The 182296-nt window shown below is 35.4% G+C and carries 166 protein-coding genes and 2 tRNA genes (1 of these 168 cut by a window edge); 74 read left to right on the forward strand and 94 right to left on the reverse strand.

The window, feature by feature from the left end; all coding sequences use genetic code 11:
• The 4 genes from ACMAZI_RS09095 to ACMAZI_RS09110 all read left to right on the forward strand — a co-directional run.
• On the forward strand, positions 1–1028 hold the 3' portion of the coding sequence (locus ACMAZI_RS09095; RefSeq protein WP_158536884.1) for an NfeD family protein. Its footprint begins 301 nt before the window's first position; 1028 of the gene's 1329 nt are visible here — the last part of the coding sequence; its start codon lies beyond the left edge, outside the window; the stop codon is at positions 1026–1028.
• 8 nt (positions 1029–1036) lie between these two features.
• Complete coding sequence (locus ACMAZI_RS09100; RefSeq protein ID WP_255509252.1) at positions 1037–1162, forward strand: hypothetical protein; 126 nt, start codon at positions 1037–1039, stop codon at positions 1160–1162.
• A gap of 161 nt (positions 1163–1323) precedes the next feature.
• Positions 1324–2076 (forward strand): slipin family protein, encoded by a 753-nt coding sequence (locus ACMAZI_RS09105; protein ID WP_115363724.1) that lies wholly within the window; start codon positions 1324–1326, stop codon positions 2074–2076.
• A 20-nt stretch (positions 2077–2096) separates the two neighbouring features.
• Complete coding sequence (locus ACMAZI_RS09110; protein WP_115362399.1) at positions 2097–2648, forward strand: hypothetical protein; 552 nt, start codon at positions 2097–2099, stop codon at positions 2646–2648.
• Here ACMAZI_RS09110 and ACMAZI_RS09115 read toward each other — a convergent pair.
• Positions 2645–3880 carry a hypothetical protein gene (locus tag ACMAZI_RS09115; protein WP_115362397.1) on the reverse strand — a complete coding sequence of 412 codons (1236 nt, stop codon included), beginning with the start codon at positions 3878–3880 and terminating at the stop codon, positions 2645–2647. The genes ACMAZI_RS09110 and ACMAZI_RS09115 overlap by 4 nt on opposite strands.
• Before the next feature lie 97 nt (positions 3881–3977).
• Here ACMAZI_RS09115 and ACMAZI_RS09120 point away from each other — a divergent pair, with 97 nt between their 5' ends.
• Positions 3978–4631: a hypothetical protein gene (locus ACMAZI_RS09120; RefSeq protein WP_115362394.1), complete on the forward strand. Its 654-nt coding sequence runs from the start codon at positions 3978–3980 to the stop codon at positions 4629–4631.
• A 10-nt stretch (positions 4632–4641) separates the two neighbouring features.
• Here the strand turns inward: ACMAZI_RS09120 and ACMAZI_RS09125 are convergent, their stop codons facing one another.
• Together ACMAZI_RS09125 and ACMAZI_RS09130 are read right to left on the reverse strand one after the other, a co-directional pair.
• Positions 4642–5514, reverse strand: coding sequence for a hypothetical protein (locus ACMAZI_RS09125; protein WP_115362392.1), 873 nt, complete (start codon positions 5512–5514; stop codon positions 4642–4644).
• A 33-nt stretch (positions 5515–5547) separates the two neighbouring features.
• Positions 5548–6462, reverse strand: coding sequence for a hypothetical protein (locus tag ACMAZI_RS09130; RefSeq protein ID WP_115362390.1), 915 nt, complete (start codon positions 6460–6462; stop codon positions 5548–5550).
• Between the two features lie 245 nt (positions 6463–6707).
• Between ACMAZI_RS09130 and ACMAZI_RS09135 the strand changes: the two genes are divergently transcribed.
• Genes ACMAZI_RS09135 through ACMAZI_RS09145 form a run of 3 tightly spaced genes read left to right on the forward strand, consistent with a single transcriptional unit; the run spans position 6708 to position 8486 of the window.
• Positions 6708–7013 (forward strand): hypothetical protein, encoded by a 306-nt coding sequence (locus tag ACMAZI_RS09135; protein WP_115362388.1) that lies wholly within the window; start codon positions 6708–6710, stop codon positions 7011–7013.
• A complete protein-coding gene (locus tag ACMAZI_RS09140; protein ID WP_115362385.1) occupies positions 6991–7314 on the forward strand; it encodes a hypothetical protein in 324 nt (107 codons plus the stop codon). The genes ACMAZI_RS09135 and ACMAZI_RS09140 overlap by 23 nt, the downstream gene beginning before the upstream one ends.
• Positions 7311–8486, forward strand: a complete 1176-nt coding sequence (locus tag ACMAZI_RS09145; RefSeq protein ID WP_412473316.1) for a hypothetical protein — start codon at positions 7311–7313, stop codon at positions 8484–8486. Before ACMAZI_RS09140 ends, ACMAZI_RS09145 begins: the two co-directional genes overlap by 4 nt.
• A 5-nt stretch (positions 8487–8491) precedes the next feature.
• On the opposite strand, the gene ACMAZI_RS09150 is transcribed toward ACMAZI_RS09145, so the two are convergent.
• A complete protein-coding gene (locus ACMAZI_RS09150) occupies positions 8492–9196 on the reverse strand; it encodes an MgtC/SapB family protein (RefSeq protein ID WP_115362381.1) in 705 nt (234 codons plus the stop codon).
• A 55-nt stretch (positions 9197–9251) separates the two neighbouring features.
• Between ACMAZI_RS09150 and ACMAZI_RS09155 the strand changes: the two genes are divergently transcribed.
• Complete coding sequence (locus ACMAZI_RS09155; RefSeq protein ID WP_115362379.1) at positions 9252–10334, forward strand: phosphatase domain-containing protein; 1083 nt, start codon at positions 9252–9254, stop codon at positions 10332–10334.
• Here ACMAZI_RS09155 and ACMAZI_RS09160 read toward each other — a convergent pair.
• A complete protein-coding gene (locus ACMAZI_RS09160; RefSeq protein ID WP_115362377.1) occupies positions 10320–10562 on the reverse strand; it encodes a hypothetical protein in 243 nt (80 codons plus the stop codon). The genes ACMAZI_RS09155 and ACMAZI_RS09160 overlap by 15 nt on opposite strands.
• Between ACMAZI_RS09160 and ACMAZI_RS09165 the strand changes: the two genes are divergently transcribed.
• Positions 10561–12039 (forward strand): hypothetical protein, encoded by a 1479-nt coding sequence (locus tag ACMAZI_RS09165; protein WP_412473315.1) that lies wholly within the window; start codon positions 10561–10563, stop codon positions 12037–12039. The two genes, ACMAZI_RS09160 and ACMAZI_RS09165, sit on opposite strands and share 2 nt — an antisense overlap.
• Positions 12040–12062: 23 nt before the next feature.
• Here the strand turns inward: ACMAZI_RS09165 and ACMAZI_RS09170 are convergent, their stop codons facing one another.
• Positions 12063–12389 carry a hypothetical protein gene (locus tag ACMAZI_RS09170; RefSeq protein ID WP_412473314.1) on the reverse strand — a complete coding sequence of 109 codons (327 nt, stop codon included), beginning with the start codon at positions 12387–12389 and terminating at the stop codon, positions 12063–12065.
• Positions 12390–12631: 242 nt separating this feature from the next.
• On the opposite strand from ACMAZI_RS09170, the gene ACMAZI_RS09175 reads away from it, so the two are divergent.
• The 3 genes from ACMAZI_RS09175 to phnE are packed head-to-tail and all read left to right on the forward strand — an operon-like array spanning position 12632 to position 15464.
• Positions 12632–13549, forward strand: a complete 918-nt coding sequence (locus ACMAZI_RS09175; RefSeq protein ID WP_115362372.1) for a phosphate/phosphite/phosphonate ABC transporter substrate-binding protein — start codon at positions 12632–12634, stop codon at positions 13547–13549.
• A 30-nt stretch (positions 13550–13579) separates the two neighbouring features.
• The gene (gene phnC, locus ACMAZI_RS09180; RefSeq protein ID WP_115362370.1) at positions 13580–14341 is read left to right on the forward strand and encodes a phosphonate ABC transporter ATP-binding protein; all 762 of its coding nucleotides are present in this window, start codon (positions 13580–13582) and stop codon (positions 14339–14341) included.
• A 28-nt stretch (positions 14342–14369) separates the two neighbouring features.
• Entirely contained in the window at positions 14370–15464 is a 1095-nt protein-coding gene (gene phnE / locus ACMAZI_RS09185) for a phosphonate ABC transporter, permease protein PhnE (RefSeq protein ID WP_199506653.1), read from the forward strand.
• 350 nt (positions 15465–15814) lie between these two features.
• On the opposite strand, the gene ACMAZI_RS09190 is transcribed toward phnE, so the two are convergent.
• A complete protein-coding gene (locus tag ACMAZI_RS09190) occupies positions 15815–16045 on the reverse strand; it encodes a hypothetical protein (RefSeq protein ID WP_115362368.1) in 231 nt (76 codons plus the stop codon).
• A 133-nt stretch (positions 16046–16178) separates the two neighbouring features.
• Here ACMAZI_RS09190 and bfr point away from each other — a divergent pair, with 133 nt between their 5' ends.
• The 3 genes from bfr (at position 16179) to ACMAZI_RS09205 (ending at position 18867) form a co-directional block, all read left to right on the forward strand.
• Entirely contained in the window at positions 16179–16655 is a 477-nt protein-coding gene (gene bfr / locus ACMAZI_RS09195; RefSeq protein ID WP_115362365.1) for a bacterioferritin, read from the forward strand.
• Between the two features lie 78 nt (positions 16656–16733).
• The gene (locus ACMAZI_RS09200) at positions 16734–18425 is read left to right on the forward strand and encodes a FecR domain-containing protein (RefSeq protein WP_412473313.1); all 1692 of its coding nucleotides are present in this window, start codon (positions 16734–16736) and stop codon (positions 18423–18425) included.
• Between the two features lies 1 nt (position 18426).
• Complete coding sequence (locus tag ACMAZI_RS09205; protein ID WP_115362361.1) at positions 18427–18867, forward strand: hypothetical protein; 441 nt, start codon at positions 18427–18429, stop codon at positions 18865–18867.
• Here the strand turns inward: ACMAZI_RS09205 and ACMAZI_RS09210 are convergent.
• The 4 genes from ACMAZI_RS09210 to ACMAZI_RS09225 form a co-directional block, all read right to left on the reverse strand.
• Entirely contained in the window at positions 18864–20222 is a 1359-nt protein-coding gene (locus ACMAZI_RS09210; RefSeq protein WP_115362358.1) for an ATP-binding protein, read from the reverse strand. The two genes, ACMAZI_RS09205 and ACMAZI_RS09210, sit on opposite strands and share 4 nt — an antisense overlap.
• Positions 20223–20284: 62 nt before the next feature.
• Positions 20285–21244, reverse strand: coding sequence for a hypothetical protein (locus ACMAZI_RS09215; protein WP_133296948.1), 960 nt, complete (start codon positions 21242–21244; stop codon positions 20285–20287).
• Between the two features lie 56 nt (positions 21245–21300).
• Positions 21301–21717, reverse strand: a complete 417-nt coding sequence (locus tag ACMAZI_RS09220; RefSeq protein WP_115362354.1) for a DUF6691 family protein — start codon at positions 21715–21717, stop codon at positions 21301–21303.
• Positions 21714–22133, reverse strand: coding sequence for a YeeE/YedE family protein (locus tag ACMAZI_RS09225; RefSeq protein WP_115362352.1), 420 nt, complete (start codon positions 22131–22133; stop codon positions 21714–21716). The genes ACMAZI_RS09220 and ACMAZI_RS09225 overlap by 4 nt, the downstream gene beginning before the upstream one ends.
• Before the next feature lie 123 nt (positions 22134–22256).
• Between ACMAZI_RS09225 and ACMAZI_RS09230 the strand changes: the two genes are divergently transcribed.
• The 3 genes from ACMAZI_RS09230 (at position 22257) to ACMAZI_RS09240 (ending at position 32585) form a co-directional block, all read left to right on the forward strand.
• Positions 22257–22874 (forward strand): Crp/Fnr family transcriptional regulator, encoded by a 618-nt coding sequence (locus ACMAZI_RS09230; protein ID WP_115362350.1) that lies wholly within the window; start codon positions 22257–22259, stop codon positions 22872–22874.
• Positions 22875–22989: 115 nt separating this feature from the next.
• Complete coding sequence (locus ACMAZI_RS09235) at positions 22990–23310, forward strand: hypothetical protein (RefSeq protein WP_115362348.1); 321 nt, start codon at positions 22990–22992, stop codon at positions 23308–23310.
• Between the two features lie 359 nt (positions 23311–23669).
• Complete coding sequence (locus ACMAZI_RS09240) at positions 23670–32585, forward strand: tandem-95 repeat protein (protein ID WP_412473312.1); 8916 nt, start codon at positions 23670–23672, stop codon at positions 32583–32585.
• Here ACMAZI_RS09240 and ACMAZI_RS09245 read toward each other — a convergent pair.
• Positions 32582–33100 (reverse strand): lipocalin family protein, encoded by a 519-nt coding sequence (locus ACMAZI_RS09245; RefSeq protein ID WP_115362344.1) that lies wholly within the window; start codon positions 33098–33100, stop codon positions 32582–32584. The genes ACMAZI_RS09240 and ACMAZI_RS09245 overlap by 4 nt on opposite strands.
• A gap of 61 nt (positions 33101–33161) precedes the next feature.
• Positions 33162–33332, reverse strand: coding sequence for a hypothetical protein (locus tag ACMAZI_RS09250; RefSeq protein WP_412474443.1), 171 nt, complete (start codon positions 33330–33332; stop codon positions 33162–33164).
• Between ACMAZI_RS09250 and ACMAZI_RS09255 the strand changes: the two genes are divergently transcribed.
• Entirely contained in the window at positions 33250–33609 is a 360-nt protein-coding gene (locus ACMAZI_RS09255) for a hypothetical protein (RefSeq protein ID WP_412473311.1), read from the forward strand. The genes ACMAZI_RS09250 and ACMAZI_RS09255 overlap by 83 nt on opposite strands.
• A gap of 37 nt (positions 33610–33646) precedes the next feature.
• On the opposite strand, the gene ACMAZI_RS09260 is transcribed toward ACMAZI_RS09255, so the two are convergent.
• Positions 33647–34441 (reverse strand): hypothetical protein, encoded by a 795-nt coding sequence (locus ACMAZI_RS09260; RefSeq protein WP_115362341.1) that lies wholly within the window; start codon positions 34439–34441, stop codon positions 33647–33649.
• Positions 34442–34512: 71 nt separating this feature from the next.
• On the opposite strand from ACMAZI_RS09260, the gene ACMAZI_RS09265 reads away from it, so the two are divergent.
• A complete protein-coding gene (locus tag ACMAZI_RS09265) occupies positions 34513–34905 on the forward strand; it encodes a fibronectin type III domain-containing protein (protein ID WP_133296947.1) in 393 nt (130 codons plus the stop codon).
• Positions 34906–34907: 2 nt separating this feature from the next.
• On the opposite strand, the gene ACMAZI_RS09270 is transcribed toward ACMAZI_RS09265, so the two are convergent.
• On the reverse strand, positions 34908–35729 hold the full coding sequence (locus tag ACMAZI_RS09270; RefSeq protein ID WP_120404720.1) for a hypothetical protein: 822 nt from the start codon (positions 35727–35729) through the stop codon (positions 34908–34910).
• A gap of 184 nt (positions 35730–35913) precedes the next feature.
• Here ACMAZI_RS09270 and ACMAZI_RS09275 point away from each other — a divergent pair, with 184 nt between their 5' ends.
• Both ACMAZI_RS09275 and ACMAZI_RS09280 read left to right on the forward strand, forming a co-directional pair.
• Positions 35914–36639, forward strand: a complete 726-nt coding sequence (locus ACMAZI_RS09275; RefSeq protein ID WP_412473309.1) for a YebC/PmpR family DNA-binding transcriptional regulator — start codon at positions 35914–35916, stop codon at positions 36637–36639.
• Between the two features lie 60 nt (positions 36640–36699).
• Positions 36700–37626, forward strand: coding sequence for a hypothetical protein (locus ACMAZI_RS09280; protein WP_412473308.1), 927 nt, complete (start codon positions 36700–36702; stop codon positions 37624–37626).
• Here the strand turns inward: ACMAZI_RS09280 and ACMAZI_RS09285 are convergent.
• The 6 genes from ACMAZI_RS09285 to ACMAZI_RS09310 form a co-directional block, all read right to left on the reverse strand.
• On the reverse strand, positions 37601–39223 hold the full coding sequence (locus ACMAZI_RS09285) for a Na/Pi cotransporter family protein (protein ID WP_412473307.1): 1623 nt from the start codon (positions 39221–39223) through the stop codon (positions 37601–37603). The two genes, ACMAZI_RS09280 and ACMAZI_RS09285, sit on opposite strands and share 26 nt — an antisense overlap.
• Before the next feature lie 225 nt (positions 39224–39448).
• Positions 39449–40273 (reverse strand): hypothetical protein, encoded by an 825-nt coding sequence (locus tag ACMAZI_RS09290; RefSeq protein ID WP_412473306.1) that lies wholly within the window; start codon positions 40271–40273, stop codon positions 39449–39451.
• A 71-nt stretch (positions 40274–40344) separates the two neighbouring features.
• On the reverse strand, positions 40345–40971 hold the full coding sequence (locus tag ACMAZI_RS09295) for a hypothetical protein (protein ID WP_120404716.1): 627 nt from the start codon (positions 40969–40971) through the stop codon (positions 40345–40347).
• 83 nt (positions 40972–41054) lie between these two features.
• On the reverse strand, positions 41055–41444 hold the full coding sequence (locus tag ACMAZI_RS09300) for a c-type cytochrome (protein ID WP_412473305.1): 390 nt from the start codon (positions 41442–41444) through the stop codon (positions 41055–41057).
• Positions 41444–41893: a universal stress protein gene (locus ACMAZI_RS09305; RefSeq protein WP_115362326.1), complete on the reverse strand. Its 450-nt coding sequence runs from the start codon at positions 41891–41893 to the stop codon at positions 41444–41446. The genes ACMAZI_RS09300 and ACMAZI_RS09305 overlap by 1 nt, the downstream gene beginning before the upstream one ends.
• A 102-nt stretch (positions 41894–41995) precedes the next feature.
• A complete protein-coding gene (locus tag ACMAZI_RS09310; RefSeq protein ID WP_412473304.1) occupies positions 41996–42826 on the reverse strand; it encodes a hypothetical protein in 831 nt (276 codons plus the stop codon).
• A gap of 293 nt (positions 42827–43119) precedes the next feature.
• Here ACMAZI_RS09310 and ACMAZI_RS09315 point away from each other — a divergent pair, with 293 nt between their 5' ends.
• From ACMAZI_RS09315 to ACMAZI_RS09325, 3 genes are all read left to right on the forward strand, one after another.
• Entirely contained in the window at positions 43120–44841 is a 1722-nt protein-coding gene (locus ACMAZI_RS09315; protein WP_412473303.1) for a transglutaminase-like domain-containing protein, read from the forward strand.
• 152 nt (positions 44842–44993) lie between these two features.
• Positions 44994–45596: a hypothetical protein gene (locus tag ACMAZI_RS09320; protein WP_412473302.1), complete on the forward strand. Its 603-nt coding sequence runs from the start codon at positions 44994–44996 to the stop codon at positions 45594–45596.
• Between the two features lie 2 nt (positions 45597–45598).
• Positions 45599–45808, forward strand: coding sequence for a hypothetical protein (locus ACMAZI_RS09325; RefSeq protein ID WP_133296946.1), 210 nt, complete (start codon positions 45599–45601; stop codon positions 45806–45808).
• Between the two features lie 433 nt (positions 45809–46241).
• On the opposite strand, the gene ACMAZI_RS09330 is transcribed toward ACMAZI_RS09325, so the two are convergent.
• The 5 genes from ACMAZI_RS09330 to ACMAZI_RS09350 form a co-directional block, all read right to left on the reverse strand.
• Positions 46242–46607: a hypothetical protein gene (locus ACMAZI_RS09330; protein WP_412473301.1), complete on the reverse strand. Its 366-nt coding sequence runs from the start codon at positions 46605–46607 to the stop codon at positions 46242–46244.
• A complete protein-coding gene (locus tag ACMAZI_RS09335) occupies positions 46604–47014 on the reverse strand; it encodes a hypothetical protein (protein ID WP_412473300.1) in 411 nt (136 codons plus the stop codon). Before ACMAZI_RS09335 ends, ACMAZI_RS09330 begins: the two co-directional genes overlap by 4 nt.
• Before the next feature lie 471 nt (positions 47015–47485).
• The gene (locus ACMAZI_RS09340; RefSeq protein WP_115362314.1) at positions 47486–47728 is read right to left on the reverse strand and encodes a hypothetical protein; all 243 of its coding nucleotides are present in this window, start codon (positions 47726–47728) and stop codon (positions 47486–47488) included.
• Between the two features lie 501 nt (positions 47729–48229).
• Positions 48230–48306, reverse strand: a tRNA-Cys gene (locus ACMAZI_RS09345).
• Between the two features lie 131 nt (positions 48307–48437).
• Entirely contained in the window at positions 48438–48743 is a 306-nt protein-coding gene (locus tag ACMAZI_RS09350; protein WP_115363754.1) for an HU family DNA-binding protein, read from the reverse strand.
• 288 nt (positions 48744–49031) lie between these two features.
• On the opposite strand from ACMAZI_RS09350, the gene ACMAZI_RS09355 reads away from it, so the two are divergent.
• On the forward strand, positions 49032–50750 hold the full coding sequence (locus ACMAZI_RS09355) for a hypothetical protein (RefSeq protein WP_115363756.1): 1719 nt from the start codon (positions 49032–49034) through the stop codon (positions 50748–50750).
• 22 nt (positions 50751–50772) lie between these two features.
• Here the strand turns inward: ACMAZI_RS09355 and ACMAZI_RS09360 are convergent, their stop codons facing one another.
• The 7 genes from ACMAZI_RS09360 to queA form a co-directional block, all read right to left on the reverse strand.
• Positions 50773–51525 carry a hypothetical protein gene (locus tag ACMAZI_RS09360; protein ID WP_412473299.1) on the reverse strand — a complete coding sequence of 251 codons (753 nt, stop codon included), beginning with the start codon at positions 51523–51525 and terminating at the stop codon, positions 50773–50775.
• Complete coding sequence (secF, locus tag ACMAZI_RS09365; protein WP_120404706.1) at positions 51512–52441, reverse strand: protein translocase subunit SecF; 930 nt, start codon at positions 52439–52441, stop codon at positions 51512–51514. The genes ACMAZI_RS09360 and secF overlap by 14 nt, the downstream gene beginning before the upstream one ends.
• A 14-nt stretch (positions 52442–52455) precedes the next feature.
• Positions 52456–54165 (reverse strand): protein translocase subunit SecD, encoded by a 1710-nt coding sequence (gene secD / locus ACMAZI_RS09370; protein WP_115363762.1) that lies wholly within the window; start codon positions 54163–54165, stop codon positions 52456–52458.
• A gap of 121 nt (positions 54166–54286) precedes the next feature.
• Complete coding sequence (locus ACMAZI_RS09375; protein ID WP_115363764.1) at positions 54287–54592, reverse strand: twin-arginine translocase TatA/TatE family subunit; 306 nt, start codon at positions 54590–54592, stop codon at positions 54287–54289.
• Between the two features lie 24 nt (positions 54593–54616).
• The gene (gene yajC, locus ACMAZI_RS09380; protein ID WP_115363766.1) at positions 54617–54955 is read right to left on the reverse strand and encodes a preprotein translocase subunit YajC; all 339 of its coding nucleotides are present in this window, start codon (positions 54953–54955) and stop codon (positions 54617–54619) included.
• A gap of 25 nt (positions 54956–54980) precedes the next feature.
• Complete coding sequence (tgt, locus tag ACMAZI_RS09385) at positions 54981–56099, reverse strand: tRNA guanosine(34) transglycosylase Tgt (protein ID WP_115363768.1); 1119 nt, start codon at positions 56097–56099, stop codon at positions 54981–54983.
• A 6-nt stretch (positions 56100–56105) separates the two neighbouring features.
• Positions 56106–57164, reverse strand: coding sequence for a tRNA preQ1(34) S-adenosylmethionine ribosyltransferase-isomerase QueA (queA, locus tag ACMAZI_RS09390; protein WP_199506674.1), 1059 nt, complete (start codon positions 57162–57164; stop codon positions 56106–56108).
• Between the two features lie 122 nt (positions 57165–57286).
• Here queA and ACMAZI_RS09395 point away from each other — a divergent pair, with 122 nt between their 5' ends.
• The 6 genes from ACMAZI_RS09395 (at position 57287) to ACMAZI_RS09420 (ending at position 63392) form a co-directional block, all read left to right on the forward strand.
• A complete protein-coding gene (locus ACMAZI_RS09395; protein ID WP_412473298.1) occupies positions 57287–58339 on the forward strand; it encodes a trypsin-like serine peptidase in 1053 nt (350 codons plus the stop codon).
• Positions 58326–58940, forward strand: a complete 615-nt coding sequence (locus ACMAZI_RS09400) for a 3'-5' exonuclease (RefSeq protein ID WP_115363772.1) — start codon at positions 58326–58328, stop codon at positions 58938–58940. Before ACMAZI_RS09395 ends, ACMAZI_RS09400 begins: the two co-directional genes overlap by 14 nt.
• Positions 58941–58984: 44 nt before the next feature.
• Complete coding sequence (locus tag ACMAZI_RS09405; protein ID WP_133296989.1) at positions 58985–59269, forward strand: hypothetical protein; 285 nt, start codon at positions 58985–58987, stop codon at positions 59267–59269.
• Positions 59270–59348: 79 nt separating this feature from the next.
• Positions 59349–60854 carry a fibronectin type III domain-containing protein gene (locus ACMAZI_RS09410; protein WP_412473297.1) on the forward strand — a complete coding sequence of 502 codons (1506 nt, stop codon included), beginning with the start codon at positions 59349–59351 and terminating at the stop codon, positions 60852–60854.
• Between the two features lie 37 nt (positions 60855–60891).
• Positions 60892–62286 (forward strand): L-serine ammonia-lyase, encoded by a 1395-nt coding sequence (locus ACMAZI_RS09415; RefSeq protein ID WP_120404703.1) that lies wholly within the window; start codon positions 60892–60894, stop codon positions 62284–62286.
• Positions 62287–62408: 122 nt separating this feature from the next.
• Complete coding sequence (locus tag ACMAZI_RS09420; protein ID WP_115363780.1) at positions 62409–63392, forward strand: hypothetical protein; 984 nt, start codon at positions 62409–62411, stop codon at positions 63390–63392.
• A 48-nt stretch (positions 63393–63440) separates the two neighbouring features.
• Here ACMAZI_RS09420 and ACMAZI_RS09425 read toward each other — a convergent pair whose 3' ends face one another.
• The 6 genes from ACMAZI_RS09425 to ACMAZI_RS09450 all read right to left on the reverse strand — a co-directional run bounded on the left by ACMAZI_RS09425 (position 63441) and on the right by ACMAZI_RS09450 (position 69356).
• A complete protein-coding gene (locus tag ACMAZI_RS09425) occupies positions 63441–63935 on the reverse strand; it encodes a thioesterase family protein (RefSeq protein WP_334678648.1) in 495 nt (164 codons plus the stop codon).
• Positions 63887–65272 carry a hypothetical protein gene (locus tag ACMAZI_RS09430; protein ID WP_412473296.1) on the reverse strand — a complete coding sequence of 462 codons (1386 nt, stop codon included), beginning with the start codon at positions 65270–65272 and terminating at the stop codon, positions 63887–63889. The genes ACMAZI_RS09425 and ACMAZI_RS09430 overlap by 49 nt, the downstream gene beginning before the upstream one ends.
• The gene (locus ACMAZI_RS09435; protein WP_412473295.1) at positions 65259–65912 is read right to left on the reverse strand and encodes an ATP-binding cassette domain-containing protein; all 654 of its coding nucleotides are present in this window, start codon (positions 65910–65912) and stop codon (positions 65259–65261) included. Before ACMAZI_RS09435 ends, ACMAZI_RS09430 begins: the two co-directional genes overlap by 14 nt.
• A 126-nt stretch (positions 65913–66038) precedes the next feature.
• Entirely contained in the window at positions 66039–66860 is an 822-nt protein-coding gene (locus ACMAZI_RS09440; protein ID WP_115363788.1) for a heme-dependent oxidative N-demethylase subunit alpha family protein, read from the reverse strand.
• A 4-nt stretch (positions 66861–66864) separates the two neighbouring features.
• On the reverse strand, positions 66865–68436 hold the full coding sequence (locus ACMAZI_RS09445; protein ID WP_412473294.1) for an alkaline phosphatase: 1572 nt from the start codon (positions 68434–68436) through the stop codon (positions 66865–66867).
• Positions 68433–69356 (reverse strand): alpha/beta hydrolase fold domain-containing protein, encoded by a 924-nt coding sequence (locus ACMAZI_RS09450; protein ID WP_412473293.1) that lies wholly within the window; start codon positions 69354–69356, stop codon positions 68433–68435. The genes ACMAZI_RS09445 and ACMAZI_RS09450 overlap by 4 nt, the downstream gene beginning before the upstream one ends.
• Positions 69357–69544: 188 nt before the next feature.
• Between ACMAZI_RS09450 and ACMAZI_RS09455 the strand changes: the two genes are divergently transcribed.
• The 6 genes from ACMAZI_RS09455 (at position 69545) to ACMAZI_RS09480 (ending at position 72323) form a co-directional block, all read left to right on the forward strand.
• Complete coding sequence (locus ACMAZI_RS09455; protein WP_115363794.1) at positions 69545–69760, forward strand: hypothetical protein; 216 nt, start codon at positions 69545–69547, stop codon at positions 69758–69760.
• A 33-nt stretch (positions 69761–69793) separates the two neighbouring features.
• Entirely contained in the window at positions 69794–70117 is a 324-nt protein-coding gene (locus tag ACMAZI_RS09460) for a hypothetical protein (RefSeq protein ID WP_115363796.1), read from the forward strand.
• 71 nt (positions 70118–70188) lie between these two features.
• Complete coding sequence (locus ACMAZI_RS09465; protein WP_115363798.1) at positions 70189–70665, forward strand: glutathione peroxidase; 477 nt, start codon at positions 70189–70191, stop codon at positions 70663–70665.
• Positions 70665–71102: a MarR family winged helix-turn-helix transcriptional regulator gene (locus ACMAZI_RS09470; protein WP_120404696.1), complete on the forward strand. Its 438-nt coding sequence runs from the start codon at positions 70665–70667 to the stop codon at positions 71100–71102. The genes ACMAZI_RS09465 and ACMAZI_RS09470 overlap by 1 nt, the downstream gene beginning before the upstream one ends.
• Entirely contained in the window at positions 71095–71736 is a 642-nt protein-coding gene (locus ACMAZI_RS09475; protein WP_412473292.1) for an NAD(P)H-dependent oxidoreductase, read from the forward strand. Before ACMAZI_RS09470 ends, ACMAZI_RS09475 begins: the two co-directional genes overlap by 8 nt.
• A gap of 53 nt (positions 71737–71789) precedes the next feature.
• Positions 71790–72323, forward strand: a complete 534-nt coding sequence (locus ACMAZI_RS09480; RefSeq protein ID WP_334678656.1) for a zinc-dependent peptidase — start codon at positions 71790–71792, stop codon at positions 72321–72323.
• Here ACMAZI_RS09480 and ACMAZI_RS09485 read toward each other — a convergent pair.
• A complete protein-coding gene (locus tag ACMAZI_RS09485; protein WP_133296991.1) occupies positions 72320–72982 on the reverse strand; it encodes a hypothetical protein in 663 nt (220 codons plus the stop codon). The two genes, ACMAZI_RS09480 and ACMAZI_RS09485, sit on opposite strands and share 4 nt — an antisense overlap.
• A 112-nt stretch (positions 72983–73094) precedes the next feature.
• On the opposite strand from ACMAZI_RS09485, the gene ACMAZI_RS09490 reads away from it, so the two are divergent.
• Together ACMAZI_RS09490 and ACMAZI_RS09495 are read left to right on the forward strand one after the other, a co-directional pair.
• Positions 73095–73179, forward strand: a tRNA-Leu gene (locus tag ACMAZI_RS09490).
• A 358-nt stretch (positions 73180–73537) separates the two neighbouring features.
• A complete protein-coding gene (locus ACMAZI_RS09495; protein WP_412473291.1) occupies positions 73538–74239 on the forward strand; it encodes a hypothetical protein in 702 nt (233 codons plus the stop codon).
• A gap of 32 nt (positions 74240–74271) precedes the next feature.
• On the opposite strand, the gene ACMAZI_RS09500 is transcribed toward ACMAZI_RS09495, so the two are convergent.
• From ACMAZI_RS09500 to ACMAZI_RS09520, 5 genes are all read right to left on the reverse strand, one after another.
• Positions 74272–74733 (reverse strand): ASCH domain-containing protein, encoded by a 462-nt coding sequence (locus ACMAZI_RS09500; RefSeq protein ID WP_334678659.1) that lies wholly within the window; start codon positions 74731–74733, stop codon positions 74272–74274.
• Between the two features lie 118 nt (positions 74734–74851).
• Positions 74852–75196 (reverse strand): hypothetical protein, encoded by a 345-nt coding sequence (locus ACMAZI_RS09505; protein ID WP_115363812.1) that lies wholly within the window; start codon positions 75194–75196, stop codon positions 74852–74854.
• Positions 75197–75693: 497 nt separating this feature from the next.
• On the reverse strand, positions 75694–76827 hold the full coding sequence (mnmA, locus tag ACMAZI_RS09510) for a tRNA 2-thiouridine(34) synthase MnmA (RefSeq protein WP_133296992.1): 1134 nt from the start codon (positions 76825–76827) through the stop codon (positions 75694–75696).
• Positions 76828–76852: 25 nt separating this feature from the next.
• The gene (locus tag ACMAZI_RS09515; protein WP_334678662.1) at positions 76853–77986 is read right to left on the reverse strand and encodes a M28 family peptidase; all 1134 of its coding nucleotides are present in this window, start codon (positions 77984–77986) and stop codon (positions 76853–76855) included.
• Positions 77986–79347 carry a hypothetical protein gene (locus ACMAZI_RS09520; RefSeq protein WP_115363818.1) on the reverse strand — a complete coding sequence of 454 codons (1362 nt, stop codon included), beginning with the start codon at positions 79345–79347 and terminating at the stop codon, positions 77986–77988. Before ACMAZI_RS09520 ends, ACMAZI_RS09515 begins: the two co-directional genes overlap by 1 nt.
• Positions 79348–79511: 164 nt before the next feature.
• Here ACMAZI_RS09520 and ACMAZI_RS09525 point away from each other — a divergent pair, with 164 nt between their 5' ends.
• On the forward strand, positions 79512–80684 hold the full coding sequence (locus tag ACMAZI_RS09525; protein ID WP_412473290.1) for a DNA cytosine methyltransferase: 1173 nt from the start codon (positions 79512–79514) through the stop codon (positions 80682–80684).
• The gene (locus tag ACMAZI_RS09530; protein WP_158536926.1) at positions 80671–81720 is read left to right on the forward strand and encodes a Ppx/GppA phosphatase family protein; all 1050 of its coding nucleotides are present in this window, start codon (positions 80671–80673) and stop codon (positions 81718–81720) included. Before ACMAZI_RS09525 ends, ACMAZI_RS09530 begins: the two co-directional genes overlap by 14 nt.
• Here the strand turns inward: ACMAZI_RS09530 and ACMAZI_RS09535 are convergent.
• Genes ACMAZI_RS09535 through ACMAZI_RS09545 form a run of 3 tightly spaced genes read right to left on the reverse strand, consistent with a single transcriptional unit; the run spans position 81717 to position 86389 of the window.
• Positions 81717–82883, reverse strand: coding sequence for an NnrS family protein (locus tag ACMAZI_RS09535; RefSeq protein ID WP_412473289.1), 1167 nt, complete (start codon positions 82881–82883; stop codon positions 81717–81719). The genes ACMAZI_RS09530 and ACMAZI_RS09535 overlap by 4 nt on opposite strands.
• A gap of 22 nt (positions 82884–82905) precedes the next feature.
• A complete protein-coding gene (locus ACMAZI_RS09540) occupies positions 82906–84699 on the reverse strand; it encodes an ABC transporter ATP-binding protein (protein ID WP_412473288.1) in 1794 nt (597 codons plus the stop codon).
• Positions 84692–86389, reverse strand: coding sequence for an ABC transporter ATP-binding protein (locus ACMAZI_RS09545; RefSeq protein WP_412473287.1), 1698 nt, complete (start codon positions 86387–86389; stop codon positions 84692–84694). Before ACMAZI_RS09545 ends, ACMAZI_RS09540 begins: the two co-directional genes overlap by 8 nt.
• Positions 86390–86412: 23 nt before the next feature.
• Between ACMAZI_RS09545 and ACMAZI_RS09550 the strand changes: the two genes are divergently transcribed.
• Positions 86413–86847, forward strand: coding sequence for a hypothetical protein (locus ACMAZI_RS09550; RefSeq protein ID WP_133296993.1), 435 nt, complete (start codon positions 86413–86415; stop codon positions 86845–86847).
• On the opposite strand, the gene ACMAZI_RS09555 is transcribed toward ACMAZI_RS09550, so the two are convergent.
• Genes ACMAZI_RS09555 through ACMAZI_RS09580 form a run of 6 tightly spaced genes read right to left on the reverse strand, consistent with a single transcriptional unit; the run spans position 86840 to position 92642 of the window.
• Positions 86840–88027: a hypothetical protein gene (locus ACMAZI_RS09555; protein ID WP_115363832.1), complete on the reverse strand. Its 1188-nt coding sequence runs from the start codon at positions 88025–88027 to the stop codon at positions 86840–86842. The genes ACMAZI_RS09550 and ACMAZI_RS09555 overlap by 8 nt on opposite strands.
• Before the next feature lie 41 nt (positions 88028–88068).
• The gene (locus ACMAZI_RS09560; RefSeq protein ID WP_412473286.1) at positions 88069–88851 is read right to left on the reverse strand and encodes an enoyl-ACP reductase; all 783 of its coding nucleotides are present in this window, start codon (positions 88849–88851) and stop codon (positions 88069–88071) included.
• Positions 88852–89268, reverse strand: a complete 417-nt coding sequence (fabZ, locus tag ACMAZI_RS09565) for a 3-hydroxyacyl-ACP dehydratase FabZ (protein ID WP_412473285.1) — start codon at positions 89266–89268, stop codon at positions 88852–88854.
• Positions 89268–90008, reverse strand: a complete 741-nt coding sequence (locus ACMAZI_RS09570; RefSeq protein ID WP_120404683.1) for an SDR family oxidoreductase — start codon at positions 90006–90008, stop codon at positions 89268–89270. Before ACMAZI_RS09570 ends, fabZ begins: the two co-directional genes overlap by 1 nt.
• Positions 90009–90027: 19 nt before the next feature.
• On the reverse strand, positions 90028–91464 hold the full coding sequence (locus tag ACMAZI_RS09575) for a phytoene desaturase family protein (protein WP_120404682.1): 1437 nt from the start codon (positions 91462–91464) through the stop codon (positions 90028–90030).
• Between the two features lie 23 nt (positions 91465–91487).
• Positions 91488–92642, reverse strand: coding sequence for a hypothetical protein (locus ACMAZI_RS09580; protein WP_412473284.1), 1155 nt, complete (start codon positions 92640–92642; stop codon positions 91488–91490).
• Positions 92643–92783: 141 nt separating this feature from the next.
• Between ACMAZI_RS09580 and ACMAZI_RS09585 the strand changes: the two genes are divergently transcribed.
• Positions 92784–94703 carry an ABC-F family ATP-binding cassette domain-containing protein gene (locus tag ACMAZI_RS09585; RefSeq protein ID WP_412473283.1) on the forward strand — a complete coding sequence of 640 codons (1920 nt, stop codon included), beginning with the start codon at positions 92784–92786 and terminating at the stop codon, positions 94701–94703.
• A gap of 137 nt (positions 94704–94840) precedes the next feature.
• On the opposite strand, the gene ACMAZI_RS09590 is transcribed toward ACMAZI_RS09585, so the two are convergent.
• From ACMAZI_RS09590 to ACMAZI_RS09605, 4 genes are all read right to left on the reverse strand, one after another.
• Positions 94841–95734, reverse strand: coding sequence for a hypothetical protein (locus tag ACMAZI_RS09590; RefSeq protein WP_412473282.1), 894 nt, complete (start codon positions 95732–95734; stop codon positions 94841–94843).
• Positions 95735–95773: 39 nt separating this feature from the next.
• Complete coding sequence (locus ACMAZI_RS09595; RefSeq protein WP_412473281.1) at positions 95774–104683, reverse strand: PKD domain-containing protein; 8910 nt, start codon at positions 104681–104683, stop codon at positions 95774–95776.
• 27 nt (positions 104684–104710) lie between these two features.
• Positions 104711–104992 carry a hypothetical protein gene (locus ACMAZI_RS09600; RefSeq protein WP_412473280.1) on the reverse strand — a complete coding sequence of 94 codons (282 nt, stop codon included), beginning with the start codon at positions 104990–104992 and terminating at the stop codon, positions 104711–104713.
• Between the two features lie 374 nt (positions 104993–105366).
• Positions 105367–106488, reverse strand: a complete 1122-nt coding sequence (locus tag ACMAZI_RS09605) for an aminotransferase class V-fold PLP-dependent enzyme (RefSeq protein ID WP_412473279.1) — start codon at positions 106486–106488, stop codon at positions 105367–105369.
• Positions 106489–106594: 106 nt separating this feature from the next.
• Between ACMAZI_RS09605 and ACMAZI_RS09610 the strand changes: the two genes are divergently transcribed.
• From ACMAZI_RS09610 to ACMAZI_RS09620, 3 genes are read left to right on the forward strand one after another with little or no spacing between them, the layout of a single operon-like run.
• Positions 106595–107209 (forward strand): hypothetical protein, encoded by a 615-nt coding sequence (locus ACMAZI_RS09610; RefSeq protein WP_412473278.1) that lies wholly within the window; start codon positions 106595–106597, stop codon positions 107207–107209.
• The gene (locus ACMAZI_RS09615) at positions 107206–108018 is read left to right on the forward strand and encodes a matrixin family metalloprotease (protein WP_412473277.1); all 813 of its coding nucleotides are present in this window, start codon (positions 107206–107208) and stop codon (positions 108016–108018) included. Before ACMAZI_RS09610 ends, ACMAZI_RS09615 begins: the two co-directional genes overlap by 4 nt.
• A 52-nt stretch (positions 108019–108070) precedes the next feature.
• Positions 108071–108193 (forward strand): hypothetical protein, encoded by a 123-nt coding sequence (locus tag ACMAZI_RS09620; RefSeq protein ID WP_255509259.1) that lies wholly within the window; start codon positions 108071–108073, stop codon positions 108191–108193.
• On the opposite strand, the gene murD is transcribed toward ACMAZI_RS09620, so the two are convergent.
• Positions 108186–109493 (reverse strand): UDP-N-acetylmuramoyl-L-alanine--D-glutamate ligase, encoded by a 1308-nt coding sequence (gene murD, locus ACMAZI_RS09625; protein ID WP_412473276.1) that lies wholly within the window; start codon positions 109491–109493, stop codon positions 108186–108188. The two genes, ACMAZI_RS09620 and murD, sit on opposite strands and share 8 nt — an antisense overlap.
• A gap of 48 nt (positions 109494–109541) precedes the next feature.
• Between murD and ACMAZI_RS09630 the strand changes: the two genes are divergently transcribed.
• The 6 genes from ACMAZI_RS09630 to ACMAZI_RS09655 all read left to right on the forward strand — a co-directional run bounded on the left by ACMAZI_RS09630 (position 109542) and on the right by ACMAZI_RS09655 (position 114833).
• A complete protein-coding gene (locus ACMAZI_RS09630) occupies positions 109542–110807 on the forward strand; it encodes a methyltransferase (protein WP_412473275.1) in 1266 nt (421 codons plus the stop codon).
• Positions 110755–111561, forward strand: a complete 807-nt coding sequence (locus tag ACMAZI_RS09635; protein WP_120404673.1) for an SDR family NAD(P)-dependent oxidoreductase — start codon at positions 110755–110757, stop codon at positions 111559–111561. Before ACMAZI_RS09630 ends, ACMAZI_RS09635 begins: the two co-directional genes overlap by 53 nt.
• A 110-nt stretch (positions 111562–111671) precedes the next feature.
• The gene (locus ACMAZI_RS09640; protein ID WP_412473274.1) at positions 111672–112661 is read left to right on the forward strand and encodes a ParB/RepB/Spo0J family partition protein; all 990 of its coding nucleotides are present in this window, start codon (positions 111672–111674) and stop codon (positions 112659–112661) included.
• Between the two features lie 60 nt (positions 112662–112721).
• Positions 112722–113159, forward strand: a complete 438-nt coding sequence (locus ACMAZI_RS09645; protein WP_412473273.1) for a disulfide oxidoreductase — start codon at positions 112722–112724, stop codon at positions 113157–113159.
• Complete coding sequence (locus tag ACMAZI_RS09650) at positions 113152–113799, forward strand: DsbA family protein (RefSeq protein WP_233500286.1); 648 nt, start codon at positions 113152–113154, stop codon at positions 113797–113799. Before ACMAZI_RS09645 ends, ACMAZI_RS09650 begins: the two co-directional genes overlap by 8 nt.
• A complete protein-coding gene (locus ACMAZI_RS09655; RefSeq protein WP_412473272.1) occupies positions 113799–114833 on the forward strand; it encodes a peptidogalycan biosysnthesis protein in 1035 nt (344 codons plus the stop codon). The genes ACMAZI_RS09650 and ACMAZI_RS09655 overlap by 1 nt, the downstream gene beginning before the upstream one ends.
• Before the next feature lie 51 nt (positions 114834–114884).
• Here the strand turns inward: ACMAZI_RS09655 and ACMAZI_RS09660 are convergent, their stop codons facing one another.
• Entirely contained in the window at positions 114885–117251 is a 2367-nt protein-coding gene (locus ACMAZI_RS09660) for an ATP-dependent Clp protease ATP-binding subunit (RefSeq protein ID WP_412473271.1), read from the reverse strand.
• Positions 117252–117496: 245 nt separating this feature from the next.
• Between ACMAZI_RS09660 and ACMAZI_RS09665 the strand changes: the two genes are divergently transcribed.
• Positions 117497–119101, forward strand: a complete 1605-nt coding sequence (locus tag ACMAZI_RS09665; RefSeq protein ID WP_158536929.1) for a mechanosensitive ion channel family protein — start codon at positions 117497–117499, stop codon at positions 119099–119101.
• Between the two features lie 2 nt (positions 119102–119103).
• On the opposite strand, the gene ACMAZI_RS09670 is transcribed toward ACMAZI_RS09665, so the two are convergent.
• The 8 genes from ACMAZI_RS09670 to ACMAZI_RS09705 all read right to left on the reverse strand — a co-directional run bounded on the left by ACMAZI_RS09670 (position 119104) and on the right by ACMAZI_RS09705 (position 133503).
• On the reverse strand, positions 119104–121410 hold the full coding sequence (locus tag ACMAZI_RS09670) for a penicillin acylase family protein (RefSeq protein WP_412473270.1): 2307 nt from the start codon (positions 121408–121410) through the stop codon (positions 119104–119106).
• A 2-nt stretch (positions 121411–121412) separates the two neighbouring features.
• Positions 121413–122816: a TonB-dependent receptor gene (locus ACMAZI_RS09675; protein WP_120404669.1), complete on the reverse strand. Its 1404-nt coding sequence runs from the start codon at positions 122814–122816 to the stop codon at positions 121413–121415.
• 366 nt (positions 122817–123182) lie between these two features.
• Complete coding sequence (gene hemB / locus ACMAZI_RS09680) at positions 123183–124172, reverse strand: porphobilinogen synthase (RefSeq protein WP_412473269.1); 990 nt, start codon at positions 124170–124172, stop codon at positions 123183–123185.
• Between the two features lie 3 nt (positions 124173–124175).
• The gene (locus ACMAZI_RS09685) at positions 124176–124607 is read right to left on the reverse strand and encodes a SufE family protein (protein WP_115363876.1); all 432 of its coding nucleotides are present in this window, start codon (positions 124605–124607) and stop codon (positions 124176–124178) included.
• A 52-nt stretch (positions 124608–124659) separates the two neighbouring features.
• Positions 124660–124911 (reverse strand): hypothetical protein, encoded by a 252-nt coding sequence (locus tag ACMAZI_RS09690; RefSeq protein ID WP_115363878.1) that lies wholly within the window; start codon positions 124909–124911, stop codon positions 124660–124662.
• A 45-nt stretch (positions 124912–124956) separates the two neighbouring features.
• A complete protein-coding gene (locus ACMAZI_RS09695) occupies positions 124957–125823 on the reverse strand; it encodes a ParA family protein (protein WP_115363880.1) in 867 nt (288 codons plus the stop codon).
• Positions 125824–125870: 47 nt separating this feature from the next.
• Entirely contained in the window at positions 125871–130448 is a 4578-nt protein-coding gene (locus tag ACMAZI_RS09700) for a hypothetical protein (protein ID WP_412473268.1), read from the reverse strand.
• 178 nt (positions 130449–130626) lie between these two features.
• Entirely contained in the window at positions 130627–133503 is a 2877-nt protein-coding gene (locus ACMAZI_RS09705) for a tail fiber domain-containing protein (RefSeq protein WP_412473267.1), read from the reverse strand.
• A gap of 158 nt (positions 133504–133661) precedes the next feature.
• Between ACMAZI_RS09705 and ACMAZI_RS09710 the strand changes: the two genes are divergently transcribed.
• On the forward strand, positions 133662–134612 hold the full coding sequence (locus ACMAZI_RS09710) for a hypothetical protein (RefSeq protein ID WP_133296995.1): 951 nt from the start codon (positions 133662–133664) through the stop codon (positions 134610–134612).
• Positions 134613–134617: 5 nt separating this feature from the next.
• Here the strand turns inward: ACMAZI_RS09710 and ACMAZI_RS09715 are convergent, their stop codons facing one another.
• The 3 genes from ACMAZI_RS09715 to ACMAZI_RS09725 form a co-directional block, all read right to left on the reverse strand.
• Positions 134618–134779, reverse strand: a complete 162-nt coding sequence (locus ACMAZI_RS09715; RefSeq protein ID WP_158536930.1) for a hypothetical protein — start codon at positions 134777–134779, stop codon at positions 134618–134620.
• 144 nt (positions 134780–134923) lie between these two features.
• A complete protein-coding gene (locus tag ACMAZI_RS09720; RefSeq protein WP_115363888.1) occupies positions 134924–135610 on the reverse strand; it encodes an FKBP-type peptidyl-prolyl cis-trans isomerase in 687 nt (228 codons plus the stop codon).
• Positions 135611–135701: 91 nt separating this feature from the next.
• Positions 135702–136181 (reverse strand): ribonuclease H family protein, encoded by a 480-nt coding sequence (locus ACMAZI_RS09725; RefSeq protein WP_115363977.1) that lies wholly within the window; start codon positions 136179–136181, stop codon positions 135702–135704.
• A 239-nt stretch (positions 136182–136420) separates the two neighbouring features.
• On the opposite strand from ACMAZI_RS09725, the gene ACMAZI_RS09730 reads away from it, so the two are divergent.
• From ACMAZI_RS09730 to ACMAZI_RS09750, 5 genes are all read left to right on the forward strand, one after another.
• Positions 136421–137107 carry a M14 family murein peptide amidase A gene (locus tag ACMAZI_RS09730; protein WP_115363890.1) on the forward strand — a complete coding sequence of 229 codons (687 nt, stop codon included), beginning with the start codon at positions 136421–136423 and terminating at the stop codon, positions 137105–137107.
• Positions 137108–137536: 429 nt separating this feature from the next.
• The gene (locus ACMAZI_RS09735) at positions 137537–138376 is read left to right on the forward strand and encodes a hypothetical protein (RefSeq protein ID WP_115363892.1); all 840 of its coding nucleotides are present in this window, start codon (positions 137537–137539) and stop codon (positions 138374–138376) included.
• Positions 138377–138402: 26 nt separating this feature from the next.
• Positions 138403–143850 (forward strand): zinc-dependent metalloprotease, encoded by a 5448-nt coding sequence (locus ACMAZI_RS09740; RefSeq protein ID WP_412473266.1) that lies wholly within the window; start codon positions 138403–138405, stop codon positions 143848–143850.
• Positions 143851–144626: 776 nt separating this feature from the next.
• Entirely contained in the window at positions 144627–144977 is a 351-nt protein-coding gene (locus tag ACMAZI_RS09745; protein ID WP_412473265.1) for a histidine kinase dimerization/phospho-acceptor domain-containing protein, read from the forward strand.
• A 110-nt stretch (positions 144978–145087) separates the two neighbouring features.
• Complete coding sequence (locus ACMAZI_RS09750; RefSeq protein ID WP_412475120.1) at positions 145088–145849, forward strand: hypothetical protein; 762 nt, start codon at positions 145088–145090, stop codon at positions 145847–145849.
• Between the two features lie 58 nt (positions 145850–145907).
• Here ACMAZI_RS09750 and ACMAZI_RS09755 read toward each other — a convergent pair whose 3' ends face one another.
• The 9 genes from ACMAZI_RS09755 to ACMAZI_RS09795 all read right to left on the reverse strand — a co-directional run bounded on the left by ACMAZI_RS09755 (position 145908) and on the right by ACMAZI_RS09795 (position 155358).
• Positions 145908–146744, reverse strand: coding sequence for a ferredoxin (locus ACMAZI_RS09755; RefSeq protein ID WP_412473263.1), 837 nt, complete (start codon positions 146742–146744; stop codon positions 145908–145910).
• A gap of 53 nt (positions 146745–146797) precedes the next feature.
• Positions 146798–147760, reverse strand: a complete 963-nt coding sequence (truB, locus tag ACMAZI_RS09760; protein WP_412473262.1) for a tRNA pseudouridine(55) synthase TruB — start codon at positions 147758–147760, stop codon at positions 146798–146800.
• 1 nt (position 147761) lies between these two features.
• On the reverse strand, positions 147762–148118 hold the full coding sequence (gene rbfA / locus ACMAZI_RS09765) for a 30S ribosome-binding factor RbfA (protein WP_115363901.1): 357 nt from the start codon (positions 148116–148118) through the stop codon (positions 147762–147764).
• Positions 148119–148133: 15 nt separating this feature from the next.
• The gene (gene infB / locus ACMAZI_RS09770; RefSeq protein ID WP_412473261.1) at positions 148134–150905 is read right to left on the reverse strand and encodes a translation initiation factor IF-2; all 2772 of its coding nucleotides are present in this window, start codon (positions 150903–150905) and stop codon (positions 148134–148136) included.
• A gap of 33 nt (positions 150906–150938) precedes the next feature.
• A complete protein-coding gene (nusA, locus tag ACMAZI_RS09775) occupies positions 150939–152351 on the reverse strand; it encodes a transcription termination factor NusA (protein WP_115363905.1) in 1413 nt (470 codons plus the stop codon).
• Positions 152352–152367: 16 nt separating this feature from the next.
• The gene (rimP, locus tag ACMAZI_RS09780; protein ID WP_115363906.1) at positions 152368–152883 is read right to left on the reverse strand and encodes a ribosome maturation factor RimP; all 516 of its coding nucleotides are present in this window, start codon (positions 152881–152883) and stop codon (positions 152368–152370) included.
• A 157-nt stretch (positions 152884–153040) separates the two neighbouring features.
• Positions 153041–153529 carry a GNAT family N-acetyltransferase gene (locus ACMAZI_RS09785; RefSeq protein WP_120404659.1) on the reverse strand — a complete coding sequence of 163 codons (489 nt, stop codon included), beginning with the start codon at positions 153527–153529 and terminating at the stop codon, positions 153041–153043.
• Between the two features lie 18 nt (positions 153530–153547).
• Positions 153548–154033 (reverse strand): hypothetical protein, encoded by a 486-nt coding sequence (locus ACMAZI_RS09790; RefSeq protein WP_412473260.1) that lies wholly within the window; start codon positions 154031–154033, stop codon positions 153548–153550.
• Positions 154034–154071: 38 nt separating this feature from the next.
• Positions 154072–155358, reverse strand: coding sequence for a helix-turn-helix domain-containing protein (locus ACMAZI_RS09795; protein WP_115363912.1), 1287 nt, complete (start codon positions 155356–155358; stop codon positions 154072–154074).
• 211 nt (positions 155359–155569) lie between these two features.
• Here ACMAZI_RS09795 and thrS point away from each other — a divergent pair, with 211 nt between their 5' ends.
• The 10 genes from thrS (at position 155570) to ACMAZI_RS09845 (ending at position 167423) form a co-directional block, all read left to right on the forward strand.
• Positions 155570–157312, forward strand: a complete 1743-nt coding sequence (gene thrS, locus ACMAZI_RS09800; protein WP_115363914.1) for a threonine--tRNA ligase — start codon at positions 155570–155572, stop codon at positions 157310–157312.
• Positions 157313–157351: 39 nt separating this feature from the next.
• The gene (locus ACMAZI_RS09805) at positions 157352–158341 is read left to right on the forward strand and encodes a D-alanine--D-alanine ligase (RefSeq protein WP_334678697.1); all 990 of its coding nucleotides are present in this window, start codon (positions 157352–157354) and stop codon (positions 158339–158341) included.
• A gap of 18 nt (positions 158342–158359) precedes the next feature.
• Complete coding sequence (locus tag ACMAZI_RS09810) at positions 158360–161209, forward strand: aminotransferase class III-fold pyridoxal phosphate-dependent enzyme (protein ID WP_412473259.1); 2850 nt, start codon at positions 158360–158362, stop codon at positions 161207–161209.
• Complete coding sequence (locus ACMAZI_RS09815; RefSeq protein ID WP_412473258.1) at positions 161203–162282, forward strand: C45 family autoproteolytic acyltransferase/hydolase; 1080 nt, start codon at positions 161203–161205, stop codon at positions 162280–162282. Before ACMAZI_RS09810 ends, ACMAZI_RS09815 begins: the two co-directional genes overlap by 7 nt.
• Positions 162283–162308: 26 nt before the next feature.
• The gene (locus ACMAZI_RS09820; protein ID WP_412473257.1) at positions 162309–163502 is read left to right on the forward strand and encodes an aminotransferase class III-fold pyridoxal phosphate-dependent enzyme; all 1194 of its coding nucleotides are present in this window, start codon (positions 162309–162311) and stop codon (positions 163500–163502) included.
• Between the two features lie 8 nt (positions 163503–163510).
• Positions 163511–164203: a CoA transferase subunit A gene (locus tag ACMAZI_RS09825; RefSeq protein WP_115363923.1), complete on the forward strand. Its 693-nt coding sequence runs from the start codon at positions 163511–163513 to the stop codon at positions 164201–164203.
• A gap of 3 nt (positions 164204–164206) precedes the next feature.
• Positions 164207–164836, forward strand: coding sequence for a 3-oxoacid CoA-transferase subunit B (locus ACMAZI_RS09830; RefSeq protein ID WP_412473256.1), 630 nt, complete (start codon positions 164207–164209; stop codon positions 164834–164836).
• Positions 164837–165038: 202 nt separating this feature from the next.
• On the forward strand, positions 165039–165377 hold the full coding sequence (locus ACMAZI_RS09835) for a hypothetical protein (RefSeq protein WP_115363927.1): 339 nt from the start codon (positions 165039–165041) through the stop codon (positions 165375–165377).
• Positions 165358–166575, forward strand: a complete 1218-nt coding sequence (locus tag ACMAZI_RS09840; protein ID WP_412473255.1) for a hypothetical protein — start codon at positions 165358–165360, stop codon at positions 166573–166575. Before ACMAZI_RS09835 ends, ACMAZI_RS09840 begins: the two co-directional genes overlap by 20 nt.
• Positions 166576–166829: 254 nt before the next feature.
• Entirely contained in the window at positions 166830–167423 is a 594-nt protein-coding gene (locus ACMAZI_RS09845) for an exonuclease domain-containing protein (RefSeq protein ID WP_115363934.1), read from the forward strand.
• Here ACMAZI_RS09845 and ACMAZI_RS09850 read toward each other — a convergent pair.
• The 8 genes from ACMAZI_RS09850 to rsmI all read right to left on the reverse strand — a co-directional run bounded on the left by ACMAZI_RS09850 (position 167400) and on the right by rsmI (position 175496).
• Entirely contained in the window at positions 167400–168053 is a 654-nt protein-coding gene (locus ACMAZI_RS09850; RefSeq protein ID WP_115363936.1) for a M23 family metallopeptidase, read from the reverse strand. The two genes, ACMAZI_RS09845 and ACMAZI_RS09850, sit on opposite strands and share 24 nt — an antisense overlap.
• A gap of 61 nt (positions 168054–168114) precedes the next feature.
• The gene (surE, locus tag ACMAZI_RS09855; protein ID WP_115363938.1) at positions 168115–168873 is read right to left on the reverse strand and encodes a 5'/3'-nucleotidase SurE; all 759 of its coding nucleotides are present in this window, start codon (positions 168871–168873) and stop codon (positions 168115–168117) included.
• A 23-nt stretch (positions 168874–168896) separates the two neighbouring features.
• Positions 168897–169562: a hypothetical protein gene (locus ACMAZI_RS09860; protein WP_334678705.1), complete on the reverse strand. Its 666-nt coding sequence runs from the start codon at positions 169560–169562 to the stop codon at positions 168897–168899.
• A 10-nt stretch (positions 169563–169572) separates the two neighbouring features.
• Positions 169573–170163, reverse strand: coding sequence for an aminodeoxychorismate/anthranilate synthase component II (locus tag ACMAZI_RS09865; protein ID WP_412473254.1), 591 nt, complete (start codon positions 170161–170163; stop codon positions 169573–169575).
• On the reverse strand, positions 170160–172547 hold the full coding sequence (locus ACMAZI_RS09870) for an LPS-assembly protein LptD (protein WP_115363944.1): 2388 nt from the start codon (positions 172545–172547) through the stop codon (positions 170160–170162). The genes ACMAZI_RS09865 and ACMAZI_RS09870 overlap by 4 nt, the downstream gene beginning before the upstream one ends.
• Entirely contained in the window at positions 172510–173787 is a 1278-nt protein-coding gene (locus tag ACMAZI_RS09875; protein WP_412473253.1) for a hypothetical protein, read from the reverse strand. The genes ACMAZI_RS09870 and ACMAZI_RS09875 overlap by 38 nt, the downstream gene beginning before the upstream one ends.
• Positions 173788–173836: 49 nt before the next feature.
• Complete coding sequence (locus ACMAZI_RS09880; RefSeq protein WP_334678709.1) at positions 173837–174604, reverse strand: 3',5'-cyclic-nucleotide phosphodiesterase; 768 nt, start codon at positions 174602–174604, stop codon at positions 173837–173839.
• Between the two features lie 73 nt (positions 174605–174677).
• Positions 174678–175496 carry a 16S rRNA (cytidine(1402)-2'-O)-methyltransferase gene (gene rsmI, locus ACMAZI_RS09885; RefSeq protein WP_412473252.1) on the reverse strand — a complete coding sequence of 273 codons (819 nt, stop codon included), beginning with the start codon at positions 175494–175496 and terminating at the stop codon, positions 174678–174680.
• A gap of 154 nt (positions 175497–175650) precedes the next feature.
• Between rsmI and ACMAZI_RS09890 the strand changes: the two genes are divergently transcribed.
• Positions 175651–176034 carry an STAS domain-containing protein gene (locus ACMAZI_RS09890; protein WP_120404642.1) on the forward strand — a complete coding sequence of 128 codons (384 nt, stop codon included), beginning with the start codon at positions 175651–175653 and terminating at the stop codon, positions 176032–176034.
• Here ACMAZI_RS09890 and ACMAZI_RS09895 read toward each other — a convergent pair.
• The 6 genes from ACMAZI_RS09895 to rimM form a co-directional block, all read right to left on the reverse strand.
• On the reverse strand, positions 176025–176495 hold the full coding sequence (locus ACMAZI_RS09895) for a hypothetical protein (protein ID WP_115363953.1): 471 nt from the start codon (positions 176493–176495) through the stop codon (positions 176025–176027). The two genes, ACMAZI_RS09890 and ACMAZI_RS09895, sit on opposite strands and share 10 nt — an antisense overlap.
• A gap of 332 nt (positions 176496–176827) precedes the next feature.
• The gene (locus ACMAZI_RS09900; RefSeq protein ID WP_412473251.1) at positions 176828–177478 is read right to left on the reverse strand and encodes a ribonuclease HII; all 651 of its coding nucleotides are present in this window, start codon (positions 177476–177478) and stop codon (positions 176828–176830) included.
• 65 nt (positions 177479–177543) lie between these two features.
• Entirely contained in the window at positions 177544–177906 is a 363-nt protein-coding gene (gene rplS / locus ACMAZI_RS09905) for a 50S ribosomal protein L19 (RefSeq protein WP_115363959.1), read from the reverse strand.
• 65 nt (positions 177907–177971) lie between these two features.
• A complete protein-coding gene (locus ACMAZI_RS09910; protein WP_115363961.1) occupies positions 177972–178553 on the reverse strand; it encodes an RNA methyltransferase in 582 nt (193 codons plus the stop codon).
• A gap of 13 nt (positions 178554–178566) precedes the next feature.
• Positions 178567–179289 carry a tRNA (guanosine(37)-N1)-methyltransferase TrmD gene (trmD, locus tag ACMAZI_RS09915; RefSeq protein ID WP_412473250.1) on the reverse strand — a complete coding sequence of 241 codons (723 nt, stop codon included), beginning with the start codon at positions 179287–179289 and terminating at the stop codon, positions 178567–178569.
• Positions 179289–179816, reverse strand: coding sequence for a ribosome maturation factor RimM (gene rimM / locus ACMAZI_RS09920; RefSeq protein WP_412473249.1), 528 nt, complete (start codon positions 179814–179816; stop codon positions 179289–179291). Before rimM ends, trmD begins: the two co-directional genes overlap by 1 nt.
• A 123-nt stretch (positions 179817–179939) precedes the next feature.
• On the opposite strand from rimM, the gene ACMAZI_RS09925 reads away from it, so the two are divergent.
• Complete coding sequence (locus ACMAZI_RS09925; RefSeq protein WP_158536936.1) at positions 179940–180971, forward strand: porin; 1032 nt, start codon at positions 179940–179942, stop codon at positions 180969–180971.
• 83 nt (positions 180972–181054) lie between these two features.
• Positions 181055–182071 (forward strand): glycosyltransferase family 9 protein, encoded by a 1017-nt coding sequence (locus ACMAZI_RS09930; protein WP_412473248.1) that lies wholly within the window; start codon positions 181055–181057, stop codon positions 182069–182071.
• Positions 182072–182296: the final 225 nt, after the last annotated feature.

Consider the following 182296-nt stretch of genomic DNA (forward strand, 5'->3'; position numbering starts at 1 on the left):
TTGGCCCATCTTCAGCATCGGCCACAAGTGCTGGTGCAATTATTTCAAGCAGTATTCCTACTTTATATATGGCCGACGGTACACGAATTGGAGCAGCAACACCGATTTCAGGTTCCTCAGATATTAAAGAGGGAGATATGAAAAACAAGATTATCAACGATCTTGTTGCCCTTGTTAAATCGCAAGCAGATGGAACAGGAAAGAATCCAAAGATTTACACAAAAATGATAACTGAAGCAACTAGCCTTACGGCCCAAGAAGCTTTAGAAGAAAATGCTCACAATGGAATCGTCGATAAAATCCAGGGTGAAGATGGTTTAATCGAACTTATTAACGGCAAAGAATATCAAAAGCATCATGAGAAATATAAAATTAGCGTTGAAAGCAATCACGTTGTTGTAACTTTTGAAAAAACCATCGGACAAAAAGTAATGGCCTTCTTTGCTTCACCCGATATGGCCTATATTCTCTTCTTAATAGGTGCTGCTTTAATTTATCTTGAGTTTCAAGCACCAGGCGGCTTTATTGCAGGAAGTGTTGGTGCTGTTTTAATACTAGTGGCCGGTATTTCTTTTGGAGTTCTATCATTAAATGTTGGAGCACTTCTACTTGTTATCGCTTCATTCGTTCTTTTTATTCTTGAAATTTATATCACCAGTTTTGGTATTCTTACCATAGCGGGAATTGCGAGTTTAATTATTGGCTCACTCTATCTTTTTCAAACAGAAGAGTCTTACTTACAAATATCAGCGACAGTGCTATTTTCTAGCATTGGTGCTATCTTATCCTTTATTGGACTGATTGCTTATATTTTCTATAAGTCACGCAAACGTATATTCTCAGAGCCTGATGATCCATATTCAGGAAGCACTGTTGCCATCAGTGCAATTGATGGCGATAAGTATTACACTCAATTTAATGGGGAGCTTTGGCAACTGACGGCCAATGGAGATATGTCTCAGCTAAAGGTTGGAGATAAAGTTACCATTATAAAGAAAGATAATGTAAAATTACTAATAAATATATGAGGTTTAATATGAGTCAAAGAAAGTCTTTTCGCCAATTAATAAGCTTAATGATGTCAATGAGTACAAATGATCTGCCAACAAAGAGCGATATTAACTGGGTAAGAAGAGAGATTAGAAAGTTTTTTTGGTTATAAGAAAAAAAACTAAGGGGTATCGTTGAGGGACGATTGATTTTGACAAGGAAGAGAGAGTTTTTGTTAATCACCCCTTAGTTCTTGAATATATAATAGCTTTAGCTATTTTTTAAGAGTCATCTAATTGTAAAGTTTTTGTCAATTCACGGAGGATCTATATGATGCACATCGCCCCTTTTCTACCATTTGTCATTTTATTACTAATATTATTATTTAATACGATCAAGATCCTTAAGGAATATGAACGTGGAGTTATCTTCTTTCTAGGACGCTTTACAGCAGTTCGCGGGCCAGGACTTATCCTGCTAATCCCAGGGCTTGAAAAAATGCATAAAGTCGATTTGCGTACAGTAACGATGGATATTCCATCACAAGATATTATCTCTAAGGATAACGTAACTCTTAAAGTAAATGGAGTTGTCTACTTTCGAGTAGAAGATCCAGAAAAGTCAGTAGTTGCAGTAGAAAACTACTTAGCAGCAACTGCGCAAATTGCACAAACGACACTTCGATCAGTAATTGGACAATTTGAACTTGATGAAATTCTTTCTATGCGAGATCAAATCAATGCACGTCTTCAATCTATTTTAGATGAGCATACTGAGCCATGGGGAATCAAGGTATCAACTGTTGAAGTTAAGGCCATTGACTTACCAATAGAGATGCAAAGAGCGATGGCAAAACAGGCCGAAGCTGAACGTGATAAAAGAGCAAAAGTAATTTCTGCTCAAGGTGAATTTGATGCGGCACTTAAGCTATCAGAAGCAGCTAAGGTTTTAAATGAAAGCCCTAATGCAATCACACTACGCTACCTTGATACAATGAAGGAAATCTCTAGTGGAGAAGGAAAATCAACGACGTTCTTCCCTTTACCAGTAGACTTCCTAACGAATATTATGGGTAATAATAAGTAAGAGTAACCAAGATATAAAAAATGATTTCAAAACAATTTGAGCTAATACCTTTTAATCAAGGCGACCCTAACCTACCAGAGCTTAGGCTTCTGGCAGAGGTTAAGGTCGTTGAAGATTATATGTACTTTCATTTTACGATGAAAGGTAATATCGACACTGTCTACTTCAGTAAGAATAATGAAAAATGTAATCGTGTTATTGGCCTTTGGACTCAAACTTGTTTTGAATTCTTTATCTTAAATAAGTTAGATGGTGAGTACTACGAATTTAACTTTGGAACAGACTCAAGTTGGAATTGTTTTGTCTTTAACTCTTACCGATCAGAACTAACAGAATATGAAGAGATCGATATAGATAATATTAACATAGATCATCATGATAATTCATTTAATCTAGACTGTCGCTTTCCACTAAGAGTACTCGGCCATCAATTTGAAGATCTAGCAAATATAAAAGTAACTCCTACGTGTGTAATAAAAACAAGTGAAAATCAGACACTATACTACTCAAATAAGCACCCTGATTCGAAGCCGAATTTTCATCATCCAGAAAGTTTTGTAGATTTAGTTTAGTATTCAGTGAGATCGTCTTTGTCCTCTTTGACATCGACATTTTTTAAGATGTAATCAATTTTTGAGTCTTCATCCTTAAACTCAGTCTCGCCATCAATATTATAATCAGCAAGATCTCGCTCTTGTTTTTTCAGCTCTTGGGCCTTTTCCATCTCTATCTTTGACTTAAGGTCATTCTTTAAGATCTCATCACGGCCTGAGAAAGTCTTACCGTATTTTTGTTTGGCAAAATCATATAAACCAAAAAGTTGAGATGTTTTATAATCACCTTTTTCTAAATAATAGATCATCTCTTTATAAAATGATTGATTTTCAAGCTCATGTGACCACGCGGAATAAATTAGTAGCATACCTTGATAATCAAAGCGTTTTTGATACTTTAACTTTCTAAATTCATTATACATTGCTAGAGAACTTTCCTGATCTCGTGAGAGTTCAAGCTTTAGATTCTTCATCATTTTATCTTTAACAACATTATGATCTGGATGTTTTTCATTGTAGTGAATATCAAATTGATAAAGCCTTCCCTTTTCATAGAAATAGCTGCGAGCAAGACCTTTTAAATCATCTTTTTTATACTCTTCAATAATATGAAATGGGCCATTTTGAACAATTCGTTTTGCATTATGTGCAAAGTATTTCTGCCTAAGCTTATAAATATAAAGATAATAACCTAATTTAGAAATTGGATAATCTTCTAAAAGGCTTTTTACATCTTTATAACTATAGAGATTATAATTTTTAATTTTAATATTTAAATTAAGCATATCTAACCAAACTTGTTGATTGGTCGCAGGCTTAATGAATTGAGTAATAATTGGTAAGTTGAAAATTTCATCTATTGGAATAGATGGATTAAACTTTGAGACCTGAAAGCCAGAAACCGATGCCACTAACAAACCTTTATGGTCAAGAATATCAAAGTATGGATAAGTTCTACCTTTAATAATCTTAGGCCTAGGAAAAACCTGAAACGTAACATCTTGGAAAGGTACATCAAAAGAGTAATTAGAGAAGTGAATCTTCTTCCAAAACGCAGTCTTTCCACGTTTAATTTTAGAAGGAAGCAGACCTGAATAAAGAATATTGCGTCTATCAGTGGCAATAAAGTAATCCGATTGTACCCCTTCACTCTGGAAGGTATAATAGAAACGGTAAGGCATTGTAATAACGAGATAAGCACTCAAAATTACAAGGCCAAAAATGGTGAAGGTGAAAATAATCTTCTTCATCAATCAACTTATCGGCTAAAAAGTTAAGAAACTACATGAAAAATTAATATTTTTTCAGATTTGCCGATAAGGAGACTGTAAGAATACGGAGTAATAAATGAAAAACTTTATTTTTATCACAACAGTTTTAGCTCTAACCTCTTGTGTAGCACCACGAGAGACACGCTCAATCTATGACAATGGCACAGCGGCAACAGGGAGCACTTCAAATTCGACAGGCGGAACAATTGATATTGATGACTCTTCATCAAGCTCAAACAACGGAGCAAATATCCCAAGTGAAATTGCTCATTGTAAATGGTCCCTAGATGGCCAGACAGGCTTTGAAAACTCAAATAATCAACACCTCGGCCCAAGTACGGTATGTCAGTCTAGAACTAATGAAACAAATATTTACATACAAGTTAAGAACCCAGACTCAAATTCACGTGTCTGTGTTATCCCTACTTCAGAAGTTTCAGGAAATGCTATTTTCCTTGGAGCAGCTCAATGTAAGTATATTAGTAGTTCCGGAACAATCTCAAAATTTGTCCTATCTAAAAACCGAGACTACGGTCGCTACCAGAACTTTAGAATCAATAGTGTTATGATCATGAAGGAGAAAACTTATGACTTCCCTTCACCTTTTGATCGTGAGCTAATTTCTTATGATGCTTATTTTATGTGTTCAATTAATATCGATCTCTATAATGATCGAACTTATTGTGACGCTTTTAAGCAGCTTGGCGAGTACTACTACAAATCTTTTTAATAATTAGAATTTAATGGGCAAGCTTATTTCCATCAAGAAGCTTGCCTTGCTTATACGCATTAGATAAATCCCCATCAATAGTTGGAAATGAAAGCACTGGAATGATCAGTGTCTGATCTTCTTTTTCAAGTCTCATACAAAGTGCAATATAAAAGAAGCTTACTCCAGAGCGTTCAAAGGCCTTAAAATAGGCCAGTGCCTGATCTCCATCTTCATCATCAAACTCATAGAGTTCATCATAACTTTCAACTGTCTTTTGCAAATATTCCATATAAAGGGCAAAGTCTTCAAAAGGAATATCGAACTCTTTTCTTTGAGTCATCATCTCTGCCAAAAGCTTTGATTTTTTTAATTCAATTTCTTCCATATCGTCATTATCAATTAATGACTCTCCAGGAAGCTCTTTCTGATGATAATCTTCTAAAGAATCGACTTCTTCACCTATTTGAAAGTTTTGAATGAAGTATTCATTAGATGAGGCCGTTAAGGCCAGAACAAATGAAGGAGTATGATCAAAAACAAAGCACAAGGCCACAAGATAAGCCTCTTCACCTTCAAACTCTACTTTAGAAATAAAGCTGAAAATCTCTTCTTTTAGATCATTTTCAAGGCGCCATATTTCATCTGGACGATGAAGAACTCTATCCACATATGTTGGATTATCTAATAATGATAAACAGGCCTCTTCTTCAATATTTAGATCTTTTCTTTTCTTATCAATTTTTCCCGTAAAGTAATCGATTAACGGAGAATAGAATTTTTCAATACAGACTTCACTGCAAAAGCTTAAACTAGAACCGTCTTCTACAAAGAGTAGATCCTCGATATCCTTGACGACTTTCTTACAGTTCTTACAGTAGTAAATATTATCTGATATTAACAATGATCAATCCTTCGTTATTTTTTTATGATCTATTTAGATCGCAATATTTAGGCCAGCAAATAATGTATTCCCATAAGCTGCTGGCAGTCCCCAAATCTTTAGTGATGAGCTCATTAAAGATGAATCTGGACGAGATGCTTGGAAAACTGCCCCAAGGTTTAAGCGAACGGCATTGGCCATCTTTAAAAACATTTGAGGTTTAATATAACTATATTTTAAATCACTAGAAAGGTAATTGGCACTTAAGAAATCACTAGCACCGACTTTAACCTCACCATAAGTTAAGAGAAATTGAATTTCTGAAGAAACCATTATTCCTAAGTCTGCACTCCATTGACTAATATCACCAATGCTCATTTCTTCATCATCAACGAGACCTTCAGTAAAAGTACGTTCATATGTCAGGCCCAAGGCCGCCGCACCAAATCTCTTCTCAGTCGTCACACCCACAAAGCGATCACTTCTCTTAGTTGAAAATTCACTCTTGCCACTAAAATTCGTACCGACAAAGATATCAAAAATTAGCTTATTATAATCGTTTCCAATATCAAGCCAATTAAAGCCTAGTTTAGCGCTAGAATTACCTTGTTCATATTCAGATGTCTCAAGAGACTGAGCACCATTCATTCCAAGCTCAACAAAGATACCATGAGAAAAAGTTCCCTTGATCTTCATATTAAGCATATTTATATTCTCATCAGTATAAAAGGCTTTTGCTGATGTATAGCCTAGAGAAAAATCCACGGCCTGTGGAAGAAATCCCCAATCAAATCCAGAACTAGCAGGAGCAGAAGTCTTAGCTCTTGATTGTCTAACCACAGGAGCTGGACTTGTTGTCGTTGGATCATACTTAGTAGCACTTGAGCCACCAGAATAATCAACTAAAGCGTTGGCATTTAAAGTTAATGATAAAAATGAAATTGCAGCAATAGATTTTAATCCGTTCATTTTGATAACATTCCTTGTATTTTAGTTTTGCCATCATGGCATTCTCTTAATTTTATCTTTATTATTTCTTAAATACAATGGCCGCATATCTTACCTAGCGACTCAACTATTCTATAAATACAATGAGTTACTCAGATCCTGTTCGAAAAAACCTAAAATTGCTGCGAGGCTTCTGGAAATGTATTCCGTCTGCCATCTTGGCCCTAAAGTTTATAAAATAATGGAGACGAATTAAGGAGGATGAGTTGATCGAATTAGGATTTTTAAAACGCTATGATTCAATTAAAAGGTTAATCGATTTTGGGGCAAATGGTTATTACCCATTATTCGAGGACATTTCAATTCAGGAGCGTTTCGAAGAAGTAAGAATGACAAAGGCACAGCGCCTGAAAGCTAAAAGTCTTCTCAAGAAGATTTCAACTCATAATAACCTAGAGAAACAAAGAGTTCTATTTTCATCTTTTGAGGAAATGGATAAGTACATTGTTGCTCGTGCACTGATGGAAATGGTGGAAGGAAAGATTTTAGATGCTAATCCGCAGCTTCAATAAAATTCTTCTCGCATCACTGCTAACACTCAGTATTCAAGCAGAATATCGAGTCTATCAGTATATGGTTTCTTCACGCCTACAGCCTCAAGGGCCAGCAAGTGTTATCGTCACTTCAACTCTTGATCCAAATTCATATGTAAAATATAACGGCGGAAATCGTTCAATTCGTGTAAACTTATTAAAAACATGGATGTGTAAAGGACATACTGGCAACAAAATGCCATGTAAGTCACCTCTTGCACTAACAGCTCCAATTTTGGAAAGTGCTGAACAAGAAAGGCCAGGTGCTCAAAACTTATGAAGTTAGAAGACTCTACCCAATTCACAAAGGCCAACCTACGTCTTAAAGACCAAAGGGATCGCGTCATCAAGCAAAAGAAGCTTGAGATAGAAAATATAAAAAAGAATTACAATAAACAAGTTCAAGATCAACGTATAATTGGTGAAGAAAAACTCGATGCCGTACGAGATCAAAACCAAGTTGCTATTATCGAGTCACTTGGCCAAAAAGAAAATCGTCTTAATAATATAAAAGAGAGTCTAGATAAGACGACGCAACAATTTAATAAGCAAGAAAAATTCAACAAGGCCCAATTTGACGCCAATATTGATGCGATTAGAGACAATTACCAAGAACAAATGGAATATGTACATCAAAGAGGTCAAGAAGAACTCGAGGATACATCACAAAATGTAAATGAATTGGCCAAAAAGATAAAATATGACAATGAAGATTTTATCATTGAAGAAACTGCTAAAGCAAAAAATCGTGCAAACGAAATTGAAGTCAGAAATGATAACTTCATTATGGGTATCAATAAGAAATACGATCAAAGACTTGAAAGCCTATCCAAAGAAAATAAGAACGAAATTCATCAACTTGAAAAAGATCAAAGACGTGAGTTTAGTAAATTAAGAAGTGATCACTTTCACAAGATGTCTCAGACAGACGCTTTTCAAAAAAATGAAGTGATAAGTCAGGAAGCTTTTCATAAAGACAATATAAAATCCAAACAAGAAAATTTTGAAAAAAGATATAAAGAGCTGCAAAAAGAGCATAATGGGTTAATGGGCCGCTTAAAAGAAAAGATCGATCAAGAGCTTAATAGCCTAAAAGAATACTATACAAAGGCAAAGACCAATATTACGGAGAAGGCCTCTGATAAATTCTACAATATCTCTAAGCTTTCTCCACAAGTGAGATCAGATGAGAATTTCTATTATTTCTCTATTGAAGTACCAGAGCATGAGGAATCAACAATTCATATCAATGCACAAGAAAGAGATATTACTGTTACTCAAAACCGTAAGTTTGATCAACGTGTCGAAGAAGGTGACAACGTCTTTAAATCTAAGAGATCTGAAAGCCTTGTAAAGCAATTTAAAGTTCCTGATATTCTTGACGGAACAGAAGTCACACGTAAGTACGATAAAGAGGCTTCTCTACTAACATATCGAATCGCTAAGAGATAATTTTCTTAATGATCGTGATCTCTTTGGTGAATCTCGACTTTATTAACACGAATAAGAGTTTTAATCTCACGTCTAATTTGCGGGATCCATCTCGGATGAAGGTGAACATTTAGAGTTAAAAGCCTTTCATCAGAAACAGCATCTAAAACCTCTTCGCTCACAATTTCTATATCTTCTACTCTTGAGTAAAGAATTTCTTTAACGTGACCGCGAATTCGTCCATTTGATAAGACTTCAATATAGAAGTTTTGCTTGGCACGATCTGATTCGAGAATTTTATACAGTGGATTAATTAATCTTAAGACTGCAAATAGAGAAATTGAGATTAAGCTGGCAATTACTGGATATCCAAAACCAACTGTCATTCCAATGGCGGCAACAACCCAAACTGTAGCTGCTGTCGTCATTCCAACAACATTGCCTCGACCTTGAATAATAGCACCAGCACCTAAGAAACCAATCCCACTTACAATCTGAGCGGCCATACGATTTGGATCTGCTACGGTTCCCATATGCTCTGTCATCGTTAAAACACTTAAGGCAGTATATGTAGCTGCTCCCAGGCAGATCAGCATATTTGTCTTAATTCCGGCCGATTTCATCTTTTGCTCACGGTCATAGCCTATAAATCCACCTAAAAGAATAGAACTAACTACTTTAATACCCATGGAAATATAAACCGGCTGCTCACCCAGGAATTCAATATACATATAACCTCTATTAGAATAAAATAACGTAAAGTCTATTTTAACAAGGAATTATAAGTTGAAAAGGGCCAAGGCCGTAAATTTTTTGGCCATCCAAACAAATCACTACCTAAATCTCAAAGCTGACTTCACAATGAGTGAAAATCTATACTCTGTGAATAAAGACTTCGAGAAGTTTGAGGCCCGCTTCCCTATTCAAGCATATAAGCTACTAAGGGCATATGAATTTGAGATCAAAGTAGTTGTTTTAGGAAAGAATAACGAAACGCTATTTACAAAAACTCTTGAAACGGACTCATATGGTGGCCTTTTAGCTAAAATACCTCTGCCTAAAGATAGCAAAGAATCGATATCAAAGATCGAAATCTATGAAACTTCAAAATATCCAGGCCTAGAATTACTGCTAGGAACATATATACCTCTAAAAATTACAGATAATAGAAAGATCATTATTTGTGACTTTGATAAGACTCTTGTTGAAACCAAGTATTCAAAACCGAGTGAGATTTATGACTCTTTAACAAGTCCACTTAAAAATTATCCGACTTTAGAAAACTCAGTTAAAATCTTAAAAGAGTATATAAATGATGGCTACCATCCGTTTATCCTCTCGGCCTCTCCTCACTTCTACGAAGAAGCAATTAGAGATTGGTTATATGCTAATGAGATCTTTACTGCTGGTATTTTCTTAAAAGATTATCGTCGAATTCTATCAATTTTAGAAAATGATTTATCACCAAAAGATATTAAAACTCAGGGGATCTATAAACTTGGCCACCTACTAGATATTATAAATATGACTGATATCCCATCATCATTAGTCTTAATGGGTGATAATTTTGAGTCTGACCCTCTTATTTACTTAACATTTTCTGAGCTACTAACCGGTAGAGTTGAACCACGTCAATTATGGAATGAATTAAAACGAGTTGAAGACTTTAAGGTAACGGCAAGGCAAAATGGCCTATTCTTAAATAAAATCTTTCAAATAAAAGATAGTGTAAAACAACATGGTCTAGATAAAGAAATTAAAATCTACATTAGAAAAAAGGCCCAAGAAAAAGAATTAAGAGTCAAGGCCCCTTTTGATAGTTACTCAGGTAAGATTAGCCTATATGAGGGACACTTAGGCAAAGAGTAGCTCTGGTGCCCAAAGAATGATTTGACCAATACAAATATAGAGCCCAACTCGATGGAACCTCTCTGTAAAGTCCTGGCCAAAGGCCTTTGATATTTTTTTTGAGATTGGCCAATTTGCAGGTGAAAAACGTGTTAACTCAACAGCAACTCTTAATCCTGATAGAGCAACACATACGGCAATAAAAGTTTGATTGCTAGGATTAACAAGTGAACTTAAAATATTAGACATGAATACTCCTATGACTTCAAAAAAACGTAAAAATGCCCACCATGAATTAATGGACATTGAACTCTTCGGAGAGGTCACAGATGGTATTTACCAATTGGCTTCAATCGATAAAGAAGACGTAAATCTTGCCTGGAAACAAATTCAAGAAAGTTCATTTTTTGGCCCCAAAGCATTGAAAACCCCAATACACAAGTTCTTCAGTCTCCTATTAAAAAGAAGACTCGAAAAGTCGAGCAAAGAATTAATAGAAGATGACTATTATCGATCAAGTTTTAATGAACTAATAAATCAATATGCACAAGGCCTGGGGACTTCACAGGAAAATGCCTTATACCTTGTTTACATGAACGAATTCTTAAACAATCCTGGTGCTATCTTTGATGAGATTGATGACTTTCATTTAAGAGATGATAAGTATAAAGAATTTATCAACTCTCCTATTCAAGACTCATTCTTTGATAAACTTCGATTTGTTCATTTTAAATGTGAAGGAAGTCTTGAGGCCTATGTTTTACAAGACCTTCTATCTCCATTTGCACCTTATGGTGGCATAAATGAAGCAGGCCTAAGTATTGGCCTTGTTCAAAGAGAGGCCCTTACTCTAAACTATGAAGGAGAAAATGCTTCTTACCTTGCACTTGTCACTCTCTTAGGTTGTGACACTATTGAGTCGGCCTGTGATTTTTTAAAGCAAAGACAATTAGTCTTTCATTGGGAATTTCATTTAAAAGATGAAAGTGGAAATTATAAAATTGTAAAAATAGATGGTAAGAATACAAAGGTTTTAGATGGTGGTGAATTTGTAACTCTTGAAAGTAAGAGTGAACTAAAGAGGCATATAAATATATACCAAAAGAGCTTCCTACCTATTAGTCATGCTTGTTTAAGCTTTGATGCAAATAGCTTGGCCCTAACACTATTTGATTCAAAAAATCTCTCTATTCATCACTACTTTAAGAAAAATGTCTTCACGCAAGATACAATAAAAGTTTCCAAAGGCTCGAGGCCAACTAAGAAATTAGAATCAATTCTAAAATTAAAAAGACTTTTAAATGATGCCCAATTGGCCTTTAACGAGAATGATGAAGAAAGATGCTACCATTATTTACAATTAGCAATTGATCACTCAAAGAAGAACTTTTCAAATGATAAAGAGTTAATAGCAAAGCTTGAGCTTATCTTTTGTACTTGCCAATATATCTATGAATCTCATCCTGAAACCTATCAATTTATATTATCAAATATTTTAAAAATACACCCAAGACTTCCTATAGAGCATCAAGAATTAGCAAATATTCTAATTCAAAGAATACAAATTCTTGCAAACCTTAAGAAGCAAACACCAACAGCAAATAAGCTGCTAAAGAGAATATTTTTTAATGAATCACAGCTTGGAAAAGTAGCGCACTTGGCACTAAAGAAAACGACTCTTCTTAGGCCTAATCACCTCGATTTTAGGCCAATCTCTGGCCTGTAAGCTTGTTTACAATGTAAATAAAATTACAAGATATTTAAGCGTCTAATTGCATCAGCAAATTTCTTTTTCTTCTCTTTTGCTTTCTCTTTTGCATGCTGATGTTTTTCTGAGATTGATTCAAAAAATTTTTTACGCTTTTCCTTACGTTTCTTTTTTGGATTTTTTTGGTCTCTATAAATAGCCTCAACATATCCTCTAACAAGTGAGAATCGCTTGCTATCGTTTATATTGTCTTCATAGTTTTTAGACCCTTCAGCACCACGACCAGGCTCTTCAACAGGTACCTGATCATTGTTTACCTGCTCTGTTGGATGTGGCAATCGTTCAAGTCTTTTGATGTTTAATGCCATGCATATATTATAACCCTTATTCTTTTAAACAATATTTAAATATTATAAAAACTACTGCAATTAAGTTACTGTAATTACTCACTTTTTAAAGATAATTATAAATGTGATTAGGTTGACATTAAAAATCTGTCTCATTCATGTTAAAAGAGCGTAATTTCAAAATGTTAGATTTTTTTAGAACGCAAATATTACGTTTATATATGCATGCATTAGCAACATGCTTTAATAGAGGAGAACAACAAATGAAACACACAATCGTTGCTATTATGAGTATTGCTCTAGCGATCACAACAGGTATCTCATGTAAAAGAGATATGAAACTAGGAAGCAAAGACAATCCTGTAAAACTTTACTTCACTCCATCTGTAGACGCAGACACAATTGCATCGAACTCTGTTCACTTCATTAAATTCCTAGAAAAAGAAACTGGATACTTCTTTAAGACAGGTATCCCTACTAACTATATCTCTGTTGTTGAATCATTTGGTTCAAAGAGAGCTGACATTGCAGTTATGAACTCATTTGGTTATTTAATGGCCAATGAAAAATATGGTGCAAGTGCAAAACTTAAAGTTCTTCGTTATGGACATGATTACTACCAAGGACAAATCATTGCTCATGTAGATAGTGGTATTAACTCAATTAAAGACTTAGAAGGTAAGAAGTTTGCTTACACTGACCCATCGTCAACTTCAGGTTATATGTTCCCTTTAAAGATTATGATGGAAAATGATGTAAAACCAGGAAATACAACTTTTGCAATTAAGCACGACAACGTTGTAACAATGGTATATCAAAGACAAGTAGATGCTGGTGCAACTTACTACTCAGCACCTTCTGAAGACGGAACAATCCGTGATGCTCGTTCACGTGTAAAAACTCAATTCCCAGATGTTGAAGATAAGGTAAAAATCGTTCAAATTACTGAGAAGATCCCAAATGACCCATTCGTATTCAGAAAAGGACTTCCACAAGAAGTTACTGATAAATTCATCACAGCGGTAAAAAAATACATAGCTACACCAGAAGGTAAGGATGTATTCGAAAATATTTACAGTGTTGGTGGCCTAGTTGATACAACTGATGCAGATTATGATGGATTAAGAAACGTAATTAAAACACTAAATATTAACTTAGAAGAGCAACTTCAAAAGAAATAATTTACAAAAATCTATAAAGTGAGAACAAACATGATTTTAGAAGTCAAAAATGTTAATAAAGTCTATCCAAATGGATGCCACGCCCTAAACAACGTAAGTTTCAACGTTGATAAAGGTGAATTCCTAGTAATTATTGGTCTATCAGGTTCTGGTAAATCGACAATGCTAAGATGTATGAACCGTCTTCACGATGTAACAAGTGGAGAAATCAACTTCGAAGGTAAAGACATTACAAAGTTAAAGGGTGCCTCAATGAGAGAAGCGCGTTCAAACATTGGAATGATCTTTCAACATTTTAACTTAATCCCAAGAAGAACTGTTATGACAAACGTTCTTTCAGGAACTCTATCTAAAACAGGTGTTATCAAGTCAATTTTTGGTATCTACTCAGAAGAAGATAAGAAAAAAGCACAAGATTACATCAAGATCGTAGGCCTTGAAGGTAAAGAAAACGTAAGAGCAGACAACCTTTCAGGTGGTCAACAGCAACGTGTTGCGATTGCACGTGCACTTATGCAAAACCCAAAGGTACTTCTTGCTGATGAGCCTGTTGCGTCTCTTGACCCTGCAACTTCACACTCGGTTATGCAATACCTGAAAAAGGTAAATGAAGAACTTGGAGTAACTGTAATTTGTAACCTACACTTCCTTTCACTTGTAAGAGAGTACGCTTCACGTGTTGTAGCTCTTAAAGGTGGAAAGCTTATCTATGAAGGTCAACCTCTAGATATCAACGAAGAATGGTTCCAAACAATTTACGGTGAAGATGCCGTTGAAGTAACAATTAACTAATTACTTTGATTAAATAGGACAATATATAATGACAACGACAACTCAAACTGCAGACAATCAAGTTAATAACTTACCAAAGCGTAAGGAAGATAAAACTACTTGGAAGATGAAAATGAATTTTTACTCATTTGTAATCGACTTCCTAGTATGGTCATACCTTGCACTAGTTTCATGGAAAATCGTATGGGAGAAGCTAATCCTAGGTCTTCGCTACCCAGATTTTACTTGGAATCAACCACTAATAGCACTTGCTATTGGTTTTGCTATTTCAGCAATCCTTTATAAAACTAAAATGTCACTAGGACGTGGAATTACAGGTATCATGAAAAGAGATGAGAATACTCCTTTCATGAAAGAGCCATTTTCTTTCGTTCTTATTGCGACAGTAGTTTTAACATTCATTGCTAGTATTTATATTTCTCAAATTTCAATTTACGAATTCTTATCTGAATCGGGAATGACAGGAGCAAAGAGAATCTTTACAGCTCTTTTAACTCCAAACTTTGCAATTTTTGAAGAAGCACTATTTGCAGCAATTGAAACAATCTATATGGCCTTCATTGCAACAGCGGTAGCGCTACCAATTGCATTCTTACTAGCATTCTTTGCAGCAAGAAACCTAATGAATGGTTCACGTTTCACAATGACTATTTATACTATTGTACGTTTCTTCTTAAACGTATCACGTTCAATTGAGCCTCTAGTATGGGCGATTATCTTCTCTGTATGGGTTGGTATCGGGCCATTTGCTGGTATGATGGCACTTTGTCTTCACTCTGTATCATCTCTATCAAAGCTTTACTCAGAGCAAATTGAAAACGTATCTAATGGGCCAATTGAAGCAATGATGGCAACAGGTGCTCACCCTATCCAAGTTATTTGGTTTGGTGTTGTTCCACAAATCGTTCTTCCATACCTATCATTCACTATCTACCGTTGGGACATCAACGTTCGTATGGCCACAGTAATTGGTCTAGTTGGTGGTGGTGGTATTGGTACTATGCTAATGCAATACCAAGGTCTAGCAAAGTGGAATGAAGTTGGTCTTCTTGTAATCGTAATTGCAACGATTGTATGGGTAATGGACTGGCTATCTTCTAATATCCGTGAGGCTATTAAATAGACAAAAAAAAGGACTGAGTGTCCTTTTATTTTGTCTATGCGCACCTATTTAAGGCACAAGCTATTCGAGAGAAAGATCTTCAGATCATTCGGTTCGCCAAAGGCGCGATCATTAAAATAAAAGCTTTATATAAGAAAAAGGCCCTCGAAATGAGGGCCTTTTTTATTGGTTAATATTTACCGTTTTTATAAACGTTTTCATATGAATCTTGAAATTTATATGAGTCGAATTGTTTCTTAGAAGAAGGTCCTCTATCAGGAGTACTACTACAAGATACTAAAGTTAATCCTAGAATTGCTATTGTTATAATTTTTTTCATATTAATTTCCTTTAATTATTCGAATTTATATCTATTCACACATTCCTTTCTTTACAAAAGAGTCCTTAATTTTCATGGCATCACCTTTCGTATACCAATATTGGCTATGCGGCTTTTCATGAATCAAGATACGATAATGATTCTTTGATGGGTGCTTTTGAAGAGCACAGCTACCTTCTACTGAAGCAACTCCCCTGCTCGGCGAACTACCACAAGACACTAGCGTAACTCCCAAAGTTACAATTGCTAAAATTCTTTTCATTATTATCCTCCTACGTACATTTTCACGTACTATTTTTATCGGTTATTCAACTTCTTAACTTTAGTAAATGAGTCAAATATTATTGTATTTTAAAATTTCGACGAATCGTGTATGCTACTAAAAAGGAGAAAAAATGAAAGGAAATCAAGAAGTTATCGATATTTTTAATGAGTTACTAACGCAAGAGCTATCGGCAATTGATCTGTACTTTCTCCATTCTCGTCTTTTCCAAGATATGGGACTTACAAAGCTCTATGAAAGAATTGATCATGAAAAAGATGATGAAACTATTCATGCAACAAAGCTAATCGAGAGAATTATCTTTTTAGAAGGGATGCCAGAGCTAGGAACAAGACTTCCGTATAGGCCATCTCGTGACGTTAAAAAGCTTATTAGTGATGAACTTGAGTATGAGCTTGCTAATAGCAAAAAGCTAAAAGAGGCCATCGCACTTTGTGAGAAATATAGTGACTTCGTATCTCGCGATATCCTTTTAGAGCTATTATCAGATACTGAAAACGATCATATTGATTGGCTTGAAACTCAACTTTCTCTGATTGAAAAAGTCGGAATTGAGAATTATCTACAAACAGCTAGTGAATCCGTTTAAGAAATATTAAAAAACATTAAACATTCGTTGTTTTTTTACTTATAATTATGAAAACAATTTAAAGAACACGGATGTTTTATGAAATTTAATTATCTACTTATCTTAACTCTCCTATTGGGAGTTCACTTCAACAGTTACGCTAAATTTGCAAAAGTTGTCTCTATCAGAGGAAAAGTCTCTCAACTTCCTCCTGGAGCGATTCAAGCTTCTTGGGTCAAAAAAGGACAATTAATCAAAGAAGATACCTCGATTGTTACAAGAGTACGCTCCTTTGTGAAAGTCCAAATTCTAGAAGATGGAAGTTATATTACTGTTGGCCCAAATACAAAAATTAAAATTGCAAAGATTGAAAAGAAAAGTGGAAGTATCATCCAGCTCTTAAACGGTAAGATGAGAGCAAAGATTAGGCCACAGGATAAGAAAGTAAAAGGACATAAGGCATTTAATAAAGTCTATATAAAGACGAAAACAATGGCATTAGGTGTTCGAGGTACTGAGTTTATCACTGTTGCTAGTCAAAAAAATAAAGCGACATCAGTTATTACATTAGAAGGTGAAGTTGCTGTAAAAAAAATCAACGAAGAAAGAGTTGATATCGAAGAAACAGTCAAAGAAAGTCTTGATCGTGATGATGTTACACTTGTTAAAAAAGGTAGCGCATCCACAACTTATGATCACCTCTACGATGAGACTCCAGCTCAAAAAGTTAACCCTAATCAGCTTATTGCCTTAGAGAAAAACGAAACACTTGAGACAGTATCTGCAAAAGAGATTCAAAAAGCTCCAGAAGCAAAGCTAAATGAAACACAAGTTTCATATCTTTATGGTAAGGATACAAAAGTAGATGAGATTCCAAATAATGGTGCCATCGTGGATCTCGACTCTGCCATCTTTATTCCTGAAATTAAAGATGAGTCTTTGAAAGTTGGTGATATTGACAAGAACACAGGACAATTCATTGCGGCCAATAATGTAAAGCTAGATGAGAAGAAAGGTTTTGTTGCTGTAAGTGAAAAAGATGAACAAGCAAAAGAAGTAGCGAAAAAACTTAATGAAAAGATTGAATATAGAGAAGTTAAAGGTCACGAAGTTGTGGATCATGGCACTCCTCTATCAAGAACGTCTTATTTAACGAATATGCACAATAGCTGGTCTGCAAGCTTTGGCATGGGTGCTCGCCGAATAGGCTATTATTCAATGGATAATAACGACAGCAAAAGTAACTACGTCGGTGCAGGAATAACGGCCGCTGTTTACTATCAACAAGTATTTAATAAACGTCTTTATGCTCGATATAAGATTGGCGTTGATTCAATCTATATGTTTCGTGATGATCAAAGACCAGAGAATAAAGATGATGACTTTATTTCACCTGAACTTGCTGCTGATATCTACTATCGTCTAAATTCTGAGTTAAGATTTAAAATAGGATACCATCTACAAGATGAATTTTTCCTAACAGGACGTTTCGAAACAAGCTTAACTCCAGTATTAGATCAACGTACACAATTTATTCCTTATATGACTTTTGGAGTTGCATACGACTATAGTGACAATTGGACGTATCTTATTGACTATCGATCTTATATGCCAAGCTCTGATAGACCAAATATTAATGTCTATACAGGTAAAGGATTTGAAATTGGAGCAAGAAGAAAACTTTCTTCTACGACAGCTCTACTCTTTAATCTGATCCATAGAGAATTCCTAGCTCAAGATATTAAAGTTAAAAATCTTGATCTAAATGTAAACTATGAAATGGAGTTTTAAAATGAAATATATACTAATCTTAGCGGCATTAATCTCACTCACGTCATGCTTTAAAACTGATACAGATGGAAATGTTTTTCTTTTTGAAAATGATAACTTTGCCCAATTAACTTTACGCTTTAGCAATATAAACGCTAATGTTTATTATTTTGGAATTAATAACGAAGTATCTAGCCCCTCTAATAGCGTTACTCCTTTTACATCAAAGCAACATTGGTGTTTGGAGAGAATCAATTACAAGATAGATTCTGGGCCATTTACACCCAGCTCTCCTTGGGAAATATACATTAATGGAAACACTGATGCCATGACATACAATCCAGGTGATTATATAGGAAGAGAGATTCACCCAGGAGATCAACTTGTTATTTCATTTAACTGTTCTGCCTGTGCATCAACAAGCGGTAGTTTTTGGCTAGAGATGAGTAATTGTAATAATTAAAGATAAATATCAAAGCAGGTATTGTCTTGGAAAGGACCTAATTTAATTCGTCCTCCAATCTTTTCAATATCTGCTTTCACTGATGCCAGACCAATTCCTCGGTCTCGTCCCTCTTTAGAACTATAACCATATTTAAAAGCATTTTGTGGTTTTTTAAAATCACTATATAGCCCACTATCAATATATTTGAGATGAAGTTCATTAGAAGAGCTATTTACTTCTATTTTAATCCACTTCAAGTCTTCACCTAAGGCTTCAATTGAGTTCTTAATAAGATTGATGAGAGTATTCTTTATTACCTGGCAATTAACATCGACTTCATGTTGTGGTGGTATATAATCAATATTTACGTCATCATACATCTTTATAACATCATTAATGGCCAAAGAAATGGGACAGAATTTTTCGTCTTCTTGTCGATACTTATTTAGAATATCAATGGCGTTAGTTGTTGCCATATATAATGAGTTTACATCTTTATCAATATCCAAGTTTCTTTGATTTGACTTGTCTTTTATAATCCTTCGTAGACGCGTCCAAGTATGCTGTAAAGGATTTGATATATCATGAAGAAGTTTCGCTTCTTTTTCTCTTTGCTCTTTGAAGTCATTATTTATTTGATTAATTTCAACTCTTTGAAGTCTTGTGTATTCTACAATATCTGTGAGGAAAAATAGTGGAATCCAATATTGGAAATCAAAAACAAAATAACTTAAAGTATAGAATACATTAGCAACACTTAGTCCTAGTCCAATCTTCATTGCCAAGTCGTTGGTCTTTAAGGCTTTATAGAAAAAACTAAAGTAAATCAACCAAACGACAATAATATAACCACTTTGAAAACCTTGAAGAAGACTACTTACTTTGAAAGGAACCTGTATTTTTAAAATTTCTGAAGTCGTCTCATTGATAACATTAGGGGCCAAGCAGCAGCTTCCTCCTCCTTCAATAAAATAAAATATGATGTGAATAACTGATACAAAAATAGCAGAGAAAATCACTATTTTATAAAAAATACGAGGGCCACTAGATTCTTTAAAATAATAACTTAAATTATTCCAATAAAGTAACTTCGAAAAACAGCCAAAAGTAAAAAGAAGTAGGCTAACAAGAACTTTCTTATCAGAATATATTGGAAAGAAATACTTCGCTAAAACTAAAAAACATACAACGGACTGAGAAAACGCCATAAGGTAAGTTTTCACTCGATGTTTTGATTGGCCTTGGCCTATACGTTTTAAATGAAGACCTGTGATCGCAAGAGATAGATAGTAACAACCGGCGGCCATTGCCAAAAAAGCAAAGCCTATATTACTCCAAAACTGTGAATCTAAAATATCTAAATAACCAAACATCTGTTGGATATTACTATTTGCCAAGCAATTAAACAATATCTTTTGAAGGTTTAGTATTTAAACTAATCTTTCTTTTTATGATTATTTAAAGCTTCTATGATGCGGCTGTTTTGCGTTGATATATCATTAGCATCATCTAAAGATATAAGGGTATTTCTCTTCAATCGATTCAACTTCAAAGAAGAAAATTGTATAGGATTTGCAATATCATGAATAACCATTCGATATGATTCATCATGCGAGCGATATTTCTCTCGTGACTGAGAGAGCTCTAGCTGTTGTAGTCTTGTATACTCAATAAGATCGACGATAAAATAAAGAGGAATCCAATACTGAAAGCCAAAAGCATGAAAACTTGTCGTATATAAAATATTAAGGACACTTAAGAGCAGGCCAAAAATCATCAGACGATCACCTTGCTTTAGTGAGATTAAGAAAAACCTTATATAAACGACTGAAACTGCCAATGTGAAAAAAGCAACTAGGCCACTAAAGGACTTATTAAGAACAAAGGGGATCTGTACTTTTAAGATAAAGTTACTTGCATTACTTTTAATAAGCTTAGGTCCTAAGCAGCACGTATGCACATCATAAAAGGCCATCCACAACAAATGGATAAGACACAGAGAAATTGCACCAAAGACAATTGACTTATATACCCATCGCATCGCTTTTGGTTCATTAAATACTTTTGATAAATTTTCCCAGTAATAATAGCGAGCTGTGTATGTGCAAATAAACATCAAAAGTGTCGTTGCAACTTTAGCTTTTGAATAGATAGGCATAAAAAAGTGAGCAATTATAAAGAAGCAAACAACAGCTTGAGCAAAACACATGGTAGATGTTTGTATCTTTTTTTCTGGTTCTTTATTCGATAGATTTTGTAATGATAGGCCAGAGATACCCATCGATATAAGATAGAAAGAAGCACCTACTGTGATGCAAATATAAATGATAGCTGACCAAAGTTCGGGAACACTAATACCGGTTCCCGCTAAGAATGTATTTAAATACTCGTACATACACTATAGAATATATGCGACGAGTAAAACTAGTCAACTATCATTATTGATATTTTCTATTTAACTATTTTTGTCACTAAAAATTGCCCAATAAGCATTGAGGCAATAAATGCGAAGATTTGTGAATTTAATTGCACAATATTCACAAGAGCAGGACCTGGGCAAATCCCAGCTACTCCCCAACCAATTCCAAATAAAGCTGCACCACTTAAAAGCTTCTTATCCACTAACTTATTAGTAGGCATATGAAATTGTGAATCACATACTGGATTCTGTCTCATTCTAATAAGGTGAGTTGCTGCAAGTCCTATTACAACTGCTCCTCCCATAACAAAAACAAGAGCTGCATCCCAAGGAGTTTGGGACCCTGCTATATCAAGGAAGCCGATAACCTTTTTAGGATCCACCATCCCAGAAACAGATAGTCCGATTCCAAAAACAGCACCAGATAATAAGGCCATTATATTTTTCATATCGTTGCTCCTAATTGTCCCATAATAAATACTGTTATTGCTCCAGTTAACATAAATGTAATTGTGGCAATAAAAGATCTCTTTGATAGTCTTGCTAGCCCACAAACTCCATGACCTGAAGTACAACCAGAGCCTAGTTTTGTACCCACTCCTACCAATAGCCCAGCAATAATGGCCCTAGGAAAACTAAGATTAATATCAAAACTAAAGAATTCTGGACTAATAAACTTAATTAGAACTCCGCCTACAATAAGCCCCACAATAAAGAAGGCTCGCCATCCCTCTCCTACAAATGCCTTATGACAGTTAAAGAGAATCCCTGATATTCCAGCGACACGTCCATTAAATAACAACAACATTGCCGCAGAGAGTCCAATTAGTATCCCCCCTACTAAGGGCCATAAAAAAGTATCCATAAACCACCTTTATATTTTTGAAATCTACTTCATTTCAACACCTTAATTATATATAATAAATGAATACATACTTTGATGACCATCAAATAACACTTAAATTAATAAGTGCAGAAATTTAGGAATATGATGCTTGAAGAAATATTAAAACAACTTCCAAATAAATTAATCAAAGACTACTCTAAAGGAGATCCTGTCTATAGCGAAGGTGAAGCAGCAGACCTTCTCTATATTGTACAAGAAGGTATCTTTGGTCTTTACTTTAATACACCGAGTGGAAAAGAGAGTTTCTTAAGAGTATTCACCAAAGGTGATATATTTGGTCATCGCTCATACTTTAGTAATTCTCCCTATCATGCAAATGCTGTTTGCTTGAAGAAGGGAAAAGTTCTCATTATAAGCCGTGAACAATGTGACAATATTTGCTTAACAAGCCCAGCGCTTTTAAAGCAGATGACAAAGCTTATGGCCGAAGAATTAGGAGCAGCTGAAACAAGGCTTGCGGGAATGGCAGATAAGTCAGTTAAGCGCAGGATTGTAGAAGCATTAACCTATCTCAAGTTAAAAAATCCCGATCATACATGGACAAGAAAAGAAATCGCAGACTTTGCCATGAGCACATTTGAAAGTGTTGCCCGCGTCTTAACAGAACTAGAGGAGCAACAGCTCATACATAGAGACGGGAGAAGAATTGAAATACCAGATGAAGCTAAATTAATACAATTTGCAGTAGAAAATTATTAGTTTTTTGTTAAGTTACTCATTATGAGAGTAGATAGTTTACATACAATATTGACGAGTAAAAAACCTAAAGTTAGGATGCGGCCATTACTTCACTTTCCCACAATAGGAGCTAATAATGGCGCACATCTTAAAAGCAACACTTATCACAACTACGATCCTCTCTTCATTTATGACAAATGCATGCTTAAACGAAGTGAGCAATGAACTTAATTATGAATTAAGATCTGATAGACCCTTAGAAGTGACGTTAGAGACGACATTAGAGGCCGGAAAAAAATTACTTAATGATCGAGGCCATGAACTAAACTCATTTAAAGAAGACAAGTTAATCTATTCTGCAATTGGAAGTTTCCATTCAGGGTGGTTTAATGCTGCCGTTGCAGTTAACCCAAAAACATGCGAAATCGATTATATTGGTTACTTCGCAGCTGAATAAAATGACAATATGACCTAGTTTCAAGACATTTTTGAGACTAGGTCAATAATATTTCCTCAAAAACGCTAATTCTTATTTAAAATATAAATAAATCCTCATACTAAATAAATCACATATATGAATTTGCTAATTAGCAAGTATCTGAATATTCATAAAATCTAACCTAAACAACACAGATTATTGCCACAAAAATTAACAACAACTACAGAAAGCGCCACTAAGTACCTGTTTACACGTAAACAGATAGATTATGTATAAAATGTTAAGAAATCAGTAAAAAGAGACGAAAAGTATTGAGCAACAATTATCGTTAACTAAACAAACAAAATCAGTACGTTGGCGGAAAAAAGGAAAGATAATTGAAGAAACTTAGTCTTGGTGTAGGAGTTATCCTCGCTTTAATATTTACTTTTTCTTATTGGATTTTTTCATCAAATGAAAAAAGCGCAGGGAATTATAGTGACCTCGCAAAGAGGACAGGGCTAAAGTATGAACTCGTTAAACCTAAAGTAAAAAAGAAACTTTATAATAGTATTGGAAAAAGAGGACCTTCCTCAATACCTTCACTATATTCAAATACAGATGGTGCAAGTACATTAGAAGCCGATCTTGGTAGTAGCAATATTTCAAAGCTTGCCCCTAAAAAGAAAAAGACTAAAATAAAAAAACGTAATCCATCTACATACACTGGATCTTCTTATGCACCACAAGCTGATTACTTTGATCCAAATTATGCGCAAGCAATCAATGAACAAATAAAAGACAAAAAAAGTCCTTCAAAAGACGAAGAAGAAAAAACTTATACTTATGCAAAGTCTGTTCAAAGCACTGAAGAAGAATCATCAACTGAAAGTGAAAATGACGCTTCTCAATCTTCAGGCTCTAATAATAACGTTGTCGTTATTCCAAAGATTCAAGGTGAGATACCTCCCCTAAATGGACTAATCACAAAAACAAACAATGGCCTCTTTAACAGTAACGTCTATGCTGCAGTAACATGTATCGATCCACGTATTGAATTATTCGACTTAGTAACAATGACTCCACTAGAAGATAACCCAATTACTTTCAATGGAGTTGATCAATCAACAGCTTTTACTTTTGATGTTAGAGAACTAGGACTAGAAAGTTCAACACCGGCTAGATACAAGGTAAAAATAACTGGATGTAGTGAAGAATTAGAAAAGGTTGTTACAAGTTATTATCGTCCACAAAATATTACGGCCGTATCAAGTCTATTAGCAAAAATTACTAATACAGATATTACTTATAATCCAACAGAGGAATTTGCTCTTTATCTTGAAGAAGCAGAAGATATTATTACAAATAAAATCGATCAGTCTACTCTAGACTATGCAACTGTTTATTCAGAATTAGAAAATAGTACTGATGTAGCAACTGTTTTTGCAGAGATTACAGAAGGTGAAAATGTACAAATTCTAAAAGAAGCAGCCCCGAAGATCCAATCATTAACAATTCCTGAAATTCTTCACGAAGATCTAAATTCAGATCTAGCTAATGATGAAAGAAATGCGGGATTAAATCCAAATACATTTACAACAAGTGCAGTTCACTGGGATACTGATTATACATTGGCCTATCAATGGATTCTTAACGATGGAACAACAACACAAACTGTTTCAAACTCGAATACATGGCTCTATATCCCACCTGCTGATTCTGCTCCAAATGTTACAGTAACACTAAGAATCGGTAGAAAGAATGCTGGTGATGCTAATGTTGATACAACGATACCTCACCATGAGTTCAGTTATTCTTTAGATGTTGTCTTATATAATGATGCTCCAACACTTGCTGCAAACCAGGCAGTAAATGTTACAGAAGATACAGTCCATAATTTTACACTAACTGAAGGTTATGATGTAGATTCACCTAGCATAAACTATATTCTGACTTCGACACCGACAAATGGATCACTTAGTTGTGTAACGGACACTAATAACTGTACTTACACTCCTAACGCCGATTATGTTGGCCCTGATTCATTTACTTACAAAGTTAACGATGGTGAACTAGATTCTACTGAAGCAACGGTTGATCTTACAGTTTTAAATGTAAACGATGCTCCAGTGGTTGCTGCAAACCAGTCATTTACTACACCAGAAGACAATCCAATATCTTTTACCATTAGTCAGGCAAGCGACATTGATAATACTCAAGCTAGCCTATCTTATAAGATAACAAATTCAACAACAAATGGAACAATAACAAATTGTATTACAACTGGAACATATGGCCAAGATCTAACATGTGACTATACGCCAAATGCTAATTTCAATGGTAGCGACAGCTTCACATATGTGGCAAATGATGGAGCTCTTGATTCTGCTACAAGTGCAACGGTTTCATTCACAATCACTCCAGTTAACGATGCCCCAACACTTGTTGCAACTCAGGCCGAATCAACTGATGAAGATACACAATTAAGCTTCAACCTAAATGCAGGAAGCGACATTGAAGGAACGACATTAAATTATACAATTCTTTCTTCGACATCTAACGGAGTCCTTAGCTGTTCTCAAGGGACATTAAGAGATTGTACATACGATCCAAACACTAACTTCAACGGAACGGATTCTTTCACCTATAAAGTAGATGATGGTGAGCTAGACTCGACAACTGCAACAGTAACAATCACAGTAAACTCAATTAATGATGCACCTGTTATGGCAGCTGATCAGAGTATTACAACAGATGAAGATACGGCCATTAATTTTATTTTAAATGGAGCAACTGATGTTGATGGTGACACATTAACTTATAAGGTTGTAACACCTCCAGCAAATGGAGTACTTTCTAATTGTATTACAACAGGTAGTTACGCAAGTGATATTGATTGTACATACACGCCAAATGCAAACTATAATGGCAGTGAGTCATTTACTTACATCGCATATGATAGCATCACAGATGCAACGACTACTGCAACAATTTCGTTAACAATAAATCCGATTAATGATGCTCCAACACTAGCATTAACACAGACAGTAAGTACTAATGAAGACACACCACTTAACTTCACTTTAAATGCTGGAGCCGATATTGAATCTGATCCACTTGACTATATTATTGTTAGTGGCCCAACTGATGGAACACTTTCTTGTACTGGTGGGACATCACGTGATTGTACATATACTCCAGACTTGAATTTCAATGGTTCCACTACATTTACTTACAAGGTAAATGATGGAGCACTTGATTCAACAACAGCAACAGTAACAATAAATGTTACATCTGAAAATGATGCTCCTGTAATGGTTGGTGACCAATCAGAAACAATTGCAGAAGATAACGTTCTAACATTAACTCTTAATGGTGCAACAGATGTCGATCTTCCGGCACAAACTCTACAGTATAAGTTAATTACCGCACCAGCTAATGGAACACTTACAAATTGTATTGCAACTGGCTCATACTCGACTGATGTGACTTGTACTTACACTCCAAATCTAAATTTCAATGGAGTTGATACCTTTACATATCGTGGTAATGACACATTAACAGATTCATCAACAGATTCTACAGTGACAATAAATGTAACACCTGTAAACGATGCTCCAACTCTTGCATCAACTCAATCTGTTACAACGGCCGAAGATACACCACTCAATTTTAACCTGAATACAGGATCAGACATTGAAGGTTCGACACTTTCATATATCATCGTTTCAAATCCTGCTGATGGTACACTTTCTTGTACCGGAGGAAATTCAACGGCCTGTACATATACACCAGATTTAAACTATAACGGCTCGACTACATTTACATATAAAGTAAATGACGGGGCACTAGATTCAAATATTGCAACAGTTACTGTAAATGTAACAGCTGTAAATGATGTCCCAGTAATGGGAGCTAATCAAAGTATTTCAACAAATGAAGATACAGCAGTTAATTTCACTCTAAATAATGCAACCGATGTAGATGGTGATGCATTAACTTATAAATTAGTAACAGCTCCAACAAATGGAAGCCTAACAAATTGTATTACGACAACTTATGGAACTGACTTAACATGTACATATACTCCTAATGCTAACTACAACGGAAGTGATTCGTTTACATATATCGCAACAGACGGTACAGGAACAGCTGTCACAAACGCTACAGTAAACCTAACAATCAATCCAGTTAATGATGCTCCAACATTAGCGGCTTCGCAATCAGTATCAACAAACGAAGATACTCCTCTGACATTTGATTTAACAGCTGGTGCAGATATTGATGGTGATACTTTAAGTTATATCAAAGTAACAAACCCTGCCTCTGGAACAGTAAGCTGTGTAGGTGGAACATCAAGATCATGTACATATACTCCTGCATTAAACTTTAATGGTACGACTTCATTTACATATAAAGTAAATGATGGAGCTCTTGATTCAACAACGGCAACAGTTAATATTACGATAAACTCAATTAACGATGCTCCTGTAATGGCCGCTAATCAATCGTTTACAACAGATGATAATACTGCTCTATCAATCACTTTAAGTAACGCAAGTGATGTAGACGGAGATCCTCTTACATATAAAATTGTTTCATCACCAAGTAATGGAACTCTGACAAACTGTATTACGACAGGATCATATGGAACAGACCTTACTTGTACTTATACAAGTAATGTGAATTTTAACGGGACAGATACATTTACTTTTATTGCAAATGATGGATCACTTGATGCAGTTACACCGGAAACTGTTACAATCACAGTAAATGACAAAACTCCATCAGCGCCTCCAGCTATTGCTCTAACATCAGCTACATATACAAATTCAACTGCTAATACCATGACAGTAAGTAGCTGTAGTGATATTTCACAAGTTCTAATAAATGAAGGTACTCAACCTACTGTTGGTGATGCTGGCTGGGTAAGTTGTACAACAACAGCAAGTGCAACTACTTACACTCTAGCCTCTACAACACAAGGTTTACACATCTTAAAAGCATGGTCTAAAGATCCTAATGGTAACGTTTCAACGTCATCAAATGATCTCTATGTTTATTACGATACAATTAATCCAACTTTAGCATTAACAACACCTACTATTCAAAAAGGTGGTAATTCAATAAATTTAACTTGGGATGCGACAGATGCAAGTACATCTTCAAGTCAAAACTTTAGCGTTGATTTTTACAATGGATCAACTTGGTCTAGCCTTGGGACAACTGCAGCTATTAATGGCCCAATATCAAGTCAAACTTTTACAAAGGCTTGGACAGTTCCATCAATTAACACGACCACTGCACGCTTTAGAGTTAGCTTTACTGACCTAGCAGGAAATTCATCTACTGTGCAATCGAATGTCTTTACAATTGACTCTATTGCCCCTGCTCTAAGTTATAGCTCTCCAGCAAATAACTCTTATCACCTATCAAGTACAACGATCACTGGTAATTGTGAGGCAGGTAGAGATATTAATATATCAGGAGATATTCAAGCCAACTTTACAATAGCATGTTCAGCTGGAACGTTTTCACAAACTGTTAACTTCTCTGATGGAGACGGTTCAAAGGTTGTAACACTAAATCAAGTTGATGCTGCTGGAAACTCAACAACTATTTCACGTACTTTCATTAGAGATGAAGTTGCACCAGTTATGACAAAAACAGCTGGTATATCACCAGACTTCACTAATCAGAACACACCTAATGCATGGTCTGGTACATGTGAAGGTAATTATACAATCTATGTTACAGGTGATGAAACAACATCATTTAATTGTTCATCTGGAACATGGTCATGGACACCGTCTCCAAAAACAGCAGATGGTACGTATGTATATAACCTTGTTCAAACAGATGCCGCAGGTAACACATCATCGCCTGCACTATCTCTAGCGTGGGAAAGAGATGCGACGCCACCAGCATTTCAAGCGACTGTACCTTTTGAAATCAATATTGGTCAGAACCCAACTGAAATTAGATATACTGATAGCATTACTGTTTCAGGTTCATGTGAAGGAAATAATACTATTGCAATATCAAATCAAGAAACAGATACGATCAGTTGTTCTGCTGCGAACTGGAGCTGGACTTCTCAAACGTATACGACAGATGCAACAAGAACATTTACATTTACACAATCTGATTCGGCAGGAAATACATCAACTCTTTCTTATACTTGGACAAGAGACTCTAACTTCCCTGCTCTTGCAATTGATACTGCTACAATCAAAAATAACGGATCAACAGCAACTTTCACAGGTACATGTGAAAATGGCCTAACAATAAATATCTCTGGAGCACAAACGACGACAACAACTTGTTCTTCAGGAGTATGGTCTTGGACGACAGCAACGACAGCTGCTGACTTATCAAATAACTATAACTTTGCACAAACAAACGCATCAAGTAATACTACTAATGTAAGTGGTACTTGGATTAGAGAAACTGGCCTTCCAGTTGTAACATCAATCTCAACGACGGAGCCAGATCCTTCACCAACTAACTTTATTCCTTATACTATTAATGCGAACTCACAGAATTCAAACGTCTACATCACAGAATTATGTCTAAAGACAAATGATACAACAGCACCAGCTGCTGGAGATGAATGTTGGCTAGGACTTAACTCTCCATCAATAGGTATGTCACCTGCTGCAAATGTAACGATCGTAGATTTTTCACATTTACTTGGATGGCAACCAGCAAATTATAATGTCTATGCATGGGTAAAAGATGAAGCTGGAAATATTTCAACAAACACAACAACATTAAATACTGATTATAATGCGATTGGATATACAAAATTTGATCCACCATCAATCTGGGACGTTGCAGCCGCAAATTCAGATACAACATCAATACCTCCTACGCGTTTAGACTCATCAGTTCCAACAGGTTCTGACGTTTATATTAGATGGAAAGTTGATGATATTCTTGGACTAGATTCAACAGCAATAAACTTATACTATACTCAAGATGAGCAAAGCTTCACAGCTATTGCAGGGGCCCAAGGGATCGCACCACATACAAATCATGGATGCCCAGGAATTACATTAGACACAAATGAAGGTTGTTATAAATGGACAGGTGGTTCACCACTAGCAACGTCTTATAAAATACGTGTTAAAGTAACAAATACTTCAGCAATTAGTACTCAACTAATTTCAACACCTCTTAATGCTGATAAGATCAAAATTATCGCTGGTAACACTGAGGCCGGTCTTGGTGGTGATGCTCGTACAGCACTTTTCTTCAATAAAACTGTTGGAGACACAACAGATATACATAGCCTTGCATTTACTGATGATGGGAATATTTATTTTGCTGACTATAAACGAGGTATTATTACAGTAGACCCTGCAGATGGGAAACAGAAATTATTCATCCAAATGACAGGAACATCTACAGGAGATGGTGGGCCAGCTGAAAGTGCTACACTTAGGTATCCTTTAAAGATAACGCTTGATTATCAAGGTCGCCTTCTTATTTATGACTATGATCGAATTAGACGAGTCGATCTAAATATGGAAAATCCGACAATTGAAACAATTATAGGTGGTGGTAGCGATAAATCTGATACTGTCGCGAATCCTTTAGATGTCCACTTAACACATTGGGGTACTTGGAATTATAGAACAAGCTCGATGATGTTTACGCCACTACCAAATGGAGACATTCTATTTAACTCTGAACATTCAGAAAGTACTGAAACGACAGACTATCGCTATAGAAGATACAAAGCCTCAACTGGAGAAGTCGTCTCTCATTACCTAACAGGTACTGGGGATGGGTGGCAAGCGTCACAGGACCTTACTAAATGTCGTATTGGTTACATGAGTGTTAAGTTTGATATGAATACGTCAAACCTTGAAGGAATTACAGGTCACTCATACCACCATAAGAACTTTCCAGACTGTGGAATGTACACTTCAACATCTGACTATACTTATGCAAGAGTCTACTTTGACCCATCAACTGGACAAGCAATTACGCCTCTTGATAACTCATACCGTTGGTATCACTACTATCAATTTACAGGTATGGATGGGAATTCTTATGTAACAGTTGCAAGAAGTTATATGAATAGAAATAACTTTGATGGAACTTATACTAGAATTCTTGGTTCTGGTACACGAGGAGAATGTGCTGATGGAACGCCGGCCACTTCTTGTGACATGGATATCTATTCTGTCTTTATAACTAAAACTGGAAAAATATACTTTAACGATCGTGGTAGAATTAGAACACTTGATGGTGACGGAAATGTTGTCACAATCTTTGGTCAAGGTTATGGATACGGAGATGGAGTCAATGCCGTTAACGCACGATTTGCAGACATATCAAGAGTCGTAAGACTTAATACTGGTGATATTGTCGTTAACGATACAAGATCTTATTATATTAAACAATTCACACCAGATGGAAATATCAATATTGTTGCTGGTAACGGTACAATTGCTTCACAAGATACGACGACTCAAGCCGATGTTCAGCCAGTTAGAAACGCATACTGGATGATGGTTGATCGTGCTACTGGAAATATCTATTCAGATAGAGATACTCACTATGGACGTATGGCCATGCTTAATCGAAGCACTGGCTTATGGGAAGACATCTTAAATAATACTAGCGGAACTCCTTATTACGATCCAACAGCTGATGGTATGATTGGGGCAAATATTGATACTGGTGGTAGTAACAACCGCGGTCTTCCACTCGGTTTTGCTAATGGACAACTCTTTATGAACCGTATGAGTTACAACCCGACAACTCAACGCTATGAAGACTTCATGCTTAAGAAATATGATTCAACTGACAGCTACCGCCAGTCTCATATCATGGGTAAAATTGGATATGAGAATTCAGGTGAAAGTTGTTCGGCATTACAATCAGGGCCAGTAGATGGATCAACATGTTTCTATGAATACTGGGATGACTTTAGAAATATTTTCTACGATAGCAATGCCAACCGCTATATCATGGCAAAAATGTATCGTGGTGCCCAACGTCGTGTTATTGCACTTAACAGTAATGGAACAGTTGAGCAGATTGCCTACACACCTAGAAATATCGATGATGGATTCACATACGCAAGAAGATCAGGTGTAGACTATATGTACTACTGCTATGGCTCACGTCTATATGCTCACAACCTAACGACAAATACAGACCTCGGAGCGCTACCTTGGACAATGACAGGGTTTAATTGTCGTGGTGTTCAGTTTGACTATAACCCAGTGAATGATTCAGTCATCTTCCCATTTGAACAGAATGGATTATATGGAGTTGCTGAATACTTCCTAGACTAGTCCCACTTATGATTTACATCAACTAAGTCTTTAACTGAGTAACCTAGCTCACTTACCTTTCTCGTGACTTTCTTGATAATAGGTTCAGGATTACGCCAATCTCTGGCCATTATCCAAAGATACTTCTCATCAGGTACACCAATAGCAACCCACTGATAATCAGGATCCATTGCAATCACAAGATAATCAAAATAAAGTGGCCAAAATGGAGAGACTTCCCAATGAGCATTCGTTTCCTTATTAATAATCCAAGCTTTTTGAGGAATCTCTTTTAACTCACCTTCAAATGAATCTTCATTAAATGAGAAATCGATATCAATACGTTGCTTCTCTTTATTCCATGTATAAATCTCAAGAGAGTTATGGGCCCCTTCTTCAAGAAATGTGGCACGGGCACTTAGAACATACCATTTTCCCATAAAACGATTAATATCCACGTAATCAACAGTCTTGTTATATGTTGTTGAACTACATGAGACTAAAAAAAGAAAAGAGATGAGAGTAAATAATTTCATAACTTATTCTATCCATTGATTACAGCAATTATCAACTTAATATTATCAATGAGTTATACAGTTATTTTATCAGGTATTTACACCTGTTTGACACATCAAACAAACTAGAATATTTGAGTCTAATTAAATTAAAAACAACGAGGTAATATATGAAAAACTTAGTTATGGCATTAGTTTGCGCATTCTCACTAAACGCAAATGCAGGAATTAGTATTGGCTTCCCTGGAGATATTAGTTTCCCTGATATGAGAGATATTGAAGAGTCACAAAGAATATTTCAAGAAGCAGTTGAAACACTTATTGAAAGCAAAGAAGTCGCTTCTGTAGTTTCTAAAGTAGAACAAGGACATCGTTCAACTTGTGTTGCATTAGAAGATAAGGCTTCAAGAGGACTTATTTGGTTTAAGCTAAGGTATCGCTGTGAAGGTGAAAGAGATTTTACTCTAACTGTAAAATCACGCCTTAAAAAAGATAGCATTATTGTAAAAGAATACAAGATTAAACTATAGACAAAGAAGCGCACTAGTAGCTAGTGCGCTTTTATTATTATTTTAAAGAAACACTTTTAACTTTTTTTGGATTGAAAATCCCGAGAAACTTATTAAGAACCTCACCTGCAAACGACTCAATATTGTCCACAAATGTGGCCTTTTTAACCTTATCGTAACAAACAGTATTATCAACAGAAGCTGAATCATAAATAGATTCGGCCTTATCCGTATCCTTTTTCTTAATTGGGAAAGGAACTCTCTCATCCTTTAATTCGATAGAAAAGTCCTTTGCTACTTGGGCCATTTTAGCAATAGCAGTATCAAATTCTGAATTATTCAAACTATCATTAATATCCACTCGATTATGAATATCATCCATTACATCTGCAATAACTTTATCACTATCTTTACAATGTGAAAGACCTAGTTTTATTTGAGAGTGAAATTGACTAACGTAAGAGTCAACCTTATCAAGGCCAAGCTGAACATCGTACTTATAAAAAGTTTTTGCTCTTCTTGATAAGCTCTGACATTCCTGATTACTTCTTTGACCTGGTCCACATTTTTCAGCAAAGTGCTTTCTTGTATCCTTTAAAAATACAATATAATTACTCACTCCACTAGAAAGCTGCTTCTTATCATGATCAGTCATCATAGAAAAGGCAGTGGCCATAACCTCGTTCTTTTCCTTTTTTGATAGTGAGCTATAATTACAAACTTTTTTGTAACTATTAAGTTTTGAGAAGGCCGCTTTATAAGAATCAAAGTTTGATGCATAGGAACTACTTCCAACAAATAAAGCTGCGGTTAATAAGAAATGTCTCGTGTATTTTATTGTTTTTCTTTCCATAGTTAACGTATCGTTAAATTTTATTAATAACTTTAATAAAGTTTATTGTAATATCAGCCGAATAGTTCATTATGAAAAACTTCAAGATTTTAATGAATATGACATTTTTAGTACTACTATCAACTATGATTGCCTCATGTAATGGAGGTGGTGGTAGCGGCAGTGAGCAGGAAAATACTGGCACAAAGCGGATATCACTAAAGTTGAATTGGACTCCTCCATCAGAGCGAGCCGATGGTTCACGTCTTTATCCATATGAAATTGGTGGATATGAGATTCTTTATCGCAAGAATAGTAATCCTGATTGGAACTCAATTGTTATCTACGACGACCAAAGTTGGGTTTTAGACAAATACGAAATAAAAGATCTTTCAACTGGAACATATGAAATAAAAATGGCCACCTTTGATATTGATGGCCGATTTAGTACCTACTCAGACCCAGTCAAAGTAGATAAGTATTAATATTATTTTAGATAATCTGTGTTAATACCATAAGCATTAATAATATGCTCATCAGGAGTGTCGCGATAAAGTTTTAATTTATTCTTATCAACATGCTCCTGCACATAATCCTCATAACAATCACTTACTTTTAGTACTTCATTCGTAAAAATACCTTGCTCATCAAAAGCATATCGTTCAGCACGATATATATGCTGATTACGATTCTTTTCTTTGATTTCATATATCTCATACATCTTTTGAGTTTCATATTCACTTAACTCTTTCATTGGCTCTACATCTAATCCAAATAGTTTTTGAAAGTCCTTAAAAGCGTTATAATAAATCATATCCACCTCGTATTCTTGTGGAATTAATTTATCAAGAGCATGAGTTGCTTCATGTACGAAGAAATGGGCCACTAGGCCAAGTTCATCTTCAAATCCGATATAGATTGTAGGTACTGTTGTTGTGAAATCAAAAAGTGCAGATGTTCTAGAACCTAATCCCCTTCTTTGTCTTTCAAAACTTGTAAGATTTGAAATTTTTAATTTACCTTGATCTAACAAAGGCATTAATTGATCAATAACGCTCTTACCTTTTTGAGTTGTTGCAACGAGTGCAAAAAGCTCATCTAAAGAATAATTTCTCTTATTTAAATGAAAAACTTGGGCATTGCGTTTTATCTCACATTTGGCCACATCAACCTTATTATCCTGTGGACGATGGCGATATCGCGGATCGTGGTCCAAATCTGGTCCACCGAAACCTCCAAGGCCACCAAAATTACCAAAGCTAGCAAATGTTGAAAGATTTAACGCCATTAATAATAGATATTTATTCATTGATTTCCCCTATGTATGTTCCAAATTACCAGTACTTATCAAATATTTCAGTGAGTTTGAAAGATCTACTAGGCCTGCATAGAGAATCGACAATCTTATTTGATGGAGGCCAAAAACTAGACGAATCGTGGCCTTTTGACTAAAACTATAGGGTAATAAAAATTAACTACTTAAGAAGGATTTTATGGGAAGAAAATCAGCAAAAATCGCGGCAAAAAAAGGTGCAGCAGACAAGGCCCGAGGCCAAGTCTTCACTAGAGCTCTAAAAGACGTATTCTTAGCTTCAAAAAGTGGAAGTGGTGACCCTGACACAAACTTTTTACTAAAAGTAGCTATTGACCGTTGTAAGAAGTTTAACGTACCAAAAGACAATATCGACCGGGCCATTAAAAAAGGCCAAGGTGGAGATGGTGTTGGCTACACAGATATAAATTATGAAGGATATGGCCCAGGCGGAGTTGCCGTATTCGTTGAAGCTTCAACAGATAATAATACGAGAACAGTTGCAAATGTACGTAGCTATTTCAATAAAGTTCAAGGATCACTAGGGCAAACTGGCTCACTAGAATTCGTTTTTAAAAGAGAAGCAAACTTTCTAGTAAATGAAGAAAATGTAAGTGATCAAGATGAATTCGAATTAGAAGTTATTGATGCTGGTGCAGAAGATATAACTTTAGAAGATGGAGTTTATGAAATTATCGCTCCTGTTGAATCATTTGGTGATATTCAAAAGAAATTACAAGAAATTAATATCACTCCAGAAGAAGCAAGACTTGAGAGAGTTCCACTTAACCATAAAGCTATTGATGACGAAGATACATTAAAGCAATTTGAAAGACTTATTGATTTATTAGAAGAAGACGATGATGTCGTCACTGTTTATCATAATCTTGAAGAAGAAGAAGAGTAAGATATAAAGGGATCATTTTGATCCCTTTTTTTATATAGAATTTATCCATATAATGTATTTATGGACATAAAATTAATTACACAGCTAGTGCCCCTCTTCTTTTTAGGTGCAATGACATTTTTTGGAATCATATTTTTCTATTTCATCAATTCAATTAATATCTATTACAAAAAATACGCTAAATTAATCAAAGGTAAAATTATTGCTTTCAAAGAAGAGTCTAAAACTTATCGAAGCAATAGAAGAACAACAAGAACCACTACAATTTGTCCTGTTATTGAATATTATCAAGATGGACAAAGAAAGCTCTTCTTAGGAACCAATCAAAGTTTTTTAAAGAATCGAATAGGAAAAAGTGTTGATGTATACATTATTGAAGGAAAAGAGGATTACGTTCTTCAAAAAGAGAATGTGTACAAAATATTCTCGCTAGCTTCATTGGCCTTCATTCTAGCTCCAATTCTAATCATCTCTACTATGGATGTCGATTTGATCTATAAAGTGGTTATTCCATTCTTTGGTATTCTACTTCTTTTACCTCCAGCAATAGGCATTAGAAAAAAAATGATTAAAAACTTAAAAGAAAGTGGAGATAACAGAAGCCTAATACAAGTAATACAAGAAAGCTTTTTAAAAAATAAGTCAATTATTGACATCAAAGATTTTGAAACTAGTGACGAGTATATTAAATCAGCAGCAAGGTTTAATAAAAAAGTTTCTAATACTCATTTCTATGGAATTGTTCTCACTACGATATTCGGTTGTGGCCTGTACTACTTAATTAAACACGTTTATCACACTAAACTTCATAGTCGAGATAAAGTCTTATTCACCAACTTCCTAAATGACTTTAATAATTATCATCCAATTATAGACGAGCTTGGAAAAAATGATGATGTGACAGTCTTTTGTATACTAATCGCATTTTCAATTATCATCACTTATGGATTTATCATAAATCTTAGTGGGTGGATAAAGAGTCGTTAATATCAGAGCTTGATACTGCATGATCACTAATAAGATTATGATAATGGACTAGTTTATCCTTTAAACGCTGACTATAAGTTATCATATGCATAATAACACTAGCATCACGTCGATCAGGTGCGGCCATAAGTTTTAGAATCCTCTTATTATATTCAATGATATTAAATTGAAATTCATTTACTTCTTTTTTTAGCTCTCGCTTTTGTTCTTCATCCAAATGGGGATTAGACATTGTTTCAAAAAAACTTAAAGTTCGAGTTGCCAGTGAGCGAATGATAATAATGAGATCACTTTTTAATTCAATATAATTCTTATCCATAGAGTCTTTCAAGTCTGATAAGTCTTTTACAGAGTCATGTATTTGGAAAATATATTCATATATGGACATAATATGAATAATAGTATTAATCTCTTTTTCACTAGTACATGTGGCAATGTAGTTAGAAAAGAAGCTTATCAATTCATCTTCTACATAATCAATATAATCCATTCTTCTCTTGGCCGCATTGAATACGCCTTTATAATTTGTTTCAATACTCAAGGTAATAAGATTATAGTTTTCTTGGACAAAGTCATATGTTTTGGGGATGTTTAAATAGAGATTTCTTTCAATTTCACTAAAGTCATTATCAGGAGAAAACATACTCAGATCAAAACGCTCAAAATCCATCTTCCCCTCACCTAGGACTTTATCAACAAAACGGATAAAAGGATCAATGGCAATAATGAAGATGATGGTTGTTGTTACATTAAAGATGAGATGAAAGTTTGCTAAGGCTATGGCCGGATCATCAGCTAATAATTTAAACTTATCCCCCCAGATAAAAACGATGGGCAAGAAAAGTACGACACCACCAAAATTAAATAAGAAATGAGATAAAGCAGTTTTCTTTGCAGCGATATCCATATTCACAATTGAAATAAGGGCCGTTACAGTTGTTCCGATATTGGCCCCCAATAGAATTGGGACCGCATTGCCTACTGATAGAATTCCCTGCTGAGTTAGAATGATGGCCAAACCAGTCGTAACAGATGAAGATTGAACGACTGCAGTTATAATCATACCGACAAGAACTCCTAAGAATGGATTATGAGGTTTTGATAAAAATGAAATTAGTCTTTCATCACTTTGTAGAGGTACAAGAGTTGAAGAAATAAGATGTAGGGCAAAGAAAACAAAACCAAAATAAAATAATGATTTAGCAAATACAGAGTACTTCGTCTTTATTAATGATAAAAAGAAACTCAATATAATAAATACAGGACCAAAAGCTGTTAATTTAAAAGCAACCAATTGTGCTGTAATAGTCGTACCAACATTTGAACCAAAGATAATACCCACAGAGTTTTTAAAAGACAGAACACCAGCATTAACTAAACTGATAGCTATGACAGATGTTGCTGAACTTGATTGAACAACTGCTGTAACAAATGCACCAATGAGAACACCAATACTTGTATAATTCGTTACCTTTCCGATAAATTTTCTGAACTGGTCTCCAGTAACTTTTTGAACCTCTTTTGAAAAATTTTCTAGTCCAAAAATAAATAAGATAACACTGGAAGTTGCAGCAATGAATATATTGAAATCACCCATATTTTCGTACCGTGTTTAGAAAATTATTAAGATAAATAATAAGTAATTATAGTACAAAAACAACTAAAGAACATACAATATTGTCAGTAAAATCAGATAGAAATAAAACTAGTTAATCAGCTAAAATAGTTCTCTCGATTATCAAGTATATGGCCAAAAACCCTTCAACAATGGCGATAGGAAGGCCTCTTTTTTGAAGAGGTCTTTTTTATTATTGGTAAAATTTTAGTTAAAGAAGTCCATATATCTTTTAAACCATTTTGTATCTCCAAAACGATCGACAACAGCTTCAAAGAATATTTCAACAGAGGACTCTTGAAGTCCCATCTGATCGTAGGACAACTCCTCATATAAATTCATAATAAGACTTGGGGAGAATTCATTCATAAGGCGATCTAAGTAATCACGGCCCTGCTTTGGATTTCTAGTGATAAGATAATCGAAAATAGATAGACGTTTTATATCACTTGCTTCAGGGGATCTTTTTTGAATACTTAATCCATTATCAAAATGATGCCACTGTGGTGACTTATCATTAACAGTTCTAATACAAAGAGTGACTGTAGGATTATGTTCATGGAGGACACGATGTGAAAACTCAAGTCCCCTCTTAATTTCTCTAATATCATTTGTAACAAGCGTCTCATCTACAATACACTCTAAATTAGATAAGAAAATATCATCAAAGAACTCTTCATCTTTAGTTACTTTAAAAACTTCATGTCTTGACTCTCCATATAGGACTTGAAAAGCGCCACTAAAAGAATGTGAATGAATCGAAGTATCTAATGTTTGCCAAAAATAGAGATCAACAACAAAGTGCCCGTTATTAAACAAAGTAATTGGAGGCTGGCCAAAACCATTATAAACATTTACCTGTTCTGGAAGAACTTTTGTTTCAAGACTCCATTTTGCAATAAAATCCTCTAATTCATGGATATCCACTTTAATTGACTTATTTTTAAGATATTCATAACAAGCATGAGAAAAGTTCTCATTATTAAGCTTTAAGTCTTCAATCTCTTTACCTATGTTTAAAATCTCATTCATTTTTGCCCGCTTTAAAATAAAAAAGCCGGTCATAGACCGGCCATTAGAATATATACATTAAATCATATATCTCACTCATCACAAGTTTTTTTGTAATCATTAATACCTTCTACCAACGATATATCAATATGCGTTCTTTTCCCATTAACAAAACCTAGATCACGTGTACCAAAAAGCATACATTCTATTTTTCCTGTCATTTCATCATTGATACTATCTTCATCACGTAGATCATAAAAACATGAAGATGCATAACCTCTATTCTCGAGAAAATCTTTTAAGTTAGTAGAAAGTGGTTTTGATTTTAAGTACTGACTAAGCTGATACCCGCATGTTGAATACTTAGAAGATAATTCTTTGCTAGTATAATTATCAACATTTATCGAGAAAGAAATATCTCTATTCTTAGTATTAATTCCATTTGGAATATATTCTTTAATAGCAGGAATTATGGCCTCTCCATTCTCGTCAGTCACAATAGACTTATAAAATAGACTCTTAAACTGACAAGGATTACCAACGCTCCAGTAAATTCTCATACATTTACTATAAGAAGCTTGTACTTCTACTATAGCTCCTTTTACTGGCCTACCACTTTCATCAACAATAGTAATTAATCGCTCTGGTGTATCAATCGCTACGCTAGCAAGACTAGATAAAGACGTTATCGCAACAATAGTAATAAGTAACTTTTTCATGAGACTCCCTAATATTAAATTAGATTATTTCATTTGAATAAATCATATTTAGTAGGAAGTCATATTAATTTGAAAAACTTACATTATAATGAATAAAGATAGCTCTCTAAATCCTTAATATCTTGTTTTGACAGAGGACTTTTCCATCCTGGCATTGATTCCTTAGAACGCGAAACAAGAAGATAGAAATTAAAATTAGGTACTTCTTTTGAGAGATTAGATAAGTCAACATTATCAATCATATTTCCATCTTGGCCATGACAACTCATACAATTCTTTGAATAAATCTTTTTACCGCGTACTACAGAATTTGCATCAAGCACTCTTTTAATATTCTCTGAAGTTCGAGTCGTATCTTTTGGAATGATACCATGTCTCATCTTTTGTCCATGATAGTACTCACGTGAGTCAGTGTTTATACTAGAACATGAACTTACAAATACAAGTAACAAACAAATATAGATATACTTCATTAGTCATTTTCTCTAAGTATCATTAAACGACATGGAGCATGCCCGACCATATATTCAGCAAATGAGCTTGAAAATAATCCGCTAAAACCGTGCTTACCTCGAGTCTCAATTATCATTTCATCAATTGAGTTCTCTTGTGCATATTCTTTTAGTGCAATTTTAGAAGAGTTGGCAAAAAGGCATTTACCAATAACTTTCCCCTTGTAATCAGAAGGAATAAGCTCTTTAGATAGGCCCTGAAGTAAAGTAGCAACAGACTTTTCAATATCATCCATTTGGCTTTCTAAAGGATAAGAAGCAAAGTAAAAAGTATCAGCATAGACCTGTGTCTCAAACCCATGAACGAAGTGAACTTCATCCCAACGACTCCAGTCATAATTTTTTAATTGTCCTTTAAAAGAATTAATTGATTCATTAGTGACATCGACACAAATCATTAATTTACTCATAGCTATCCCCTTGTGGATCTTTACTTCACTATAGAGTATCTGTTTATTTATGTGAGTTAAATATGACTTATATCAGGTAAAACAAAATTTAAGCAATAAAGATTAAAATCTTATACCTGCACCAATATAGAAGTTCATACCACTTTGATCAATTTGTTGATTAAATCCACTTTCATGCTCCATTGGGGCCAAAACATAGTTACGCTGTTCTGCTCCAACCGAAACAAAGAAGCGATCCCAAAAGATTGCCTTGGCCTCAAGAGAGACACCATAAGAATAACCACCAATATCATCATAGTGATTATCCTCATATTTTTGACCATTATAGTATGTATTAGTACCTGATTTAACATGGACAAGCCCAGCACTTACACCAGGACTTAAATCTAACTTAAGTTCAGGTGTATTAACTAGACGGATTGCATATTTCATTCCAAGTTGAATATCATTTAAAACGGTTATATTATCGGCCTCGTATACATCATAGCGATCGTCATTAAAAAGATCTCCTTGTGTATACCCAACATGACGGCCATTCATTTGATACTTTCTATATGTATCTGCTAATTCGATACTAAAATTATCTGTGACAAGATACTCAATCGAAATTTTGTGTCCTTCTTTAAATTCAATATTTTCATCAAACATCTTATTAAAGTCTTCACCACCAAAGTTATAAATATCATCTTCATCGTGTCCAACATTATAAGAAGAGTCCACAGCTGAATAATTTATCTGGGAATAAGTGATGACAAAGCGTTTGCGAATCCCATCAAGAATATCTTCTTCATCGACCTTACCTTCCTCAACTTCAACTGGCTCAAAAATAGCATCATTATTTCTCACTAATTCGTTAAGATGCGAATGCTCAATATTATAGTCATTAGCTAAAACCTGAGCTCCTAACAGCAGAGCGAAAGTTGTTTTCTTCATAATTATCCTTATTTTGATTAAAGTTCTAACTTAAATAAAAAGTATCATAATATTGAATACGAAAAGGCCTATACAAGAGAATTCATGTACTATTTGCATGTTAAAGTTTTATACAAAGCTTAATATTCAAAATATCAATTTGAACCTTTAAATCTGACTAAAGATTGGACATTTCCTAAAATCCTAAACAACAAAAATACTTTCAAGATTATAAGAGCTTAATATTTCAAAATTAGAATTGGCATCTGATGTGCATTTAATCACGAAACGTTAGAATTATTTTGGAGCTTATCTTGAAGATAAAATCATTTATTGTAAGTACAATGCTATTAACGACGTCTGCTGTCTCTGGGAGAATAGCAATAAATGTAGAAGGCGCTTATCTTAATCAAGACCTAAACCAATACAACACTAGTGACTTAATTAAAACAGACGAATTTGCGTCAAACTCATACTGGCGAGACACTGTTAAAAGAGAAGCAGTCATTAAATCTATTGTTAAATGTTTGGATAATAAATGCGCTCGATTTGGCTCTATGGATATTCAAGATATCTATAGTGAGTCTGTTAAGAAGTTCGGTAAAAAAGACGGTGATATTTATTTTGCTAACGTTGTAGCAGGTCTCATGATTGGCTCACCTGAGATTAAAAGAAATGAAATTCTATCTGCTTCAAAGCTTATGATGAGTTTTGAACAAAAGATCTATCTTGCCCACATCATGGGCCATATAATGAATAACCACTACGACTTCACTCGTGCCACAATTGGTGAATCTGGAATAGTTACAGAACAAGATATTTTTAATGCCATAAAAAGTAATTCCAGAGCTGGAATCTGTCGTGACATTGCGGTTGTTCAAACAAATATCTTAAAACGTCTTGATGTAGAAGATGTTTATGTAGTTGCCTATAACTCAAGACGCGTTGGCCATGCCACAGTAATTGCACAAGACCCTGAAAATCCAGATCGTATTGTAAACTTTAATTACGGTGAAACTAGAATTAATAATAGAACAGGAGCAGCAGGCCTTTCTCAAGATAATTATATTCCAGAATTTGGTATCAATTACCGTATTTTCGATAGTGAAGGAAATCCTGTTGATCGAGTCCCTAGTGAAATGGGCTATATTCTAAATCAGGCGGCAGGCCTTGATATCGAAGTTTCATCAAACGGTATTCAATACGATGGCATCAATATGATCAATCTCGACTATAAAACCGGAAATATTTCCACAAGAGCATTTTACGCAACAACTGACAGCGGCATCGAAGCAATGGGTGGCGTATTTAAATATGAAAATTACTCAAAGTATATCGACACTGTATTAGGTGTTGGAATGCAGACTTCAAGAAAGGAAATTCAAGAAAGAGAATTCTATAAAGAATCCACAAGCGCTTTTATGGGAATGGACGTAAAGCTTAAAACTGGAAAGGTCGATATTGGCCCTGTAAGAAACCTCTATGCAGATATTCAAGGAAATATAAGCCTTGATGTTGGTCACGGAAGCGCCACATTAAAAAATTATGAAACAGAAGATATGTATAGCGACAACTTGAATTCAATAAGGTCATCTCTCTACGCTGATGCAAACTTCCTAGGAGCAAATTGGAAGAGTATCGTTTCTGTCCACGCCTCAATCATGAAGGCCGACGTACGAGACGAAGGTAAATACACTGTTGCCATCCTTGGTGGGAAGATCGAAAACGTTATCAAGAAACAAGTATTTGAACAATATGGTGTAGGTATTCACAATATTGTCTATATCAAGCAAAACGGCGCAACAACAGATCTAAAAGTCTCTGTTTATTCTCAAGATGGCAAGTATGCCTTTGAAGTTGGAATCAAAAAACCTATCGCTGGAAAAGTTGGTTTTTGGGTAAAAGGAAATGAACCTTCGGCCTATGCCACAGCAAAGACTAAGATCTTAGATGAGAATTTTGAACTGAGTGTTCAATACATTAAAAAGAAGAATACAGAGAGCACGTATAACTTTAAAGGCGAATACAAATTTTAAGATAAATACTACTTAATACACAATGAAACTCAAGGGAGTTCTAGTTTAAGACGATTTTATTACCAATTTTAATTCTAGCTTCAAATTACTGTTTCGCGACACAAATAGAAGACATAAGTAAGGCCATTGAACTAACGAAAGAATTAGAAAACGTGTCTAAAGCACAATACAATATTTCAGCACGAATTGAATACAATGAAAAAGCTCTACAACATGTAGTTAACAGACAAGTAATCAATCAAATGAATGCACTTAGACTATACAGAGAATTTATCGAAAGTGGTATTAAAGATAAAGAACAAGAAAGGTATCTCAAGATACTAAACGCAGTTTCATTTGATCTTGTATCACTGAAGAATTCACCTACAAATTCTTACGAACTTGATTACCATAAGCTACCAGAAATCTTAGATTTAAAAGATGAGAGTACATTAGATCAAATCTACATCCTTTTAAAATATCATATTGACTCACTTTATAGAGTTTTGAATGAGTATAGGGAAATTGATAAGACACCGTATGTTGAACCAACAGACTTTAAAGAATTAATGGAGTTGAGAAATATCGCTAAAGATGAGAACTTAATGGAACATGAAAGAATTGAAAAAATAGCGGAAGGCTACAATGAGATTCAAAAAGGTAAAAATCACTATGCTTACTCTTCAAGTTCATATCAATATTTCGAAGAGTATAAGAGTGACGCTGAAGCAGCTGCAACAGGAGAAGCTTTGGATCACCTTTTAAAGCTAAAATAAAAATGAAAAATCAATTAGTGAATTCTAAAACAGCAGAAATAAGTGGAAGCAATACAAACCAAAACCAGCTCCAGTTGTTTAACTCTTTATATATTGATTTTACTGAAACAAAGAAGATACTGGCCTCTATAAGAGAAAAAATAATAAAAACAGACTTAATAATATTTAGACTACCTGTAGCCTCTATTGGACCATTAAAGAGAAATATATAAAGAAGTAATGTAGCTAATAGAGGTAAGCTAAAATAAGAGAAAGATAAGATTAGTACAGGTCTTATGTCTTTAGACGTAATATTAGAAACCCCAGACCATTGTAAGCACTTCTTAGTCCACCAAGTAACTAAAAACCAAAAAATAAAATAAGTAAAAAGGCCCCATATCGAAATATAAATTAAAAAGCTCTGCCAAGTAGGGTCTATATAATAGTTATATAAAGCACTATCCTTTGCTAAGCCAAATGGTATTTCTAACTCGCGTAAATTATGAATATAACCATAGAAAACAAGTGAAACACAAATCAAATAATTTAAAATATACTGAGAATATTTATAATTGTTTTTAGAGTACTTTTTTATAAACTCAACAGGTTTGAGAAAGTATATTAAATAAGATGAATATTTCGAAGCCATATTTCAATAATCCTATGTTATTTAATTTTTAAAGTATCATCCGCACTGCCAGTTCTAGCAAAGCGCGCCTTCTCACCTTCTTTAGAGAATATTGCCTTATAACCGACATATCTCTCAACAAAGTCCTCATCAGACTTATCTCTAAGCCGATACCCTGCTGTAAGTAACTTTCTAATTCTTATATTATTTCCATTCTTAGCTAAGTAATACGTATAAACACCAAGCGATCCTATCGTTAAGAGAAGAAATAATGTTATTTCTATTCTATTATTGAAATAAGAAGAAAATGGCCCTTTAAAGAAAAGTTCACTATTAAAACCAACAGGACAATGAACTTCTTTATCAAATCGTGGAGATAGAAGTACTATAAATCTCTTTTTCACAATGACTCCGAACATCGATATGCAAAGCTTTGATATGTTGAAATATCACATTTGTCTGAAAACATATTGATAAAAAGAACATTGCCTCCGGCGAATAAAACCTCATCTGTAAGTACTTTATAATCAATATCACAATAAACAGAATTACTAACTAACGGCTTATTTGAATAAGAAGACTTAATTCTTATCATCTTCAATCTTTTACAATTCTTTATAGTTTCAGAATTAAATGTAATATCAACATCCCCTCTTAGCTTCTTTCTTCTATTGTTTAACTGTTCCACATAATTTGTATCTGGACCTACGCTAGGAGTTGTTAACAACTTCAATCCAAAATCTAAAACATTGAAAGCTTCATTAACACCAGCATAACCTGGTAAAGATAGGCGTAAAAGAATAAGCGTCAAAATCTTATATCTGAATATAGATTTTTTAAAAATTGAAGAAGTAAATGACATCAATGAATTATAACTCATATCTGAAATCATTCACTAGATTTTATTTTATGTATCTAAAGTACGCGGCACCTTTATACAATTCTCACAAGTTACACTAATTACTTAAAACCAATACCGTTAATATTTGAAAGAAAGCTCGAAGAATCTTGCTTGAAGATAAAAAAAATAGCAAAAAGGAATGAAGTGACGTAGCTTTATGCGCATACGGCCTTTTTTAAACTACTAAGTTACTTATTTTGCATAAAGGTGTCGCGTACTCGCAAAAAGAGAAAATAAAAAAGCCAGCTATCAAGCTGGCTTTTTTATGGAGGATTCGATAGATTCTCCAATATTTCAACAAGTTAAGTATTCAATTAAGCACATGTAAGCACATGTAAGCACAGCCTAATTAAATTTACATTTCGATGTAAAATTAGCGTGTTAATCATTACTTATTTTTGATAGAATTTTACTTCTAGCTCTTTTTAAAATCATATTGTAATCACTTTTGAATGGTTCAACTAATTTTTCTTCAAAACTAGCTTCTAAATTCCAAATCACTCTTTTTTCAGATTCATCTAAAAATGTGTTTTCAAGTGCATCATCATTATTCACCCGTGCTAAGTACTCAAATAAAACCAATGCTTCTTCTTTACTAAATTCAATTATTACTTTGTCTTTCATTGTATATTTCCTCGTTCTAGTAAATTCTTTAATTGTGCCTTACTTAGTTTCCATCCACTTATAAACTTTCCATTACTATCTTTCATTACATTTAAGCCTGTTTGAAAATCTGTTCCAGGTGCCTTTTCATTGACCACGCGAAAAGAAAAAGCACCTGGAACGATTATCTATATTTTAAATTCATTTAATGCGTACAATCCTAAGTGATTATTATTAAATTATAACCTAATAATGAATACGATCATTAAATTTTAAATGACTTAAAAAAGAGGATTATGGTTAGGTGGTATGCGATGGATTTGCCCTCTCCCATTCAAACAAGTCATAAAGAAAAATCTCTGGCGCGCATGGTGTCCGACTCGTCCCATCGTGGGACTCGCTGGATTGTTCGGCTTCATCTGCTCCTGCAGATGCCGCCTCCAAAACTCGGGAAGACATGTTTAAATTCGAGACTCGGACTCAGAAAATAAAAAAGCCTCCCATTGGGAGGCTTTTTTATTTTGGAGGACGAGACCGGATTTGAACCGGTGAAAAACAGTTTTGCAAACTGCCCTATTAGACCACTCTAGCACCCGTCCGCATGAATGATTTTAGATTTTCTATAATATGGATATTTTTTGATAAGTCAATCTAAATACTTAAGAATATTGACCTGCCACTAATGCAGCAGGCCTATATTAAGTATTGAAAATTAACTTGGAAGACGTAATTAAGCTTCGCGAATTACGTATTTGTCCTTACCTTCATCAACCATTTCACGTAGCTGCTTTCCAACTTTGAAGAAAGGTACTTTCTTAGGTGGAACCTTAACAACCTTACCAGTCTTAGGGTTACGCCCTTCATAAGCTTTGTAATTACGATTAGCAAATGAACCAAAACCTCTGATTTCGATTCTTTCGTCGTTAAATAAAGCATTGATCATGTCATCAAAACAAATATTTACAACTGTTTCGGCCTGCTTGTGAGTTACATTGGCCTGCTTTTCAATTGCTGCGATCAAATCTGCTTTTGTCATTTTTATCTCCTCTCTAACGTTACGAGAACTTATTTTACTTCTAAACTTAATTCCACGATATTTAGTTACCTACTTATCGTCCAAGTCTCTAAAAACATTAGATATATTTATAATGCCACAAAATATTTACTGCTACTTAGTGCCTGCTAAAACTTCCACATATTATAACACATTGAAATTACATAAAAACGGACAAAAACACGAGGAAATGTAAGAAATTAACCTAAAATTAAAGAAGTAATAGAAAAATGGCGATTAAGTACTTAGATATTTGAGGGATTTAAGCCAATGAAGGTAATTTATCTAATTCTATTCATGTTTATAACTAGTTCATGTGTTCCACAGGTTGCACGTCCAGACGGATTCTTTGACGATGTGGAATTCTCAGATACATGTGAAGGACTATACTTTCTCCTAAACGAAGGAAATGTCTGTGCTTCTTCATGTAATGACGGTGAAGTTGTTGCTGATGAAGAACAATTAGAAAAAATACTTGTCGATAATGATTTTGAAGAATTTATCCTAGATAATATCGAAATTTCTGAAGGTGTTTGTATTACTCCTCCTGAGGTTATTGAAAGACCAAGTGATTCAATTTTTATCGATGATGACTTTTGTATTTGTAAGAATCAAAAAGTGGCCTCAGTAACAAGTGGACCAGATTGTGCAGCGACATGTCTTGAAAAAGAAGTTACTGTTGCAACGATTTTTGGAAGTGTTACTCCAGGTGCAAAAGTAAAAGATGATGAACAGCTACAGAACCTATTTGGTTTTTGTAATAATGCTTTAGATAATACTCCAGATGGACAAGATGCGAACCCACCATCATGTGAGCTCATAGCTACAGATATTGATGGAAGACGATTTGCAACGAACCTTAAAACTTATCAAGGAACAAACCTCTTTGAAGCGAATTTAGAATCAACTGGTGCGCGTTTTGGGGAAGCTTATACTTTTCATATCGAAGAGACAGGCTCTGGAATTGAAAACGCACAAAGTGATTACGAACAATTTAAATTATTTGAACCAGGTGATGATGATGAGTACGAAGGAAATTTAAAGATTAAACTCGTTTCTCAATACACTTGTATGATCCGTGCAACGGCCACAAGCCCAAATTACGATGCATCACAATCAATTTATCTTGATACAATTAGAAAGCACTTCTATATGCCAATTGACTACCCTACACCTTACTTACCACCAGGTGTGAGTGATACAATCTTTTGTCATGACTATATTAAAGAAGGTCAAACTGATGATGCTCCACAGTTTTCAAGACTTGAGCTTACGCCAGGTCACTTCTCATTATGGGATGTAAATGATGTGCGTTTTATAAAAGATGGTGAGATTAGAACTGTTGATTACTTAATCAAACAGAGAATGATTGACATGGGTGCTAATGTTAGTGGAAATAAAGAATACTTTGCTCCGCTTGAAACATGTGTCGCTCCAAACGTAAGTGTTGAAGATGGTGGCATGCCAGAGGCCTGTACTTCAGCAGACTCAGGCTTAATTTCTTCAGGATTAGCAATGATTCCATTCTTTACTGACAATTCTGGAAATGCAATCTGTCCTGGTGAAGCTGAATATAATTCAAGCACAATTGAATTTAGAGCTATTGGAGAGATCGTTGGTGTCCCAACAGAGGGTCTCTACTTTGCCAAAGGTCCGAGAGAAGTTATCGATCTTGGTGACGGAAATAAACAAGAAGTAAAACCAGCAGACGTTATGTTCATTCGTGAGTCACAACTTAAAAAGATTTGGTTCCACCTAACAAGTAATGGTGTTCACTATAAACCAACAGCAGATACTGTATCGCAGCCAACGTATTTCTATTGGCCAGCAGATGAAGATGCACCATACGTTCAAAAACGTGGATATCAGAAGCTATATCAAGTTATGCACTCAAGTGAGTTAACAAGTAGTGGATACACAACATCTATTCCTACAACGATCAAACCACTTGATAGAAAAATGGCCTGTATACCAATTACCCAACAGTAATCTTAGAAAGCCTTAAAGAAATTTAGAGAACACGTTCGACAAAAATGTCCACCGTTGGACCTAAGTAGTCTTTATATAAGAAATAAAGAATCCCTACTTTTAGACCTGTTGAGATTACAAAGAATAAGAGTCCTTTAACAAAACGAGTGAGGATAAAGTCATCTTTTTTAATGATCTTACGTCTTAGAAAGAAGTTAATAATAATTAAGCCTATAATCGTAAAGAATGCCAGCTTCATAACCTTCTTATCTTGAGTTAATTCAAAAAGGTATAGTAAGGCCTTTTCATCCTTTACCATTCCAATGAGAAAGCTTGTAAGCCTCTCTGAGTTGATAAGAAAGCCGGCCATAGGCTTGCCTTCAAGAGATGAATGAATCATTTGAGCGATTTCATCATCAGGCATGTATTTGAATTGAGAATTAATCATTTTGATGGCCATACGCATTTGAGCAGGATTTGTTTTAGAAATACCTGTCGTGCCTAGTCCTTGGGGTAAAGCCTTAGAACCATTTGTCGATAGCTCACTGGCCTTTAATTTCTCACTCAAATCTTTTAGATTTGGTGTATCACCACTTTCGTCTTGGTTACTATTTTCGATTTGCTTTGAAAGAGTATTAATCGACTCTTGTAGCTCCTCTATTTTATCTTCATTTGATTGGTGATGCTGGCCACGATCGTAGTCCTCACCATAAGCAAAAACCCCATGCGTCCAAAAAAGAACGCATAGGGATAATATAAGAAAATTAAAATTAATTAATGTCTTAAGCTTGTGCATTTACTGTATTTGAACTCTTTCCATCTCTTAGACGATCAAATAATAAAACAACAGGAGCTGCAACGAAAACAGATGAGTAAGTACCAACAACAACACCAAGAGTGATTGCCATAAAGAAATCACGGATAGCAAGACCACCGATAAAGAACATAGTTGCTGATACAAATAACGTTGTACCAGAAGTTAGAATTGTTCTTGAAAGTGTTTCGTTAATTGCATTGTTGATATGCTCTTTAATATCACGGCCGACAAACTTTGCCTCGTGCTCACGAACACGATCATAAACAATAACCGTATCGTTTACTGAGTAACCAATAACCGCAAGAATGGCAGCAACAGTTTGAAGTGTGAATTCAGTTCCAGTAAGAGCAAAAACACCTAGGATAATTGAAACATCGTGGAATAGAGCAACAATTGCACCTGGTGAGTATTTAAAGTCAAAGCGAAGACCTACATAGACCATAATCGCTAGAAGTGCCCAAAGCATTGCTAAGAAACCAGACTTTCTAAGCTCCGCACCGGCCTTTGGACCAACGATATCAACCTTTCTAATCTCAACACCGTCAGCTGCATACTTAGACGTTAAAGTCTTTGAAACCTTATCTGTTACTTCATTAAGGTTTTCTTCATTTGCCGAAACCTTAAGTAGGTATTCATTTTCAGATGCTTCACCAATTGTCTGCATTGTGATTCCAGAGAATCCTGCATCCTTCATGGACTTTCTTAATTCATTTAAGTTTTCAGATTTTTGAAACTTAACTTGAATTTCAGCACCACCACGGAAATCAACCCCATACTTCATTTTAGTTGCGATAAGGAAGATAGATCCGATTACTAATATTGCTGAGATAATTGATGTTATCCCAAACTTTTTTACAAAATTGATATTTGTATTACTTCTAATTATTTCAAACATTAATTACTCCAACCTTAAATACTTAAATCCTGACCTTCAACTTTATTCATATAGAATTCGAAGAAGATTTTAGAAACAAAGTAAGATGTATAAACTGTTGCAAAAATACCGATAAGTAGTGTTACCGCAAAACCTCTAATTGGACCTGTACCAAAGTTTAGTAGACAGATACCTGCAAGTGCAGTTGTGATATTGGCATCAATAATTGTCCAAAATGCTGAATTAAAACCATTTTCAACGGCTTTATAGAAGCCTACATTCTTACGTATCTCCTCTCGAATACGCTCGTAGATAATGATATTAGCATCAATTGCCATACCAACAGTAAGAGCGATCCCAGCAATACCAGGAAGAGTAAGAGTAGCACCTAGCCCAACTAACATCGCAAGGATAATTAGAACGTTTAGTGCAAGAGTTGTAATAGCAAACATCCCAGAAACTCTGTAGTAAACTAAGATAAATCCAAATACAAGAACACACCCGATGATGGCAGCAAATCTTGCCTTATCAATTGAGTCAGCTCCAAGAGATGGACCAACTGTTCTTTGCTCTAAGAAATCAAGTTGAACAGGAAGAGCACCAGCTCTAAGAACTAAAGCAAGGTCTCTTGCTTCTTTCAGTTGCTCGTTGTAACTCTTTCCACCAAGCGAAATCGTTGCACGTCCACCAGCAATTTTACCGTTGATACGCGGAGCTGAGTAAACATTTCCATCAAGTGTAATTGCCATTAAACGGCCAACATTTTCTCCCGTAACTTCAGCAAAGATCTTTGCTCCACGAGACTTAAAGTTTAGACCAACTTCTGGTTGATTATTTTGTTGTGGATTAAATTGAACTCTTGCATCTTCAAGGTCTTCACCTGTAAGACGTGGAGTTGCTTCAATAAGGTATGGTACAAGTTGTAAAATATCACCCTTAGCATTAGTCACACGCTCAAAAGCAAGAACATGTCCCTTAGGTAGGTCTTGTCTTACTAATTCATTAACCTTTGATACATAAGTTGAGAAACGCTCACCTTTTTTGTACTCAAGCCCTTCTTCTTTTGCCTTTGATACCCAACCTTGGATAGTTGCAGGAGCAATTTCAGAATTTACCATTTTGAACTCAAGCTTAGCTGTTTTACCAATAAGCTCTTTTGCTCTTTCAATATCCTTAACACCAGGAAGTTGAACAACGATACGATCTGTCCCCTGTGAAACGATTTCTGGCTCTGTTACACCAAATTCGTCAATACGGTTACGGATAACTTCAATCGATCTTTTTACTGACTGTTCTTCGATATCAGTTTTAACTTTCTTAGTTAGAGCGATTGAAATCGTACTTCCTGTATCACCTGTGATTCTGATTAAACCATTATAAGTGTCATGAATAACACTTTTTACAGCTTCATTATCAGCAGCTGAATTCAGAAGAATCTCAAGCTTTGGATCAAGAGGATCTGATGCATCGATATCACCTAGCTTGAATCCACTTCCCGTTTCATCTTTAAAGCTAAATTCTACACGACGTGCATAACCCTTTACTTCATCTTTATAAACTTTCTTAAAGTCGATCCCTAGGATCATATAAAGACCACCTTGAAGGTCTAGACCTAGGTTAATCTTGGACTTTACAGGAAAGTTATCTGTTTCTTTAAAATTAAATGCAGTAGGTACTATTGAAATACCTGAAATGATCGCTACGATAAGTAAAAATACGAAGCGATACCACCAGCCTCTTCTCATTAGATTCTCCTAATCCTTGGGTTTTCTTAGATTTTCTCAATATCTGAGTTAAATAAACTACAAAAATTATATGAGAATAACTACTTAAAAACAATATGAAGAATAGATTAATTTCAGAAACTTACGAGTCTTTTGATTTTGGGTTTTCTGCTTCAACTTTATCTTGTGATGCATCAACGACTTCATCCTGCCCAGACTCGAGCTGCGCATCGTTTTGTGTTGATTGATCGGCGACTTTTTCAGTTGCTGCTGAGTTTTGCTCAGCAGCATCATTTACGTGATCCATTAAGTCATCTTTGGCCTTTTGGAACTCTCTTAGTCCTTTTCCTAAACCTTTTGCAAGTTCAGGTAGTTTCTTAGGCCCGATAAAAATCAGGGCAAAAACTAAAACAATGAGTAACTCTCCAGCTCCAAAGCCACCAAACATACTTAACTCTCTTTAAGAATAAGACTATTTGTCTTGTTTATTAGAAAGGATTGCTTCTTCTAATCCACCAAGTTGTGAACGAAGAACCTTAATTTTAACACCTTCTGCAATTTCAAGGTCAACAATCTTTTCAGTCATCCCAACAATTGTACCAAAAATTCCAGACTTTGTGTAAACACGATTACCTTTTTCAAGAGTATCAAGCATTTTCTTTTCTGCTTCGATCTGTTTTTTCTGAGGTCTAAAAACTAGAAAATAAAAAATAGCGACAACAGCAATGATTGGAACAAAATTCATAGCAGTACTTGGCTGTCCAGCAGCTGCACCTTGTGCATATGCGTTTGAGATAAATAAATCTAACATTAATTTCTCCTAATAGAGTTTTAAATTATTGGCCTGCGGCCCATTTTCGTGAAGTGTATCTGTTATAAAATTCTTTATAATAATCGTCAAACCTATCATCAAGAATCGCTTGTCGTGCATCTTGAGTCATCTTAATCATGAAATAGAGATTATGATAAGTAATAAGGTTCCCCGCTAGAAACTCTCCAGTTGTATAAAGATGACGAATATATGAGCGTGAATAAGTCTTACAAACCTTACAATCACAACTAGGATCAGCTGGAAGAGTGTCTTCTCTAAAGCGAAGATTTTTAATATTAAGTGGCCCATCATGTGTTAAGAACTGGCCGTTGCGAGCGTTTCTTGTGGGAAGAACGCAATCAAACATATCAATTCCAGCGCGAATCCCGTTAAGAATATCAAGAGGCTTACCAACTCCCATTAGGTATCTTGGTTTTTGATCAGGCATCGTGTGAACAAAGTCATTTAGGAAATCCACCATCTCTTCATTCTTTTCTCCAACAGAAAGTCCCCCAAGAGCAAGGCCTGGAAAGTCCATCTCTTCAAGTCGTTGCATACATTCCGTACGAAGGTCTTTATGGAGTCCTCCTTGAACAATTCCAAAAAGTTTTTGATAGTCGCGAAGCTTATAATCAATACAACGCTTGGCCCATCTTAAAGTTAGCTCCATACTTTCACGAAGAGTATCTTTTGTAGCAGGAAGTTTTGGGCATTCATCAAATGCCATAACAATATCTGAGCCTAGGCCCTTTTGAATCTCCATACTTTTTTCTGGAGAGATGAGATGCTTTGACCCATCGATATGTGAAGAGAAAGTCACCCCTTCTTCTGTAATTTTATTGATATCTGAAAGTGAGAATACTTGGAATCCACCTGAGTCAGTAAGGATTGGTTTATCCCAATTCATGAAGCCATGAAGGCCACCACCAACTTTTTCAATGAGCTCATGCCCTGGCCTTAAGTATAAGTGATAAGTATTTCCAAGAATAATTTGTGCATTCATTTCATACAAATCTTCTTGCCACATACACTTAACAGATGCACGAGTTCCAACAGGCATAAAGATAGGTGTTTTAATCTCACCGTGCTCAGTTGTAATTGTTGTTGCGCGGGCCTTACCGCTATATCCTTCAACTTTAATCATATTCAATTACCTCAATATCAACATCGCATCACCATAAGAGAAAAAGCGGTACTTCTCTTTCACAGCAATGTCATATAATTCAAGAGTCTTTTCACGACCGATTAACGCACTAACAAGCATAAGTAGTGTCGATTTTGGTAGATGAAAATTCGTTATTAAACCATCAATACTTTTCACATCCACACCTGGATGAAGAAAAATATCTGTGTCTTTAAGTTCACCAGGAGTATAGTTTTCAACTCCTGCCTGCCATATCGTCTCAAGTGTTCTTAAACTTGTTGTCCCAACAGCAAATCGTTTTTTTGCATTTTTAATCTTTTCAAAATCATTCTTATCAACGCAATAATTTTCACTATGCATTTTATGATCTTCTAGATTATCGACTTTAACAGGAGCAAATGTTCCAAGCCCAACATGTAATGTTACCTTGGCAATATCGTGACCTTCTTCTTTTATTTTTGATAGAAGTTCATCTGTGAAGTGTAGGCCAGCAGTTGGTGCAGCAACACTTCCCAACTCATTAGCAAAAACTGTTTGATAATCTTTCTTATCTTGCTCATCAGACTCTCCTCCTCGAATATAAGGAGGAATTGGAACAAGAGCATGTGCGTTTAAATAATTAATAAGATCATTACCAATGAGAGAAGGTCGAATCAAAAACTCCCCTTCTATATTTCCATTGATTTCAATCTTAAGACCGTCTTCAAAATGATAGATATCACCAGCTTTCTTTTTCCCATTGGCCTTAACAAGAGCGCGATATAGGCCATCTTTATTTGGCTCAACAGTTAGAAAAAAGACCTCAATACTTCCACCAGTTTCTTTCTTACCTTTTAGACGACATGGAAACACCTTACTCTGATTTAATACAAGAGTTGTCTCCTGCGGTAGAAAATTAACTAACTCATTAAAAGTGTGATGAGAAACTGTATCAGTCTGACAGTTATAGACGAGAAGACGCGAATGATGACGTCCCTCAACTGGCCTAGTCGCAATTAGCTCCTTAGGCAAATCGTAGTCATATGCAGACAGTTGCAAATCTTCTTTATTTATAGGCTTATCCATAGGGCGGATAGTAGCGTGAAATTAGGTAATCGTCATCATGTAAGTTTTTCAAATTACAACTTTCTTATGTTCAATATTAGAGAAAACTGCAAAAACTTACAAAAATTAAAAGAGAGGGAATCTTGAAGCACAAATTATTTAAAATCGCTGCACTTTCATTAGTTATTTCAACAAATGCTATGGCCATGAATAAAGTAATCTACGGCCAGGATAATCGCGTTAGTATTGAAGAATCTGACAAAGGATTTCTTGTTGATAGTGTTGCAGCAATGGTACCAAGTTATATTTTTGCGAGATCAGAATCAGGTGAAGTTCTGGACTCGATTTTTAAGAGTTTTCCTACTCTAAAATCTCATAGAGGTTACCCAACGTGTTCAGATATGAAATTCAGATCTGAACCAACAATATCTAGCTGTACTGGTTTTTTAATTGGTGAAAACCTTCTTATGACTGCAGGTCACTGCATGATTAAGGGCGGGACTCAAGTAGCAGACACAGTATCAGATAGCTGTAAGAAAAATAAATGGGTCTTTAACTACAAGGCAACTTCTGTAAACTCAGATGGAAAATTAGTCATTGAAAAGAATGAAGTATATGGATGTAAGAGAGTTGTTGCAGCATCTTACACTGGTCTTCTAGATTATGCAGTCGTTGAACTGGATCGTCGCGCAGCAGATAAGAAGCCACTAAAGCTAAATCTTAAATCAACTGCAGTAAAAGAAGGTACTGATATTTATGTTGCTGGCCACCCTACTGGACTACCACTTAAGGTATCTGGTGATGCAAAAATTGTAACAAATAAACCATATCGAAATGATGTAACAACTGATCTTGATACATTTGCAGGAAATTCAGGTTCTCCTGTTCTAAATTCGAAAGATGAAGTTGTAGGAATTCTTGTTGCAGGTGAAATCGACTATGTTTTTGACTACGATAAAATGTGTTACCGCGTAAATAAGTGTGAAGGACAAGGTAAGAAATGTGACCGTATGTCTTATCCATCAAAAGGTGCAATGGGTGAAACTGTAACGAAAATCGCAGCAGCAAACCACGACTATGTTTTAAAGAAGGTTTTAGGTCCACTTTTCATAAACCAAAATGTACTTATCAGTGAAGAAGAAGATGAAGAAGAAGTCGTTGAAGAAGTTGAAGAGATCTTAAATGCAGGATTCTAAAACAAAGAAAGTCCAAAATGGACGTATTAGTAAAGAAGAAATTAATAAGCTTGAGCTTATTGATTTTGATGGAAAGATCCACTTAATTGATACGGAAGAGAAGTCGCAACAAGCGCAAGAGAGCTTTCAAAAACATTTAGAAGATAATTCAATTACAGGCCTTGATACAGAATCAAGGCCTTCTTTTAAAAAGAGCGATAATTTTCAAATCAGCCTTGTTCAGGTTTCTTTTGAAGATGAGTGCTATCTTTTTCGCCTTAATCTAATTCAATGCCCAGATTACTTAAGAGAATATCTCGAAAATCCAGATATTATTAAGACAGGTGTTGCCATTAAAGATGACTGTCGTGATTTAAAGAAACACTTTCAGATAACGGCTAAAGGCGTGATTGATGTTCAGGATCTGGCCAAGAAAGCTGGGTATGTCACACTTGGGCTGAGGTCACTAACGGGACTTCTAATGAATCGCAAGATCTCCAAGGCAGCAAAGCTTACTAACTGGGAAAATCCAAAGTTGACGCCACCACAGATTCGTTATGCGGCCACAGATGCTTGGATTTCACTAAAGCTTTATCAGGCCCTAAAGTTGAAAGAATCGTAAACTTTATTCATTAAATCCCAACATTCTTTATCAAAAATATGCTTATGGATATGAAGTATTTAAAGTATATTTTTGCAATTCTTCTCACATTGGCAGCCATTGACGTCTTAGGGGCCCCAAGCAATCAACCCGGTCCTTATCAATTTAATAGTTTTGAAATGGATAATCCTTACGAAGAGGCGGCCAAGGATGACGATAAGAAAATCAGAAGGCCATCATCTGAAGAAGAGTATAAATTTAAGTATGAATTAGAGCAGAGACCGAAGTGGCAGGACATAGAAGAGCACTGCGGGGACCGATGTATCTATCCTGACTCAAGAGGAAACTAATTTCAACAACTTAGATTAGGAAAAAAATTTCCTAAATCATATTTTTGAACATTGTTCTATAATTTTTGTAGAACAAATTATGTTTAAATACGCCATTTTACCTATATTTATACTCTTTTTTACCTCTTGTTCAGGAGGGGTTGATGGAGCGTCTGGAATCTCAGTGACTCCGGTTACACAAGAAGCACCAACTGGTGCTGCAATTGCCAGCACAGTCATTACAGGGGGCCTTCCACAAGATGCCCCTCAAGTAACTTGGACTAACCCAGCATCTTTTAGTCATATCGAATACGCAATAGGAACAACAGCTGGTGGAGCTGAACTTGTGCCATGGAAAAATATCGCCACAGCAACATCACATACAGAAGTCTCTCTAACTGGCCTAACTGAATGCACTCCTTATTATCCATCTGTTAAAGCAGTTGGCACTACAGCAGTTGAATCAGCAACAGTTACAACACCTAGCTTTTATTGGGATAATACTGCACCCACTTCTCTTGGCGTTCCCGATGTTTCAGCAGATGATGCAACAGTAAGTTCATCAACGACAACAACCTGGAGCGCTGCAGTTGATAATTGCCAAATCGATCATTACGAAATTGCTATTGGAACAAACCCAGGTCTTACAAATGTCCAAGGCTGGATCGATATCGGAAATGTTACAAGTTATAAATTACGTGACGGTGTGGACGGAGCAAGCTTTACACTAACAGAGGGCTCTAATTACTATATTACATTAACTGCTTATGATGGTGCTGGTTTTAGCATAAGTCAGGACTCTGTAGCTTTTCAGGTTTTTAATCCAGCAACTTCTCTTCCAAATATGGTCGTTAGACTGGATGCTAATGACTTATCTTCTATGCTAGATAACACTGGAAAGAATGCGGCCAATGGTGCTTTCAACGGGTTTGTTCAGGATTGGCTTGATACATCTGGCTCAGCTAATGTTCATAATTTCTATACAGGCAATGCATCCCCTTCATTTGATAATCTTGATAACCACGTTGTCTTTAATGGTAGTACTCAAAACCTATCTGTAGCAAACCATGCTGACCTAAATACGGCCACGACAAATCAACGAAATATCACCGCTTCTTTTGAGACTTCGGCCGATACAAATACGTTCCAAGTTATCTATGAAGAAGGTGGCTCATCACGAGGAATGAATATTTATATTAGTGGCAATAATCTCTATTGTGGGTTCTGGAATTTGACTGACGATGGCGATGGTATCCAACCATTTACCTTTGTCTCAGCGCCAATCTCAACAAATACCATCTACCACGTAACTTGGGTCTTTGATTACACAAATTACACTGGGCCAGCGGGGCCTGACGGCGACCTTACTTGCTACGTCAACGGAAGTTCAATAGGATCGACAACCTCAACGTCACTTCTCTACGCCCATTCAGGGACAATATCCCTTGGTTCTTACTCAGGTGATACAAACGACCACAACGGCACTCTCAGTGGTGACGGAGGCTATTTAAACGCTGATATTATGGAGCTTATGCTCTTTAATGATCCACCTGATGCCACTACTGTGAACACTATTCATACATACCTTGAAGATAAGTGGAACTAATCTAGCGAGATTAGTAATCATCTGCTATAAATCCCTCATGAATTTAAGTGTTTTTGATATTTACTCAGTTGGAATTGGGCCAAGTAGCTCACATACAGTTGGACCAATGAAGGCCGCTAAGGACTTTATGGATCGTCTCATGGAACATGGACTCTATGAGCAAACTCAACTTGTATCAACAGCACTCTATGGCTCTTTAGCTCTTACAGGTAAAGGCCATGGAACAGATACGGCAATAATTCTAGGCCTAAGTGGACACACTCCAGAAGAAATTTGTCCAGATCGTGTCGATGGAATCCTTGAACGCGCTAATAAGGCACATAAACTAGAATTTTATGAAGATCATAAGCACGCCAAAATTGTCGACTTTAATCCTCGTGAGCATATCTTATTTCATCGCAGTCAAACACTAGATTTTCATTCGAACGGAATGTGCTTTCAAGCAATTGATGAAAATGGAAAAGAACTTTTTAAGAAAATTTATTACTCAATCGGTGGTGGATTTATAATCGCTGAGGGTGAAAATAATAAAGGCGACATATTCTCACAACACGAAAGCAAAGTTAAATATCCATTCACTTGTGGAGATGAATTACTATCTCAAGCAAAGAAGAATAATCTTACGATTTGCGAACTCATTAAGGCCAATGAAAAAAGCTGGCGCACTGAAGATGAAATCAACACAGGAATGCTTGCTATTTGGGATGCAATGAATAGTTGTATTAAAAGGGGCCTAAAAGCAGAAGGCCAACTTCCAGGCGGTCTAAAGGTAAACAAAAGAGCAAAGAAGCTCCATGCAGCTCTACTAAAGAAAGACTGCCAGAAAAACCTTGATCCTCTTACTATTATGGACTGGGTAAACCTATTTGCAATCTCAGTTAACGAAGAAAATGCATCAGGCGGAAAAGTTGTGACAGCTCCAACAAATGGTGCAGCAGGAATTATCCCCGCCGTTGTGAAGTATTATTTAAAGTTTGTTAAAGACGCTACAATTGATAAGGTTATCGACTTCTTACTCGTTGCAGGAGCAATCGGCGTTCTCTACAAGAAGAATGCATCAATTTCTGGCGCTGAAGTGGGTTGCCAAGGTGAAGTTGGCGTTGCTTGCTCAATGGCAGCAGCAGGTCTTGCCCAAGTTCTTGGTGGAACTAACGAACAGATAGAAAACGCAGCAGAGATAGCAATGGAGCATAACCTAGGGCTAACTTGTGATCCAATTGGTGGCCTTGTGCAAATCCCATGTATTGAAAGAAATGCAATGGGTGCAGTAAAAGCAATAAATGCTGCAAGAATGGCAATGCGTGGAGACGGAAGTCACTACGTTAGCCTCGATAAAGTTATCAAAACCATGAAAGATACAGGTGCTGATATGCAAACCAAGTATAAAGAAACTAGTCGTGGTGGTTTAGCTGTTAATGTCACTGAATGTTAAATCAGTTACTTAGACACGTTACTTATTTCATACGTTAATTCAAAGGCTTTCAATTTCCTTCTAGCTATCATAGAAAAACATATTTTATAGAACAATTGATTAGAGAAAGTTAGGGAGAGAATATGAAGAAGCTGCTACTTATGTGCGCGATGACGATGTGTTTTGTGTCATGTTCAAAAGTTAAAGATAAAATCAAACAAATTGAAAATAACCTTGAGACAACGGCCCAAGGAGCACGCTCTGGTATGGCATCTGGTGCTAGAGATAACCAGATGGAAAAAGTAAGAGACCCTAAAATTGATATTGCTGGAAAGATCACAGCAGCAGCAAAATTTTATAAAGCACTAGAATTCAACTCTTGGAACCCAGGAACATCATATGATGATAGCTTTTCAAGAAGAGAGATGCTTCTTGATGCTTCAAAAGAATTTATTAGAAACTTAACAGATATCTACTCACAAGTTGAAGATAAGATTGAAGATGGAAAGCTTACCCCTATACATCTAGATTGGAGCAAACCTAAGAAATTCGAAAAATACAATTATGACAAGGCCTTTTATGCAATGGCCGTAGCAATGCATGAGAAACACTTCTTACAAGAAAAGAATGCAAGTAAGAACAAATTCACTGCAGTTTCATTCTACGATATTTTAAAGTCAACTTTAAAAAGAGAATATGCGGGAGCAAACCTAACAGAAGCTGAAAGAGAGCTTATGACATACTCAAATCGTAAAATGATTATCGCACTTCTTAATGCAAGAATTGATATGATCTTAGCACTTGCAATTAAAGACTCAATGGATAGCTCTGATGTAAAGATAATGTCAGCAGGCCTATACCTAATGACAGGAAAGCTTGGAAAGCTTGCCTTCCCATCGATTCTTGAAAAATCGACACTGACAAACAAGCAGAAAACAAATGAAAAATACGAAGAGGCCCTGTCAACGTATGACTTCATGTTAGAGATCGGTGAGAGACCAGAAATTGACAAGCGTGTAAAAAATATTCTTGATAACGTTATTCTTCCAGAGCTTACTTATGAGCAAGAAAGTGATGGCGAGGTTCAAAAGTATCATGGATACCTAGAACAATTTCAAAAGATGTAATATAGCTATATATAAATATGAAAGAAGGCCTCATTTAAGAGGCCTTTTTTATTTCTTAAAATGATCTAAAAACTCTTGCGGCGCCTTACTTAATTTACGGGTTTCATAATCAAAGAATACAATTCCATTCTTAGCAAAGGCAATGGTTTTACTTCCACAGCTAAACTTATATAAGAGATCATATCCGTACTCATTGATATCTTCGACATACATTTCCACCTCGAGGAGATCACCGTAAAAAGCCTCACCACGATACATATAGGCAGCATCGGCCTGGATAAGAGACTTCCCAAAGCAATCAAGTTCTGTATGTCCAATAGACTTTAGGAAACGTAGACGACCTTCGTGACAAAGAGTTGCCACTGCATCATTTCCCATATGGTTACCATAGTTGATGAAATTAACAGTTAATTCAATTTGAGTTCTATAGTCTGGTTCCCTATTTGGAACACTTAATTTGATTCTTGCCATACAAGTATTAAATGACAGAAGTTCTAATTCTTCAAGTGTTGCTTTAAAAGATCTCGCATGGCAACCTTGCACTTTCCTGTAGAATTATAAGTAAGAATATCAACAACCTCTGTCTTAATCGCTTCTGTATCTTTTGATATTACATTAGAATCCATAATTGCAGCAATTGAACGTCCATTACATTCCTTGGCAGCTTTAACTACGGCGTCATTAAAATCAAAACCATCAATCTTATAATTTTTATTATTTAATAGATATCCTAATATCTTTTTCGAATTATTAGCAATTGCATGAATCAAGAGAGAATTATCAGGACATTCTTTATAATCAAATACCTGACAGACTTTTTTATCATACTTTGATTCACTAACGCTGATAATGTCTTTTAGTACTTCTAAACGGTCATATTTAATAATATTTTTATATATAAACTTATCATTTAACCATTCTAATTTTGAATCTTCTCTCATGCCAGTTTTATAATATGAAACAAACTCGGATTTATCCTTGTTTTTAATTAGAGTTAAGGCCTTTGGTGATTCCTGCAAGTGATAAAGTCTCATTATTCCATAAGCAGACTCATTTTCATGGGAGATTTGAAAAACAAAAAATAAAATAACAATATGTATTGTTGCTAAAGTTCCTATAAACTTTAAATTCTGAAACAATTGATCTCTGAAGTTAAGTTTAATTAATCTTGTAATTTCGTGTTCATTTTCAGTCTTATCCCCAATCAATATTCTTCTAACAAACATCAAGTCAAAAAAGAGAACAAAGAGAACGATTGGAAAATCAGGGGCCTTACTATTATCAAAGATCGATTCAAGAATAGTTACAACTAGTAAAAGATTTGCACCAACAAGAGTTATTATCAAAAGAAATGAGGGGATATTAATTAACAATATTCTTATATCACCTTTTGTTTTAAAAATTGCGACCTTATCAATAAAGTTCACTGTAGGTAGTATTGAATACAGAAACGGAATTTGAGCCAAAGCTAAAGCATAAAACAGAATACGTTCTGTTAAAGAATAGCCGATAAAAATATCGTCAAAGATATAGCTCGCTAGATACAGAAGACTTATAGAAGTATAAGGATTTCCTAAAAGTTTTTGAGCAATATTAATTACAACTTTTTCTTTGTAACTCAGAGGAAGCGCAAAGCTATAGAAATCGACTCCCTGGGGGCCTTTCCAAAAAAAGAATCTCGACTTTGACTTATTTAAATAAAGGCAGAAACCTAAAAGACTTATGAAATATGTTGGTAATGCATAAATATCGAAGAATAGATTTACGCCATAGATGACAAATGCCAGTAAGACAGCACACAGTGTTTTAATGAGAAATAATTTCTTATTTTCAGCAAAGTGAGAAAGGATAATTCTTTTTACAATACTAGGCTGCTTCATCACAAAGCTCCATATCTTGAATCATCACAACACGATTACTATTAAAAGTAGTGTCTTCAGGAATATTTGTTGCCATCAAAACACTTCTACCGCGTTTACACTCTTTTGCTAGTTCTTCACCTAGTAACTTCCTAGCAGCTCTATCTAGGACAGCAGTAATTTCATCCATTAAAATAAACTCAACTTCAGAGCTTATCGCTGCAATAAATTGTATTCTGGCCTTCATACCAGTAGAAAGTTCATAAACATACTTATCTCGATCTAGGCCAAATTTAATCAATAACTCTTCTTCTCTTTGAGAGTTATAATTTGGATACAAGATCTTATAATTATCAAGAATGTATCCAACACGAGAATTCTCATCAAAAGTGAGATCATGTGAGTTTAAAAATAAAGACTTAAATAACTCATGCCTTTTATTATTATATGGTGACAGCCCTAAAACACTAACAGATCCGTCTAGAGGATGGCGAAGACCAAGAAGTAAGTTAACAAGAGTACTCTTACCTGAACCGTTCTTTCCAAGAAGAATAACAAATTCTCCTTTATTGATTTGAAGATTTAGATTTTTGAAAATAACTTCACCACTGGGATAAGTATAAGCAAGGTTTCTGATATCGAGGATACAATTTGAACTCATAAGAACTGCCTTAATGAATATATGATTAACTTTAAACAGCAATCATAACAGCAGTATAAAAATATCCAAAAATCAGAGTCTTATGTGTCGACTAAATAAAGACTGGTGCAATTATTTGAGGCGGCCCTAACCTATCAATTCATCAATATAAGAAATGACATCATCAAGGTTCTTCTTAATTCCCTTGTAAGAGAGAGTATCGTCAGTCATTGAGACAATGGCCTCTTTTAAGAGTTTAAGTTCTCTTGCAGGAATCTGCGCAACATCAAGAAAGTATGTTCGAATTGTAAATAAGCAAATATTCTCTTCTGCTAGACCTACCATATGCTGGCGTTCAATTCTCATATAGAGCTTGTGATTGCCGTCATTTTTAAAGCTTCGGCCATACCATAACTCATCAGAAACACCCTTAGGAGATTCAGGATGATGGTTTAGTCTCGTATCAGTTGAGAGTCCCCATGCAAACCTCTTAAATGGCCCTCGCTCGATTAGCGAGCGGGAAAGCCTTGTTGCATTCTTAGCAATTTGGCCAAAGTCTGCAACAGGTATGTGGATATGATTGAAGTCTTGAGAGATCTTCTCTCTAGGGTCCCAGTGATTTGGAAAGCATAGAGAAATAGCAATGGCCTTCTCACCTTTCATAAGAGCGAAGTCTTCCTGTGTATTAAGTGTCATCTGCGCAATAGAAGAATAGTCTTTACTTGCGCATTGATTTAAAAAGTTTTGATAAACACTTTCGTTACTTAAAAATTCTTCATCTAAGCAAAGATACTTATCTTTATTCTCATTAAAACAAATACTTTTTTGCTCAATATAATCATTAAAGTTTTGGTCTTTTAAAAAGACATCGCTATCAAGTGGAGAAAGGCCAGGAGAGACTTCATACTTACCTTTTCTTAAAGGAAATAGCTCCTCTTTAAATTCGAGTGGTTTTACTGGCGCATACATTACTTTATAGCCCTAATACTTTTTGTAAACGATCACCAATTTGAGGATGAGTTAACTGGCCAGAAAACTCTTTGGCCCAATCAACATGCCCTTTTGTATAAACATGTACTGGTGCAGCAGTGTGCCCACTTGTTGCCCAAACAACATTCTGCTCACTTGCGATGGCCTTAGCAATTAGTGATGTTCTGATATTTTTAAGATCATAATAATAATGATCATGATATCCTCTAAACTTAGGCACCTCACCTTTGTATAATTTTAAATTCTTTCTCCTGCGTTTTTCTTCAATTGCCTTAGCTAAGATTTCGCTACACTTACTAACACTTAAACGAACTGAAGTTGTCTCTTCAATAAGATCACATAGCGTTGAAGAAGTTTGCTGTGACTTTTCTAAATCTAAGAAGTCATCCCAAAGCTTAATTAAATTTGTCTTTTGAGAATATAGAAGATCTAAGACTCGATATGGGCCATAGTTGATAGATGTTTTAAACTTACGGTCTTTAAAAACTGAACCAGACAATTCAATCTCATCCTCTATTTTTCCAATATTATAACCAAATCCAAATCCACCTGTTTCATGATCCGCTGTAATAACTAAAAGTGTATCAGGGTTCTTACTAACCCAATCACTGATCCAATTAACAGTTTCATTAAATGAAAGCATCTCATGGAGCATACTTCCAGCATCATTTTGGTGACCGGCCCAATCAATTTGGCCACCTTCAATCATAAGAAAGAAGCCATCATCATTTTTAGAAAGAGTTTCAACAGCACTCTTTGACATCTCAAGAAGAGTTGGAATCTCACGTGACTCATCTTCTTTTTTATCACGAAACCATAAAGCTTCTGGCATATTGTGATTCGTGAAAAGACCTAAGACTTTCTTAGTTGGATCGATATTAGTAAGCTCACTTCTTTTATGAATTACTTGAAAGTCTTTATCTTTTGCCTCTTGTAATAGATTGCGATCATCTTTTCGTTTAGACTTAAGTGTGAAATGACCTTCTATTGCACTCTTCGTTCCCTTAGGTACAAAGCGGTTGGCCCCACCAGAAAACATAAGATCAGGAGCAACTTCAATCATACTTTGAGCAATTCTATCTTCAGACCATCGATTTGCAACATGAGCAGCAAAAGAGGCCGGTGTCGCATGAGTAAGTCTTGTATCTGATACCAGTCCAGTTTTGAGTCCTTTCTTTTGTGCCTTTTCTAAAATAGTTTTTGCAATCTCTCCTTCTTTATCCAATCCAATCATTTCAGACCTTGAAGGTGTACCAGTTGCTAATTGTGTAGCAGAACAAGCAGAGTCTACAACAATGCTCCCATACGGCTGAGTTGCAGAAACACCTAATTGATTAGTGTTCATATTTGCAAAGGCATAACGAACATTCTTCATCTTCGGATTTGAATTATATTTTAAGTAGTAATTTAATAATGAGATCTGACCTGGCCCCATTCCATCACCTATCATTAAAATAAGATTTTTTGGCCCTTTATTTGATGAGCTATTCATACAACTAGAAAGCAATAAAAGTGCACTTAAAAAGAAAGTAGAAGATATAGACCTATTAATCATTTATTATCCTTTAATATTTCGTTGAATATATTATTTTTTGCGTAATTGAGTAGTTCATCACATTCTAACACGTAATTTGTCCAAGCATGGAAACCTGATGAAAATTCCTTAAAGCTTACTTGTACACCTTCACGCATAAGTTTCTCATAAAACATAATACTATCGTCATAGAGAACATCATACTTTGCGACATAGATATTTGTCCTTGGAAGTAGAGATAAATCATCTGAGTAGAGAGGGAAAATATCAGGATCTTGAAGATGAATATCGCGATCAGAAATTGCATAATCAAGTAACTTTAAAAGCATTGATTTCGATAGGCCTGACTCCTCACCACTTTCAAAGCGATGTGCAGAGTCCGAGTCAAAATCACTTTGATAATGACCGGTAATAAGATGAATCTCTTTAATATCTAATTGATCGCTACGTTTTGCATTTTCAAGAGCACAAAGTGTAACGAGATTTGCACCGGCAGAAGTTCCAGTTAAGATAAACCTTTTAACTCCGCGTTTTTTTAAGTCTAATAGTAGCTTCAAGGACCAATCCACAATCTCTGGGATCGTCACTTCTGGACAAAGAGGATAATCAGGACACAGGATTGTTCTTCCAGATTCATTATAGAGGGCCTGACAAAATTGGGCCCCAGTTAACTCATCACCTGTTACATATCCACCAGAATGAAAGTGTAAAATACACTCTTGTTCGATTTTATTCTTATCTTTTGTCCATACAAGTATGCGTCGATCATCAAAAGAAAACTCGTCTTCTACATATTGAGTGTTCTCTTTTTCTACAATGGCCATAGCGCGACGTAATTCTTCGAGAGTAATTTTTGAAAATCGCTTTATTCCAGCATCAAAGAAAGCTTGCATAGATGCAAGTCTCTTTGTTGTTAGAAAGTCACGTATTGTTTCATTCATAGTTAAATCTTATTAAGTTCATAATAGTAAAGCCTGCTAAGTATATAAATAAACGCCTGATAATTAAAGATACTTCAGCTCATATTTTCCGACTAAAACAGTATGAATTTATTTCAACAGAAATTTCATAATAATCTGTTATTACACCGCAATAATTAACCTAAACAGATTCAACAGAGGTGATAAATATGAAACGAATTTTAGCTGCAACTTTTATCTTTATACTTACTTCAAACCCTGCATATGGTGCACAAGGTGAACAAGAAAAGAAAGAAATGAAAGATAAACAATCGAAATCACAAAAATCAAAAGTAGACAAAAAGAAAACAAGTGATCGCGATCCTGCAAGTATAAGTGGAAAAGAAGTGAGTTTAACGGAGAAGCATTACTTAATATATGAATAATTTTTTAGTAACAAAAACTAGGAACTGGAGACTATGAGCATTAAACAGAAAAATACATTCAACCCTAAGGCCATTATCTATGCTGGTATTGGTGCAATTATTATTCTTCTGATCATAGCTGGCGTTAGTCGTGTTCAAGGTGCTGTTGTAAGTCAAGATAGTGGTGCAGTAGAAGATGTCACATTTTCTGAAGAAAATAAGAATATGTCTAAAGAAAAGGATTATGCAGACCAAAAAAGCATGCCTCAGGAAGACTCAAAGCGTACCCCTGCTTCATATGATGAAAAAGAACAGAAGATAGAAAGAAATATGGAGTATCACGATAAAGAGTACTTATATGATAGAAAATATAAGTAGTGCAAAATTAGATTGTGCACAACTTAAATCCATGATAATGTCTCCTTAGGATATAAACTAAGGAGACCATTATGAGTATTTATGATTACAAAGCAATCGATATCAAAGGGAATGAGCGCTCTTTAAGTGAATTTAAAGGAAAGAGTTTACTTATTGTAAACACTGCAAGTAAGTGTGGTTTTACTCCTCAATATGAAGGTCTTCAAAAGATCTATGATAAATACAAAGACAAATTAGAAGTCTTAGCATTTCCTTGTAATCAATTTGGAAAGCAAGAACCTGGTAATTCTGAAGACATTCAGTCTTTTTGTGATTTAACTTTTAAAACATCATTTCCACTTTTTGAAAAAGTTGAGGTCAATGGTGAAAATACTCATCCACTATTCCAATATTTAAAATCAGAACTTCCAGGCCTTCTAGGTAGCAAGAAGATCAAATGGAATTTTACAAAATTTCTTATCGACAGCGAAGGCAATCCAGTAAAAAGATATGCTCCTATTGATAAACCTGAGAGCATTGAAAATGATATAAAAAAGAGTTTTAAATAATGAGTGATGAAATTCTCTACATTGATAATCAAGTTTGCTTTAGCCTATATCGCTTAAGTAAATTGATAACAAGTCAGTACAGGCCTTATCTTGAAGAGATAAATCTTACTTATCCTCAATATCTTGTCATGCTTGTTCTTTGGGAAGATGAAAGAGTTAATATGTCAGAGCTGGGAGATAAGTTATCACTTGATACTGGAACACTCTCCCCTCTTGTAAAAAGACTTATTGAAAAGAAACTTGTTGAGAAGAAAAGATGTGAGGATGACGAGAGAATTGTCTATATAACAACAACGACACAGGGAAAGAAGTTAAAGAAAAAGGCAAAATCAATACCTCAAAAGCTACTTTGTTCAAAAGAAATAGATATTAATGAAATACAAAAGCTAAAAGCCGAAGCAGATAAAGTATATAACCTATGGAGCACACATGAATAATGAAGAAATTTTAAAAGCACTTAATTGGCGATACGCTACAAAGGTCTTTGATAAAGACAAGAAGATATCAGACGAAGATTTACACGTATTAAATGAATCCTTGAGACTCGCTGCGAGCTCGTTCGGTCTACAACCATGGAAGTTCATACTTGTTAATGACAAAGAAACACGTGAGAAACTAAGAGAATATTCTTGGGGACAAGCTCAAGTTACAGATGCTTCTCATTATGTAGTTCTTGCATATATGACAGAACTTAATGAAGAGTATATTGAAAAATTTGTTCAATCAATTGCTGATCAAAGAAAAGTTGAGCGCGAAGGACTACAAGGTTACTACGATGTAATGAAAGCGGCACTTATTGACGGGCCACGATCAAAAACTATTTCAGAATGGGCACAGAGACAGACTTATATCGCAATGGGACAACTACCTATGACAGCTGCGATACAAGGCATTGATACTTGTGCAATTGAAGGAATCGTACCTGAAGAATATGATAAAATTTTAGGTCTAGAAGGAACTAAGTACAAAACTCTAGGTACAGTGGCCCTTGGTTACCGCTCTGATGAAGATAAGTACAAAGACCTTGAAAAGGTTCGATTTAGTTTTGATGAAGTATTCAAAGTTATCTAATTGAAAAAGGCGACCTTTGGTCGCCTTTTTCAATTATAAGTTAAACTCCATTTATGATTTTTATTCCATTTATTATTTTCTTTGCTCTATTATTTGGTTATTTCTTCTATAAGCATTATTCACAAAAACTTGCTCGTAATTTGGCATTAAAGAAGTTATCTGAAAAAAAGCCTGCCTGGAAAGAATTCTTAAGAGATGAAACGAAGTTATTTTCTCAATTATCACAACAGGAACAAGAAAGACTCCTAGACTCTATTCTTATTTTCTATAGTGAAAAAAAATGGTCAACAGAGCTAAGTGAAAATGAATGTTTAAAAACTTCATATTATGCATGCCTACCAATCTTTAAAAGAAAAACTAATTACTATCCAAATATTAAAGAGATAAATTCAATGTGGAGCTTTCAAGAATGGCTCTCTCAAAACGAGAAACAATTCGAAATCGACTTTGGAAAGATGGCCTTAAAAGAATTGCGAGGAAATTTCTCCTACTATTCTGAGCTATTTTTTGAATCTCCAAACAAGCTACAAACTGATCATCCAGCAGTTTACGATAAGCTACTTAAGTTTTATCAAGTGGAAGTTTAATAGAAGTCTGAATCATCATCGCTATATGGATGGACTTGTTTGTAATTGCTTCCTTGTTCAATATGGGCCTTTATATTTTGAAGATTCCACTTAAAAGTATTTGTCACACTTCTTTTTGTAATAAAACGAAATATCTGCTTCCACATAAAGTAATTGAAACTTGATGTTTCTTTCTCTAATTCATCGCGCTCTATATAGCCAGACCTAAATGTCAGAGAAGTCTTATTTTCGCCAAGCTTCTTATAGATTTGCTCCACAAGAAACTCTCCCTTTTCGTTATAGTTGAAAATATCCATGAATTCGTTGAAGTTATAGGCCCTGATTTGCTTATAATACTGATCCTTATTCTTTTCTATTTTGGTCGTTGTTTCGTCCCAGAAAGTCCCTTTTTCATCTGCACGTCTAAAACATCTCCTAGTAAAACCGATATCACTTTGTTTAAGATTGGCATTCCAAGGGCATTCACTAATTGGGCAGCTGACTATCTTGTAAAAGTAGGTTGACCACTTTCTTGCATTCTCATTTTTTGAATTATATGCCCATACATCATCAATAGACGCGTCAATCACAACAGTAAACTCTGCATAATCACTTGGCCTTGTATACTCAGAGGCAGCTATACTGAACGATAAGATAATGAGGAGAATATACTTTATCATTTGCATAACGTATCTCGACACGACGCACACGACAAGAGACTATATAAATTTACCATTGCCATCTAATTCATAAATGATTAATATATCTTGGCAAATCAAGTGATTTCAATGTGCCTAGGTGGTGAAATTGGTAAACACGCACGGTTGAGGGCCGTGTGCCGCAAGGCTTGCTGGTTCAAGTCCAGTTCTAGGCACCATTCATTCAAATCCCATAATTATTTTCGAAGTATAGAGCTTTTTAATTAAAAGCAAGCCGTAGGCGTGCTGGTTTATCGCCAGGATGGCGTGTATGCCGACGAAGGCAGGAGCCGAGAGTCGGCCAAGTCCATCGCGTACCTGCAAACTAACCGAAAGTCGGCCAAGTCCATCGCGTACCTGCAAACGACCTGCAAACTCCCCACTAAATACCTACCAAACACCCGACAACTGACCGAAATAATTAAAATCTGTTCCGATATTATACGGCCCTGTAATCACTTCAATAAAACATAAATTATCGACAACCAATGTTAAATTGTTAATCAAACAAACAAATAAAACTTAGGGAGATTAGAGATGAATAAGATTAAAATGACCTCATTAGCATTGCTCTTAGTTTCGTCAACAACAGCAACTGCCGGAATTACAGACTTCTTTTCAACTAAAGATAAAGTTATCAAAGGCTCAGCACATCACTTCTATAATGACTCACGCTCAGACGCTCTAACAGAATTCGTACAAGATATTCATAGTGAATATGGGCTATTTATTGCTCGTTTTAAGGAGCATAGTGAAACATATATCGGTGCTCATAACAAAGATAAGATGAAGCGCTTTGGAACAGATGTAACAGCATATAGTGACCTAACGTTTTCTAAGCACGGTGATTCATATCGTTTATATTATACGACATATGCTACTGGAAGACCTGTCATCATCAAGTTAGATAAGACTCACAATGATCAAATTGATGGCCTATTTGAAGACATGACCAAGAAAGCTGATCATGTGAAAATTGAAGGTACAAGAAGCTTTTCAAGAGGTGGAATCTCACTAACAGCAAAAAACCTTAAAGATGTTAAAAGCATCACACTATCTTGTAAGGAAGAAATACACTCAGATAACAGCGGTGGAAATCGTTGTCTAACAAAGACTGGCGGTATCGACTTTGGAAACAAAGAAACAAAAGTTGAGATCAAAGGTGCAAGAAGAAATACAGAAGTTCCAAAGAAGAACTTGAAAACTTGGGCGCAAGATTATTGGAATAACAAAATATAAAAAGCATGAAGGCCCTTAGTTAAGGGCCTTTTTTATTTCTGAAATACAACCTCATAAAATTCTGTAACAACATCTTCATCGTCTAAATCAACAATACCCCAATCATTTAAATATGGTGTAAAGAAGTCACGATGGGCCTTTTTCCAGTGCTCCACTGACAGATCCCCTTCTCCTTCGGCCTCAGCTATCTTCTTAGATATATCACTAAACTTATTAATTTCAACAGCAATAGTCTTAACAATACAGCGAGGATTGTTCTTAGAATCTAGTATTATCCAGAAATTATCAACTTCAGGTAAAGGATCTCCTGCTAGCTCATAGTCCTTAACAAGACCACTTCCGGCACTTTTCTTACCTGATAAATACAAAGCAAGAAGCTCATCTGCAATTTCAGCATTACCTGCAATTGATATCTCAATATGGGGATGATCTAACTTCTCATCGAGTGTTTCTTCATATAAGTCCCAAAATTCCTCTGGAGTTAAGCTGCTCATCTTTAAATTCCTTTCTAAATCCTTATTCAATTCTTTATCATTATATAAAAAGAAAAAGGTGCTCTAGGGCACCTTCTTTTATTTAAGCATACATTCAAGTTCGATCGTATATTTAATTCTAAATACTACGCTTGGATGTACCCATATCTTCAAGATAGAATTTTAGGCGTTTTTCAATTTCTTCAAGAGCAGCAAGACGGATTTCCATTGCTGTTTGGCATGAACGTGTTGATCTAATGGCCTTGATACTTTCCTTAGATGGAATGGCCATAACTGGACGTCTCTCTTCTTTTACCTTTGCTACCTCAGCTTCAAATTCATTAACGAGTTCAGAAAGTGGCTTCACTTCTTTTGAAGCACTCTGCTCTTGCTTCACATCATCGCCAATTGGAAAATGCTTAGAAGCAGGAAACATCACTAAGACGTCATTATTAGGTGTTGAATTTGAATCTGTAAGTTTCATTAATTTATAATCCTCGGTAAATTAAGCATAGTGCTTATTAATAAGTCACTATATATAAAGCATAACTCAGGCCAAGATATTTTGGGATGCCCCATGTAATATTGGTAGGTTGTTAAAAATGAACGTCAACTTTTTGGTCAATAGTGCTTTAGATAGACAATTATAAATGAATAATTCCAAATACTTAAGCGTTTTTTATTTAGTTAAAATAGTGATCAATCTCTAGGGCGAAAGAACTTCCTCTAATTTTACCTAAATAAGGAGCATGGTAAAATTAAAGAGTGAAAAGAGTCAATTGTATGCAATGCAAACATTACTATAGTACTTGGGACAAATACGCCCCTCGTGGATGCCGAAAATTCGACATGAAATCCACTACTATGCCTTCAATACTCGTAAAACAAGAAAGCGGTAACGACTGCCAATTCTATGAACAAAAAGACCATTTTAAAAATCGTGGAAAAAAAGGAAAGTTAGATAATTTGAATGACCCTAAACTATGGTAATTCTTTATTTTGCTCAAAGTAACTTGGGCCAGCTTCTTTAATCATTCCACCGCCAAGACAGACCTCTTCCCCATCCATTTGAGTATAGAAAACAATCGACTGTCTCTGAGCAATTGCGCGTTGAGGCTCATCGAACTCAACTTTTACAAAATCATCAGCGACCTCAGTGATTGTACAGGCTTGATCTTTTTGACGGTAGCGAATCTTGGCCTTAACTCTTTGGCCAACGCTTGGAGCGAAGTCTTTATCAACCCAAGAAAGCTCTGTTGCAGTTAAGTAATCAGCATATAAAGCACCGTGCTTTTCACCACGCTCAACTAATACAACATTTCTTTGAGTGTCTTTACCAACGACAAACCAAGGCTCACCAGGTCCACCAAGGCCTAATCCCTTTCTTTGTCCAATTGTGTAAAATGCTGATCCAGAGTGGCGCCCAACTTTCGTTCCATCAAGAAGCTCGAAGTCACCTTCTTTGATTTGAATATAATTTGAAAGGAAGTTCTTGAAGTTACGCTCACCAATGAAGCAGATCCCTGTTGAATCCTTCTTATCATGAGTTATGAGGTCATATTTCTTAGCAATTTCACGAACCTGTGGCTTTTCAATATTTCCAACAGGAAAGAGAACCTTATCAAGAACATCTGACTTGATAGTATAAAGAAAATAAGTCTGATCCTTATTATTATCTAGGCCCTTAATTAAGCGTGATTGGCCGTCAATTTTCTTCGTTTGACAGTAGTGGCCAGTTGCAAGATAGTCTGCACCTAGCTCCATTGCTTTATTGAAGAAGACCTTAAATTTAATTTCACGATTACAAAGGATATCTGGATTAGGAGTGTAACCTTGTTCATATTCTTCGAGAAAATTTGCGAATACATTATCACGATACTCTTTTACAAAATCGACTGAGTAATATGGAATATCTAATTTTTCACAAACCTTGATAACATCTTCAAATTCTAGAGATGCCTTACAATTCCCATTTTCGTCCTGCTCTTCCCAGTTTTTCATGAACATGCCAATAACGTTGTAGCCTTGCTCTTTAAGCAAAGCTGCACACACTGAAGAGTCAACGCCTCCAGACATACCAACGATTACTGTTTTTCCATTTCCGATACTTGTCATGTGCCTCTTTTAGCACATTTAGCGCCTAGAGGTCTAGTGCCCATGAAGCAATGGCCATGGCAATATTGGTAGTTGAGTGATGTAAAGTCTTTATATTTATTGAGGAGACATGATCGGCCCTCGAATGGATGCGGTTTCCATTGAAATCACTCTCCCAATTTTGAGTGTAGACAACACTTGGGATCTCCATTTTTTGAAATGAGACATTATCACCATTAAGGAAATTCTTTGAATGAGTTTGAAAGGTTACACGAAAAGTTCCCTCAGAAGAGGCGGCATAAAAACTTTGTGCGATAGACTTTTCAAGATTATGTAGACTTGAAGAAGGTGTAGAATAATAGAGTTTCATATTGCCAAGCTTCTCTTCCTTATCAAGAGTTTTTGTATCGTATCCAAGCATTAATAATTCAACATATGAATAAACTCTTATTCCTTTTTCTAAGGTAAGATTCTTTGCATAATCGTACGAGCCAAGAAATCCAAGTTCTCCAAAATCAAAGAAGACTACCCTTACTGTTTTCTCTAGTTCTAATTCAGATAGAATATCAATAAGAGCAAGAGCGGCCACAACACCAGAAGCATTATTGTCAGCTCCAGGCTGTACACCCCCCTCAATCATTTCTAATTTCTTCTTATTATATGCAGCGGTATCGAAGTGAGCACCCACGACAATGACTTCATTAGGCTTTTTTATGCCCTTCTTCTCCCATACAATATTATGGCCATTTGTTGATTTTAATTTATCAAGATGGGCCTCACGTTCTTTAGTAAACCTCTCCCACTTTACAAGCTGAGATTTTGTTAACTTCCCCTTTGTTGCATCAAGATCACTCTGATACATCTTCTTGGCATATTCGATATCTGGAACAAATTTTATACTCTTAACGCTAGTATTCTTTTTACGAACATTCTTATTAATGTAGTCTAGAATAAACTTCTGTGCTTTTTTATTTCCCTCAGTTCCCACGTAGCGATTAGGTCTTGTTTGCTTAACAAAGCTTGTAAGAATGTTTTCGATATAATCTTCTTTAAATTTAGATACAGAATAATATAGCTTTCTTGCACGCTCTGGTGAGCGTTTTGACTTATTAAGCTTATAGCTTTGTGAATAACTATTTGATGTAATGATAAAAATAATCGATAAAATAAAATACTTCATTAAAACCCTATTTCTCTTTTCTTTGGTAGTGCCTGAGTTTCCTCAAGCTCTTCTTTTTCTCTTTTTGAAAGTGGTAACATATAGAATTGGCCATCAACAAAATGACCGCTTTGATAAACTTTGGCATGGCCGATGGCCTTTGCAGAAGGAGCATCTTTTAAGAAGAACATAATCGTATCTCCTCTAAATACAATGCCATTCTTTTTATCTTCTAAATCAAAGAAGATATTTCCATTGTTTAAAAGATATAAAGTCCCTTTGAATGTATTTCCATTTGATAGGAGACTTCCATAACATTCTAAAGGCTTTGCTGTATCGACAACATTGAAATTTTCAAAATGATGACAGATTATTCTTTCAAACTCTAATTCTTTATTCTTAGCAATAAAAATATGTCCTCTAGACATACTGATAACGACAATTTGTGAGTCGGGAACTCGGGGATTTCCCTCTTTTGTTTTATAATGAGTCTGGCCGAGATGATATCTGAAGTGAGCATCGTGTGCGCCAACAACATTATCATTTGAATGATCATAGATATTACTTTCCCTAATAAACTTAGGGGCCACGTAACGAGGATATAAATCACATAGCTCATCTGACTGGTATGTCTGTGCACGAGCTTTTTTCTTGGCCTTAAGTTTTTCGCGAGTAAACGAATTAGCACTTACCAGTGCTCCAATTCGATCTACTTCTGAAGTATTAAGATCAGCAATAGGCAGAAGTAATCTTGAAAGACTCTCTTGAGATAGATTACTTAAGAGATGGCAATCATTTTCATTTGGATCATTTGGTCGCACAAGTCCAAATTGCCCATGATTTGCAATTACCTTGCAGTAATGGCCAGTAGCAATCTTAGTTGCTTTTAGGGCCTCAAGCTTTGAATTTAGAATATCAAAAATCAATGTCGCGCGATCGAGACTTGGATTTTGCCAAATCCCAGCAAATCGTGATTTTAACATCAATGAGATGACTCGATCTTCAAATTCAGAACTAGCATTTGTTACATAGAAAGGAATCCCAATTAAGCGACAAATATCCTTTATCTGCTCTTGAGGTGCACAAAACCAATCCTTAAAAATATGATTAATTCTTCTGACCCATTTAATCTTTTCAAAACGACGAAGTCCTTCTTTCATTTCTTCATCATCAGCTAGTTCATCAGGAATGCGCCCTTCGGGAGTAAGTTTCGTTTTAAAATTAGTAACGAAGTCTTCATCTTCCTGCGTCACACGCTCAAAGAATGAGATATTAACACCGATACAATCGTATCCTTGTTTCTTTAATAATAAGGCCGTGACAGCAGAATCGATTCCACCATCCATACCGATGATAACTCTTTCACGTTTGGATTTTTGCATACTTATATTATATGTGATTTTGAAAATTTATGTAGTGTGGATGTATTTTCAAGGCATCATTCCAAACCAAAAAGCTCATATATTTCATTGACATAACTCAGCGCAAAAACGGATAATATTTCTCTAAGGGATACAACAACACACAAGGAATTAAAAAAGTAGTTATGAGCACTAATAACAAATCAAGGAAGAATAAAAAGCTTAAGTTTATTGATATTTTCTCAGGTGCCGGTGGCTTTAGCTGCGGACTAGAAATGGCCGGACTCGAATGTGTACTTGGAATTGACTTCAATAAACACGCAATGGATACATTTGCCCTAAATCACAAGAAGGCCTATCCATATTGTGGTGATATATCAAAACTTACAAACAAGAGAATTAAAGAAATTCTAGGTGATACTGATGTAAACCTAGTTGTTGGTGGCCCTCCTTGCCAAGGTTTTTCAACTGTTGGCCCAGGAAACCCTGATGATATTCGTAATAAACTTTTTTTAGAATTCGTAAGAATTGTGAAGTTGGCCAAACCAGAATTTATTGTTATTGAAAACGTAACTGGTCTTCTGGCAAAGAAAAACGAGATGACTTTACAGGCAATCTTTAGAAGATTTAATCGTCTCGGTTATAATCTCGACGTAAAAGTTCTAAGCTCTCAGCATTACGGAGTCCCAGAAAAGCGTCGTCGTACAATTTTCATAGGATCTCGAATTAATGAAAAGGTTGAGTTTCCAAAAATTACACATGACACAGTTGTTGCAAAAACATATCGTCCACCAGTTACAGTAGGAGAGGCCTTAAGTGACCTTACCGATAAAAATGGTGAAATTCATAATCATGATCTAGACAGTGCAAAAATAAAATCAAAATTAGATTTAAAAAGAATTAAGAGAATTCCTGAAGGAAAAGGAATTCGTTATGAAAAAGATGAGAAAGCATATTTAACACCAGCAACGAAACTGGGAGTTGATTGGAAGAATATGCGCGAAGGTCGCTTTAGACAAACGAAGTATCAAAGACTTGATTCAAAAAGTGTTTCTCCAACGATAATGACTCATCGTCATAGCTACTATCATCCAACTGAACACCGCTACCTAACACAAAGAGAAGCTGCAAAAATTCAAAGCTTCCCTAATCACTTTGTTTTTAGTGGCCCAATCTCTGCTCAGTGGAGACAAATTGGAAATGCTGTTCCACCTCTTATGGGTAAGGCCATTGGTACTGCCATTAAGAAAATGCATAAGGCCCACCTAAAGGCCAAGCATGACGGTAAAGTAAATAAGAAGACAAAAGTTAAAAGTATCATTAATGATGTTCGAGGAGGAGCATTTGTTTACCGCTAAGAACATCCTATTTAGTACTCTACTTCTTGTCATCGTATCCTGTGGAAGCTTTCAAAGAAGTAGTGAAAAATATCATGACATTGCCGAGAGCTCTAAATGTCATACTAAGAGAGCTGCAATTGATCTAGGCTCAGGTTCCACAAAACTTGTGGTAGGTCTCGTTAATACTTGTAAAGGACTTGTTGAAGGAATTCTTTTTGAAGCACAAAGAGCAGTTCCTCTTAAAGAGGCCCTACAAGCATCAAAAGAAAATGAAATCACTCCTTCAATGATTCAAAAACTAAGTGCAGTTTTTGAAGAGTTTAAATACATGGCCGATCATCAGGGTGCAAGTGACATCAAGGCAGTAGCAACATCTGCATTTCGAACGGCCGATAATGGTGAAGAAGCAGCTGAGATAATTACCGATAACAGTGGCATACCTCTTACAATTATCTCTCAAAAAGATGAAGCTCGTTTTGCATATTATGCGGCCTTATCAAAAACTAAAACAATGAAACTTTCTAAGAAGTCTCCAGTTGCTGTTTGGGATATTGGTGGCGGAAGCATGCAAATAACAAAGCCACTTGCAGATGGAAGTACAAAGGTTGCCCTTTTAAAAGTCGCTTCTGTTCCATTTAAAAATCTTGTTTTAAAAGAGTTATATCCAGATGGTACGAAAACACCTAATCCACTAACAGAGGAAAGAGCACTTCGCTCAATGGATCTAGCACGATTTATTTCAAAACAAGAATTTAGTCGTTTTGGTAATTTAAAAGGATATCAAGTCATTGGTGTTGGTGGTGTTCATTACTATAGTATTGGTGGACAATTTAAAAAGACGAATCGAATTTATAACCAATCGACTCTCCTATCAAAACTACTTGAAAGATCAAAGCTCAGTGATAAAGAAATCGACAGTAAATACGCTGTAACAGATGTGACGAATCTCGCACTTGTTCTTGGCTTCATGCAAACACTAAAAGTCGATCAAGTTAGGCCACTAAAGATCAATATGGCCCACGGACTTCTCATTAATAAAGACTTTTGGAATTAACCAAACTTACCGTCTGGTCGCTTTGTTACAAGTGGCCAGAAAAACTTTATAAGATAAATGATAAAGCCTAATGTCCAAAACCCACTAGCATAATGCAGTGAAGTCTCATAAAACTCATTCCATATAATCGGCACAAATACTCGTATCAATGCCCCAATTATAACGAAGACAAAAGAGATAATTATATACTTATCTGCCTTAATAATTCGCCCTGTATGACCAAGAGAAACACGAGTCATCATTCCAATAGCAACACTACCTAAACCGAAGGCCAATAGCATATGCAGTGGTGCTTGAGAGAATCCAATGGAGCCATTAAAGAATCCAATTAGCTCCATAACTAGTCCGAAAACAAGTGCAAATGAGCCAGTATATAAGATTGCAATCATTGGCTCTTTCATACCGATAAGAGGCTTCCAGTATAGAACTCGTAAAGTATTAAATATAATACAAATTAGATAGACAATAATTATCGCCGAAGGACTTAAAAAGAGAGAAAGAGGCAATGCTAATATAATTAATGTTAAGATAGAAAAACGTTGTACGAATTTTGGAACATTAATTTTCAAATCTAAATCTTTAAAACGAGACTTTGTAAAAAATGGAATGACCCGACCAAGAATTAATAAAATTAACAATCGAATAATGGCACTAGAAGAGTTCTTTGAAATATTTTGGAGACTTAAGCTATCACTCATATATCCATAGGTGTGAAGAATAGATAGTATCCATAAGGTGCTAAGTAGAGGAATAAAAATATAGACTTGCTTATTCTTTCTTAGTTTTAAGAAAAGAAGAATAATTGAAGCAGGATAAAAGATATTGAGCAATATAATAGACCAATTATGACTAATATTTAGGAAATAAGAAAATCTCTCCATCAACCATAAGGCGACAAGAAAGATTAAAAAACATCCACGATATGGAGTTGTTTGCGTCCAATGTGAGCTTGCTGTAAAAAGAAAGCCAATAATAAGTGCAGAAGTGAATCCAAATAACATTTCATGGCCATGCCAGAATAATGGATCAAAGTTAACTAGACCAAGATCAGTTCCCTTAACAAAAGCACTAACCCAAAATGTTACATTAATAATAGCAATAATGGCCGCTAAAAGAAAAAATGGCCTAAAACTTATATTAAATACTGGAAGAGTATTTTTCATAAGTTCATATTATCATCTTAAATCAATGCAGAGAAGCCTGAGAAAGATCATAGAAAATACCTCGAGCAGAGATTAAATTTTCTGGTGTATCAAATTCCACAAGTTTTCCATCTTTAAATACTAAGATTCGATCACATTCTTTAATTGTATCAAGCCTGTGAGCAATGAAAAAAGAAGTTTTCCCATCCATTACGTTATGAATTCCATCATGAAGAATCTTTTCAAAGTATGGGTCCACGTGTGCTGTTGCTTCATCAAGGATAAGAATGCTAGGGTTTTGCAGGCAAACTCGAGTAAGCGAAATAACCTGTTTCTCACCTGCCGATAAGTTTGAGCCTCCATCTTTAATGACACTATCAAGAGTTAAATTTGAATAGCTCATAACCTTACTCATTCCAGTCTTATCACATATTGATAAAATATCCTTATCTGTAAGATCAGGATTAACTGAGAGGTTTTCACGAAGACTTCCATCAAAGATAATCACATCTTGAGAAACAATTCCGATTTGATCGCGATAATTATCGATATCAAGCTCTTTTAGGTTTTGCCCATCAATTAGAACATCACCTTTTTGATAGTCATACAGACGAGATAAAACTGCCACAGCAGTGGTTTTACCAGAACCTGTTGGACCGACAATTCCAATTTTTTCACCCTTTGTGACTTTAAATGATACATCATTTAGAGCATTGGAAATATCATTATATCCCATAGTGACGTGAGAGAATTCAATCTCTCCAATAACTTTATGTCGCCTCTCATCTCGTTGATCAAAGACTTCTTTTTCTGTTTGGACTTCAATAAAATTAGCGACACGATTTGTACTAGTGAATGCTGTAATAATATTGGCAACTTCCCTAAACAAAGACAGAACAGGCCAAAAGAATCTTTCACAATAACGCAAGAAGGCCACAAATAATGCAAGCGTTAGTGTTCCATCAACGACTGCACTCCCCCCTAACCAAACTAAGATTAACAGTGGAAGCCCGCAAAGAAACGAAAGCATTGGCATAGTAAAAGCATAGAAAGAATTGGCACCAAGCTGGACTGTTTGTTGATCATCAACTGCTGATTTAAAATTTGCATAAGACCAATCTTCAACACCAAAAGATCGAATAACGTGAATCCCATCAATATATTCAGAAAGTTTTGAATTGATATGTGATGAGTGCTTACTAATAGAGCGATTTAGTGCTCCTGTTTTATTTCTTGTTAATAGAAGAAAGGCCATCGCTGGCAACATCCCTATAATTACATATACACCAAGCTTAAAGTCAGTTAAAAGCATCGCCGTAGCAGAAGAGACAATCATAAGAACAGAAGTAACGATACGCCCTAATGAGCTAGTAAAGAATTTTTCAATCCCTTCTACATCGTGAGTCATACGAGTTACGATTCGCCCTTGTGGCCAAGAATCAAAAAACTTAAGGGGTAAGTGAGATAGCTTTTCAAATAATCTCTCTCTAATCTTTAAAATAACAAGACTAGTTTGAGTGATTAGATATCTTCTTCCACTAAATTGTAAAAGGATACTGATAAATTCTAAGGCCAGAATATATATGGCCCATTCTTTAGCTAATTTCCAATTTTCTTTTGCAAGCCCCTCACCGACAAGAACACCCATGGCATGACCTGAAACCATCGACAATACAGTAAATGAAGTCAGAAGAGTTATAGCAAATGCAATTTGTATACGATGACCTTTTGCATACTTAAAAAGAAATACAGAAGTCTTAAAGGCCGAATGACCTTGTTTCTTATAATTTGATTCTTCCTGATCATCTTGTGCAAGAAATTGTTTCGCCTTACTCATCACTCACCTCACGATCAAGATTAATCACTTTTTCACAATATTTTAAAGTCGACTCACGATGGGCAACCCAAACTAATGTGGAATTCGGTAGGAACTTATCAATATTTGATAAAATCTTCTCTTCAGTAACGGTATCAACGGCCGATAAACAATCGTCGAGAAGGAGAATCTCAGGCTTACGTACAAGACCTCTTGCTAGAGTAAGACGCTGTTTTTGTCCACCTGACAAATTGACTCCCCACTCTCCTAATTGAGTATCAAGCCCATCATCAAAGTTTTCAACGTCATTTTTAAGTCCTGCAACTTCGAGAACTTCCCAAAGAATCTCATCTGATAAATCCTGATCCATCAAAATATTATTTCTAATAGAATCAGCAAAGAGAAATGATTTTTGGTGAACCATTGTTATATGAGACCTAAGAAACTTATGACTATATTCTTTAAAAGGTTTTCCAAAGAAATACACTTGCCCACTAAAGTCTCTTTCTAATCCACTTAGAATATTTAAGAGAGTTGTTTTACCAGTACCAATCTGGCCAATAATCCCAATACGCATCCCTTTTCTAACTTCGAGATTGATATCAGTAAGAATAGGTGTATTTTCCTCATAGCTAAAATTTAGATTCTTTATCGAAAAGACCTCTTCACCAGAAATCTCCTCACCTTCTTTTTCAGCAAGTAGGTAATCTTCTTTTAAATGAGTATAAATTTCAGCAAGTCTTTTTAGAGAAGTGAATGACTTTCTCCAATCTGAAATAATATAACCAAGTTCAGCAAGTGGATCTTGTAAGAGATAAACTAATCCTTGTATGGCAACAAACTCACCAACAGTAATCGTTCCATCCATTAAAAGAGTTATACCGTAAGTGAAAAGAATTATATAAGTGGCCATAGAGGCTGAGCCAGATGACGGAATATAAAGCATTGAAGTATGATTTGCGAGTAGTCTCATTTTTCGATACTTTTGAGCACCAGCATATAATCTCTTAAACCAAAAAGATGCCGTATTTCCTAATTTCTGTAATCTTACAGTGGAAATTGCCTTAGAAGTTTCATCGTTAAAGTATGAAAGATAGTCTTGAGCAACATCATATCGCTTCATTTCCATTGAAGAAATATAGCGAACAAAAATTGGAACAATTAACAATGCTAAGAATGAGATAATTGTAATTTTCACATTAATGAGAAATAGTGAAATGATTGTAAATAGGCCTAGGAATAAAACATCTGCAATACCAACAATTGTGAAGCCAAAAACAAAGCGAGCTTGTCCAACATCGCTATTTGCAGCACTCATTAAAATTCCTTTCGGGTATTTATTTACAAGAGTATCCATTGAAAAGTATTGTGCATTTTGCCAAATATCATCTTTTAAAAAACCACCAGCATGATGAGTTTGTCGACCTAAAAAGATACGCCACCCTACACGGCCAAAATATAGCATGATGCGTGACAGTGCCACTGCGCTAAAGATGAAGAAGAATTTATGTTTCAGGTCGTTACCATAAATAAATGAATCAATCGTCCAGGCAGGCATAGTCTTATGTGTTAAGAAGTCTACAACGTCGCCCATGGCCCTTGAATAAAATACCTGACAAATGTTGCAGACAATTATTGAGATAACACCTAGGAGATAGATTGATTTTTTTCGATTAAGGTAATTCAGCCAAATTTTATAATGCGTACTCATTGCAAAGATTATATGATTTTAATATGAGGTTTACTATTGTTTTATTTTTAATATTTTCTATCAATCAAATTGCTTTTGCTGAGCTTGAAGAATTTGACTCTGGGCCAGGAAATGCAAAGATTTTTCGCATTACTGCATTAGAGGAATATGTGAAGAAAATTCGCTCAGAAATCTCTGACCTTAAAACCGGCATGGATGATAAGATGAAAAAAGAGATTGAGTCACTGAAGAAAGAAATTGAGCAATTAAAGAAAAAAGAAACAAATTTAGATGGAATTGCCATTATAGAAGATCGACTAAATAAACTAGAACTAAAGCATAATGAAGATACAAAGAAAATGCAGGCAGACTTTAGAAATCTCCAACAAAATATCGATCAATCATTACTAGATTTATCAAATAAGATTCTCAACCGCATTCAAGTTTTTGAAAAGTATCTGCAAAAGCCGGCTAATTAGAACAATACTTAAAACCTGTATCTTTTCCTCCAAGAAGACCTAAGAAGCCAGATGTTTTCTTGGCGATAGTTGGTTGAGTTAAGTAAATTCCTGCTAAACGTTTTTCGTTTGAAATATATGATGAGCCCTTACTTAGATCTTTTTCTAAACAAAGTTCACTTCTAAGGTTTTTTAAATCTATTCCACTTAAGGCAACAACCTCAGCACTAAACCAATCAGCAAAGATCTCATCTAATTGATCACGTTGTTTTCCTGGAAGTGGGTATAGTGAACGATTACAAGTTGGATTAGCTAAGAGATTCTGGGCAACTTCCTTCTTAATAATATTATTTTGCACAAGAAAGGCCAATTGCGAGTCATCACGTTTTTTAGCACCAACACTCGAAGTATTCCTTAAGCAACTTTGTATACTAGTAAATGGATTCTTATTCTTATAAAAACCTGAAAAGCGACAGCTATCAAATGAGTGCGCTATCTCATGGGCCATAAGACTAACAAGGCTTGCCTGATACTTAGGATAAGCAAAATTTAGTCCATCTAAACCAACATTAATTTGGTTTGAATTTGGATCATAAGCAAAACCCCACTCAAGAAAGTCACGAGGGGCCTTTTCAACCTTTGTACCGATAACTTTTTCAGGGGTAAATATGCTAATCTTCTCGATGCGCTCTTTGATTTCTTTAAAAGCTTCATCTTTACCTATGAGAAGTTTTAAAACATTTATGGCATCACGTTTTGCTATGTCAAATGACTTCTTAAGCAATGATTTCTTCTCTTTTGTATATAGATTAGAAAAGACTTCACTCATTTCAGAATCCACAAGTTTTTGAATAACCTTTGGCCTTTCACTAAATGTCCCAGAAGATAGGACGATATTATCAACATAGTAAAGACGCCATTGTCTTGCGACATTAACAGGATCATTAACATCAAGCTTTCGGCGTTTAATCCAACTTGTCACAACTGGACTTTTTTTAGCAATGAGATTACTTAGCGCTTCATCTGCTACCGCGGCAACTTCTTTAGCATTTGCCATATCGGCCTTAAACTTTGCTATTTCATTGTAGATGGAGTCATCTTTAGAAAAAGAGACGCTCTTGCAATATGACTTCACAGCATCGTTAGCGTAGGTTGTAGGGATTATACAAAAAGTAAAAAGGGCCATAAAAAAGTTTTTCATAACTTAATTATAACCCCTATAGAATTAAATATATATTAGAACTATTTTCCTGAAACCACTTCTTGGTCAAAGTGATTCGACTTCATTCCACAATCAACAAGAACACCAGTGGCATTGATACCACTTGAAGCATTTGAAAGTAAGAAGGCAACTGTATTGGCAACTTCTTGAGTTTTTAAGGCTTGCTTTCTCATGGTAAGTTTTTCAGCAAAGATATAATTATCAATATAGCCAGGTATTCCCGCTGAAGCCGATGTTTTTAAAGGCCCTGAGCAAACACTATTAAAGCGAACTTGTGAAAACTCACTAAAGCTCTTTGCAAGATATGAGCACGTTGTTTCAAGCATCGACTTAATTGGCCCCATATAACCATATGAAGTGGCCTTCGTATCCGAGATTGAAATCGTTACAACAGAAGCTTCCTGTTCAAATAGCGCTGCCAATTCATTTGATAATTGTACAAGTGAAAATGAAGAGATCTGTGTCGCCTGAGCAAAGTCTTCCCAAGATGTTTCATGAAAAGGCCTAGGGTTTGCAAGATTTGCAAAGGCAATTGAATGAAGCATACCATCGAGTTTAACTTCATCATTTTTTAGATTAATTGCTAATTCTTTAATTTGCTCTTCTTTTGTCACATCAACGATATAGCTTTTAGAATCTGGAAAGAGCTTCTTTAGCTTTGCTTGATGCTCTTCACTTTGAACAGTAAAGACACAATTTCCACCATTTTCAATGATTGTCTTTGCACTAAAGTATGCAACAGACTTCTTATTAGCAACACCAGTTATTAGAAATAATTTATTTTCAAAATTTAAAAAACTCATTTAAACCTTTGCACATGTAAATTCAATAGCAAGAACGGTCTTACCATTTACTTTAGTTCTTCCTTTAAAGAAATAACCATTAGCAAGTTGATCTAGAAGCTCAACTTCCATAATAAGCTCATCTCCTGGACGAACCATATTCTTAAACTTAGCATTTGAGACTTTCGCAACAACTCCAAGACCACTTTCACTTCCTGATGCCATTAAGCATGCACCACTTTGAAAGATTGCTTCTTGAAGAAGAACACCAGGCATAACAGGATTTCCTGGGAAGTGACCTTTAAAGAAGTCCTCTTCACCAGTTACTTGATAGCTTGTAATTATCTTATCAACTTCATCTTCTTGGCGCTCAATGATCTTATCAACAAATAAGAATGGCTCCCTTTGTGGGATAAGTTCTTTTACATCAATACTCATTATAGGCCACCTGTTACTTCAAGTGATGCACCTGTGATATAGGCGGCTTCTTTTGATGCTAGAAATTGCACAGCGTGAGCAACTTCTTCAACCTTACCAAATCTCTTTAAAGGAACTTGTTTCTTATATTCTTTCACTTGTTCAGCTGGAAGATCAGCAATTAATTCAGTTTCAATAAAACCTGGGCAAACGTTATTAATTGTAATTCCACGCTTACCAACTTCTTTAGAAATCGACTTACTCATGGCAACTTGGCCAGCTTTTGAAGCAGCATAATTTGCTTGTCCAGGAAGTCCTAGGCTTCCACCAACAGAGCTCATGTTAATAATTCTTCCATATCTTTTTGATAGGAAATGATTAACTGCTCTTTTAGTCATTAGGAAAGTTCCCGTTAGATTGATATCAAGAACTCTTGCCCAATCCTCATCTGGCATAATAGGTGAAAGATTATCCTTTCTTATTCCAGAGTTATTAACAAGAATATGGATTTGTTCGAATTGCTCATTCATACGATTCCAAAACTCTTCAACAGCACTAGCATCTGAAACATCAAAGGCTTCCAGATAGAGGTTTTCACCTAACTCACCTAGTTCTGCCTTAAAAGCATTGGCAGCATCGTGGTTTCCAGCATAGGTAGCAACAACACGAGCACCGCTTTTTAAAAAAGATTCCGTAATCCCGCGTCCAATTCCGCGCGTTCCACCTGTAACAATTGCAACTTGATCTTTAAAATCAAACATATTTATTCCTTTTAAAATTTTATTCTTCTGTATTATCTAAGTAAGTATTTAAGTCATGTCCTACGATAACACCGTAGTTAGCAGCACCTAGCCAACCTGACATAATGATTCCAACAGAGCCTGCATGAAAGAGACCTTTCACCTGATTTGGAAGCTCTTTTGATACACCAAGCCCTTCAAACTTTGTTCCAAATGAAGAACCAAAGTGATGATGAGTGTATTTTTCAACTGTTTTTGGAGTTGATACATTCACATGCTCAACCTTATCCTTAAACCCAGGAACAAGAGTCTCCATCGTATCAAGAGCATTATTCTTTAAGTATTCCTTACGCTCTTTATACTCTTCTTCGCTCAGATTCATCCAGTCTTCATAACGAGCATTGATACTCGAAACAACAGCATATTTTTGTTTCATATGCTTTCTCATATCTGGATAGTAAATTGAAAAAGTTTGAGAGTGCGCCTTCGGTGAAAGAAGTAAGTCAGTATCAAAATGATCAGAGCGTGAATAGAAAATTAGCTCACCAATATTTGGAATTGACTCACCTTCTTTAAGTCCCATAAATACCTGGCAAGAAGAAGAATTTACTCTTACGGCCTTGGCATCTTTAGCAAATTCTTGAGAATATTTTGCATTAGGAGTCATTTTAAAGATTGTATTAAAAAGCGCAGAGTTTGAGATAACTGATCGAGATAGAACCTTTTCGTCTCCAACACGGATTCCCTTGGCCTGATTATCTTCAACAAGAATCTCATCAACCTTAGTATGAAGTTTAATATCAACGCCATTAGAAAGAAGTTCATCTTTCATCATACCAATGAGTTTATCCGTTCCACCTCTAAAGATATAGGCACCCTTATTCATGAAGTTAGAAAAAACGATTCCAAAAGTGATGGCCTCATCCTCAAGAGTTGATCCATTAGCATAGGCAATTGGCTCTAGTAAGAAACGAACTACATCGTTTCTCCCTGGAAAATACTTCTCAAATAATTGCCCATTAGTCATGGCCTCATCATCATAGAAGTTCATGGCACGTAATTCATCAAAGAATCCCACAACATGCTCGCGAGAGAGATTAAATTTCTCAACTAAGATGTTGATATAATCTTCTTTTGTAAAATCAGTGTCGATTTCAAATTGCGGATTAATAAAGCGAATCTTATCAACTCGCTCAATACAATTTGCAATATCTTTTGACCAATAACGACGACAAGTTTTGATCATCCCAGCAGGAAAACCATGAAGAGAAATATCAAAGATATGTCTTTCACCTTCATTTGTTGGGCGTCTAAACCATGTAGCAAAGCCACCTAGTTTATTATGTGCCTCAAGAAGAAGAACACTTCTTCCATCTTTTGCTAATTTATTTGCTGCCGTCATTCCCGCAAGGCCTGAGCCTACGATAATAACGTCATAAAACTTAGTAATCGGATCTTTTTTCTTAAGTAATGCCATTTTTCTCTATACTTTCTTTTTTGTTATAATTTTTTCTTTAAAACCATTGTTGTTAGTTTGTTTGTCTTCTTATTCACAACATAAACAATAAATGCAACAACGCGATTATCATTAATTCTTGGAGCGTGAACAAATGGAGAAGTTGTAGCATCTGCGACTTCATAGCTAACACCATTCATCTCAATCACATCACCTTCACCAATAACTTTTGACCACTGGCCATCGACATAAGCAAATATCGCAGCATTGTTCTTTTTGTCGTAACCACGAATTAAAATATCACCAAGATTATTCATTGATGGAGAGAAAGCATCATACTTTGTAATTTCATCACCAATAGTAAGAACTGATTTTAAGATACCTTTATTAGAAGCATATAATTGCGTTCCATTTTCAGTTTCTGTCCATACAGCAACATCACCATTGTGGTTTACTGTATAAGTATTCATGATCTTTGTAATTTTTGAAGAAGGTTGACCATCCTTATCTTGCATAACGATTTGCTTTGCACCCTTTTTCATATTGTATAGGTAGAGACGATCTGGTTGATTCTCTGCAATTCCTCTTCCCATTCTAATTTTAGTTAATACGTAATTCCCGCTTGTTTGAGGCGTAAATACGTATCCAATATCCTTAGAGAAACTTGAGAAAAGATCATTTTCTCCATCTAAGTTGCGCATAACAATTCTTGCTCTTTTACCACCAAATGATTGACGATAAACAAGTACATCCTCTTCATTCATGGCAACGCCAGAAAGACCTGTGAATTGTCCTTCGAAGTTCTCATGCTCAAGACGCTTACCCGTTCTTAAATTAAATGTATATATTCCAAGGTGCTCTGAACCGTTATTTGGAGCAAAAACAATATGCTTATCACCAGTATTTCCATCATCAAATAAGTAGAAATCACTTACTGCTTCATTTTGTGGAACGAGATAGCGCTTCATATTGTCACCATTGTCGCCACAAAGAAAAGCGTAACCAGAAATTCCACCAGCAGCTCCCCCCATTGAGAAACATACTTCACCAGTATTCATCATACGAAGTGATGTACTGATCCAAAAAGTTTGCTGAGGTAGGTTATAATTATATTCACCTGAACTAGCTAAAAGTTCATAATTTGCTTGTGCACTCAGTAAAGTTAGAGATGCTATGGCCAATTTAAATAATTTTCTCATATCTTTCCCCTTCACGAACTGTTGTAGTCGTTGGATATGTGTGTTGTAAGAGGCGATATCATACCTAAACGGCCACATTTCGGCTAGGAATTGACGGGAATTTTTTGGGCCAAACAGTTAAAAATAGGATAGATTTATGAAATGTCGATACTATGTAACTTAAAAAATATAAATCTCGCCTTTGGGCAGAAAGTCATTTTCAATAACGCACAATTCTATATTGAGCACGGTGATAAAATCGGACTCATTGGCCTAAATGGAATGGGTAAGTCTTCTCTATTAAAAATTATAAATGAAGAGATCGCGCCAGATACATCGACTCCCCCATTTACCTTTGAGAAGGCCACGGCTTCACAAGGTCCAACGATGGAATTCAGTGTCTTTAAAGTCGACCAAAATTTCACTCTTCCAAATGAAGACATCACTATTGAAGACTATTTTTACTTTCAGTATCGCGACTTTGAAGTTCTAAATAATAAACTTGCTTCACTTGATCTTTCAACAGAGAAAGGACTTGCAGAGCAGAACAAAATTATGGAAGAGCTTGAACACAAGAAGTATTGGGATCTCAAAAATAATTACGAAAGTTATATCAAGGCCTTTGGCCTTACTGATCTTTCCATGAAAGTTAAAGGTCTCTCAGGTGGAGAGCAAAAGAAAGTTCAACTTAGCCTGGGCCTAACTGCAAGAGAGAACCTCATTCTATGGGATGAGCCTACAAACCACTTAGACTTTGAAACAATTGAACAATTTGAAGATGAGATCATGAAGTCCAATAAAACTCACGTGATCATCTCCCACGACCGCTACCTGCTCTCAAAAGTTACTACAAAGATCTTTAATATCCACTCTGGAGTGGTTTCTCCTTTTAAAGGAACATATGCAGAGTATCTTGAATATACAAAGACTCAAGAAGAGCTACGTCTTAACTCTCTAACAAAGCTTAAGAACTCACTCAGACGAGAGACCGCTTGGATGCGACAAGGAGTAAAAGCCCGTCGAACTCGCTCAAAAAAACGTGTTGAAGACTTCAATGATCTTTCAAAGCAAGTTCAAAAACTAAAAGATCAGGCCCGCTCAAAGCTTGATCTAGCAATGAATGACAGTAATCGAAAAACAAAGCAGCTTGTACAATTCAAAGATGTGGATTTTGGTTACGATAATAAAGAAGTGCTATTTAAAGGGGTAAACCTTTCAATCTTTAAAGGCGACAAGGTCGGAGTCCTAGGTGAAAACGGGGTTGGGAAATCAACTCTCATGAAATTAGTTGCCGAAAAACTTAACCCGAGCGCAGGATATATAAAAAGAGCAGATGATCTAAAGGTTTGTCTCTTTTCTCAGAAACGAGATGAATTTGATCTTTCAAAGTCACCTTATGATCTACTTGGTGAAGGTGAAGACTTTATTCACTTTAAAAGTGGACGCTCGATACACGTTGCGACCTACTTTCAAAACTTCCTCTTTGATCGCGGAGAACTTCATAGGCCTCTTTCAAGTTTCTCAGGTGGAGAATTAAATCGTCTGCAACTCGCACTAAACCTTAAGAGTGAAGCTGATATTTGGATTTTTGATGAACCGACAAATGACCTCGATATTGAGTCGATTGAAATCTTAGAGCAAAAACTCGCCGAATTCCAAGGAACGGTCATCATCATCTCTCACGACAGATCGTTCTTAGAAAATATCACCAATCGTGTTTGGCTCATTGAAGACAAGGCCGTCACAAAGTTCTCAAGTGGATTCACATTTGTTCGCCCATATCTTGAAGCTAGACAAATGGAGCGCGACCTAGAAAAACAATCGCAAGGGCCTTCTTCAAATAAAGAAGAAATAGCTGCACCTTCTATTAAGGAGACACCAAAGCTTAATGACGTTCAAGTCGAAAAGATTGAAGAAGAAATTATGGAGCTTGAAGGCCAGATTGAAAAGATCGATGAGCTTCTCTCTAAATTTGACTATGCCAATATGGATGAAGAAAAGAATCAATTAATTGCAGGATTAAACCAGAAGAAATCTGACCTTAATGCGAAGATTGAAGCTTGCTTTGAAAAGCTCTCGTAAAAAATCAAATCATTAAGAAACTCTATGCTAAACCTGAAGACTGAAAGTATAGCAAAAGGCCATCAGTATCCAAGACCTTTCATATAGAGCTTACGTAATGGACGGATTCGTTATAGGAACCACACTTCAAAGTTATCTTACTTACAATATTTATCAAATTTATTACTATAATCTAAAGGACAAATTACCTTTTGAGCAAAGACTCCATTTGATCTAGCTGTTGAAGAATAAAGAAGATGATTAATTTCTACCTCAGACATCTCATCATTCATTAAATCTTTTAATATAGGCTGAATAGTTTCTAATGGAAATTCATTTGAGCCTTTCTGCGCATATAACGAGAACAAAGAAGACAACATTAAATACTTTATTGGTCGACAACTTTCTTTAGAAGAATAAACATCAGAAAGATAGTGTAAAAATTGGACTCTGTACATATCAGGATTAGTTAGTTCATAGAAATGATAAGTGTACAAAACAGGGCCACAGTTTCGCGGTATCTCAATTAATCGACTTCCATTTTTTGTCATTATATTATCGACAACAACTTTCTTATTATCACGTGACGAAAACTCCTCTTCTGACTTCAGTAATCTTTGAAGTGTTTTATTATCCAAGCTTATATGCTTCTTATTATCTAATATAAAAACAAGCAAGTTATAACACCGATTAAAATTTCTTTTTTTTGTTTGATCTAAGCTCAGACAATATGCCAAATTTTCATTTAAATAGTCTTCTGCATTTCTCTTCTTTAAATAACTATCATCGTAATTTCTTCTATAGTTTGCTAATTGAGAATAATAAATTGACCACACTGGAAAGAATAAAGTGAAGTTATTCATTAATGGGACTAAGTTTTTCTTCTCGTCATTAGTTAGCATTTCCCGATAACCACTATCATACCTCAGCATACTAAATGAAAGGATTAACCATACGAATAACTTTCCAAATGTAAGAAGAGATGCCCATATCCATTGCGACTTATTACTTAAAGGCTTCCCCTTCCATTTAGAATAAGCATAAATAAACATATAAATTATAAAACCATCAATAAAGATCAAATCTACCCTCTACTCGTTACTCATACATGGATCATCTGGTAATGTGTCTTCAAAATTATCACAAACCTTACTGTCCTTATCATCAACAAATGCACCTCCATATACAGTAGTGGAAACTACATTTGAACCAGCATTAACTCCAGAGTTTTCACCGATTACAGAATCAAGCAAAGTAGCACCAGCTCCTACAAAACCATTATTACCTACTCCAGATCTCTTAATATCTGCACCTACTTCGACAGTCACATCTTTCCCCAAGTCAGACTCATCAAGAGTTACACCTGAACCTATAATTGAATCTTCACCAACAGTACTTAATACAAAATGGCTTCCGGATCTAACTTTTACATTATTCTCAATGTAAGTAGCTTGAAATTCTGCACTATCACCGACATTGCTATTTTCACCAATTCCAGAGCTCAAGAAATTACCACCAGTCTCAACGATCGCCCCATCTTCGATTACAGATTTGACAAAACTATTGTTATTCTTTATTTCGACACCTTTACCAAAGCCTGTCTTAATCCCCTTAACATTACTCCCTATTTTAGCATCTTTATCAACAAAAGAATCTTCAAGATTCGCTTTCTCACCGATAACTGCATTGTCTTTTACTGTACTTCTAAGTATTGTAACGTTAGTATTAATATCAGCTTTTAAGCTTACCGCAGAATTGTCGATCATAGTATTGTATGGGAGAACAATCGAGTCAACGGCAGGGGAGCTCAAACTAGAATCTCCTGCTAGAGAACTTTGATTTATAATGGATGCGTTGCTGCCCATAGTTAACTTGTTAACATGTACAGTTGAATTATCGATAACTGAACTAGAACTAAATTCTCCATCTAGTAGTAATACTAATGAATTATTTTTAATAGATGCTCCTGAAAAATCCACTTCTTTATTAAGATAAGTAATAACTTGAGAAGTATTCGAATTCAAATTTGTCACTAAAGCATTTGATATATTACTTTCAATTATACTTGATCCCTTTACACTTGAATTTTGGATTAATGAATTAAATATGATTGTATTTTCTATTACATAGTTTTTAATACTCTTAATTGCTAAATCATCTGATCTAGAGCTATATAAAAAAAACGGATTGACGCATGAAGTACAACTTTTAATTTTCAAAGAATCTAAACTATCACCCTCTCTAAATTGTACTTCAATATTAGGTCCTTCTAGAACAGAATCAGAAATTTCGAAGGTTCCATGACTTGCTCCATGCTCAACATACACCCTAAAAGGATGACTGGCCTGAGCATGTAAAACATCATTCATATTTAATGTTGAATTTTTTAGCTTAATTGAAGCAGGGCCAGAAATAATCATATTATTATTCATAGATGAACAGTTCAAATTACTTGATTCCAAATTGAAGACAGAACTTTCAGGTTCTAAAGGTGAATATCTAGAAGGAAAAGAGCAGCCAATAATACTAGAACTACCATCGATATTAAAACTAACATCTCCTAAGAGACTGTCAACTACTTGCCCTCTATTTATTATTGTTTTAGCTTCATTGTAAGCAAGAATACTACTATCCTTAATCTTTGCATTTACAAGCTCCATGTTACCATCAAACATATATGTAGATGTAAGGTGCGACATAGAAAGTGCTTTAGTAAAACTAATATCAGTGTTTCCAGAAATAACGATATTCGGTGTATACCCACCTATATACTCGGGTATTTCATATCCCATCACAACTCCAGGACTCCCTACCCATTGAACAATATCTACTGTCTCATCTGTAGCATTACCGATTGATACCCCTTCACCAGCAATTATCATTACATTCTGGTGTAAAGAGAAGTCTGAAAATGGATATAAGTTAGTAATCTTCGTATTGTCGCCAAAAACTCTTGCCCCATTTGTGACTTTGACTCCGCCTTTGACCTTGGCTCCGTCACAAACGATTCCCCCATTAGTAATAAGCTCTGTATACTCAACATTTTCTAAGGATTCAAAATAGCCTCCATACTTGTTTCCATATACTGGCTTATCACCACATTCCGACTTAAACTGGAAACGGTACTCTGAAATTGACTTAGTTTCCTCAAAATTGAAAAGATCAGTGAATCGAGATTGTGTTTTCAATGAAAAGTTTTCAGGTACTTCTTCATCATTAGCAAGATTAAAAATGATATTCCCTGCGGAGTGCTCAACTTTTATTTCACTACGTAGTCTTCCTTCAACACCTATCGTAAGCAATTTATCACTGAGCACATCTATCATAGTAGATTCCGACAATGACTTATCCCCTCGTATATGCGCAACCTCAGTCTCTAGCTGTGTAATAAAGCTTTGCGCCATTAAAAACTCTATAATGTTTGTTACTAAACCAACAAGACTTGCATCCATCATACCTATTGAATCCATAACAATATTTAACGACCCTAAATATTCTTCAACAAACCCTTCACCATAATCTACACTACCATCAACTTGTTTAAAGATGGTATGAGGATTTTCAACTCGTCCCCTTAAAACATCTTCTTTGTAATCATGATACCCTTGCACCTCCATTATAATATCGACACGAAGCCCCCTGCCATTATAAACCTCGTAAGCACCTACTTCATTTCTACTAGCATCGATGTTATTTACTCTCAAATCAAGATATTCATCATTAATCACATTTGGATATTTTACATTTACAATACACTTCTTTACTAAATACTTTAAAGAGATCATTTGTACTATTTTTGAAATAGAGGCAGCTACTCCGGCAATTGCCAAAAACTTCCCTGTAACAGACGCTGTTGACGGTGCATTTAAAACAGTAAATAAAGTTGCAATTGAAATACCTTTACTCACTCCTCCTACAAGAGCGCCGAATCCTCCATTTAACACAAGCCATCGGCTGCACGACTGTGCTTCATTATATACATCAACATCGGTAAGAGCATAAACATTCTGCGGTAAAGCAATATTTATAACATCATGAAACAAAGAAGTTACTTTATTATTCTCTGGAGCTAATCTATTAAAACTATCTGCATAACCATTGAAAACAATTGCAAACATCTTTAAATCATCATCACTTAAGTCAGACATAGCAGTATCAATCTTTGCTAAAAACATTTCAAAGAACTTTTCTGTATCATCATCATCAGGCAACTGACTTATAATAGAATTTCTGTACTTCTTAAAGGCAATATCTGCCGCAACAGACGGTCTTTCTAAGTTTATGATCTCATTCAATGAAACATCGTAACTGAGAGTGCTGTTGTCGACAACAATAGTTAAAACAGAGTCCTCAGCTTTTGTATAAGCAGGAATGAATCCAACAGTATCCGCACTCACTTTATAACTATCTAACTCTACATCATTCAAATAAACAGCATAACCTTCATCTTCAAGCTTAAAATTTTTGAATGTTAAAGCTATTGGAGAAATAAAACTAAGCTTCCTTGGGCTTTCGTAAATATTTATATCTTCAATAACAAGTGAAAATCTTTTTATTGAAACAAGCCCTTTCGAATCTTCAACTTTTAAAACAACATCCTTTCTCCCTCTAGAGCTAAAGAGATGAGAGAAACGACTATTACTATATGTGACTCCATCCACCATCCAATTAAATGAAAACTCGTCATTATTAGGATCATGAGTTCCAGAACCATCAAATTCAACAAGACGTCCTGCTTTACCATTAGGGCGAAATACTTCTACATCTATTACAGGCTTACGATTTATTGAAGAAAAGTCTACATACAGCTCTTCCTCATACTCAATCCCAAGGTCGTCTGTAAATGTTAACTTAAGAGTTTTTTGATTTAAATAATCGTATCCAAAAGTAACTTGATTACTAACAGTATAGACCTTAGGCTTATCATCGATTGTCCATGCATATTTTGTTATTATTCCATCAGCCGTTTTTCTTGCATGAACATCAACATTACCATCATTATTCAGTGTAGCGACAAGTTCAACTTCAGGTTTTACATAATCAACAAAAAGTTTCGCTGAATCGTAAAACCTATAATTACTTGAAATGGCTTCAACTTCAATATCATAGCTTCCTTCATTCAAGCTCAAAATTATGTATCTATCACTTGATTCAACTAACTCATCATTCAGGTACCATTTATATGATTCAATAATATCCGTATCACCTGAAATAGAACATTTGAACTTAAAGCTAGTTGAATTTATACAAATAAGGCTTGCGTTAAACAATTGAGTATCTTCATCACTAACGACAATTCTTTTAGTTAAAGAATATAGTATTCCATCAACAATAAATGATACATCTAACTTATGAGAACCATGTTCACTTAGTGATTGAGTGAAATCTTTTAGGTTAGAGATGTAATCACCATTAAGTTTCCACTGAAAGTCAGTAGCATTAACATCTGACAAGTCTGATATTCTACATTCTATATTAAGAGATTTATTTACACAGAATATTTCAGGTGACAACTTTTCACCTTTTAAATAAATTGGTAGAGAAATCTCTTTTTCACCATACCCTGAGTATACAATATACTTTACAACGTAATTATCCCTTTCTTCATATTCATGCTCAAAAAAGTCCCATGTCCAACTAGAAAATGCAGGATCGAATGTTTCAGTATTACCATCACCCCAGTCAATCTCAATAGATTGAATTTCTTCATCTTTTGAAAGCGCGACTACATCACACCCCACATAGAGGCCACCTTCATCAAAACACTCAAGATGTGAAATAAAGTCTTCACCTTCTTCTGTAATAAATACTCGTGCAGTTTGTGACGTTGTCATTCCATATTCATCAACAATTGTTAGAGTTGGATAATATGTACCTGGTTCATAGAAATGCGTGTGGATTGGCTCATTTCCGGTATAAACAGTTCCATCACCATAATCAAAAGTGCGACTTACGATCTCACCAGTTGGAGACATTGAAAGATCGACATTAAAGGTTACATGTGGAGCAAAGTATTGCTTTTCATATCTAAAATTAACAATTGGAGGAGCAGGAGAAACTTCATCATCTGTCACAATGACCTCTTTTGCAAGAGTAGTCACAAGTTCTTCATCTCCGTACTTTACAAACTCTACACTTACTTCATAAGTACCAGCACTTGCATACTGATGCTTAACTCCACCTTCATCTGGAATCCAGTGTTCAGACTTTTGTCCATCTCCCCAGTCAATAACTAGTCCATCAAATAGCTTTGCAGGGTCAAAAACATCTCTAAATTCAATAAAGACTTTTCGTGGAGCAGATGGAACAACTTCAAATTCCATAACAGGTGGTAGTTGGGCCATCTCTTCATTTGTTCCTACAAAAACACTTCTTTGATACTTAAATACTTGGTCATAGCTATCAGTAACTTCTAAAATTACGTCATGATTTCCAAGAGAGATATCATTTATATAAATTGAATCTAAGTGATAATAATTTGGAAGAACGTAATCCTGGCCATCAACGATAAACTTGGCCGTTTTAATTTGATCACGCGGTATACTTTGAACAAATATAAGCTCAAGCATCTCATCTTCAACTGCATATTTAAAGAAAGCTTCTCGAGTATTAATAATTGGTGCGGAAACATTAATTTTAATCTTACTACTTGAGATATATCCATTTGAGTCAGTGATCTTCGCCTTAACATAGAAGATTCCTTCCTCATTAAAAGTATGATTAAAACTATTAGCTGAGTTTTCTTGCTTCAGTTCATTTATAAAGTATTCAACAGTTGAAATACCATTTGGAACAATAGACTCAGAAGTTGAAAAGCTTAATGTCTCACCAATTTCAAGATTTGTCTTTGTTGTTGAAACCTTAACGACCGGTCTTGATGGATCAAAACAATTCCCAGAACCTGTAAGAGTTGTATTTTCAAATGTACATTCTGGTGAAGAGGCCGTGAATGATTCAACAGAACTTAGAGCAGCGTTCTCTTCAATATTAATTAGAGTATCAGAAAAGAGATTCACTTCATTTGCAGAGAGCAGACTTTGTGTTTGAATATTTAGTCCATCACGAGAATCAAGACAAACTCCACCAGTTGTTGAAAAGTTAAAATTCTCAGCGACATTTATTGAACATGGAGTATGAACAATTAGATGCTCATCTCCAGAATAGCTAAATGCTAGTGCTAGATTCTTGCTACTTACATCACTACTTGACTTATAACTTTCAACATCTGACAAAGATTGGGCGACAAACACCTCACTACAAGATGCATCTTCACTAAACTCTTGTTTTATACACTCAAACTCCTCAGGAGCAAGTTGAACAGCGTAGTTAATTGTGAATTCATTTGTATTTCCTGCAAGGTCAGCCATTGCAATAACGACAGCCTTAGCACCTTCTTGCGTATTTGAAATTGTGTATGAAAATGATTTTTCATTTAGAGATACGCTGTCTCCATTAACACTTAGACTATTCAATTCTTCACTTACGACACCTTTTAGTTCATATGTTAATGAATCAAGACTTTGACCATCTATTAAGTTAATTGATGAAATAGATGGTTTTGTACCATCATAGATTACTTGAGCGATAGTAAATGATTCAGTATTTTCGGCCTGATCAAGAACAGTAGCTGTGATTTCATTACTTCCCTCTACTAATTCGATACTAGTTTTTATAACTTTTTCAATTGAAGAAAGTACTTCAATGCCATTTCTAAAAACCTTAATATCAACTGCAGATAGATCTTCAATACTAAAATCAAGTGGAATAGTCTTATTAACAGTGAGTCCACCTTCAGTATTATTTTGTGCTAGTACAGGCTTTTTGTTATCAAGTGTTAGTTTTGCAATATTTGCGCTACTAGTATTTCCAGCGGAATCGGACATAAAAATAGTTATTTCATTTACGCCATAGTTTAGATTAATAGAGTTATTAATTAAGTTTTTACTTGTCTCTAGAATCTTTGTTCCATTATTAAATACACTAGTTGTTACAGGAGTTGAGTCTTGAACTGTAAAGTCTAGTGTATATGAACTTGTAGATAAAACACTATCTGAATTTGCATTTCTTAAAAGTATTGGCGATACATTATCAAGAATAACACTTGAAACATCAGCATTACTTACGTTACCGGCAGCATCAGTCATAACTATAGAGATATTATTACTACCATCACTAAGAGAAATACTCTCATTTACATTTTTATTTGTTGTAGTTAGAACTTTAGTCCCATTATTAAAGACTTCAGTCGTTACAGTTGAAATATCTGAAATTGAAAAGTTTAGAGTTAGACTTGAATTTGCTGTATACCCACTAGACGTTTTATTATTTGCTAAAGTTGGGGCAATATTATCAATTGAAACTGTTGTAATCTCGACTGTTTCAGTATTACCGAGAGAGTCCGTTAGCTTAGCACTTATGATGTTTTCACCACTAGATAGAGTAATACTTTCTTGAACATGCTTATTAGAAGTTGTTAATAACTTATCCCCGTTACTAAAAACAATCACCTCAACACTTGATAAATCACTCACTTTGAAATCAAGATCGAGTTTATCACCTGCAATAAATCCATTTGGTGTATTATTTTCAAATAAAGTTGGGACAGAATTATCAATGAAAAACTTATTTACAAGCTTTGTACTCTCATTACCAGCATTGTCTCTGATTAGGGCCATAATTTGATACGATCCATCAGACAAGTTTAAATTTGAAACATTGTATTCAACTTCTTCTTTATTTATTCTAGTTGATGTAATTGACGTGCCAGAGACAACCTCATCTTGTGTATTTCTAATTTCAATCTTTATTGAATCATTCAGCAAATGACCAAAGCTATCTCTTGCAAGGTACTTAACATTTTCAAACTTATTTAATGATATTTCGCCTTCACTAAAAAAATCTGTACTAATAGTTGGCCTTACATCATCTCTCGAGACAGGAAGTGAGAACCCAATCTCACCATAAGGAAAATCAAGAGATATTTTCTTTTTGAAGAATTTAAAATAATGATTGAGTTTCTTAGTAAGTTTAAGTTCAAAGTTATTAAGGTCAGAAACTTTTAATCTATCTGAAATAAAAGTTAGACTTCTCTTTTGCCCAAATGGAAGTTCGCTAAACCCACTCGACTTTTTAAGATTACCATTAAAGAATAGATCTAAATTGTATTGATCTAGGCCATCATCATTAAATGACTCGTCAATTTTATCATTTTTCTCATCAATTCCAGGAAACCAAAAGCTTTTATCTGTTAAATTCTTAGTTGATGCCTCAATAGTTACTTTATCACCTTCAATTGCAGATCCTACAGGAGCTCTAAGAGACATTTTATGTCCTGAAAAGAAACTTGAATAATAAAATGGGAAGGCAACATCATTATCAACCTGTAACGGTATCTTCACTTGCGCTAATACAGACGCATCTTCTTCAATTAATTCATCAATATTTTTAGAAACTCTTTCAAGTCTTTCCTTTAAAACAATTAACCATTCAATAAGAAGCTCACTTGAGCCTCTTTTGTTTCGTTGTTGAATTCTCTTTTCTAAGAGAACAATTCTCTTATTAAGTTTAGCTTGAAGCCTCTCGTACCTCTTAATCTTAAGATCATCTTTAGCAACTAAAATATGTAGTGTATTTTCATTACCAGAAGTAAGTTCAGGTGTATCAAATGACCACTCATATACTTTTCCCTTCTTTTTAACCATTAACTGGTCTGTTACTTCAGTCATTGCATCAGGAAAATATGCTCTAATTGATACATTCCCTTGTAGGGTTGCGCGACATTTTAATTTGTTGAAGATAGAAGAGTATTTAGATACACAGATAGAACCACTTAACTGTGCAGTCTCACCTGAGTTATACTTCACATGACTTGCTTGAGGTGTATTGTAATTAATAACAACACCCTTTCGATTGTAATTCGTTCCAACCCCGGCCATAGAACTAAATGAAGTAAAGGTAAGTGATATTAAAAGAATAAACTTTGCTAATGTATATTTACACATGATCAAACGTCCCGCCTAAATTAAGTATTAATTTGAGTTTTGATTACTAGTTAAAAGAAGTAGTTCCTGATAATCCTCTTCAGAGATGGCACCATCGGCCTTTAATTCATCAAGTTCAGTTTTTGATAAAGAATAAGCTGTATCACTAAGTTCTTCTTTAAGATCTTTAATCTCTTCCTTTTTTTCCTGAATAAAAGAAGATTTTGAACTGGGTTCTGACTTATCCCCGCCTGATAATGATTTTTCTTTTTCAATGCAACTAATTAAAGTCGAACTACAAAATAATAAAATTAAAAATGAATTTTTCATTTATCCCTCATCAAATATTTCTATTTAACTGAGTATCGGGCACAACAAATTTAACTGAAAAGGAAATGTCATTTTTCTTTAATTTCGACTATAAAAACAATCACTTAGCTATGAAAACTCAAGAAAATGAGAACTATATAGCTACCAAGTTAATCTATAATTGACGTTCGAGCGACGTTTCTAAAGAGAACCTAAAGAAAATAGAAAAATTTGAAAATAATGAATTATAAAATCACAAAATATTGGCGGTTTTTCTAACTTCAACTTATCTAAAGTTTTACTTTTACTATTTACTTACTACAACATTGTTCATGAAAGAAAAAGACCGGGCTATACCCGGCCAATTGAATATATATATTAGCTAAAGAATAGAATTATACTGATGCTTCATTAATAGCATTTGAAATAATTTTTGTAAGCTTTAGAAGATCCTCAAGTTTCACATTGTGAAAGAGAGAAATTCTAAATTGATTCTTACCAAGCTTACGATAAGAGTTGATTCCATTTGCAATGTTTTGATCTTCTAGAACTTTTACAAGTGCATTGGCATCGTACTTCTCATCAAGATTGATCGTTGCAACAGATGTTGAGCGATACTTCTCATCTTGAACAAATGCTTCAAGGAAGCTTTCCTCTTTTGCCCATCCGTAAATTAACTCAGCTTTTTTATTTGCATGCTCAACGGCATACTTTTGTCCACCTTGTGAGTCCATAAGCTTTACTTGCTCATTAAGGAAGAAAAGAGTTGAAATACTTGGTGTATTATAAGTTTGATTCTTTACTGAATTATCAATCGCTGTCTTCCAATTCATAATTCCTGGAATATAACGATCACTTGAATTAATTTCTTCAGCACGCTTTAGTGCCTTTGGCGACATGATGGCAACAAATAATCCACCTTCTGAAGCGAAAACTTTTTGAGGTGAAAAGAAGTAACAGTCAATCTTTGATAAATCTAAAGGAATTTGACCTGCTCCACTCGTTGCATCAACGGCCACAAGAGTATCTTCACTAACTGTTGGTATTGTTGTTGTTTGCACTCCAGTTGAAGTTTCATTAAGAGTGAAACAAACCATGTCGGCGTCAGCGTGATCCTTAGGCTCACAACCTTGTCCATATTCACTTGCAATCTCTTCGGCATCAATCCAAGGAATTAAGTTATGTGACTTATACCACTTATTTGAAAACTCTCCACATGTGTAGTGAACACTTTTCTTTCTAACTAGACCAAGTCCAATCATATCAAAGAGAAAAGTTGCTCCACCGTTACCCATAACGATTTCATAACCTTCCGGTAGATTATAAAAACTTCTAAGTCCATCTTGTATTTCTTTAACAAGATTTTTTACAGCTGGTTTTCTATGTGATGTTCCAAGAAGTTCAGCTTTTGTATCAGCAAGCTTTTGGATAAATTCTGTTGGAATAAGAGATGGCCCGACACCAAAGCGTGGGTCACTTGGTACTAGTTCTGATGGTACTTTATAATTTTCGAACATATTAAATTCCTTTTCTAATAGTCATTACGGCAATTTTAATTAAATTCACACCATTTGCAAACAATAACATATTGCCAAATAATAAATTCTTCTTAACAATTGTGTCATGAAAAAGTTGACCTTAACAGTTGCATGCTTTGTCTTTTTCATGACAAGTCTCGTAACAAATCAAACAAATGCACAAATATACAATATACCTGGTGAGTTCTCTCTAGGTATAGGAAATATGACAAAGTACGTTGGAAAGGTTCAAAAGGACCTAGACGGTGGACGAAATTATTTTGATTTCAATCCATATCTTCGCGCCAATTACCGCTCAGACTTTTATTGGGATAAGAACTTAATCCTTGAAATAGGCTTAACAATTCCACAAGAAGGAGCTGATGATGCAGTTACAGTAACAAATCTTTGGCTTCAAGCATTAATTGAACATGTGATTAGTGACTTTAGATTGCAGGCCGGTGCTGGACTCTTCTTCACTTATACGAAAATGGATGGTGAAGTTCAAACGCTTGGTAATGGAATTTCGACTCAACAATATAATACACCTTCAGATGTCCAAACGGCGGTTAATAATATTCTCGTGATAGGAAGTGACTATCTGTTAAATAAGGACATTTTTATCAATGGCCAAATTAGTGCCTTTAATATTGAAGACGGTGATGAGCGTGCATTTAGCTATGGGCTCTCAATTAATTACACACTAGGTAATAAGAAATGAAAATACTTTTAAGCTTTATCATAGCTTTTTCGGCCCAGGCCTTTACTATCAATGCCAATATACCTATTCGCTTTGCAGATCCTGAAATTAGAGTTCACGTTGCAGACAATGCTTGCTCAAATATCACAGACAGCGCCGATGAAATTATGGATATGGTAGAAATAGCAGCAAGTAATTACTGGAATAAAATTTCAACAAGTAGCCTTCATTTAAAAGGTGGCAATATTCAAACTGTTGATAGCGCTTATACGACAAATGGAATCTGTAATGCTGGATCAGCTGGCTGCTCAACTCAAGTACCAGATACAAATAGAGATATCCTGATCGTCTGTAACGGCAATACTGATGTTTTCACTTCAGTTGGAATTCTGGCAGTAACCCTTCCAAATAATCTAAGTGGTGCAACAATTGTTGGCTCTGTAATCGGAATTAATGATATTTCTGGAACTAAGTATAATGAGCAAACTCGTGCCCAGAAGATTGCTCTCTTTGCCCATGAAATTGGACATGCCTTTGGTCTTGGCCATTCTAAACTTGAGGATTCTTTGATGTACTTTAGAAATCTAACAGGACGAGAGACAATCGGAGAAGACGATTGGGACGGAGCGACTTACCTCTACCCTAAAGAGCAAATTCCAATGTGTGGCACAATTGAGCAAATCGATAAGCAAATCGATGATAAGCTCGAGGGCACAAACTTGTCTGAACAGTCTCCTGCAAAGCCTTCCGGTGGTTTTTTCATAGGTGCTATCATGTTATTATTGAGTTTAATAATAACAATATTTACGAATCAAGAAAAAATTTGTTAAGAAGTTAAATTTTTTTCTAAAGATTCAAACAGTAAGTGCCGATAATCACATTATGGAATCAAAGTCAGGAAAATTTATTTTAGGTATTCTTATCATTTTTCTATTTAAAGTCGCAATTGCTGACAATATGAGAGATACCAAACCACATGAAGTTAAGATCTCTGTTCTTAAGTAAGCGCTAATTTCGTAAAGTGCTCACCTCTTTTGATATAGTTCAGATACTGATCAAATGAAGGAAAGGCCGGCGAAAAGAGAATTACTTTTGCTTCAAATCCAGCTTTAAACACATCATCCAAATTCTCATAATACTCACAATCAATTTCACGGCATTCATTACTTAAAATCTTTCCAGACTCACCAAAAAAGTAAATCTTTCTTATCTCATTCTTGAATTCATCTAAGCGAGAAAGCTGATTATCACCTTCGCCTCTTAATTGACCACCAATGATAAGATCCACATTTCCTAAGTTTTCAACTCCTTTAAGTGCAATACAAGTAGAATCCCAATTAGTGGATTTTGCATCATTAAAAAAGTATTGATCAGATTCATGTTTAATTAATTGCAAGCGATACTCAACACCATGAAAGCTCTCACAAGCACCTTTAAAAGCATCGATATTACCTGTAAAAGCATCCCACAAGAGGTAGACGAAGTAGGTATTGATAATATTGTGTTCACCAAATATTTTAAGTTTTGAGACATCGATATAAGAAGATAATTCAGAGATAATCTTTTTCATATCAAGATCTAGTGCATGGCCATTTCTCATCTCATATGGAATTGCCACAGGAAGGCCACTTGGAAAATAGGCCACACCACCATTTTGCATATTCTTAAAGATTTCATACTTATCAAGTCCATATTCCTCGATACTATGATAGCGCTCGCCATGACTAAAAGTGAGATTTAAAAGTCCGGCCACATCACATTGAAATTCCTCAATAAGATTTAACTGAAAGCTTGAAAGCTCTAGGATAATTCCCTGGGCCTGCTCTCTTTCACCACTCATACGATCGTAGATATAATCACAAAAAGGCACACCAATATTGCCACCTATGAAGTAATCCCCTGTCGTATCATACTTTGCACACTCTGCAAGAAAGCTAACAACTGTGGTTTTTCCATTAGTTCCAGTAACTCCTAGAATTGGAGCATCAGCAAATTTATAAGCAAGTTCAATTTCACACCAAATAGGACATGTAACACCATCAAAGATATCAATATCCTTAGAGATTCCTGGAGATAAAATAATCAAATCCATCTCTTTTAATAGCTCATTTGAATTCTCTTGCTCCACCTTGCCCAGAATACTTCTTGTCTCTTCATATCTTGGCCAAGTCTCAACCTCACCTTGATTAACTAAATAAACGTCCTTTTCAAGAAATGTCAGAAGGCGAAGAGCTGAGCGACCTGAAACACCGAGTCCTACAACTGCAATTTTATTATATGGATTAAGAGATTCATTAATAATCATAGAAAAGTCCCGTTTTAAATGGTGGTTAGTCATGCTATAAATAACGTGATGAATTACCAGCAGCAATTTACTTCTATTATAAACATTCTACGGCCATATAGTGAAATATGGCAAAGAGAAGTTATTGATCAATTCCGTGCTGGAAAATTAGATCAAGTCTATCCTAAAGAGCTCATTGCACCACTACGAGAAATAACACCTCAAGAACAATTCAAAGTTGATTGCAAAAGAATTTATGACTCACTTCCAGAATCAGACTTAAAAGATCTATTTAATTCACTAAAGAGCTTAGAAGAAGTTGAGGTCATTGATAAAGAGATGACGGCAGGAATTGAGAAGCTTCCAAGCTGGGCCTTTCACAAAGTTAAGGGAAAGAAGCAATACGAGATTCTAACTATTGCAAACTTCCTCACGAACTTACAAAAGAATAAAGAGATCAAATTTAAACATGTTGTTGATATCGGCGGAGGAGTAGGCCACCTTAGTAGAACTCTAGCCTACTACTTTGGTATGGATATGATCAGTCTTGATATAAATCCAGAGTTTCAAGAGATAGGGAAAAAGAGACTTGAAAAATTCCCTAAGCCGCAAGGTCACAAGAATGTCCAATTTATCAATCATGACTTTTCAATCGATTTAGCAGATGAAAAGAATGAAGAAATCTTTTGTGATAATTCATTTTCACTAGGCCTTCATACTTGCGGCCCACTTGCTGTTAAACATATGCAGGTTGCAGCGAAACATCAAAGCAGTGGAATGCTAAATTTCGGTTGCTGCTATAATAAGCTTACACCTAAAAGTGATATTAACCTCTCAAACTTTGCCAAAGAAAATAATCCACTTGAGTTTGGACGCGATAGCTGCACTCTTGCGACCAGAGGTCATCAAAGTATGACCTATGAAGATTTTGAGCAAAAAAGAAAAGTTAAATACTATCGCTACTGCTTACAATTTTATATTGATGATATCTACGGACAAGACAAAGAAGTTATGCCTATTGGTGATGCACATAAAAGGCTTTATCTTGGTGACTTTGCAACCTATGCAAAATCAAAGTGCCACGAAAATAATATACCAATAAATTTTTCAGATGAAGAATTTGAAGAGTATTTAAAAAAGCATGAAGTTATTCTAGAGACACTATTTCTTTGCGATATTATTCGCTGGCAATTTGGACGAGCACTTGAGCTATACATCCTTATTGATCGTGTTATGATGTTACAAGAAATGAATAAAGAGGCCAAGCTTATGAGCTTCTTTGATGAAGAAGAATCACCTCGTAACATGGGAATCTGGTATTATGACAAAGAATAAGAAGTTCGCTCTTATAACAGGTGCCACAACGGGGATGGGTGAGGCCTTTGCTAATTACTTTGCAAGTGCTGGAATAAATCTCTACCTTCACGGCAGAAATAGCGAAAAATTAAGTGCAAATGCAAAGACTTATCAAGATAAGTATCACGTTGAATGCAAGGTTATAGTTAAAGACCTCATAGAAGATGATGCCAGCTCGTTTTTAATTAAAGAAGTAACAACCCCAATTAATTACCTCGTCAATAATGCAGGTTTTGGAGTAGCTGGTAAATATCAAGATACTGATATTGAAAAACAAATTGCCATGCAAAGAGTTCACGTTGAAGTGCCCATGAGACTGACACATCACTTCTTAAAACAAGATGATCAATTACAGATTATTAACGTGGCCTCTCTTTATGCTTTCTTCCCTGTTCCTAGACAATGCATTTACGCTGCTTCAAAAAGCATGATTCACTCTTTTTCCCTTGCTCTTTATCGCGATCTCATTGGAACGAATAAAACTGTTATCTCTGTTTGCCCAGGACTCGTTTATACTCAATTTCGAATTAATCAAGGTAAACAAGAGAAAAAACACTTCTCAGGTATTTGGCCAAAACAGGTTGTTGAGGAAACATTGAATGCTCTTTCTAAACAATCACCATTTATTATTCCTGGCAGATTCAATAGAATTTTCAAATCACTTTTAACGACGCTCCCCACAAAAGTGTCATTACGCATAATTGAGAGAGTTAACACGGGGCGCGGATACTAAATACTTTCTTACAATACCTGTCAGATCTAGTCAGAATTAAAAATGCACCTTAAAATGCCTTCACACAACACACACGATTATTCATATAATTAATTTTATGAGGGACATAAATGCAAACTACCACAATCAATATTGATGAAATCAAATTAAATTCTCAGTACCTTAGAACAGAGACAGATGTAGAAACATTAAAAAATAGTATCGAAAGTATTGGACTAATTAATCCTCTCACAATTAATAAAGAAAACGAATTACTTGCAGGAGCAAGAAGATATACAGCTTTAAAAGAGCTAGGAATCACTGATATTCCAGTTCACGTTGTTGATAGAAAGAGCCTAGAGCAAGAACTTATCTCAATTGATGAAAACCTTGTTAGAAAGCCACTTGATAAACTTGAGTTTGAGAAGTGTCTTAACCGTGGTCGCGAAATCTATGAAGAATTAAATCCAACTGCTACAAAAATTGAAGTTGATAAAATCGCAACAACGACTGAAGAGAAGAAACTTGAAAAAGCTCAAGAAGAGCAAGATATGGACTCTTTTGCAGCTGTTACTGCCCAAAAAACAGGACTTTCTAAAAGCGTTATTAAAGGTGCAATCAAAAGAGACGCACTTGCTTCAGAACATGTTAAGAAGGCCCGTCGTCTTGGCCACTTAAACGCGAGCCAAACAAATGAGATCATTAAGCTTGATAAAGAAACACAAGAGAAGATCCTTCCAATGATTGCTGACAAAACAGTAAAGGAAGCAAAGCAAATTATCACAGCTGCAAAACGTGGTGGAATTGAAGAAGCAAATCAAGAAATTGAAACAATGATTCCACTTCCAAAAGAATATGCACATCTAAGAAACCTCTCTAAGAGACTAAATAAAAATCTAACGAGAATTCTTCTAGAAGAGCTAACTTATGAAGGTAAAGAAGCAGACTCAATCATGAAAGAGATGAGAAAACTGCAAGAAAACCTGAATCACTTTTTTAAAATGGGAACGACAGGTAGCATGACAAGCACTGAGTCAATTGAAGAAGATGAGCATTCAGAGTCAACTCCAGTAGTCTTAGAAGAAGGCGCACAAGAATTCACACCAGAATACACTCTTTAATAAACGTTTACCTCTGGTCAATGTCATACTTTTTAGACAAAATAGACCAGAGGTAAATTTATGAAAAAACAAAACTCAAATCTCATTTTTATTTCCTGGATTGTTGCTATGATAGCAACAGTAGGAAGCTTATTCTTTAGTGTTATTATGGAATTCACTCCTTGTTCACTTTGTTGGTACCAAAGAGTGGCCATGTATCCCCTTGCTATAATTTTTCTCTTTGGCGTCTACGATGAAGAACACTATTGCATGAAAACAAGTATTCCTTTCACTGTCATTGGATGGGCCATTGCCGTTTATCACAATCTTCTTCAATGGGAAATTATACCAGAGAGTGCTTCACCTTGTTTAAATGGAGTACCATGTTCAGCAAAATGGATAAATTGGTTTGGATTTATTTCCATTCCATTTCTATCACTTATGGCATTTACAATTTTACTAATAACTCTAGTAATATATTACAAAAATAAAAAATCAATGAGGACAACAAATGAATAAGAATTACAAAATCATCAGTGTCGTGATTGCTCTAATTGCAATCTTTGCTATCGCAACAACAGTTTACAAAAAACAACAAAGTAAGAAGCTTGGTATGCAAGCTAATGAAAATTATAAACTCTTTGTTCCAGACTATGCCCCATCAATGGGACCAGAAGATGCTCCTGTTACAATCGTAGAGTTTCTTGATCCAGAGTGTGAATCATGTCGCGCATTTTATCCATATGTTAAAAATGTTATGGCAAAGTACGAAGGACAAGTAAGACTTGTAGTTCGTTATGCGGCCTTTCACAAGAATTCAAGTTATGCCATTGCAATTCTAGAGGCAACGAGAAAGCAAGACAAATACTGGGAGACCCTTGGTGTCTTATTTAAAAGTCAACCAGCTTGGGGAAATCATCACAACCCAAGACCTGATCTCATCTGGAATTATCTTCCAACAATTGAGGGACTAGATATTGAAAAAGTAAAAGAAGATATGCACGATCCAAAATTCATGGAGATTGTAAAAAAAGACATGGAAGATGGAAAGAAACTTGGAGTACGTGGTACCCCTACTTTCTTTATCAATGGGAAACCATTAAAGAATTTCAGTTACAACCAACTTGAACTACAAGTTAAGGAAGAGCTTGAAAAATAATGCATACCTTTGCTAACTCCCACTTTCTTAAAATCATAGAAGACAGTGGGAGTGCATCTCCTCAAAGAGGTTGGCATCCAGTTCACCTAACTAAAAATGACAACACTCTTATCTCATATGTAAAAGATCATAGTTACGGCGAGTATATATTTGATTGGGCCTGGGCCGACCTTTATTACAGAATGGGCCTTGAATATTACCCCAAACTCATTCATGCTATTCCTTTTACACCTGTTAATAATAGTAAATTCACAAAAGATCTTGATTCAGATCTTTTAAAAGAATCATTTGAGTTTTATCAAAACTCTCCTTTTTCAAGTGAGCACTATTATTTTACTGACAACAAATACACACAATTAGAGGATATAGGTTTCTTTAAACAAGTCACGACTCAATATCACTTCATAAATGAATATGACTCTTTTGAAGATTATCTTTCAAAACTAAGAAAGAATAAAAGAAAGAATATAAAAAAAGAAAGACGAACTTGTGATGCATACGAGCTTAAAATAGAGAAAGTAGACGCAAGAGATCTACAAATAGAAGAACTTAAGCAGATCTATGGAATATATTTAACAACTATCGACAAGAAATCAGCCTACCCCTATTTAACGTTAGAGTTCTTTATTGGACTTAAAGAATTAGATAATTGCTTCTTCCACCTGGCCTATCTTGCAAGTAAAGAAGATGAGATTATTGCCATGGCAATGTTCTTTGAATCAGAGACAAAGCTTTATGGACGCTACTGGGGAATTCATCCTCTTTATCAAAGCAGTTTTGATTTTCTTCACTTTGAAATGTGTTATTACATGGGAATGGAATACACAATAGATAAAGGGCTTAGAATATTTGAGGCCGGCGCACAAGGTGAACAAAAACTTTACCGAGGATTTCGTCCAGTGGAAATTGAGTCCTGGCATCATTTAAAGAATACTCAGATTCACGAAGCTCTTAGACAACATGTACTAAACCAGAATAAACAAGTGCAACGTTATCATCAAAAATTAAATGAGCTTCTTCCCTTTAAGAAGTAGGTACGTCGATACTTTTGGCCTTTGACCAAAAGTATCGACGTACCTTAACATTTACCTAATCGTTATTTCAGAATCTTTATAATCAATATTTAAATCTTTAGATTCTAAGTCATGAGACATAATCTCTTTTGACAGCGGTCTAGTTACAAGTCGATTAAAAGTTGAGGCAAGTGGCCTTGCACCGTAATCTTCACTATAACCTTGCTCGTTTAATCTCGCTCTTACACTATCAGAGATATTGACCTTCAGTTTACGTGCAAGAAGTCTCGAGTTTAATTCTTTGATCTGCTTATCAATTAGTGAATTCATAATTGAGCGATCAAGCGGATTATAGTCTAAGACTGCATCAAGACGGCCTAAAACTTCTGGCTTAAATGCATGTTCAACATTCTTAGCATTTGTTGTTAGAAGAATAATTGTGTTTTTAAAATCAATCGTTCTTCCTTTATTATCAGTTAGCCTCCCGTCATCAAGGATTTGGAGTAGAATATCTCCAAAGTCACGATGGGCCTTCTCGATTTCATCAAAAAGGATAACAGAGTAAGGGTGGCGTCTGATAGCTTCAGTTAAAACACCACCCTCTTCGTAGCCGACGTAACCAGGAGCGGCACCTATAAGCTTACTAACAGAATGTTTTTCACTATATTCTGATAAATCAAAGCGAATTAAGTTATCTTGTGTATCAAATAAGAACTCACACAATGCTTTTGCTGTTTCAGTTTTCCCAACACCACTTGGACCTTTTAACAAGAATGAGCCTAATGGACGAGATGGGTCTGTTAGTCCAGCATGAGAAGTAATGACAGTATCAGCAATTTCTTGTAATGCTTCATCTTGTCCAAAAACACGTGACTTTAAAAAGCCTTCAAGTTGAAGAATTTGAGACTGTCTCGACTTTAAGATCTTCTCAACAGGAATTCCCTTTTGTCTTGAGATAACCATTGCAATATCTTTAGTTGCAAGAATCCAGTCATGATGACAAGACTCTAACTCTTTTTCAATCTCAGGTAGTCTTGAATACTTAATCTCACTAGCTTTTTCATAGTCTTGATTTCTTTCTGCTGCTTCAAGTTCAAAAGTTAAACGGTCACGCTGATTCTTAAGTTCAGAGACTCTTTTAAGAGAGAGAACTTCATCTTCCCATTTGGCCTTTTGTTCATTAAAGCGCTCTTCAAGCTCTTTTATTTCAGAGCTCAGTTTTTCATTTTCCTTATCAATTTGAGCATTAACTTTCTTTGAGCGAATCTCGGCTTCTAGCTCTACTAACTTAGCAGGCATGGCCTCAGCTGAAAGCTTTAGCGCACTTGCAGCTTCATCCACAAGGTCGATGGCCTTATCCGGTAAATTCTTATCAGTTATATACTGATCAGAGAGTATCACTGAATTAAAGATGGCCTCATCAGAAATTTTAATACCATGGTGAATTTCAAGCTTATCGCGTATCCCCATTAAAATTTCAATGGCATCTTCTTTTGATGGCTCATTAACCGGTACAGCTCTAAATCTTCTCTCAAGAGCACTATCACCTAAGATATATTTCTGATATTCTTCATCAGTTGTAGCACCAATACAATTTAGCTCCCCTCTAGCAAGGGCCGGCTTCAGAAGGTTGGCCGCATCCATTGCACCATCAGTTTTACCTGCACCAACAAGTTGATGGATCTCATCGATAAAGAGAATCGAAGTGGCTGCATTCTTTTTAATATATTTTAAAAGCTTTTGTAGTCGCTCTTCAAACTCTCCGCGAAACTTAGTTCCGGCCATTAGAGCTCCCATATCAAGAGCATAAACAGTCTTTCCTTCTAATACATCTGCAACCTTGCCTTTAACAATCATCTCAGCAAGACCTTCAACAATAGCAGTCTTACCAACACCGGCAGGCCCTACAAGAACAGGGTTATTCTTTCCACGTCTTCCTAGGATCTCCATTACCGCACGAATTTCTTTTGAGCGGCCAATAACTGGATCAAGCTTACCTTCTTGTGCCATTTCATTAAGATTTGTTAAGAATGATGGCACTTCATCTTCCTCATCACCATCAAAGTTTTGAGAGAAAATTGTAGGATCAATATTCAAGCTTGGAAGAATCGTAATGATATTCTTTAGTAAATCTGTCTCTGAAATTTCCTGGCGTCCACTCTGTATTGCATTAGAAGATGCAAGAGTTAACCACTTACTGAGTCCAGCAGTCGGTCTTATATTATCAAGTGCCACTTCACTTGATGCCTGAGGAAGGCGATCAACTTCTGTCTTAATCTCTTTCAGTTTATTCTTAAGAGATCTTGAAGAGAAAGAAGATGGATTCTTCACTAGTCCATAGGCAAGGTGCCATTCGGATAGTTGAGTATTCTTCTTTTCCATAAGAAGAGTTTGGGCAATGTCCAAACTTCCTGCAACGATTGAATCGTACTTATTCATAAAAATCCTCCGCGTAAATTTTGGGCATAAACACCTAAAATTATGAGGTATTTTTCCCCTTCTATAAATAAGATGGGAGCTCATTTATAATTGTCAAGGTAACCAATTAATTTTTTTTCGTAATAAAAAGAGTGTTTATGTATAAAACTTTTATCCAATTTTTCCTTATACTTTTAACTATTTGCAAAGTTCAAGTGCTTGCAAATGAAATCGTCCCTCTCGACTTAAGTACACCTAGAGCGACAATGAATTACTATCTCAAGAATATGAAGGCCTATAAACTAGGAAACAACCTTGGACTAGAATATGCCATAAAGACTTTTGATGGTAGTTATCTTCCGGAATCAGTTAGAGAAGTTAAACTTAAAGACTATGCTCAAACGTTGATAACGGTTCTTGATCGTATTGAATATATCGATGTAAAGAAAATCCCTAAGAAGCCTAATACAGATATTTGGTACTACCGCAAATCTAAGGTCCATGTTGATGGTGATGATCATCAAGTCGAAATTTCTTTACAAAAATTTGAAAGAGATGAGAAAATTGTTTGGCTCTTTACTGAAGAAACAACGAAATCACTATATCACTACGACTTATCACTTAGAGGAAAACAAACGGCCAAAGACGTTGTTTACAGTAAGTCCATAAAAGATCGACTTAAAGAGTATCTTCCTCCATGGACATTTCATCAAAGATTTCTTCTTTTAAATATCCATTGGATTCTATTAATTATAATTACTCTTATAAGCTTTGTTTTTGACCGTATTGTACGTCACTATATTGCAGTTAAAGCAATTTCAATCCTAAAAAAGAGAAATATAAGCTTTACTGAAAAACAACAAAACCGACTGACTGCACCTTTTGGAATTGTTACCTTTGTTTATATTTTTAAAACATTATGTACATGGATTGATTTACCGACTGACGCTCTTGTTCTTATCATAAAAGCCTGTGACATCATTTTTGCTGTCGCGATGATTATGATCTTAAACGAGCTACTAACGGTCATTTGTCTCTACCTAGAAGATAAGGCCCGTGATACTGAGAATAAATTCGATGATATTATTGTTCCCCTTGTAAGAAAAACTGCAAGATTCTTTATTTTTGCTGTTGGTATCATTTTCATTGGTGATGCACTAGAGCTGGATATGAAATCCATCCTAGCAGGTATGGGAATTGGTGGTATTGCTTTTGCTCTTGCAGCAAAGGATACAATTTCAAATCTCTTTGGTTCATTCACAGTATTATTTGATAATCCATTTACTATTGGTGACTGGGTTAAGATCAATGATGATATTGAAGGGATTGTAGAAGAAGTTGGAATGAGATCAACTCGTATTAGAACATTTTATAATTCAGTTTTATCTGTTCCAAATGGTACTCTTATCAATGCAAATATCGATAACCTTGGAAGACGTCGCTATCGTAGATTTAATACAAACTTAGGTATTGATTATGCTACTCCACCAGAAAAAATTGAAAACTTTTGTGAGAGTATAAGACAAATCATCATCGCTCATCCATTTACACGTAAGGATAACTTTCAAGTATATTTTAATGGAATGGGTGCAAGCTCTCTTAATATTCTTGTTTATATGTTCTGGGAAGTTCCATCATGGGATGACGAATTACATGAAAAACATAAATTTCTATTAGATATTTTAAAAGTTGCAAGAAAGCACGGTATTAACTTTGCCTTCCCTACTCAAACTCTACATGTACAAAAAGATCCAGGTGTTACTTATTCACCTGAAGAAGTTAACTTTGAGATGTCGAAACAAGTTGCTAAGTCACTTGAAAATGAGCGTTGGCACGCACCAAATCGTTCATCTATTGATCGTTTAAAGTAATTCTATATTGGCCTTAGGGTTAAAACCTTAGGGCCAGATTTCTTAACTAAATCAAAGTTGAAAATCTGATAACGATATTCATCATTAAAAAATCTTTCTCTTTGGTTGTCATAGTATGGCGATAACATATGTCCAGAATTACCAAGAGGTAAGATGCCATATGAAAGATCAACATTAGCAAAATCAACAAGGCGTCTCGTACTTGGCCCAGTCACTGGAGTGTGGCCCTTATTACATTTTACACGCCTGATATGGTTAATACTATTGATTGAGCCATTTGCTTCATACGGCCCATGAGAAAAAATCTTTGCTAAGAATTTATTCTTTTCAAACGGATGAACGAATTTAAGTTTGTGAACACGGCCCCATCGCCATGTACCAATATCGGTCCCTAATTTTTCCTTTAACTTTGCAACAGACTCTTTAAATGCCATGGCCATAACATCAAAGCGTTCCTCGACTGGAGCAGTTTTTTCAATATCCCACCAAGCATCAAAAGGCCTATCAAGTAAACGATAATAAAAAGTCCAAGAATTTATGGCCTTACAATAATTAAGATAATTATCACCCATTTCATCCATCAACAGCCTTCTAATATTCATATTTACTTCATGAAATATTGTTGGGGCCACTTGATCATGACGCGAATGACCTTTCCACTGTGCTAACTTTTCCAACGCCTGCTGTTCTAAGTTATTGAGCTTAACTCTTTTAGCAGATTTAATAATCATTTCTTGAATAATAGCATTATGACTACTAAAGCTAGCTGTTTGTACCATCTTCTGAGAGTCGATATCCCAATTCTTACGTAACTTAAGAGATTCGAGAATTGTGTTGTAGCGATTATCAGAATGCCAGCCACCACGATGATGAATACCTTCCTTCATCGTTTTTGGAGCATCATTGGCCGAGACCACAAAACCATTTTCTGGATTTATCTCATGAGGCTTATCATCGAAATCATAAGCTCCTAAGATCTTACGATCAGCACTTTGTACAAGATCAGACTCATAAGGATGAGATCTATTATAGCTATCACCCATAACTAAGCGAGCAACATTTCCCTTGGCATCTGCATATACAATATTAAGCCCAGGTGACTTAACAATACTTGTTGCTTTTTTTATCTCTTCAAAACTTTTAGCGCGCCCTAGCCCATAGAAGCCTTCAATTGGCTTATTACCTAGTTGAAAAAAACTAAAGTGTGCTGCTATATTCTTTGAATCCTTATTTACTGTTTTTACAATTTCATCAACAATAGGGCCTTTTTCAGACCACTTAAGGTTAAAGTTAATAGGAGCCGAACCTTTTACTTTTATGACAGAATTTTCAACACGAACAATATCAAAGTCATCGTCTAGTTGATAAAGATCCACATCATCTGTATAGCTAATTGTTAATCCCCAACCGTGATTACGATTATGTCCCATTCCAGGGAAAGGAATCATTGGAAGAAAATGGCCATACATATGAAAACCTTCTTCTTCATTTTTAATATTGGCCTCATACCAAATATTAGGTGCTGAAAATTTAATATGTGGATCACTTGCTAAAATTGGCTTACCTGATCGAGTTTTATCCCCACTTATGGCCCATGCATTAGAGCCTGTGAAGGTACCAATCCCTTCAAGAAGATCATCGTAGTCAATAAATTGAGCTTCTACGACACGACGAAGACGATGAGATAAATCAACTTCATTATTTGCAAAGAGATATTTTAAATCACGGTGTTTTACGTCGGCCATGATTTGTTGATAAGCAATCTCATTTCTCATAAATGGAGAAAAGCTATAATTTAAATAGACAAAGACACCATAGATATCTTCTAGATTAATTTTCTTAGGCTTGATTCCAAGTATAAAATATTCAATCGGTCGAATGCTATTTTCTAAGTAATAATTATAACCAGCGATAAATGATTCGAGATCTTTGCGAACGACAGGATCAAGATTTGTAAGAATATCATTGCGTATATAGCTTGAATTGAGAGTTCTAAATAATTTATCAGCAGCAACTAAGTCAGGCCCAAGAATTTCAGAAAGTCGTCCTTGTCCTGCGCGAGCAATTAGCTCGTATTGAAAAGCTCTATCACTTGCCATTGAAAAGCCAAGTGCATAATTCATATCATGTCTTGTTTTAGCATCGATATGAACAACACCTTCGTGGTCACGATAGATTTGAACTTCATTATCGATATCACCAATTTTTAAACTTCCTTCCATAACTGGAAATGAGCCTAACAAGAGGAAGTATACGGTAGTTATTAATAAGAATACGGCCCCAAGTAGTGATAAGATAATTTTTTTCATAGTTAACTCTTAAATAGTTTTTTCTCTTTAACGTGATCAGCAACGACTTTTGGAAGCTTATCTTCCCAGCCTTTTTGATCTTTTTGAATCATTTCAATAACTGTACGAGACCAAATACCTGATGATTCGAAATCAAATCCCTCTAAATCAACGATGAGTCCATTATCTCTTAGGTATTTTACAAGATACTCAAGAGTTGGATCGTATTTAACATCAGAGAAGCCTAGACGATTATTTGCATCATTATCATCGGCACATGGATATAGAAATAATTTAGTATTAAGGCCAAATAACTCACCAAGGCCACCTAAGATCCCATATGAAGTATCTTCATAGTGCTTGATATTTAGAATTTCGTTTAAGTTATATGTATTTGTAATAAACGCAATTTGGCTTTTAGAAATTGGTTGTAGGAATTGATTAAGCTCAAAGTATGAAGCAAAATTAGTAATAAGAACTTTTTGCTTAAGTTTTGTAAGTAGATCAACTCTTGCTAAGAAGTCTGCATTATCGATTGCAGAGCTTCGAGATAAAAGCTTTGACATCGAAATCTCAGATAACGTCACAACGTTTTCACATTTTTCAGTAGTACATAAATGTTCACGACCAACTTTAAGGGCATCTAAATTCCCTTTTGTCGGTGGCCTAAAAGATCCTCTAAGAACCACAAGAGGCTTTCGATAGAGATAATCCTTAATTTGAACAACACTTCCATTCTCATCAAACATAACTGCAGATGTGAATTTTCTTTTTACAAGTTCAAGAGAAAGTATTCTTGGATCAAGGCCTTCAAATGCAGGGCCACGTACATCAATCATATCAATCAACAAACGACTTGTAGAAAGGTTATCCATAAGAGATGAAACGAGTCTTGATGTATCATTTGAATTATAGAAACAGCTGTGAATCATATTCACACCTAAGAAACCAACGGCCTCTTGTTGCTGTAGGTTTTCTTGATCTAACATTTTAACGTGAAGAATAAGGTCAGAAGGCTGTGCTCCTGGAGCGTGTTGAAAACGAACACCTAACCAGCCATGACATTCACCTTTGCCAGAATAGCTCTTTGCGGCCACTGTATCGGCAAAGCAAAAGAACTTAGTTGAGTCATCGCGTGAGTCCTTTAGACGATCATATGTTTTTGAAAATTCAGTCTCAAGCATTTTATTCAAACGACCTAATGAAACATAACGCTTTGTCTCTTCAATCCCATAAATTGAATCAGAGATCTGCATATCATAGGCCGACATTGTCTTTGCAACAGTACCAGCAGCTCCACCTGCTCTAAAGAACTCTCTGGCCACTTCCTGACCTGCCCCAATTTCGGCAAAGCTTCCATAGACAGAGTTGTCGAGGTTAATTTGTAGTGCTTTTTGTTTTGCTGATAGAATCTGGCAAAAATCCATGTGTAATCTTCCTTAAACTTGGCTTAAATAATTGAAATCTTACTCATATAATACCAGTTTAAAACTTCAAATGGCAAAGTTAGGACACAAGAAATCAGCAATTGTGACAAAATAATTTATCCTAAAAGCAATAAAATGCGTTGGAATTGGCCAGTAATTCCCGTTATTTGGCAACCTTGCTAAAAATTGACATGGATTTGTCGATATGAACAATGAAAGGATGATACAATATCCTTAAGAAAGGAGATGGAACTATATGTGGATTCCAGTAATTATTGTCGGTATTTTAGTAGGAATTGCTTCAGTCAAAGAGAAGCAGGCCCGCGAAAAAAGAGCAAAGGCCTACATCCCTATTAAATCAAAAAATTAATTCTTAGCAAAATTAATCGCACACTCTTTTGCAAAATAAGTCAAAATCATGTCACAACCTGCACGCTTGAAGCTTGTTAGCATTTCAAGACTTACAGCTTCGCCATCTATCCAGCCTTTTTCAGCTGCGGCCTTAACCATGGCATACTCGCCAGAAACATTATAAGCAGCAACTGGAAGATTCGTTCTCTCTTTCATTTTTGCAATAACATCAAGGTAGCTTATTCCTGGTTTCACCATAAGAATATCTGCACCCTCTGCCTCATCAAGTTCAATCTCTCGTAGAGCTTCAGTAAGATTTGCAGGGTCCATTTGATAAGTTTTCTTATCACCGGCCTTAGGTGCGCTATCAAGAGCATCCCTAAAAGGTCCATAGAATGCCGAAGCATACTTGGCCGTATAAGACATGATTTGAGTTTTATGAAAGCCTTCACTATCTAGCGTTTCACGAATATGTCCAACTCTTCCATCCATCATATCACTAGGGCCAATAATATCACTTCCGGCCTGAGCCTGAGATAGTGCCATAGCAGAGAGAATATCTAAGGTCTCATCATTTAAGATTTCGCCAGTTCTTTCACAAACAATACCATCATGACCATCGCTAGAATACGGATCCATCGCAACATCTGTCATAATGAGCATATCTGGACATGCATCTTTTATATCTTTAATTGTCTTTTGAAGAAGTCCATCAGGGTTCTTTGATTCAGTAGCAAGACGATCCTTGATTGAATCATCTAGAGCAGGAAATAATGAGACGCACTTAACACCAAGATTCCATAGCTCTTTGACCTCTTTTACAATTAAGTCGCGACTAAAACGACTAATTCCTGGCATTGAATCAACAGGAATGATCTGATCCTTACCCTCTACAATAAAAAGAGGCATAATTAAATCATCAACTGTTAAGATCGTTTCACGCATAAGAGATCTCATTGCGTGGTTTTTGCGATTACGACGAGGTCTAATATTATTTAAATACATATATTATAATCCCATTTGTAACTTAGTTTTATATGCGAGAGCATACATGGAAATTTGCTTAATCATACTTGATAGGCCGTTAGCACGTGACATTGATAAGTGCTGTCTTAAGCCGATCGTATCGAGAAAGTCTGGTTTCGTAGCAAGGATCTCATCAGGAGTAGCATCTGAGTAAATCCCAATAAGGATTGAAACAATACCTTTAACAATGGCCGCATCGCTATCTGCTTGGAAAATAACCTTACCATCTTTTAGCTCAGGGATAAGCCATACTTGAGATTGACATCCCTTAACCTTATATTCTTCTTTATATAATTCTTCAGGTAGTGCAGGCATTTTCTTTCCCATGGAAATAATATGCATGTAGCGGTCTTCCCAATCATTGAATTTATTAAACTCTTCCACAAGAGCATCAACTCTTTCTTGAATTTGCACAATAGGCTCCTTACCTTAAGGGTCTTTTAATATGGCAGGAGTTTAGCACTATTTAGATGATGCGTGAAGCAAACTCCAGCATTTTTTCGATTTGCTCAGCAATATGATCCACAAGATTTTGTAGTGCGATAAAGAATCCATAATTACCAACCTGATTGGTAATCATTGCAATCATAGACTCCAATAAGTCTAGATAAGGCTCTAAACCAAGCTTTTTGATAACAAGTTCAATATAATTGGCCACACCTTCCACGTCTTTACCTTCATTTGTTACTACATAGAGAGGATTCTTAATTGATGCCACGTAAACTCCTTAATTCATCATTCTTCTTTAATCTTATCATATAGACTATAAACTCGCTTCATTCCACGAATCAATTAAATTTGCGATTTTATTAAATTGTTCATGAAGCGGGCGATATTCCTTGGAATTATAATCATAAATAGACTTCTTAGCGGCCTGTGACTTTACGATTTGGGCCTTATTAAAGAATGGAGCAATATACTTATCGTTGCCAGTAACTTTACGAATAAGTTCCTTAATCTCGTGTAGATCACTCTCCTCTTGCTTGCGTCTTGAGTCCATAAGATTTGGTATATGAGTGATAATTTCAGGAAGTTCTACTAATTCCATATCCTCGATATCCCCAAGCATGCGATAAAAATGCTCTAGGCCCTTCATTGAAAAATCATCAGGTCTAAATGGAACAATCACGCCATCGCTTGAGCAGATACTATTAACCACGAGAAGTCCCAGAGTTGGAGGGCAATCCACAAGAATATAATCATATCGTTTTCTAAGTCCGGCCTGTTCAATATATTTTTTTAGAATAGTTTGTCTTGGGGAGTTAACTGAAGCAACACAGAGTTCAAAACCAGAAAGCTCTTGGGCCGAAGGGAGAAGATCGACTCCCGCTTCAGTCTTGTAAACGACATTTTCAAAAATTACACTTGTATGCATCTGTTTCAATTCTTTAACTGTATTCAAAAGAAGATTAAAGATACTTTTCTCATTTTCTTCTCTTCCAAAAAGATAGGACATATTGGCCTGAGGATCCATATCCACGACAAGAACTTTATGACCCTTTTGAGCTAAAGCATAGGCCGTGTTAAAACACATCGTCGTCTTTCCGACGCCACCTTTTTGGTTTAGAAAAGATATGACCTTCCCTTTACCCTTATCATCAAGTTTTTGCTTATTTCGCCCAAAGAACATACTTCCCCCAATATGAATGTAAAATTCTTGGAAAGTATAACATAATTTTATTCAGAGACATACTGATCAGGGTCAATTTCAACAACACAGCGAAGGCCGACACGTGACGTTCTTGTTTCATCAGGATAAAGCTCGACTGTGTAGACACCACTTGCGTTAAGACGAGTGTAATCACCACCACTTACCATTGCTCCTGTTGCAACATTTGTGTATTCATTGAAGAAGCCATCATCATGGAGCTGTGAGTTAGTAAGTCCAGCACTTGAACCAATACGAAGAGTGTACTTCTCTAAAAGAGAATCGGCCGTGGCATTTCCATAGGCAGAAGTCGTAATAGGCATACCAAAGACGTAATTAAAATAGCGAGAACTATAGTATGACTGGTCTTCAAATAAGAAATTATCCAGCTCTCCCTCACAAGGAAGAGATGCGTCACTATCTTCACATGGCCCTATCGTATTATCCATTACATAATTTGCACTACCTGATCCATAAAGATCAGTATCAACAGATAAAATACTGGCAAAGTCATACGTAAAGTTTGCAGCATTAAATGTATAATCTGTACTAGAAATCTCTGCAATATTTCCAACAGCGTCTTGAATACCAAACATTGATGTACAAGTTTCAGTAAAAGATGATCCTGTATACAGGGAGCGAATTCCAGAAGAGTAAGTTCCAGGTATCGAGTGAACATCTGATGAACTGAGGTTATCAATATCCATATAAGAGCTATCAAGCCCACTTGCTAGTGAAGAATTACACTTACTTGATGAATTTAAAGAAAGGCCTCTTTCAATTTCTTCAATTGAAGAATCAGAGATATTTCTTACATCCCAGGCCGAATAAGCAATTTGCTCATCACGTGTTGGCAGTTTGAAAGTCGTTCCAAGATTATAACCTGTAATTGCGTGTGTATTTGTCATGGCCGTACATGCAGCAGCCGCTTCGTCCATATCGACATTTGTAAGAGGAGGTAGATATGACTGAGAAGCAATAGCGCTATCGAGAGCTTGGCCTGTATAATCTAACCAAGTTGAACCACCATTGTTTACCTTACATAGGCCAGAGTTTCGCTCATAAAAGATATCACCTACATTAGCAGCAGAAACACCGACAGCGGACTGACCAACACATTGTCCATCCGATGTGCTACAACCAGTTTTTGTATATGGGCACCCCATTTCAAAACGAGGAACGATTAAATCTTTCCCAAAGTCATATACTGTATATCCAAGCGTTGCATTATTTTCATCACCAAGACCTGCATATTCACAAATATAGTCACTATCTATAAATGGTGTCGAATGCATCATTGTACAAGCTTTCTTATTAACCATCCAACGGTGAACAAATGCATAATTTTCAGCAGGTGCAATAACTCTCACCTTTGCAACTTTATTATTTGTTGTAATTTCTAATTCTTCTGTTGCACCTAATTGATTTGTATAACTAAGTACCGGTCTAACTTCATAGATATATGTATGATTTGGTACTGGTGCAAGACGTGAGTTTTGACCATTATCAACATAAGTCGTTGAAGATGTAATTAAGTTGCGATTAATTGGCTTATTATAATTAAAGCTATTCACCATTCCAGCTTGCTTGCGATAAACATTATAACCTTGGATTGCCCCAGAAGTGTTTACTGTAAAGTCTTCCCATTCCAGAGTTACTTTTGATGTTCCGTGATAAGGAATCCAATCAGAACCATCAGAATAAAAACAATCTGTTCCAGTTGTTGGCTCATAAGCTGTGTTAAATAGGAACTTACCTTTATTCTCACTTGCAACAAGAGTTTCCGTTTGAGAATTAAAAACAACACTTACAGAACCTGTTGCTGTGTCATCATATGTTACATCACCAATACAACTTCCACTTCCTAGATCGTCACAAGTTGTTGTTGGATCATCTAGGATTCCACTACTAGTATATTGGCGATTAACTTCACTAATATTACAAGCTACTTGCTTAGAAATTAAAACCCAGTCAGAAGGTGTTGTACCTGTTGAATAATAACACTGGTTTGAAGATGTACGATAAACTGCTCCGGCTACATCAGGTGTAACTGAACCACTTGGATCAGATGCACCATAACACTCCTGACCGCTTTGGCACTTCGTTAATGAGTGAGAGCATGTAAAGCTATCTTCAACTCGAACTCCATAATGATTAACTTTTGTTCCAATCGATTTAATATTGGCCCAACCATTGTGTGTAATTGTCTGAGGCTCAACTCTTACATTAAAGCTTATTGTTGTACGTGGAGTACCTGTTCCATTGTCCACAATATCAAACGAAATCGTCGACTCTCCAAATTGAGAAGAAGTAGGAATCATTTTAATTCTTAATTTTTCGTTAGCAGAAGCACCACTATTAATAATTCCACCACTTGGTCCATTAACAGAGATATCATTGTAATTCCCATCTAAGTTTACATCTTTTAAGAAGTAAATATTTGCAGGATTAATTAGAACACTATTTGTAGAAGTAATATTTTCAACAACAATATCTTGAGCGGACTCATTTGCAATAGATCCACCTTCACTCACAATGACATTATCAATTATTACATTTTCTTTTTCACCAATGACAACATCACCAATGTAGCTTGCATTTTGGTTTCCATTATTTGTCGCAATTTCCCATGACGCCGTATTTGATGACTCATAACAAAGACTATTTGTGCGATCATAGTAAATTACAGGATTTGAAGTCGTGTGAGATGTAGGATTAAAACTTGGTGCACCCTCTCCAATACAATCGTTAACTCCACATTCAGTGCGTCCTTCTCTCCTATTATATTGAGAGTACTGACAGATAACTGGAGCATCAGAAGTTTCAGTAACAGTTACATCCAGAGTAGATATAGTCGATTCTGCACTTGCAGTATCTCTTACGACAAATTGAAAATTATCAGGTGTTCCAATAACACTATTGGCACTATTTCCATTAATTGTTGTATATAAACAAGTAATGTCACCACTTGTATCAATTGCACAATCACTAATTGTTCCCTCACTTCCTGTGACACTAGAATTACCGGCCATTGTGTTAACACGTGTAGCTCCGTCTAAGAAGTAAACTTGTAGACCTGTAAGAGAATTATCAACATCAGAAACTGTTCCAAGATTAATTGTTTCAGAAACAGCATTCCAATCCGTTGACTCATCCATTGTATGAGTAAATGTACTACTAGAAATTACTGGAGGGTCATTTTTAGCATTAATTACAATAGTAATATAGCCTGTAGAATGAAAAGTTGGTAGGCCATCAGCAATCTCATACTCTACAGAGAATGTACCGTTAGCATCACCATCAAAAACAATATTACATAAGAAGCTATCATCTACGGCCGCTGGTGAATCACAATTAGAGCTTTGAATATCAGGGAATGCTGCAAGATTCTTAAGACGATATCTTAAATCAGAAGATAAGAATCCACCATGACCATCATCACTTGCAGTTGGAAAAGAAAAATAAGCTGTCGTCGTCGATGAAGGCAATCCAGAGTCATCCTCATCTACAGTTATAACAAGAGAGCTTCCCGGAACAGGATCATCGTCAACAGCATTTATTAAAGCACTGGCAACACCTGTATTTGAATATTGCCCATTAGCATAAATTTGATATTCAACTAAGTCTTCTGCAACTGTATTAAAGTAATCCTTATCCGTTACAATATTTAACGTACACTTACCTAGTGAACATGTACATGTGACATTTGAGTTTTGAACGCTTGCGTGTATTGAAGTTGCACTACAAAATGTTGCAAAGTCTCCATCGTAATCAAAATACCCTGTTAATGGATTTTCATTTACTTCGCTGTCAAATTCGTAACTAATAACGTCATCTTCGTTTACTGTAGCAGTTCTTGTTGAAGTGATTCGTGGTGCTTGATCAACGTTTGTTACATCAATATAAATACGAGAAGTCGCACTATCACCATCATCATCTGATAAGTAGAGATCAACAAAAGTTGAACCATTTGTGTTTCTAGATGGTTCAATATCAACAGTACAAGTACCACTTGCACATGCACATGTTGCTCCTAGTGTTTTTAATCCAGGAGTAATTGACTCTGGAGTATTTGCACCTGTAACTGAAGCATTTAAAATTGCTCCTACAGTTGGATCTGAGTTAATTGCATTTGTAATTTGAAGTGATGTTGAAAAACCAGAATCAATTTCAACAGTGATTGTATTACCAATAATTGAAGCTGTTTCCCCACCAGAGATAATTGAAGGATTATCGACAATTTCAAAAAATAAAGTTGGGTAATTTATAGAGTTTTGCCAAGTATTAACTTTTTCAATAGTAACAGAACCTACTGTTAAACTTTGATTAAGCCCTGTTCCACTATCAACAACTGTACATGAAGTTGGCACACCATTATTTTGATCGGTATATTCAACTTGATAACTAGTTTTAACAGTATTTTCAACAATTGTAAGAGCATTAGTCGTTACTACTGGAGCTTTGGGAGAAACATCAAGAACACACGTGCGGCGAACTTCATCAAAGTAATGGCCATCATTACAGTTTGCCTGCTTTAGTGAATTCATCTGCGGAGTACAAGAAATTAGTCCCGCAATAAATAATGTTAAGATTAAAATTCGATTCATATCTTTCCCAAATATCCCAATAACTTATCGCCATTTAAACTCTTTACTTTAAAGAAAGACTTACGTTATTTCAGTATTATAGAAGATTTCCTCTTCAGAACAGAAAAGATTGTTTTTTCAGATACTTACATAGACACAATTAAGGCAAATCGCCCAGATACTCTGGCGAAACGCTCAACTACTGACAGAACTCAAAGTTCGAATTTAGGCTACAAAGGGCCTTTTTCATCTGCTTATTCTCATCTTTAAGCTCTTTAACTTGATTTTTTAGGACCTCATTATCTTCTTTTAATGAAGCAATTTGACGAGTGTTTTCAATTACACTTTCACTCATTCCTTCACTCATCGTTTTATACATATCAAGATTCTTATCCAACTCTTTTACCGCTTCAATTAATGGAGAAACTAAAACAGCATAATCCACGGCCAGCCATCCTTCACTATTTTCAATAACGGCCGTAGGAAATTGTCTTTGTACATCTTGAGCGATAACACCAATAGAATGCTTGCCAGGAGAAACAGACTTTTCATTCCAATCAAATTCAACTCCATTTAAGGCTTTAATTTTATCTAAGGCATTATCAATATTGACGACATTATCTTTTAATCTTTTATCTGAAGTACAATTTGTTGCACCAGCTCCGCCACCAAGAGTACAATCAGTTGAGCCTTCAACTCTTAAGTTTCCAACAACATGAAGTCTTTCAGTTGGAGCAGCTGAACCTATCCCCACGTTACCAGTGCCCATAATTTTCATTCTTTCTGCGTCATCTGTATAAAAAGATATCGGTAGAGCTGAAGTTACACTTCCTCCAGTATTAATATTACCGAGGTGAATTCCTGTTGAATCATCAACTAGAATTTCAAAGTTATCATCTGTTCCACCTTTAAAAACAACTTCATTTGATGCACCTGTTGCAACAACGCGATCGCTTGCAGTTAAGACTCCAAAAGTCGCTGTACTTGAACCAGTGATACTGTTGACAGTAATTGTATCTGCTGCAAGATTTCCACCTGTAATAGTGGCCCCTCCAGTAAGAGAAGCAAGTCCTGAAACAAGTAGTGTTCCACTAATATCAGCATTACCATTATTATCTAAAAGACCTGTATTAGTGATTCCTCCCTCAGAAACAAGAGAATCAACTGTAGCAACGGCATTCACATCAATAGTATTATTAAAAACTGACGTTCCACCTTGAGTTAAGCTACCAGTCATTGAAACATTTGCAAAACTAGATGTACCAGCTACTGTTAAATTATTATTTATTTGTGTATCACCGCCTACAACTAGTGTATTCGTCGACCCATCAGCAATTGCAGAGTTTCCAACAAGAAGTCTACCATCATGAGTGAGAAGCATATTTTCTTGTAGAGTCGATGTTGTATTTGCAGTTGTAGAAAAACTTAATTGAGTACCAAGGTTTGTTGCTGAAAAGCCTTCAGTTGCAGTTGCTCTAATTGAAGCACTATTAGCAATACCTGTACCGACATCTCCACCAAAGTTGAATTGTCCAAGAACATCTCCAGAGCCAGTATTTGCTGCTGCTGTCGTTGTTCCTCTCGAACTTGCAAGATTTATTGAAGATTGATTTCCACCATAAGAATAAAATTGTCCAACAGCATCTGCAGCATTACTTCTTACATCAAGTTGTGCTGTTGCAGTGTAATCACCAGAATTTGCACTATGGCCAAATGATAAGTAACCATTCTCATCATAGATTACATAATCAGAAGTTACAGATTGAAATGCCACATCTCCTGTACCGCTTCCACCACCACGGATAGTCGTCGTTCCAGTATTTGTCATATTAGTTGCATTTACATTTGTTATACCTGAACCATCACCTATAAGAGCTGCTGCAGTGATAGTGCCATCAACATCAAGATTCGTTGAAAAACGGCCATTACCATAAGTTTCAAAAGTATATGAACCAGAAGGTGTTGATCCGATACCAACTTCTCCATCCATTGAAATATAGAGTTCTGCATTATTCCAGAAGTCTGGATCTAGACTCCCCTGACGATCAACATCAATGAAGAAATACTCTGCTTGGTCTTGATTAGTATTTGTCGTACTAAAAATTCCCATCGTAGCATTCTGTTCCTGTCTTAAACCAAAAGACATTGCTCTTGACCAATTAGATGTAATTCCAAAAGGAACATCACCACCAATATTAAATAGAATACTATCTTCTGCTGTTGCAGGGCTTACTGTTGCACGGCCTAAATTAAACTTTGCAGGACCTGCTACTGGATTCTCCGAGATCGTTACTTGTCCAGTACCAGTGCGAAGAATATCTGATCCACTGACACTCCATGGCCCAACATATGAGCCACTTCCTGATTGAAGATCCCACTTTCCAGTAATGGAATTAAAACGAATAATATCACCTGCTGTATAGGTTTCAATATTTCCATCACCATTAAGATCACCTGTTACAGGTGCAGCATCATTGACGACATAGAAGTCACCATTATTTAATCCACTGATTGATGGTTGTGTAATACCTCCACCTGGATCAACTTCAATACGGCCAAGGTAATTACTACCTCCCGTATAATTAACAGCAACCCAAGAAGTTCCATCATATTGAAGGACCTGGCCAGCTGAAGAAGCACCAAGAGAGCTTAATTTAGAATTCGTAATACTTCCGTCTTGAATTTTACTTGTAGAAATTGAATCATTTTGAACATCAAAACTAATACTCGTTGTCGATTGTCCAAAAGCATCAGTTATCACTAAGTCATAAATGAAGCCACTTAAAAGCTTCATTCCATTTGGTACTGATAATCGAAGTGTATTATTTGATTTAGATAAAATATTAAAATTGATAACTTGAGGGCCATATTTTGACTTAACTGAAGTTACTGTCGATAAATTAGTACCATTAATTGTCATTTCATTATTTGATACCTCTATTAAAGACACCTGATGCCTTTTTGAAATATCAGTCGTATCTGATGAATTAACGTCACTACGCCCTGTGTTTGTCGTAGGAACACAAGCAATAAGCGACATAATCATGAATAGAAATACTAAATGGTTTACTTTCATATATATAAATCCCTAATTTCATATCGGAGATTAATATTCAAAGTTAAATCTTATTCTAAATAATTAATATTACTGTATCAATTATCTCGGATAACAATAGAATAAAGGAGTATTTTTCAATGATTTCTTAAAGTTGGCTTTAGTAATAAAATATTAATATGAACGCTCATAGTAGAATATTGCAAACCATCCTTGCCATTACCCTCACTCTTGGACTCATTGGTAGTGCAAAAGCTGAAAGTAAACTCAATACAAATCTCGTCGTTGTTCAAAATGTCGCAAACGATGGCCTATCATTTGTTATTCGAAAAGGTAGACAAGACAATATTGTAAAAGGACAAAACTCTCTTTTTTCAAGTCGAAATATCTCATTTACAGCAAGGGCCATCTCCATTTCAAGTGAATACTCCCAATGGATTGTAAATGATAACAAAATTAAAGTTCCATTTGAAAAAGGCCAAATTATCACTGTTAACTACTCTCCTGAAAGAGTCTGGTTAGAGATCCCAAAAATTATGGGAGATAAAAAGTACCAACAGATGCTTGCAAAAGAAGAAGCTTCTTTAAAAGAAAGACAATATCAAAAATACGATAATCGATTTGAATTATTCTATGCCAAATACCAAGGTTTAAGTGAATCGACGACAGATAGTTCAAATAATGATGGAACTAGAGTTAGCGACAGCTTTCGACTTAACTACGCCATTCCAATTAACCAAATGTTTCAAACAATTCTTGGTGCAAGGTATGACGTGGATCTTCTAACCCTACTAAATCCAAATGTAGAGCAAGAAACAAGAAGAATGCTTGCCACTGCAGGTTTAAAAATAAACTTTTCAAATGATTGGAGTTACCGATTTAGTTACTTTGTTCAACTTAGTGCTGGCTTTGGCCGCTCAGAAACTCTTATCCAAAATACAGCAAGGACAGGAACGGCCTTAGTTCTTCCTTCAGTTGGTCTTGGCCTAGAATACAAGGTCTCAACAAGCCAGTCCTTAATTTTCAAGTTAAACTTTGATGCAATCCAAGCAAACGAAGCTTACGCTGACGGCTTTGAGCAGTCCACAGACCTAACAATGTTAGGACTTAGCGTAGGTTATGCTTTTTAAAAGGATTATTTCTTAGAGTCACCTTCACCATCGTGAGGAATTGAAGGTTTAATGATCATCTCCATAATATATTCGATAAATGACTTCTTTGCGCTTACTTTATCTGCGGCCATAGCTGAATGAGAAATTGAAGTAACAATTAAAACTGTAGCAATAAGTAGTTTCATCTAAATCCCCTTCTAGGAAATATTCATTATTTATAAGATCAATAATTATAGATAAACATATAAAACACGTCTTGTCACATTCGTAAAAATAAAAAAGGCCCTCATTTTCAGAGGGCCTAATTTATTTCAAATTTTAAGTATTTATTACTTCTTAGCTGGGCCTTTTACTTCAATAAGCTCAACTTCAAAAGTAAGAGTTGCTCCACCTGGAATTGAAGGAGGTGCACCTTGGTCACCATAAGCAAGCTCAGATGGAATAACTAGCTTAATTTTTCCACCTTCACCAATTAATTGCATCCCTTCTGTCCAACCTTTGATAACACGGTTAAGTGGGAATTCAATTGGCTTATTTCTCTTATATGAAGAATCAAATTCAGTACCATCTCTTAAAGTACCTTTATAGTGAACTTTAACTGTATCAGTTGGCTTAGCTTTCTTGCTAGAACCAGCTTCAATGATCTTATAAGCAAGACCTGATTCAGTCTTCTTAGCTCCTTCTTTTGCAACGAACTCTTCTAAGTACTTTGCTCCAGCTTCTTTCTCACCTTGAGAAACTTCACTCATTCTCTTGTTTACGATATCTCTAAATTTGAATGCAAATGTTCTAGTATCAACATCTGTCTTCTTTTGTGAAATACCATCGCGTACACCTTGAACAAGGTTAGCAATTTCTTTGTCAGTAAGTTTAAAGTCCTTAAACCTTTGTCCATAAACATGTCCAACTGAATAGAAGATTTTGTCATTTTCAGTTTCTGGTTTAACTTCAGTATTTTTACTACATGAAATAAGGAGAATTGGCGCAATTGCCAGCGTTGTTAATAATTTCTTCATTTAACATCCTTTGTATAATTCTTTGAAGATTCCATTAATATTTAACTAATAATATAAATAGGTTAAATTGCTTTAGTCTGGTTTTCAAGCCTTAAATATTTTCATCCATTGCCTTATTTGCCAATAGGTCACAATGCTCATTTTGAGGATGGCCACTATGCCCTTTTACCCAACGAAATTGGAGATTAGAAAACTTCCCCGCTATTTCATCAAAACTTTGCCATAATTCTATATTTTCTGGAGTTTTCTTGTCAGCTTTTTTCCAACCGCGAGACTTCCAACCTGGTACCCACTTTGAAATACCATCAACAACATATTTTGAGTCACTGTAAAGAAATGCAGCGTGTGATAAATCTAGGCCTTCTTCCTCAAGCTCATTAGCAAGGGCCTTTAGTGATTCAATGGCGCCTGTAAGCTCCATTCGATTATTAGTCGTTTGAAATTCAAATCCAGAACTTTCAAAAAAGACAACGCCATCTGGTCTTTGTCCCATTGCTCCCCAGGCACCTGGACCAGGATTTCCACGACATCCTCCATCACTATAGACAGTGTAGGCTCCAACCGCTTCCATAGGCACGCTAAAACCACTAGGATCACTTGAAACTCCAGTGTCAACTTCCTCTAGTAAATCTAGGCTCTCTCTTAATTGGGCGATTGCATCATGATCTTCTTGTGTGTCTAGAACATTTTCTAAATAATCGAGTGTCTTTATAATTACATTTTTCTTCATATTTTCTTTTCCATATCCTTTTAAGGCCCTAAGTATAAAACTTCATTTACAAAAAAGAAAACTTCCACCACAATTTCTTTATGAAATTTACGAAGCTCGAGTCTGGAAAATCAGTTAATAATCAAGAAATCACTGCATTTCGTAACGAAATAGATAGTGATCGCTATATTTATCTTATGGCCGGCGTACACGGTGATGAAATTGAAGGCGTACACTGCCTAAAAGAATTATATTCATGGCTTAAAGAACAGAGTGAAGAGGCCATAGACCTACCGCTTGTGGTTATTCCAATTGTTAACGTTGATGGTGTTCAAGCTGGTACTAGAGTCAATGCTAATGGTGTCGATCTAAATCGAAACCTACCGACGGCAAGTTGGGACCCTAATTTTGAACAAGATAAGTATAATCCAGGCAAGGCACCACTTAGTGAGCCTGAAAACCAGTATTTAGATAAATTATTTAAAGAATACCCACCTGCATTTATTCTTTCCATCCACTCTTGGAAGCCAATTATTAATTATAATGGTGATTGTAAAGATGTGGCAGAGCTCTTGGCCAAACATAATGAATACCCTATAGCAGATGATATTGGATATCCGACTCCAGGGTCTCTTGGGACATATGGAAGCATCGATCTAAAAGCTCCTGTTCTTACATTTGAATGTCCTACTGTGGATACAGGAATAACTGTGGAAGAGGTATGGCAAGAAAATGAAAAGGGCTTTAAAGCAATTTTAGAAGAGCCTATTCTTAAGCGCTTCCTCTAAATATTTACTCTTTACCATTTCTTAAGCTTCCTTAAACAATCTTAAGTCAATTTCGATGGCGGCGACTCCGTTAATAAGACATACTCAGAATACAGAGACAGTGCATAGCATTAATCCGTGTTTATTTTGGTTTAGTCTCATTTAGGCCCATATATCCCTCATAATCCCTCTCTCTTATTTTGGGCCTAGGTGTAACGGAGGCCGTAATTCTTCGGCCTCCCTTTTATCAACTACTTACAATTATTATTTAGCATATTTTGTGATCAATTTTTTCACAATGCATGTAGTTTTTCCAAAAAGCCCCTATTTAAGCCTCATTTCGATAATATTGCATAAATGGTCGAACCAGTTCTTACTTGAACAAATGGCATAGTAATTGCATCAAGTATTGAACTTAATTCATTTTCAGGACGAAGAAAAGGAGCCAAAGTGACACTAAATAAGTGTATGTCATTAATTTTACTATCGGCAGTTGCAACATCAGCGGTGGCGCAAAGTAGTACCGGTAGCATCGAAAGTGTCAAAAAAGGACCTAATACGGCCAAAAGTTGGACAGCTAGAATAGACTCAACAGTTTATCGTGACCTTCTAAAGACATCAGAAGCGGACCATACAAGTGGTATGACTAATTCATTTCGCTTTAGTTACGCAACAGATATTGGAAGCTTCACATTTAAAACATCAATGAGTAAGAGCTTTGTTGATGAAAGAAAATCAAATATCAATGATTCATCTTTCTCATATTCAAGAAAAGCTGCAAGACCATTTGAAGGAGTTGTTTCATTTGGAAGTATCTCAGCAGGTATACCAACAAGTAAGGTTTCAAGAAGAGCAACTAACTTAAGAACGAAGCTTTCAATAAGTGAAGGCCTTTCAATCTCAGATAGTGTGACGAGAGTAAAAAACTTATCAGCACTTCTGATCTTAGCTGCTTCAAAGAACTTTCACGAGTATAAGACTTCACTTTATGGTACATCGAATACTTCATATTCTGTGTCTTCGATTGCGTACTTAACATATTCATTTACTGACTCGTTTTACTTAAGTCTTGGTGGAACATATGCCAAGGGTTGGACTTACGAAAATAATACAAAAGACCTCTATTCATTTTCACAATCAATGGGATATAGCTTCTCGCCTACTTATAACTTAGAAGTTGGGCATGAGTTCGGAGGAACTCCTCTTTCACCAGATGGGAAAGATGTTGAGATCGACCTATTTGATGAAAGAGAGTCATCAGTATACGCAACACTAACAATAAAAATATAGAAGAAAGAAATACACAAGAAGGACAAATGGTTAATAAAACAAAGGTAGAAAACAAAATGAAAATCAAAAAACAAAAAAGATTTGGAATGCTAAAAGGTATTACACATGCTTTAGCAATGGCCACAATCCTTTCAGGGTGTGCAAAAACACTACCGGACAAAGAGCCAGACTATGCTTACGAAGAGTACAGAACTAATAACTCTGTAACGGCTGCTAAAATTATTGTTGAATCTAGTGCAATTGCTACTCAGGAAGAACTTGCAAAAAATAGCATCAGTACAGAGATGATTGATGCAAGTGTTGGTAGCGAAGCAAAAGAGCTATACTCAACGAAAATCGTTAGCTCTAACGATAAGCAATACAATGTACTTGTAAAAGACCTTCTTATCTTCTCTGAAAAACCAGGAGAAAAGTTTGAGATTACATTTGACCTTACGACAAACTACCTAGTTGCATACCTTTCACCAGTTGAAGGAGACGTTAAATCTTTTAGTGCATCAAACAAAGTAATTAGAGATGTACTTCCTGTTAAGGCTTCTTCTTTAAAGCGAATCCCTATTTTTCAATATGGAGTCGACTTTTATGAGAGAGAAAATAGAAAGAATGACCTTGAAGAAAAAACAAGACACATACAATATGTTGAAAGAGATCGTTCTGAGTCAAGTCACTTTAAAGTAGACTATCTTGTTAAGAACAGAACTTATACTGGCGTTTTTGGTATGGATCAAAAAGAGATCTCTACAATCTATCGTCGAAATAAAATAGAAAATGATGTTTTCACTGTAGCAGATCTTGAAGCGAGGCTTTTTAACAACAAAGATGCTTTCACAAGATCTGAAATTGATGGTCGTGAATTTGAAGACAAAGACCTTATAAAAGTAATCATTGATGATAAAACATCAAAAGCATACTTTGCTAGAGTTATTAATAGATCAGAACTTACTGACAATGAAGCAGAGCTTGCTAGAGCAGAAAAATACAATGTTCTATTCACAAAGTGTGATGCTGAAACTGCAAAAAGAGTAAAAGCACCACTTGCAGACTGTTTCTTAAGATCAGAGATTTCAGAATCAATTAAATACGTTAAGTTCAAATATGATCTAGATGAGAACGATGAAGTCCTAGCAGAAACAAAAGTATCAACAAGTACAGATGCTGAAGGCGCTAAATTTATCCAATTAGAAAAGGACTCAAAGCCAGAAGTTGTTTTTCCACAGGATATTAAAGAAGAGCTAAGTACAGCATGGCTTTCACTAGAAAAATTTAAAAATCAAACATTTACGTTTAGAAGAGTACTAGAAGATGCTCCAAATATCTTTAACTATACATTTGCTGGATCAAAATCAGCTTGGCACGTTGAAATTGTAAAATTTGATTTCGAAAAAGATAGAGTTGCAATTAGAAGAAGCGCTCCTCTACTAGACAAAACAGGTACAAGCGATCTTGATACTGAAATTCTATTAGAATTTGAAGCTGAGTATTATAGAAAAAGTCAAAATGACAATGGTGGGATTGTATACGTTCCATCACACCATAATGATGAAAGAGCTTTTGCTGTTGTTAACCTTAAAAATGACAAGGTTAAAAATGTACAAACAGCTCTTGACCCATACCTTATGAGTGCATGTACAAGTGGAGTTATTCCTGGTCTTACAGAAGTAAAGAATATCTCTCAAGTAGTTGATGGGAAAGACAATGTACTTAACTGGTCAACTCAAAAGACTTATAAGAAAGGTAATGAATTTAACTGTGCAGACTATGGTGGAGACTACCTAGGTCCACAAAACGAAACTCTTACTTTCAAAGAAAGAACAACTTTCATGAAGTATGAGCACAAGTATAATAAGCCAGAGCAAGACTTATCATATGAAGTTCAAAAGAAATTCAACTTTGGTCTATTCACAGGTTCTAAACTAGTTCCAAAAGGATATACTGAACAAACAAACGACTTTGACACTTCAGTTGGCCTACCAATGGTTTTTGATATCAAAAACGGTAAGACAATTGAATACGTCCTTACAGGTATCCCTTCAAATGAATACGATTCAGAAGGTAACCTTGTTAAGAAACTGACAAAGACAGAGCTAGACCTTAGAAATAAGATCATCCTATCTTCTAAGAAAGTTATTAATGACATCAACACTGGTTTCAGACGCGCTTTCAAAGGAACGCAGTACGAAGGTCGCGGTGATGTTATTACACTAAAGATTGAAAAAGATGGTTCTATTCCAGCAGGAACAAAGAACTACACAGTTGATTATACTCTTGATGGGCAAGAACAATCAGTAACGATTGAAGTTGTTGAGAAAGCTCACCTTGGAGATCTACAACGTAACCACATTTACTGGGTACAAAAAGCGACTTCAAGCCCAATCATTGGTCTTGGTGGTCCATCATTTAACCCGGTTAATGGTATCGTAGAATCAGCTTCTGTTTACCTTTATGGTGGAAACATGAAATCATCAATTGATTGGATGATTGAAAAGGCAAAAGCAGAGAAAAACTTTGTTAAGAATATGACTCCTTCAAGACAGCTTAAGCAATTAGTTGCTGAGTCAAATAAAGCAGCTATTCAAAAAGCACTTGATGAGCACAATGCAAAAACACAACAATCAACTCAACCATCAGCTGATGGAACAGATGTTGAAGTAGAAGGTGAAGTTGCGACACAAGATGCGAAACAAGAAAATATTGTTTCACACCGTCACGGTATCGCTCACCATAAGTTAAAATCGAACCTACTTAATAACATTAAGGTTCCAAATATTAACTCTCGTATGTCATCAATTAAGGATGCACATCGTCTTATGAAGGCAGACTTTGCTGCAACTTCATATGACAAAGATGAAGTATTTGAAAGATTTCCAAGAGCTAAGAAAGCAGAAGGTCTAAAGGCCCATAAAGCTTGGAAAGCGATTGCAAAGCAAGATGAAGTTGCTCTTCAAGAAGCACTTCACGGAGAGAACTCTCCAGAAGCAATCAGTGCAAAAATCCTACACTCAATGGAATACAGAAATGGTGTAAAGACACCAGTATGTAACCACCAAACTGCAGACTTTGCATTGAGCAACCTTGCTAAGAACTACGATGTTCTAGAAATGGCAAAAACTGACGAAGGCAAGAATGACATCCTAATCGATATCTGGATGCCAACACTTGCACACGAAATTGGCCACAACCTTGGTCTACGTCACAACTTCGTTGGATCATTTGATAAGAAGAACTGGCTATTCCCAGGTGAAAAAGAATCTAAGAGAACTTCTTCATCTGTTATGGACTACACGATTGATGATCATGCAACTTATGATGGACTAGCTCCATATGATGTATATGCTCTACGTGCAGCTTACGCTGGAATGGTTGAACTTGAAGGAACTTCAAATGAGAAGAAAACTTCAACAACAATTAATGGTAAAGAAGTTAAAGTAACTTCAGTAGAATCAGAATTTGAATCAGGGCTTTACTACCACCTTGTAAAAATCCAAGATGTATTAGATGCATTGACAGATGAATCAGGTAACCCTGCTGCAATTTCAAAGCATACATTAATGGCCGAGGCAGGTCTTAAGAGAATTAGATTCTGTTCAGATGAAGATGCTGGCCAGTCGCCACAATGTCAAAGACATGACTATGGATCATCTTTTGAAGAAATCGTTGATTATGAAATCAAAGATTACCGTCTAATGTATGAGTATATTTACTTCCCTGGAAAGCGTAAGCAATTCTACGGTGGAGCTGCATTTGGTTGGTTAATGAATAAGTTCTACAAATTAAGAATGATGAATGAAGAGATCTTCTACCATCTAATTCTTTCTCCAGAGCTTTATGATCCAAGTGTAGATCAAGTTGCTCACGATGCGACAACTAATGACTTAGTAAATGGAACAATTAAATCACTATTCTTCCTTCAGTCTGTTGTAGCTACTCCAGATATCGCACCAGGTGCAGGACTGGATACTGAAGCACAAAGAAATAAGCGTTTTGTACAAACAATCGTTCCTTCTCAAACGAAAGTAACGGCAGAAGACGGAACACAAATTGATGTTCAAACGCAAAAAGCAATGGTTGTTGAAACAAAATGGAATGACTCTTATTCACTAGATGCTGACTCTTACAGAGCTAAGAACCGTGGTGTTGAGTGGGATAAAGCAGCTGCTCTAGTTGCTCTATCTGAGTCTGAATCATACTCTTACAAGTATCGTTCAAACTCATTAAGAATTCCATACCAGTTACTTGAGCAATACCTATTTGGTATCGATATTGAAAACTCAATTGCTCAATCAACTATGACTGAAGTTCTATCTGGACAAGTTACACCACTTGTATACGATCCAGACACAGGAAGAAACGTACCTCTTACTAATGGAGCGTTTACTGTAGCAGTTGATGAAGTTGAAACGAACTACGCTGCAATCGGTGGTCTAATTTACGGACATATCGATACATTTGAGCAAACAGCAAACCCTGCTAGAGCATTCTGGGTAAAACATATTGCTCAAAGTGACCTAGTGACTAGAAATGTTGAAGTTGAAGGCCAAATGTATGAAGTTGCTGAAGACTTTGTGGCTGAAAAAACAAACCACAGAGAAGCTTATGTTCCATATGCAACTGATTCATATGTAGCAGGTAATATCATTCAAAAAGCTAGTATCATGCAATTAATTTCGCATGATGATAGATGGGACTCATTATTTAAAGAATGGGAGCAGGCCCACATTTCAGCTCTAGAGCTTATTAAAACTGAGCCAGCTGAAGCAGCAACAGTAGAGTCAATGAACTTCCAAAAAGGAGAACTTGAAGCTGCAGCCGCAATTGGCGATACACAAACGATCCTAGCAGAACTAGAAAAATACTTTGCACAAGTACTTGCTGTATCTCAGTCATCTAACCAAGAGACTAAGATTGAAGGTATCAAGGCACAAAGAGATCTTCTAAAGAAAGCTGGTAGCTACTTCATCTCTGCAAAGTTTGCAGGACTAATGAATGAGCTAGGTTTACAAAATGTAACGATCGATACGATTAACCAAGTTGTAAGTAGAGCAATTGTTCCAATCGTACAGAATGTAGAATTCTGTCGATTATCAGACAACTACTGTCAAACAATTGACTTAGTACAAATGGGAAGTAGAAGTAATAAGAATGCTTACCTAAATAATAAGCTTACTAATACTTTAAACAACTTCTCAATGCCATCTATCAACGATGATGGTCAGGTTGAATTATTTGCTCCGGTAATCACAAAGATTATCCAAGGGATGAATGCCAATGAGAATGTTAAGTTTGGAGATGTTTTTGCTAGAGAAGCAAATGAAGGAACTCTTCAAGGAACATTACAAATGGATCAGTTAATTGGTGATGCGATTAGTGAAGCTAGAATTACTAAAGATGTTAATAGCTTCTACGGAGATATGAAGAGAAACGTAAAGCTTCTTGGTTCATACTTTAGAATGATAAACGGAATGGAAGGTAAATAACCTAACAAACCGACTACCAATAAATTTGTTCTTTAATTAGGCCCCACCTGTCCAGTGGGGCCTTTTAATTTGTAGCACCTATATCATAAGCTACTAACGCTACCGAGTCACAAAATACCGTAATTACAACAATCTTAAATTTACCTAATAAAAATATAACTTTTCACCATGCGACATTTTAATAATCAATTGTTAGATTAGTTATAGAAGGGTTTCATAACAGAATTAGTTTTGGAGTTTTTATCAAATTAGATCGTTTCAACTATTTTTACCCGAAACAACTTATACAGCTTGAAGGACAAGCTGCTGTTGAAAAAACATACGAAGCCAGAATAATCACATTCATTTTACTAAGTGTTTTATTCACTTCTTTTACATCTCTTATTTTATTTTTAACCCTATTTAATCTTCCAAAAATCTACCCCTATAGTGCAGCACTCATTTCGACATTAAGCCTCTGCTCCATATATATTTATAAGAAACACAACAAGATACTTGCTGCACAAGCTCTACTCCTATTTCTTCAACTTGGAGTGATAAATACATTCGCCTTTATAACACAGTCTCACGCATGGTCTTTATTGATATGGTCTTACCTATTATTTTTAACATCAAATAAGATCATCAAGTTTACGATACCATTTTTAGGATTTTTAACTAACATAATTACTATTAGCTATTTTTGTTACTACGCAGCACCACTTGATGATTTCCAATATAAGACAATTCACTTTCTTGGAAATATATTACTTCCCTCAGTCCTTTACATCATACTTATGACTTATAAGAAAATTATCGACAGTGATAAATACAAACAATTAAAACTACAACAACAAAAAGATACCATTTCTAAAATGATCATTACTCTTAGTCATGAAATTAATAACCCACTGGCAATTGTAAAAATGTGTTTAACACGACTCGAAAATGAGCGTTCACAGGACCTAATAGAAAGATGTGATAAGAACCTGGAGCGTATTATCGAAATTAATCGTCTTATCAAAGACCTTCAGGATTTTGATGAAGTTAAATATGGTGAAACAACTACCATGTATGACATTTTTAAGAGGATAGAAATCGATAGGAATGGAAAGTTTAAAAGACTGGAGGATGATTTATTAAATTAGATATTTCAAAATATATTTACCCAAAATCAATCCATCAATATGAAGGTTTTGAAAGGATTAAAAAATTACATGAAGCAAGACTCGTTTTGTTTACAAATACATCATTATTTTTGATTTCAATTATTCTAGGCTATTTGATATTTAGTCAGCACGGACAGATTAAAACTGATAATGTAGGAGTAATTTTAATATTTCCATTAACGGCTCTGGCCTACTATCAATATGTAAAACACGATAATAAAACATATTTTGAATTTGTCTTGATAGCAGTTTGTTTAATACATCTTAATTTGCGCGCAATAGCTCTAGGAGCAAGAGCGTGGCTTTTACTGCCTTGGGCCTTAACAGGTTTCACTATAACCGCATACACTGTTGGTCAGAAGAAGGCATTAATCGCCTTAATAACAAATATCGTTATTATGTCTTATTGCTCATATATGCGAGTCGATTATATTGAGGATATTACCTTTCTAAGTATGTTATTTATAAATATCATTATCCCATCATTTGTCATGGGATCTATCGTCTACTTTAAAAATCTTATAGAAGAACAAAGGGCAAAAGAATCCTCGATCTATCATAAAAGAGAAGTTACATCAAAAATGATCTATGTACTTTCTAGTGAAATAAATGATCCACTTATGGTAGCAAAACTTAGTCTAAAACGTTTCAAGGAATCTCATAATCCAGACTTTTTAAAAAAATGTAATCAAAGTGTTGATCGAATAACTGCCATATTAAAAAAAGTAAGACGAATAAAGAACTACAAACAAGTACAAACAAAGTTCAATAAAGAACAACTCAAAACACTAGTAACAAAAGAAAAAAGTAAACTTGCAAGAAATCAAAATGATAATCATCAATTTAAATAATAAAAAAAGGCCCTCAAAAAAGAGGGCCTTGTATATAGAAAAAGTTTTAAATATTAAATTATGCTTTTTCGAACTTGATAACTTCAGTTGGACAAGCTTCAGCAGCTTCAAGAATCAGAAGTCCATTATCAAGAGGAGCATCTGGACGAATAACACAATTTGTATCAGTAACTTCAAATACCTCTGGGTAAATACCTTCACAAGCATTACAAACGATACATCCCTCTTCAATCCAAACTTTAGATACTGCAAAGTTCTCTTGAGCAGCATCTCCACCACCGTTACCAGCGAACTCACCAGCAAATTGTGGGTTAGCAGAAATTCTTAGTCCTACAGGAATATTTCCTTCAGGAATAGGATCTGCAATAAATGAACGAGAAGTTTGATGATAAAACTTCTTAGGCTTCTCATATCCAAACTCTCCATTAAACTCTTCGACAGTCTGAGTTGCTCCACGATAAGCTTCAATAAACTTACGCGCCTTCATTTGACGTGATTGAGTAATACCTTCTTTAGACTTAATCTCAACTTCAACAGTTGCAGAGTCTAGGTTTTCAATATCTAAAATATCTTTGAAAGCAGGTCCAAATTTAACTTCTACTGCGAAGTCTGAGTCTTGTGCAGCATAATCACTTGAAACTGTTACCTGTGTTTTCTTACCAAATGGGTTAAATAATCTAACCACAACATGGTTAAACTTTGCTGGCTCTCTTGAATTATTCCAACGGTAACCGAAAGCAAAGCTCTCATCATCAGAAGCTTTTAATACATCTAATTTTGACTTTCCAAATAGAAAGAAAAAAGCACCTGAAAGAAGGCTTAAAATACCAAGTTGGACAATCATCCCTGTTACAACTAATAATGCAATAGCTAGTGCAATTAAAGTAGTATTCACTTTATCTCCTTAAATTCCTTATATATTTTTCCAAAGTATAGCATGATTTAAAATTATTCGTCTAAGGAATTACATATAGTTAAATCGATTTTATCTAACGCAGCAGGACTAAAACCGACTTTTACCTTTAGTTTTCCTTCATCAATGGCCCCAAGGCCAAGTGTTTGATTATTTGATCTGACCCAATATAGGCCATCCGTCTCATTCTCTCTCTTTATCGTCATTCCGTTAGCAAAACTAAGGGCATCCTTATCATCTAGCTCAAGTAACTGAAAATTGATTAAATCAGTGATAGGTTGAGCATGATTCAATAAAAACTCTCGAAAATCAAAATCATCATCATTAAAAATATCAAGTTTAATTGAGCCATCGAGATCAATACCAGCTGAGTTTGTTCTTCTTAGCTCCTCAAGTGCTCCTCGTGTTCCAAGCTTAATGGCCAGATCATCAAAGAGAACTCTTATATACGTTCCTGAAGAGACGCTAACACGAAAGATAACAGTATCCCCTTCAAAGCTTAGAAGCTCTATATCGTGGATATGACGCTCGACAGGAGGCTTTTCGATGATGATGCCTTCTCTTGCCCATTCATGTAGAGGCTTACCTTCATGCTTTGTGGCCGAAAAGGCCGGTGGGCTTTGCATATAAGGCCCTACAAATGATTCCAAGGCTTCTTTTACGTTTTCATAAGACAGTGGCGGAATCTCAACCCTTTCCATCGTGCCATCTTCAGTATCAAAATCACCAGTTGGCGATAAGAAGCCAAGGCGTCCTGAAGCGATATACTCTTTAGTTGAAACTTGAGTGTATTGATTTAAACGAGTAGCTGGACCAATTCCAATAACCATGAGTCCGGTAGCAAATGGATCGAGTGTTCCAAAATGGCCAATCTTTCCAATATTCTTAGGGAGCTTTCTTTTAAACTGTCTAATAACGTCAAAGGAAGTTATTCCCTTAGGCTTATCGACCTTAAAAAAGAAAGGCCCAAAAATTGGGCCTTTAAACTTTCGTGCCATATTAGTATGACTTTCCTTTTTCTTTTTCTGACTTAAGCAGCTGTTCAATTTCTTGCTCGTCTTCAAATTGCGAGTCATAAACAGCAGTTAGAGATGGAGTGTGTCTAACCTTAAGTGTTTTTGCCAAATGAGTTCTCATTTTACCTAAAGCTGACTCCATTGCTTTTGCAATATCACCTCTTCGAGAAGGATCAAATGTATCCCAGTAAAGAGTTGCTACTGAGAAGTCAGGATTCATTTCAACTTTAGTTACTGAACAATAAGTGAATGCACTATTATCCAGACCAGTACGCAATAACTTATTGACTTCATTTTTTATCTGCTCTTCGTATTGCAGTTTTTTATTATTGCTACTCATGGCCTATCTCCAACATTAAAGAATCGGTGACTCAGACGTCATAACGTCTTCAAGTTTACGTTTCTTCTCTTTCATTTGGTATGCTTCAAATAGGTCGCCAACTTTAATATCATTATAGTTTTCAAGACCTACACCACACTCGTAACCATTCTTAACTTCTTTAACGTCATCTTTGAAACGTTTAAGAGAAGACATTTTACCATCAAACATGATCTTACCTTCTCTAAGAAGACGAACATTACATCCAACCATGATCTTACCGTCAACGACAACAGAACCTGCAATTGTACCAATTTTTGGAACAGAGAATGTATCGCGAACTTCTGCACGACCGATATACTCTTCAGTATATTCAGGATCAAGAAGACCTTCGACTGCAAGTTTAACATCATTGATTAGTTCATAGATGATTGAGTATGTTTTAATATCAACACCATACTGCTCAGAAAGTTTTCTAGCAGATGTTGCTGGTCTCATATTAAATCCAATGACAAATGCCCCAGAAGTATTAGCAAGTTCAATGTCAGAGTCACTAATTTGTCCAACTCCACCACGAATTACCTTAACTTCAACTTCAGGATTTGAAATTGACTCTAGTGCAGTTTTAATAGCTTCGTATGAACCTTGTACATCTGCTCTAATGATAAGATTAAGATCTTTTGTTTGACCTTCTTCACCAGCTGCTGTTGCAAAGAAGTCCTCAAGAGAAACCTTAGGTCCTTGAGTCGTCGCAGCAGCTTCAATTCTGATGCGCTCATCAATTCTATTTTGTGCAATCTTCTTTGCTTCTCTTTCATTTTTAACAACGTTTAGAACGTCACCTGGAGCCGGAGCCTCACTTAGACCAAGGATTTGAACAGGAGTTGATGGCCCAGCTTTTGGAAGCTGATTACCTCTGTGGTCAGTTAAACTTCTAGCTCTACCAAAAGTTTCACCTACTACAATTGAATCACCTTTTTTAAGCGTTCCTTTTTCAACAAGAACAGTTGCAACAGGTCCACGGCCATGCTCAATTCTAGACTCAACAACAACGGCTTCTGCAACACCTTTTGGATCTGCACGAAGCTCAAGAATTTCAGCTTGTAGAGCAATTGCTTCTAGAAGTTCATCAATTCCTTCACCTTTAAGAGCTGAGATATTACAGAATTGAGTATCTCCACCCCATTCTTCAGGTGTAATACTGTATTCAGTTAACGCTTGCTTGATACGATCTGGATTAGCTCCTTCACGGTCCATTTTGTTAACTGCTACAATTAAAGGCTTTCCAGCACTTTGAATATATTTAATCGATTCAACAGTCTGTGGCATAACACCATCATCTGCTGCAACAATTAGAATAACGATATCTGTGATATCTGCACCACGTTGTCTCATTGCTCCAAAGGCCGCGTGACCAGGAGTATCTAAGAACGTTAGTTTAGAATCTTTAACATCAACTGAATATGCACCAATGTGCTGAGTGATACCACCAGCTTCACCGTCTGCAATTTTCGCGTTTCTAATACAATCAAGAAGAGTTGTTTTACCGTGATCAACGTGACCCATAATAGTAACAACAGGAGCACGAAGTGGAAGTTTACTAACTTCTTCTTCAGAAAGTTCTTCTTTACCGATAACTGCATCTTCATCAAATGACTGATCTTCTACACGATAATCATAAAGCGCAGCGATTTGACCTGCTAATTTTAGACCGATGTAATCACCATTTCTAACAAGTAGGTTTAGATCAAGACACTTATCAATCATATCTTTTAGCTTAATTGATAACTTTTTAGCTAATTGCTCAGCATAGGCTCCACCATGAAGCTTAATAACTCTTTTTGATTCTTTAACTTCTGTTATCTCAGTTGACTTAGAAGGACCTGAATATTGTCTCTTCCTCTTAACTTGAGTATACATTGGACGGCCTGAGCCTTGAAGAGCAGCATATGACTTAAGCTCAGTTGTAGCACGTTCTTCATTAAGGGCTTGAGAACGATTAACATTCTTCTTAGCACTTAACATAGAAGCAAGACCACTTAGCCTACTACTTTTAGCGTCCTTCTTACCAGTGACACCTTTTGTACCAGGACCAGCTTTCGCATTAATGTCGTCTTCTGGCTTCTCTTCAGCTTTTTTTGCTTCACGAGTTTTTCTCGCTGCAGCTTTCTCTTTATCTTCTTTAGTTGGCGCTGAAACAATTCTTAAACCAAATGGTTTACCATCAACACCTTTGTCACTTTCTTTCTCTTTTGAAGAAGTCTCTTTTTCAACTTTCTTCTCTTGAGCTTCTGTTTCATCTTTCGATTCAGCAGCTTTAGATTCTTCAGAGCTTTTTTCAGCAACCTTAGTTTCTTTTGCCTCAACTACCTTTTCAGGTTTTTCTGCAGAAGCTTCAGCAACATGTACTGTAGTTGTCTCTTCAGTGCTTTCATCAACAGATGGTGTTGCCTCAGATGATTTTGAAGAAGCCTTACGACGAACAACTGTTTTCTTCTTACGAGTTACAGTTTTCTTTGCCGGCTTATCTTCACCGTCTTCTTCGTCTTTACTAGCTGCTTTCTTACGAACAGTAGTCTTCTTAGCAGTCTTCTTCTTGGCCTTTTTCTTCTTTGTTACCTTCTTCTTTGCTGGAGCATCTTCGCTCTTAGCACTAGCGCCGGCTAACTCTTGCCACTTTGTGATATCATCGTCCGATAATACCGACATGTGGTTTCTTACGTTAAAGCCATGGGCTTTCAGTTCCTCAACAAGATCGAGAGGCTTCTTTCCGATTTCATTGGCCAATTCAAATATTTTCTTAGGCATTTTGTCTCCGTAGTATGACTACAATTTTATAAATTATTTAATTTTAAATGCAGCTAATTCTTCTCTTAGTCTTCTCTCAGCTTCATTAAATTTATCAGAGCCTTCTTCTGATTCCTCACCAGACTCTTTATTTATGATACCTAGGTATCTTGGTACTGCTGATGCAGATACCAGCTCTTCTTCACCTTCAGGTTGAAGTTCAATTGTTCCTTCTTCAACAAGCTTTGCTGCTTCATCAATTGCCGCTTGAGCAGCAGCTTCATCAACACCAGTCATTGAAGCGATTTCGCTTGCAGGTGTTGCCATGAAGTCACCAATTGCCATGATGCTATTTTGAACAAGTACTTGCGCCATTGCATCTGAAACAGATGGAATTTGAAGTAAATTTTCAACGGCCTTATTAACTTTCTCTTGAAGTTTTGTTTTAGAGATAATGTTAATATTGTATCCCGATAACATCGCCGCAAGGCGAACGTTTTGACCACGTCTACCAATTGCAAGAGATAGTTGATCTTCTTCAACGATCACATCCATTGATTTAGAGTCATGATCAATTGAGATATTTTCAATTTCAGATGGAGCAAGTGCTGCAATAGCAAATGTTGCTAGGTCATCGTTCCATCTTACGATATCAATTTTTTCACCTTGAAGTTCGTTAACGATATTTTGAACACGAGATCCCTTCATACCAACACATGCACCAACTGGGTCGATATCTTTATCAACTGATTGTACAGCAATCTTCGCTCTCTGACCTGGCTCACGTGCAGCAGATTTAACTTCGATTGTTCCATCTTGAATCTCAGGTACTTCTACTTCAAATAGCTTAACTAAGAACATTGGAGATGTACGAGAAAGTCTAATTTCAGGACCTCTGTTCGTCATCACAACTTCAGTTAAGTATGCTTGAATTCTATCACCTGGATTAAATTGTTCACCTGGGATAATTTCTCTTCTTGAAAGAACTGCATCGGCCTTACCAAGGTCAACGATGATATTCCCTCTTTCATATCTTCTAGCGATACCAGTTACTAGATCACCTTCTCTGTGCTTGAACTCAGAGAATAGAATTTCTCTTTCAGCATCACGTACTTTTTGCATAATAATTTGACGAGCAGTTTGAACATCAACACGAGTAAAATTAGGGTTTTCAATTTTAATACCTAATTGATCTCCTACCTCTACGTCTTCATCTAATTCTCTTGCATCAGAAAGATTGATCTCAATAATTGGATCTCTTACATCTTCAACAACATTCTTATATTGAAAAATCTCTACATCGTCATCATCGTCATTATAACGAGTTTCATATTCACCTTGAATTCCAAACTTCTTTCTAGCTGTTACTAAGAAAGCTTGCTCAATAGCGTTTACGATAATTGCTTTATCGATTCCACGGTCTTTACCTAATACATCAATAATTTTACCTAATTCTGAGAAACTCATTTTTTCACCTCAATAGTTACACTTCTGGTTCAAGTGCTACCTTATTAATATCATTTAAATTTAATTTTAAATCAAAGTCACTGTCGAGATTAACTTCTATATAGTCATCTCCAACATCATTTAAAACACATAAAACTTTCTTAGTATTGGCAGTTTTTTTATCAAAGTTCTCACCTTGAAATAAGTCACCAAACTTCTTATTTAATTCAACGAGAATTCTTTGTCCCTTACTTAAGTCAAAGTGTTCTCTTGTTTTAATTTTACGAAACATTCCAGGAGAAGATACTTCTAAGACAATATCATCTGGTATCCAGTCAGCACTCTCCATAGGCTCACTAAAAGCACGATCAACTGCCACACAATCTTCGATCACTGCAGTATTCGTTTCTTTATTCATTATATAAACGCGTAAAGTTTTTGAACCTTTTATATATTCCATATCGTAAAGGTAGTAACCAGCTTCACTTACAATAGCTTGTGAAAGCTCGTAAAACTTCTTCTCTATACCTTTATATTCAACATTTAAATTCATTAAAATGTGCCTATTAATAAAAAAAAAGGGTAGCACTAATAAGTCTACCCGATTATATCTTGTTAAAAATTTAACTAATCGTTATTTACCCAGATTTTAAAAAAAATTATTCTAAATTTCTAAGTACCTATTAATTATCAGACATTTTGAAATCTTGTCAAGGTTTGTCACAATCCTGAACGCCCTGCATTATTACGGCCGAGTTACCATTTTGATAAAACCGCTTTTTTATATGAATCTGTTTAAGGCCCATTTTTTGATAAAATCCAATCGCACCATCATTATTCTCCTCTACTTCAAGGTATATATGAGGTTTACTGAAGCCTAACTCTACTGATGCAACGTGACACATTTGCTTAAATAGGGCCAAAGCTAACTTACGACGTCGGAATTTTTCATCGACAACGATTTTATAGAGATGGCAGAAATCTGGAGAAGACAGTTCAAATACACATAAAGATATAATTTCTTTTTTATTATTTTCTAAGGATTCTTGCCACAAGCAAACAATATTTCTTGAAGAACCTGCAAGCTCTTTCCAAACTTTCTTAGACCATGACCATTTAAAATGATCAGATTCAAAGTCTGATAACTTATCAACCATCTGTTCATCTAATTTGGCCAAGTATTCGAATTGAATTTTCATATTTCGACTACCTAGACCTTATAAAAATAGACGTGACTGAATATCTTTCAATATATGCGTACGGTAACTTGTTGACCTTTTCACAAGGCTTTCTGGAGTTATTATGTCTTTATTATTAATGAATGATTTATAGCGCTTTGCAAGCTCAAGATTTGTATTAAAGATTTGCTCGACAGTTTTTCTATAAGCCTTGGGAACCTTGCATTTTTCAAACTTCGGTGTTGATAAAAACTCATGCTCCAAGCTTAACAACTTCCCTATAAGCATTATCTTTTTAATTCTTTGTATTTGAGAGTCATTTGGTACCAGTGGAGCGGCTTCTACACCTTCCTGAGTTGAAAGTTTTCCAACTAATTCATAAAAATAATCTTTGTTCTTATTTTCATCTATAGAGCATTTTGAATACTGATACGCTTTTAAGAGGAAATTGGCTTCCTTGGTAAAATATATTTTACCATTTATAGAGAAAAGGGCCCTTTCTCGAAGGGCCCATGTATTTGTCATAAATAAAATTGAAATATAAATTAAAAATCGCATCTATTTTAAACTGGAGAACTGATATCAACGTTTGCCACGGCTTTACCAGCAGTAAGCTTAGTCTCCATTTGGTAGCGAATCTTAACATCTGGATTGAAAGTATATCCGTCTTTTCCGCGAATAATATACTTTCTCTTCGTATTACTATTATCTTTAGGTTCAATTAACTTTCTTAGACGAGAAATCGAAGTATAGATAAGCTTGTCGTGAATTAATGGATTGTACTCATCTTTCCAAATCTCTCTAGCAAGATCTTCTTTATCAAAGAAACTTCCGCGATTCTTAGCTAATAAGAATAGGATCTCTAGTAGAACAAAACGATGTTTGAAATCAATTACACCAATATTCTTCTCTTTTACTTTTCTATTGTTACGATCAAGGTAAATATCAACACTTGAATCATTAACTTCATGAATCTCGGCATCAAGAACATTTGTTAGACGCTTAAATGTCGTCGAATCAACGGCTTGCTTTGCTAGGTTATAATAAAGAGTTGCTCTATCGTAATCACCTTTAACTTTTTGAACCTGTCCAATTCCTAAAAGAATATATCCGTATAGGTTCCAGCACTTCTTATTTTGAAGGGTAATATTTGCAAGATTGAAATGCTTTAAAGACGCTTCAATATTGCCTGTGGCCATATGAATTTTTCCATATGTCATATGCATTGAACCACCTAAATACTCTTTATTAATAATTTTTAAAAGATTATCTAGTTGTCCCATATACTCGAGAGAAAGTTCAAATTGACCTCTGTTAAATGCATTATTTGCTAAAGCTAATAAGCATTTAGAGTGAAGATCAGGATCATTTTCCTCTTTAGATTTATTATAAGATAAGTCTAGGTCTTGATATGCTCCATCGAAGTCAGTTCGATATGACTTGATAAGACCTGAATAATAGAAGTATTCAGCTGATAGGCTTCCTAGATTCTCTTGAAGGTCATTAACAATGGCCTCACTATGTGAAATATATTTTTCGGCTTTTTCATCCTCTAATTTCTCGGCCGCAATACGAATGAGAAAACTTAGAATTTTTAAAACACGGTAATTATCCTGAGGACATTCAGCACAATCGATAGCTTTAAGAAAGTTTACTTCCGCCTTGTTAAGATCGGCCTTATCATAGTGAAGCTTACCAAGCTGGTAGTAAGCCTTTCCGACTTCTAGCTTAGTTAAATTATCTTGAGTTGGAATTAGCCCTTCACCAGAACCGACAAAGCCTAGAACATCTAAACTTGCTGATTCTTTTTGATTACTTGTTCCAGATTCTTGTCCCCCGACAATCTGCATATTTAACTCCCTATCGATTAATTTTCACGTTATTTGCTGTGAGAATTTTGTGGAATCTTACCACAACAAGTTCATATCATGTCATCATGCTACAAGTCAAAACAGTTCATTTTCATTAAAATATTTACACTCAAAATATTGATGAACCCTTTAATTATTTGATATTATGTGCATTTAAAGGACAAATTTTAGGCTTATTTACGGAGATTCAATGGCCAAATACGATTTAGATACTATTAGACACTCAAGCGCTCACCTTATGGCCCAAGCAATTTCAAGACTTTACCCAGATTCTAAAGTTCAATTTGGGGTTGGACCTGTTATTGAAAACGGTTTTTACTACGATATTTTAATGGATCAAACCCTTGGTGAAGATGATCTACCTAAAATAGAAGATATGATGAAAACCATCATTAAGGAGAAGCTTCCTATTGAAAGAAAGGTTATGAGTCGCTCTGAGGCTATCGATTTCTTTAAATCAGAAGGTCAAGATTTAAAAATAGAATTAGTAGAGGCCATACCTGAAGATGAAGAAGTTAGTTGTTACACTCAAGGTGAATTCATTGACTTATGTCGAGGACCACACGTTGAAAATACAGCAGATCTACCACAAGGCTTTAAATTACTAAGTATCGCAGGTGCATACTGGCGTGGTGATGAGAAGCGTGAAGTTATGCAAAGAATTTATGCAGCCTGCTTCATGGATCGCAAACAACTTAAGCAACACCTTATGATGCTTGAAGAAGCAAAAAAGCGTGACCATAGAAAATTAGGAAAAGAATTACAATTATTCCACTTTGAGCCTGTTGCTCCAGGTGCACCGTTTTTCATGCCTAAAGGTGCAATCATTGTAAATGAACTCACAAATTATATTAGAAGACTTTATCGTCTTTATGAATATGACGAAGTTATCACACCTCAAATCCTAGATAGTGAACTATGGCATACATCTGGTCACTACGAACATTATAAAGATGATATGTTCTTTTCTAAGATTGATGAGCGTGAGTATGCAGTAAAACCAATGAACTGCCCATGTCACATGCTAATGTATAAGCATTACAAGTATAGTTACCGTGACTTACCTCTTCGCTATGCTGACTTTGGCCGTCTACATAGAAATGAAAAAGCTGGGGCCCTTGCAGGTCTAACTCGCGTACGTTCATTCTGCCAAGATGACGCTCATATCTTCCTAGCACTTGAGCAGGTTCAAGAAGAAATTCAAAAGACAATGAAGATGATCTTCACTGCTTATGAATTATTTGGTTTTGATGACATTACAGTTAACTTATCAACTCGTCCTGAAAAGAAGGCCGGGGATGATAAGACATGGGATATAGCAGAGAATGCTCTTGAAGAAGCTTTAAAGAACTCTGGACATAAATACGTTATCAAAGAAGGTGACGGCGCATTTTATGGACCAAAGATCGATATTGAAGTAGCAGATGCAATTGGACGAAAGTGGCAATTGGGTACAATTCAACTTGATTTCCAACTACCAGATCGATTTGACTTGAAATTTACAACAAGTGATGGCGGCGAAGAAAGACCAGTTGTAATCCACCGTGCCCTACTAGGATCTCTTGAAAGATTCTTTGGCGTATTCACAGAGCACGTTGCCGGAGCATTCCCTTTTTGGATGGCACCAGAGCAAATTGTAATCGTTCCTGTAAATGAAGATGCGCATGGACAAGCAGCTAAAGAGCTTAAAGACATGCTCTTTGCTGAAGGTTATCGTGTAAGAGTTGATGATAGAAATGAAACAATGGGATACAAGACTCGCCAAATTCAAAAAGCAAAAGTTCCATTTATGTTTGTTCTTGGTGATCGTGAAATTGAAAACAAAGCTGTTTCAGTTCGTAAGCATGGTTCAAAGAAGTCATTTAACTGGTCTCATGAAGAGATGCTAGAAAAATTAAAAATGCTTGATAGCGAAAAATACCCTAAGGCATAAGCCTTAGGGGTCTTTTATATTTATTAAAGAGAAGGTTCCATGGAAAGGAAGAACGTCTTAATCATCTGCGGAGGTGGCTCCTCAGAACATGAAGTTTCATTGAGGTCAGCTCAATATATTAAAGACCAAGTGAGTCTCATAAAAGAACTCAATCCAATCGTTGTTGAAATGGACAAGGATGCTAATCTAACCCTTAACGGAAATAAAGTTAGCTTAAACGGACAAATTTTAGAAACAGCAACTGAGCGCCCTTATATCAATTACGTTATTCCAGTCATACACGGCCCTCCTGGCGAAACAGGTGAAATTCAATGCTATCTAGAGATGCATAAGCTTCCTTATTTAGGACCTCGTCATGAAGGCAGTAGTATTTGTTTTAATAAAGTCACAACAAAGTTGTGGTTTGATCTACTGGGGATAAACAATGCTCCATGGAAAGCAATACACAGAGGTCTACCTTTTGAGTTATCAGAAATCAAAGAGTTCTTTAAAGAATCAAATAATGATGTCTTTATAAAGGCTGCTAGCCAAGGGTCATCTGTTGGTTGCTATCACGTTACAACGTCTAGTGAGATTGAAACAAAACTTAATGAAGCGTTAAAATATAGTGACGATGTGCTCATAGAAAAAACACTCAAAGGCAGAGAGCTTGAAATTGCTGTATTTGAACAAGATGGAAACCTCCATGCATCAAGGCCAGGTGAAATTATAAATGATGATGATAAGTTCTATGATTATCAACAAAAATATAGTGATGATTCTCACGCTAAAACATTAGTTGAAGCTCAAGACCTAACAAGTGAACAAATTGCTAAGATGCAAAATATCGCTAAAACAGCATTTAAATGTCTTAAGCTTAGACATTTATCAAGAATTGATTTCTTCTTAAGTGATGGAGAAATATACTTAAATGAGATTAATACATTTCCTGGTATGACAAGTATTTCGATGTTTCCGAAGATGCTAGAAAATACTGGACTGAAATTTAGTGATTTTTTAAAAGAGAAAATACTTAAAGAAACGAGATAATTAAATCAAGGTTAATATATGGAAGTAAAACTAATAAGTAGTAAAAGTCATGAACACGCAAAGAAGAAATTATCATCTATGTATCAAGATAATTTCACCCCTGCAGAAAAGAAGGAATATATTCCTGCACATAATTTTTCTCAAGGGCCCTACTTTGCAATGGAAACGGATAAAGAAGGTCATCCTGAATACTTATTAGATGCTGCATCACAAATTGCAACCTTAGGACTAGGCTTTAATGCAACTCCACTCTTTGGAACATTAATGCACCAGAGTGCCTGGACAGGAAATTATCAAGATTCAACATTTTTAGAGATTGCGCATTCTTTTGAAAAGCTACTTCAAAGAAAGGCTTCAAATAAGAAGTTAAAGGCCGTTTATGTTAATTCAGGAGCTGAGGCCAATGAAACAGCACTTATAATGGCCTATAAAAGCAGATACAACAAAGATGCAAATAAGATTATGGCCTTTGAAGGTAGTTTCCATGGACGTTTTCTCTCAACTCTTTTTTCAACATGGAACCCTGCCAAAAGAGAACCATATCAAATTCCAGGACATGAAACGACTTTCATTAAATACCCGGAAACAAAGAGCGACAACTTTATCCTTGAACTAGATAATGAATGGTTAAAGCTTTGGGAAAACCCATACGCAAAAGACTTTGATACAAAATTAGATAAATTTAAATCAAATGCTGATGACTTACTAAAAAGTGAAATCGACTCACTAGAAGAGTTGAAACAAGCATTCCAAAGCGGTGAACATTTTGCAATTCTAGTAGAACCAATGCAATGTGAAGGTGGAGACCGCTACTCGACAAATCGTTTCCACAATGCACTTAACTTACTTGCAAAGTCATATAAAGTAGCAGTCATCTATGATGAAGTGCAGACAGGTTTTCACCTAGGACTGGACTTCTTCTGGCATCGTACATTTAACCTTAAAGACTCTCAAGGCAAACAACTCAATCCAGAATTCATCACTTGTGCTAAAAAGGCACAAAGTGGAATTGTCTTAACAGAAAATCCATTATGGCTTAATAATGAATTCCAAACATCTTCAGTAATTCGTGGCTACTATCAGGCGATAGCTCTTGACCAAAATCGACTTAAGATTAAAGAGATCCAGGATTATACAAAGGAAAAGCTATCTAAACTAGTAAGTGAATGGGAACAATTATCTGCTCCACGTTGCTTTGGACTCGCATTTGCTTTTGACTTATCAAGCAAAGACGATATTCCTGCATTTATTAAAAACAGATTTGACCTAGGTCTTCTCTACTATCAAGCAGGTGAAAACACGCTAAGATTTAGATTAAATACAGCATGGACGTTTACTGATATTGACTACTTATTTAATGCTATTGATGAGATTGCTAAACGTGTTTATAAGGATGAACATAATCAGATCGAATTCAAAACGAAGAAAGAAGTTAATATCCAAAATGAATATAAGTGGCATGAACAACTTATTAAATCTCTACAAGGTAAACTTGATAAAAATGAAGCAAAAAGTTTCTCAAATGAATTCTTCAAGGACACTTTCAACGCTACCCTGATTGATATTGATAAGGATAACTTCAAAAAGTATAAAGGCCAAATTGAAGAGATACAAAAAGCGATCTATGAACCAACAAGACAAACAGAGATAGAGAAGTTTGAAAAAATAGCGAAATGCGATGACTCTGTGGCCATAGGGCTTCTCACTGAAGATGAAGAATTAATAGGTATTTCTTTTGCAGGCAAAATCTCACACTTTCCACACGAAAGTGGACTAAGACTATTAAAGCACTTCAATAATCCTAAAGCACTTTATATGCTAGATACAACGATTGTAAAAAAGCGCCAAACAAACGGCATGGGAAAATATCTCAAGTATGCCCTTTCAACAATTGCAGCATCTTCAGGCTTTGAATATATTTATGGAAGAAATAGAGATATTCACGCAGGCGCCATGCTTTCAATAAATTGTTCACTTGGTGCAATTATTGAGACCATTCTTGAAGAAAACTACCTAGACGATGAAGATTTCAGAGATGTCATTATTTACCGTCAAAACCTTAAGTGGAATAACGAAAATGTAAAACTATCATCTTCACCTATATTAAACACTCCCTCATTCAATGATATGGGAACATTAGTTAACAAAGTATGCCTATCTAATTTTATTGATGAAAGCTTCATGAGTAATATGAAACACTTCAAAGCGATTGCGCCAAAAGAGCTTCAACATTTCTTTAGTGCTAGTGGACATAGCGAGTGTGTGGATAAGATATATAAATCAATTCTAATAAAGAACGGAAAAAAGAGAACAAAAGTACTTTCTCTTGATAATGACTATTTTGGTAAACAAAGTTTTATGTCAGCGACATTATCAGGAAAAATAGACTTCTATCCAAATGCTAAGGCGCAAAGCTTAGCGGATCTAAAAGAAGAGCTTGATAAGGGAGAATACCTTGCTCTTTTCATTGGTGATCGTCTAGAAGAGTTTTCGACACAAGAGCTTAATGAAATAATTGAATATTCTCACAAAAATGCAACAAAAGTTGTATTTAACGAGAGTGTTTATTTTCATAAGAACAAAAAAATGCTTAGTGCTGAAAACGGGATTACTCCAGATGCGAGCTATATCCACTTTGGGGGTCAGATAGGACTTTGCATGTTAAAAGATGAAGTCTATGAATCAAAACCATTGATGATGATTTCTACTTGGGATGGAGATGCATATGCCCTGGCCCAAGCCTATCAATACTTAACATCAAACACACCTAAGAAAGAATTCAAATGTTTTGAGGACATCTCTTATGAATTTGGCCTTAAGGCACCAAGCGACTTTGGCAACTCAGGAAAATGGTTCTTCACATGTTAACAGACTTAAATCTACCAATATTTAAGTATGAGAGTTCTGACCCATACGAAAATGGACTACAACATGGGAAGGCTTACAAAGAAGCAATCAAAGAACTTGTTAAAATTAGAACAAACTTACTTTTAAAGAGGTCACCTCACCTAGAAAATAAACTAGATGAATTCGCAAAAGAACAATTTCGTTTTACGAAAGATTTCTCAAATGATTTGGCCCTTGAGCTAGAAGGAATAGCAGAAGGGAGTGAATGCTCATTAACAGACATTATCATCTTAAATAATTATACAGACTTTCGTGATATCCAATTACCAGATGAAGGATGCACTGCAATCTCTTATATCGGAGATGATATAAGCCTCGCAGGCCAAACTTGGGATATGCACCAAAGCGCAAAGAACTACTTGATGATAATTGAGGTTCACAATGAATCAACGCAAACAAAAGAAATAATCTACACAGTATGTGGCTGCCTCGGGCTTATGGCAATGAATAGCTACGCTCAATTTGTTGGTGTCAATAATATAAATGTGGTGGATGGTGAAAATGGTATTATCTGGCCTGCATTGATAAGAAAGTTGTCGACATTAAAGACTCAAAAAGAAGTAATCGATACCCTAATGAACGCAAAAGTTACTTCAGGTCATAATTATTTAATAAGTGATGGCAGTAATGCCTACAATTATGAAATTACTCCTACTGTTAAAGAGATTGTGCCTCCACAATCTGAAGAAATAATCTTTCATACAAATCATTGCCTTAATGAGAGAATCATAAGTGTTGAAGACAAGAAAAATATAAGTAAAACAACACATAAGCGATATGAACTTGCAAAGAAATACGCAAAACAAATTACAACAGAGAAGGCCATGTTTGACTTTTTAACATCTCATGACGGCCACCCTATTTCAATTTGTTCACACTTTAGCCCAGAAGGTGCCAACGATCCTTCACAAACTTGTGGTGGAGCACTCTATAATTATAAAACACAAATACTAAAAATATGGCGAGGCTGTCGAGAATACGATGACAATTATCGCTACGTAGAAATACCTCTACCACTTGTGGATACGAAATAGGTCACAAGAAAAAAAGTGAGATTAAAATGGGGCATCGAAAATATTTTCATACTTGGTCAAATCAAAATAACCCCAAAGTAATTGAGCTAAAAGACACTTTCGAATGGGGTTATACAACTCCAAGTGATGATAAAATATTTGATCTTTCATCAGGAAGTTACCATCAATCATTTGGTCTTAAAAATAAACAATTAATCGATGCCTTAATCCATCAGCTTAATGAAATCCCAATGGCCATACCGAAAACAGAATTCACTTTAAAAACAGAAGTGTCACAGAAGCTAGTTGATAGAATTGGTTTTGATGGACGTATTTTCTACACCCTTTCAGGGGCAGAGTCCAATGAGAATGCTCTAAAGATAGTAAGGCAATTTACTAAAAGGGAAATTATTCTTTCTTGTGAGAATTCATATCACGGAGCAACTTCTGGCTCACTTGCCCTTTCTGGTGATTGGCGTAGAGATGCATTAGGAACGTCCGCTCCAGGACAGGCCTTTATCCCTAATTTTTATAATGATCCTGACCTAGAAAAAACGAAAAAGATAATTAAAGATATTGGCGCAGATAACATTGCAGCAATTTGCCTTGAGACTATTACCGGTGGAAATGGTGTCTATATTCCTCCAGTGTCTTATTATATTGAACTAGAAAAAGTATGTCGCACCAATGATATAAAAATAATTCTAGATGAAGTAATTTGTGGTTTCGGTAGAACAGGAAAAGACTTTGGTTTTCAAAATTATCCAATTAAGCCTGACTTTATTACATTTGCAAAATCTATATCAGGTGGATATTTTCCGTTTGGCGCAACATTTGTTTCTGAAGATATTGCATCTTTCTTTGACAGTGAGGTTCTATCTTGTGGATTGACTAATGCCTCCCATCCAATTGGCCTTCGCCTTTTAGATGAAGTTCTAAATCTTACAAAAGATGCTAACTTCCAAAATACTTTAAAAGAAAATATTAATCTTTTGAGTCACTTCAAAGATAAACTTATAAAACTAGATTCGGTCTCAGAAGTTAGAAGTATTGGAATGCTAATGGCAATTGAACTCAATACAAATGAAGACATGAGAGTATTTTGGGAGAATTGTTTAAATAATGGTTTATATATCAATACAACTAGGAATATGATTATTTTATGTCCCTACCTTAACTACCCTAATGACCTTCTAGAAGATTGTTTAGAGAAACTTTTAAATATAATACAAAATAAATAAGGAAGCTTATGTATAGTAAAATATATGACAATGCCAAAGAGGCCTTAAGTGATATCACAGATGGAAGTACTATTATGAGTGGTGGATTTGGCCTATGTGGTATTCCAGAAAACTCAATTAACTACTTATCCACAACAAACCTCAAAGACCTAAAAGTTGTTTCAAATAATATTGGAAACTCAGGAAGAGGCCTAGTAAAACTTTTAAAAAAGAATATGATCTCTAAAGGATATTGTAGTTACGTAGGAGGGAATCCTGACCTTGAAGAGGCCATGTTATCTGGAAAAATTGAAATTGAACTGATCCCACAAGGTACGTTAAGCGAAAGAATCCGTGCCGCAGGTATGGGTATTCGAGCTTTTTATACACCAACAGGATATGGTACAGAAGTCGCAGAAGGAAAAGATATTAAAGAATTTGATAGGCCATGTATTTTAGAGCATGCTCTTCATGCAGACTTTGCAATAATCAAAGCCCAAAAGGCCGATCCATATGGAAACCTCTGGTTCAAAGAAACTGCTAGAAACTTCTCTCCCCTAATGGCAATGGCAGCAAAGACGACGATTGTAGAAGTTGAAGAGATTGTTGCTCTTGGAGATATAAGGCCTGAGGATGTCCATATTCCAGGAGTCTTCGTTCAACGTGTATATCTTGGAAGTAATTATGAGAATGCAATAGAGTTCTTAAAGGTTAAGGAGTAAATCATGTGGACAAAAGAAGAAATGGCAAAACAAGTTATTAAGCTCTTTGATAAGAATTCAACAATCAATTTAGGAATTGGTCTCCCAACGATTATCCCAGATCAACTACCTAAGGATCACCCATTTATTATTCATAGTGAAAATGGCGTTCTTGGAGTTGGAGACTCTCCAATAAAAGACAATGTTTCGGCCACTCTTATTAATGCTGGAAAAGAAACTATTACTGTTGAAAAAGGAGCAAGCTTTTTTGACAGTTCAATGAGTTTTGGAATGATACGTGGTGGACATATAGACTTCTGTGTCTTGGGTGGTATGGAAGTTGATATTGAAGGTTCACTTGCAAATTGGAAAATACCAGGAAAGAAAATCACTGGTATGGGTGGTGCAATGGATCTTGTAAATGGCGCTAAGAATTTAATCGTTATGATGAAACATTATAGTAAGTCAGGAAAGCCAAAACTTCTTCCATTATGCGAACTTCCTTTAACAGGAAAGAATGTCGTTCACTATGTAGTAACAGACTACGGTAGCTTTAAAATTGAAAAGAAAAAGTTTAAAGCTTTAGAACTAGCTTCTAATGTAACAATTGAAAGTCTTAATAAGGATTTTTCTTCAGATATTTTTATTGAATAAATTAGATAAAAAAAGAGGGCCCTGCAACTGGCCCTCCAATTTTTCGGCTTCATGCCTATCTCTTGCTACGACATCCTGTCGACAATTAAATTATAACGCACAATAATGAAAAAATCAGAAAAAAAATAAATGGGTAAACATTTCCATTTACCATAAAGGAAGTTTATAATTAGACGTGATCACACAAACTTAAGAGGAATAGATGAGTATTTTCAACAGGAATAAACATAAGCAAACTTTTACTTATTTTATACCAACTCCACCACAGCGCTCGACACCATATCAAGAACAGGCCTTTGACCTAGTTACGAAGACGCTAAACAGGAAAAATATTCCATTTAATATCAAACATACGGCAGTAAATGAAAGAGGATTATGGATTATCATTGAGCTATTTGGAAAAGAAGAGAATCTAACAAAGATTATTTCTGATTTAAAAGAAACAATTAGCACCAATATAAAAAAGAATGAAAATGATGATTTAGAAATTTACTACGAAGAACATGAAGAGTTTCATAAAAATGAGAATTACAAAGCATAGAAAAAAATTCACTTTAATTCTCTCACTAGTAAGCTTCTTTTTTTTAATAGGCTGTTCAGAGGTTGAAAAGAAGTTAAACGATACACAAAGTTTAAATACGGTCTGTCCAATAATTGAGTCAAAATCAAATTATCTTTTGGAAAACCCTCGAAATATCTCAGAGGCCCAGAAATTGATTAGTGCTAAGAGTAACTCTTCACAATATCGAAATCAGATACTAAATTTTAGCTTGGCCCAACTCTATCTTTCGCCACACTCTACAAATTTAAATTCACATACCCTATTCTTTGCAAAGATTAATGGTAAAGAAATTTTTATCAACAGTATTCCAGATGAGACTTACGAGTTCTCATTTATAGCTGCACTAAATGAGTTGGCACAACAATTAAAAAAGCCAATCTCTTTAAAATCACGACTGAATTTAGTAGAAAAAAATATAAGTGAATACGTCTATGCTTCAAGATCATTAGAAGAATTCATTAAAAATAACCAGGCCCAATTATTCAAATCAAAACCATTGAAAAAAATGTATTTTAGAGGAGCACAGGGAATAAGAGAGAACGAACTCTTTCGTCGTCTTGACTACTTAAAGGACTATAATCTTTTAAAACGAAAAGCTTCTCCAACAAAGAATAAAACAAACTTGACCTCTGCTCACCTCTTTACAAGAGATAATTATAGCTGCTCATTTGATTCTAAAGTGTTTAATGCTGATATTATGATCTTAAAAAAACCAGAAAAAGCTTATCATAATATATTCTCACACTATAAAGATAAGAATAATTATATTATTGGTGTTACTTCATCTGTTCCTAAAGTAGACAATTCAATTAACGAATTTCTTTTTCAAAAATCTAACAATGACAGCTACACTGCTGCATGTATGACAAAGGACCAACGTAACCATACTATTTTCTTGTTTATGAATGGCATAACTTATAATGCCCAGGTTCTAAACCGACTAATAAACTCACACTCACAAGTCACAAATGCAAAAGACTTTATGGATACAAAAAGATCATTAATGCTGACTAATCCAAAAAGAAAAGTCTCTGAAATCTATGGTATAAATCGTGTTAAAAATGATAAAGAGGCCCAATACTACATACCAAGCCTTGGGAGGCTCACAATTTTAGAGCAAGGTGAGTTCCTTAGCACTTTCAATGACCCAAGAAACAAGCAATTAAAATGCAATTGATAACTTTATATGGACAAGCATCCAATAAGAAATGGATTATTGAAGTTAACGATAAGGCTTCATTGGACTTAACTATACTAGAATTTTTAAGATCGCATAACTTTCCAATCGCCTCTAGTTGTGACGGCGAGAAAGTCTGTCAATTATGTACCATTAACGAAGGACTTCTCGCTTGCAATGTACTGGTAAAAGATATTATTACGAAGTATAATTCAATAATAACAATTACATACTTATAACAAAGGGATAAATCCATGCGCTATCTTTCATTTGATATTGAGGCCACTGGCCTTGAGGAAAAAGACTTAATCATCGAATTTGCAATGGTTCCCTTCTGTGCCAAAACAAAGAAAATTAATCACGACTTAGAAAAGCACTTCTATATAAAATGCCCTAGCTTTGAAGAACTCAAACCAAATTTAAACAAATGGGTTATTGATCATAATAAAGAATTAATTGAAAAAGCACATAGTGATGGAATTACGATTGAGTCTTTCAAAGAAGAACTGTCAAAATATCTTGAATCTGAAGAAGTGAAAGAATACTTTGGAGATAAGAAAATAACTTTATTTGGAAAGTCTATGAGTGCCATTGATCTTCCTTTTCTTAATAGAGATCTAGGATGGGAGTTTATGAGAAAATACTTTGAGCACCGTCAATTAGACCTTTCTTGTATTGCATATGGGCTTATCGACATGGGTTTCATACCAGCAGAGTGTGAATCAGGTTCAAAGCTAATGAAGTACTTAAAAATGGGCGACGTCGCGCACACGGCCTTAGAAGATGCTGTTAATACGGCCATTATGTACTTTAAGCTACTAGATCTAGTGTCTGTGAAAAAAGCTTAGTGGATCAAAGGCCTTCGAGTCATAACGAACTTCAAAATGTAAGTGATCACCTGTTGATTTACCTGTATTTCCAACAGCAGCAATAACTTGCCCTCGAGAAACCTTTTGGCCTTTTCTAGCATAGTTCTTATGATTATGAGCATAGATCGTAAAAAGTCCACCTGCGTGTGAAACCACTACGATATTTCCATATCCAGACTTTCTGCCACTATAAACAACAACACCAGAGTCTGCTGAAACAATATATGTTCCTTTTCTTGCAGCAATATCAATTCCTTCATGAGGTCTCCCCCATCTGTGACCAAAGCCTGAGGACACTTTCTTAGAAGATGGAACCGGCCATAAGAATCGTGAAGATGATTTAAGTCTAGAATAATCAATTGAAGAAATACTACGCCCTTCAATTCGATTAATCATGATACCTCGTTTATAAGGTAAGAAGATAGTCTCGCCCTTTTTAAAAGATGCATTCTTGTTAAACTCTTCAATTTGCCATTGGGGAATATTGAAAATATTTGCTAATTTCTTTGCACTATAATTAGAAGTTAATTTTATATAGCGGCCATTCTTTAAGGTCGAACAACTTAGCACTGTAAGAATAAATAATAAGTAAAAAGAAAGCTTTCTCATCTGTCCTCATTCGTTAAGTTTGAATGAGGACAAGTCGTCTATTTTAGTCTACTTAACTAAATTAGTCGGTAATTTTTGCCGCCCATTCATTGAATACATCGGACGAAAAATTCAAAAGGTTTAGGAAGGAAAAGGAAATATTTCCGTTCATAACTGCATGAATGTCTGAAGTGTGGTGAGGATCGACCTCTGTAGGAGCTCCTCCAATCCAGTAATATTGTCGACCTTTTTGATCAAGTCTTTCGACAACTTCTTCTGTATATCGGCGCATTTGAGGTCTAGTCCATTTAATATCACCTACTTGCGTATGACATAAATTTGGAACATTGATATTTAATAACGAGCAATCAGGCATTGAAAGTAATTGCTCTTTCTTATTGGTAATAAGATCTTTAATGATATTGGCCGCTGTTTGAAAGTGCTTACTTTCATCCTGCGAGCTCATGACAGTCGAGACAGCAATAGCACTTATGCCTTGAAATACGGCCTGTCTCGCAGCTCCTACTGTACCAGAGTAGTAAATGTCTTGACCAAGGTTTGCACCATGGTTAATTCCAGAAATAACGAGATCTGGCCTATAATCTAATACGGAATTTATCCCCAATAAAACACTATCGGCCGGATAACCTGAACAACTAAATGTATAATCATTGATTTTATCAACCCTGATTGGGTCGTGTAACGTTAGGGCCTGAGACGTTGCTGATCTCTCATGGCTTGGTGCCACGATAACAACATTAGCAATGTCTTTTAGAGTTTCATAAAGGCACTGAATTCCTTCAGCAGCGTATCCATCGTCATTTGAAAGTAAAATATTCATAACTTCTTATTAATTAAATTTTGCTAAATAGCAAGTGTCTTTCTTGCATACTCTATATATTCTGACAACTTAGGAGCATCAATATTACGGTAACAGCGTTCAACTTGTGAATTGATTTCAAACTTTAAATAGTCTGGATCAAGGGACTCGATAACACTCATTGAGATATTTGAATTCCAATTTAACTTAATCCCAAGTTGAAATTTTTCATTCTTTACTCTCATAACCTTAGAATAGAAATTAACAATAAATGAATTCAATAGTCCTTTATCGGCCATCGAATGTAAGAACTCATAATTGAGAACGACACTTTGACATAAAGGAGACGAAATCTTCTCATAGACTAAATTATCTTTCTCATCAAATGTAATAGAAAATGCGCGATTAAAGGCTTCTAATATTTTCTTATCATGGTTACTACTTAAACCGAAGTTTAAGCGAACTTTTGGATGATACTTTTCAACTGTATCAACTATAGATTTAATGATGAATTCAGAATCATTTTCAAAGTGCAACTCAACAATATCGTCTTGTTTTAAATCATGTGCATTTAAAAGCTCTTCTAGGATATATCCTTGAATGAAATTGAAGCTTCGAGGCCTAAAGTCGAAACCATAGCAACCCTTTGCCAATGTTTTGGCAACTTGTAAGCTTCTTTTGTCATAGATTCCATCGAGAACAATATTCATCAAATCAATTCTACACGAAAAAGAGCTCTATTGCTTGAAAGATGCTTTCTGAGCAAGAAGTTCCTACTGATTCAGGATGAAATTGCATCGTAAATATACGTTCATCCTCGTAGGCCATTAATAATTCATTATTATTATCAAATATCAATTTAGTTTGCTTAAGTAATGAGTTTTCACTATTTACTTCGACATATAAAGAATTATAGCGCTGTAAATTGATATCATTTGTCACCTCTACAATACCAGACAATAAGTCTAAGTCTTTAGGTTTCACAGTTCTGCCATGAATTGGATACTTACTTCTATTGATTGTGCATTGATAAAGAGAACTTAAAACAAGTTGATGTCCAAGGCAGATTCCTACAATTCGTCTCGCCTTTTTAAGATTAGCTTTTAACTCTAAATTATTTTGATTAAAGAAATCAATATACTCACTTGGGTGTCCAGGTCCTGGACCTAAAATAATATTTTGATTAACAAGGTCATATCTTTTGAGATCTCTAAAATTGATGACTTCTATCTCACAAGATTTCCAATGAGAAAGGTAGGATATAATATTATTTGTAAAACTATCTTCAAAATCAACGAAGATAATTCTCACAACGTGACCCCAAATACTGAATCAAAGTTCTTCGCATTATAATTAATTAGAATTTTTAGTGCGATCGATCGATCAAGCTTTAGTTTATTATTTACATATTCATCTTTTTGACGATATTCAACATCAAAAACCCAACAGTTATTAAGTGGGTTGTATCGGGAACCAATATATGACTCATACATTCTTTCTAAGTCGATGTCGTAATAATACCCTGTTCTAAAAGAAAATGTATCATTTAGTTCAAAGTCAATATCGGCCGTAAAGTAACGTCGCTCGGAAGCAAAAGAGTCATAATTTAAGCCAATTTTATACTCGAAACGATCCATACTCTGAGATAGTGATAATTGCGTTATATGCTTACTTTCTGTATGGAAGTAATATTCTGATAAGTTAAATTGAAATTTATCAAAATTTAATCCACCCATGATTGCAAGACGAGTTAGCCTCTCACTTGTTGTAAGTTCTTTATTTGTTTCATCTTCTAGAATTAAACCTTGAGAAATATTAAACCAGGCAACTTTCTTATAATCATAATTATCAAGTTGATAATTAAAGTTTTTAAACATCTCATAATTTGCTTTAGGTGTTTTCTTAAGAAAGTTATTATTAAACACAAATTCAATTGTATTTGATTCAGGTAAATCCGTTCTTGTTGAAACATCTTCAAGAGTATTGTTTCGTCCACGAATAATATCTCTTTCATCAAAACGTCCATCATCTTGTAATAATGCAAACTGGTTACCTAAGGCGGCATTACCACGATATTTTTGAGAATTATAATAGAAGTGATTCAGACCAAGCTTTATACTGTGCTTATAAGAAGAACGGTATAATTTCCTTACATTAAGCTCTTCCTTTTCTGTACTCGGGATTTTTGCGATTAAGTTTCTTTCATCATCTTCTACAAAAACAGGTTGAATAACTTCTTCCTGAATGAAGGCCCTTCCATAAACTTTTTCAATATCAAACCATATCGATGTATTTACGTAATTTCCGTATTTATATCCATTTTGTTTGTCACTTTTTTCTGTTGGCAAGATATAGTATTGAGCATCTAGTCCAGCTTCAAATTTTAGATTTAGATTAAAAATTGGTTTAAATACAAATTCTAAGGTTGGGTTATAGTCGAATCGTTGAATATTACGGTAGTAGTTATTTTCTTGAACCACATCTTGTTTAAAATAATCAAATTTTAAATTTTGATAGAAATTGATCTTCGAAAGAAGACCTTTAGAGTTTAAGATATTAAAAGGCTTATGACCTATCCCAAGAGATAAAGTATTTTGTACATAGCTTGAGTCAAATTCTTCAGGGTCACTAAAAATAGAGTTACTCATAAAGCTTGAATAAAGATTAATGAGTACAGAGTCTCCCATATAGTCTGTAGAAACAGTCGTACCCTTTTCATTACCCATATAGATATCTTTATCAAAATATTCTTCATAATCACTTTGAATATCTAAGTCCGATAAGTAAGTGGAGTTTGCTAAGAAAGAAATATTATTATTAGGATGGTAGAAATAATTTAATTCATATGCACCACGAATTTCGTCTTCACCACTTGCTTCAATATCTAGTTTTCCAGGCTGCCATATTTTGTCATTTACGGTTCTTGATTCAAATTCAAAGTTAGAAAACTTCCCTAAGTTATTACGATACTCGAGTTCAAGACCATTTCCTCTTCGCCCATAGACAGTAGGAGAAAAAGTCATATCACTATTCTCATTAATGGCCCAAAAGATAGGTTGTCTAAAGAAGAATCCTTCATCAAAATCTAAACCAATTGTAGGAAATAAAAGACCAGACTCTCTAACCTTTCTAATTGGTAATGCGATATAAGGGATGTAAACAATGATTACACCATTGATCTTAATGAATGTGTGCTTCATTGAAATATAATCATCAGGGACAACTGTTACTTCTTGACCTTGAATACTCCAAGATTCAGGGCAATCTTTACAAGTTGTAAACTCAGCTTCCTTGGCAGTGAAAACACCACTATTCTTTCGAACAATTTCTTTCCCACGAAGAACAAAACTCTCATCAACAAGCTTTGCATTCTTGACTTTAAATTCAGCTTTTTTTAACGAATAAGAAATCTCTGTACCATATAGATTAAATTTAGCACCTGTATAACGAACATTTCCCCAGATCTTTCCTAGACCAGTGCCAAGAGAGATACTTGCCTTCTCTCCATAAACCGTATCTGTACCAAGTTTAATAATAACATTTCCGTGGGCTTCATAAGAGTTGTCACTACTTTTTCGATAGGCCTTATCTGATAAAATTTGGACTTCATCATTTTCTCCAAATGCTAAAACTTTTGGAGTTGCTGCATGAGCATGACTACTTCCTAATATTAAGATACTTTTGCATATCAGCAATAAAGTAGTAGGAGCCAACCACAAGAATGTTGCGTGTTTGAAGTTGGATATTTTGTGGCATATCTGCTGTGCTAGAAGCACTATATTTATTAGATTCAATTTCCTCATTAATACCTAATATTGTATCGAGAAAATTGTGCATTTCATATACTTTTGTTTCACTCTGAAGCTCCTTTTTTATCTGGGCAGAGCTTAGAGCGCGCTCGTGTTGAAATTCTAAAATATTAACTGACTTTACAATACATGGATATGTTTTATAGAGCTTTAGAATACTCTTAATTTGATCTTGTCTCCCACTTGAAAAGCTTATTAGAACATCATATTGAACTTTATTTGTATCGTTTAAACTTTGCAGTAACTTTTGATGACCTAGTAAATTATGGGCACCAAAGAAAGTAAATTCAAACTCTCCAAAATCAATATGATCACCTCTTCCTGGAGTTATAGGCCACTTGAAATCGTCATTGATATTAGTGATTCCAGTAATATGTGAAAATAAGGCCATGGCCATCTGGCGGTTTCGTACTTGAAAATCAGTTTCTGACTCATTGCTAACAGATGTGCAATTAATAGAGTCTCGATCACACCAATTGCATAGAATATCTTTTAGAAACTTTTGTTCGATATTTTCGAATAATCGTCCACTTATCCTAGTTATTCCATACTTTTCAAATAAAATTTCCTTAAGGGTTGATCCCAGTATTTGTGTGTGGTCTAGCCCAATTGATGTAATGGCCGCAACTGGTTTTGTAAAAATATTCGTAGCATCAAAACGGCCACCAAGACCAACTTCAAGAATTAGATAGTCAATATCCAGACTTACTGCATATTTTATAAATAAGACAAATAAAGCCTCATAAAAAGATAACTGAAGACGAATTATATCCTCTTCATACTTATCAAGAAGTTCAATTAATTCTTCAATAGAAATATTAGAGCTACAATAGCGGAATCTTTCTGTTATTGAGTTGACATGAGGAGATGTCCAAAGACAACTTTTAAGTCCTTCACTATTAAGTAAAGCGTTTAAACAATGCGATGTTTCTCCTTTACCGTTAGTTCCACCAATAATTATAACCTTGGATTTTTCTTCGATAGCTTTTCGATCTAGGGAAAGATAAGATCGTATATGATCTAGTTTTGGGCGAAAGTTCTCTTTACCACATAAGTTAATAAGCCGAGTAAGAAAAACCTCTTCTTGCTTAGATGATAAATGTCTTTTATCGATTGGACTCTTCACAGTAAAGATATCTCATGAATGAAAATATTTTGACTAGAAAATTATCTCTTTAAAAAGAAAATTCCTTATTATCTGAAGATAGTATATGAATACGTCCCGATTCATTCACCTCTTCTATCTCTTTTGAAAGCTCATCTAGATAATTAGGTTTTAAATGTCCTAAATAAATAGGAACATCTCCAGGCATTTTAGATAACTCTTTCTTAAGCGTTTGTGCTGTATGATGACGACTATCAAGGGCCAACTTTTCAAAACGGTTCGGGAAACTAACTTCACAAAATATGGCCACTACATTATTAAGCTTCTTTGCTGCTGCCCAAATCTTATCAGTTGGGCCAGTGTCTTGAGTGAAGACAATGGCCTTGCCATTTTTTTCAATAATAAAACCTAATGAGCCTGCAAAGTGATTAACTTCGATTGCATGTACTTTATATTCACCAATTTCTCTACTGTCACCAGACTCTATATTATGAAACTTCATCGTTGGGCTTTCTTTGCTAGGAAGCTTCGTGAAATCAGGCCAAATTGCATCGTTAAAAAGATGGTTCATGATATTGTCTTCAACTTCTTTACAAGTCCAAATATCAAAAGGTTTATCATTCATGCCAAAACAATTATCTGCAAGAAATGCCAAATCGGAAATATGATCTAAATGAGAATGTGAAATTAGAATATTATCAATCTTTGCCTGATCACTAACACTAACTCCTGTCGCTACAGAACCTGCATCAATAAGTAAATTTCCATCAACTAAATAAGATGTTGCTCGGCATTCAGGAGAAACGCCACCATGTCCACCGATAATTTTCACATTCATTCTAACTCCAATTTATTTAATTTTAACTTGGTTTAGAATTTTTTACTAGTACTAAGACATTGAAAAATGGAAACTATTTACCTGTTAACTCTTGATAAACGTCTTGAGTCTTTCTCCCAAGAGCATTTCCTATTAGTTTGGCGAGATTCTTTGGCGTTTGCTTATCTAAATATGCTTGCGCAAACTTAGCAACTTCCCCACTTGCGGCGAGATTAGAAGAGTTAGATTTTGGCCAATCAATAACAATAACAAACTCTCCCTTTGCAGTAACGAGCTCATCACGAAAATCTTGTGCCTTGAAATGAATTGCTTCCTCAAACTTCTTAGTTAATTCACGGCAGATGCAAATATTTGCTTCAGGAAATTCTTGCGATATTTGTTTCAGAGTTGAATGAATACGATGAGGAGATTCAAAAAAGAGTGACGTATTCCCCTGCTCAGATGCGACTTTCAACTTATTTGATATTTCACCTTTTTTACGTGGAAGGAATCCAAAAAAAGTATAAGGATTAGGAGCAAATCCACTAAGTTCAAGAGCAACAGTTACAGCACTAGGGCCAGGAACTGAAGTAACCTCTCCTCCCCTTGCTAATATTTCTTTAACCAGTATATGACCAGGGTCTGAAACGATAGGGCTACCAGCATCTGAGACAAGAATAGGAAATTGAGAATTACTAATTTGATCTATATAGAAGTCTAGCTTGTCTTGGGAATGATCATTGAAAGAGAGAACTCTTAAACCTGGCCTGTCTATTTCAATCTTATTTAATAGAGAACGAAATACACGAGTATCCTCGGCCAAAACGATATCACAACTCTCAAATACCTGACGCATTCTCTCAGATACATCGTTTAAATTCCCAATTGGCGTTGATACTAGAGTAAGCTTCACTGAAATAATCCTTCTTTAATTGATATATTCTCTAATAAATTATGTGATTCCATTCATTTATAACTTACATAAGAAATAACTTCCATCTAAAACTAAAAGACACAATGCGTTACAATAATATTCGATGTAGTTTTATGCTGAAGAAGGAGTTTTAATGACAATGCAAGCAAGAGTACGCACAGATTCAACTGGAAATATAACAGTTCATATAGAAGGTGGTATGGACTATGAAAATATCATTCCACTAAAGCAAGAATTAGCAACAATTACTAGTTCTCACCCTACTTCAACTATCACGCTTGACCTTACGGCCCTTAACTTCGTTGGCTCATCTGGAATTGGAGTATTCGTTGATACAATTAGAAGTCTAAATAAAAGACGTGACCAAGTTAGACTCTCTAACGTTGCTCCAGAGTTCATAAAAGTTTTTAAACTTTATAATTTTGATGCAATGGAAATTCTAATCAATGAATTTGAAACTGATGAAACAGAACTGTCTAAGTTCTATGGTCAAAAGAAAAGAACTTTTCAAAACTGATAATTTAATAAATTTACATAAAAATCTTGGCCTGGCTTATTTTGCTTAAAACCAATTTCAGCTGGGCCTTTTTGACTAAAGTCTTTAATCTCTATTGATCCCTGGTAATTATAACCACCACCTTGATAACTTGAGTCCTGATAAGGACTTCCTTGAGTATCTGGATAGTAATAATTTTCGTTATTAGGTCCTTGATTTTGATACTTGCGATATTCGTGTGATCCAATAATATAACCACCAAAAATTAAACCAGCATATAGTCCAAGAGAAGCACCAATTGCGATTGAGCGAGATGAACCACCAAAGGCCATTGCCGCCGTTCCCAATAATGCTCCACCAACTGTTCCATACCCAGCATTCATGGCAATGATCTTAACTTTAGGATCCATTTGTGCGCGGGCCTGAAAGCTTGTTGAAATAGTTGAAATAAATAGAGTAATTAAGAATAGTTTTTTAATCATATAAAAATTGTAAAAGAAGGCCTTGCCTGATGCAAGGTAAATGTTCACCAAATCTTAATCAAATAATAGACACAGTGCAAGACATCTCAAAGAAACTTGAAACAAAGTTAGCACTAGAAAACAGCCTTCGCCTTTGCTGTTCAGTAATTTGGCCATTCGATTTTACTTCAAATATTTTTAGGATGAAAGTATCTCGAATTTTATAAATGCCACAAATATCCACTTGCCCACAGCCAACTCGCCTTAGCATTGTAGGACAAATCAATAATGGGATGGCCTCTTTATGAATCTTTGTCGATTTTTTTAATTCTAAATTTAGACCTTTGGATACATTATTCCTGTACAAATTCCTTTACCCCTTTAAATGTTTTGCGATGTATTGGGGTAATACCATATTCTTCGATAGCTTTACGATGAGCAGCTGTAGGATAACCAGCATTTTTTTCAAATCCGTAATAAGGAAATTTTCGAGCTTCCTTTATCATCAGTCGATCGCGGAAAACTTTTGCAATAATGGAGGCTAGCCCTATAAGAACTGACTTACTATCCCCTTTTATTACAGCATGAACATCTTTAACTTTTGTTGACTTAAAAGGAAATTTTCCATCAACTAGAACGACTGAATCTTGTTTTAGAATGTTATGACAGGACTTTTTCATTCCTAGAAGTGATGCTTGAAAAATATTAACTTCATCTATTTTCTTCGGCGTAATCTTTTCGACGCTATATTCAAATAGATCATGAAAGTTTTGTTTCTTAAAAGTTGAGATATTTAACTCTTCTAAAATCCTTTCCATTTTCTTTAAAGAAAGTTTCTTTGAATCTGTAACACCGTATTCTTTTAAAATACTTGCTAAGACTGCAAGATTATCAACTCGTACCCCAACAGCACAAGTTACAACGGGCCCAGCAAGAGGACCTCTTCCAACCTCATCGGTTGCAATTATATATTGATGATCTTTGATGAATTCTTTTTCAAACATAGGCTTCACAAATAAAGAGGCCCCTATTTCTAGGGGCCCTTTTATGACTTAAATAGTTTTTTAAATTACTTTCTATCGTAGTCAATTGCGATACGTGCAGATTTACCTGAACGATCTCTTAGGTAGTAAAGTTTAGATCTTCTAGATTTACCTTTTTGAACGATCTCAATCTTTTCTACATTTGGTGAATGAAATGGGAATACCCTTTCAACACCAATTCCAGAAGAAACTTTTCTAACTCTGAAGTGACCAGATAGTTTACCTTCTTCTTTCATTGCAATACATACACCACGGAAAATCTGAATACGAGATTTGTTACCTTCAGTGATTCTTGCGTGAACATCAATTGTGTCCCCAGTTTTAAACTTTGGGAAAGATTCTACATTTGTGTTCTTGTAATTTTCATTTACTACGTCTACTAAATTCATTACGAACTCCTAAAAAACGCTTGAACTTCTCAGAGGACCAACACCGTGTTGTTCTTAAGTAAATTCTATTTCAAAGACTCAGAGGCACTATTCAGTCGATCTAAATAGATTGCGACTGCCGATCGAACAGACAGGTGATTATATCCATCCGCACTTCCACCAAAAATTGGTTCAAGTGCAAAATGGGCCCGTTCGAGTACTTGTGCATGGAGACCCCATCCTGTACCAAATAACAAGAAGATAGGCCTTTTGTCAAGGCGCGCATTATTGATCAGGTCAGTTTCTACACCATTATTTGACTCGAAATTTGCACCTGTAACACAAATTAAAGGCTCAACACCTTCTATCTCCTTAATTTTATTGATTCCTTCCTCCACAGAGTTCACAAGACGAGCAATTGCCAGCGCATCTTGACGATCTGGGTTATAAACTCCAGCATCATCTTCCTCCCAGTGTCCTAGTATTCTTTTTACTAGTTTATGTTGGGCCTCAAGTGGAGTCACAATAAAGTAATTCTTCATACCAAAAGTACGACAGCTTCTAGCAATATCGTGTATATCGAGATTTGTTACTGAAGTTGTAACAATATCCCCTCTTTTATTTTTAATTGGGTGGTGTACTAAACCGAGATAAATATTATCTTTCATCTTTAATATATCCTTAAACTTTATTTCTCATATAGGTCTTATAAAGATCTGGCCTATACTTTTTTGTAAATTCTAATTTCTTATTCTGGTTAAATTCATCAATAAGCTTGTGATTACCTTCAGTCAAAACACTTGGTACTCTCACACCATTAAAGTTTGAAGGCCTTGTATAAACTGGCCCTTCAATAAGTCCATCTTCAAATGAATCACAAATTGCACTTTGATCATTACCTAATGCTTTTGGTAAAAACCTAAGCATTGCATCGGTAATAGTCATAACAGCAAGTTCTCCACCAGATAGAACATAATCACCAAGTGAATAAATTCGTGTTACATATTGCTCAATAAAGCGCTCGTCAATTCCTTCATAGCGGCCACATATAAATACGTATTGCTTTCTATTTTCTTGAAATGAAGACGCTAAATCTTTTGCATTATCATTATTAAAAACTGTACCTCGAGGAGAAGTATAAATAATTTCTAATTCCTCTTTAGAGATTTTTTCAGTTTTTAAAATATGTTTTATGGCCTCTTCAAGAACATCTGCTCTTAGAACCATTCCTGGGCCACCACCATAAGGAGAACTATCGACACCTTTAAAGCTTTTAGGAGAGAAGTCACCAAGATAAAGAGTCTCAAACTCGACTTCATTTTCTAAAAACTTTCCAATGACTCCGCTACTTTTGAAAGCATCAAAGAATTGAGGAAATAATGTGATTACCCATATTTTATTCATTACATTAAACGTGGAATTAAGCATTCCACACGATTCTCTTCTAAATTAACAAGTTTAACAAATTGATCAACAAATGGAATATCAACATGCTTTCCATTAATTTTTGTATTTAAAACAATATGTGCACCGTTATCAAAATATTTTACAACTTTTCCAACGACTTGATCTTTTTCAATGTCAAAAACATCTAGGCCAATAATGTCGGCCATATAAAATTCGTCCTCTTCTGTTTCAGGTAATGTACTGCGATCAACATAGATCTCAAAAGGTAACATTTCTTCAGTTACATTTCTGTTATCAACACCTTCAAGATAGGCAAATACTTTATTTCCAAATGAAATCGATTTAACTGTCAATTCTTTTCCAGGCTTAGCAATTGAGCTTCCATTTAGTGGTTTTGCAAAAAATGTAACACCTTTTTGTAAGACACTATTATCTTTATTTTCTAAGTTAAAGACGAAGGCCCCCTTTATTCCATGCGGTCGGGTTGCAGTGCCAAGTAAAATTAAATTTTCTGAATTTTCCATAGGCTGACTTATATCACGCCTTGCAAGGTAAATCACCTATATATTTTTCAAGTATTTAACTTGCCAATTAACTGAACTCTAGTTTTAATATTTGTATTAAAGACAAAATTCATGGAGAGAATTATGAAAAAAATCGTAAGTGCTGCAGCGGTATGTGTTGTAGCTATCCCAACAATGGCAGCGAGTATTGAGATGCCAACTATTTACGGAAAAATTAACAAAGCAGCTATTTACACTGATCAAGATAGCACAGGAAGAACATCATTTTCAGGTTTTGCAGATGTAGACTCTTCTGAAACTCGTCTTGGTGTAAAAGGTAAATGGGATGTTGAAAACATCCAAGGTACTTATGTAATTGAAATGGGCCTAAACTCATCAAAGGACTCTAACGGTACTGATTATAGAATCAGAATGCGTCAAGCGGCCGTAGGCGCAAAAACTTCAATTGGTACATTTAAGGCCGGTCAAACATATACTCCAATGGACTATGTAATGCTAAAGACTGACGTTCTTAGCTCAACAGTAGCTTCAATTACAGGTTCTGATGCAAGTGCTAGAATTGATGGTGCCGTATCAAGACTAGGTATGAGATATCGTACAAGAACAGATATGATGTCATATGAGACACCAAGCCTTGGTGGACTTACTTTTTCTCTTTCAACTGATAGAGATAACGGTATGAATAACGACTCTACTGATGCAGATTATGGTCCAACTCACTACACTGGTCTTGTTAAGTTTGACAGACAAATGGGTAAAGTTGATATGAACCTATTTGCTGGTTATGACACTTGGGCAGAAGATGGTGAAGATAACACTTACACTCTAGCTGGAGCTAAGTTTGGATTTGGAAACTTCCAACTAAATGCTGCTTACAGTATCGAAGAAAATGATGCTGCAACAAAAACTGAAATCAACAGAACTTATGCAGGTGCTCAATACACGATGAATAAGAATGTATTTGCAGTAACTTATCAACTACGTGATGAAAAAGATGCTGGAAATGAGTATACACAAATTGCTGCTCACTACAGATATATGTTCACAAAGAAATTTGATATGAGCTTAACTGTTCTTACTTATGATGTTGATGAAACAGCTGGAACACAAAACGAAGCGACAATGGCCGCTGCGGGTATCCAACTTAAGTTCTAATAATTTAAAAATTATTTAAATAAGTTCTAAGGCCCACTATTGTGGGCCTTTCTTTTTTGTGAATTATTTTCTATAATATCTCAATGAATCAAAGTGAAATTAAATCAATTGCAATCATGCGAACATCGGCCCTTGGAGATATCATTTGGACGCTTCCAATGCTAAATCGTATCCGCAAAGCAATGCCTAATACAAAGATCTATTATATTACAAGTAATACATTTGCACCTTTATTAGAAGGAATTGAGGATGTCGAACTGATTAAGATCGATAAGCCCAAAAAGCTAAAAGATTACTTTAAGCTTCAACGTATCTTTGAACCATATCACTTTGATGTTCTCTTATGTGCACAGGCAAATTTTAGGATAAACTTCATCTATCCTTTCATTAAGGCCAAAAAGAAAATAGGTTTTGATAGTAAACGAGGTAGAGATCTACAAAAGTTCTTTATAGACGAGAGTATCCCTTTCAAAAAGGAACACTCAGTCGAAGCATTTCTCGGCTTCAGTGATCAACTAGGGATTGTTTCTAGTGAAATTGAATTTAACTTACCTATACAAAAAGTAACTGTCGGCAATCTTCCACTTGGAGACTACGTTGTAATTCATCCCAAGGCTTCTTCTCTTCAAAGAACATGGTCTACTAAGAGATATATTGAAGTAACAAATCTAATCAAAGAGAAATATGATATTCCTATCGTTTTAACAGGAATTCCAAGTGATAAGGATATTTGTCATGAAATTGAAAATGAGTCCAACGCTCATATCATAAACCTTTGCGGCAAAACCTCTCTTAATGAACTTAAAAATGTATTTCTTAGTGCTAAACTAGTTATTGCTCCAGATTCTGGACCAGCTCATATGGCAGCAGCTTTAAATACCCCAGTGGTTGGGCTATACACAGCTGTTCCTCCAGAATACACAGGACCATATGGCCAAATACATAATTGTATCAATGCATACCCAAAAGCTTTAGAGCATTACTTCCATAAAACAATTGAAGATGTCCCATGGCGATTTCGCATCAAAGAAGACGATATGATGGATTTAATTACTGTTAATGAAGTATTTGAAAAGCTTAGTTCTATTCTAAATAAATAATAAGATTAATCGCTCCTGCTTTTTTAAAATAAGAGGAAAAGAAGCTTCGATAAATGTTTTCTGGATTACTTAGTTGGTTCACCTGAAGGCTCTAACTTAACAAGAACCCTCTCTCACTCGCATCCTGCTCGTTCGTACAGGACTGAATGCGTGAGCATTCAGGACACCTTAAACAAAAAAAGCCAGATCATTGATCTGGCTTTTTATATAGAAGGTGCATCTTCC

Origin of the sequence: Halobacteriovorax sp. YZS-3-1 (assembly GCF_047084945.1) — a bacterium.
GTDB classification, from domain to species: Bacteria; Bdellovibrionota; Bacteriovoracia; order Bacteriovoracales; family Bacteriovoracaceae; genus Halobacteriovorax_A; species Halobacteriovorax_A vibrionivorans.

Coding starts and splice junctions, on each gene's coding strand:
- ACMAZI_RS09580 (WP_412473284.1), bottom strand. CDS start 92,642: ATGAGAAAATTATTTAAATTGGCCATAGCATCTCTAACTTTACTGAGT.
- ACMAZI_RS09340 (WP_115362314.1), bottom strand. CDS start 47,728: ATGAAAGACAAAGTAATAATTGAATTTAGTAAAGAAGAAGCATTGGTT.
- ACMAZI_RS09640 (WP_412473274.1), top strand. CDS start 111,672: ATGCAAACTACCACAATCAATATTGATGAAATCAAATTAAATTCTCAG.
- secD (WP_115363762.1), bottom strand. CDS start 54,165: ATGAGAAGAGGCTGGTGGTATCGCTTCGTATTTTTACTTATCGTAGCG.
- ACMAZI_RS09445 (WP_412473294.1), bottom strand. CDS start 68,436: ATGATTAATAGGTCTATATCTTCTACTTTCTTTTTAAGTGCACTTTTA.
- ACMAZI_RS09880 (WP_334678709.1), bottom strand. CDS start 174,604: ATGAATGTGAAAATTATCGGTGGACATGGTGGCGTTTCTCCTGAATGC.
- ACMAZI_RS09505 (WP_115363812.1), bottom strand. CDS start 75,196: ATGAAACTTACAGATTCAAATTCAACACCTAATAATGACGTCTTAGTG.
- phnE (WP_199506653.1), top strand. CDS start 14,370: ATGACAACGACAACTCAAACTGCAGACAATCAAGTTAATAACTTACCA.
- ACMAZI_RS09790 (WP_412473260.1), bottom strand. CDS start 154,033: ATGACAAATACATGGGCCCTTCGAGAAAGGGCCCTTTTCTCTATAAAT.
- ACMAZI_RS09310 (WP_412473304.1), bottom strand. CDS start 42,826: ATGAAGAAAACAACTTTCGCTCTGCTGTTAGGAGCTCAGGTTTTAGCT.
- ACMAZI_RS09275 (WP_412473309.1), top strand. CDS start 35,914: ATGGGAAGAAAATCAGCAAAAATCGCGGCAAAAAAAGGTGCAGCAGAC.
- ACMAZI_RS09115 (WP_115362397.1), bottom strand. CDS start 3,880: ATGAAGAAGATTATTTTCACCTTCACCATTTTTGGCCTTGTAATTTTG.
- ACMAZI_RS09405 (WP_133296989.1), top strand. CDS start 58,985: ATGGATATGAAGTATTTAAAGTATATTTTTGCAATTCTTCTCACATTG.
- ACMAZI_RS09910 (WP_115363961.1), bottom strand. CDS start 178,553: ATGAAAGATAATATTTATCTCGGTTTAGTACACCACCCAATTAAAAAT.
- ACMAZI_RS09900 (WP_412473251.1), bottom strand. CDS start 177,478: ATGTTTGAAAAAGAATTCATCAAAGATCATCAATATATAATTGCAACC.
- ACMAZI_RS09715 (WP_158536930.1), bottom strand. CDS start 134,779: ATGAAACTACTTATTGCTACAGTTTTAATTGTTACTTCAATTTCTCAT.
- ACMAZI_RS09725 (WP_115363977.1), bottom strand. CDS start 136,181: ATGGAAGCGGTTGGAGCCTACACTGTCTATAGTGATGGAGGATGTCGT.
- ACMAZI_RS09835 (WP_115363927.1), top strand. CDS start 165,039: ATGAGTATTTTCAACAGGAATAAACATAAGCAAACTTTTACTTATTTT.
- ACMAZI_RS09815 (WP_412473258.1), top strand. CDS start 161,203: ATGTTAACAGACTTAAATCTACCAATATTTAAGTATGAGAGTTCTGAC.
- mnmA (WP_133296992.1), bottom strand. CDS start 76,827: ATGACAAGTATCGGAAATGGAAAAACAGTAATCGTTGGTATGTCTGGA.
- secF (WP_120404706.1), bottom strand. CDS start 52,441: ATGTTTGAAATAATTAGAAGTAATACAAATATCAATTTTGTAAAAAAG.
- ACMAZI_RS09730 (WP_115363890.1), top strand. CDS start 136,421: ATGAAATTTACGAAGCTCGAGTCTGGAAAATCAGTTAATAATCAAGAA.
- truB (WP_412473262.1), bottom strand. CDS start 147,760: ATGGCACGAAAGTTTAAAGGCCCAATTTTTGGGCCTTTCTTTTTTAAG.
- ACMAZI_RS09705 (WP_412473267.1), bottom strand. CDS start 133,503: ATGAAAGTAAACCATTTAGTATTTCTATTCATGATTATGTCGCTTATT.
- ACMAZI_RS09545 (WP_412473287.1), bottom strand. CDS start 86,389: ATGAGTACGCATTATAAAATTTGGCTGAATTACCTTAATCGAAAAAAA.
- ACMAZI_RS09170 (WP_412473314.1), bottom strand. CDS start 12,389: ATGGCATTAAACATCAAAAGACTTGAACGATTGCCACATCCAACAGAG.
- murD (WP_412473276.1), bottom strand. CDS start 109,493: ATGATTATTAATGAATCTCTTAATCCATATAATAAAATTGCAGTTGTA.
- ACMAZI_RS09575 (WP_120404682.1), bottom strand. CDS start 91,464: ATGGCATTACTTAAGAAAAAAGATCCGATTACTAAGTTTTATGACGTT.
- ACMAZI_RS09350 (WP_115363754.1), bottom strand. CDS start 48,743: ATGACAAAAGCAGATTTGATCGCAGCAATTGAAAAGCAGGCCAATGTA.
- ACMAZI_RS09140 (WP_115362385.1), top strand. CDS start 6,991: ATGCTAATCCGCAGCTTCAATAAAATTCTTCTCGCATCACTGCTAACA.
- ACMAZI_RS09520 (WP_115363818.1), bottom strand. CDS start 79,347: ATGCAAAAATCCAAACGTGAAAGAGTTATCATCGGTATGGATGGTGGA.
- queA (WP_199506674.1), bottom strand. CDS start 57,164: ATGGATAAGCCTATAAATAAAGAAGATTTGCAACTGTCTGCATATGAC.
- ACMAZI_RS09560 (WP_412473286.1), bottom strand. CDS start 88,851: ATGAGTTTTTTAAATTTTGAAAATAAATTATTTCTAATAACTGGTGTT.
- ACMAZI_RS09400 (WP_115363772.1), top strand. CDS start 58,326: ATGCAGGATTCTAAAACAAAGAAAGTCCAAAATGGACGTATTAGTAAA.
- ACMAZI_RS09630 (WP_412473275.1), top strand. CDS start 109,542: ATGAATTACCAGCAGCAATTTACTTCTATTATAAACATTCTACGGCCA.
- ACMAZI_RS09230 (WP_115362350.1), top strand. CDS start 22,257: ATGATGCTTGAAGAAATATTAAAACAACTTCCAAATAAATTAATCAAA.
- ACMAZI_RS09540 (WP_412473288.1), bottom strand. CDS start 84,699: ATGAGTAAGGCGAAACAATTTCTTGCACAAGATGATCAGGAAGAATCA.
- ACMAZI_RS09285 (WP_412473307.1), bottom strand. CDS start 39,223: ATGGGTGATTTCAATATATTCATTGCTGCAACTTCCAGTGTTATCTTA.
- ACMAZI_RS09420 (WP_115363780.1), top strand. CDS start 62,409: ATGAAGAAGCTGCTACTTATGTGCGCGATGACGATGTGTTTTGTGTCA.
- ACMAZI_RS09860 (WP_334678705.1), bottom strand. CDS start 169,562: ATGAATATTGTTCTCGATGGAATCTATGACAAAAGAAGCTTACAAGTT.
- ACMAZI_RS09655 (WP_412473272.1), top strand. CDS start 113,799: ATGCATACCTTTGCTAACTCCCACTTTCTTAAAATCATAGAAGACAGT.
- thrS (WP_115363914.1), top strand. CDS start 155,570: ATGGCCAAATACGATTTAGATACTATTAGACACTCAAGCGCTCACCTT.
- ACMAZI_RS09500 (WP_334678659.1), bottom strand. CDS start 74,733: ATGAGCAGCTTAACTCCAGAGGAATTTTGGGACTTATATGAAGAAACA.
- rimP (WP_115363906.1), bottom strand. CDS start 152,883: ATGAATTTAAATGTTGAATATAAAGGTATAGAGAAGAAGTTTTACGAG.
- rplS (WP_115363959.1), bottom strand. CDS start 177,906: ATGAATTTAGTAGACGTAGTAAATGAAAATTACAAGAACACAAATGTA.
- ACMAZI_RS09550 (WP_133296993.1), top strand. CDS start 86,413: ATGAGGTTTACTATTGTTTTATTTTTAATATTTTCTATCAATCAAATT.
- ACMAZI_RS09845 (WP_115363934.1), top strand. CDS start 166,830: ATGCGCTATCTTTCATTTGATATTGAGGCCACTGGCCTTGAGGAAAAA.
- ACMAZI_RS09740 (WP_412473266.1), top strand. CDS start 138,403: ATGGTTAATAAAACAAAGGTAGAAAACAAAATGAAAATCAAAAAACAA.
- ACMAZI_RS09810 (WP_412473259.1), top strand. CDS start 158,360: ATGGAAGTAAAACTAATAAGTAGTAAAAGTCATGAACACGCAAAGAAG.
- ACMAZI_RS09440 (WP_115363788.1), bottom strand. CDS start 66,860: ATGTATGCGCCAGTAAAACCACTCGAATTTAAAGAGGAGCTATTTCCT.
- ACMAZI_RS09435 (WP_412473295.1), bottom strand. CDS start 65,912: ATGAGTTCAAATTGTATCCTCGATATCAGAAACCTTGCTTATACTTAT.
- ACMAZI_RS09460 (WP_115363796.1), top strand. CDS start 69,794: ATGAGCATTAAACAGAAAAATACATTCAACCCTAAGGCCATTATCTAT.
- ACMAZI_RS09105 (WP_115363724.1), top strand. CDS start 1,324: ATGCACATCGCCCCTTTTCTACCATTTGTCATTTTATTACTAATATTA.
- ACMAZI_RS09525 (WP_412473290.1), top strand. CDS start 79,512: ATGAGCACTAATAACAAATCAAGGAAGAATAAAAAGCTTAAGTTTATT.
- ACMAZI_RS09595 (WP_412473281.1), bottom strand. CDS start 104,683: ATGTGTAAATATACATTAGCAAAGTTTATTCTTTTAATATCACTTACC.
- ACMAZI_RS09850 (WP_115363936.1), bottom strand. CDS start 168,053: ATGAGAAAGCTTTCTTTTTACTTATTATTTATTCTTACAGTGCTAAGT.
- ACMAZI_RS09160 (WP_115362377.1), bottom strand. CDS start 10,562: ATGTCTAATATTTTAAGTTCACTTGTTAATCCTAGCAATCAAACTTTT.
- ACMAZI_RS09210 (WP_115362358.1), bottom strand. CDS start 20,222: ATGTTTGGTTATTTAGATATTTTAGATTCACAGTTTTGGAGTAATATA.
- surE (WP_115363938.1), bottom strand. CDS start 168,873: ATGAATATTTTACTTTCAAATGACGATGGATACGCTGCTGAAGGAATT.
- ACMAZI_RS09665 (WP_158536929.1), top strand. CDS start 117,497: ATGAATTACTATCTCAAGAATATGAAGGCCTATAAACTAGGAAACAAC.
- ACMAZI_RS09260 (WP_115362341.1), bottom strand. CDS start 34,441: ATGGAAAGAAAAACAATAAAATACACGAGACATTTCTTATTAACCGCA.
- ACMAZI_RS09360 (WP_412473299.1), bottom strand. CDS start 51,525: ATGCACAAGCTTAAGACATTAATTAATTTTAATTTTCTTATATTATCC.
- fabZ (WP_412473285.1), bottom strand. CDS start 89,268: ATGAGTATTGATGTAAAAGAACTTATCCCACAAAGGGAGCCATTCTTA.
- ACMAZI_RS09430 (WP_412473296.1), bottom strand. CDS start 65,272: ATGAAGCAGCCTAGTATTGTAAAAAGAATTATCCTTTCTCACTTTGCT.
- ACMAZI_RS09470 (WP_120404696.1), top strand. CDS start 70,665: ATGAGTGATGAAATTCTCTACATTGATAATCAAGTTTGCTTTAGCCTA.
- nusA (WP_115363905.1), bottom strand. CDS start 152,351: ATGAGTTTCTCAGAATTAGGTAAAATTATTGATGTATTAGGTAAAGAC.
- ACMAZI_RS09570 (WP_120404683.1), bottom strand. CDS start 90,008: ATGTTTGATTTTAAAGATCAAGTTGCAATTGTTACAGGTGGAACGCGC.
- ACMAZI_RS09175 (WP_115362372.1), top strand. CDS start 12,632: ATGAAACACACAATCGTTGCTATTATGAGTATTGCTCTAGCGATCACA.
- ACMAZI_RS09820 (WP_412473257.1), top strand. CDS start 162,309: ATGGGGCATCGAAAATATTTTCATACTTGGTCAAATCAAAATAACCCC.
- ACMAZI_RS09480 (WP_334678656.1), top strand. CDS start 71,790: ATGATTTTTATTCCATTTATTATTTTCTTTGCTCTATTATTTGGTTAT.
- ACMAZI_RS09700 (WP_412473268.1), bottom strand. CDS start 130,448: ATGAATCGAATTTTAATCTTAACATTATTTATTGCGGGACTAATTTCT.
- ACMAZI_RS09620 (WP_255509259.1), top strand. CDS start 108,071: ATGGAATCAAAGTCAGGAAAATTTATTTTAGGTATTCTTATCATTTTT.
- bfr (WP_115362365.1), top strand. CDS start 16,179: ATGAAAGGAAATCAAGAAGTTATCGATATTTTTAATGAGTTACTAACG.
- ACMAZI_RS09100 (WP_255509252.1), top strand. CDS start 1,037: ATGAGTCAAAGAAAGTCTTTTCGCCAATTAATAAGCTTAATGATGTCA.
- ACMAZI_RS09225 (WP_115362352.1), bottom strand. CDS start 22,133: ATGGATACTTTTTTATGGCCCTTAGTAGGGGGGATACTAATTGGACTC.
- ACMAZI_RS09670 (WP_412473270.1), bottom strand. CDS start 121,410: ATGAAAAAAATTATCTTATCACTACTTGGGGCCGTATTCTTATTAATA.
- ACMAZI_RS09745 (WP_412473265.1), top strand. CDS start 144,627: ATGACTTATAAGAAAATTATCGACAGTGATAAATACAAACAATTAAAA.
- ACMAZI_RS09600 (WP_412473280.1), bottom strand. CDS start 104,992: ATGAAAAATTCATTTTTAATTTTATTATTTTGTAGTTCGACTTTAATT.
- ACMAZI_RS09150 (WP_115362381.1), bottom strand. CDS start 9,196: ATGTATATTGAATTCCTGGGTGAGCAGCCGGTTTATATTTCCATGGGT.
- tgt (WP_115363768.1), bottom strand. CDS start 56,099: ATGATTAAAGTTGAAGGATATAGCGGTAAGGCCCGCGCAACAACAATT.
- ACMAZI_RS09270 (WP_120404720.1), bottom strand. CDS start 35,729: ATGAATAAATATCTATTATTAATGGCGTTAAATCTTTCAACATTTGCT.
- ACMAZI_RS09840 (WP_412473255.1), top strand. CDS start 165,358: ATGAGAATTACAAAGCATAGAAAAAAATTCACTTTAATTCTCTCACTA.
- ACMAZI_RS09720 (WP_115363888.1), bottom strand. CDS start 135,610: ATGAAGAAATTATTAACAACGCTGGCAATTGCGCCAATTCTCCTTATT.
- ACMAZI_RS09605 (WP_412473279.1), bottom strand. CDS start 106,488: ATGTTCGAAAATTATAAAGTACCATCAGAACTAGTACCAAGTGACCCA.
- ACMAZI_RS09890 (WP_120404642.1), top strand. CDS start 175,651: ATGACAATGCAAGCAAGAGTACGCACAGATTCAACTGGAAATATAACA.
- ACMAZI_RS09375 (WP_115363764.1), bottom strand. CDS start 54,592: ATGTTTGGTGGCTTTGGAGCTGGAGAGTTACTCATTGTTTTAGTTTTT.
- ACMAZI_RS09675 (WP_120404669.1), bottom strand. CDS start 122,816: ATGGATTTTTGCCAGATTCTATCAGCAAAACAAAAAGCACTACAAATT.
- ACMAZI_RS09795 (WP_115363912.1), bottom strand. CDS start 155,358: ATGCAGATTGTCGGGGGACAAGAATCTGGAACAAGTAATCAAAAAGAA.
- ACMAZI_RS09825 (WP_115363923.1), top strand. CDS start 163,511: ATGTATAGTAAAATATATGACAATGCCAAAGAGGCCTTAAGTGATATC.
- yajC (WP_115363766.1), bottom strand. CDS start 54,955: ATGTTAGATTTATTTATCTCAAACGCATATGCACAAGGTGCAGCTGCT.
- ACMAZI_RS09200 (WP_412473313.1), top strand. CDS start 16,734: ATGAAATTTAATTATCTACTTATCTTAACTCTCCTATTGGGAGTTCAC.
- ACMAZI_RS09650 (WP_233500286.1), top strand. CDS start 113,152: ATGAATAAGAATTACAAAATCATCAGTGTCGTGATTGCTCTAATTGCA.
- ACMAZI_RS09710 (WP_133296995.1), top strand. CDS start 133,662: ATGAACGCTCATAGTAGAATATTGCAAACCATCCTTGCCATTACCCTC.
- ACMAZI_RS09590 (WP_412473282.1), bottom strand. CDS start 95,734: ATGTTTATTTATGCTTATTCTAAATGGAAGGGGAAGCCTTTAAGTAAT.
- ACMAZI_RS09220 (WP_115362354.1), bottom strand. CDS start 21,717: ATGAAAAATATAATGGCCTTATTATCTGGTGCTGTTTTTGGAATCGGA.
- ACMAZI_RS09410 (WP_412473297.1), top strand. CDS start 59,349: ATGTTTAAATACGCCATTTTACCTATATTTATACTCTTTTTTACCTCT.
- ACMAZI_RS09120 (WP_115362394.1), top strand. CDS start 3,978: ATGAAAAACTTTATTTTTATCACAACAGTTTTAGCTCTAACCTCTTGT.
- ACMAZI_RS09245 (WP_115362344.1), bottom strand. CDS start 33,100: ATGAAATTATTTACTCTCATCTCTTTTCTTTTTTTAGTCTCATGTAGT.
- ACMAZI_RS09615 (WP_412473277.1), top strand. CDS start 107,206: ATGAAAATACTTTTAAGCTTTATCATAGCTTTTTCGGCCCAGGCCTTT.
- ACMAZI_RS09290 (WP_412473306.1), bottom strand. CDS start 40,273: ATGAATGAGATTTTAAACATAGGTAAAGAGATTGAAGACTTAAAGCTT.
- ACMAZI_RS09495 (WP_412473291.1), top strand. CDS start 73,538: ATGAATAAGATTAAAATGACCTCATTAGCATTGCTCTTAGTTTCGTCA.
- infB (WP_412473261.1), bottom strand. CDS start 150,905: ATGCCTAAGAAAATATTTGAATTGGCCAATGAAATCGGAAAGAAGCCT.
- ACMAZI_RS09585 (WP_412473283.1), top strand. CDS start 92,784: ATGTCGATACTATGTAACTTAAAAAATATAAATCTCGCCTTTGGGCAG.
- ACMAZI_RS09235 (WP_115362348.1), top strand. CDS start 22,990: ATGGCGCACATCTTAAAAGCAACACTTATCACAACTACGATCCTCTCT.
- ACMAZI_RS09295 (WP_120404716.1), bottom strand. CDS start 40,971: ATGAAAAAGTTACTTATTACTATTGTTGCGATAACGTCTTTATCTAGT.
- ACMAZI_RS09455 (WP_115363794.1), top strand. CDS start 69,545: ATGAAACGAATTTTAGCTGCAACTTTTATCTTTATACTTACTTCAAAC.
- ACMAZI_RS09110 (WP_115362399.1), top strand. CDS start 2,097: ATGATTTCAAAACAATTTGAGCTAATACCTTTTAATCAAGGCGACCCT.
- ACMAZI_RS09830 (WP_412473256.1), top strand. CDS start 164,207: ATGTGGACAAAAGAAGAAATGGCAAAACAAGTTATTAAGCTCTTTGAT.
- ACMAZI_RS09255 (WP_412473311.1), top strand. CDS start 33,250: ATGAAAAACTTAGTTATGGCATTAGTTTGCGCATTCTCACTAAACGCA.
- ACMAZI_RS09265 (WP_133296947.1), top strand. CDS start 34,513: ATGAAAAACTTCAAGATTTTAATGAATATGACATTTTTAGTACTACTA.
- ACMAZI_RS09190 (WP_115362368.1), bottom strand. CDS start 16,045: ATGAAAAGAATTTTAGCAATTGTAACTTTGGGAGTTACGCTAGTGTCT.
- ACMAZI_RS09930 (WP_412473248.1), top strand. CDS start 181,055: ATGAATCAAAGTGAAATTAAATCAATTGCAATCATGCGAACATCGGCC.
- trmD (WP_412473250.1), bottom strand. CDS start 179,289: ATGAATAAAATATGGGTAATCACATTATTTCCTCAATTCTTTGATGCT.
- ACMAZI_RS09610 (WP_412473278.1), top strand. CDS start 106,595: ATGAAAAAGTTGACCTTAACAGTTGCATGCTTTGTCTTTTTCATGACA.
- ACMAZI_RS09205 (WP_115362361.1), top strand. CDS start 18,427: ATGAAATATATACTAATCTTAGCGGCATTAATCTCACTCACGTCATGC.
- ACMAZI_RS09535 (WP_412473289.1), bottom strand. CDS start 82,883: ATGAAAAATACTCTTCCAGTATTTAATATAAGTTTTAGGCCATTTTTT.
- ACMAZI_RS09300 (WP_412473305.1), bottom strand. CDS start 41,444: ATGAAGTATATCTATATTTGTTTGTTACTTGTATTTGTAAGTTCATGT.
- ACMAZI_RS09645 (WP_412473273.1), top strand. CDS start 112,722: ATGAAAAAACAAAACTCAAATCTCATTTTTATTTCCTGGATTGTTGCT.
- rbfA (WP_115363901.1), bottom strand. CDS start 148,118: ATGAGTAGCAATAATAAAAAACTGCAATACGAAGAGCAGATAAAAAAT.
- ACMAZI_RS09355 (WP_115363756.1), top strand. CDS start 49,032: ATGAAGGTAATTTATCTAATTCTATTCATGTTTATAACTAGTTCATGT.
- ACMAZI_RS09165 (WP_412473315.1), top strand. CDS start 10,561: ATGAATACTCCTATGACTTCAAAAAAACGTAAAAATGCCCACCATGAA.
- ACMAZI_RS09785 (WP_120404659.1), bottom strand. CDS start 153,529: ATGAAAATTCAATTCGAATACTTGGCCAAATTAGATGAACAGATGGTT.
- ACMAZI_RS09415 (WP_120404703.1), top strand. CDS start 60,892: ATGAATTTAAGTGTTTTTGATATTTACTCAGTTGGAATTGGGCCAAGT.
- ACMAZI_RS09925 (WP_158536936.1), top strand. CDS start 179,940: ATGAAAAAAATCGTAAGTGCTGCAGCGGTATGTGTTGTAGCTATCCCA.
- ACMAZI_RS09325 (WP_133296946.1), top strand. CDS start 45,599: ATGAAAAATCAATTAGTGAATTCTAAAACAGCAGAAATAAGTGGAAGC.
- ACMAZI_RS09485 (WP_133296991.1), bottom strand. CDS start 72,982: ATGATAAAGTATATTCTCCTCATTATCTTATCGTTCAGTATAGCTGCC.
- ACMAZI_RS09660 (WP_412473271.1), bottom strand. CDS start 117,251: ATGAATAAGTACGATTCAATCGTTGCAGGAAGTTTGGACATTGCCCAA.
- ACMAZI_RS09805 (WP_334678697.1), top strand. CDS start 157,352: ATGGAAAGGAAGAACGTCTTAATCATCTGCGGAGGTGGCTCCTCAGAA.
- phnC (WP_115362370.1), top strand. CDS start 13,580: ATGATTTTAGAAGTCAAAAATGTTAATAAAGTCTATCCAAATGGATGC.
- ACMAZI_RS09475 (WP_412473292.1), top strand. CDS start 71,095: ATGAATAATGAAGAAATTTTAAAAGCACTTAATTGGCGATACGCTACA.
- ACMAZI_RS09130 (WP_115362390.1), bottom strand. CDS start 6,462: ATGAACGGATTAAAATCTATTGCTGCAATTTCATTTTTATCATTAACT.
- ACMAZI_RS09280 (WP_412473308.1), top strand. CDS start 36,700: ATGGACATAAAATTAATTACACAGCTAGTGCCCCTCTTCTTTTTAGGT.
- ACMAZI_RS09450 (WP_412473293.1), bottom strand. CDS start 69,356: ATGAATGAAACAATACGTGACTTTCTAACAACAAAGAGACTTGCATCT.
- ACMAZI_RS09215 (WP_133296948.1), bottom strand. CDS start 21,244: ATGTACGAGTATTTAAATACATTCTTAGCGGGAACCGGTATTAGTGTT.
- ACMAZI_RS09465 (WP_115363798.1), top strand. CDS start 70,189: ATGAGTATTTATGATTACAAAGCAATCGATATCAAAGGGAATGAGCGC.
- ACMAZI_RS09145 (WP_412473316.1), top strand. CDS start 7,311: ATGAAGTTAGAAGACTCTACCCAATTCACAAAGGCCAACCTACGTCTT.
- rimM (WP_412473249.1), bottom strand. CDS start 179,816: ATGGAAAATTCAGAAAATTTAATTTTACTTGGCACTGCAACCCGACCG.
- ACMAZI_RS09305 (WP_115362326.1), bottom strand. CDS start 41,893: ATGAGTAAATTAATGATTTGTGTCGATGTCACTAATGAATCAATTAAT.
- hemB (WP_412473269.1), bottom strand. CDS start 124,172: ATGTATTTAAATAATATTAGACCTCGTCGTAATCGCAAAAACCACGCA.
- ACMAZI_RS09695 (WP_115363880.1), bottom strand. CDS start 125,823: ATGTTCTTTGGGCGAAATAAGCAAAAACTTGATGATAAGGGTAAAGGG.
- ACMAZI_RS09555 (WP_115363832.1), bottom strand. CDS start 88,027: ATGAAAAACTTTTTTATGGCCCTTTTTACTTTTTGTATAATCCCTACA.
- ACMAZI_RS09635 (WP_120404673.1), top strand. CDS start 110,755: ATGAAGAAGAATCACCTCGTAACATGGGAATCTGGTATTATGACAAAG.
- ACMAZI_RS09515 (WP_334678662.1), bottom strand. CDS start 77,986: ATGAAGTATTTTATTTTATCGATTATTTTTATCATTACATCAAATAGT.
- ACMAZI_RS09895 (WP_115363953.1), bottom strand. CDS start 176,495: ATGATTAAAAAACTATTCTTAATTACTCTATTTATTTCAACTATTTCA.